The sequence below is a fragment of the Poriferisphaera corsica genome (genome assembly GCF_007747445.1).
In the GTDB taxonomy this organism is placed as follows: Bacteria; Planctomycetota; Phycisphaerae; order Phycisphaerales; family Phycisphaeraceae; genus Poriferisphaera; species Poriferisphaera corsica.
Genome location: NZ_CP036425.1, coordinates 288,358 through 519,043 on the forward strand (window position 1 = coordinate 288,358; position 230,686 = coordinate 519,043).

The 230,686-nt window shown below is 48.8% G+C and carries 171 protein-coding genes, 2 tRNA genes, 1 pseudogene and 2 riboswitches (2 of these 176 running past the window's edge); of the genes and pseudogenes, 110 read left to right on the plus strand and 64 right to left on the minus strand.

Annotated features, from left to right (window positions below; genetic code table 11):
• Together KS4_RS01170 and KS4_RS01175 are read left to right on the plus strand one after the other, a co-directional pair.
• On the plus strand, positions 1-637 hold the 3' portion of the coding sequence (locus tag KS4_RS01170; protein ID WP_145073407.1) for an HNH endonuclease. It extends 2 nt beyond the left edge of the window; the window shows 637 of its 639 coding nt (coding positions 3-639); only part of the start codon is in view: it crosses the left edge, with 1 base visible at position 1; the stop codon is at positions 635-637.
• Between the two features lie 461 nt (positions 638-1,098).
• Positions 1,099-1,692, plus strand: a complete 594-nt coding sequence (locus KS4_RS01175) for an HdeD family acid-resistance protein (RefSeq protein ID WP_145073410.1) — start codon at positions 1,099-1,101, stop codon at positions 1,690-1,692.
• 90 nt (positions 1,693-1,782) lie between these two features.
• Here KS4_RS01175 and shc read toward each other — a convergent pair whose 3' ends face one another.
• The 6 genes from shc to KS4_RS01205 all read right to left on the minus strand — a co-directional run bounded on the left by shc (position 1,783) and on the right by KS4_RS01205 (position 9,344).
• Entirely contained in the window at positions 1,783-3,852 is a 2,070-nt protein-coding gene (gene shc / locus KS4_RS01180) for a squalene--hopene cyclase (RefSeq protein WP_145081322.1), read from the minus strand.
• A complete protein-coding gene (locus tag KS4_RS01185) occupies positions 3,852-4,532 on the minus strand; it encodes a TetR/AcrR family transcriptional regulator (RefSeq protein ID WP_145073413.1) in 681 nt (226 codons plus the stop codon). The genes shc and KS4_RS01185 overlap by 1 nt, the downstream gene beginning before the upstream one ends.
• A 468-nt stretch (positions 4,533-5,000) precedes the next feature.
• Positions 5,001-5,675 carry a PEP-CTERM sorting domain-containing protein gene (locus tag KS4_RS01190; protein WP_145073415.1) on the minus strand — a complete coding sequence of 225 codons (675 nt, stop codon included), beginning with the start codon at positions 5,673-5,675 and terminating at the stop codon, positions 5,001-5,003.
• Between the two features lie 367 nt (positions 5,676-6,042).
• A complete protein-coding gene (locus tag KS4_RS01195; protein ID WP_145073418.1) occupies positions 6,043-6,903 on the minus strand; it encodes a sugar phosphate isomerase/epimerase family protein in 861 nt (286 codons plus the stop codon).
• Positions 6,904-7,028: 125 nt separating this feature from the next.
• Complete coding sequence (locus KS4_RS01200) at positions 7,029-8,165, minus strand: Gfo/Idh/MocA family protein (RefSeq protein ID WP_200761448.1); 1,137 nt, start codon at positions 8,163-8,165, stop codon at positions 7,029-7,031.
• A 186-nt stretch (positions 8,166-8,351) separates the two neighbouring features.
• A complete protein-coding gene (locus KS4_RS01205) occupies positions 8,352-9,344 on the minus strand; it encodes a GntR family transcriptional regulator (protein WP_145073423.1) in 993 nt (330 codons plus the stop codon).
• Between the two features lie 261 nt (positions 9,345-9,605).
• Between KS4_RS01205 and KS4_RS01210 the strand changes: the two genes are divergently transcribed.
• The 3 genes from KS4_RS01210 to KS4_RS01220 all read left to right on the plus strand — a co-directional run bounded on the left by KS4_RS01210 (position 9,606) and on the right by KS4_RS01220 (position 14,000).
• Positions 9,606-12,704: an FAD-binding and (Fe-S)-binding domain-containing protein gene (locus KS4_RS01210; RefSeq protein WP_145073426.1), complete on the plus strand. Its 3,099-nt coding sequence runs from the start codon at positions 9,606-9,608 to the stop codon at positions 12,702-12,704.
• Positions 12,705-12,877: 173 nt separating this feature from the next.
• A complete protein-coding gene (locus tag KS4_RS01215) occupies positions 12,878-13,450 on the plus strand; it encodes a GNAT family N-acetyltransferase (RefSeq protein ID WP_145073429.1) in 573 nt (190 codons plus the stop codon).
• Positions 13,419-14,000, plus strand: a complete 582-nt coding sequence (locus KS4_RS01220; protein WP_145073431.1) for a GNAT family N-acetyltransferase — start codon at positions 13,419-13,421, stop codon at positions 13,998-14,000. Before KS4_RS01215 ends, KS4_RS01220 begins: the two co-directional genes overlap by 32 nt.
• Positions 14,001-14,088: 88 nt before the next feature.
• On the opposite strand, the gene KS4_RS01225 is transcribed toward KS4_RS01220, so the two are convergent.
• Together KS4_RS01225 and KS4_RS01230 are read right to left on the minus strand one after the other, a co-directional pair.
• The gene (locus KS4_RS01225; RefSeq protein WP_145073434.1) at positions 14,089-14,805 is read right to left on the minus strand and encodes a hypothetical protein; all 717 of its coding nucleotides are present in this window, start codon (positions 14,803-14,805) and stop codon (positions 14,089-14,091) included.
• Between the two features lie 70 nt (positions 14,806-14,875).
• Complete coding sequence (locus tag KS4_RS01230) at positions 14,876-16,255, minus strand: TrpB-like pyridoxal phosphate-dependent enzyme (RefSeq protein WP_145073437.1); 1,380 nt, start codon at positions 16,253-16,255, stop codon at positions 14,876-14,878.
• A gap of 1,423 nt (positions 16,256-17,678) precedes the next feature.
• On the opposite strand from KS4_RS01230, the gene KS4_RS01240 reads away from it, so the two are divergent.
• The 4 genes from KS4_RS01240 to KS4_RS01255 all read left to right on the plus strand — a co-directional run bounded on the left by KS4_RS01240 (position 17,679) and on the right by KS4_RS01255 (position 23,189).
• On the plus strand, positions 17,679-19,289 hold the full coding sequence (locus tag KS4_RS01240) for a hypothetical protein (protein ID WP_200761449.1): 1,611 nt from the start codon (positions 17,679-17,681) through the stop codon (positions 19,287-19,289).
• A gap of 39 nt (positions 19,290-19,328) precedes the next feature.
• Complete coding sequence (locus tag KS4_RS01245; RefSeq protein ID WP_145073446.1) at positions 19,329-20,396, plus strand: hypothetical protein; 1,068 nt, start codon at positions 19,329-19,331, stop codon at positions 20,394-20,396.
• Between the two features lie 114 nt (positions 20,397-20,510).
• The gene (locus KS4_RS01250; protein WP_145073449.1) at positions 20,511-22,097 is read left to right on the plus strand and encodes a hypothetical protein; all 1,587 of its coding nucleotides are present in this window, start codon (positions 20,511-20,513) and stop codon (positions 22,095-22,097) included.
• A 45-nt stretch (positions 22,098-22,142) separates the two neighbouring features.
• The gene (locus KS4_RS01255; RefSeq protein ID WP_145073452.1) at positions 22,143-23,189 is read left to right on the plus strand and encodes a hypothetical protein; all 1,047 of its coding nucleotides are present in this window, start codon (positions 22,143-22,145) and stop codon (positions 23,187-23,189) included.
• A 9-nt stretch (positions 23,190-23,198) separates the two neighbouring features.
• Here KS4_RS01255 and KS4_RS01260 read toward each other — a convergent pair whose 3' ends face one another.
• Positions 23,199-24,461 (minus strand): peptidase U32 family protein, encoded by a 1,263-nt coding sequence (locus tag KS4_RS01260; RefSeq protein WP_145073455.1) that lies wholly within the window; start codon positions 24,459-24,461, stop codon positions 23,199-23,201.
• A gap of 177 nt (positions 24,462-24,638) precedes the next feature.
• Between KS4_RS01260 and KS4_RS01265 the strand changes: the two genes are divergently transcribed.
• Positions 24,639-24,711: transfer RNA gene (locus tag KS4_RS01265), tRNA-Gly, on the plus strand.
• Positions 24,712-24,848: 137 nt separating this feature from the next.
• Here KS4_RS01265 and KS4_RS01270 read toward each other — a convergent pair.
• From KS4_RS01270 to KS4_RS01310, 9 genes are all read right to left on the minus strand, one after another.
• A complete protein-coding gene (locus KS4_RS01270) occupies positions 24,849-25,778 on the minus strand; it encodes a PI-PLC domain-containing protein (protein ID WP_145073458.1) in 930 nt (309 codons plus the stop codon).
• Positions 25,779-25,809: 31 nt separating this feature from the next.
• Positions 25,810-26,670 (minus strand): glycerophosphodiester phosphodiesterase, encoded by an 861-nt coding sequence (locus KS4_RS01275; protein WP_145073461.1) that lies wholly within the window; start codon positions 26,668-26,670, stop codon positions 25,810-25,812.
• 94 nt (positions 26,671-26,764) lie between these two features.
• A complete protein-coding gene (locus KS4_RS01280; protein WP_145073464.1) occupies positions 26,765-27,574 on the minus strand; it encodes a prepilin-type N-terminal cleavage/methylation domain-containing protein in 810 nt (269 codons plus the stop codon).
• 89 nt (positions 27,575-27,663) lie between these two features.
• Positions 27,664-30,438, minus strand: coding sequence for a LamG-like jellyroll fold domain-containing protein (locus KS4_RS01285; RefSeq protein ID WP_145081325.1), 2,775 nt, complete (start codon positions 30,436-30,438; stop codon positions 27,664-27,666).
• Positions 30,439-30,585: 147 nt separating this feature from the next.
• Positions 30,586-32,256 carry a hypothetical protein gene (locus KS4_RS01290; RefSeq protein ID WP_145073467.1) on the minus strand — a complete coding sequence of 557 codons (1,671 nt, stop codon included), beginning with the start codon at positions 32,254-32,256 and terminating at the stop codon, positions 30,586-30,588.
• Positions 32,257-32,778 (minus strand): sigma-70 family RNA polymerase sigma factor, encoded by a 522-nt coding sequence (locus KS4_RS01295; RefSeq protein WP_145073470.1) that lies wholly within the window; start codon positions 32,776-32,778, stop codon positions 32,257-32,259.
• Positions 32,779-33,083: 305 nt separating this feature from the next.
• Positions 33,084-34,793, minus strand: coding sequence for a hypothetical protein (locus tag KS4_RS01300; RefSeq protein WP_145073473.1), 1,710 nt, complete (start codon positions 34,791-34,793; stop codon positions 33,084-33,086).
• The gene (locus tag KS4_RS01305) at positions 34,790-36,673 is read right to left on the minus strand and encodes an autotransporter outer membrane beta-barrel domain-containing protein (RefSeq protein ID WP_145073476.1); all 1,884 of its coding nucleotides are present in this window, start codon (positions 36,671-36,673) and stop codon (positions 34,790-34,792) included. The genes KS4_RS01300 and KS4_RS01305 overlap by 4 nt, the downstream gene beginning before the upstream one ends.
• A gap of 514 nt (positions 36,674-37,187) precedes the next feature.
• Positions 37,188-40,904 (minus strand): hypothetical protein, encoded by a 3,717-nt coding sequence (locus KS4_RS01310; protein ID WP_145073479.1) that lies wholly within the window; start codon positions 40,902-40,904, stop codon positions 37,188-37,190.
• 629 nt (positions 40,905-41,533) lie between these two features.
• On the opposite strand from KS4_RS01310, the gene KS4_RS01315 reads away from it, so the two are divergent.
• From KS4_RS01315 to KS4_RS01330, 4 genes are all read left to right on the plus strand, one after another.
• On the plus strand, positions 41,534-42,535 hold the full coding sequence (locus KS4_RS01315) for a metal-dependent transcriptional regulator (RefSeq protein WP_145073483.1): 1,002 nt from the start codon (positions 41,534-41,536) through the stop codon (positions 42,533-42,535).
• Positions 42,536-42,612: 77 nt separating this feature from the next.
• Positions 42,613-43,482, plus strand: a complete 870-nt coding sequence (locus KS4_RS01320) for a FeoB small GTPase domain-containing protein (RefSeq protein WP_145073486.1) — start codon at positions 42,613-42,615, stop codon at positions 43,480-43,482.
• 69 nt (positions 43,483-43,551) lie between these two features.
• Positions 43,552-45,003: a nucleoside recognition domain-containing protein gene (locus KS4_RS01325; protein WP_145073489.1), complete on the plus strand. Its 1,452-nt coding sequence runs from the start codon at positions 43,552-43,554 to the stop codon at positions 45,001-45,003.
• Between the two features lie 233 nt (positions 45,004-45,236).
• The gene (locus tag KS4_RS01330) at positions 45,237-47,720 is read left to right on the plus strand and encodes a heavy metal translocating P-type ATPase (protein ID WP_145073492.1); all 2,484 of its coding nucleotides are present in this window, start codon (positions 45,237-45,239) and stop codon (positions 47,718-47,720) included.
• 4 nt (positions 47,721-47,724) lie between these two features.
• On the opposite strand, the gene KS4_RS01335 is transcribed toward KS4_RS01330, so the two are convergent.
• Positions 47,725-48,501, minus strand: coding sequence for a GIY-YIG nuclease family protein (locus KS4_RS01335; protein WP_234698839.1), 777 nt, complete (start codon positions 48,499-48,501; stop codon positions 47,725-47,727).
• A gap of 379 nt (positions 48,502-48,880) precedes the next feature.
• On the minus strand, positions 48,881-52,291 hold the full coding sequence (locus KS4_RS01340; protein ID WP_145073498.1) for a hypothetical protein: 3,411 nt from the start codon (positions 52,289-52,291) through the stop codon (positions 48,881-48,883).
• Between the two features lie 339 nt (positions 52,292-52,630).
• On the opposite strand from KS4_RS01340, the gene KS4_RS01345 reads away from it, so the two are divergent.
• The 8 genes from KS4_RS01345 to KS4_RS01380 all read left to right on the plus strand — a co-directional run bounded on the left by KS4_RS01345 (position 52,631) and on the right by KS4_RS01380 (position 63,374).
• Positions 52,631-53,728: a mannose-1-phosphate guanylyltransferase gene (locus KS4_RS01345; RefSeq protein ID WP_145073501.1), complete on the plus strand. Its 1,098-nt coding sequence runs from the start codon at positions 52,631-52,633 to the stop codon at positions 53,726-53,728.
• 368 nt (positions 53,729-54,096) lie between these two features.
• Positions 54,097-55,185, plus strand: a complete 1,089-nt coding sequence (locus KS4_RS01350; RefSeq protein ID WP_145073503.1) for a FemAB family XrtA/PEP-CTERM system-associated protein — start codon at positions 54,097-54,099, stop codon at positions 55,183-55,185.
• Between the two features lie 173 nt (positions 55,186-55,358).
• Entirely contained in the window at positions 55,359-56,813 is a 1,455-nt protein-coding gene (locus tag KS4_RS01355; RefSeq protein WP_145073506.1) for a S8/S53 family peptidase, read from the plus strand.
• 603 nt (positions 56,814-57,416) lie between these two features.
• Positions 57,417-57,854, plus strand: coding sequence for an Hpt domain-containing protein (locus tag KS4_RS01360; protein WP_200761452.1), 438 nt, complete (start codon positions 57,417-57,419; stop codon positions 57,852-57,854).
• A gap of 626 nt (positions 57,855-58,480) precedes the next feature.
• A complete protein-coding gene (locus KS4_RS01365; protein WP_145073512.1) occupies positions 58,481-59,824 on the plus strand; it encodes an SH3 domain-containing protein in 1,344 nt (447 codons plus the stop codon).
• Positions 59,825-60,382: 558 nt separating this feature from the next.
• Entirely contained in the window at positions 60,383-61,219 is an 837-nt protein-coding gene (locus KS4_RS01370) for a Sir2 family NAD-dependent protein deacetylase (RefSeq protein ID WP_145073515.1), read from the plus strand.
• A gap of 112 nt (positions 61,220-61,331) precedes the next feature.
• Positions 61,332-62,408, plus strand: a complete 1,077-nt coding sequence (locus tag KS4_RS01375) for a HEAT repeat domain-containing protein (RefSeq protein ID WP_145073518.1) — start codon at positions 61,332-61,334, stop codon at positions 62,406-62,408.
• A gap of 471 nt (positions 62,409-62,879) precedes the next feature.
• Positions 62,880-63,374 (plus strand): GspE/PulE/PilB domain-containing protein, encoded by a 495-nt coding sequence (locus KS4_RS01380; RefSeq protein ID WP_145073521.1) that lies wholly within the window; start codon positions 62,880-62,882, stop codon positions 63,372-63,374.
• A 1,269-nt stretch (positions 63,375-64,643) separates the two neighbouring features.
• Here KS4_RS01380 and KS4_RS01385 read toward each other — a convergent pair.
• The gene (locus tag KS4_RS01385) at positions 64,644-65,411 is read right to left on the minus strand and encodes a Bax inhibitor-1/YccA family protein (RefSeq protein WP_145073524.1); all 768 of its coding nucleotides are present in this window, start codon (positions 65,409-65,411) and stop codon (positions 64,644-64,646) included.
• Between the two features lie 216 nt (positions 65,412-65,627).
• On the opposite strand from KS4_RS01385, the gene ruvX reads away from it, so the two are divergent.
• A complete protein-coding gene (gene ruvX, locus KS4_RS01390; protein ID WP_200761453.1) occupies positions 65,628-66,056 on the plus strand; it encodes a Holliday junction resolvase RuvX in 429 nt (142 codons plus the stop codon).
• Between the two features lie 334 nt (positions 66,057-66,390).
• On the opposite strand, the gene KS4_RS01395 is transcribed toward ruvX, so the two are convergent.
• Entirely contained in the window at positions 66,391-68,631 is a 2,241-nt protein-coding gene (locus tag KS4_RS01395) for a hypothetical protein (protein ID WP_145073530.1), read from the minus strand.
• 167 nt (positions 68,632-68,798) lie between these two features.
• On the opposite strand from KS4_RS01395, the gene KS4_RS01400 reads away from it, so the two are divergent.
• The 4 genes from KS4_RS01400 (at position 68,799) to KS4_RS01420 (ending at position 72,951) form a co-directional block, all read left to right on the plus strand.
• Positions 68,799-69,668, plus strand: a complete 870-nt coding sequence (locus KS4_RS01400; protein ID WP_145073533.1) for an RsmE family RNA methyltransferase — start codon at positions 68,799-68,801, stop codon at positions 69,666-69,668.
• A gap of 216 nt (positions 69,669-69,884) precedes the next feature.
• Positions 69,885-70,724 carry a chlorite dismutase family protein gene (locus KS4_RS01410; RefSeq protein WP_200761454.1) on the plus strand — a complete coding sequence of 280 codons (840 nt, stop codon included), beginning with the start codon at positions 69,885-69,887 and terminating at the stop codon, positions 70,722-70,724.
• A 121-nt stretch (positions 70,725-70,845) separates the two neighbouring features.
• Entirely contained in the window at positions 70,846-72,291 is a 1,446-nt protein-coding gene (locus KS4_RS01415; protein ID WP_145073536.1) for a UTP--glucose-1-phosphate uridylyltransferase, read from the plus strand.
• A 270-nt stretch (positions 72,292-72,561) separates the two neighbouring features.
• Positions 72,562-72,951, plus strand: a complete 390-nt coding sequence (locus KS4_RS01420; RefSeq protein WP_145073540.1) for a hypothetical protein — start codon at positions 72,562-72,564, stop codon at positions 72,949-72,951.
• Between the two features lie 72 nt (positions 72,952-73,023).
• Here KS4_RS01420 and KS4_RS01425 read toward each other — a convergent pair whose 3' ends face one another.
• From KS4_RS01425 to KS4_RS01450, 6 genes are all read right to left on the minus strand, one after another.
• Positions 73,024-75,006 (minus strand): hypothetical protein, encoded by a 1,983-nt coding sequence (locus KS4_RS01425; protein WP_145073543.1) that lies wholly within the window; start codon positions 75,004-75,006, stop codon positions 73,024-73,026.
• A 632-nt stretch (positions 75,007-75,638) separates the two neighbouring features.
• A complete protein-coding gene (locus tag KS4_RS01430; RefSeq protein WP_145073546.1) occupies positions 75,639-76,988 on the minus strand; it encodes an acetylxylan esterase in 1,350 nt (449 codons plus the stop codon).
• Positions 76,989-77,149: 161 nt separating this feature from the next.
• Entirely contained in the window at positions 77,150-78,127 is a 978-nt protein-coding gene (locus KS4_RS01435) for an alpha/beta fold hydrolase (RefSeq protein ID WP_145073549.1), read from the minus strand.
• A 159-nt stretch (positions 78,128-78,286) separates the two neighbouring features.
• Entirely contained in the window at positions 78,287-78,643 is a 357-nt protein-coding gene (locus KS4_RS01440; protein ID WP_145073553.1) for a hypothetical protein, read from the minus strand.
• Positions 78,644-78,668: 25 nt separating this feature from the next.
• Entirely contained in the window at positions 78,669-79,007 is a 339-nt protein-coding gene (locus KS4_RS01445) for a hypothetical protein (RefSeq protein ID WP_145073556.1), read from the minus strand.
• A gap of 281 nt (positions 79,008-79,288) precedes the next feature.
• Entirely contained in the window at positions 79,289-79,534 is a 246-nt protein-coding gene (locus tag KS4_RS01450) for a hypothetical protein (RefSeq protein ID WP_200761455.1), read from the minus strand.
• A 287-nt stretch (positions 79,535-79,821) separates the two neighbouring features.
• Between KS4_RS01450 and ribH the strand changes: the two genes are divergently transcribed.
• The 6 genes from ribH to KS4_RS01480 all read left to right on the plus strand — a co-directional run bounded on the left by ribH (position 79,822) and on the right by KS4_RS01480 (position 85,451).
• Positions 79,822-80,301 (plus strand): 6,7-dimethyl-8-ribityllumazine synthase, encoded by a 480-nt coding sequence (ribH, locus tag KS4_RS01455; protein WP_145073562.1) that lies wholly within the window; start codon positions 79,822-79,824, stop codon positions 80,299-80,301.
• 130 nt (positions 80,302-80,431) lie between these two features.
• Positions 80,432-80,911, plus strand: coding sequence for a transcription antitermination factor NusB (gene nusB / locus KS4_RS01460; RefSeq protein WP_200761456.1), 480 nt, complete (start codon positions 80,432-80,434; stop codon positions 80,909-80,911).
• A 438-nt stretch (positions 80,912-81,349) separates the two neighbouring features.
• Positions 81,350-82,222 (plus strand): PIG-L deacetylase family protein, encoded by an 873-nt coding sequence (locus KS4_RS01465; protein WP_145073566.1) that lies wholly within the window; start codon positions 81,350-81,352, stop codon positions 82,220-82,222.
• 76 nt (positions 82,223-82,298) lie between these two features.
• Positions 82,299-83,054: a glutamine amidotransferase gene (locus KS4_RS01470; RefSeq protein WP_145073569.1), complete on the plus strand. Its 756-nt coding sequence runs from the start codon at positions 82,299-82,301 to the stop codon at positions 83,052-83,054.
• An 85-nt stretch (positions 83,055-83,139) separates the two neighbouring features.
• The gene (locus tag KS4_RS01475; RefSeq protein WP_145073572.1) at positions 83,140-84,342 is read left to right on the plus strand and encodes a diphosphate--fructose-6-phosphate 1-phosphotransferase; all 1,203 of its coding nucleotides are present in this window, start codon (positions 83,140-83,142) and stop codon (positions 84,340-84,342) included.
• An 89-nt stretch (positions 84,343-84,431) separates the two neighbouring features.
• A complete protein-coding gene (locus KS4_RS01480; RefSeq protein WP_145073575.1) occupies positions 84,432-85,451 on the plus strand; it encodes an SIS domain-containing protein in 1,020 nt (339 codons plus the stop codon).
• 124 nt (positions 85,452-85,575) lie between these two features.
• Here the strand turns inward: KS4_RS01480 and KS4_RS01485 are convergent, their stop codons facing one another.
• Positions 85,576-88,356 (minus strand): discoidin domain-containing protein, encoded by a 2,781-nt coding sequence (locus tag KS4_RS01485; RefSeq protein ID WP_145073578.1) that lies wholly within the window; start codon positions 88,354-88,356, stop codon positions 85,576-85,578.
• A 320-nt stretch (positions 88,357-88,676) separates the two neighbouring features.
• Here KS4_RS01485 and KS4_RS01490 point away from each other — a divergent pair, with 320 nt between their 5' ends.
• From KS4_RS01490 to KS4_RS01515, 6 genes are all read left to right on the plus strand, one after another.
• A complete protein-coding gene (locus KS4_RS01490) occupies positions 88,677-90,071 on the plus strand; it encodes a GH1 family beta-glucosidase (RefSeq protein ID WP_145073581.1) in 1,395 nt (464 codons plus the stop codon).
• Between the two features lie 562 nt (positions 90,072-90,633).
• Positions 90,634-91,464 carry a DUF1559 family PulG-like putative transporter gene (locus KS4_RS01495; RefSeq protein ID WP_145073584.1) on the plus strand — a complete coding sequence of 277 codons (831 nt, stop codon included), beginning with the start codon at positions 90,634-90,636 and terminating at the stop codon, positions 91,462-91,464.
• Between the two features lie 60 nt (positions 91,465-91,524).
• Positions 91,525-92,199, plus strand: coding sequence for a PEP-CTERM sorting domain-containing protein (locus tag KS4_RS01500; protein WP_145073587.1), 675 nt, complete (start codon positions 91,525-91,527; stop codon positions 92,197-92,199).
• Between the two features lie 154 nt (positions 92,200-92,353).
• Complete coding sequence (locus KS4_RS01505) at positions 92,354-94,600, plus strand: hypothetical protein (RefSeq protein WP_145073590.1); 2,247 nt, start codon at positions 92,354-92,356, stop codon at positions 94,598-94,600.
• A gap of 320 nt (positions 94,601-94,920) precedes the next feature.
• Positions 94,921-95,982 carry a GDP-mannose 4,6-dehydratase gene (gmd, locus tag KS4_RS01510; RefSeq protein WP_145073593.1) on the plus strand — a complete coding sequence of 354 codons (1,062 nt, stop codon included), beginning with the start codon at positions 94,921-94,923 and terminating at the stop codon, positions 95,980-95,982.
• Between the two features lie 83 nt (positions 95,983-96,065).
• Positions 96,066-97,031 (plus strand): GDP-L-fucose synthase family protein, encoded by a 966-nt coding sequence (locus tag KS4_RS01515; RefSeq protein WP_145073596.1) that lies wholly within the window; start codon positions 96,066-96,068, stop codon positions 97,029-97,031.
• Positions 97,032-97,897: 866 nt separating this feature from the next.
• On the opposite strand, the gene KS4_RS01520 is transcribed toward KS4_RS01515, so the two are convergent.
• Positions 97,898-99,157, minus strand: coding sequence for a glycosyltransferase family 4 protein (locus KS4_RS01520; protein ID WP_145073599.1), 1,260 nt, complete (start codon positions 99,155-99,157; stop codon positions 97,898-97,900).
• A 738-nt stretch (positions 99,158-99,895) separates the two neighbouring features.
• Here KS4_RS01520 and KS4_RS01525 point away from each other — a divergent pair.
• The 5 genes from KS4_RS01525 to KS4_RS01545 all read left to right on the plus strand — a co-directional run bounded on the left by KS4_RS01525 (position 99,896) and on the right by KS4_RS01545 (position 105,754).
• Positions 99,896-101,305, plus strand: a complete 1,410-nt coding sequence (locus KS4_RS01525; RefSeq protein ID WP_200761457.1) for an oligosaccharide flippase family protein — start codon at positions 99,896-99,898, stop codon at positions 101,303-101,305.
• 2 nt (positions 101,306-101,307) lie between these two features.
• Positions 101,308-102,474 carry a glycosyltransferase family 4 protein gene (locus KS4_RS01530; protein WP_234698897.1) on the plus strand — a complete coding sequence of 389 codons (1,167 nt, stop codon included), beginning with the start codon at positions 101,308-101,310 and terminating at the stop codon, positions 102,472-102,474.
• Between the two features lie 107 nt (positions 102,475-102,581).
• Entirely contained in the window at positions 102,582-103,895 is a 1,314-nt protein-coding gene (locus KS4_RS01535) for an O-antigen ligase family protein (protein WP_145073608.1), read from the plus strand.
• Between the two features lie 52 nt (positions 103,896-103,947).
• Positions 103,948-104,838: a hypothetical protein gene (locus tag KS4_RS01540; RefSeq protein WP_145073611.1), complete on the plus strand. Its 891-nt coding sequence runs from the start codon at positions 103,948-103,950 to the stop codon at positions 104,836-104,838.
• Positions 104,839-104,845: 7 nt separating this feature from the next.
• Entirely contained in the window at positions 104,846-105,754 is a 909-nt protein-coding gene (locus tag KS4_RS01545) for a glycosyltransferase family 2 protein (RefSeq protein ID WP_145073615.1), read from the plus strand.
• Between the two features lie 55 nt (positions 105,755-105,809).
• Here KS4_RS01545 and KS4_RS01550 read toward each other — a convergent pair whose 3' ends face one another.
• Both KS4_RS01550 and KS4_RS01555 read right to left on the minus strand, forming a co-directional pair.
• Positions 105,810-106,985 (minus strand): glycosyltransferase, encoded by a 1,176-nt coding sequence (locus KS4_RS01550; protein WP_200761458.1) that lies wholly within the window; start codon positions 106,983-106,985, stop codon positions 105,810-105,812.
• A 210-nt stretch (positions 106,986-107,195) separates the two neighbouring features.
• A complete protein-coding gene (locus KS4_RS01555) occupies positions 107,196-108,191 on the minus strand; it encodes a hypothetical protein (protein ID WP_145073620.1) in 996 nt (331 codons plus the stop codon).
• 529 nt (positions 108,192-108,720) lie between these two features.
• Between KS4_RS01555 and KS4_RS01560 the strand changes: the two genes are divergently transcribed.
• The 3 genes from KS4_RS01560 to KS4_RS18060 are packed head-to-tail and all read left to right on the plus strand — an operon-like array spanning position 108,721 to position 111,881.
• Positions 108,721-109,290: an LbetaH domain-containing protein gene (locus KS4_RS01560; RefSeq protein WP_145073623.1), complete on the plus strand. Its 570-nt coding sequence runs from the start codon at positions 108,721-108,723 to the stop codon at positions 109,288-109,290.
• Entirely contained in the window at positions 109,291-110,412 is a 1,122-nt protein-coding gene (locus tag KS4_RS01565; protein ID WP_145073626.1) for a glycosyltransferase family 4 protein, read from the plus strand. It abuts the gene before it with no gap.
• On the plus strand, positions 110,409-111,881 hold the full coding sequence (locus KS4_RS18060) for a WcaF family extracellular polysaccharide biosynthesis acetyltransferase (RefSeq protein WP_145073629.1): 1,473 nt from the start codon (positions 110,409-110,411) through the stop codon (positions 111,879-111,881). Before KS4_RS01565 ends, KS4_RS18060 begins: the two co-directional genes overlap by 4 nt.
• Before the next feature lie 88 nt (positions 111,882-111,969).
• Here the strand turns inward: KS4_RS18060 and KS4_RS01575 are convergent.
• Positions 111,970-112,041, minus strand: a tRNA-Gly gene (locus KS4_RS01575).
• 262 nt (positions 112,042-112,303) lie between these two features.
• Positions 112,304-112,582, plus strand: a riboswitch (cobalamin riboswitch).
• Between the two features lie 195 nt (positions 112,583-112,777).
• Here KS4_RS01575 and KS4_RS01580 point away from each other — a divergent pair.
• The 9 genes and pseudogenes from KS4_RS01580 to KS4_RS01615 all read left to right on the plus strand — a co-directional run bounded on the left by KS4_RS01580 (position 112,778) and on the right by KS4_RS01615 (position 120,014).
• A complete protein-coding gene (locus KS4_RS01580; RefSeq protein ID WP_200761459.1) occupies positions 112,778-113,551 on the plus strand; it encodes a PEP-CTERM sorting domain-containing protein in 774 nt (257 codons plus the stop codon).
• Positions 113,552-113,636: 85 nt separating this feature from the next.
• Complete coding sequence (locus tag KS4_RS01585) at positions 113,637-114,380, plus strand: PEP-CTERM sorting domain-containing protein (protein ID WP_145073635.1); 744 nt, start codon at positions 113,637-113,639, stop codon at positions 114,378-114,380.
• 82 nt (positions 114,381-114,462) lie between these two features.
• Positions 114,463-114,555, plus strand: a pseudogene (locus KS4_RS18085) (type II secretion system protein); the annotation flags it as partial.
• 114 nt (positions 114,556-114,669) lie between these two features.
• Positions 114,670-115,281 (plus strand): hypothetical protein, encoded by a 612-nt coding sequence (locus KS4_RS01590; protein ID WP_234698900.1) that lies wholly within the window; start codon positions 114,670-114,672, stop codon positions 115,279-115,281.
• Positions 115,282-115,401: 120 nt separating this feature from the next.
• A riboswitch (cobalamin riboswitch) is annotated at positions 115,402-115,673 on the plus strand.
• A gap of 142 nt (positions 115,674-115,815) precedes the next feature.
• Complete coding sequence (locus KS4_RS01595) at positions 115,816-116,910, plus strand: PEP-CTERM sorting domain-containing protein (protein ID WP_145073641.1); 1,095 nt, start codon at positions 115,816-115,818, stop codon at positions 116,908-116,910.
• A gap of 70 nt (positions 116,911-116,980) precedes the next feature.
• Positions 116,981-117,982, plus strand: coding sequence for a PEP-CTERM sorting domain-containing protein (locus tag KS4_RS01600; RefSeq protein ID WP_145073644.1), 1,002 nt, complete (start codon positions 116,981-116,983; stop codon positions 117,980-117,982).
• Positions 117,983-118,055: 73 nt separating this feature from the next.
• Positions 118,056-118,835, plus strand: a complete 780-nt coding sequence (locus tag KS4_RS01605) for a DUF4465 domain-containing protein (protein WP_145073647.1) — start codon at positions 118,056-118,058, stop codon at positions 118,833-118,835.
• A gap of 77 nt (positions 118,836-118,912) precedes the next feature.
• Positions 118,913-119,743, plus strand: coding sequence for a prepilin-type N-terminal cleavage/methylation domain-containing protein (locus KS4_RS01610; protein WP_145081331.1), 831 nt, complete (start codon positions 118,913-118,915; stop codon positions 119,741-119,743).
• 31 nt (positions 119,744-119,774) lie between these two features.
• Positions 119,775-120,014 (plus strand): (2Fe-2S)-binding protein, encoded by a 240-nt coding sequence (locus KS4_RS01615; RefSeq protein WP_145073650.1) that lies wholly within the window; start codon positions 119,775-119,777, stop codon positions 120,012-120,014.
• A gap of 81 nt (positions 120,015-120,095) precedes the next feature.
• Here the strand turns inward: KS4_RS01615 and KS4_RS01620 are convergent, their stop codons facing one another.
• Positions 120,096-121,007, minus strand: coding sequence for a trypsin-like serine protease (locus KS4_RS01620; protein WP_145073655.1), 912 nt, complete (start codon positions 121,005-121,007; stop codon positions 120,096-120,098).
• A gap of 318 nt (positions 121,008-121,325) precedes the next feature.
• Between KS4_RS01620 and KS4_RS01625 the strand changes: the two genes are divergently transcribed.
• The 5 genes from KS4_RS01625 (at position 121,326) to ribB (ending at position 127,090) form a co-directional block, all read left to right on the plus strand.
• On the plus strand, positions 121,326-123,377 hold the full coding sequence (locus KS4_RS01625) for a beta-galactosidase (RefSeq protein ID WP_145073666.1): 2,052 nt from the start codon (positions 121,326-121,328) through the stop codon (positions 123,375-123,377).
• 190 nt (positions 123,378-123,567) lie between these two features.
• The gene (trxA, locus tag KS4_RS01630) at positions 123,568-123,894 is read left to right on the plus strand and encodes a thioredoxin (protein ID WP_145073669.1); all 327 of its coding nucleotides are present in this window, start codon (positions 123,568-123,570) and stop codon (positions 123,892-123,894) included.
• A 145-nt stretch (positions 123,895-124,039) separates the two neighbouring features.
• Positions 124,040-125,269 carry a M16 family metallopeptidase gene (locus tag KS4_RS01635; protein ID WP_200761460.1) on the plus strand — a complete coding sequence of 410 codons (1,230 nt, stop codon included), beginning with the start codon at positions 124,040-124,042 and terminating at the stop codon, positions 125,267-125,269.
• Between the two features lie 142 nt (positions 125,270-125,411).
• The gene (locus KS4_RS01640) at positions 125,412-125,663 is read left to right on the plus strand and encodes a TM2 domain-containing protein (protein ID WP_145073674.1); all 252 of its coding nucleotides are present in this window, start codon (positions 125,412-125,414) and stop codon (positions 125,661-125,663) included.
• 242 nt (positions 125,664-125,905) lie between these two features.
• The gene (gene ribB / locus KS4_RS01645; RefSeq protein WP_145073677.1) at positions 125,906-127,090 is read left to right on the plus strand and encodes a 3,4-dihydroxy-2-butanone-4-phosphate synthase; all 1,185 of its coding nucleotides are present in this window, start codon (positions 125,906-125,908) and stop codon (positions 127,088-127,090) included.
• An 83-nt stretch (positions 127,091-127,173) separates the two neighbouring features.
• Here ribB and KS4_RS01650 read toward each other — a convergent pair whose 3' ends face one another.
• On the minus strand, positions 127,174-128,229 hold the full coding sequence (locus KS4_RS01650; RefSeq protein ID WP_145073681.1) for a CPBP family intramembrane glutamic endopeptidase: 1,056 nt from the start codon (positions 128,227-128,229) through the stop codon (positions 127,174-127,176).
• Positions 128,230-128,590: 361 nt separating this feature from the next.
• Here KS4_RS01650 and KS4_RS01655 point away from each other — a divergent pair, with 361 nt between their 5' ends.
• The gene (locus tag KS4_RS01655; RefSeq protein ID WP_145073684.1) at positions 128,591-132,175 is read left to right on the plus strand and encodes a DEAD/DEAH box helicase; all 3,585 of its coding nucleotides are present in this window, start codon (positions 128,591-128,593) and stop codon (positions 132,173-132,175) included.
• 212 nt (positions 132,176-132,387) lie between these two features.
• Here KS4_RS01655 and KS4_RS01660 read toward each other — a convergent pair whose 3' ends face one another.
• A complete protein-coding gene (locus KS4_RS01660) occupies positions 132,388-133,173 on the minus strand; it encodes a DUF4190 domain-containing protein (protein WP_145073687.1) in 786 nt (261 codons plus the stop codon).
• Between the two features lie 483 nt (positions 133,174-133,656).
• Between KS4_RS01660 and KS4_RS01665 the strand changes: the two genes are divergently transcribed.
• The 4 genes from KS4_RS01665 to KS4_RS01680 all read left to right on the plus strand — a co-directional run bounded on the left by KS4_RS01665 (position 133,657) and on the right by KS4_RS01680 (position 137,802).
• The gene (locus tag KS4_RS01665) at positions 133,657-133,935 is read left to right on the plus strand and encodes an RNA recognition motif domain-containing protein (RefSeq protein WP_145073690.1); all 279 of its coding nucleotides are present in this window, start codon (positions 133,657-133,659) and stop codon (positions 133,933-133,935) included.
• Between the two features lie 252 nt (positions 133,936-134,187).
• The gene (locus tag KS4_RS01670; protein WP_145073693.1) at positions 134,188-135,165 is read left to right on the plus strand and encodes an AraC family transcriptional regulator; all 978 of its coding nucleotides are present in this window, start codon (positions 134,188-134,190) and stop codon (positions 135,163-135,165) included.
• A gap of 401 nt (positions 135,166-135,566) precedes the next feature.
• The gene (locus tag KS4_RS01675; protein ID WP_145073696.1) at positions 135,567-136,406 is read left to right on the plus strand and encodes a PEP-CTERM sorting domain-containing protein; all 840 of its coding nucleotides are present in this window, start codon (positions 135,567-135,569) and stop codon (positions 136,404-136,406) included.
• A gap of 586 nt (positions 136,407-136,992) precedes the next feature.
• On the plus strand, positions 136,993-137,802 hold the full coding sequence (locus KS4_RS01680) for a PEP-CTERM sorting domain-containing protein (protein ID WP_145073699.1): 810 nt from the start codon (positions 136,993-136,995) through the stop codon (positions 137,800-137,802).
• Positions 137,803-138,014: 212 nt separating this feature from the next.
• On the opposite strand, the gene KS4_RS01685 is transcribed toward KS4_RS01680, so the two are convergent.
• From KS4_RS01685 to KS4_RS01695, 3 genes are all read right to left on the minus strand, one after another.
• A complete protein-coding gene (locus KS4_RS01685) occupies positions 138,015-138,869 on the minus strand; it encodes a hypothetical protein (protein WP_145073702.1) in 855 nt (284 codons plus the stop codon).
• A gap of 100 nt (positions 138,870-138,969) precedes the next feature.
• Positions 138,970-139,674, minus strand: coding sequence for a hypothetical protein (locus tag KS4_RS01690; protein ID WP_145073705.1), 705 nt, complete (start codon positions 139,672-139,674; stop codon positions 138,970-138,972).
• Positions 139,675-139,740: 66 nt separating this feature from the next.
• Positions 139,741-140,409, minus strand: coding sequence for an RNA polymerase sigma factor (locus KS4_RS01695; protein WP_200761461.1), 669 nt, complete (start codon positions 140,407-140,409; stop codon positions 139,741-139,743).
• 1,315 nt (positions 140,410-141,724) lie between these two features.
• On the opposite strand from KS4_RS01695, the gene KS4_RS01700 reads away from it, so the two are divergent.
• Positions 141,725-143,365, plus strand: coding sequence for a methyl-accepting chemotaxis protein (locus KS4_RS01700; protein WP_145073711.1), 1,641 nt, complete (start codon positions 141,725-141,727; stop codon positions 143,363-143,365).
• A gap of 53 nt (positions 143,366-143,418) precedes the next feature.
• Here the strand turns inward: KS4_RS01700 and KS4_RS01705 are convergent, their stop codons facing one another.
• From KS4_RS01705 to KS4_RS01745, 9 genes are all read right to left on the minus strand, one after another.
• Positions 143,419-144,084 carry an HD domain-containing protein gene (locus KS4_RS01705; protein WP_145073714.1) on the minus strand — a complete coding sequence of 222 codons (666 nt, stop codon included), beginning with the start codon at positions 144,082-144,084 and terminating at the stop codon, positions 143,419-143,421.
• A gap of 73 nt (positions 144,085-144,157) precedes the next feature.
• A complete protein-coding gene (locus KS4_RS01710) occupies positions 144,158-144,790 on the minus strand; it encodes a TetR/AcrR family transcriptional regulator (RefSeq protein ID WP_145073715.1) in 633 nt (210 codons plus the stop codon).
• Positions 144,791-144,992: 202 nt separating this feature from the next.
• Positions 144,993-145,184, minus strand: a complete 192-nt coding sequence (locus KS4_RS18090) for a PEP-CTERM sorting domain-containing protein (protein WP_145081334.1) — start codon at positions 145,182-145,184, stop codon at positions 144,993-144,995.
• Positions 145,185-145,928, minus strand: coding sequence for a hypothetical protein (locus KS4_RS01720; RefSeq protein WP_145073718.1), 744 nt, complete (start codon positions 145,926-145,928; stop codon positions 145,185-145,187).
• A 270-nt stretch (positions 145,929-146,198) separates the two neighbouring features.
• Positions 146,199-146,783 carry a PEP-CTERM sorting domain-containing protein gene (locus KS4_RS01725; protein WP_145073721.1) on the minus strand — a complete coding sequence of 195 codons (585 nt, stop codon included), beginning with the start codon at positions 146,781-146,783 and terminating at the stop codon, positions 146,199-146,201.
• A 217-nt stretch (positions 146,784-147,000) separates the two neighbouring features.
• A complete protein-coding gene (locus KS4_RS01730) occupies positions 147,001-147,894 on the minus strand; it encodes a type II secretion system protein (protein WP_145073724.1) in 894 nt (297 codons plus the stop codon).
• A 375-nt stretch (positions 147,895-148,269) separates the two neighbouring features.
• Positions 148,270-148,806 carry a PEP-CTERM sorting domain-containing protein gene (locus tag KS4_RS01735; RefSeq protein ID WP_145073726.1) on the minus strand — a complete coding sequence of 179 codons (537 nt, stop codon included), beginning with the start codon at positions 148,804-148,806 and terminating at the stop codon, positions 148,270-148,272.
• A gap of 445 nt (positions 148,807-149,251) precedes the next feature.
• Positions 149,252-149,827: a PEP-CTERM sorting domain-containing protein gene (locus KS4_RS01740; protein ID WP_145073729.1), complete on the minus strand. Its 576-nt coding sequence runs from the start codon at positions 149,825-149,827 to the stop codon at positions 149,252-149,254.
• A gap of 157 nt (positions 149,828-149,984) precedes the next feature.
• Entirely contained in the window at positions 149,985-150,623 is a 639-nt protein-coding gene (locus KS4_RS01745; protein ID WP_145073731.1) for a PEP-CTERM sorting domain-containing protein, read from the minus strand.
• 251 nt (positions 150,624-150,874) lie between these two features.
• On the opposite strand from KS4_RS01745, the gene KS4_RS01750 reads away from it, so the two are divergent.
• Positions 150,875-151,804 carry a metallophosphoesterase gene (locus KS4_RS01750; RefSeq protein WP_145073734.1) on the plus strand — a complete coding sequence of 310 codons (930 nt, stop codon included), beginning with the start codon at positions 150,875-150,877 and terminating at the stop codon, positions 151,802-151,804.
• Positions 151,805-151,982: 178 nt separating this feature from the next.
• Positions 151,983-152,876, plus strand: coding sequence for a superoxide dismutase family protein (locus tag KS4_RS17410; protein ID WP_200761462.1), 894 nt, complete (start codon positions 151,983-151,985; stop codon positions 152,874-152,876).
• Between the two features lie 216 nt (positions 152,877-153,092).
• On the opposite strand, the gene mtnA is transcribed toward KS4_RS17410, so the two are convergent.
• Positions 153,093-154,181, minus strand: a complete 1,089-nt coding sequence (mtnA, locus tag KS4_RS01760) for an S-methyl-5-thioribose-1-phosphate isomerase (RefSeq protein WP_145073737.1) — start codon at positions 154,179-154,181, stop codon at positions 153,093-153,095.
• Between the two features lie 110 nt (positions 154,182-154,291).
• Between mtnA and KS4_RS01765 the strand changes: the two genes are divergently transcribed.
• The 3 genes from KS4_RS01765 to KS4_RS01775 all read left to right on the plus strand — a co-directional run bounded on the left by KS4_RS01765 (position 154,292) and on the right by KS4_RS01775 (position 158,130).
• The gene (locus KS4_RS01765) at positions 154,292-154,984 is read left to right on the plus strand and encodes an RNA polymerase sigma factor (RefSeq protein WP_145073739.1); all 693 of its coding nucleotides are present in this window, start codon (positions 154,292-154,294) and stop codon (positions 154,982-154,984) included.
• Positions 154,981-155,955 carry a hypothetical protein gene (locus KS4_RS01770; protein ID WP_145073742.1) on the plus strand — a complete coding sequence of 325 codons (975 nt, stop codon included), beginning with the start codon at positions 154,981-154,983 and terminating at the stop codon, positions 155,953-155,955. The genes KS4_RS01765 and KS4_RS01770 overlap by 4 nt, the downstream gene beginning before the upstream one ends.
• A 447-nt stretch (positions 155,956-156,402) precedes the next feature.
• Positions 156,403-158,130, plus strand: coding sequence for a methyl-accepting chemotaxis protein (locus KS4_RS01775; protein ID WP_200761463.1), 1,728 nt, complete (start codon positions 156,403-156,405; stop codon positions 158,128-158,130).
• A 106-nt stretch (positions 158,131-158,236) separates the two neighbouring features.
• Here KS4_RS01775 and KS4_RS01780 read toward each other — a convergent pair whose 3' ends face one another.
• The gene (locus tag KS4_RS01780) at positions 158,237-158,890 is read right to left on the minus strand and encodes a 7-cyano-7-deazaguanine synthase (RefSeq protein WP_200761464.1); all 654 of its coding nucleotides are present in this window, start codon (positions 158,888-158,890) and stop codon (positions 158,237-158,239) included.
• 148 nt (positions 158,891-159,038) lie between these two features.
• Entirely contained in the window at positions 159,039-164,978 is a 5,940-nt protein-coding gene (locus KS4_RS01785) for an autotransporter domain-containing protein (protein WP_145073751.1), read from the minus strand.
• A 283-nt stretch (positions 164,979-165,261) separates the two neighbouring features.
• Here KS4_RS01785 and KS4_RS01790 point away from each other — a divergent pair, with 283 nt between their 5' ends.
• Entirely contained in the window at positions 165,262-166,011 is a 750-nt protein-coding gene (locus tag KS4_RS01790; RefSeq protein ID WP_145073754.1) for a type 1 glutamine amidotransferase, read from the plus strand.
• Positions 166,012-166,083: 72 nt separating this feature from the next.
• Positions 166,084-166,464 carry a NifB/NifX family molybdenum-iron cluster-binding protein gene (locus KS4_RS01795; RefSeq protein WP_145073757.1) on the plus strand — a complete coding sequence of 127 codons (381 nt, stop codon included), beginning with the start codon at positions 166,084-166,086 and terminating at the stop codon, positions 166,462-166,464.
• 16 nt (positions 166,465-166,480) lie between these two features.
• Here the strand turns inward: KS4_RS01795 and KS4_RS01800 are convergent, their stop codons facing one another.
• The gene (locus KS4_RS01800; RefSeq protein ID WP_145073760.1) at positions 166,481-167,323 is read right to left on the minus strand and encodes a YwiC-like family protein; all 843 of its coding nucleotides are present in this window, start codon (positions 167,321-167,323) and stop codon (positions 166,481-166,483) included.
• 161 nt (positions 167,324-167,484) lie between these two features.
• On the opposite strand from KS4_RS01800, the gene KS4_RS01805 reads away from it, so the two are divergent.
• The 17 genes from KS4_RS01805 to KS4_RS01890 all read left to right on the plus strand — a co-directional run bounded on the left by KS4_RS01805 (position 167,485) and on the right by KS4_RS01890 (position 186,203).
• Complete coding sequence (locus KS4_RS01805; protein WP_145073763.1) at positions 167,485-168,921, plus strand: SLC13 family permease; 1,437 nt, start codon at positions 167,485-167,487, stop codon at positions 168,919-168,921.
• Between the two features lie 733 nt (positions 168,922-169,654).
• Entirely contained in the window at positions 169,655-169,885 is a 231-nt protein-coding gene (locus tag KS4_RS01810; protein WP_145073766.1) for a hypothetical protein, read from the plus strand.
• Positions 169,885-170,490, plus strand: coding sequence for a Tll0287-like domain-containing protein (locus tag KS4_RS01815; RefSeq protein ID WP_200761465.1), 606 nt, complete (start codon positions 169,885-169,887; stop codon positions 170,488-170,490). The genes KS4_RS01810 and KS4_RS01815 overlap by 1 nt, the downstream gene beginning before the upstream one ends.
• Positions 170,491-170,505: 15 nt before the next feature.
• Positions 170,506-171,300 carry a methyl-accepting chemotaxis protein gene (locus tag KS4_RS01820; protein ID WP_145073773.1) on the plus strand — a complete coding sequence of 265 codons (795 nt, stop codon included), beginning with the start codon at positions 170,506-170,508 and terminating at the stop codon, positions 171,298-171,300.
• A 250-nt stretch (positions 171,301-171,550) separates the two neighbouring features.
• Complete coding sequence (locus tag KS4_RS01825) at positions 171,551-172,102, plus strand: SLOG cluster 4 domain-containing protein (protein ID WP_145073776.1); 552 nt, start codon at positions 171,551-171,553, stop codon at positions 172,100-172,102.
• Between the two features lie 218 nt (positions 172,103-172,320).
• Positions 172,321-173,727, plus strand: coding sequence for a proline dehydrogenase family protein (locus KS4_RS01830; protein ID WP_145073779.1), 1,407 nt, complete (start codon positions 172,321-172,323; stop codon positions 173,725-173,727).
• Positions 173,714-175,294, plus strand: a complete 1,581-nt coding sequence (locus KS4_RS01835) for an aldehyde dehydrogenase family protein (RefSeq protein ID WP_145073782.1) — start codon at positions 173,714-173,716, stop codon at positions 175,292-175,294. The genes KS4_RS01830 and KS4_RS01835 overlap by 14 nt, the downstream gene beginning before the upstream one ends.
• Positions 175,294-176,667, plus strand: a complete 1,374-nt coding sequence (locus KS4_RS01840) for a sugar porter family MFS transporter (RefSeq protein ID WP_234698840.1) — start codon at positions 175,294-175,296, stop codon at positions 176,665-176,667. Before KS4_RS01835 ends, KS4_RS01840 begins: the two co-directional genes overlap by 1 nt.
• Positions 176,668-177,517: 850 nt before the next feature.
• On the plus strand, positions 177,518-178,165 hold the full coding sequence (gene lexA, locus KS4_RS01845; RefSeq protein ID WP_390620471.1) for a transcriptional repressor LexA: 648 nt from the start codon (positions 177,518-177,520) through the stop codon (positions 178,163-178,165).
• A gap of 621 nt (positions 178,166-178,786) precedes the next feature.
• Positions 178,787-179,281 (plus strand): GyrI-like domain-containing protein, encoded by a 495-nt coding sequence (locus KS4_RS01855; protein WP_145073791.1) that lies wholly within the window; start codon positions 178,787-178,789, stop codon positions 179,279-179,281.
• A 70-nt stretch (positions 179,282-179,351) separates the two neighbouring features.
• Positions 179,352-179,834, plus strand: coding sequence for a GyrI-like domain-containing protein (locus tag KS4_RS01860; protein ID WP_145073793.1), 483 nt, complete (start codon positions 179,352-179,354; stop codon positions 179,832-179,834).
• Between the two features lie 195 nt (positions 179,835-180,029).
• Positions 180,030-180,512 carry a hypothetical protein gene (locus KS4_RS01865; protein WP_145073796.1) on the plus strand — a complete coding sequence of 161 codons (483 nt, stop codon included), beginning with the start codon at positions 180,030-180,032 and terminating at the stop codon, positions 180,510-180,512.
• Between the two features lie 78 nt (positions 180,513-180,590).
• A complete protein-coding gene (locus tag KS4_RS01870) occupies positions 180,591-181,454 on the plus strand; it encodes an LpxI family protein (protein WP_145073799.1) in 864 nt (287 codons plus the stop codon).
• 246 nt (positions 181,455-181,700) lie between these two features.
• Positions 181,701-182,171 (plus strand): hypothetical protein, encoded by a 471-nt coding sequence (locus KS4_RS01875; protein WP_145073802.1) that lies wholly within the window; start codon positions 181,701-181,703, stop codon positions 182,169-182,171.
• Positions 182,172-182,852: 681 nt separating this feature from the next.
• Positions 182,853-184,316, plus strand: coding sequence for a glycosyltransferase (locus KS4_RS01880; RefSeq protein ID WP_145073805.1), 1,464 nt, complete (start codon positions 182,853-182,855; stop codon positions 184,314-184,316).
• Between the two features lie 110 nt (positions 184,317-184,426).
• A complete protein-coding gene (locus KS4_RS01885; protein ID WP_145073808.1) occupies positions 184,427-184,981 on the plus strand; it encodes a hypothetical protein in 555 nt (184 codons plus the stop codon).
• A gap of 157 nt (positions 184,982-185,138) precedes the next feature.
• Positions 185,139-186,203 carry a hypothetical protein gene (locus KS4_RS01890; protein ID WP_145073811.1) on the plus strand — a complete coding sequence of 355 codons (1,065 nt, stop codon included), beginning with the start codon at positions 185,139-185,141 and terminating at the stop codon, positions 186,201-186,203.
• 31 nt (positions 186,204-186,234) lie between these two features.
• Here the strand turns inward: KS4_RS01890 and KS4_RS01895 are convergent, their stop codons facing one another.
• From KS4_RS01895 to KS4_RS01905, 3 genes are all read right to left on the minus strand, one after another.
• Positions 186,235-187,050, minus strand: coding sequence for a class I SAM-dependent methyltransferase (locus tag KS4_RS01895; protein WP_145073814.1), 816 nt, complete (start codon positions 187,048-187,050; stop codon positions 186,235-186,237).
• 266 nt (positions 187,051-187,316) lie between these two features.
• Positions 187,317-188,255 carry a TrmH family RNA methyltransferase gene (locus tag KS4_RS01900; protein ID WP_145073817.1) on the minus strand — a complete coding sequence of 313 codons (939 nt, stop codon included), beginning with the start codon at positions 188,253-188,255 and terminating at the stop codon, positions 187,317-187,319.
• A gap of 572 nt (positions 188,256-188,827) precedes the next feature.
• On the minus strand, positions 188,828-189,244 hold the full coding sequence (locus KS4_RS01905; RefSeq protein ID WP_145073820.1) for a nuclear transport factor 2 family protein: 417 nt from the start codon (positions 189,242-189,244) through the stop codon (positions 188,828-188,830).
• A 520-nt stretch (positions 189,245-189,764) separates the two neighbouring features.
• Here KS4_RS01905 and KS4_RS01910 point away from each other — a divergent pair.
• From KS4_RS01910 to KS4_RS01955, 10 genes are all read left to right on the plus strand, one after another.
• Positions 189,765-192,716 carry a glycoside hydrolase family 38 N-terminal domain-containing protein gene (locus KS4_RS01910; protein WP_145073823.1) on the plus strand — a complete coding sequence of 984 codons (2,952 nt, stop codon included), beginning with the start codon at positions 189,765-189,767 and terminating at the stop codon, positions 192,714-192,716.
• Between the two features lie 507 nt (positions 192,717-193,223).
• Complete coding sequence (locus KS4_RS17415) at positions 193,224-195,152, plus strand: hypothetical protein (RefSeq protein ID WP_200761466.1); 1,929 nt, start codon at positions 193,224-193,226, stop codon at positions 195,150-195,152.
• Between the two features lie 127 nt (positions 195,153-195,279).
• Positions 195,280-196,413, plus strand: coding sequence for an extracellular solute-binding protein (locus KS4_RS01920; RefSeq protein ID WP_145073826.1), 1,134 nt, complete (start codon positions 195,280-195,282; stop codon positions 196,411-196,413).
• A gap of 53 nt (positions 196,414-196,466) precedes the next feature.
• Positions 196,467-198,041: an ABC transporter permease family protein gene (locus KS4_RS01925; protein WP_145073829.1), complete on the plus strand. Its 1,575-nt coding sequence runs from the start codon at positions 196,467-196,469 to the stop codon at positions 198,039-198,041.
• Positions 198,038-199,072, plus strand: a complete 1,035-nt coding sequence (locus KS4_RS01930; protein WP_200761467.1) for an ATP-binding cassette domain-containing protein — start codon at positions 198,038-198,040, stop codon at positions 199,070-199,072. The genes KS4_RS01925 and KS4_RS01930 overlap by 4 nt, the downstream gene beginning before the upstream one ends.
• A gap of 142 nt (positions 199,073-199,214) precedes the next feature.
• Positions 199,215-200,192 (plus strand): 6-bladed beta-propeller, encoded by a 978-nt coding sequence (locus tag KS4_RS01935; RefSeq protein WP_145073834.1) that lies wholly within the window; start codon positions 199,215-199,217, stop codon positions 200,190-200,192.
• A gap of 1 nt (position 200,193) precedes the next feature.
• Positions 200,194-203,187, plus strand: a complete 2,994-nt coding sequence (locus KS4_RS01940) for a VWA domain-containing protein (RefSeq protein ID WP_234698874.1) — start codon at positions 200,194-200,196, stop codon at positions 203,185-203,187.
• Positions 203,188-203,192: 5 nt separating this feature from the next.
• Complete coding sequence (locus tag KS4_RS01945) at positions 203,193-204,230, plus strand: AAA family ATPase (RefSeq protein WP_145073840.1); 1,038 nt, start codon at positions 203,193-203,195, stop codon at positions 204,228-204,230.
• Between the two features lie 49 nt (positions 204,231-204,279).
• The gene (locus tag KS4_RS01950; RefSeq protein WP_200761468.1) at positions 204,280-205,446 is read left to right on the plus strand and encodes a DUF58 domain-containing protein; all 1,167 of its coding nucleotides are present in this window, start codon (positions 204,280-204,282) and stop codon (positions 205,444-205,446) included.
• Positions 205,446-207,347, plus strand: coding sequence for a vWA domain-containing protein (locus KS4_RS01955; RefSeq protein WP_200761469.1), 1,902 nt, complete (start codon positions 205,446-205,448; stop codon positions 207,345-207,347). The genes KS4_RS01950 and KS4_RS01955 overlap by 1 nt, the downstream gene beginning before the upstream one ends.
• An 81-nt stretch (positions 207,348-207,428) precedes the next feature.
• Here KS4_RS01955 and KS4_RS01960 read toward each other — a convergent pair whose 3' ends face one another.
• Complete coding sequence (locus KS4_RS01960; RefSeq protein ID WP_200761470.1) at positions 207,429-208,607, minus strand: RNA polymerase sigma factor; 1,179 nt, start codon at positions 208,605-208,607, stop codon at positions 207,429-207,431.
• Positions 208,608-208,828: 221 nt separating this feature from the next.
• Between KS4_RS01960 and KS4_RS01965 the strand changes: the two genes are divergently transcribed.
• Complete coding sequence (locus KS4_RS01965; protein WP_145073849.1) at positions 208,829-210,310, plus strand: SDR family oxidoreductase; 1,482 nt, start codon at positions 208,829-208,831, stop codon at positions 210,308-210,310.
• Positions 210,311-210,314: 4 nt separating this feature from the next.
• On the opposite strand, the gene pdxH is transcribed toward KS4_RS01965, so the two are convergent.
• The 4 genes from pdxH to lptB all read right to left on the minus strand — a co-directional run bounded on the left by pdxH (position 210,315) and on the right by lptB (position 213,805).
• Complete coding sequence (pdxH, locus tag KS4_RS01970; RefSeq protein WP_145073852.1) at positions 210,315-210,968, minus strand: pyridoxamine 5'-phosphate oxidase; 654 nt, start codon at positions 210,966-210,968, stop codon at positions 210,315-210,317.
• A 90-nt stretch (positions 210,969-211,058) separates the two neighbouring features.
• Entirely contained in the window at positions 211,059-211,742 is a 684-nt protein-coding gene (locus tag KS4_RS01975) for an SOS response-associated peptidase (RefSeq protein WP_145073855.1), read from the minus strand.
• Positions 211,743-211,777: 35 nt separating this feature from the next.
• Positions 211,778-212,812, minus strand: coding sequence for a pseudouridine synthase (locus KS4_RS01980; protein ID WP_145073858.1), 1,035 nt, complete (start codon positions 212,810-212,812; stop codon positions 211,778-211,780).
• A 255-nt stretch (positions 212,813-213,067) separates the two neighbouring features.
• Complete coding sequence (lptB, locus tag KS4_RS01985) at positions 213,068-213,805, minus strand: LPS export ABC transporter ATP-binding protein (RefSeq protein ID WP_145073861.1); 738 nt, start codon at positions 213,803-213,805, stop codon at positions 213,068-213,070.
• 190 nt (positions 213,806-213,995) lie between these two features.
• On the opposite strand from lptB, the gene KS4_RS01990 reads away from it, so the two are divergent.
• Positions 213,996-215,285, plus strand: a complete 1,290-nt coding sequence (locus tag KS4_RS01990) for a serine hydrolase (protein WP_145073865.1) — start codon at positions 213,996-213,998, stop codon at positions 215,283-215,285.
• A gap of 110 nt (positions 215,286-215,395) precedes the next feature.
• Positions 215,396-216,709 carry a glycosyltransferase family 4 protein gene (locus tag KS4_RS01995; RefSeq protein ID WP_145073868.1) on the plus strand — a complete coding sequence of 438 codons (1,314 nt, stop codon included), beginning with the start codon at positions 215,396-215,398 and terminating at the stop codon, positions 216,707-216,709.
• A 154-nt stretch (positions 216,710-216,863) separates the two neighbouring features.
• On the opposite strand, the gene KS4_RS02000 is transcribed toward KS4_RS01995, so the two are convergent.
• Complete coding sequence (locus tag KS4_RS02000) at positions 216,864-217,523, minus strand: superoxide dismutase (protein WP_145073871.1); 660 nt, start codon at positions 217,521-217,523, stop codon at positions 216,864-216,866.
• Positions 217,524-218,022: 499 nt separating this feature from the next.
• Between KS4_RS02000 and KS4_RS02005 the strand changes: the two genes are divergently transcribed.
• The 3 genes from KS4_RS02005 (at position 218,023) to KS4_RS02015 (ending at position 220,442) form a co-directional block, all read left to right on the plus strand.
• Positions 218,023-219,078, plus strand: coding sequence for a sigma-70 family RNA polymerase sigma factor (locus tag KS4_RS02005; RefSeq protein WP_145073874.1), 1,056 nt, complete (start codon positions 218,023-218,025; stop codon positions 219,076-219,078).
• A gap of 138 nt (positions 219,079-219,216) precedes the next feature.
• Positions 219,217-219,654, plus strand: coding sequence for a deoxycytidylate deaminase (locus KS4_RS02010; RefSeq protein WP_145073877.1), 438 nt, complete (start codon positions 219,217-219,219; stop codon positions 219,652-219,654).
• Between the two features lie 323 nt (positions 219,655-219,977).
• The gene (locus tag KS4_RS02015; protein ID WP_145073880.1) at positions 219,978-220,442 is read left to right on the plus strand and encodes a VOC family protein; all 465 of its coding nucleotides are present in this window, start codon (positions 219,978-219,980) and stop codon (positions 220,440-220,442) included.
• A gap of 76 nt (positions 220,443-220,518) precedes the next feature.
• Here KS4_RS02015 and KS4_RS02020 read toward each other — a convergent pair whose 3' ends face one another.
• The 3 genes from KS4_RS02020 to KS4_RS02030 all read right to left on the minus strand — a co-directional run bounded on the left by KS4_RS02020 (position 220,519) and on the right by KS4_RS02030 (position 225,247).
• Complete coding sequence (locus KS4_RS02020) at positions 220,519-221,505, minus strand: aldo/keto reductase (RefSeq protein ID WP_145073883.1); 987 nt, start codon at positions 221,503-221,505, stop codon at positions 220,519-220,521.
• Between the two features lie 184 nt (positions 221,506-221,689).
• Positions 221,690-222,853, minus strand: a complete 1,164-nt coding sequence (gene nadA, locus KS4_RS02025; RefSeq protein WP_145073886.1) for a quinolinate synthase NadA — start codon at positions 222,851-222,853, stop codon at positions 221,690-221,692.
• Between the two features lie 240 nt (positions 222,854-223,093).
• Positions 223,094-225,247, minus strand: coding sequence for a hypothetical protein (locus tag KS4_RS02030; protein ID WP_145073889.1), 2,154 nt, complete (start codon positions 225,245-225,247; stop codon positions 223,094-223,096).
• 334 nt (positions 225,248-225,581) lie between these two features.
• Between KS4_RS02030 and KS4_RS02035 the strand changes: the two genes are divergently transcribed.
• The 3 genes from KS4_RS02035 to KS4_RS02045 all read left to right on the plus strand — a co-directional run.
• Entirely contained in the window at positions 225,582-227,066 is a 1,485-nt protein-coding gene (locus KS4_RS02035; RefSeq protein ID WP_145073892.1) for a 4Fe-4S dicluster domain-containing protein, read from the plus strand.
• Positions 227,067-227,133: 67 nt separating this feature from the next.
• Positions 227,134-228,345, plus strand: a complete 1,212-nt coding sequence (locus KS4_RS02040) for an RnfABCDGE type electron transport complex subunit D (protein ID WP_145073895.1) — start codon at positions 227,134-227,136, stop codon at positions 228,343-228,345.
• A gap of 1,111 nt (positions 228,346-229,456) precedes the next feature.
• Positions 229,457-230,686: the 5' portion of a YjiH family protein gene (locus KS4_RS02045; protein WP_145073898.1), read on the plus strand. Its footprint extends 216 nt past the window's final position; the window shows 1,230 of its 1,446 coding nt (coding positions 1-1,230); it begins with the start codon at positions 229,457-229,459; its stop codon lies off the right edge, out of view.

Sequence of the window (230,686 nt, forward strand, 5' to 3'; positions counted from 1 at the left end):
GGATGGACAAGTTTCAGCTCTGAATAGTCACGTTTTGGTTCTTAACAAGCTATGGATGGCAGTCCGTGTGATTGATGCCCGTCGAGCTTTCTCGCTCGTTGTTCGCGATCTTGCCGAAGTCATTCGCGTCGATAACAACACATACACAGGCCACGATTTTGATTCATGGACCGAAATCGCCCAGCTCCGTGATGAATACGATGACTTTGCTACGCATTATTATGAATGGGTTCGCACTGTTCGTATGGAAATTGCGGTACCTAAAGTGATCCGTCTGCTTGGTTATGACCGTGTTCCTAAGCAAGACGTCAAGCTTAACCGTCGTAATATCTTTGCCCGCGATCACAATCGTTGCCAATACTGTGGCTACCAATTCCCAACCTCCGAACTCTCACTCGACCACATACTTCCGCGTTCACAAGGCGGCGGCTCCTCATGGACTAATCTTGTTTGTTGTTGTGTTGCATGTAACACCAAAAAAGGTGGGCGTACGCCGCAACAAGCGCATATGAAACTCATCACCAAACCCATCAAGCCCAAGAATCATCCGGTCATTTCAGTCAGACTTGGGCATGAAAAATATCAATCGTGGAAGCAATTCCTTGATCACGCATACTGGTCTGTTGAACTTAAGTAGTGCATGGTTTAATAGTCATACATCAACAAAGATAAAAATCTTCAAGACAATCATTGTGTTTTTAGCCATTGGTGCGCCTTTTGCGGCTAGTGATATCACATTAAGCCATACAGATGTTTCTTTGACGATTAAGCAATGGCTTTGATCGTTCAGAAAGTTTCATGAATATCTGATACGGCTGAAGGTTAGGTGATTCAACAATTGATCAATGTGATCACCGCCTGCTTCGAAACGATCTATTGGCCAACGATTCGGGTGCTTTCGCAAGGCACTCTAGAATGTACGATGCTGTTCGTATAATACAAAACAGCATTCCAAATCTCGCAACGTCCTCATAACCTTACTTCAGTGCCCATTTTCCTGTTATCCCCTATTTCTCAGTCTCTATTCATCCTCTCTTGACCAGCTAGACGATACCTTTTTCAGTTTCATGAACTGCTTTATTGCACAGGTATAACGTCATGTCCGATGCCCCGTCTGCACCAGAAAAACAACCTCACCCGCTACATCCCAAGCCAACTTCGCGCTCATGCTTTATGACCCTTGGTATCCTCATGCTCATCCTTGGCACCGCCGCCATTATTCTGCCTGGGTTCGGCACGATTGGGGCCACGATACTCATTGGTTGGCTCCTTCTTTTTTCTGGCCTGACCCAGATGATTCATGCCTACAAATCTCAGCATGGCTCACATCGAACATGGCACATGATCATCGGCCTACTCGGCATCATCGCTGGTTTACTCCTCCTCCTTGAGCCCATCCAAGGCGCATACGCAGTCACGCTTGTTCTTGCCTTTTATTTTCTTTTCATTGGCATCACACGCATCGGTATCTATAACAAAGTAAAACGTGCGCGTCGTGCAAAATGGATCGTCGCATCAGGCTTCGTCGATATCATCCTCGCCGCACTGATTATCCTGTTCTATCCATCTGATGTGCTATGGGTCCCAGCCCTCATCGTCGGCATCGACCTCATCTTCGCAGGCTGGTCTATGATCATGTTAGGTTCAATCCCGTTCGGCCTCATCGCTGATCTTACCGACCATAAACACTAAATAAACAACAGCTCGGCAACATCCGGGGACGCCGGGAGACGTGAAAAGGGTCAGCATAAGCTGACCCTTATTTTACGCATATTTATGAGTTCAAAGCGATTTTTTCCTCAATCGCCCCATCGCCATTAATGGGAAATAATGCCGGTACATATTGTAGTTAATCATAAAACCGCGCGCCAGTTCCCTTCCCTGATCCAACGTCCCGCCCTGCTTCTGAACATCTGTACGTTCACCAATTCCATAGCCTGGGAACCCTGTCCCCGTATAGTAAGGCTCGTCCCATGTTCCAGCCTCCTGCGTTCGTAGCAAATAGTCAACGCCAAGTTGAATGCTATTCCTGTACTGCGCCGCAGTTTCTAAGTTAGGTGTGATCGATTCCAGACACATCAATGCCCAGCCTGTCTGCGAAGCTGTGCTTGGCCCTGTCCCCCTCAGGCTGTCATCCATATACGATGCGCATGATTCGCCCCATCCTCCGTCTTCATTTTGATGTTCAATAATCCAACTCCCTGCTTTAAGTACATACTCGCTACCCATATCTTCACCTGCCGCCCTAAGCGCTGGTAAGACTGCCGCGGTTCCATAAATATGGTTAACGCCCCATCTCCCAAACCATGATCCCTCCGCCTCTTGTTCCGACTTGACGTAATCCATTGCCGCTTTTAATGCCGGATCATTTTCTTGCGTGTGTCCCAGCTCCGTCAACGCCTCAATGACATGGCATGTCACGTCAACCGATGGCGGATCTAACACTTCGCCAAAATCACAGAATGGGATCTTTGTAACCAGAGGCTTGCAATTATCCTTATCAAAAGCGCCCCAGCCCCCGTTCTTGCATTGCATCGCCCGTACCCATACCTCCGCTCGAGCAACCGCATCTTCTATTCGTCGATTAGTTTCCTTGTCTACAGATCCCTTCATCTTGGTCAAAACCAGCATCACTACAGCCGTATCATCAATATCCGGATAAAGCTGATTCGCCCGCTCAAACGCCCATCCCCCCGGCTCAACATCTTTTAATACCACCGACCAATCGCCCTTCACCCTGATTTCTTTCGATAAAATCCATTCCATAGCCCGTTGTATTGATTCACTGTCGCTTGGTTTTATTTCGCAATCAAGCATCGCCAGCATCGATAATACTGTATCCCAAATAATCGAATCTGATGCTTGTAAAAATACACCGTCCTCTCGTTCGATCTTCCAGTGTGTATTAAATGCTTCAAGACCTAACTTAACATTAGGCTGATCAAGGGAATAACCTTCACATCTCATCGCCATTAATGAATAAATCCAAGGCGGTTGAATACCGCCCCAGGCACCATCCCAATCTTGGTGCTTTAAAATCCATTCCATGCATGTTTTTATCGCTAGTTCACGGAACGGCTTAATCGGGCTTTTGATATATAAATTTAATACCTTATCCGCATAAATAAAGAAACGCTCTACAGATAGTAATTCTGTTTCTACGGTTAATCGGTAATCAAAATTTTCTCTTCCTTCCGGAAAAAGCTCGTCTAATCTAGCATTAGCCGGAAGCGGTACGACGTATCGCCGTGCAGATAGAATACACAGAGGCACAATCGTCGCTCTTCCCCACTGTGCAAATTGATAAATATTCATCGGAGCCCAGTTTGGTATGAATATTAGTTCCGGCGGTAGTGCCGGACAATATTCCCACTTCCACTCACCAATCAAAGACAACCAAAAACGTGTAAATACCCTCAGCCGCTGCATTGCGTGATTAGAAAAAATCCACTCTCTTGCTTTGACTAGCAATGGATTGTCTGCCTTATACCCAGCTAATCTAAGCGCCGCATAGCACTCTACTGTTGTATTCACATCCCCGTGTGGCGCATCATAGTAAATTTCCCATGATCCATCTGCTCGCTGCATCGACAGAATAGACTTAATCACCCCCTCATACTTATCATCCTTCGGAATACCCATCACATGCTGTGATAGCACCCACTGCGCCTCCATGCATGAATTCGATTCCAATTGGCCCGCCCAGAATCCCGTCTCATCCTGATTCTCCTCTAGCCATGCAATAGCACGCCTGATCCCTTCGTCTAAATCGATTTCAGGGCAAGGCGGCTCCGCCGATAGCGGCTCGGGTGTTTGCGTTGGCTTCAGTGCTTCTGAGTCAGATTGGGTCATCACTCAAACTCCTTCTGGAGATTATTCATATTATTCAAATCAATCCCCGCAGCCGCCATCCGGATCATCTGATCCAAATAAGCATCATCCACCGCCTCTTTGCTCTGTTCGTTTTCACCACTCAGTAGCTCACGAAACATCCCCTGATACTCGTGATAAAAATAGACCATTCCTCCCAACATCAACATCATCGCCGCTGGCGGGATATCTTTACGCACAATGCCCGCATCCTGCGCTTCCCGAATCCGCTCTGTTACCAAGCTAAATATCAACGTCTGTTCGATCGTCAATCCCTCACCATCACCTCCTTCCAGATGTGCCCACGCCGTGATCCGGATTAATCTGTGATGAGCTTTCAAAAACGCTGTCAATGTCCGAAGCCCATTACCCACCAGCGCCTCGGCTGTCCCTTCATTATCTCCCTTTTCACCCACCTCAAAGCTTGGTAACTGCCCCACTAGCCGCTCTCTCGCCGCATCGTACAGTCCACGTTTTGATCCAAAATGATGGTGGATCAAAGGTTTACTTGTCCCTGATTCTTTAGCAATATTTGCCATGGAAGTCGCGCTAAATCCTTTTTCAGCAAATAGTTGCTCTGCTGCGTCCAATATCGTCTCGCGTGCGCCACCAGTAGGCGATCCATCTTGATTTATGTTGATGTTTTGTGGTTTTGTAGACATATACAAGAATTAGGCTCGTGGTTGATAATACTAACCGATCGATCGGTCAGCCGGTTAGTAATCATCGTCCAATTACACTGATTTGTCAAAGCAGGGTTTCCCCGTTGCCCGGCCTGCTACCAAAAAAACAACAGCGACGATCTTTCGATCGTCGCTGCAATTGGTCGCCGCTCTTGGTCATCTATAAGCGTTTACGCGTTCATGTTGATAGACCTTCAGGCCGGACGTTTCAGGTTACATCAAGTTTCCTTCATGCGGTCTGATGAACGTCTGCGATTTAAGTGATTCACACGTAATCGCTCTGAATTACGTACCTTTGGGTACGCATTTTGAATCGGGCGTTCCACCGGGATCAGCGGTGATTTGCCCTGATCATATCTTCGCTGCACAGTTTTTATGAAAGAGCTGTGCGCTCTTTGACTCATTCAAGGGTCTAACTTAAGGTTAGATAGCTTCAATCAGACAGTATTATTTTCGACGACGAAGCATTGCAAGGCCACCAAGACCCAACAAAGCCAATGACGCTGGTTCTGGAACAGCACTGATATCGCCAACGAGCTGAATCGAATCAGTACCGCCTGGCCATGTCACTGTCTCAAGGTCAAATGAACCTGTGCTTGCTTCCGAGTTGAATGCTGCGAGTACAAATTCAACCGAATCGCCCTGTGTCAGCGCGCCGATACCAGAAAGATCGATACCAGTAGTGGTGACACCATTTTTCCCATCATTGTAGTCATAAGTGAACAAACTCACACCAGCCGTGCTACCGTTGACGTAGGCACGAATCTCAACGTCATCCGGACCTGTGCCCGAACGGTCAAGACGAATGTTCATCTCAGTCAAATCAATCTTGACTGCATCACTGACATCAAAGCCCCATGACCAGTAATCATTAGCAGCAACAGCAGCTTCAAAAGTTGTGCTAGCTGGATCCCAGTCAGTGTGGTTGAATGTGCTGAAGAACTGTGCGGTCAAGCCAGAGCCAGCCACCAAGTCGTCGGCCGAAACTTCAGCAGCAGTGTTTGAGTTTGCGGAAATGCTTGTGCCTGCAACCGTTGAATATTCAACAATGGTCGCAGCCGAGGCGCTACCTGCTACGCATGCAATCGCAGCGCCAGCAAAAAAAGTCTTTGCAAAATTCATCTTTTCTTCTCCTGATGAAAATACTAAATGTGTCCAAGTTTGAGAACACACGTTCTCTTTTCCTCCTCAGACGCCAGAAGAATACGCCTCATTTGTTAGCAAATGATTCAAACAAAACGAATAAACGCAGAGCATTAGGTCATCAATGTCAATACACAATCATGCCATCGTCATGATTGTGTTAAAAACCAGTGAGTTAAACTGGCTAATCTATGTATCTTTTTACTAATTATGAATTTGCGCCATTTATAATGTGAATAATATTCACATACCTATATTTGTTAGCATCGTTAGTTCTAGAAAAATAATCAAAAAAAGCATGCGTATTTGCATGCTTTTCTTTCAGTAAAACTATATTTTTATGTAATTAGGAAAGGTGAACACCAACTTCATCCAACAGCGATTTTGCCGTACGAACAGCAAGCTCAAACGTCTCTGTTGGCGTTAACGAAGCTAAAGACAAATCTCCTGTTCCCGTCGAATGTGTCGATAAGACCGCTTCTGAATGCGTAAGATGCGGCTCCACAATAATCGGCCCGTTAAATCCATGCTCCACCGCATCAGCCAAAATCTCTTTCGCCTTCGTGTCGCCCAGACCAATCGGCGTATGCTCATTATTCCAACGCTGATCCTTCAAGTGAAAGCAATCCGTCACATCTCTCAGTTTGCCCCACGACTCCATCGGCTTCTCGCCCGTACGCAAATAATTCGCAAAGTCGTAAATCAATCTAAATTGCTCGCACTGAAGCTCAGCCAATTCCAAAACCTGATCAGGATGATCGCCATAAATGTCCGATTCATTCTCATGATACAAAATCAAATCATGTTTCTTCGCAAGACCAATCAGTAACTCTAATCGACGAATTGATTCGCATCGCCACTCATTTTTCGATTGACCCTGTGCATTGTAATACGAAAAAATCCTCACTATTTTCGTTCCAAGTATCGGCGATAACTCAGCTAACCGCTCCATCTTCTCGACATCAATCGCAAAATCATCTGCAATATCAATTTTCCCGATCGGCGAGCCAAACATACAAACCTTCAGCCCTGCAGAGGATAACTTCGCATGTACTTCTTTTGCGATATACGTTGGCAAATTCGTGATGTTGTAATCGTCAATTGAACGTAAATCCAAATGCGTTAAACCGCACTGCATTGCCGCCAATATTTGCGCCTCAATTGTGGGAGCCGCCTCATCTGTAAACGCTGACAATATCGATGCCATCGATTCTATACCTTCCAATTTGTTCGTTGTTATCACTTGTATTGCGCGCAATGCCTAACCACACAATCATATCGACAGCATCACACTCACAGAACATCAAATCAAACAATCCGCACGCGATAAGCTCAGTTTTTTGCCTCAGCCGGTTCATTCTCTTCGCAAAGTAAATCAAACCTCGCTTGGAATGCTTCTGCATCCAAAGGTAAATCTACAGCCTGATTAATTAAGGTCGAATATAACATTGCATTTGCCATCTCCACCGACTTCATGCCTTCTTCCGCAACTGCTAGCGGCTCACCTTCGCCCAATACCGCCTTGGCGAATGCACTTAAATTCAACCGCAATGCTCTTCCGAATAGATCATCAAACGACCCTACCGGGATCTCGCACTTCCAAGGCCACGGATTGTCCCACATCCCGCCTGTCTCAATCACATCCTTACACGTACTTTCATTTCGAAGCAGCGTTAATTCTGTCAGATTATTGATCGTCAATAACCCTTTTTGTGTCGAGATCTCTATTCGGTTTCGACCCGGGCACTCACCCGTCGATGTCGTAAATATGCCCACAGCTCCATTCGCATATTCGAACGTTGCCACCACATCATCTTCAACCTCAATATCATGATGCTGCCCAAATTTACACACCGCAAATATACGTGTTGGCACACCCGTCAGCCATTGAATCAAATCGATATGGTGTGGGCACTGGTTCACTAACACCCCGCCACCTTCGGTCGCCCATTTTGCCCGCCATGTACCCGACTCGTAATACGCATTCGTCCGAAGCCAATCCGTAGCCGTGACATTCACACGAATAATCTCACCTAATTCGCCACTATCCAGTAGCTCCTTCGCCTTCGCTAGCGCAGGATAAGTTCTGAAATTAAAGACGACCGCAAACACTTTCGATTGATCCGTATGCGCCGCCAGCATCCGCTCGCAGTCGCGCTTCGTGACCGCCATCGGCTTCTCAGACAGGACATGCAATCCTGCACGCAGCGCATCAATCGCAATGTCTGTATGGAAGTAGTGCGGCGTTGCAATCAGCACAGCCTCCGCCATGTTCGATTTAATCAGCGCCTTGTGATCATAAAATGCTTTAACCCCATATTCATCCGCCACCTTGTCAGCAGCCTCAGAATTTACGTCACACACCGCAACCAGCTCAACATGATTCAGCTTTTCAACCGACTTTAAATGTTGCTGTGCAATGTTGCCCGTGCCAATAATGGCCAACTTCATTCTTTCTTTTGATGTCATCTTCATCAACCTTTTTTAGTAACCCGAGTCTGTGGAATCCATGCAATACCCATCATTGCGCAAGCAGTATCTATAACCTCTCAACCCGCCGTCATCTCAAACAGCAACTCTGAGCAGCCAATACCTACATGATGCAACGAAATCGATGAGTCTCTCGCAAGATCCTCCACAACTCATTTTGTTTATCTATACAAGAACCAAATCGCCGGTAAACGATTTGTAATTTATTTTCTTCTGAATCAGCGGCGTCTCCTGCGGCAACGCCCATTCAGCCGTCGTATCCGCCATCGAATCCCAATCACGCTCCAGCATATAAACACCACTTGAGTGTTGCAGGTTGTCTTCAAAATCAGTTAACACCATATGAAGATCCTGGCCTAAGCGAATCTTTCGCTCGTACGTCAAAGAATATAACTGCGAAGCCAGTTGGATTTCAGGACAGAACATAATCTGTGGACGCTTCATCTTCTCTAAAAACTCAGATGAAGCCTGCCAATACGCATGAGGTGTCGTCCCCTTAGCTCTGACCACCAAATTCGGAATCTTATTCAGGCCGTGTAATGCAGTATACGCACCAATCTCTCGCTCATACCAATACGGCAAATCAGGCACAAATGGCGGCAATAATAAACCCCAATCCAAATCCGGATAAATCGCATGGACCCGATCAATCGCACTTTTCACACCAACGATCTCGTCCGTATCGACAAAAGACGTGCGATGATGATGTCGGCTAATTAATATCTGAGGCACACTCGCATTCGCTAGCATATAGATAAAGTGAAACGAATTCTCATGCGGAATATACCAAACCACCCTCGATCCCGGCTTCGAAATCCGCGGCAGCTGAGCATTCACCTCACTCAACGACAATAACTCATATGGAATCCGATTTTGTAACTGCGAACACACGCGTTGCGCAAAATGCAACGAGGCATTTACAAAGAACAGCCGTGGCTCAGCCTTTTCCGGTATCGAGGCAAATGTACCCGATCCCTTCCTTGAATAAGCCCATGATTCAGATATCAGATCATTAATCGCCCTGTCTGCTGTCGCTCTCGCGACATTAAACTGAGCCATCAACTGATGGCGGGTTGGCAATGGTGTTCCCGGTGGAAACTTCCCATTACGAATTGATTGAATCAGCCAATTTTTAATATTCGCAGAAGGTGTATTCATATTTGCCTATCCTTCCCCTTAAAATACCCTTTAGAAGCAAAAAAACAAGGGTTTATAAAAATAATTATGTGCCTCTATGCCTAGTAAATTGTTGCTCAATGAGCGATATTGTATAAAAAATGAACACTCATTACACACCTCCCTTGTACAGTTCACTACCTCACCCCCTCTGCGTTACAATACCTCCAGATTGGGCTCGTGGCAGTGGTCTTCAGTGACTTCAACTACATAAGATACACCCCTGCAAGGGCGACAAGACCGATGACAACTGAGCAAATTGACCGCTTCAAACGCGAACTCAAACAAAATATCCAAGGCGATGTCACCTTCGATCAAATGACCCGTGGCATCTATGCCACCGATGCATCTCACTACCAAATGATGCCATCCTGCATCGTCGTCCCTAAAGACAATGCCGACACCATCCACGCCATCAAAATTGCCCATAAACACAACATCCCCCTCACTTCACGCGGCGGCGGCACCTCCCTCTCCGGTCAAACCTTCGGTCCCGGTATCGTCCTCGACTTCTCCAAATACATGGACAAAGTCCTCGAAGTCAACGAAGCCGAACAATGGGCTCGCGTTCAACCCGGCGCAGTCCGTGACCGCATCAACGCCCAATTCGCAAAACTAAACACCCCGACAGGGACAGGTCTGCACTTCTCACCCGACCCCGCCACCGGCTCACGCGCAACCATCGGCGGTATGATCGGCAACAACACTTCCGGCACACGCTCCATCGTCTACGGCAAAGCCATCGACAACGTCATCTCATGCACCTTCGCGCTCGATGACGGCACCATACTCGAATGCGAATCGCTTAACCAAACCGATTGGCAACACAAAGAAGAGCTCACAGATCGTGAGGGCGATGTCTATCGACAAGTTAGGCAAGTCATTGAACAAAACGCCGATGAAATCAAATCACGCTACCCCAAAGTCATGCGCCGTGTCTCAGGCTACAACCTCGACGAATTCGTCGACGGCGCTGGCTACACCGGCCCGATTGGCGGCCGCGACAACGCCGGTCATCGCCTCTGGAATCTCTCCAACCTCCTCGTCGGCTCCGAAGGAACCATCGGCATCCTCCTCGAAGCAAAAATCAAACTCACACCGCTCCCCAAAGCCACTGCCATCTGTGCCGTCCACTTCGATGACGATATCGAATCCCTTCGCGCTGTCCCAGAAATTAATAAGCACGATCCTTCTGCCGTCGAGCTTCTCGATAAAGTTGTCCTCGACGAAGCCATGCGTAATCCTGCCACCAAACACATGGCCACCTTCATTGATCCGCATCCCGATGACCCTGAAAACACAACACGAACACCTGCCGCCATCCAGGTCGTCGAAGTCTTCGCAGAAACCCCCGAAGAAGCATCTAACCGCATGTTAGCCTTCGCCGAAGCCATGAAATCCAAAGGCATAGGCTACGCACATCACGTCCGTACCGATCCCAAGCGCATCAATGACGTCTGGGAAGTCCGCAAGCTTGGCCTCGGCCTCATCTCCAACGTCAAAGGCCCTATCAAAGGCCAAGCCTTCGTCGAAGACGCCTGCGTCCCCGTCGAAGTTCTCGGCGACTACATCGCCTACCTCAAACAAATTTGCACCGACAAAAACGTTCCCACTTCAATGTACGCTCACTCTTCTGTTGGCGTCATCCACTTCCGGCCTATGATCGATCTGCACGACCCCGAGCAACGCCAGAAAATGGTCGAGATCGCCGAAGCCGCTTTCCATAAAGTCTGCGAATACGGCGGCACCTTCGCCGGTGAACACGGCGACGGTATCGTACGCGGTCAATTCATTCCCACCTACTACGGCCAGCAAATCTACGACGCTTTCAAACAAATCAAAAATATCTTTGATCCCAAAAACCTCATGAACCCCGGCAAGATCATCGATACGCCATCCATGATCTCTAACCTGCGCTATGGCGATCAATACCGCGTCGCCGAAATCCCATCAAATTACAACTACCACGATCAAGGCGGCTTTCAACTCGCCGTCGAACAATGCAACGGTGTCGGCGCTTGCCGCAAAGTCGGATCTGGCACCATGTGTCCTTCCTACATGGCAACACGCGACGAAGAAGCCACGACCCGCGGCCGCGCAAACGCCCTCCGTCTTGCCATGTCCAATCAACTCGGCAAACTCGGCCTCTCCTCCACTCGACTCAAAAAAGTCCTCGACCTCTGCCTCGCATGTAAGGCATGCAAGTCCGAATGCCCCAACGCCGTCGACATGGCCAAGCTCAAATCCGATACCCTCCAAATGCACCACGACGCGCACGGCACACCCCTCGGTTACAAACTCATGGGCCGTGTACCACAAACCGCTAAACTCATCGCAGGCCCACTCGCCCACATCAATAACGCCATGATGAAACTTCCCGGCGTAAACATTCTCATGGAAAAATTCCTCGGCATAGACCGCCGCCGACCCATGCCGCCCTTCGCAACCACAACCCTCAAAAAAGAACTCGCAAAACGTAACCATCGCGCGCCTTCTCAACAGTCAACTCCTGCAACCAACGTGACGAACATGGGGGGGAAGAAAGTCGTTCTCTTTGACGATACCTACGCTAACTACTTCGAACCACACGTCGGCCTCGCCGCCGTCGACCTTCTCGAAGCCGCCGGCTACGAAGTCATCATCGCCAACGCAGGCTGCTGCCAACGCACACGCATGTCCAAAGGCCTCGTCCGAGAAGCCAAAAAGCTCGGCACCAAAACAATTCAAAATCTAGACAAAATCGGTCGTGACGCCAATAACCCAAATTCAGGGGGGGCACCTATCTTATGCTTAGAGCCATCCTGTGCTTCCTCGCTTGTTGACGATCTCCCTGACCTCATCGACGATACTGAAATGTGTAAGCGTGTTGCCGCTCGCGTCAAGATGATCGACATCTTCCTCCAAGAAGAAGGCATCTCTCTCGAATCAACCGTCGGCGACATCCTTCTACACGGCCACTGCCACCAGAAAGCTATGTTTGGCACAACCGCCATCGAAACACTCTACGAAAATATGTCAGATGCTTCCTGCGAAGAAGCCGGCGCAGGTTGTTGCGGCATGGCCGGATCCTTCGGCTACGAACAATTCGACGTCTCCAAACTCGTCGGCGAAGAACGACTCTTCCCCGCCGTCCGCAAAGCCGTCTCCGAAGGCAAGACCATCGTCGCTTGCGGTATCTCCTGTCGCCATCAACTCCACGACTTCCTCGACGTCAAAGCCAAGCACTTCGTTGAAGTCGTCAAAGTCGCCGCTACCAATCACGCCCAGAAAGAATCTTTCGGGGGTGTGGGGGATGGTTGTTGCGGCAACTGCACCTGCGACAAAGACAAACCCACTTCCTAACCAATATAATTCCTGCAACTCAAAATAGCCGGCGACTTCCGGAGGCCACGTTCGCCGAGCTCATGCCTCAATCCCTCCACCACCCCACAACGACTTTCTGCCTCATCTCTGAGCGAGCATCTTTCCGCTCCTCAGCCATTTACCTCACTGCCACCTAACCATAAAATAGCCGCATGGCCCCTAAGCATCTCAAAACCAAACGTCTTTATCTTCGCGATATCGCTCAATCTGATGCCGATCAGATTGAGCAGTTGATGACAGACGGCTCCGTCGCCCACGCCGCACCCGGAACACCGCACCCATATACTTGCGATGAAATCCTTCAGCGAATCACCGACAACCTGAAAGACATCGAAAAGAAAACAGGCTCCCATCTCGCCATCTGCCTCCAATCCACTGACCAACTGATTGGGCTCGCCAATCTAACCGTCACAGCACATCACCGTCATGCCGAAATCGGTTTCTGGCTCGGCTCAGACTACCGTAACCAAGGCTACATGACCGAAGCGCTCAACGCCGCAATTGACCACTGGTTCAACGCATACAACCTCAACCGCATTACCGCTCATCATCTCGCCCTCAATACCGCCTCCAGCCATGTCATGCAAAAACTCGGTATGACTCAAGAAGGCATCTTTCGCAATCACATCTTTCACAACAACCAGTACCACGACATTGTCTGGTACGGCTTACTAAAATCCGAATGGGGTAAACATGGCCGCAATCAACCAAACCAACCAAACTAACACACAGTTAAAAACCGATCGTCTGATCCTCCGCCACTTCACTGCCGACGACGCGCCCCGCGTCTACGACCTGCTCAAAGACAACATCATCAGCAAATACATCAACTTTCTCCCCAGTCCGTATGAGCTGCAGCACGCAACTGACTGGATCGCCACACATGAAAAGATGCGAGAAAATCAGACCGGCATCAATTTCGCCATCATCATCAAAGACACCAACCAGCCCATCGGCGTCGTCTCACTCGGCATGATGAGTATGCATCATCGCCACGCCGAACTCGGCTACTGGATCGGGCAACCCTATTGGAGCAATGGTTACGTGACCGAGGCTGCAAAAGCGATACTCGATTATGGCTTTAACGTTTGCAACCTCAACCGTATTTACTCGTATCACGTTCCCGAAAACACAGCCTCCGGCCGCATCATGGAAAAACTCAACATGGCCCATGAAGGCACACTCCGCCAGCACCTCAACCACAACGGTAAACTAACCGACTCGATCGTCCGTGCCATCCTAAAACAAGATTTTTTGTCTTCACAATTCCCGTAACCCTAATAGCCGCTGTTTCAGAGAGCTGTTATGACCAGATGCATGTCTCGTCCTCTCAATTTTCAAGAGCGATAATCAGGAATAAGCTTTAATTAAACTTTTTGATTGTTATCCCAGAAGACTTTTGTTTGAATATCAAAACGGGTTGAGATAAGAACGGCTTTAAATCCTTCAATATATATTTCAATGAGTGACGACTGCGTGCAATATTAATACGCCTTCGCTTGCCGTTATCATCGTAAACAAGATTGATTTCGTTTGCCATAAAGCCCTTTGTATCCACCTCGTCTTCGCGAACACACTTTGTGTTTTTCACAATGTATGCCGTTGTGAGCGTGATGTATTGGATGTATGCAACATCCTGAATTGATATGGTTTTTTTATATTGAATGAGTTCAATAGTCTCGGATTGTGGATGGATAACCAATGTTTGACGGTTACTTCTCGTGTAATACGTGATAGCTAACGGAAAAGCAATCATCCACAGGATTGTGATACATGTCATGATGATAGCAGTAAGACGGAGAGAAACGACCATCGGCGTGATAAATGAAGGAGGAACAAAATAACCAATACCAATGTAGAACGCAATGAAAAGTATAAGGGTGATAAATGCGTTTCGTATGATTTGTATGACCGGAAATCGCATCGGTATAAGCGTGATTTTCTCCGATGTTATATCCAGGATTGGTTTGACAGAAATCGTATGACCAATTCGACCCATCGGTTTTTGTTCATCCGAAAAAATATCCGGCATGTCGGCGCAACGAATGTCTGTATCATCATGCATGATGGGTGTTTCCATGATCAATACATGATAAAGAAACCGTGACCCTAAGTCACGGTTTAGTATGCTGCTTCTATTTCAAGATCATTTAGCTGATCGATGTTTCCGCCGCTGCTTCCGGCAAATTATTCAATGCCGTGTCGATGTTTTCTTGTGGCAATGAATAATCTTCAAGATCACCTGCAAGATATTTGTCGTAAGAAAGCATATCGAAGTGGCCATGGCCAGAAAGATTGAAGACGATACATTTTTCTTCGCCAGTCTCTTTGCATTTTAGCGCTTCGTCAATGGCACCCTTAACCGCATGTGTAGATTCAGGTGCCGGGCAAATGCCTTCAACGCGTGCAAAAGTGACGCCTGCTTCAAAGCATTCGTTCTGGTGATACGAAACCGCATCAAGCAAGCCGAGCTTACGAACCATAGAAATGGTCGGCCCCATGCCGTGATACCTGAGTCCGCCAGCATGAATGCCGGACGGAACGAATGTGTGGCCAAGGGTATACATCGGTGCCATCGGTGCGAGGCCGATGGAGTCACCGTAGTCATAAGCGTATTTACCGCGTGTGAGTGTTGGACACGCAGAAGGTTCAACTGCGAGTAATTGCGGGCCTTTGCCTTCCATACGCTCTTTTACGTATGGGAAGATCATGCCAGCAAGGTTCGACCCGCCGCCCGCACAACCGATCAGGATGTCCGGCGTATCTTCCGCCATCGCCAATTGTTTCTTCAGTTCAAGGCCGATGACTGTTTGATGCAGACATACGTGATTTAAAACAGACCCTAACGCATAGTTAGTGTCCTCACGCCCTGCCGCATCTTCAATCGCTTCTGTAATCGCAATGCCCAACGCACCTGTACAGTTCGGATCTTTGGCAAGCAAGGCACGACCCGCTTCGGTTTCGTTTGAAGGTGATGGGATACAGGAGGCGCCGAAAAGTTCCATCATCGAGCGACGGAATGGTTTTTGCTCATAAGAAACTTTGACCATGTAGACTTTGCATTCGATGTCGAACAGGTCGCATGCAAATGCAAGGGAGCAACCCCACTGGCCGGCACCGGTTTCAGTGGCGATGCGCTTAATGCCTTCCTGTTTGTTGTAGTAGGCTTGCGCGACCGCAGAGTTGGGTTTATGTGACCCAGTCGGCGAAACACCTTCGTATTTGTAATAGATACGCGCGGGTGTTTTGAGATGTTTTTCGAGTTGAATAGCGCGAACCAGTGGGGAAGGCCGCCAGATGGCGAGTTTTTCACGGACAGGTTCGGGAATCTCAATCCATCGCTCGGTTGAAACTTCCTGCTTGATGATTTCCTGCGGGAAGATGGCGCCCATTTCTTGTGGGGTTGCCGGTTGGCCGGTTTGCGGGTTGAGATGTGGGGGGATGGCTTCTGGGAGGTCGGCGGCGATGTTGTACCAAGCCGTTGGGATGTCCCGCGCGGGGAGTACATAGCGGTGTTGATCGAGATTCATCGGTATTCAATCCTAAAAAATGGCTGGGAAATCGACTTAGAAGCCTATGAGGAAAATTTAGTGTGATTTACAGCCAGGTGGAGCCTGAATTTATAACATGTTGATTTTACTGTATTACGGCGAGTTGTCACGGAGCGTTCGGGGAGAAAGATGGGGCAGCGGGGCATGGAGCGCGATTTTGTGGATGAGGTGGTGTAGGGCGTGCGTGAGTCGGAGCTGCGAGTGGGATTAGAAGGGGGGGAGTGTGGGGTAAGAGTGGATTGTGCGCACAAAATGTCGCGAAAAAGGATTTTGTGCGGTCGATTTAAGGCGGATTTTGAAAAGGCAATATGGTTGAGTATGTTAAATTGATGGGCGAAAATGTTAAATAATGCATGTTTTGTGAGCTAAGTGGGGCAGAAAATGAGGGTGAAGAGCGGTTTTGTGCGCGCGATTTGAGGAGTTTGGGGGCGGCGCGTACGAGAATCGTTGAGTAATGGGACGAAATGGGGAGAAAACGGTGAATTTTGGTGTAAAACAGGCCAGAATAAGATCAGAAATGAGTGGTATTCAGGCTGTGATGCTGGGTTTGTGCGCGCATTCTGTTTGCTTGATTGTTTTGTATGAGTGATCGTCTGATGTCGCCTGATATCGTTTTATGTAGTTGATCGTTTTGCTTGGTGATGGATGTTTGATGGTGAAAAGAGGTAATAAGAGGTGATGGCGAGGGTATTGGGTATGTTTTTGTTTTTTGTCCGAATTTGAAGGGTTGCGGTAATGCGTGAAGGGGAGCTTGAAGAGTGGTAACGTGGAAATTGTTAAGTAAGAGGAAATGGATTTTTGCAATTGAAGTGCTGTGTGTTTGTGTAGACAGGTCTATATACAGGTAGGCATACGGTTGGTTAAGTCTAGTGAAACAGAATGAGGGCTTAGATCTTGTGATCTTCGGTGAATCAATTCTCAATACTCGGAAATGAGAATTTGTTGTTTTTATAAGTGTGTGCGTGTGTGTGCGTGCGTGTGCGTGTGTGTGCGTGTGTGTGTGTGCGTGTGTGTGCGTGTGTGTGCGTGTGTGTGCGTGTGTGTGCGTGTGTGTGTGCGTGTGTGTGCGTGTGTGTGCGTGTGTGTGCGTGTGTGTGCGTGTGCGTGCGTGTGTGAGTGCGTGTGTGAGTGCGTGTGTGAGTGTGAGTGTGGGGGGGATGAGTGTGTTCGCTATGAGTAAAATGATAGATGGTGTGGTTGATGAAATGTATGGTGAAGTGTGGTGGTATTTTGGATGTGATAGGTGACGTGGCTGATGAAATGAGTGTGGGAAATATAAGAAGATGGGGTGAAAGAAATGAATGAGGGTCTCGTCTAATTCAATGTAGGATTGATGAAATTGTTTGGTGAGCGTGGTTGGGTTTATTGAGGTTTTAAGGGGGACTTCTCGAGGGAGCTGATGATGGGCAATCGATATTACTTTGTGATTTTTATTTTTCAGACATTGGGGGTGCTGAGTTTGACGGCGTTGCCGGTGGTTTGTTTGTTGTTGGCGGCGTGGAAGGGGCGGATGGTGTGGAGTGGGCCGCGGTGTGAGGGGAAAGTGGGGAGGATGATCGGGGGGGGAAGGCGGTGTGGGTATGAATTGCGCGGGATGAAGGATTTTAAGAGCAAGCAATGCCCGGAGTGCGGACAGTATTTGGGGGAGGTTGGAGCGGTGAGGTATGTGCAGGGGCGGTTTAGCTGGCGGGTTTTGATTTTAACATTGAGTTTGATTGGAGTTACTGGGGTTGTAGGCGGGGGTGTTGCGGTGTATCAGGATTATCAATGGCAGCGGATGTTGGAGACAGGTGAGGGGATGAGTTTATATTCGATGCGGTTTGATGTGTTTTTGAAGTATTTGGAGAAGCATCCGGAGGAGGTAATGGATGGTAAGGAGTGGTTGTGGGCGATGGATCATCATTTGGGGATGAAGGGAAAACAGATTACGCGAGAAGAGATGGGAAAGGTGTGTGAGGTTATGAAGGTGGCGATGCGGAGTGAGGTGGGTTTGGATTTTCTGAGTGATTATGGAGATCGGTTATATCAGTCGATGGCGCAGTCGGGGATGATGGATGAGGGGATGTGGGTTGAGCTTGCGCGTGAGTGGCATGGTGGGGAGATGAGGTTGAATGAGACGAAGCGACAGTTTGGGGGGAGCTGGATGAGGTTGCTGGTGAGCGGCGAGGAGAAGGCGGATTGGTTTAAGAAGGATGAGATGGCGGGGATACGGCCGCTGTGGTGGGTGAAGGAAGTGACGTTGAATGGTGAGGTGTTTGATGGGGTCGTGGATCAGGTAAAGCGATCGGACTATGGGCGACGGGAGTTTGAGTTGCGGGGGAAGGGAAACAAGCGTTTTAAGGCGGGGGCGTATGAGATTGAGGTGGTGATTGAGCGAGGGTTTGTGCGGGTTGATGATGGTGTTGCGTTTGAGGAGCCAACGAAACGGGAGGATTGGCCGACGGATGTGATGGGGCTGGAGGAACAGCGGGTGAGCTACCGGTGCGAATTGTTTGAGGATGTTGATGCGGCGGTGGGGTTAGTGAAGGATGAGACGTTTGCGGCGAAGATGGAGCGCGAGTATTCGGTGAAGCGGTGTGTTGCGCGGAAGTTTCGGGGGAAGGTGAGGCTGGTGTTGGAGATGAGGCGGATGATGCGGGTTGAGATTGGGGAGGGGGACAAGGTATTGTTGGCGGCGATGTATGACGAGGGGCCGATGGTTGCGGATCGGCTGAAGGTGAATCTTGTTGGGGAGGTTAGGTTTGGTGATCAGGTGTTTGAGCTAAGCGAAGCTGGGCATTCTGTTGATTGGGGAGGCTTTCCGGACGATCCGGTGATCGAGATTGTTGAGACTTATGTGGGGGATGTGGATGAGCTTGGGGAGGATGTGAGGGAGGTTGATGTGGTGCTTCGCGGTGAGCGAGATGAATGGTTGAGCCGAGACTGGGATGTTGAAGGATTTTGGGATGGTGAGATTGAGGTGAAGGGAGTGAAAGTGGAGCGATGGGATTTAGGTGAGTGGGGCGGTGAGTGAGTTGGTTGATAGATTGTGTGAGATGCTTGAAAGGGCGGCATGATGAATTTGATTGAGTTTGTTGGTGAGCAGATGGATGGCGAGTGGGTGTGGGTTTTGGCTTTTTATCTGCCGACGGTTCTGGTGTCGCTGATGTTGCTGGGGATGTGGTATTGGGGGAGGAGTCGGGGGGTTGGTGTGCGATGCAATCGGTGCGGGGAAGCGTTGGATGGGTTGGTGCCTGAAGAGTTGGTGAGGGGGGATGGGTGTCCGGGTTGTAGGGCAGCGGTGAGTGAGAAGAAAGGGGTGCGGTATGTGCGGGTGAATGGGAGAAGGCGGGGGTTGTTGTTGGTGATGGCGGGTTGCTTGTTGGTGTTGCCGATTTTGAGTGGAGGGGTGTTGATGTATGTTGATTATGCGTATCGTGGGTATTACGACGTGCGGAGTTGGGATGATTATGACTTGATTGGTGTACTGCTTAAGCCGCAGGGGAATGTGATGGGGAAGTTGGCGTGGCAGGTGATTGATGATCGCGATGTGTGGGAGGAATTGGTGGAGCGGATTGAGGGGGGCGCGTTTGATGAAAAGGAGCGAGCGTTTTTTGAGCAGACGTTTATGCGGTATTTAAAGTTGCCTATGGGTGGGGTGAATGGGCGGCTTGATTGGGATTCGAATTCGAAGATATTGCAGGTGATGTTGAATGAGGAGGTTGTGAGCCGGGAGCAGTTTGGGGAGGTAATCGATTTGTTTTATAGAAAGCCGAAGTTGATTGACGGGAAAGTTGTGCTGAGTGGAGATGAGGGTGAAGGGGTGGCGGTGATGGGTTGGAATGAGCCGGGTTGGAAGGAGTCTGTGAGAGGTATGCCGGTGTATTGGTTTGTGAGGCATGTTGAGTTAGATGGTGAGGCGGTTGAGCGGAATTGGAAGGAAGCTTTGTCGTTGTATCAGGATTTGAGAGTTGAGGTGGGGGAAGTGGATCAGGGTGAACATGTGTTGCGATTTGAGCTGGTGGGGAAGTTTGTGGAGCCGGATGGTGATTTGGGGGTGAGGAAGCCGTATGAAGAGGATTTGGTGGGGGCGTATTATGAAATGGTTGCGGCGATGGAGGTGAAGGTGGTGCGGGAGTGAGGGGCGTCGGTGTATGAATCAAATTGGAATTGATTACGTCATAAACAGTGACGAGACTTTTGGTGTAAGTGTAAGTGTAAGTGATGTTTTTGAGCTAGAAGGTTGATTACTTTGATGTATGAATGGTTATTGGGATTGTTGACCTGGCGATTTTGGGTTGTGATGAGTGGTAGTGGGGTTGGTTTTGTGTTGTTGATGCTGGTTGCGTGGCGAGGGAGGGTGGTGTGGAGCGGGCCGCGTTGTGGGGGAAGGGGAGGGAGGTGTGGTTATGAATTGCGAGGGCGAGAAAAAGTTTTTCAGGGGCGATGCCCGGAGTGTGGTCAGTATTTGAATGAAGTGGGTGTGGCGGAGTTTGTGAGGCGTAGGTTTCATTGGGGTGTGATGTTGGTTGCGGTGTTGGTGTTGTTGTTGCCGATGGGTGTGCATTTTGGGCGGGTGGTGCATTGGCAGTATGTGAAATGGCGGTATTCGCCGCAGTATTCGCTTCGGAATGTGGATGAGCTTTTATTGCGTGAGGTTGCGGGTTATATGCGGGAGCAGCCGTTGAAGGTAGATGAGTGGCAGTGGCGGTTGATTGAATTGCTGAAAGAATCACAAGGTTCTGAGGGGGATTTGTTAGAAGTGTTCTATACATTGCGTGAGTTGTTGAGGGATGAGACGTTTATTACGAAGGTCAGAAGTTATGAGTTGGAGCATGTGATTAAGGCTTTGCCGAAGCATATGCATACAAATGAACAGATGATGTTTAATTTGTATTTGGATTGGTATGGGCGAGAGTGGCGAGTGAAACAGGAGGCAGGGCTTACAGAGAAGCGGTATGATTTTGCGATTAATGCGGGGACCAATTATCCATCTGCATACAAAGCGATTGATGATGTTTATGAGTTGAAGCATGTGAAGGAGGTTCGGGTTAATGGTGAGTTGGTTCATCATGAGATTGAGCTTGGCAAGACGCGAAAACCTGTGCGTGTGATATTTTACCGTGAAGCGTCGTATGGAGATGATACGTTGCCGGGGTATGGGGAGGTTATGGCGTTTGGAGAGAATGAGGTTGAGCTTGTGATTGAACGAGTGTTGGTGAAGAGTGAGAAGCGATTGAATGTGAAGAAAGTGAAGCGAGAAGATTGGCCGACGGATGTGTTGTGGCAGGAAGAAGTGGTGTTGAAGAAGCAGATTGTGATGTATGAGTCGCGCGACAAGCCGCTATTTGGTGTTGAGGATGAGACGTATAGAGAACGATTAAAGAGTGAGATTGAGGTTGAGCGGATGGTTGCGAGACGGATGGGTGAAAGGGTTCGGCTTGCGGTGGAGTTAAAGCGGACGGAGCGTCGTAAGCTTACAGATGCGGAGCATTTGGCGGTTGTGGGGCGTGATTTAAGTATTTATTTAGATGATCCGTATACGTTTTACTTTAGAGCGAATGCTACTTTTGGTGATGATGAAGTGGTGATGTTTCATTTTAGTAATACATCAAAAAATGCGAAGGTGAGGCAGGAGGGGAATGTGATTACGCGGGTGAGTCGGTATATTTATTACTGCGATGTGGAATCGTTGGATCCTGGGATAGGAAGTGCGCGTATTGAAATGAACAGCGGGCTTAAGGCTGGAGGTTATTCGAGATCGCGAAAGCTGTGCTGGAAAGGCTCGCTATCGATGGGCGTTGTTGAGGTGGAGAGGTGGGATTTGATTGGGAGTGAGTGATGGGTGCAATGGTGTTTCGCTTGTGTGTGATTGCAAGAGGTCGCGATGATAAGATTTTTGGAAAGATATCTGGATGTTGTTTGGTTCCTTGGGTTGAATTTATATTTGCCTTTGCTGGTAGCGGGGTGTGCGCTGATTTGGTTTGGGGTGTTTGGTGGCAGTCGGAAGTCGGGGGTGAGCTGCAAAGACTGCGGTGAGGATTTGAGTGGGGAGGTGCCGGAGGAGTTGGAGGCATGTCCGGGATGTGGAGTGAGCTTAAGTTGGCGGCGTATCAAAATTGAGCGACGGGCGAAGTATCACTTGGTTGCTTTGGGAGTTTTTGTTTTGGTTGTTCCATTGGTAATTGGGTATGCGGTTGCGAAGAGAGAGTATGAGAATGAGATTGAGTCTTCATGGGGAGCGCGGCTGATCTATCGGGATCATGCATATTTGGCGGGGAATTTGAATGATATCCTGGCAGAGGCGGAGAGCGATTACTACAGGACATTGATTTGGGAACGCGTGGTTGGTCGGATTCAGGAAGATGAGTTTGATCGTGTGCAGCTTGAGGCGATTGGTGAGGTTTTGGTTGAGAAGGTTGATATCTGTCGTGAGGAAGGAGTAGTTCTCCCAGATTGGTTACGGGAGGTCATATCGGTTTACTTAAGGAATGATAGGATTTCGGATGAGCTGTTGGCGAAGTTGGCGGTAGCTGCGGTTGACGTTGATTTTGAGCCGCAAGTTAAAGTGATTTGTAAATATAAGGGAGTGAGTGATTGGAGTTTAACGGCTTATTCGGGGGTTTCGGAATCTATATGGATTGACGATGACGTGTTTGATGTTGTTTGGTTTATTGAAGATTTTGAAGTGGAGGGAGCAACCTATCGTGAGTTGGATTATTGGGGGAGAGGTGAATTTCATTTAACATTGCAGGGAAAAAAGAATGATGATATTACGCTGAGGTATCGGCTTCGCGGGCGATTCGTTCGTCCTGAACAGCGTATTGCGTTGATCCACGATGGAACGGGGTTAGAGTTTAATGATTTGCATGATGATTACTATCGATATGAGTTTGTGTTTGAGGTGCCGATTAAGCTAGTTAAGACGCGTTGATGTTTGGGGTTAGTTGGCTGCTGGTTTCATGTAGTAGAAGGAGTCGGAGCGGCGGACACGGTTGGGGAGCTTGAGAGAGAAGCGGGAGCCTTGCGGGGCGGTTTGGACAGATTGTTCGTCGACGCGAAGTTCGGTGATGATGCCTTCGAGTACGCCGGTGGTTGGGCCGATGATGGCGAACTTGTCGCCGACGGAGATGGGAGCGGCTTGGGCGTGGATTTCAGCGACGTTTAGTTTGGTGAAGAAGTTGGTGACGGGGCCAACGATGGTTTTGGTGTGCGTGGCTTTTGAACCGTATTTTTTCGACCATTCTTGAGGCTTGCCGAGATAGTAGCCGGTGGAGAGGTCGCGGTTGTAGACGGTTTTGAGGTCAGTGAAGAGAGATTCGACGAAGTCTTTGTTGTAGGTATTGTTTCGGAGTGCGGTGAGTGCTTTGCGGTATGCGGTGATGACGGTGTGTACGTATTCGGGGGCGCGGCCGCGACCTTCGACTTTGAGAACGGAGATGCCAGAGGCGATGACCTGATCGAGGATGTCGATGACGGCGATATCGGAGGGTGAAAAGACGAAGTTGTTGTCGAGGGTCATTTCTTGGCCGGTGTCTGTGTCGGTGACTTTGTAGGAACGTCGGCAGAGCTGGCGGCAGGCACCACGATTGGCGGAGAGACCTTCGTGATAGAGCGACATGGAGCAGCGGCCAGAGGTGGCGATACAGAGCGCGCCGTGGGCAAAGGCTTCGAGTTCCATGAGGTGTCCGGTGTTTCCTAATAGATGGTTAGACTGGATTTGTTCATGGATGACACGGATTTTAGAGAGGGAACATTCGCGTGCGAGGACGACGCGTTCGCAGTGAGGTGCGTAGAAGCTAAGCGCTTGATAATTGGAGATGGAAAGTTGAGTGGAGAGGTGGACGGGTAGGTCGAGATCTTTGGCGATCTGGAGGATGGCCATATCTGCGAGGATGACGGCGTCGACGTTGTTGGCTTTGGCTTGTGTGAGGATTTCACGGGCTTTGTCGAGTTCGTTGTCGTAGACAACAGTGTTGAGAGCGAGATAGGCTTTGATGGGTTTGCCGGAATGGACGGCGGGTGCGGCTTTGACACGGGCCATGATCTCGGGGAGGTCGGTGGTGTCGAAGGATCTACGTGCGACAGAGCGCATATTGAGGTTGCCGAGGCCGAAGTAGATGGCGTCTGCGCCGGCGTTGATGGCTGCTTGTAGTGAGGGGAAGCAGCCTGCGGGTGCGAGGAGTTCGACGTGTGAGGTGTCCATGGGAGATCCTTGGGGTAAAGCTGTGGAAAAAGCTGGAAGTGTATTGTAAACGAGGTTGGGTGCGAGTTTAAGCTGGGTGATGGGGGAGGGGAGGATAGGGATAAGTGGGTGGAAGTACGGTTGGTAGGGGCGTGTTGCAAGGGTTTATGGGGAGGTGCTATAATCTTGGCCGAACTAGCGGGTGTAACTCAATTGGTAGAGTGTCAGCCTTCCAAGCTGAATGTTGAGAGTTCGAGTCTCTTCACCCGCTTTAATAGGATGGATGGAAAACGCTGAGGTAATCAGCGTTTTTTTAATGCGCGTTTTGGGTGCGGGGGAAAGAAAAAGAGGCATGCGTTTGCATGCCTCAAAGCGTAGAAAGAACAGGATATCTGGGGGAATAGAGGTTTATTTGTTTAGATTTTGCTCTGCATTTGCCGTGGAGGTGTTGGATCGTTGGGATTGAGAGTTGAGGTACTTAGCAAGTTGTATGGGTTTGTCGGTGTTGATGAGTTGTATGCCGGACTGGTAGAGGAGCTGCCACATTTTCGTGGAGTCAGGAGTGGCCCAGATACGGGCGATTCGTCCTTTCTGGTGGGCGGCGCTTTTGAAATCGGTTAATGCGATGAGGATATCGTTGGGGTTTTGACTGCCAACGGATTTGAGGAATTCTGAAAAGGAAGTGGAGATCATGGGCATGAGATGAGCAGGGGCTTGTGAGTGGTAGTCGGTGCTGTATCGTCCGTCGATACCGACAAATCGTTCTGTAGCTTTCGAGATTTGCTTCACAGGACGCTGGCCGGAGGCGACAACGATGACGGGGGCTGGGGTGATCGTTGTTTTTTCGTTGTCGATGGCGACGTGACGAAAGAGGTTTGGGTATTGTGCGAGCTGTTTTTCGAGTGTTTGCCAGCATTTGAGGCCGTCGTTTTTGAAGTCAACCATAAGGATGAGGGGGAGGCCGGATGTTCGGACTTGGCCGCCGAATGGATGTTCAGTGTCGATGCTGCCATGTTTTTTGAAATGCTTATTGAGTGGATCGAGGTATAGTTTTTTGAGGGTCCGGCTAGGTTTGATCTCATCGCGACTGTGTGCGACATAGAGTTCACCATCTTTGTGAAAGATATCAGCTTCGATGCTGAACATATTGGCTTTTAGAGCATAGTGAAGTGGGTTGCGTTGGTAGTAATCATTATGGCTGTGACCAAGAGATTGTTTGAGAAAAAGTCGGCCTTGCTTGTCGCTGGTGACGGGAGATTCGTTGTTGGCATTACTAGTATTAGTTGATAATGAGATAAATAGTAATACAGCAGATATTAGAGTGATCAGTTTTTTCATAATATTTTCTTAGTGAATAATTGTCGTTGGATTAGTTGTGTTTCTGGTTGTTTGAATGATTTTGCTGGCTTAAAAGATCATGTTCGATATTAATTAAGTTGCGAGGATGATTGGTGTTGAACATGTCGCAATTAAGTTGGATTGCGCGGCTGAATGCGTACTCATCGTTTCGCGTGGTGTAGACCATTGCTTTCATGTTGAGCGAGTGTATTTTTTCAATCAGAGGACGAGTGAGGTTTTCTGCTCGCACTTCAATGATTTCAGGACGGTATTGATTGTAAACTTCGATTAGTTTTTCTACAGAATGTGCATTCATCTTGAGTTGATATTCTGGAGCGATACGGCGGATTTCACGAATGATTTTCTCAGAGTTTGACCAATAGAATATTTGGTCCGACATTTTAGTTTCTTCGATGATTTGGATGAAAGTGATCGGGTCGACGTCCTTGATATCAATATAAACTTTAATGTGTCCACGTGCCCATTGAAGGAAATTTCGAAGGCGGGGGATACTTTCACCTTTATATTTATCGTCAAACCATAAGCCTGCATCGATTTGATCAATTTGATCGGAATGAAGTTTATTGAATGAGATTTTCTTGTCGGAGAACTTTTCGATTGAAAGATCATGTATTAGATAGATAATGCCATCGGCTGATGTGCGAATATCAATTTCGATAAAATCGAGATTCCATTTGTGGCAAAATTTAGCTGCTGCAAAAGTATTTTCTGGAGCAATATTATTAGCACCACGATGCGCGACGATTGCGATTTTTGCATTAGGATGACGGTCGGGAGCGCCGAGGTTGCTTGGTTGCTTTGCACTTGTTTGAGAGATTAACAGCAATGTTATGCATAAACAGCGTATCAATTGGAATGTTGCATTTTTCATTTGAATTACCGTTCAATATTTTGAAACAAGAGGAAAGACATTACATACTCGTTAGAACATGCAATGTCTCAAGGGGTGTTGCTGGCCCATTTAATTAGTTGTTCCAGTATTGTGGGAAATTAGCCCATTTGTCGTTTTCGTAGGCGATGTATTCGCTTTGTGTGGTGTCCATTTCATCGACATGGCCATCAACAAAGACAACATGTGAACCACCACCGTTCATGACGCCGCCAACATCACTATGTGAGACGGAGTAGCTGTGTGGGTTCTTGCCCACATAACGGTTTGAAGGGTTGTGGTATGTTGCTAGGGTATCTTGGTCAGGCCAACGATCGACGACGAATCGGCCGTCATTCATAGCAGTACCGTAGACGGGATGTTTCCATGGGTTTTCTTCGACGAACATGCCGATTTGGGTAGTCTTTTTGACCATAGAAGCACGAAGAGGTCTTTCGTTGTAAGGTTTGTATGCATCTACGCTTTTATAGCAGAGCGTGCTGTTAAATGTATAGCTGTAGGAGACTCCATTTTCAGGTATTTGATTGGCTACATAATCTTCGACGTAATCGCGGAAGATAGGACAAATCATTGTTTCCTCACGGGCTTCAGAGATATATGGAAGAAGAACGCTTTGATCTATAAGATTCGTTTTGACACGGCGGCCGACAGGTGGTGAGTTCCAGTTGCCGGGAAGTAGATCAGTGTATGATCCGAAGAAATCATCGTTGTTAACGGTATATGCGTGGAGTGCTAAGCCGAGTGACCGGATGTTCGATTTGCATTTTAAGTTGACAGCGGTTTCGCGGGCTTTACCCAGAGCGGGAAGAAGGATACCGATTAATAGCGCGATGATACTGATGACGACGAGGAGTTCGATGAGTGTGAATGCTTTACGTTGTTGCATTTTTATTAGCCTTGATGAATAAAGGTTCGTTTTTTGATTGATATAAAAAAACCTCTGAGGCAATTAAGCCTCAGAGGTGTGGGTTATGATTAAGCATGTTTTCTACGGATAGCGGCAAGTGAGCCGAGCGAAAGTAGTATGAGTGTGCTTGGTTCAGGAACAGCAATGAGATGTGGGAAGAGGTCGGCAGCTGTGAGATTGGTGCCGTTGGAAGTGTTAAAATTAACTGCGACAACATTGAGATCTATAGCGTCAACTACGCCGTCACCATTAAAGTCACCAGTGTCCCAGCTAACATTATCTTTTCCGAAATTAACGGCGATAGTGTTCAAATCGAGAGCATCGATGAGACCATCTAAGTTGGCATCACCAAACTGATAGACTTTGGTTGCTTCAACGAGGATTTGCTTGTTGGCATCGTCGTAGATGACATTCCATTCGACACCGTCGATTTCTGCACCAGATATGGTTGTGAATTGGTCGAAGCGTGTGCCGTTGTATTCGATGATTGAGATTTGTGTGCCAACTGATGTGCGATAATCGTTGAGATTACGGTCAATGTCGATAATGAGATCGGTATCGAAGATGGAGACATCGCCAGTGAGCGTGATTCCTTCAGTCACAGTGCCGCCAAGGACATTGATTGCCGTGTGCGTATCGCCGGTGAGTGCAATTTCGAAAGCACTTGTGCCAGTACTATCACCGTTGAAGTCGCCACCGAAGTAAAGATCGCCGTTGATGTTAATGTTTGCGGAATCACCTTTGGTGCGAAGTTTTGCAGAGCCTTCGAGGCCGATGACAAGATCGCGGTTGATCGAGAGACTGCCGCCCTCAATATTGAGTAAGCCGACACCGGTCTCTTTGTTACCCATGATGAGGTCACCGCCAGCTTCGGCGAATGAACTGTTGCCGCTGAGATCGGAACTCATACCAAAGCTGATTGGAGCATCACCTCGAACGATAAGTGAGCCATCGATGAGATTATAGGTACCCGTACCTGCATGGCCGATAATGGCTTCACGACCAACGGATAGAGTTGAATTTATGCCGGTTTGATTGACTGTACCGCTGCCGTTTTTATGAGCGCCAACATAGAGGCGGTGCTCGTCATTAATTTTTTTGCGTGTGTGCGTATCGCCAACATTGCCACCGACGTCCGCATTGTAGATGTAAGCGCCGATATTGATATTGACAGCATCCTCAATGTTAAGTGAAGCGATACCAGACTCTTTGATATTATCTTTGCCGCCAACCATCATTTGATTGCCAACTTCGATGTTAGCGTTCCCGGCGAATGTTGCATTGATTGTGGTGTTGTTACTGTCTGCAATGGTGAAGCGATTTTCGACTTGAAGAAGCGCGTGCCCATGGATATCGATTGAGCCAGTGCCGTTGTCGGATGAACCAGCACGAAAATCGTCGCCAATGCGGAGGACGGCGTTGTCTGTCATTTTGAGATGACCATCACCTTTGTCGAGATACAAGTCGTTTGCAACACGGACTTCTGAGTTGCCAGACATATCGAGAGTCCCTTTACCGAAGCCTGCTTCAGAACGGCCGCGGCCAATCGCGAGATCATCACCGGTGTTGTCGTTAGTTTTAAACCAGCCACTTTCAAACTGTGAATCCTGTTCCCATCCACCAATCTGAAAGAGGCCGCCGGTCATGATGTAGCTCGCTTCAACGTTTTCACCATTTGCAATATCAAAATCGTTGTTGTTGCCAGCGTGGATGAGCGTACCGCCAGATTGTTCGATGACCCCGTTCTCGCCGCGGCCAACACCACTTGCGAGTGCGTTTGAAAGTTTTATGGTTCCGCCGGAGATAATTAGTTTGCCTTCACCTGTGTTTCCTACATTGATGTATTGGTTAGTGCCAACTTCGATCGCATCGATATCCAGATTGCCAGAGCTAAAAGTGACCGTACCGTTGTTGCCGATATAGACGATATCGCTGGCAGTTGGTTTGTCGATATTCCAGCCTGTGTCAGTGTCAAAGGTTCCTGTAGCGTTATCTGCTGCCCAATAGGCGAGGTTGGCCTCATCAATAGCGGTCGCGGTATCAAGGATATTGAGTCGCTGATCAATGTCTGCTTGCGTAAGAGCTGTGTTATAGAATGCAACCTCATCGATATCACCAGACCAAACACGTCCGTTACGTTGCGCGTTCGCGCCGATCAGAACGTTGAATTCTGAGAGGCCTACATTGCGGCCAGGTGAAAATGTTTTGCTTGTTGCAGTCCGATCAAAGTAGGTTGTTTGGATGCCATTGATGAAGTCATAGGTCATGGCAATGTAGTGCCAATTACCGTTGTTCATATCGTTGAGTGAGTTTGAAATTTCACTCTTGCTCCCATTACCATCGGTAGCGGCGCCTTGAACGCCAGTACTACTGCTGTTACGGGCGAGACGCCACGAGTTGTCGCCTTTCGTAATGATGCCGGTCCATGATCCATCCGGGAGCGTGTCGGTACGTATCATTGCCTCGATCGTGAATGAGCCTTGCATATCATAGTTAGAGGTAGCCGAGGCACCGGAGTTTAGAAGTTCCACATAGTTTGTATCGGCGGCGTCTGTAGGGCTGCCAGAGAAAGTGCCCGCGTAACCGACATGTCCGAGTACAGAATCGACTGTACCAACAACGGTACCGTTAGTTCTACCTGAAACTTGATTAACAACAGTTGATAGAGAACCAGATGTTCCAAGATCTTCAAAGTTCCAGTAGTCGATTAGCCCATTAGTGTTGGTGATTAGGTTTTGATAATCCAATGTCAGGTCGGCTTGGGCTTGTGGTATAAGTGCAGTGGCTGCAATAAATGCTGACAATAAATGTTTTGTTTTAAAACAAAAATAGGTAGATCGCATCGTCTCTTCTCCTTGATAAAAGTATAGTTGTATTAAATTACGTGATTAGTGCCTTAAAGTATCAGGTTGAAAGAACATAAAATAAAATTATGAGGCGTATATTCAGTCTTTGTCGTTTGTTTGCTAATTTAACTATCTAATGGTTAGTTATAGTTTTTGTATTGATTTTGTTATTATAGAATCCGTTTCTTTGTTTTTATGGATTTTAGAAAAATTAGATATTGGGAGTACCGATCTCCATGAACTGCCTATACGAATACTGTCAAATTGCCATGGGCCAGCGCCAGCTTCGCTTAATAAGCGAATTTTTTGACAATCAAAGTAGGTTTTAATTTTTGCATTTGGTTTGATCGGTTCATCATCGATGACGGTTGGATCAAAATATATGCGGATATTGTCAAGCCCGGCGGCGGCATCAATTCTAATTACAAACAGATGAATATTATTATCAACTGGTATTGCTTCTATCGCACTGGTGTTAGGATCCGCATCAAGAAGTGTGGGGTGACCATCACGAAAATCTAGTGAAAAATTATCATAACCCGGTACTTTGCCAACCAATAACGAGCGGTGGTGAAGCTGATGAATAGACAGACCGGCTAGACCATTAGGGCTTCCGTTTTGAGAGCGTACCAGCCAGCTGATATATATCGGTTTGTTGAAGGTACCTAATGTACCATTAGATTTTAGTAATCCGGCTCTCCCAAAGGGACCAGAGAGAGAGGTGTCTAGATTAACCCAGACAGGGTAATCGGGTTTAGTAAGAATCGAACCTTGTATTGATTGAAGATTTGGGAATTCAAGCGATTGGTCAACAATGGGATTTTCTTCTTGAATATATCTTAGGCCCATTCCAGAATCGAAATGGAAACTGGCAAGATTATCTGAAGCTTGAGAATATTTAGGTTTTGATGGCGTATTGTAAAATTGTGTGTGTGTTGTTCTAGTCGTTTTACCATCAATGATCACTGCTTCGCCTGCTTGGACAGTTTGAATAGTTATGCCTGACTTAATAGTTGCGGTGCCACGTAGTGCGTAAATTTCTATAGAATTGTTTGGTTTAGTTTTGATTGCAATCTCGGCCATTGAGATTTCAATTGCTACTGTGTCTATTTCGATTGTAAGCTGGTTATCAATTGATTGTGACGAGCACATCATTGTGCCATGTTCTAATTTGAAATAATTTTCCGATATTGCAGAAAATTGAGCAGGACCGGTTAAAAAAACGCTTGTATGGTCTGTGATTTTTAGGCGAGCGATACCTGCTATAAGTTCGATTGTGCCATTCGAAATATTCGTACCCTTAAATAGTGTGATATCATGCTTTTTTTGTGTGGTTGTATGTTGTATTAGACGGGCATCTAGTGAGTAATCAGCAAGAATAATATTTGAGAAGTTGTCGGTTGATTTGAGATTTTGGCGATTTATTTGTCGGTGTGGAGACAAACCCACAATACCAAGAAATAAACTAAAAATGATAATTGCAGCGGCAGTAGCGTACTTCGTCAATTTGTAATTGGTAGGAGGCAAATTGCGATTGTGTTCTTGTTTAAGATTTATTTCAGAAGGATAATCGTAAAATTGGTAGTGCTTCGAAATGGTCTTTGTATCACTAGGCTGCTTGTCTATTTGTGAATAACATTCCCAGTTGAGCAAAGTGTGTGTTTGAAGGTAATAGATATAATATTCACGATAAAATTTTGAAGAACTGAGAATGTTCTCTAGTTGTCTGATCTGTTGAGTCGTTAAATTATCATCCACCAGATCTGTGAGAAGGGTTTGTAGTTCCTGTAATTCTTTATCGTTTTTCCGTTGCATTCAATTAGCCTCTTTCAAGTCAATTTGTTGCTGAATGCAGTGAAGCAATGTATGACGCACTCGATGTAGAAGGCTTTTAATTGCATTCGAGGAGGTTTTCATTTCAGTTGCGATATTTGTAAGCGGGGTGTCTTGGAAATATCGACGATGCACTATCTTTCGATGTTTGTCTGGTAGTTTTTGGAGACAGAGAGAGAGTGCGTTTGCTCTTAAATCGTAATCTTGAAATTGCTCGACCTCTTCAGCTATTTGTATCATGAGTGATTCGTCGAAGAGTAGGCGATCACGACCGCGTTGCTTTCGGAAAGCACGTATTTGATTGAGGGCAATCGTAAAGATCCATGCTTGGAAATTTGAGCCGAGGGTGAATGTATCTGCTTTACGCCAAATTATGAGATTGGTTTCCTGAAGTATGTCTTGTGCATATTCACGATTGCCAACGACAGCGAGAATGTATGAGTACAGCCGCCCTTGGTTTTGGGTGATCAATAGTAATATCTGATCAAGATTTTCAGGCAACATTTGGGGCTCGATGGTAGGAAGGATTTATACACGGTGTGCTTGCACATATGTAAATAGTCGAAAGAGGGGTTTAGTTACGAAATTTACAAAAATTAAATCTCATCCAGACGCTTTACAAAATCCTAATAGATTGGTTGATTTGCTATGACCGAAATGCGATTTATTTATAGTGTTCTACTTTTTAAAATATATAAGTCATTTGGCTGTTAGTGAATTGCGAGAAATTTGTTTGTATTTATTGAAAATAAGCGCATGAAAAAACCGCTTGAAACAGCGGCTTAGTGTATCGGTATTTTGGCTACAGGTTATACCATTCTGCGGCGTTTGTTGAAGATACATAGTAGGGCGCTGAGTGTGAGTGCAGTTGTTGGTTCTGGGATGATGCGTAGGACGCCTTGCGAATTAAGTTGGGTTGTATCCCAATCGAGGTTGCTAGTGAGGTTGGGTAGTAGAAGTTGCTCAAACTGACCTTGAAAGTTGGTAGCGCTAAAGAGTTGAAAGGTTTGGCTGAGCAATGGGTTGAAGCCATCGAGGAGAAGGATTTCGAGGATACCATCAAGTGTTAGGTCACCGTTGATATCGAGAGCATCGTACTCTGAACCGATGGTCGTACCCGCGAGTTCCATTTGAGCGGTTGCGTTGTCAGATAGAACGACGTCACCGTCAACGTTGATTAGACCGGGGCTGTTGCCAGGCGTAAGTTCACCCTCGATGTAGGTTGTACCGCCGCCAGTGATTGAGCCAGTGCCGGAGAACTGGCCAAAAATCACAACGGATGCATCGTGGGAGATACGCAGTTCGCTTTGGTTGTCAAAATCATCTTGGATGGTAAGTCTTGCATCACGTGTGACGGTGATAGAACCATCGATATTGTTGGTGATGTCTCCGAAGATGACGTGTTGTGTGTCGGCGTAATTCATTTCGCCATAGTTATCGATTGAGGATGCGCGAAAATAGGTGTTGAGGCCTGTGATGTCACCGTAATTGAGGAGTGAGCCGTCGAAAGTGAGGCGTGAATCATAGATTTCGATGGTGCCGTTGTTGACCGCGCCATCCATGTCGATAAATAGGTGGTTGTCATCATCAAGGTGAATAACGCCAACTGCTTCATTGATGAAAAGTGAGGTTGTTGGATTCGTTGGCAGGTTGCTTGGGATTTGATCGGTGATGAGGCCACTGCCGCCGATCCAGCCGGTATTGGTGAGTGTGCTTCCTGCAATAATCTTCATATCTTCATTCATCATCAGATGGCTACCCAGTGGACTATTGTCACCGAGAGTATCTGTGTGATAGAAACCAAATGAACCTTTACGAAGGTCGAGCAGTGGTAATCCGCCATGACTGTCGAATTGGTCGACGATGAGTGTACCGCCGTCAATGGTGAGTTGTTTACTCATGGAAAATTCACCATTGATGAAGAGTATTTTGCCTACACCAAGTTTGTTAAATGAAGTGCTGGAGGTTGATTCGTCATCGTATGTCAGCACATCTAGCGTACTGCCCTCATAGATCGCCTGATCACTATTCAGAATGATCGAGCCGGTCTGCCAATTGATTGGGCTTGTGTCTGGTTCTAAGAAAAGATTATTGGACGTGAGTTGCCCGCCGAAGATGTTGATTGTACTTGCGTAGTTGGTAAAGAGCGTGCCGTTAACGTTTAACTTCCCGTTATGATAAAGGTCGAGACGGGCGTTATTATTTACACCCATGTTGACTTCATTGTGAACGACAAGCTCGGAGTCTTTGTCGATGATCGTAACATGCCCACGAGCGAAATCATTATCTACAAAGAGAAGATTAGTTGCTGTTACAGTACCTTCACGAATGGTGAAATTAGCATTACCTGCGTTACCAACGACCAAACCGTTTCTGACTAAGACTGATGCGTTTTCACCATCAACGGTCATGTGAGATTCATTACCTGCGGCCAATTGAAGACGGATGTTTGAAACCTCAATTTCACCATAATCACCAACATAAATGTCACCAGATGAATCAGAACCGTTACCTGTCATGATATCAGCGGATGACCAGACTCTGGCATTCTTAGCGTACTAAAGCCATTCGTATTCGTGTTATCACCTTCACCTTCGACAAGCAATTGGGCATATGAATGAGTAGCCATACCTAATCGGATATCATCGTTTGTAGTGAGGTAACTGCCGTTGAGAACATTGATTTCGACATGACGTCCCTCACCAACACCAGCATGGATACCGTTGATCGCTCGGACGTAAGCGTTGTTTTCTGCGTGAAGTAAAGCAGATGTACGCGTATCGAAAGCAACACCTTCGCCAAGGAAGATATTGCTACTAGCAAACATCACGCCTTCATTGGTGACGTTCAATGCGGCGGCACGATTTGCACCAATACTGACAAAATTAGAACGTAATACACTGCCTTGTCCATCAATATTAACACGAGCGTTTAAGCTCGGATCAAATTTATTAATATAACTTTGATTTCCACCGGCTACATATACATCATAAATTAGAGCTTCAGCACCATCTGTAATCGAAAACGTACTATTATCACCGCCTACAGCTAAAGTTGCAGCCTGCATGGTTGTTTCGTTACCTGTAACTAGCACTTTACCTTGGCCGTATTTATGGTCTGTAAAGCCACCTGCGACAATCTTTTTAGCAATGAAGGTAGCGCCATTTCCAACCGTCAGATTACCAGTATTTTGGGCTAGACCATTACCAGCCCGTCCAAAGCCGAGATAGATATTTGCGGATTCATCAGTCCAACTTGATCCGATGCCATCAACAATCAATTCGCCCTGACCATGTATATTGTTAGAAAGACCTTTGATACCGAAAAAATACGAAGTTGATAATCCGCTGCCATCATCAACGTGGCTATAGCTTGCACCATTTAGTACTTCCCATTGCCCATGTGAAGATTGACCAATGGTCATCTGCCCAACAGGGTTGCCCAGCTGCATGCTGGTATTGTCACCGGTTAGAGTCAATTTGTTTGTGAGCAAAGCGCCTTCTACACCAACAATTAAACTTTGACTGATGTCTGATGTGTTCATGACAAGTTGACCGCCAGACTCAATCATGACACTGCCTTGCCCCTTATCCATACCAATAGTCATCTTATCAACGTAAAGTGTTCCGTTGTTAGAAACTGTGACATGACCCTGTGTTTGATCACCGATATTCAGCGTGTCCATTCTCATTTCAGCTGAATCATCATCAATCACCAGCTCGCTGAGTGTGCGAGAAGTAAGTGCTGTCGTACCCAAATGGCTTTGGCCGACATTCGTGATATTTGCTTCAGCTGTTGCGTCAGAGATAACGAGCTGGCCATTCGCACCATCACCAACATTGATCGTGCCGCCATCGTCGGCGTTGGTTGCGTAAAGTGCTGCACCATTTTCAATGATGACCTCACCTCGTGTGTTTGCTGTTGCATCACTCGTGGATGATGAAAACCCACTTACACCAATCGACAAACTACCACGCGTTGTTATTTCACTATTTGCACCAGAGACATTCACCTTCGCTAGGCTTTCCACCGTGTCCGTCGAATCGGTCAATGCAACCAACAAATCACTTGCAATGAACCTGCCGCTACTACTAATGTTTGCCGTCGCCTTTTGGCTGCCAGTCTTAAATCCAATGATTGGACCCAACAATCCTGAAGATGTCACAAATGTGGCTTCATTGGTAATTCGCAGTTCACTATCGGCCCCAATATTGATTCCGGAGAAAGCATCGTTTTTGTAGATTTGCGAATGCACATCATCAATTTCCAAGACCGAGCCATTCACAAATGTGAAGAAGCCAGAGCTTAACACCGGATTATAGCGATCAAGCAACGGGCCATGGCCCTTATCGATCGTTGTATCAATTAACACATGATGACCAGAGATCAAACCCGTCACATCAAAAGGTGCTTCGTTCGTACCCGAACTTTTGTGAAGCCAATTGTCGGCTTGGCTAAAATCTTCTTTGTCAACCGATCCGGCTGCTTCCCAAATATAAGTGTCAGCGGAGGTTAGTCCACCCATTGTAAAAGCCAATAGCGTTACAGTTGAGTAATTGTGTATGCGCGTAATAACATTCTCTCTCATTGTTTTCCCTTCCCATTTTCGGAAGTGTTGTTTGGTTGCAATTTGCAAAGTCTCTCTTAGGTAATGACGTATGTAAGTATAATTGTGAAGGTCTTAGAATCAAGTAAACCATATTCTAGGTCGTAATTTATAGTACATTCGTCAACAAGTATCTATTTACATAGCCAATAGATTTCATAGATAAAATAATTGATATGATTGGTGTTTTATATAATAAACAACCGGTTTCTCTTTTTGTCGTAAATAAAATTAATGTATACAAAATAACAAAGGCTTCATGCTTGAAGCCTTTGTTATAGGAAAATTAAAAGTTTTAATAATGCATTTACACAGAACGTCGATGTTTGATAAAGAGGCAGAGCAGGGCGCCGAGTGTGAGCGCAGTGGTGGGTTCTGGGATGATGCGTAGGACGCCTTGTGAATTGAGTTGGGTTGTATCCCAATCGAGATTACTGGTGAGGATGGGTAGTAAGAGTTGCTCGAATTGACCATGGAGGTTGGTGGCATCGAAGAGTTGGAATGCTTGACCAAGCAATGGATTGAAGCCGTCAAGAAGAAGAACTTCGAGGATACCATTGAGGGTTAAGTCGCCGTTGATGTTAACGATATCGTATTGTGAACCTGCAAGAGTGCCAGCGATTTCCATTTGTGCAGTTGCGTCTTCGGTGAGAACGAGGTCGCCAGTAATGTCGAGCTGTCCGGGACTATGGCCAGGCGTGAGTGTGCCTTCGATGTAGGTCGTACCACCACCGATGATTGAGCCGGTACCTGAAAGTTCGCCGAAGATGACAACACTTGCATCATCGGCAATTTCGATTGTTGAATCATTTTGTACATCATCATGAAGTGTGAGACGAGCGCCGCGAGTTACTGTGATCTTGCCGTTAAGCTCATTCTTAATATCACCGAAGATGAGGTGTTGTGTGTCAGCATAATCCATGTCACCTTGATTGACGATGTTACTTGTACGAAGATGCGTATTTAAACCTGTGATTTGACCTTCATTAAGAAGTTGCTCGTCAATATTAATGAGGCCGCCAAACTGCATGAGATCACCACGGTTAAGCAGAGCGCTTTCGATAATGAGTTGACCATCAAAAACCTCAATCTTACCTTCGTTCGTCGCATCAAACATATCGATGAATATGCGGTCGTTCTTGTCAAGATGTAATGTACCGTTAAGGCCGTTATAGAACGTACCATCGCCGTAGCTATAAACGTCATCATGCTCTGGTACTTGATCATTAATTGTACCACTACCACTGATCCAGCCATTGTTGGTGAATTGACCAGCACTTGCGATCGTTATGCCTTGCTTCAATTCAAGGTGATCACCCAGTACATTGTTTCTATTGCCGATATCAACACCATAGATAAAGCCAAGCATGCCGCTATTCAGTTGCAGCATTTGTGAACCCATGAAGGCATCGATATCACTCGCAATGAGCGTTCCGCCGTTGAGTGTTAGTTGCTGTGCAAGATTGAGCGTTCCATCAACAATCAGCATTTGACCAGCATTCAAATGATTACTGGAGCCAAGCAATTTACTTAAGCCACTGCTGTAATACAGATCCGTACTCTGTTTGAACATGATCAATCCGCTGTCCCAATGTACATCCGCTCCGTTTTCAATGATGATTTCATTGGTTTGAAGCTCACCGCCCCAGATATTGAGCGTACCATTTTCGCCAACGATTAATTGCGTGCCTGCGGCGAGTGTACCGTTGTTAATCAGATCAACGCGGCCATTGCCTGAATCATTCGCATTAGCAGGATTGTAGCCGATGGATGCTGTTGTCAGGATGTTTAGCTTTGAGTCTTGGCCTTTTACAATGACATGCCCATAGCTATCCATGTTCGTGCCAACAGATAAACTATGTACATCCGCTTCACCCTCGTTGATGATAAATTTGCCGTTGCTGTTGTAGCCAACATGCAATTGGGATGCGACATTAAGATCAGCTAAAAAGCCGTCAATGACCACTTCCGCTTTACCTGTATTGTCACGACCAACATGCATATCATCCGCGATATTAATCTCACTATGATCACCCATCGTCAGCATCACATCGCCATTGCCTTCATCGCCAACGTATAAGTTAAAGTCAACATCCAAAATAGAGGCGTTGTTCCATTCACCTTTGATCGCAAGCAATGAGTTGCTCTGATCGCCCTGGCCAATAATAACGTAGTTGTGCGCCTCAACAATACTTCCAGAGTTTATCTCGAGTCGTGAATCAAATTTCCTACCTTTACCAATCACAAGATCTGATACAACACTAAGTTTGGAATTATTACTGAGCTTCGTCACTGCTAGTGCATTACGTGCACCAATACGGTCTTCCTTACCCAACCAGAAGCTGCCAACATCAACAATACCACCGTTGTTGATGTTCATCTCAGCAGAATTGCCTTCGCCAACAACGATCGAATTTGCGTTGATATAACCGCCCGCTCCGACATCAACTCTTGGGCTTGAGTCGAACAAAGAAAAATTATCAATTTCCAAATAATCGACATCAATCTCACCACCGGATTCGACCGTAACTGTCGATCCATCTACATGCACATTGAGAGCTTGTGCAATCAACTGACTATCCATGCCGCTGATATTCAGATGCCCACTGCCTTGATTACCAACATCAATACGCTCTGCTTGTATCGATCCACCATCAAGCACATCCAAATAACCCGTTGTTGCTGTTCCCATGGCAAGCGTAACATGCCCATTCACATCGGTGAACGAACTATTAGCGCCAGAAATAGTCAAGCGGCCAACACCGTTGTATGAACCAACACGATAGCTACTTGTTATTGCAGCATCACTACCGAACTGAGCGCCATCTGTAATGGCCCATGTACCATCACCGTTATAACCGATGTGCATAGTCGTGCCATCCTGATCGGTTATGCGCATTTCTGTATCCGTGCCACGCAGGATCAATTGATTGTCTTCTCTTGAATACGATCCGATTCGAACCGCCGCAGCGATGTTATCGAATGAACCTTCGATCGACAGATTACCACCTGAATGCACATCAAGAATACCCAGCCCATCAAACGCGCCAATCGTCAGGGCACCTGTTGATAATGATGCAAAATCTTCTACATTAACCACACCCGTCGCGTATGTACCGATCGTAAGTAGATTCGATCTCACAGAACCCGCAGACCCCGACACTTCCAGTTGGCCTGTTGCGAATTTAGTTGCGAAGCCGGATGATGTTGATGAGGACCCAACATACAAATCATTAGAATCCAGCGTTGCATTATCAATGATCACTTCACCATCAGCATTACCACCGACCACCGTCAAATCAGATGTGACGACAGCCAAATTACTGATGTTTAATAAACCTTGTGTGCGTGGCGTATAGATTCCAGGCACACCGCCACTCGAAACATCGCCGATACGTAGCGTGCCTGTATCCAGTCGCGAACCGGAATCAGTGATCGTTGCGACCCCGTTACCCGCTACTCCGTTATAAAATTTCCCGATCGAGATTTGATTTGTTTCAATCACACCACCTGTACGTATTTCTAATGTACCGGCTGCCGTGTCAGCTACATAACCGCGCCCGATATAAATTTCCGAGCTGCCGCCAACAACCGAGAGCTTCGCTTTATTGTCAACTGTAAGGCTAGCCGAATTTTCAACACTCAAAAACGCATCGAACTGATCGAATGTTAATTTAGTCGCTGCATCTTTAATCCGTAAGCTTGCACCGTTAAAAAGCCATAGTTCGTGATCATGAATCGGATTTGTTACAAATGCAACTGGGATACCTGAAAAATATGATGTCGTATCAACCGTCAACTGATGGCCATACACACCATAATTCGTTGTATTGAAAGGCAAGACGCCCGATGTGTTCGTTGTGTTATTCTGCCAGTTCGTTCCAAGATCAAATGCTTCGGTTCCGCCCAGCCAACTGTAATAATCTGCGTGTAGTAACGATGCCCCAGTGCCGAGTATCGCATAGCCAATCAATGCGGCTGCGCTACAGCCACGTAAACGCGCAATCAATGAAGCGTCGCTCATCTTTAGTGTCCCTTCCTCAGGAGTTTATTTCGGAAAAATATTTTGTCAGTTAAGCTAATTAGCAACGTTAAGAAATGCATGCCCCCGTTACCCTTAGGGTAACGACTGCAAGATCAACACAGACTAATCAACCGCTGCATCAGTAATCTGATGCCTAAGGTTTTGGAAGTATAAGCAAGTTTTAAGTCATTTCAATTCACAATTTAGACGCAAATCATCAGGAGTAGTTGGATGCTAAAAATGAAAAGTTTGTGTTCTATATACAACTACCAATTCGATCTGCGGCATGCTATTTGTCCCTCATACGGTATAAGAGAGGCTGGTTCTTTGGCTTTTTCATACAGATCGTAGTAGCGATATATACAGAAAAAATTTTCTGCGTATTCCCCGCATGGGCTCAGGTTTATGCATCACGTTCTTGGTTCTATCGATCGCTACGGTCTAATGTGTCTAAATGGGATACCCTGAATTGCGGTGTTCTGAGATGTGTATTTGGGGGTGAGCAATATGGACGAGAGCATCATTGCCGATAAGCCCTGTCATTTCTGACACTTGAAACAATTTTTCTTAATTCGGCCGAAGATATTTGCATTGGCTGGGTAAAGTTGTTATTTTGACAAATCAAAGTTATGAGCAATATCATTCAAACCATGTTACTGACCTTAATCGCTGTCTCGCTTTGCACCGGCGTCGCGCTATTCGCTTTACGTGAGAAGGCTCGCAGATACCGTGCGCTGACTGAGGATGCCCTAAAGTATCTGATTTCATCCGCATTTGAGCAGCAGCAGATCACACCAGACACGTTGGCCGGTGCATTGCATTTGTCGAGAAGCGACATCCTAGCCCTCATCGAGCGACTTCAGTCGAAACTATATATAGATTACGAGCAGAATCATCTGGTCCTGACGCCACTCGGTCGTCAACGTGGATTGCGTTTGCTTCGGGCTCATCGCTTGATTGAACGCTATCTGCATGACGAGGCGAACATGCCGCTAGATCGAATACATGCTGTCGCTGAACGTCGTGAGCACAAACTCACAGACAAGCAGATTACTGAACTAGAGGCGCATCTCGGTTATCCGCAATCAGATCCGCATGGTGATCCTATTCCAACACCTCAAGGGCAGATCCCAGATATTCCTCGTTTTATTCTCAAAGATTGGCCGCTCAATTGGCCTGCCACAATCATTCATATTGAAGATGAGCCTGCCGATGTTTTTCATCGGATCACGAAGCTTGGCTTTCTGCCTTCCTCGCTCATTACCATCCTACAAGTATCTGAATCCAGCTTAACGATTCAGCATCAAGATCAAACGATTAAGCTGCCCAAGACACTCGCTTCGTCGATTCATGTCCAGGCCGCAGACGATCATGCCATTCAGCAGGAGTCTTATATGACACTCGCCGAACTTCCTGACAGGCACCAAGCCCGTGTCGTGACCATTCACGATCAGTGCCAAGGCCTCGCCCGCCGTCGTTTACTTGACTTGGGTGTGACGCCCGGTGCCACGATTGCCACTGAACTCGCATCCCCCGGCCGATCCGCACGGGCTTACCGAATCCGTGGCACGTTGATCGCTTTACGCAAAGATCAAGCATCACAAATCGCGATTCAGCCAATCCCAGCATAAATACGTATCGATCATATTATTAACACCGACCTGAACGCTTGAAACTAATTAGCGATTAGAAAGATCCAGGCTAAAAAATGAGCTGCTCCGGAAACTGCAACTGTTCCAACAATTCTGCCAGCCAACCACATACCTTCGGTGGCTCTGTCGGACTCTCCGTTCGTGGACAATCGCGCACCATCGCCCTTGCTGGCAACCCCAACACCGGTAAATCAACGGTTTTTAATGCACTCACCGGGTTACGTCAGCACACAGGCAATTGGCCCGGCAAGACCGTCACACGAGCAGAAGGTCATTTCACCTTCAATAACTTCAATTACAAGATCGTCGATCTGCCTGGAACGTATTCACTACTTTCCGCATCCGTCGATGAAGAAATTGCTCGTGACTACATCCTATTTAGTCAGCCCGATTGCACTGTTGTTGTTGTCGATGCGACAGCACTACAGCGCAACCTTAATCTTGCTTTCCAGGTAATGGAGATCACGCATAAAGTTGTGCTTTGCGTCAATCTCATTGACGAAGCGGCCCGTAAGGGATTTGAAATCGATTTCGAATCCCTTGAGAAAAAGTTAGGCATCCCCGTCATTCCGACTTCCGCACGCCGCAAGCAAAACCTCGATAGATTGCAGCAGGCCATTGAGGATGTTTGCACTGGTAAGATAATTTCAAAACCAAACATTCCTGCTCCGCCCGCAGCGTTAAAAGAGGCTATTGATCAAACACTACCACTCATCGAATCCATTGCTCCCGGTCTACCATCAGCACGTTGGGTCGCGTATAGGCTAATCGAGGGAGATGTCAGGATCCGTCAAGCACTTGAGAATGGCGAACTACAGCAGCTAGCTGGCATCAAACAGCCAGCCACCTCCAATCCACCCACCTCGCCCTCTCCAGCACCTAAAGCATCTCAAAGCAATCCTGCCCATGACAAGCAATCTGCTTAACTCGCATATGAGTAAACAGATTGATGAAATAACACCAATCAACATAGTAATCACCACACGGATACCACCATGAGTTCCGCACAAGATACAAAACAAATTCTCGACAAAGTCGATGCCATTCGTAAAAACACCGGCCAGCAGTTCCGCGATCAAATCGTGACTACCATGTACGACCAGGCTGAAGCCATTACGAACGACGTTGTAACACGTTCTGGTAAACGGTGGACGTTCGATGCGACGCTGGATTATGTCGCAACGCATCCCATCCTCGGCCTCCCCTTTATGCTCGGCCTTCTTGCACTCACCTTTTATCTCACGATTGCCGGGGCAAACATCCCATCAGCCTTTCTTGCAGGCTTACTCATGGAGCAAGGCGGTCTCGTCGGCTTCTTCGAAGAGTTCGGTATTGCCATCCCAGCATACCTTCACTACTCGGTATACGACCTCCTGCATCTCGCCACCGCCAGTTGGATGCCTGCGTCACTTGCCTCATTTTTTATTGATGGCATTTACCTCTGCCTCGGTTGGGTCATCTCCGTCATGCTCCCTCCGATGGCCATCTTCTTTCCAATCTTCACACTACTTGAAGACCTCGGCTACCTCCCTCGTATTGCATTCAACCTCGATTGGCTCTTCCAGAAATCCGGTGCGCATGGCAAGCAAGCACTCACGATGTGTATGGGGTTCGGTTGTAACGCAGCAGGTGTCACCGCGTGTCGTATTATCGATTCGCCTCGTGAAAAACTCATCGCGATCCTTACCAATAACTTTATGATCTGTAACGGACGTTTCCCGACAGTTATCGCTGTGGCACTATTCTTCTCTTACTTTCTAGGTTATTCCGATGCTCTCGTTTCATTCACTGCCGCATCTATCGTGATTGGCATCGTCCTACTAGGTGTGGTATTCACTTTCGTGACGTCACTAATACTTTCAAGAACTTTCCTTAAAGGCGAAGCCTCTGCATACACACTTGAACTGCCCCCATACCGCCGTCCAGCAGTGATGCGCATAATCTACACATCGCTTATTGACCGGACTATGTTCATCCTGGCTCGTGCATGTGTCGTCGCGATCCCCGCAGGTGCTGCCATCTGGATCTGCGCTAACGTCAATATAGGTGACGCATCCATTGCCACACACATCGAGAATTTCCTTCAGCCTCTTGGATACCTGATGGGTCTTGACGGCGCGATCCTGCTTGCATACATCATCGCAATCCCTGCAAATGAGATTGTTGTGCCGACCATCATCATGCTATACATTCGACACAATACGATGATTGAGTTTGAGGGTGATATGCTCCGTAAAACGTTTCTTGATAATGGTTGGTCTCTACTGACCGCAGTCTCGCTCCTGCTCTTCTGCCTTCTTCATAATCCTTGTGGCACAACCATCTGGACGATATACAAAGAAACACGCTCAAAGAAGTGGACAATATTTGGCTCAATTTTCCCAGTAGTGTTGGGAATCGTCGTCTGTATTATTGTTGCAGGTGTTTGGCGACTCATCGCGAACTAAAACATTTTGATACGCGACTAATCATCAATTAGCACAGTTCCAATGTCACCCTTTGTTACTTGATACTAAGTAACAAAGGGTGCATGCTAGCGTGATTCATCGGTTGAAGTATATGTATATTGAGATTCAGATTAAATTTCTCAAACTATAGACATATCTTCCAAATTTGTGTCTCGACCAGCTAACATAAGTGTATATTCGCCTACTATAAATTCCGACGTATAGGCTGCCATATGCATACCGTTTCGCTTACAGTTCAAGATTGTACTCCCGGCCAATCCAATCAGTGTCAGGGTTGTATTTCACAACGCCTGGATTTACAACCCGGCGTCACAAGCTATCGTTTTACAAATCAGAATGACGCGCTGAGTGTTGCTGTAACGTATGATCCTCGTGTACTCACATTAGCTGAATTGGCAAGGCAGCTCCGTTGCTCTCATGCGCATCTTGATCCAAATATTGCGCAAATGGTGATAAAATTAAAGGGTATGCACAACCCGCGGTGTGAAAGAACCATCGAATCAACAATCAATGCTCTTTCAGGTGTATATGCGACAGCATCATATCCTTCCTCCTCTTTGCGCCTTGAATTTGATCGTCTTCAATGCCCGCTGCCAGAAATTATTCGCCGTCTAGATTTACTTGGCTATTCACCCGTTTTCCCTGCGCCAGTTGATTTGCATACAACATCGCAATCTCTTGGTATTACACAAAAGCAGGTCGAGCAATTACCGAAACAGACTGAGAAATACACAGCAAACAAACAATCAAATATTTGGAACTGGCTTCGCACGCATCCTGATATCCTTCTTGTCAGTATCTCAGCCTTATCATTCCTTATCGGCTTTTTAATTTTTGTGTTGGGTGGTTCCGACGTATGGCGCATAACCTTCCTTGCAATCGCCGCAATTACAGCGTCGACGCAAACTGCTCCCGAGGCTGTTCAATCAATTCGTCAGTTTAAACTTGATGTCGATGTTCTGATGTTCGTTGCTGCTACGGGGGCCGCCTCACTTGGTCATTATGAAGAGGGAGCATTTCTTCTATTCCTATTTGGCCTTGGTGCTGCAGGAGAACATCTCGCATTATCACGCGCTCGCTCTGCGATCAACGCGCTGTCAACTGTTACGCCCGATACTGCAGATCTGATCCATTCAGACGGATCGATCACAACAGTGCCTGTATCTAATCTAAAGATAGGCGATCAGGTTTTAGTTAAGCCATATGCCCGGATACCTTCAGATGGAGAAATTCTTCAAGGTGCTTCAGAGGTTGATCAGGCAACTATTACAGGTGAAGCTCAGCCTGTTGCAAAACATATTGGGGACTCCGTTTTCGCAGGAACAATGAATACAACCAATGCGTTGACCCTCAATATCACAAAAACCGCGTCAGAGTCAACGATTGCACGTATCCTCAAACTTGTTGAGGAAGCGCAAACCACTAAATCAAAAACACAATTATTCACAGATCGTATCGAAGCAGTTTATGTACCAATTGTTTTTCTGGCAACGATTCTACTTGTCGTCCTTGTACCTCTTCTCACAACAAAATCATGGGGGTTGTCCTTTTTACACGCGATGGCATTCCTTACCGCAGCCTCTCCATGTGCTCTCGCCATCGGCACACCAGCCGCCATTCTTTGTGCGATTGCACGTTCCGCAAAAATTGGCGTTCTTATTAAAGGTGGAATCCATCTTGAGCAACTTGCTCACATCAAAGCTATTGCTTTTGATAAAACTGGTACGCTCACAACCGGTCAGCCACAGCTACTTGATATTGTTATGGCCGATCAGGATAACGAACCAACCGAGCTATTGAAACTAGCAGCGTCTGTTGAATCCTCAATCTCGCACCCACTTGCACAAGCTATCAAACGTGCTGCTGAGCAAAAGAAAATTCAACTCGAATCAGTTCTTGAATTAACACAGACCGCAGGGCAAGGGGCTTCTGCGCTCGTCAAAGGGCAGCGTATAACTGTTGGTAAATTGCCCACAGGTATTGATTTGTCTGAGGATCTTAATGAACATGCAAACCAGCTAGAGCAACAGGGATTAACGGTTATTTATATAACCCGAAATCAAAATCATGTACTCGGCTTTCTTTCACTCCAAGACACACTACGTTCAAATGCACAGCGAACGATACAGCAACTCAACGATATCGGTATTACACATACTTCATTATTGACAGGTGATCATGTCGAAGCCGCAACACGTTTAAATTCCCTCGGCCTTTCAAATATTCATGCAGATTTACTACCAGAAGATAAGCTTAATCTAATCGATGAATTGACTAAACAGTATAAACATGTAGCAATGGTTGGGGATGGTGTTAATGACGCGCCAGCACTTGCGCATGCCTCAATCGGAATTGCAATGGGAGCTGCGGGTTCTGATGTTGCACTTGAAACCGCCGATATTGTGCTGCCCGGCTCAAATCTTTCACGTATTCCAAATGCGATTCAGCTCGCCCGGAGATCGCGCAAGATTATCATTCAAAATCTAGTATTCGCTCTTGCAGTTATCGCGATTGTTTCACCGCTAGCTGCTATCGGATTTGCTAATCTCGCCGTTGCGGTCTTCTTACATGAAGGATCTACTGTGCTTGTAACCCTGAATGCTTTACGGCTTCTTCGCTTTAACCCAGACCCACTGCCAGCCATTGATTCACCTCATCAGCCTGCAATTGAGCAACCTACATTGGTGAATGCATAAAACACTATTCATTTTTTCGCGCAGCCTCAATTGCAGCAGATTTCCATTCCCCATATGTCATCGCGCCATTAGCCAAACGCCAACTCATCCGTCCATTTGTATTTCGAGCCGCAACGACAGCTGCTGCCGCACTCGGGCTACTAAAGGCTACATTCTCCGTGAACTCATAGAATCCATTTTTTATCACACTCAACTTTCCATCACTCACGAGTTTGTCCCTGAGCAGCACATAACTATCCCAACCTTTTGTCCCTTTCTTACGTGCAGTCGATCCTTTTAATACAACGAATTCGCCATCAATCTCTTTGGCTTTCGCATCCGTTCCAACATCAGTCATCACGAATGTTGCACGTCTTGCAAGCTGAACAATATCTTCCTTGTTCCCGTCAATACGAGGCTGGAGCATATTAAATCCAAGCCCAGGCAACATCATCTTTACCATTTCAATAAAATGCCCCATGTCAGCCAGATCACTCTCTGGCAATACTTTTTCACTGGGTTCGTTGCCATTCGCAAGACTAACTCGTCCCGCATTTTTCAATTGTCTTACAATCTCATGTTCCAGGTATCTCACATGTGCCTTCGTAAGATTTTCATCCTTACTTGTGACCGCAATTGTTGTAACCCAAAAATCTTTTTTATTATCATTGTTATGCGCACTAAGCCGATCAAAAACATTATCACCTTCGCCGACATATACCCGCTCCTGCTCAATATTCTTGGGATCTGGCCCAACCAAAAAGTAAACACCAGTTCGATGCAATTCTTTTCGCTTCGCCATCTCAGCCAGGCAATGTCGCGGTAAGACAACAGCCCGCCCTGTCCAATTAATGACCTCTGCAATGATAGGGCCCTTTGCTGTTCCATCCATCAAATACATCTTAATCGTACGGCCTCTACGCATTAATCAAAACCTCGACACTTACGATTTACACTGCCACACTTCCTGAACATCATCGCCTTCCTTGTCCATACATCTTCACAGTGGTCTACCTCACTGTCCATCATCTTTTCTACATCCACCGCACTACCACAAGTTATGCACGATTCCGTACTCCAGTTGATTTCAATTTAACAAATCTAATATGCAAATAGAGTTTTATAAGCATAAAAAAAGCCCGCGAATGCGGGCTAGAATGTACATTTTCATATTTAACTGCTTACTCAGACGCAGGCTTCATGATTAACTCAAGAACCTTACCATCAAGCATCCTTGTTTGACCTCGCCATTCACCTGATTTCTGAACGCGAAGGTCCATTCCTGAATCATCCGTTTGATCGAAATCAATCTCGTCTAATTCCTTGACTTCATAATTCTTCAAGTCATTGAGATTCGAAATCCGCAAGCCTAAGAAGTCATCTGGCACTTCAACAAACACCAGATCATTATCAAAATGTGCCGAGCCAGCTTCAACGATCAGAGCTGTAGAGCCAATCGTGATCTCACGTAAAATGGGTGATTCTTCAAAGGTTGATTTCTTCTCAACGCGACGACTGCGTGCTCTCGCATTTGAATATCCACCCGGCCCGCCCGGACCACCCATTTCCATTCCCATCTCCATTTCCATCGACATCGCCATTTCCATCGACATTTCATCATACTCAGATTGCCGACGACGTGATGACGTTTTCTTCGCGTTTTCCTCGCCTCTAACAATAAGAATCAGTGTATATGTGCCCGCAACTTTTTCCAGCGATCTTGTATGAATCTCTCGTTTTGCACTCGACCAGAAATCACGCAGCGTTTCATATGAACGATCTGGCTTCGAAATGATCGTTGTCGCCATACGCTCTTGCATCTCCTCATTGCCACCCGCCGCCGCGACCAATGCCGCAACCGCACCCGATGCCAATTTCTGATCTTTTTGACCCGCAAGCTGTAGTAATGCATCGTCATTACCATAGACTTCCGCAAACTTCATCGCGTCAGGTAATCCGCTGCTCATTAATTCTTCTGCAAACCAGCTCCCAATCACACTCTTTTCATCAGCATCGCGCATCAGCCCAACAACCAACGGCACCTTCTTATCTAATGATTCATACATTCTGCTCGCAAAGCGTTCACGTTCGTCGACATTCAATATCTCAAAAATTTGATCCAACGAGCGTTGTGAACCACGTAACTTAATAGCTGCTTCCAACGCAGCCGAATCGTCACCATCAATCACCAATCTAACCAAAGCTCTCGTCGCATCATACTCTAGAGATTGCTTCGCAAAGAAATAAGCAATCCCATCAGGCGTATCCGATTGCCGTATCGCAGCCTCAAGCAGTAATGTATAAACTTCAGAGAGTGAATCCTCATCTTGCAGCTTTCGAGTGTTCCCATAACGTGAACCGCGGCTATTTCGTTTCTGATCCATACCTTCAATCGCTGGCTCGCCAATAACAAAGTGACGCAGCGATTTCCATGCAAGCTTCTTCAGTACGTCATCGCCCGAGTTCAAAGCTCTGAACAGATTATGTGAAGGTGTCAAAATCGGTATCTGTGTCATGCCAACCGCGTCAGCCGCTATATCCGTTTTGTCTTCATCAGCCGATTTCTTCTTGCCCAACAAGCTCGACAACAATTTCGTTGTTGCCTTATCCATCAGCTCGCTTTTAGGTGAGGCAATCGCATCGATTGTTCGTAAGGTCTTTTTAGGAAGTTCTGCATTGGGTGAACCCAAAAGCCGGTGGTTCACCCAGCCCGCTGCAATCTTTGATTCCGCAGCCTGTGATGCAATAAATCTAACCGCTTCGTCCAATCTTTTCGCAGACAAACTCTCAAAATTCAATCCATGTATCAGAATCTTTGAGATCTCTTCTGCATTCGGAGCCTGCTCCGACGACAAGAGAATCTCGTCTAGCGCTTTCGCAGGGTTTGGCCCATCATTATCCGAAAGCACACGATTCGCCATCTCAAGCATTTGCTTCACAGCAATCGGATTTTGAACATCCACAGTAACCAATGAGCGCAACGCTAATAATTGTTCTTCTGAACCCATCGCGTCCGCCGCCAAACTCAGCAACGATAATGTAGCTTCCGTCGGAGGAACCGCCTCAGATAATCCGCCGATGACTGGCTTTCTCGTTAACGCATCATCCGATTCAATCAACTGTGCTGCGAGGCGATAAATCGAATCATTTTTTTCGACGTTCGGAAGCGATCCCGAATTACTCAACGCATTCGCAACCAGGCGATCAATAAACGGATTGCCTTTCGACGCTAAACGACTCAAATCGGTTGCCAATTGGTACGCAACGGGGTTCGCGCCGTTTTCTCTGGATCGATTATTCGAGTTGCCGCGCATAGTTGATGACGACTGCAAAGTTTCCAGATCCGAAAACGACAGTGTCCATTCCGGCTCCGTCGTAGATGTCACATCATCCACCGACAACGGCAAATCGTAAATCGCCCAAATCTGTGCAGGCTTACTCAACGTAAAACGTGATGGCAACGCACGAACATCTTCCTGTAACACACGATAATCATCCATCGCACGTTTAAACGAAATCTGTGCTTGACGCTGCTTCTCGCGGTCCGCTGCACGCGAATTGCCGCTTGATCGTGACGTCGTTGCCCTCGAACGAGTCGGCCGTGAAGATCTCGATGAACCGCCACCCATGCCCGGAGGCATGCCGCCCATTTCACTCCCCATTCCGCCACCAGATCGTGACGACCGTGATGAGCTGCTCCGTGATCGTGATGACGTTCCGCGGCTTCGTGATGAACTCGACGAGCGTTTCTGCTCGCCCGCCCGTAACGGCCGCTGATCTGCCAATAATTTCGAATCCAACTTAAACGCAAACAAAGACTGCGTATCAGCAATCTCTGCCCCAACAATATTCTTTTCAAGCCCCCACGTCACCGATCCATCTGGCCGCACGACTAAATGCTTGCTGATCCGTGGCGCATCTTCCGCAATCTCTGCTTCTTTGATTTCTTCTTGTACATCTAATCTTTGATTAGGCATCGGTTTTGATTGGCGAGGCGCTCGCTGAGGCATACCTTCCATTTCCATACCGCCCATCATCATCGCCATCTCCATATCCATCCCGCCTTGTGGATACGTTTGACGATTGCGGTTACTCGAACCTCTGCGCGCGTTTCCTTGATTTGCTTGCTGCACTTCTTCTTGAATGTACCAGCAAATAAATCGTCCCGTCTTCAACTTCAATTCCGGATCTCGAAGTTCTACCTCGCCCTTAATATCCGAAAAATCAATCGGCACCGCGATCAACTGACGACCCTCACGCGGATTCACCGTCCAGATCCGCCCCTGAAGCTGCTCCGCCAACACCAGCGGCGAACTCAAAAACAGCTCCGCATCAATCGCCTGCTCAGGCACCGCCACGTCTGCCTTGACCTTGACTTGCTTCTGAGCCTGAGCCTGCTTCATCTGCTCCAGAATCGCCATCGTCTCAGGCGAATACTGTGGCTTCTCACCCTGACCATACAGCAAACTCACCGGTGCCGCCGTCAGCGTGATCACCGCTAATAAATTTGAAATGAACGGACGAGATATTCTTCGACCTGTCGATGTGGGCATACCTGAAACTCCACGTTGGGCTTTTACACTTTTTTTCATATCAATCTCCGTCTGCTTGTGCGTATTACGCAGCACACGAAGCCGTCACGTCATCACCTCACACATGCCTAAAACATCCTGTTAGCATGCGCGCAAAACCCCACCCTTGCATGACGCAACTCTTAAGCGTCGATTTTAACCAAATATTCAACACGCAGCACGGGAAAAAACCTCACTTTCACCTCCAATACCACCATTTCCCGCATCGATACCCCTTTCGTATGCAAGATCCGCGCTAACCCTGCCGATAACCACTTGTGAGCGAGCCGATTCAGTGCTAATGTCGCCTCAGTCACGGCTCATCCCTCCTCAAACCAATTAATCCTCGGAGCTCTTCTCATGAGATACGCACTCATCATTGCCGGCGGGTCCGGTACTCGTCTCTGGCCTATGTCCACACAAGCAATGCCCAAGCAACTCATCCCCTTCATCAACGGTAAATCCCTCCTCCAAATCGCCGTCGAGCGACTCGAAAAAGTACTCCCGCACGACCAAATCTTCATTTGTGCCGGCTCCTCCATGAAGCAAGCCATCCTTGACGGCCTCCCCAACTTCTCACCCAATAATTTCATCGAAGAGCCCACAGGCCGCGACACCCTCAACGCCATCGCGCTCTCCACCGCCATCCTCGCTCAAAAAAATCCCGACGCCGTCGTAGGCGTCTTCTCCGCTGACCAAGTCATCGAACCCGTCGACCAATTCGCTTCCGTCGTCGACACCGGCTACCAAATCGCCGAATCCACACCCGACTCACTCGTCACCTTCGGCATCAAGCCCACGCACCCCGCCACAGGTTACGGCTACCTCCAGCTCGGTGCCGCTCTCCCCTCAAACAACGGCCTCATCGTGGATCAATACAAAGAAAAACCCGATCTCTCCACAGCTCAAGCCTACCTCGACGCAGGTCCCGACCAATACCTCTGGAACTCAGGCATGTTCGTTTGGCAAGCCAAAACCCTTCTCGAATGTGTAAAACGCTATACACCAGATAATTACACTCAGATCAAATCGATCACCGATGCACTCGATACACCGCAGTACGACGCCATCCTCGCCGAGGTCTACCCCAAACTCCCCCGTATCAGCGTCGACTACGCCGTCATGGAGCCCGCCTCGCAAGACCCCGACATCCAGGTCATCGCCACCCCCATGCCCATCCAATGGCTCGACGTTGGCTCATGGCCATCTTTCAAAACAGTCTGCGATCATGACGACAACCAAAACGCGCAACCCAATACAAAATCAACGCTTATAGATACGCAAAACACACTCGTCGCCTCGAACGATCCCAATCACCTCGTCACTGTTCTTGGCTGCTCCGACCTCATCGTCATCCACACACCGACCTCAACGCTCGTTTGCCACAAAGATCATGCTGAGCAAATCAAAAACCTCCACAGTCAGATCGCCGAAACCCACGGCCCCGACTACCTCTAACCCCCATCCCCCACCATCCCCCATATTCTTCCCTCGTTTCTTCACCCCCCACCTCAACACCTGCACAAGCCCGCCACCGTCGGTGGCGGGGTGTTATCCCATCCTATATCAGCCGCCTGCGTCTACTTCCTTCTTCCCCTCAATTCCAGTAGCCACGAGACAGGTCATCGGTTTTTCAATAACCACACCATTCCAAATCTCTAAAACGTGAATATAACAGTGTTTAAAACGTAAATTTTCACGATCCCCATAATTCCGCGCCGATAATATCCACAGCAATTCCCTGTCCCTTTCACTTCAGCCCCTCTTTCCGATGCCCGATAGGGTTTGTAGCAGTTATAACAGTTTTACTGAGGAACCCATCAACCATGCTCGTGCACATCGAACATGACTTCGACGAAAAGACTTGTGATCAGATCGCGCACTATCTCCGCGCATCAAAATCACCCGATGTCGCGATCGAGCACGATGTCCGTTGGCTTCGCATCCTTCGCGACGGCCTCGGCCACCGCGTCATGGCCATCATCGCTCGTGATCGCAACGATCAAATCCACGGCTACCTCCCGCTCGCGCTCACACGCTCCCCCCTCTTCGGCCGCTTCCTCGTCTCACTCCCATACCTTAACCGCGCCGGCATCATCGCCGATTCCACCGAAATCGCTCACGCCATCATCCAAAAAGCTGCCGAAGCCGCTCAATGGGTCAACGCTCAATACCTCGAACTCCGTCATCTCGATCAACAACTCCCTTCTTTCAGCACCTCAAAATCCTCACCTATCAATCAGATCAAGTCCGACAAAGTCCTCATGCAACTCGACCTCACTTCCATTCAGGACAATGATGCCCTCTGGCAGCATTACTCCGCCAAAGTACGCAATCAAATCCGCAAAGCAGAAAAGCACCCTCTTTCCATCCAATGGGGATCAAGCCATCTGCTCGACGCTTTCTACGGAATTTTCGCCATCAACATGCGCGATCTTGGCACCCCCGTTTACTCCAAACGTCTCTTTGAACGCATCATCGCCGAACTGCCTGATAACGCAGAGTTTGGCATCGTTTCACACGAAAACCAACCCGTTGCCGCAGCACTCCTGCTTCACGACGACCTCGCATCCTCACCCCGAACACAAATCCCCTCCGCATCATGCCTTCGCGCATTCAACCACACCAACGCAAACATGTTCATGTACCACAACCTCTTGCAGCGCGCGCTTAGTCGCGGCTCACACATCTTCGACTTCGGACGCTCAACGCCCGATACAGGCACATTCCGTTTCAAAAAACAATGGGGCGCAACCCCCACCGCCTGTCATTGGCACTATCACCTCCGTCGCGGCTCCATCAATGCCGTTCGACCTGAAAGTGCATCCATGCAGCGCAAAGTCGAACTCTGGAAAAAAATGCCCGTTTGGATGACCAAAGCCATCGGCCCCGCCATCGTCAAGGGCATCCCCTAAATCCCCCCCCCCTTTTTTGATAAGCACGAACTGTATATCTATCGCTTCAATCAAGCCCACGACCGCCGGTCGTGGGGTGTTGTCTATCCCAACAACCAATCGCCTGCAATCATCCATGACACCCTCCTCCTCACCCCCCCCCCTTACCCCCTCCATCGCCTATAATGCCCTCCATGAAAGCATCGCTGTCTATTTTCCGTCTCGCCGCATCATTCGCCATTCTCGCGGCCACTTTCTCATTCTTTACCCCGCTCAACGCACACCACGAATCAACCCCGCACACCCATCCGCAAAACATTGCACCGGTTCAAAACAACAAAGGCACGCAGCAAGCCAAGCCCCGCCTCTCCAACTATCAGCTTCTCGGCATCGACGCGGCTAAGCAGCGCTTAGGCCGCAAAATGCCCACCGGCAAAAACATTATCTTCGGTCACGTCGAGGGCCCCGCAAAATCCTATATCCCCAACACAAAACTTCTACGATTCTCCAAAGTCAATTTCAATAAACGCTCCGGCCCATCCTCCGTCGCAGGACACGCCACGACAACCGCCTCCAAAATCTACGGTTCGTCAGGACTCGCACCCGGCGTTACCAACGTCAATCTCTTCTCCGCGAACTCATGGATGGGCCCCGACTTCCTCGGCCTCGGCACAGGTAAACCACCCAAAAACGAAGAAATTAATATCTTTACTAACTCATGGATAGGTGCTGAGTTTCCCGGCGCGACGCAACTCCTCCGCCGCATCGACTACATGATCGACAATAACGGAGCCATCGTCGTTGCCGGCGTCAACAACGGTCGCAACACACAAGTCCCACCACTTGTCGCCTCCTCATACAACGGAATCGCCGTCGGCACATGGGGCGGCGAAGGTTCCTCCGGCAACTACACAACCATCGAAACCACCGGCCGAGTCAAACCTGATATCGTCGGTATCTACGACAAAACCTCTTTTACAACCCCGCTTGTCGCCGCGACCGCCAGCCTCATCCTCGAACTCGCACAAACCCGCGAGCTCCCTCAACTTGCCCGCCCCGAAACCGTCAAAGCCATCATCCTCGCCGGTGCCACCAAACCTTGGAACTGGAAACCAGAGCCCGGCCACACTCAAGACAAATACCTCGGTGCAGGTATTCTCAACCTCAATAACGCTCTTCTCATCGCAGAGGCGCCTCAAACCCATACTTCAAACCCACTCCCCGATTTCGGTTGGGACTATGCATCGATTAGCCCAACTCAAACGCACACCTATAACTTCACCATCCCCAATAACACAACCAAACCGCTCACCGTTTGTCTTGTATGGAACCGTCACATCCTCGGCAAGTCCTACAAGCTAACCATCAATAAAGAAAAGAACATCACCCGTGATATCTGGGTCGATACCCCCTCTATCGCAGACTTAGACCTTCGCCTACTCAAAGTGAATCCAGACAATACAACGCGCATTGTGACGCTTTCAGATTCTGAGCGTGACAATGTCGAATACCTCTATCTGCCAAAACTAACGTCCGGCAACTACCAGCTTCAAGTAGTCCGCCAACCCGACAAACTAAAACCACAAGCCCCTTGGCCTTACGCCATCGCCTATCGCTTCGGTGGGGATACTTGGCAAGGCGACAACTAAATCCCCCCCCTTTTTTTCCTTGCCCCTCTCCACATCTACATCTACCCCCCCCCCCCCCACACACACACACACACACACCACCGCCACAAACCACACCCACATATGTAAACTGGTTATAGCAAGTTAAACTAACTAATAATTAGATAGTATGTACAACGTGTGAATACACAGAATCTGATGCTCTGTCACATTAGTTAATCAATTCTCATTATCACCAGATTAAATTCAATGCACATGATCACATCTGCATTTTATGCATGCATACACAGAATAACGGGTGGCATGCTTATTCATGACATAATGACTAGATTAGATATGATTCCGTCTATGACGATCAGGCAATGTAGGCTGACACTTGTGAGCAATATCCCTTTTGCTCCGATGTCATCGCTGAGAAATATGATCACGATCTTCCCATAGCTGAAGTTTCAATTAAATCCCGTCGATTCAACATGCGAAGCCGTACAGTTTTTATGTTAGGGGCACGCGGCTAATCACAAGCGCATTCCGATCACATCACGTGATCACCTCAAGCACAAAAATGCATGCGTTTGATAGAAAAGAGATGACGCAGTGATCCGTACACTGGTCAGGATGTTTTTCATGCAGATCGAGAATAATCAGCAAGACCCGCCTAAAGATGTGTTGGCGAGAATCGTTGGGGTTGCCGATGGCCACGAAATTGTCACCGCACAATTCATTGACGATAACGCCAGCGAACAATCTCAAATCTCACTCGAAGGCGCTCAAGCCCTCGATACGTACCTCGAATCCCTCACCTCGCAGGTCAACCAGCTCCATGAAGCCATGATGCGTCAAGACATCGAGCAACTCGAAGATGTCGTTGAGGACATCAAACGCGGTGCCGGCAGTTACGGGCTACGACGCGTTGCTTCCATGGCTGCGAAGCTCGATGAAGAGATCGAAGGTGATGAGAGCATCATCTCGCTTGTGAATTGCGTCTCAGAACTTTCCGAGCTTTGTCGCGATTTGATCGGCGATAACATGCCAAATGATGATGACTTCTTGCCCGGTGCTTAAACGAGCGAACAAAGCTGAACGAATGGCGTATTAAACACAGAAATCATGTTACAAAAGCGCTCTGTCGAGGTGGCAGAGCGTTTTTTTATTTCCAACTCATTGGTGTATCACACGATAGTTCAAAGACTTAGCTCAAACGTAGATCATCGTACAACTCGCTTCACCTAGCCACGGCAGATTTGCCGAAACATTCTCACGACATCCCGCGTCTATATAGACTGCAATGCTTCATATGGGTCGACCATCAAAATGTGTGTTTAACCTTGATGATTTGGAGTCGCATGGGAAGCGAAACCCCCATTTTTAGCGAGTTATAGGGCATCACTGATTAACTTGGGTCTAAAAGGTCGATAATAAACTGAAAATACGCGTATGAAGTGACTTATGCGCTTCTGAGGGCGAACCGCCCTTGACGCTTTCACGAATAAAAGGGATAAAGGGTGTTCAAATGAGAATTTGGGGGATTTAACCATTTTGGGCAGTCGCAGGATTGGAGGCGGCTTGGGATCGAGGGGGACTGAGAGGATCAGGGGGGCTGGGAGATAACTTGGGACGGGGCTGGGCGTATAAAGCCCATGAAATTAAAGCTTTAGAAATATAAACGCAGACAATGCGGAGATGGTCAGATGAATCGACTCAAGAGACTCAGCGGATACAGCTTATTTGTGATTATGGCAGTTGCCATGATGGGTTTTGTCTGGGCAGAAGATGGCCCGTACCTCGCCGAGGTGAATTGGGACAAAGTCGATGTCATGAGTGGGGCGGGCAAGCGTGTTTACTACAAAGTGGGTGAGCTGAAGAAGGGCGATACAGTCACCGTCATCGGCCGCGTGTATGGCTGGTACCGGATTAAATGTACAGACAGCGTTTATAGTTACGTGTCCAAGGCTTATGTCGACATGAAGGGCGATCCCAAGGTTGGTGTCGTCAATTCCAACGGCACCGAAGTTAAAGCTGGCATGATGAACGGCAAGGAAAGCGATCATCACCGTGTGCAACTGCTCCTCAATGAAGGAGATACAGTCCGCATCGTTGGCGAGCTTGGCAGCCTGTACAAGATTGTTCCTCCGGAAGAAGCAACCGTCTTCATCGAGCCTGGCGCGTTGCGATCCGTTTCAACTGCGTTGCAGATGAAGAAGCAAGAAGAAGCAGCTAGGCAGGCTCAGCAGCCAGTTGCTGTGAAGCAAACGCCCGTTAAAGCATCGAACCTCAGCCTTGCTGAACGCGTAAAGCAGGCGACAGCGAAGAAAAACGCAGAAGCTCAAGCTGCTGCTAATACTGAAGTTAAAGGTCAGGTTATTGCTGCGACACCTGCCGGAACCACGCCGGTTGTAAAACCCGCCGAAACGACTGGCCTGACACTCAGCAAACAGACCGAGCAAGTTAAAACGAACAAAGACGAAGTGAAGTACATCGCGGGCAGCAAAGGCGCGATTCTCGATGAGTCCGGCATCTCCAAGGAGCTTGAAACGCTTGAGAAGAAGATGCAGGAACTAACCAAGAAGAAGCTCGAAGATCAGCCGCTGGATGTGATGATTAAGGCTTATGAGGAGATGCTTGCTAAGAAGAGTGTCAGCGAGATCGATAAGGAAGTGATCAAGCTTCGCCTTGAAGCGCTCAAGCACAACAAGGATTTGTTGTCGTTGCTGGCAACGATTGAGGAAGCGGAAAAGCCTGTGGTTGTTGAGGTTAAAAAAGAAGAAGTGCCGGTGATCGAGTATGACGCTGTGGGGCAATTGCTCGCCAGTGCGGTGTATGACGGTTCGACGTTGCCTCGGATGTACCGTTTGGTTGATCCGGCGAGCAATCGTACGTTAGCGTATGTGAAGCCAGGCCAATTGGTGGATGGTCGCGCGACATTGGGCCGATTGGTGGGCATTGTTGGCTCTCAGAGCTTTGATCAGTCGCTTAAGCTGAACGTGATCAGTGTTGAGAAAATCGACGTGCTTGAGAAGACAGCAAAACGCTAATCATTGATTAGAAGATGAATATCTAAGACGCAGGCTTTCGGGTCTGCGTCTTTTTTTTGTGTACGCTGATTGTTCAGAATTTGGACAAGTGTGTGCGCACGTTTTGTGTGGGGATTGAACGCAAAAATCAAAAAATCCCGGCGCGCACAAATGCGCTCAAATCTGATCAAAACAGTTTTAAAGACTTATGATTGCAGGTGATAAGATCGGATTTTGAAGTCGCTTGAAATCGTCAAAGAATCACAAACTTTGGTTAGTAATAGCCAAGGTTTGGCCTGTTTTAGTGAGGAAACATCTAAAAACACAGCTTTTACACAACCGATTTTGCGCACCGATGCGCGCGTGAGAAAATAATCGTGCGCACAAACGCGTCCTCCGGCGACGGGTGTGACTCAATTTCAATTTGGTTGATAGGGAGTTATGTGATCGATTTTTTAGATGGAGGATGAAGTTGAAGGTAAAGTTGTGATTGAGAGCGAAAGTTGTTGGTGGGGTATTATGAAAAATCAGAAATTGTCAGTGAGCGTGTGATGAAAGTTGTTAAAGAGTCGGATAATCATGGCTAATCATAAGATAGATGGTAGGTTGATTGAAGTTTTAAGGAGAGCGACTTCTGGGAGAAGGGGGAAGGTTGTGGTATTGACGGGGGCAGGGGTGAGCGCGGGGAGTGGGGTGCCAACGTTTCGGGATGCTTTAACGGGGTTGTGGGCGAAGTATGATCCGATGGCGCTTGCGACGCCGGGAGCTTTTGCGAAGGATCCGGCATTGGTGAGCGAGTGGTATGACATGAGGCGGATGATGGTGTTGGGGTGTGAGCCGAATGAGGGGCATCGGGCGCTTGTGCGGTTAGAAGATTTGATGAAGAAAAAGGGTGGTGCGTTTTGTTTGTTGACACAGAATGTGGATCGGTTGCATCAACGGGCGGGGAGTGAGACGGTGGTGGAATTGCATGGGAGTTTGCTTGTGTGGCGCGATGAGTTGACGGGTGAAGAGGTGTTGTGCGATGGGAAGGAGAATTTGCCGAGCTATCCGTGGATTAGAGAAGATGAAGAAAAAGGGCATGAGAGCAATCGGGGAAGCAAGGGCGGAAGCAGGGGGGGGATGGGGATGATGAGGCCGGGGGTTGTCTGGTTTGGAGAGATGTTGCCGGAGGAGGCGGTGAGGGCGGCGGATGAGGCAGTGGGAAGTTTAGAGGAGGGGGATGTGTTTCTGAGTGTGGGTACGAGCGGCGTGGTGTATCCGGCGGCGGGGTATATGGATGAGGCGAAGCGGCGAGGGGCGGTGACGGTGGAGGTGAATTTGGAGCGGACTGCTTTAAGTGACGGGGTGGATTGGTGCTTGCTGGGCAGAAGTGAGGAGGTTTTGGGTGCATTGGTTGAGGAGGTGATGGGATAAAGGTCGGTTTGTTGGCGATGTTTACGAAGACGATGGGGTGTTGATTCGCATTGTGTGAGTGGGGTGGCGATGAAGGAGAAGGAAGTTGGGGAGAAGTGGGGAGGATGTGGAGGTGGGTGACATAAGGGTGGCATGCGGGGATGCGGATTGGGTAGCGGTTGAATGGGGAGGTGGGTATGGTGAGGGGATGAAGCGAAATGATCTGGAATCGGAACTGGCGGAGATTAGTGCATTGGGGCAGGGCCAGGTTGAGGCGGATGCGTTGTTGAACGCGCTAAAGGGGGGGCTGAAGCATAGGAGCAATTTTGTGGTGGCCAAGGCGGCGGAGGTGGTGGTGAAGCGAGGGGTGAGCGAAAAGCTGAGTGACGAGTTAGTGAAGGCGTATGAGCGGTTTTGCAAGCATGCGGTGAAGAGTGATCCGGGGTGCAAGGCGAAGATCGCGGTGGTGGATGCGCTAAGGGAGGGGGCTGTTTGGGTGGAGAGCTTGTATTTGGATGCGGCGAGGCGGAGGCAGATGGAGCCGGTGTGGGGGGGCCGCGTGGATACGGCGGGGGGATTGCGATGCGCGGGGGTGAACGGGCTCATGGCGGTGGGGTATGGAGATGTGATGAATGAGTTGGCGATGCTATTGGGTGATGAGGAAAGGGAGGTGCGTGTGGGGGCTGCGCGGTTATTGGGGGATTGGGGTGATGCGGTGGGCGAGCCGCTGCTGAGGTTGCGGGTGCTGTGCGGAGAGGAAGATGGGGAGGTTCTGAGTGAGTTGTTTGGCTCGATTTTGGCGGTGAATTCGGCGAGTGGGCTGGATTTTGTGGGTAGGTATTTGATTGGTGGTGAGGGTGGGAAGCAAGGGGGGAATGAGGGGGGGGATGATGAGGTGAGGCGGTGCGCAGCGCTGGCGATCGGGCAGTCACGGAATGGGAAAGGATTGGAATGGTTGGTGAGAAGTTTTGAAAAGGAGCTGGATGCGGGGTTGCGGGAGACGATATTGATGGCGATGGCGATGTTGCGGAATGAGGATGGGTATGGGTATTTGTGTGATCTGATTAAGGATGCGGATGAGCGGACGGCGGAGCTGGCGGTGCGGGCGATGGGGATTTATTACTACGATGAGAAGGTGAGGGAGATGGTGATCACAGCGGCGGAAGGGCGAGAGGAGTTGGATGAGGTATTGCGAGAGGTGATTGCGTGATGGACAGGTGAGCGTGGTTGGAGAGGTGGTTGAGGGGGGATGAGGGGGGGATGAGGGTTATCGGATGGGGGGATGGACTTGAGGGGTGGTGCGAAAAAAGTTGTGTAAGAAAGGCAGGGGGGGAGGGTTTTGTCGGCGATGCGGAGAGGAGGGGGATGGTTAGGAATTAATGAGATGAAAAAGTGAGGGGGGGTTGATGTTGCGCGCGCGGCTGTCGATGTGATAAGTGCGGAAGGATGAAAGGTGGGATTGGGGGAGATGAAGATTGTGTTTGTTGTCTGATAAAAGAATTGATGACAGCATTTATAGAGCGTTTTACGAAATGACCTGGATCGTTGACCAAAGGGTCGTTTCGTAAAAGGTACCTATTACAAGAGTTGGCTGCTGAATTCTGAGTAATCGGATGTTCCAGATAATCACGCAACTTGCTCTGGAGATGGGAAAAGACAGAGGCGGATAAAGGAGATCGACATGCCAAGGCCTATACGAATTGGTGAGATTCTGGTTGAACAGGGTGTATTGAGTGAGCAACAGGTATTTGAGATTATTCAGGAGCAGAAGCGGGTGAAGAGGCCGTTTGGCGTGCTTGCTGAGACGATGTTTGATGTGACGGTGGAGTCGATTGAGAATGCGTGGGTGGAGCAATATCACCGGACGACGGGGACATTGGATCTGAATAAGGTTGAGATTGATGCGGATGCGCTGCGGATGATTAACAGACGTCAGGCGTGGCAGTTTGAGATGTTGCCGATCCGTCAGGAAGAGACGGGTGAGGTTTTGATTGCTGCGAGCCGAAGGCGGTTGGCGAGAGCGGTGACGTTTGCGACGCTGAAGTTTGATCGAGTTGCGTTTTTCCGGATAGCGGAAAGTGAACAGCTTCGAGATTTTCTAAGAAAACACTACCCGATGCCTGAAGTTTCTGATGAATTATTAGAAAAGGTTAAAGCGATGACCTCGGGTGGCTGATAACTATATTACAGTCGTACAAGTGCAAGCTAAGATTGCTTGCACACACTTGATGCTGGTTAGAGATTTATCAGGGAAGCATCAGGGACATGCAATGTGTTCTGCGTTCACGGCTCCATGTATCAATCTATCCATGTAATAGATAGATTGATGTGAGAGTTTGTTTGAACGGGGAGGGTTTACGACTCGTTAGGGTACAATTTGTGATTATTTGACATGGCTATTGTTTAGAGTGTCTTGCATGGTTGTTCATGTGTTGGCCGGTAGGTCAGTAACATGAAACGAAGGTATCTAATGGATCCTTTACAGCTATCATGCACTGACAAGACCTATGGATATCCGTGCAAACTGTTCTAGCTGTATTGATTTGTCTTATGGCGATCGATTGCTGTATTGCATGATTGGTTGTTGTGAGGTCATCGGATTTTAACTGCTCAATGCTCTGCATTGTTCTGGCTTTGGCGTGCCCGTTGCCGAGGTCTAAGGTCTGTGGGATGGATTGATACGGGGGAGGAAGATTAAGTAGGGAGGACTCGTGAGTGAGGGGATATTCAGTGGGCATTGGGGAGGGATAACTGAATCGGGGGGAGATCGTAGGAGGATCAAGATTGAGGGGCAATGAAGACCGAGGGGTGGGAAGGATGCGGGGAGAAAGATTGGGAGAGGGGATTTTTTTGGGGGGGAGGATGATGTAGAGCATTTGTCAGTCGTCTTTGGATCGTACGATTGGCAAGGCCACTCTACGGGCAAGAGAAGGGCACGCTTGGGAGAGCGTGTTCTAAGGGGCGGTGGGAGAAAGAGCCTTGTAGGTAATTGCTGGATCTGCGAGGCATTTGAGGAACCGTCTTTAACGAGACGGTTTCTTATGAAGGGTAATGTGGAAGTGATAGAGAAAGAATCTCGGTAATTGCTTGGTTTGTGGGAGGTGAGATGAGTTGAAGGTGTTTAGAGCGTCTTGCGAGATGATCTGTTCGGTGACCAGTGTGTCGTTGTATGAGAAGATTATTTACATAGGCCGGCTGCCGATTGTTTCGCAGGGCATGTGGTACATCATGATGCAACTTGCTCTAGGGGGTGGTTGAACAACATCTCATGACCGGCGGTCATGGGCTTGAGGGGTCAAGTACGTTTTGCGTGGTAATTCACGTGTGAAAACTGTTCTAATCAAGTGTTTGATGAAAAGAAAACCCACACCGATGAGGGTGTGGGTTTGTTGGTTTTGGGTTGTCGTTATGGGGAATGTGGGAATGTGTGTGGAAGAGGGGGGGGTTAGCGGTTGCGGAGTTTAGCGAGGAGGCGGAGGATTTCGATGTATAGCCAGACGATGGTGACGAGGAGGACGAAAGCGCCGAACCATTCCATGTATTTTTTTGCGCCGGTTTGTGAGCATCGTTCGATCATGTGGAAATCGAGGACGAGGTTGAGTGCTGCGAGAACGACGACGATGCCAGAGAAGGCGATGGAGAGGGGTGAGCCGTTGTTCATGTTGAGGATGGGGATGTCGACGCCGAAGAATCCGAGGATGAATGCGACGAGGTAGAAGAGCATGAGTCCGCCGGTGGCTGCGGAGACGCCGACGATGAATTTGTTGGTGACGGGGATGATGCGTGTTGAGTAGAGTGCGAGCATGACGGCGAGGACGCCAAGGGTTGCGCCGACGGCTTGTATGGCGATGCCTGGGTATTTGATGTTGACCAGTGCTGAGAGAGCGCCGAGGAAGAGGCCTTCAAAGACGGCGTAGATGGGTGCGGTGATGGGTGCGGCTTTTTTGAAGAACATGGTGGCGAAGCCGATGAGAAGTCCGCCGATGAGACCGCCCATCATGTAGGGCATGATATCGGCGATGGCGTTGGGGTTTGCAGATGAGGCGTATTTGTAGGTGAGTTGCCAGGTGATGGCACCGGCGACGGTAAGGATGGCGAGCAGGATACCGGTTTTGATGGCGGTGCCTTGGACGGTCATGACGTCGGTGTGCTCGTAGGAGTCGGCACTCGAACGGAAGGTTTCTTCTTTAAGCAGTGGGTTGGCATTGAACATGGGGGGGATATCTCCCGGATTTTTTTGTTTTAATTGGGTACGATTTATAACGTGGGCCTATTTTAACGTTTTATTGAATGAGAGGGGATGGTTTTGTGTGTGGGCAGTGCGGAGGGATGAAGGGATGTGAGTAAGGATGGATAAAAGAGGGCTGAGCGGGGAACAAAGCGGATTTGAAGGGGGTGATGGGATGGGGAGGATGAAATGGAGGGGGGGATGTATGATATGAGGATGAGGTATTTAGCGATTGATTTTGGTGATAAGCGGACGGGTGTGGCGATGGGGGATGACGTGTTGCGGATTGCGACGCCGATGGATGTGGTGCGGACGGGGAGTGCTGTGGAGCGGGAGCGGTTGTTGATGAAGATGATTGAGGCGGAGGAGCCGGATGGGTTGGTGGTGGGTGTGCCGCTGGGGAGGGATGGGGAGGTTGGGGATGCGGCGAAGAAGATTATGGCGTATGGGGAGTCGATCGGAAAGAGAAGCGGAGTTGAGGTTCATTATATTGATGAGCGGATGACGAGTGTGGTGGCGGATGAGCAGATGGCGATGACGGGGTTGACGCATAAGCAGAAGAAGGCGAGGCGGGATGCGCTCGCGGCTGCGGCGATTTTGAAGCGGTTTTTAGATCAGTTGCCGGGGTAGGAACATGGGCGGTGTGGAATAAGTGGATTTGAGATGAGGGGGATGGGGGTTTGGTAAGTAATAAAGAATATTTGTGAGGCATGCTTGATGGGCGAGACGTTTTTAGTATAGAACTATCTATCTATTAGTTAGTTTGTTTTGCTATAGCCAAAAAGGGGTGGCAGGTAGAACGAATAACGAATAGCGAATAACGAAGATCGTAGAACAAAAAACGTGGAAGCTGAAAGGTGTGTAAGGAGAAGGGAGGTGGGGCTGTGTGCGGCGGAGCAAGAGAAAGGGAAGTGTTTTGTGTCGTGGCGGTTTAGCTGTTACGAGTCGAAAAAAGGGAGATGTGTTAGGTGAGGAGGCCGGTGAGGCAGAGGCCGAGGGCGGAGATGAAGACGACGATGGCGACCCAGCCAACGATTTGATTGGTTTCGGGGTTGAGTTTAAGGACGGGGAAGTTGATGAGGCCAAGGAGTTTGATGAGGGGTGAGGTTTTGGGTGTGGCACTGGTCTGATTGTTAGATGAACTGTCGAGATCGGTTGATGTCTCTGTGTTTGCTGAATGCTGAGATTGTGCGGCGTCTTGGTCGAGTTCGCGGGCGACGTCGTCGGCGGTGGCGGCGAAGGAATGGGGTGATGTTTGGCCGGTTTGTTGAACGGCTGGATCGACGGGTTCTTCGGGTTGATCGGGTACATCGGAGGCGTCGCCGAAGAGTTCGGATGGTGAGGCGAAGGATTGAGTGTGGGTTGGCTCGGCGGCTTGGGCTTGAACCTCAATGGATTGCGCTTCTTCGGGCGATGGAGGGGGAGCGGTTTGTGTTTCAGTTGCGTTGGTGGCGATGACTTCGGCGAGTGCGTCGGCGTTGCTGGTTTCAGCGAGTGCGTCTTGAGCTTCGGAGGCGATGATGTCGTCGATGTCATCGATGGAGACTTGTTCGGTATTTGTGTCGGGTGTGGGTTGTGTTGCATCAGCAACAGGTTGTGGTGTGGTTGCTTGCGGCTGTGAGGCAACTTGCTCGGGGGATTCAAATGCGCCGGCGAGCAGGTCGTCAATGTCGGATTGATCTTGGGTTTGGGATTCGGTGGCTGCGGCGACCGGTTCGGGAGTGGGCTCGGCGGGCGCTTGTGCTGTTGCGGTGGGCTCCGCAGGAGCGGCGGGGGTTGGGCTGACGAGCGAATCGAGTTTGCCTGCGAGCTGATCGAGATCAAGAGATGCTGAAGGCTCGGCAGGTTGTTCGGCTGGAGGCGGTGTTGATTCAGCAATTTCGGAATGAAGTTGTTCGGGTGTGTCGAAGGAGCCGGCGAGCAGATCATCGATTTGGGATTGATCTTGAGATTCACTGTTGGCGGCTTCGGCTTGTTCGGCGGCAACGGCTTGATGGTGTTTGACGAGTTCGGCGGGGTCGATGGAGCGTTCGGACTGGATGTCGAGGTGTTCGGGTGCGAGGAATTCGCCCTGCAAATCTTCATCGGTGATGGTTTGTGGAGGTTCGGATTCAGCGGGCGGGGCCGTGGTGTCGGCAGCGGCGATGGTGCGTTCGATTTGAGTATCGATGAGGCCATCAATGAAGTTTTGATCGGCGGTGCCGCCTTGGGCGGCGATGGGGTCGAGCAATTCGTCGGCTTCAGGTTCGGACTGAGCTGGTGGTGCGGGTGCGTTTTTCGCGGCTTCGGCAGCGGCGATCTGGTTGGCTTCGTCTTGTTCGATGATCGCGGCGACATCGGGATTGGATGCGGCGAGTTGTTCGAGCATGATGCGTTCAGCTTCGTCCTCGGGGAGCGAAGGTGAGCCGGGCGCGGGGGTGGGCGGTTTCCAAGCTTCGGGTTCAGGTTCTGAGGTTGCTGTAGGCGCGGGATTTGCTTGTTGGTCGGTCGAAAGTTCGGAGACTGCGGCGCTGGCTTGAGCGAGTAGTTGCTTGGCCAGGTCGGACATGGGTGCGGGGGCAGGTTCTGCGGCTTTAGATGGTTGCGTTTCTGGGGTGGGTTGCGGTTGTGTTGTCGGCGCAGTTGCGGGCGGGGCATCTTTCTTGACTGAAGAGACGGCCTCATTGGCTTGTGAAAGTAATTGTGCTGCGAGATCTGAGACGGGCGGCGTTGAAGGTTGCGAAGCTGTTTCTGAAATTGCTTCGGGTGTTTTTGGTGTTTCAGGGGGAGCTGGGGGGGGAGCGGTTGCGGCTGCGGCGATTTCAGGATTTGAGGCTGCGAGCTGTTCGAGCATGATGCGTTCGGCTTCATCTTCAGGAAGCGAGGGCGAATCGGGCGCGGGGGTTGGGGGTTTCCATGCTTCGGGTTCTGGCGTTTTGGAGGTTGCGGCTTGAGGGGCATCGGGTGTGGAAGACGTGGTGGGAGTCGGCGTGGCTGTGGGAGTAGTTGCGGCGGTAGGGGGGGAAGCAGGGGGGGGATTTTCGCGGTTTTTTTGTGTGGCTTCGGCGGATTTCTGTAGGAAGCGAGGGGTTGGCGCGGCGGTGGCATTGGATTCGCTTTGAACGATGCCGGGCTCTTGTTCTTCGATGCGCGCGAAAAGGCTATCGAGTTGAGACTCGAGTTCGGAGATGTCTTTGGCAGGTTTTTTAGGATTCGCGTCTGCCACGATTGGTTGCTGCTCCAAATTATCGGGCGAAGGCGGAGAAAACAGCGATGGTTGGTTACAATGGGGAGCTGTTTTGGACCTTGCCTGATCGTTACATCCGGAAATATCGGCACGAGTGATTGTTGACTGAAGTCCGGATTGGCTAAAAAGCCGGGAAGAGAGACAAATTGGACGCAGAGCAGCGAAAAAACCATGTGAAAGCGAGGCTTTACTGCCCTGACTTTAAGATTCCTGCGGGGAATGTCGGGGGTGAGGGCGGAAGTGATGAGGGGGAGAGTGGGGGATGCGGTGGTGGGGAGAGTGTGTTATCGGACAGTATAACATGTGATTTGCCAAGCGATCAGGCGAAGCATGCGCGGACGGTGTTAAGGTTGGGTGTGGGAGATTGGGTGGAGGTGTTTAATGGTGAAGGTGAGGTGGGGCGGGGCAAGATTGTGGTGAGCGGTAAGAAGGGGATGGTGGTTGAGGTGAGTGAGGGCTGGGTGCAAGAAAGAAAACAGGGGGGACTGATTGTGGTGACGGCGCTGCCGAAGGGGAGCCGAGTGGATGGGATGATTGATATGCTGGGTCAGCTTGGGGTGGATGAGGTTTGGTGCATGACGAGTGAGCGGAGTGTGGTTGATCCGCGGCAGGGGAAGTTGGATAAATTGCAGGCAAGAGCGGTGGAGGCGAGCAAGCAGAGCGGTCGGTCATGGTTGATGAAGGTGCGGCGTGAGGTGGTGAGGTTTGAAGATGTACTGAGTGAAATCGGTGATGGGATGGAGAGAGCGGGTGAGCAGGGGGGATCGGGGGGGGCGGTGAAGCTGATCATGCATTTTGGGGGTGTGGGTTTGGATGAGGTGAAGGGGATGCTGAGTGATGAGGGGAGAAGTGGGGGGAATGATGTGGTGCTGCTGGTTGGACCAGAGGGTGGGTGGACGGATGGAGAAGTTGAGATGGCAGAAGCGAAAGGGTTTGTGCGGTGGACATGCGGAGCGCACGTGATGCGGATTGAGACAGCGGCGGTTGTGGGGGCAGGGGTGTTGGGTGCGCTGTGATGTGGAGAAGGGAATCATGATGTGGATTAATGGTGTGAGATGGTTTTCGTTTTGAGGCTGATTGTGGGTTTATGGTGTGGTTGATATTGGAAACAGAACAACATTAGGGTTTGCTGCAAGCGGGTATGGGATAGTGGGTAAATCTGTCTTGTGAGTGCGGTTTTAGCGTGATTTTTGTATTTGCTGAGAGTTGTTGGGGGGGGTATCCTTCGGGGTATGAGTGAGAAACGCAATCATATACAGATGGGTCATGGGCATGGAGAAGCTCATGGCGGGTCGGCTCAACATGGTTCTGGTGGAGGAGGGAAGCCGGGTGGCAAACCTGGTGGGATGCCAGAAGGGATGGGGGGGATGATGGGGGGAGAGAAGCCAGATCTGAGAGAGAAGGGGGCGAACGGGCAGGCGACGGATCGTCGTTTGTTTATGCAGTTGCTTGTGTTTACGGGGTGTTTGGATACGGATGAGTTGGTGAAGGCGCTTGAAGCGTCGGGGATTCAGGCGGTTTTGTATGAAGATGTGAATGATCCGCAGGGTGTGGGGCTGTTGACGATGAGTGAGGATGAGGGATTTTTTGTGGGTGAGTTGAGGGGTTTGTTGAAGCAGCGGCCGTTTGATGAGCTGTTGCTTGTGCCGGAGTACACGATGTTTGGGCGGTCGTATAGTTTGGGATATGAAGCGGAGTTGGAGGATGGGCTGGTTGATCGACCACGGCGATATGTGATGGATGAAGATTGGAAGTGGGCAGTGTGGTATCCGCTGCGAAGGGGCGGCGCGTTTGAGCAGCTTGATGAGAAAGAGCAGATGGGGATTTTGCGGGAGCATGGCGCGATTGGTTTTGCGTATGGCCGTGGTGGTTATGCGAAGGATGTACGGCTTGCGTGTCATGGGATGGGCGGTGAGGATAATGATTTTGTGATTGGTGTATTGGGTCAACGGCTGCATCCGTGCAGTGCGATTGTTCAGCGGATGCGGAAGACGCAGCAGACGTCGCTGTATTTGGAGAATCTGGGGCCGTTCTTCGTGGGACGTGCGACTTGGCAGAGTGGTGTGAAATAAAAGTAAAAAAAGGAATTGCGTTTTCGGAGTTATCTGGACGTGATTGGGTGTCTTGTTGTCTGAGTAGTGCAAACGACGATTAGACAGAAACATCAAGAAGTTTTTACTGGGGTTTTAATTCATGGATCAGGCAAGCAGGTTTGAGGAACGTTTTGCGGCGGCGCTATCGAAACTCGAAGCGATCGGGCAGGCGCATGTATTGACGTTTTATAATTCATTGGACCCATCGAGCAAGTCACGGCTCCTGGATCAGATCGAAAAAATCGACTGGGATGAAGTGGCGCGTTTGCGTGATACGCATGTGCTGAAAGATCCGGAGTTGAAGATCGCGGAATCGATTGAGCCCGCGCCATATTACCCGTATGTTCCAACGGAAGATTTGAAGGGTAAATATGCGGAGGCGAAAGAGCTTGGTGAGAAGCTGATCGGTGAGGGTAGGGTTGCGGCATTTTGTGTGGCTGGTGGACAGGGGACACGATTAGGATTTAGCGGGCCGAAGGGGATGTATCCCGCGACGCCGATCCGTGAGCGGTCGCTGTTCGAATGTTTTGCTGATTACATTCGAAATGTACAGAAGAAATATGGTTGCCGTGTGCCGTTTTATGTGATGACGAGCCCGCTGAATCATGCGGAGACGGTGAACTATTTTAAGTCGAATGATTATTTGGGATTGGATGAGAAGGACGTCATGCTTTTCCCGCAGGCGATGATGCCGGCGATGGACTGTCAGACGGGTAAGGTGTTGATGGCGAGTGTTGATTCGCTGGCGCTTTCGCCGAATGGTCATGGTGGATCGTTGAAGGCGTTGTATACGAGTGGCGCGATACAGGATATGCGTGAGCGTGGGGTTCAGCAGATTAGTTATGTACAAGTTGATAATCCGTTGGTTCGATTGATTGATCCGTTGTTTGTTGGGTTGCATGCGATGGATGGGGCGGAGATGAGTTCGAAGATGCTTGAGAAGCGTGATGCTTTTGAGAGGGTTGGGAACTTCTGCTTGAGCGATGGTCGGATGAGCGTGATTGAGTACTCGGATATGCCTGAAGAGTTGGCGGTTGAGAAGACTGATCAGGGTGAATTGAAATATTGTGGCGGATCGATAGCGATTCATATGATGAGTGTTGGGTTTGTTGAGAAGTTGAATAAGGGTGGGTTTATGTTGCCGTTCCATCGTGCGGACAAGAAGGTGCCGTACATGGATATGGAGAGTAAGCTGCCGGTGAGTCCGCGTGAGCCGAATGGTGTGAAGCTTGAGACGTTTGTGTTTGATGCGTTGCCGCTTTGCAATGTTTCGATCGTGTATGAAACGCTGCGTGAGGATGAGTTTGCACCGATTAAGAATGCGGACGGGCCGGGTGTGCTGGATTCGCCTGCGACGAGTAAGCAGATGCAGACAAATCGTGCGGCGAAGTGGTTAGAGCAATATGGGGTGAAGGTGCCGCGAGATTCGAATGAGAATGTGGAAGCTGTGATTGAGATCAGTCAGCTGACAGCGGTGTGTGCGGAAGATCTTGAGGGGCATCCGATGCCGAAAGAGATTGCACGCGGAGCGGAGATTGTGATTTAGATCGTTTTGCGTGGTTATTCATGTGCTGACCAGTGAGTCGGTTACATGAAACGAAGGTGTTTAATTGATCCTTCACTGCTGTTATGCACTGGCAAGATCTATAGGTAATCACGCGAACTCCTCTAATAGATTGATAGATTAAGATTTACTGAACCCGCAGCTGAAATGATGCGGGTTTTTTACATTGTATGCACAGGAAAATCTTGGAGAGTGGCGAGGTATAGACTGTTAAGATGGGGTATGTTAGGATGCGCTGGTGTGGGGCGGGTCGTGAGTAGAACAGGAAAATTGCTGGTAAAGGAATATGCGATGCGCGGATATATGATGTTGCTATTGATGGCATTGGCGATGATGGGTGGGTGTGCGAGCATGCAGGAGCGTGCGTTAGTGAAGGATTCGATCGTTGTGGGTGCGGGTTTTGAGGTGGATTACACGGCTCCGATGGATGGTAAGGTTTATTATTATGATCGTACGAGCCATCGGATTATTATTACGAAATCGTTGAAGAAGGGTGAAGGGTTTCATGTGGTGTCGGGGCCGAACGATCAGCGGTTGCAGTCGATTTTGGGAGTGGAAGCAAGGAAGGCCAGGATGTTGCTTTATTTCCGGCCTGATGCCTATGCGACACCGCAGTATAATTTGAATGATGCTGCATACTAAATGAAATATGGGAAGTGAAAAAGCTCACCAATCGGTGAGCTTTTTTTGTGTCTTGTGTTTTTTGTTTTGATGTTAATGTGTTTGAGTTTTGAGTGTGTTGAGTGATTCGAGTAATTCGGTGCATGCGATGAGAGACATTGCGGAGGGGGCGATGCCGATACGGTTATCCCATAGGCGGAAACGGACGGCTCCAACAACGCGATCAGGGCTGGGGATGTAGAAGGTTGATTCAGGTTTGAATGTGATTTGATCAATGAAGCGGGCGGCGAGTGATGCGGTGAGGATCCAACCGAAAGCATCGCGTGATTCTTTCATGCCGGGCTCGCGGAGGCCGATCGCGGTGAGCGCGAGGATTTGTGCGGTGTTCCAGGATGGGTCTGGTGCTGCGTCGAGTGGCAATTTGTAGAGCTCAAAAGCGCCGATGACATCAGGGGGGCCGATGCGCGGTGGTGAGATGATTTGCAGTGCTTGGAGTTTTTCAATTGCGTTGCCGAGGGATTGTTCACGGTCGACGAGTGCGGCAGCGAGTTGCTGATCGTTCTCAGGGTTGATGATGGAATCAACGCGTGAATGTGCGAGTGCGAGCCAATATAGGGTCGAGAGATTGAGGTTCTTTTGGGTCTGATCCCAGAGGTGGTCGAGCACGGTGAGGGTTTGAACTCGGAGGGCTTCGGTGCGCTGTTGCTCGTAGGTTGTGGCGAGGGCGCCTGCGATGAAGGCGAGTGTGGGTTGTTCGACACGTGGGGATTCGGGGTCGGCATCAATGCGGTATGACCCGTCAGGGTTGGCACATGCGTTGAGATTGGCGATGAGTGCGTCACGAGTCGGGCCCATGAGTGATGCGCGCGGTGATTGGATGACGTTCATGAGTGCGAGTGCGAGCTCGACGGAGGTCGGTGCTGCATCTGGTTTAACAAGGTCTTCCGCGATGAGTTCAGCGGTATTGCTGGCGAGGTCTGCGAGTTTGTCGATGATGGGATTGGTGTCTTGTTGGCCTAGCAGGTGGCGGTGGTAGCGGAGGACGGCATAGGAAGCGAGGAGAGATTGTTGTTTGTTGGCGAATGCAGGTTTGTAAACATTTTGAACGGGGAAGAAATCGCCACGAACTTGGTTGTCTTGGGTGAAGAGTGTTTGCAGGTGTTCGGTGATGTCGTCGGCGAGGTTGCGTACATCTTGATCGCCGATGCCGTGAGGAGGGAGGAGGACATTGCCGCGAACAAGGTTGACGGGTTCGAGGCCGGGTTGAGGTTGAACAAATTGGATGACATCAAAGCGTTGGAAGTCGAGGCCGTTAGGTTGGCCGATTTTATTTTGTTCATGAAGCGAGAGGCCGAGGTTGATGAGAAGACGAGAGATCTGATCCTTGGGGAGGACGCTGTTGATGAGGACATCGTTGGGCCAAATGAAGGCTTCAGATTTATCGCCGGCTTTGGGTGACGGGTTGGTGAGGCGGAGGCCGTGAAAGCCGGGAGCGAAAGAGGTGTAGATGGATTGCGGCATCTTCTGGCCGGTGAGATTGATTTCGGCGAGTTCGTGCGCGATTTGGATGTCGACCTGAAGGTCGGCAGCGATATCTTCGAATGTGGGGGTTGGCTCGTCAGCGTTGATCCAGCCTTTGGCAACGGCATCGATACGATCGTTAATAATTTTGCGGCGGGTATGGGTGAAGGCGTCACTGGCGGCAAGTGAGAGTAGTGGTGCGAGGTCGTAGGCTTGGCCGGGGTTGTTGATGAGCGTGTTGAGGTTGGCCCGGAAGGCGGTTCCTTGGCCAAATGTTTCGCCTGCGCTGCGAAGCGTGACGCGGATGCCAAGGAGGTTGGTGACTGAGATACGAGGTAGTTCGAAACTGTTCTCGGGGACTTTGGCGTCTTCGAGCCAATTGTTGACGAGCCGGTAGGCCTGCATGGCGTTGGAGAGATCGACGAAGGGGGCCTCGAGCTCCTGGTCGAGTGGGAGGGGGGCGCCAGCAGGTGGCGAGGAAAAGTTTTGAGCTGTCAGGGCAGGGGTGATGGCAAGCAGGAGGGCGATGGTGAGTGTGATGATTTTTTGAGACATCGATCTGGGATCGATGTTGCTTAAAAGCGACATCCGGCTTGAGTCGCATGAGTCTGAGGTCGTTAGATTCTTCACGTAAATGCCTTTCCAGCAGCTATTTAACTTGATTGCATGGCTTTATGGCCAATCTTTGGCATGGCTCTTGATGATATCAGGTATCCAAGCCACTGCGGAGAGAAACCATGCTGAGGAAATTGATCATTGATTTGAGCAGCGAACAGGCTGCGAACCGACGCAAGATCCTGATTTTAGCGATTCTGACTTTCGTCGCACTTTGCTAGATTGTGGTTGAAGTCGATGGGCTCGCCAAGGGGTTTTATCGGCTTAATGAATTCATCATGACCAATGCTTCACCCCTGCCTCGTGCTGACGGCAGGGGTGTTTTTTGAGCGTTGTCAGAGAATGTGCATTGTGTTGACCTAGCCGTTGTGTCCTTTTGCACGTTGCTAATGATTTACTTCTGATATCAACGGGCAAATCGGGATCGATTTAACGTAAAGACGCTCTATGGGCATACACTAATCCATATGGACGGCTGGAATAGTTATACGGATTCAAAATTGGGTCGGGTTTGATGAAGGCACAAAAAAAAGCCGCGATGAGGCGGCTTTTGTGGTCGTTTATATTGTTGATTACTGCATGTCTTTTACGTGTTGCATGATTGTCTGGTCGAATTCGGCTTGGAGGTCTTGTGGGAAGCTGTGTCCCATGAGCGGGCGATTGATGATGCGTTTGTTTTTGTGAGGGATGTTGTTGAAAGCGGTGTAGACCGAAGTGGGGCAGCATACATGATCGGCGAAGCCAACGGAGATGAGTGTTTGTGCTTGGATGAGCGCTGCGAAGTTGGCGGCATCGACGTAGCGGCTGGCGTCGATTGTTGATCGATAGGTGATGTCCTTTTCACTGTCGTTGGGTTTGTTCCATGAAGCCAAGCGAGGCCAACCGACCATCTTGCCGGCTTCGTATCCAGCGTGATCAGACATGGCGGGGACGGATGCGCAGATGAGTGTGATGTCGGGGTCGAGTCCGCCAGCGATAAGGGCTTGGCCGCCGCCTTGTGATGAGCCTTTGACGACGAGGATTTTGCCGTCCCATTCGGGCTGAGCTTTGATAAATTCGAGAGCGCGGATGAGTCGCATGTACATGCCGGTGAAGTAGGAGTCGTTGGGGTTGGTTTTACCGAAAGCGGGATAGCCTTTGAGGGGGCCGTTGGTTTGTTCTTGATAGAAGGAGGCGGGTTTGCCGTTGGGTAGGCCATGTGCGTTGAAGTCGAGGGCGATGAAGCCGAGGGAAGCGTAATAGGCGGGGATGCGAGATGAGCGAACACCTGCAGAGTGAGGGATGAGTATGGCGGGGTGAGATTTAGGTTTAGCGTTGGCAGGTTTAGCGTAGTAACCGGAGAGTGGTGAAGTGGAGGTTGTTGAGCCGGGGGTTTGGATTTGCAGGTCGAAGGCAAGGATGTTGCTGTCTTCAAATTCGACGGGTGTGAGGACCGGAGTCATGGTTGCGTTGCGGACGGTCTGGATTTTGCTTTGCCAGAACTGATTGAAGTCTTTGGGGAGTTTCGCGGTGGCTGGGATTTGGGTGGGGTTGATACCGGCGGCAAGTCGTTTGAAAACTTTGGTTTGTTTGGTGTTGTCAGCGTTGATGGGTTTGTAGGTGAGTTCGAGGCGGACGAAGCCGGGCTTGTCTAGACGTGTACGGATGAGTGAGGGTTTGGATGTGGTGGTGAATGTGCCGGTTCGGATCGTTTCGTAGCCATCGAGGCTGAGTGTGTATTGTATTTTGCGGCCGGTGAGGGCAGCGTCATTTTGATTGAGTAACTTGATGCGGAAAGTAATGGGTTCATTGGTTTGATAGATTGCATCAGGCTTCGTGCATGAGGCGTCAAGTCGAAGTGTGTCAGCGATGGCAGATTGCGCGGCCACGCAAAGTGTAAGTAATAAGAAAAGCAGGGAGCGATTTAAAAATTTCGCGTGCATGATAAAGTCCTGTCATTCGTGATGTTTGTTGCCAGCCTCAGCTAGGGGTTGCTGGGTTAGCTGGGGGTTGAGTTGATGGTATCAGATTCGATTGGGCGAGTGAATAGAAAAAGGCCGCGTGAAGCGGCCTGGTGTTTATATATTGATGTTGTGGTGACTGATTAGACGGGCTGAGCTACCATTTCTGCGATGAAGTGGATTGCGCGACTGGTCCAACCGGGGAGGTGTTCGTGCGCGAAATCGTGGTAGATAAGCATGTCTTTGGGGGCAGTGATTTTGTTGTAAGCGGCAAACTGTGTAGATGGCGGGCAGATGTCATCAAGCAGGGTTGCGGCGAAAAGGACTTTGCCGTTGATGCGGTCGACGAGGTTTTGGATATCGATATAGCCGAGACGGCGATACCATTTTTCCATGTTTTCGTGTAGTGGATCGTGATGGCGGAAGAAATCGGAGAGTTCGAAATAAGCGCCTTTACGAGAAAGATCCATATTCCAAACGCGCTGGAAATCGCTGAGGAATGGGAAGGAGGTTACGACGCGTTGGATGGAAGGTACCAGTGAAGCGCAAACGAGTGAGAGGGCGCCACCTTGTGAGCCGCCGTAAGTAGCGACACGGGTTTCGTCGATATCATCCATGGCCATCATGAGTTCTGTGAGCTGTGCCGTATCGAGGTATATATCACGGAAGAGGAGTTTGTCTTCGTGGTCTTCGAGTCCACGGATGATATGGCCGCGAAGGGTTGTGCCTTTTGCTCCACCAGAATCTTCGGATATTCCGCCTTGGCCGCGGACATCAAGCGCGACAACGGCCATACCAAGTGCAGTAAAGCGGAGATACTCATCCCAATCGGGTGCAGCGCCTGAATAGCCATGTAGCCAGACAACCAGTGGGATTTTTCCAGTGGTATTTTCAGGCTTCGCATAACGTGCATGAATACGCGCGTTATTGACGCCTGTGAACCAGACATCGTAAAACTTGGTGTTGGGGAGCTCGTAAGAAGAGGAGTCTAATTGTAGATTAGACTTTGTACTATGCATTTCATCTAGTGCGCGATCCCAGTATGCATCAAAATCATCAGGCTTGACACTACAGCCCTGATATTTTTTCAGTTCTTTAAGTGGCATGTCCAGTACGGGCATGGTCAACCTCCCAATATGTCATTGGTGTGCACAGACGAAGTATGGCTTCTGTTAGTCGCCCTCCCAATAAAGATGCATACCTTAGCGGATTCAGGCAAGCTGGTCTACTGATTTACTGTGATTGTGGGGCAACTGTGCTTGTGGGTAATGGGGGCTGTATTAATGTAATTTGAAGAGGATTTTGTCATTGTTGGGGTTGTTAAGATCCGCTTGATGGTGAAACACTGCGGGGTGCATGAGGTTAAAGGTTGCGTACTGGGGTTGCAATTGCATCGCCTCGTCAGAGGTTGGGGCATGGTCGTGCGGAGGGTCTTTAGCAGGTGTTTGTGTGTGATTGTGTGAATCGACCTGCGCAGCATTCGCTTTATCCGTTGAACGTAGATGGCGCGATTGCTTCAGAATGACGGGGCTACTTGCGGATATCAAGAAAGTAATGATGAGTATCGATATCACGATCACGCCGATCGCTTTATAGCGATGATGTGTTTTTCTGCTTTGTTTTTGTTTGGAATCCATCTCCTCACTCCTAATAGAGCTTTTCTTACTGTGAAGATGCTTCATGGCTTTGAGGTGTAATAACCGCTCGTTCGATCCAGCGCGGCCGCCTTAAATCATTGGTTGCGTTGCCAGGTTCTTCTATTTGGGGCGTATTCGCAGGGGGTAACGGAGCGGCATTGTTGTACGCATCACTAGGCCAGATCGTATCTTGAATAACAGTATTTTCGTTGTCGTATGTCACAGAGATCGCAGACAGCAATGCGATGATTAAGATCGTGATCAGCAGGACAGCGATTAGTGTCCATGGGTTCTGATCGCATTTATTACAGGGATCTTTTTGTGGTTGCTGTGCGTTTCGATGTATTGCAAGCGTCGTTCTCATGGTGATAGCCTCCAGAGAATGTGGCCACTTCTGTGGTCGTTAAATAAAGAAAAAACCCGTCTCTTCGGCCTGATATTGTTTGGTATGACAATATCGGGTCGTAGAGACGGGCGATTGTTGAATTGACAATCATGACATATTGCGGTGAAGAAGATCAGCCGCAAATTAGGCCATGATCTGTGAGTGATCCATCCGAACTATCTCACAGGCTGCGCAATCGTAGGCATCAAGGAAGGAAAGGAAAGCGCGAGGATAAAATTTTGGTCATTTCAAGTGAGATTTCAGCGGCCAAGGATGTCGAATGTTTCTGATTCGGGGTGAAGCTGCTCATATTCTTCGAGCTTTTCTGCTTGTTCTTTCGAGTTTTTAGAGGTCTGCTGATTGCTCTGACGATTAAATTTTGGTTTATCTGGGGAGCAAGCGGGTATGACAGAAATGGATATGAAAAGAATCGCGCAGACGGTCAGCCATGCTGAGATCTTGGCGTATTGCGGTATATGAGCATGTTTTTGGAGTGAGCTAATCATCATTATCGCTACGCATAACATCGGCTATATCTAGTACTTAAGTCGGTCGATATCATTACGGACTTCTACTGAATAGTAGGAGGAGACAACCAGCTTGAAGGGGCCTATTTAAGAGAAGAATGGGAGCAAATTGGATATTGTGGTTGTAAATTGTTCGTTGCCAGTCGTTTTGGCAACTCGATTCAAATACCGCTAAAATGCTCTATTCCGATCAGGTTGCGACATTTTGGTGGACGTTTGCATGCGTCCGGTCAGCCGCGACAGGTGTTTCAAGAAAGAGATATGTTATGGCTCAACAAGGCCCAAATAACCTCGAAGGTGATTTATTGGCAATCGATGCTCGTGTCGCAATTGTCACAGCTCGCTTCAATGAGTTCATTACGGATCGACTTACGGAAGCTGCGATCAATACATGGGAACGATTAGGTGGTAAGGCTGAAAATTTGGCATCCGTCCATGTGCCGGGCGCTATTGAGTTGGCTGTAACAGCTAAAAAACTTGCAGAAACAGGCAAGTATCAAGCGGTTATCTGTCTGGGCTGCGTCATTCGTGGCGAAACGGATCACTACGATCATGTTGTTGAGCAAACCGCGATCGGCGTTCGTGAGGTCGCAACGCAAACCGGTATCCCATGTATTTTCGGTGTACTGACCTGCGATACACTTGAGCAGGCCATTGATCGTGCGGGTACTAAAATGGGTAATGCAGGGCGTAATGCCATGATGACCGCAGTTGAGATGGCGAACCTCATGGAAAAAATCCGATAAACCGTCTGCACGCCTACGATAATTTCTTTTAAGGCAGCATCGGCTTCATCCATTATTGAACATGCCGCCACATCAATCAGCACTACATTGGCAGCTCTTCGATGAGTATACGCCACTGGATATATACGCAATGTCAAAGCAACGAAACACAAGACGCCTCGCGATGCAGGTTCTCTATCAGATCGATGTTACAGGTGAACTGGATCGAGATGAGATCCTGTCCAATATCGATAATGAATTCGATACACCAGATGTCTGCGCTAAAGCCGTTGATACAGCTCTCCATGCTTGGGTTACACATGGAACTTCAGATGAGCAAATTAGCCTTCTCGCGCCAGATTGGCCGACTTACCGCCAACCCCCTGTTGACCGAGCAATTCTTCGGCTTGCTTATTACGAAATGTCATCAGGTCAGACGCCTCCCAAGGTCGCAATCAATGAAGCAGTCGAACTTGCCAAGAATTTTGCTTCTGAAAACTCACCAGCCTTTATTAACGGTGTGCTCGATAAGCTCGCTAAAAAAGTGAAGCCGCGGCGAGTTGCTCCAGAGCCCCAAGAGCAGTCAGAGCCAGCCGATCAATGGCTTGATGATGCGAAAACAAGCGACTAACGCACTTCATCTTACGTAAGTTAACATTTGCCACCCAGCCAGTGCTGGGTGGTTATTATTTACTGCTTTTGAGCCGAAATCGCCACGCAGGAAAATTAATGAAAAATGCAGCCTATACCTCGTTGAAACGTTGCAGGAGCATGTTCAAAATCGTATCTTGTGAAATTATATAACACACGGTGTTTAGGCAATTTTTCGCAAAATAATTAGGAAAATATTCCACCTTTTATTTTGTGTAAATAGCCAATTTAAACCGGATCTATAAGTCCTGTATAATAGTAGAATATCTGTTTCGCAGGATGCGACAGAAATCAGATATCATGGATGAATGATACGTGCAAAAGCCTTATAAGCTGTATATATCAATGAAACAGCAGTAAGGCATCATCAGGATTTGATGGCGATTTACTGCCCGATATCAGGCCTGACGCTTGTATCATGCCCAAAACGCAAAGACAAGATCCGCTGAAAGGCTTATATAAGATGAGTTCCGATTTTCAACTCGTAAAGCTCGAGAATAACAAACGCGTCGTCAGTGAAAACTTCGCTGATATCCTCGCTGATTGGCAGCCTGGAAAAGAGTGCTTCCTTTTCGTCACGCCTCATGATGATGATGCTATTCTTGGTGGTGGCCTCATGCTCGACATGGCGCTCGCTAACAATATTCCTGTCTATATCCTCTGTGTTACTGATGGTTCTGCGGGTTACTGCACGCTCGAAGAAAAAGAAAACATCATCGAAGTTCGTGCTAAAGAGACATACGATTGCTATGAAGCCATGGGTGTTCCCACCGACAACATTGTCTGGATGGGTTTCCCTGATGGCCAGCTTTCGCAATACCTCGGCCGCCGCGAAGCTAAATCCGGTGACCCTTCACCTATCCAAGGCTATACCGGTCTTGTGAACTCTTTTGTATTCAATCTCCGAAAAATTCAGCCGACCCGCGTTTTCCTCCCTACCAACGCAGATCTTCACCCAGACCACCGCGCAACGCACTCCGAACTACTTATCTCACTCTTCCACGCAATGGGCGGCATCTGGCCAGAGCTCGGCCCATCGCTGCCTAAGCTCCCCAGCGTCTATGAGCTTGGTGTCTACTGCGATTTCCCCGAGCCCCCGCAAATACAACTCAAATCCACGCCCGAGCGACTTGAATCCAAAGTTAACGGCATCCTTAAGTTTGTTTCGCAAACTCAAATCGCAGCACTCATCGAAAACGTTCGTAAGTCAGGCCCATACGAGTACTACCGCGATCTTCAGTTCGCACTTTACTCACCTGACACCTACCACGAGCGTTTTGCTGAAAAATAAAATAAATCCAAAATCATACCGAAGTTCATCTTAATCGATCAGCTTCGGCTTTGAATGACTAATCGAAAGATAGAACATGGCCAAAGACGTACTTTACCTCGGCGACACTGCTTACACTCAGCAAGCATGCTACCTCACTGGTATCATGACACATTTCGATATCTCGTTCGATTACGTCCCATCCGATCAGTCGCCATCTGATGAACAACTTACGGATGACTACAAAACAATCATCCTTAGTGATTATCCTTCGAAAATGCTCTCAAAAAAGCAGGTTGACTTAATTGTTGAGAAGGTCAACTTAGGTACCGGCCTGATTATGTTCGGTGGTTGGGAAACATACGTTGGCCTGGATGGTGGTTACCAAAACACAGCAATCGCAGACATCCTACCTGTTCAAATGAAGGATTCAGATGATCGCAATAACAACTATTGGCCATGTTTCGTCGATAAACAAGCCGATCACGCAATCCTCGCAGATCTCCCATTTGATACCAACGCGTCAACTGTTGGTGGTTTTAACGCCTTCGAGCCTAAGCCTCACGCTAAGACGCTCCTTCACGCTAACATGAACAATGCTTCAAAAGATTCAAGCGGTTCATTCACACTCACATACACAAAATCAGTGCCACTTCTCGTTGTCGATGAATCCACTAACGCGAACATTGCCTGTTTTGCTTCCGATGTCGCGCCTCACTGGGTCGGTCCATTTGTTGACTGGGGCGACTCACGTCTCAGTGCTCAAGCGCCGGAGGGTGAAGCGATTGAAGTCGGTAACTGGTACGCTCAATTTTTTGCGAACCTCGTGAAGTGGTCTGCGAAAACGATATAAATATTGATAAATTACGCTGCATAAAAGACAGCATCATTGGTAAATAAATCACACAATCACTCGCTTTTACTGAGAGGTGAATACAGTGCTTAAAGGTAACGCTCTCGTCGGTCAGTCCGGCGGCCCAACTTCCGTCATCAACTCTTCTGTTGCTGGTGTCGTGCAAACCGCGCAAGGCGTTGAACAAATCGAAAATATCTTCGGCATGCGCTACGGCATCGAAGGTCTTATGCAAGACAACGTCTTCGACTTCGGTGCTGAAACAGCTGAAGCAATCGAAGGTCTTCGTTCAACACCTTCATCAGCTTGTGGCTCCTGCCGCTACAAACTCAAAGACGAAGACTTGCCTCTCGTTCTTGAAAAGCTGAAAAAGTTTAACATCCGTTACTTCTTCCTCATCGGTGGTAACGACACAATGGACACCGTCCACCGCGTCGAAGCTTACGCTCAATCACAAGGCTACGACATGATCGGCGTCGGCATTCCTAAGACAGTCGACAACGACCTCTTCGGTACAGACCACACGCCAGGTTACGCCTCTGCAGCCAAGTATATGGCTCTGTCCGTACTCCAAGCTGGCGTCCTTACACGTGACATGCAGAAGGTCGACCAGTTCGTCGTCTTCCAGTGCATCGGTCGTGAAGCAGGTTGGCTCCCAGCGGCATGCTCACTTGCAAAAGAATGTGATGCAGACGCACCACACATCACACTCTTCCCCGAGCATGGTTTTGATAAAGCGAAATTCCTCGCCAAGGTTAAAGAAGTCTACGACAAATATGGTTTTGTATCTGTCGTCTGCGGCGAAGGCATCACATACGAAGACGGAACACCTGTTTCAGCATCTGAAACACGCGATAAATTCAACAACGTTGAATTTGGCGCCATGGGTGGCTCCGCTGTTGCAACCGTCCTTCACAAGATGATTGCGGACGAATTTGGATTCCGTGGCGAATTCCAAGTCACCGAATCACTCCCAATGTGTGCCGCTGACCGTGGCGTCCCGCAGGATTTCGAAGATGCATACCAGTGTGGCGTCAAAGCTGTTGAGCTCGCAGCCGCAGGTACCACCGGCGTCATGGTCTCCATGGTCCGCGAAGAAGGTTCGGCTACCTCATCATTCGAAACAGCACCTCTTTGCGATGTTGCTGTTCGTGCGAAGCCAATGCCAAAGAACTTCTTTACTGAAGACGGCTTCGGCGTAACTGAAGAATACTTCAAGTACGTAAAACCACTCATCGGTGATCTGCCAAAATACACTAGGTTGGTTTACAAAACCGTTGAAATGTAATTAACAAAAACAATCACGTTGGCTTGACCCTCGCGTCAGGCCAACGCTTTCCTAATTAATAAACATTAATTAAAAAACTGGATGTACCCATGAAACTTTCAGAAGAAAAATACGCAAAGTTCGCGCTCTGTAAAGAGATGCTCGAAACCGTTGAAGTCATCAAAAACTTCAAAGTAGATGGAATCGAAGAAGTTGTCGAGGATCTCAAGAAGACCGGCAAGCTCTTTCTCACCGGTGAAGGTTCATCACGTATCTTCCCAGCGAAGAACGCAATGACCAACGCTTTCCGTCACGGCCTCGATCTCGACATCGCGACCGAAGGTGGCTGCCAAGCTTACGAATACGATCTCGCTAAAAAGACCGTTTTCGGTGCTTCAAACTCTGGTGCGACCAAAGAGCTCATCGCTCTCTTTACCAAGCTCAAAGGCGAAGGCAAAGAGAACCTCTTCTCAATGACCGCAAACACCGACACAAAAGTCGAATCACTCTCCAAGAAGTGCTTCGTTCTTAACTGTGGTGGCGAAGATGCAGTCGCAGCAACTAAATCAGTTGCAGAACAGGCGCTCCTTTATCAGTCCATGCTCGTCAAGCTCGCAGGCGAAGAAACTCCTGCAGAAGCACTCGCAGAACTCGCAGCAAAGATCGAAACAGTCCTCACAATGGATATCGATCCAGAGATCACCAAGAAGATCGCTAACGCTGGCACAATCTACTTCGCAGGTCGCAACGACGGCGTTGCAGAAGAGCTCACACTCAAGACCAACGAAATTACGCGTAAGAAGTCTGACTACCTCGAAGGCACATACGCTGTTCATGGTATCGAAGAAGTCATGAACGCTGATGACGTTGTCATCCTCGTCGATCCATTCGAAACTGAACTCGAAAAGATCAAGCAGACTCTCGCTGAAGGCGTTGGTCTCACCGTCGTCGCAATTTCTTCTAAGGAAACCATCTTCCCAACGATCACGATCCCAGAAGCAGGTTGCCTCTCAGGCTACGTAAACCTCGCAGCTGGTTGGAACATCCTCGTTGAAGTCGGCATCGCGCTCGGCATCGATCTCGACAAGCCAACACGTGCTCGTAAAGTTGGTAACGCTTTTGAAGGTTGATACTTAAAAAACCTCAAAGCTCCATTTATTGTTAATTCAAATTCACAATAGATGGCAAAACTAAAAAATAAAAAAGAAGGCCACTCGCAAGAGCAGCCTTCTTTTTTTTATAACTCATCATAATTTACTTTGCTTCAAACACTCGCAATTCGACTAGGTGCATACTCGGATTCGAACTGTTATATAGCATCGTAATCTTCACATATCTTGCATCAATCGAATCAAACCTGTGCTCTCTCCCCCGCGGCGTTTCAATCTTCGTATTCTGACTCATATCCGCAATCACATTCCATGTCTCACCATCAACCGAAACCTCAACCTGATATTGGTAGTATCGATTGCCGCCCCAGTATGGATACACATGCACGCGATCAATTGACTTTACTTCTTCAAGATCAATCTCTAGCCACTGCGGAGCAGGCGGCCCAACCCACCATGAACTCATCAAGCTGTGAGCATTGCCATCCACTGCTAACTGAGCCGGATGTGATCCTTCAATTCCAGAGATCTTTACTGGTTTGCCAACAGCAATCCCGACGATCTCCTTGCCATACAACTTGTTAAACGCAGCTTCGCGCCCTTCTGTATCCAACCACGCAGGCGTCGTTACTTGCATTAGCTCGCCACCCTCTTTAACAAATTCTTCCGCCTTCTCACGATACGTTTGTTTATAAGCATCAATCGTTTCCTGGTAATTCAAAACAATCGACTTGTCCACATCCCACTTGAACACAACTTTCTTCACATCCGCTGGCAAAACAACTTTATCGACTAACATTCGAATAGGCGCACAATCTGCGGTCACGCTCTTCAATTTCGCAGCAAACGGCACATGTATCACCACATTCCGCGGCTCAGTATGCCAATCACCATCAATCAAAACCTCAGCCCCATCTTCCTTAAACGTGTACTCAAACGACACTGGCCCACATTCTGTTCCAGCATTTTTAAATACAAGTTTCTGCCCAGCCTTGATCCATTCCGGCGACAGCACCGCACCAATATGAATCTCACGTTGCCCAAGCCCACCTTCGCCGCCACGTTCATGAATCAACATATTTCGCAGCATCAAATTAAACATCGCTGACCCCCAACCATGTGGTGGGTAATTCACAAATGCATCCCGGCTACTCCATGGCTCAACATTCCATTCGAACATTTCCCATGTCGAACCCATATGCGCCATGATCGCATAAAAATGTTCAAGTGTTTCTAATTGCTCATCACGGAAAATATGACTCTGGGCTTCCTTCACTGTTAGATAATGGTGAATCGTACCCATGTACGTCATCACACCTTCATCAAACTTCTCAGCATGCATCTTCGCAAGCGTCGCCCCCACATGCTTATCCCAAGGCTTCATCACCTCCGCAGGAAACACACCAATCAGGTTCCCCCAATCTTGTCCACCCTCAGCATCAAGCCCCGGCGTCAACGCACCATCAGAACCACTCTTCTTCTCAATCGCAATCATTAACGCGTCATACAAACGCTTGTATTCGGCCTCAAAAACTTTCGCATCTTCATCTTCCCTCAACCAGTTCGCAATACGCCATGCACTACGAATTCCAAGTAACGCCCAGAAGTTATGTCCTGTAAAGTGACCGCGAATCGCCTCATTATCCCCCACATCCGTAAACGGCATTAGTCCAAAATCATCCTCCGCACTTACCTTCTTTAACCAATCTAACGCAGGTATGAACATCGGGTAAATCTTTTCAGCATATTCCTTGTCCCCTGTGACTATTGCATGATTAGCCAGTACATATAAAGCTTGGCCAAAACCGTCTAGCTGGTTCGCATATGTGTAAAATAGCCCATTTACCCCTTGGTACTCAGGCATCACATCGAGCAACTTGCGTGCAATCTCATGATATCCCCATACATCATCGCTATGAATAATATAAGCCGCATCACGCAACCAGAATCCCTTGTACTGGAACTTGTTTACACCTTGCAACCACTTCCCATTATCCTTCGGATACACTGCTTGCCACGTATACATCAAATTCGTCATTCGGGCGTCGTTCACCGCCTCTTCAGGGATAAAAACCTGTGCTCCTTGGTTTTTTAATCCATTCCAATATCTAATAGTTTGCTCTTTGTACTCATCATAATTAGCACTTTTAATTGCGCTAATAAATCCAATATCCTCTATTCCAATCGGCTCAAGCGGCATCTTAAATGTTGTACTTATCTCTTCTCCAACTTCTAATGTTCCTTCGTGTTTTTTTACCCCAACCGGCGTGTCTTCTAATATATGCTTAGCCTTTCCGCTGAACATATCATGGTATTTATCCCCTAATACAGCTTCTTTCTTTCCATTACTATCAAAAAAATAGACCACCTTATCACCGCGAATAAGATAATCATTGGCCATCTCATATGACCAATTCACATCAAACCAACCTTGGTTCATTTCAACAATCCGGTGATCACCTGTATTAAAACGAAGTCCTGCAGCAAACCCAAATGGCTTCACCTCTGTCGAAACGTTCTTCGCAGTTATTTTTGCAAACACAACTGCCCTCGACTCAGGCTTTCCGTCCAGCGTCATATAAAACGCTTCCACCTCATACGCTATCCCATCTTTCACCTGCACCATACTGACAATCGGCATCCATCCATCAAATAATCGCTTAGATCGATTCATCACCGCCTTATAATCCAGTCCATACGCAAAACACAGCTCCGCCCATCCCGTATATAGCGACCCATCAAACGTCACTTGGCACGCACGTTCCGATCCCATCATTGATAAACTTGTCGAACTTTTTGCGAGATAACTGAATCTCCCAGAATCATCGATTGCCGGGTCTACCATCACTGGTGTTGAATCAGCTTTAACCATGCCACCAACCAGCAGATACAACAGGCTGCACACCATCAAGATACAACGACGCATTCTTATGCCCTCATCACTAACTCATCATTAAATAAAATACCTGACCCCCGCCTTACCGCGCAGCCTCTACTTAGCTGCGTTGTTTCTTGACCTGACTGTAACATTAGATTTTACCGAATTTGTTTAGATGATCACCACTTGTTCCGCATAGCCATCGGTAATGTGAATGTGCGTCGGAATGGTTAAAACAGTGATAAACCAAGATAAATGAATAGACAGAGTGAAGCTATTTGATATGATTTTCAAGCTAAAGGGCAAAAGTTGCTCTGATTCGGCCGATTTACTTTCATGTGCTAATCAATAAATTTGTGAGATAAAAAATGACTTTTCCTGAAGATTTTCTCTGGGGCGCCGCCACCAGTTCATATCAAATCGAAGGGGCGTGGGATGCTGATGGCAAAGGCGAATCAGTCTGGGATGCCTTCACGCACACACCCGGCAACATCCAAGCAAACCATACTGGTGACATTGCTTGCGATCACTACCATCGCTATCAAGAAGATGTCGACATCATGCAGTACATCGGCCTCAAAGGCTATCGATTTTCAATCAACTGGACCCGAGTTTTTCCTGATGGCGTTGGACGAATTAACCAACCAGGTCTTGATTTCTATAGCAAGCTCGTTGATGCACTGCTTGCAGCAAATATCGACCCTTGCGTCACGCTTTTTCATTGGGAATACCCACGCGCTCTTCAACTTCGCGGCGGTTGGCTCAATCCCGACAGTTCTAAGTGGTTTGCGGAATATACCCAAGCAGTTGTTAATCATCTTTCGGATCGTGTTCAAAAATGGATGACGCTCAATGAGCCCCAATGTTTCGTCGGTCGTGCTCATTATCAAGGCTTCGACGCCCCAGGTCTCAAACTATCCATGCGTGATGCTCTGCTCGTTTGCCATAACGCATTACTTGCACATGGACGCGCAGTTCAAACAATTCGACAGCACGCTAAATCAACCCCGCATGTCGGTTGGGCGCCCGTTGGTGTTAACCGTGTTCCCGCAACCGAAGACCAAGCCCACATCGACGCCGCACGCAAACTTATGATGCAAGCGGTAATCAACGAAAAAGATCCCTTCTGGACCAACACATGGTTCAGTGATCCTGCTATCCTCGGTCATTACCCTCAGGACGGACTCGATTACTACAAAGATCAAATGGATTGGTATAACCCCGATGACATGAAGATCATCTGCCAGCCTCTTGATTTCTACGGCGCCAATATCTATTCAGGCTCCGTTGTCACGATCGATTCTGAAGGCAACTCAAAACTCGAAACACCCGCACTTGGTCGGCCTGCTACGACTTCCAATTGGGCTGTTGAACCTCGCGCAATGAAGTGGGGCCTTAAGTTTTTGTATGAACGTTACAATCTTCCCATCTACATCACGGAAAACGGTCTCAGTAATACTGACTGGGTTCAAGCAAACGGACGCGTTTCCGACCCACAACGTATTGATTTCCTATACCAATACCTACTTGCACTCGAAGAAGCCATAGATGATGGCGTTGATGTTCGTGGATACTTCCAATGGTCACTTCTCGATAACTTTGAATGGATCATTGGCTACAACTCTCGCTTTGGTCTCGTACATGTTGATTACGAAACACAACAACGTACCCTAAAAGATTCAGCCTATTGGTATAAGCGCGTCATAGAACTCAATAGTCCCCAAGAGGCTTCCGCTGAATTGACTCCAATGCAGCAAATCTGAATGACTTGCGTCGATAATCAGTACCGTGTGTCAAAGAAAGCATTGAAGTCCCTCGCTCGCCTTGGTCGCTGCTCAATCGGCTTTAAAGTAGTCTTCAGAAGTCTGGAAGACTTGGTTTTGGGCACTAGTTTCTCGAAATCTGCCTTGTTGCGACAATGAATATTAAATGATTTTTGGATTGCAAGTATTTGCAAAAAAACAACTTACATATTCAGAGGTGGATATACTTTCATTTATGCAATTGACAATGAGGCAATCTACCTTAAATTGAAAGCAATAGTTGCTCTCTCGCTTTCGGAATTATCTGAACTGGTCTCATTGGCAATTTGCCTTATTGCTCGTGTTGTAAAAATGAAAACAAAATCAATTTGCTTCGGAATTGCCATCAAATCAAAACTCGCTCAGTAGTTTCTCATGTAGTCATGATTATTCGCCTAGCCTCATCTCTCTCTCGTCGGATTGATCATTTGTTCAGATCATTCATCGTATTACGGCGTGATAGACTCGATGTGTCTCATTGACAATTTTTCGAACACAAGGACGTACATCGGTAGCTAAAAAAATGTTCAGCAATCTATACCCAAGACAACCATTCGATCGGGCCTTTACATTGATAGAATTGCTTGTAGTCATCTCAATCATAGCGTTACTTATTGGAATACTTCTTCCCGCATTAAGCGCAGCTCGCCGAACCGCTCGCATGGTGACTTGTAATACGAATCTCAGACAAATCTCGCTGGGCTATGTCATGTACGCAAATGACAACAAAACCTTTTATCCCGCAAGCACAGAGAACCTTACTTCATACACAAAAGATTTTGCAAACTTTCCTCTCGAAAGATATCTAAAAGGCTACATCATGAATGCTCAAGGTTCAGGCTGGAGTTCATCAACCGATTTCGCTGGCGGAGTTTTTCTTTGCCCCTCGTCAGGCATGTATCTCGAAACTGGCGCCTCTCAACCCGGCTATCGCCTCGAATCAGGTGAGCATCCCGCAGAGGGTCGCATACATAACGCGTACTACGGCCTCTTCCATCATTGGGTTCGCACACGTACCTCAGGCCCCGCCGGTCGTTACAAACCTAATGTCTGGCGTGAACCATATTTCTCGAAACCACACGGCGTACCCATCCAATACTGTTCCACTGCAAACGCTCAACGACCCAATTCTATCTCCAGTACCTCATGGCATGGACCTGACGGGAAATACGGCAGACCAACAGCTTTTATCGACGGTCATACCGCCACACTCACACAAACAAAATACACCGAATATTCTCAAACCATCATGAACGCAAATGCGATGTATCAAGGAGAATCCGCTCACGCATGGGTCGGCAAAGATGATGGCACGCTTCAACATGCCCGTGACTACGAACTCGACGAATTTTAATAGCTATTACATCTAACGAATCATGTTATCTCGCAGCACAAATCATATGGAGGATGAAATATGAACAACAGTACACTGCGATTCGCCTTAGCAATCTATCTCTTGGCGTTCGCCACCGCTTATTCCACAAACGCCGCGATGCTCGAATTGATCCGCCCAGTTGCCTTGGGTACACACGGCTTCGTCCGAACATCGAACATGTTCGACATTGATGGCCTCGCCTACACCCCCGGTGTAGCTGGCAACCTTAACGATCCTTTTAATGTCGTCGATCCCGCAGCCCACCAAGGTTGGGGTTTTTCGGAAGACAACACACGTTTTTCATGGCTTGATTTCGGCGAAGATTGGGCCTCAATCAAAATCGCGCAAGTCTGGTCTTTATACCGACCCTTCTCTGCAACACAAGCGAACGGCATTGGCCTCTCATCTATGTGGTGGGACGATGATAACGACTCGACCAAAGATCCAACCGACGCTGATGTAACTGAATTCGTATTTGGTAGCGCCGATCTAACTTCGAACGTGAATTCTCAAACCTGGCTGGCTGACATGACGACAACCGCAGGCAACGAAATATCGCTCGGGGGTAGATATCTGCTTATTCAAGGGCAACCCGGATTTCACGGACGTATTAATGAGATCGCTTTCGTTGGCTACGCCGATATCCCCGAGCCCGCTTCACTCTCATTGCTTCTAATTGGACTCACGTTACTTGCGCACAAACGAAAGCAATAGACCTTCATCATAACTTTTGCCTCATTAACATGATGTAAAAGTTTTATCTATCGCAAAGATAGATTGTCGTGATTCAATCTCCCACCTTCGCATCTTCAGCATGCATTGATTGAATCCTAACTATATGGTTGATACTTGTTACTAGAGATTGGTTATGTTGAAAAAACTAACAACAGCCGCACTGACCTGTCTGCTTCTCGCAGGCTTTTCCCATGCCCAGGATCGACCCCTTGTCGATGCCGGCGAACCCTTCGGTAAGCTACCGTTAATCGATGAAATCGATTGCGCCACCGACACCGAACACGAGTTTTTCGAGTCCAAGTCCGGTGACTCGCAAGTCGTCGATATTCTCGGCAAAAAAGCTCGCGTTCTCCCTCCTGAAGGTGATGCAAAGTTCTTCGCCTACCGTATCGGTGAAGAGATGGGCCTGCAAGCTCATAAATCATATCTCATCACGGTCGAGTACCCAGATAACGCGCCTCGTACCACTTTCGTTCAAATCCGTGGCTGTGAAACGACACGCGGTTTCACAACCGGCTCCGCTCTCAGCGACACACTTTATAACTACACCGTTAACCACTGCGAATCCATCAACTTCCCAGTGACAAACAAATGGCATCAGTGGCGCATGCTCTTCAATCTTCATGAAAAATACGCCGGTCTCGAACAGCCACGCGGCAATGCAAAGCCAAGACTCGAATCTCCCGAAGAAGGTTTTCTCGTCGTGATCACTCAAAGCGATCATAAAAATGTTGCGCTTAGCGAAGGCGCAGCGGTTGCAAAGATTCGTCTATTCGAAGTCCCCGATCAATCACAATACTTCCTTAAACTAAACGCACCCCCAGAAGAGCTCCCACAACGTCACGTCTTTTACCGCGAAGAAATGGGTGACGGCCCCGTCAACTCTAAAGATCCAAATACCCGCGGTGTCAAAGACATCGGTAAGTACTATGAACACAAAGTCTGGATGAACAAATTCCTCGGCATCAACACATTTACTCGAGACCTCCTCGAATTTGGACACAACCAAGGCTTCGATCCCGCAAACTATGGTGGATACAACTGGTACATCACCGGCAATAAATCCGGATGGGCCAGCATCACCAAAATGCTTAAAAAGTACGATCAGTACATCCTCCCATACTACGAGTACGCAGGCTCGACCGGTAGTCAGGGCATCGGTAAAAAGAAGTTTGCCAAACCCATCAACGGTGCCGAAAACTACACACGCATCGCATGGTCGGAAAAAATGAACGCTGATGTCACGCTCGATGCGACTTTCGAAGATGCCAAGAAACTTCTCGATTGCACCATCTCCGATTTTAATTCACAAGATCTCAAATTCATCGGCGCATGGTTCCGCCAGCGTCCTTCACACATGCCCGTCAGTTTCTCAAAAGATGCACTCAAAGAATTCGCCGCTGATACCAATCAGGAACGTAAAGTTCGTCTTTCAACGCTCGGCAACAGTGAAGACATGATGGATCAATACATCAAATGGTGGTTCGCTGAACGTAAAGAATTCCTCACCGGCCTCCGTGATCATCTTCGCGGTAAAGGTGTCGATAATGCCTTCGTCATGCTCACCGCCGACGCTTCCGAACCCGGTCGCGCTATCCCCGGCACAGGCAAGAAAATGTTTGCAGAAGACCTCAGCGCATGGAAACAAGTTCTGCAAACCGGCGATCACCACAAGTGGACCAAAGTCCTTGGTATTCAAGACACCATCGACAAAGATTTGCACGCCAAAGCACTCGTCCGTTGGCGTTCTGATGACTCCACCTCCATGTGGGGACACTCCGATCCTCCTCCAGACCCCGCCAATTTCAAAGACGAAGAAGGCGTTATGTTCACCATGTCATTCAAGCAATACTACACAGTCGCCTCGCCCAAACCGTTCGATATCTTCCGCAACAAGTCTGGTGTAGCCGCTGTTCGTCACAACCCACTCAACGAAACCACCCAAAATAAAGCACTCGGCTACTTTAGCGCCGACGTCGAACGCCACGGCCCATACTCATTCATGCCCGAAGTATTAGCACTTGCAAATGGCGACCCACGCTATCTCGGTACTATGGCCGCCTCTATATATAACCGCGGTTTCCCCGTCTATGCACGCAACTTCCACGCCAACTTCCTTGCTTTGCCCGCTGTCCCCAGCGAAGTCATATCAGCTGCATCCAACGCGGATGTCATCGTCCGTGAATACAAGACCGAGAAACATGGCACGTGGTACGCCGTCATCAATACCGGCCTCACAGACGCTAATGAAGTCACCGTCACATTCCCTGCCTCCGGCTCCACAACCTACGCCGCCACCGGCGAAGCTGCTCAAACCGCAAACAACGCCATCACCCTCAACCTCTATCCATTCCAGGTACTCAGCTTTCATGTGAAATAGCATCGCCCCAATCCAGACATAACCTCCTCAGCAGCGGGCCACCATACCCGCTGCTTTTCATTCCCATTCACTCAACATCTTTTCCCCATAAAGACTTCCACATCCCGCTTGATCTCGCCACACTTCGCAACTCCCCACCCCCCCTTCACTTACAAACCATACGACCCCACCTCCGATCCTCTCTATCATCCATCATCCGCACCATATCACTCAACTCTAACACTTTCCCTGCCGATAAGTTAAGCTAAAATAGGCAATCTATTAGTACGACCGTACTTAAAAAAATAGCGTCCATTCACGCTCGTTAGAGGAGAACAGCCTTGGCTGAATCACGTAACTGCGCTCTCATTACCGGTATTACCGGACAAGACGGCTCATATCTCGCAGAATTACTTCTCGAGAAAGGCTACGAAGTCCACGGCCTCATCCGTCGTTCCAGCACCTTCAGCACAGAACGCATCGACCACATCTACGCCGATCCACATGAGTCTGGCGTACGACTTCACCTACACTACGCCGATCTCACCGACGGTGCCGGCCTCTCGCGCGTCATCCGTGAAGTCAAACCCACCGAAGTCTACAACCTCGGCGCCCAATCCCACGTCCGCGTTTCATTCGACCAGCCCGTCTATACCGCAGACGCTGTCGGCGTCGGCGCACTCAACCTCCTCGAAGCAATCCGCGATTACCAAGACCTCTCGGGAGAGAAAGTACGCTATTACCAAGCATCGTCCTCCGAGATGTTCGGCAAGGTCGCCGAAGTGCCACAAAAAGAAACAACACCCTTCCACCCACGCTCACCATACGGTGTCGCAAAGGTCTACGCTCACTGGATCACCGTCAACTACCGTGAATCCTACGACATGCACGCTTCCTGCGGCATCCTCTTCAACCACGAATCACCTCGCCGCGGCGAAACATTTGTCACACGCAAAATCACACGCGCTGTTGGCCGAATCAAATGCGGCCTTCAAGACAAACTCTACCTCGGTAACATCGACGCGCTCCGCGACTGGGGCTTTGCCGGCGACTACGTCGAAATGATGTGGCGCATGCTGCAACAAGACACCCCCGATGATTACGTCGTCGCCACCGGCGAAATGTACTCCGTCCGTCAGTTCTGCGAAAAAGCATTCTCACGTGTCGGACTCAACTACGAAGACTACGTCGAAGTCGACCCTCGCTACTACCGCCCCGCAGAAGTCGAGCAGCTCCTCGGCGACCCTGCGAAAGCCAAAAAACAACTCGACTGGGTCCCTCAAACATCATTCGATGAGCTCGTCAACATGATGGTTGATAACGACCTCGACCTCGCCAAACGCGAAAAAACCCTACTCGATGCCGGCCACAACGTCAGTATCCAAGACGGTGTTAGGCACTAATCATTAGTTAGAACTATTTGCGAAACCCGGACAAACCTCCGGGTTTCGTTTTCTTAACGAAACAAGCAACGAGAAGTTTCATTATGCTCGATCTCAAAAACCAAAAAATCGTCATCACCGGCGGCGCAGGTTTCCTCGGCCAATTTGTCCAGAAAGCTCTCATCTCACGCGGCGTCTCAAAAGACAACATCTTCATCCCCCGCCGCAAAGATTACGATCTTACACTCGAATCCAACGTCGTCCGCCTCTACGAAGACGCCAAACCCGACGTTGTCATTCACCTCGCTGCTGAAGTCGGCGGCATCGGCGCCAACCAAGATCACCCCGGACGCTTCTGTTTCGCAAATCTCTCTATGGGCATGCACCTCATCGAACACGCCCGCATCAACAACATCAAAAAATTCGTCCAGACCGGCACCGTCTGCGCTTACCCTAAATTCGCACCCATCCCTTTCAACGAACGTGATCTCTGGAACGGGTTCCCCGAAGAAACAAACGCACCCTACGGCGTTGCCAAAAAAACACTCTTCGTTATGCTCGATGGCTACAAACGCGAATACAACCTCAACTCCTCAGTCGTTCTCCCCGTCAACCTTTATGGCCCCGGCGACAACTTCGACCTTCATACCTCACACGTCATTCCCGCACTCATCCGCAAATGCATCGAAGCCCGTAACCGTAACGATGAATTCATCGAATGCTGGGGCACCGGCTCCGCTTCACGCGAATTCCTCTATGTCGAAGACGCCGCTGAAGCGATTGTAGTGGCAACCGAGAAAATGGACGATCCTACCCCCATCAACCTCGGCACATGCAACGAAATCAAAATCAAAGACCTCGTCGAGCTCATCGCAAAACTTACGGGTTTTAAAGGCCAAATCCGTTGGGATTCATCCAAACCCGACGGCCAGCCTCGCCGTTGCCTCGACACCACCAAAGCCAAAGAACTCATGAACTGGCAAGCACAAGTCGGTTTTGAAGAAGGTCTCAAGAAAACCATTGAGTGGTTCGAATCACAAGACTCAATCCGCGAAATCGTCTACGGATAATCAATCCGCTCCCCCATACAAATCAACAAATATCATGCCGCAGTCAACACTGCGGTTTTTAATTGAATATCTCACCATGAATACCAATCACCCTCTCCTGCATTCTTAACGAGTCGATTGTTAAGCATCACCTCAAGCCCACGACCGCCGGTCGTGGGGTGTGTTGCAAATCACATCAACAGTCAATGACGAGTATTGAGGCCAATAATAAACAATAGCCGCCGTTCAGTACATCACGCAAGCCGCACTCATAAAATCAACCACAAACACCCATCAATTCCATTGTGCACAACAACTTACGCGATTATTAATAAATCAGCCATAGATAGATTCGCTAACTAACAAATAGATAGTAAAAAATAACAGAATTTGATACCGATCTATAAGGCATTAAAAATTAACAAGCACGCAATCACAATGACGAACCATTGAGAAACCTATTCAATCTAGGATACACGTTTAGAAAAAAATACCTAAACAAACAAAACCTCACAGGCTTTCATCAGAACGCGCGCATGTGCGCGCACACCACATAGATATCCCGCACCTAATCTGAAAACTCTTCACAATTGTCTCCACATTTAACGTGCGCACAAAACCATGCGATTCTAATTGCAACATCCGAGCAACAAGCGATTACACAGTAACTTACGCGCATTTCAAATCGTTAAATTAGAAAACGCAGTTTGTGGCAAAAATCAGCAGTCATTGAAAGAAATTACCCAACTTTCTTGAATTGTGATGCGTTTGCATCAAAAAACATTCAAAAACAGCAAGTTAAAAATCACCTATCATGCGCATAGAAATCAAAATGCGCGCACAAGAACGAATGAATATTTCACCTCAAACACCATCACTTGGTTACATCAAACAGCCCCTGCGACCGCCTCAGGTTCCGCAGCCGTCTTGGCGAACATCTCATCCAGAAGCTCATCAAACTGTTCATGCGTGGCGACGTCGTTGTACGCCTTATCAAACGCTTCACGCGCGTTCACCTGATACATGGCCAACTTCTTTTTATCTGCGATCAGCTCACGTACAAATCGTTCCATACCATCCACATCGCCCTCGCGGACTGACAATCCCGCTTCATGTTCTGTTACCGCGATGTCCACGTTCGATTTCAACGGTCCGCTAAACAGCACCGGCAAACCCATCGCTAGGTTCGCATGAACCTTGCTCGGTGAAGCCATCCCAGCACAATCATTTCTTAAGGTGATGTACGCCAAGTCGGCAGAATTCATGACCGCAGGCAATTCCTCGAAAGGCACGTAACCGTTGAAAATAAAATTGCTTAACCCGTCACGCGCCGCTGCTTCTTTCAGAACAGGCATCCGTTTTCCACCGCCGTTAATTAGAAACTTTACAGGCAGATCTGCTATGCGCTGCGCGAGTGCGAGTAAATCATCGAACTGATGCACGATCCCCAAGTTACCTGTATATAGAATCACAAATTGATCTTTAAGGCCTAGTTCATCCGCCTTATGCCACGGCTTAACATCCATGTTTTGTGGATACTTCGACATCGGCTCCCAGTTCGGGATTACCGTCGTGCCAAACTTTGTTCCCGCATGGCCATAAAGCTTATTGAGCAAATCGCCCATCGCGGGATCCAGTACTGCTAGATGATCCAGCTTATTAAAGATCCTGCGATTAAACATACGCAGCACCTTTGAGATCAGTCCGCCCGGCTTTTGCATCCCAGTCACCTCACCAATCTCCGGATGCACATCCATAAACCATAACGCCAACTTGGTTTGCCGACTCTTCATCTTGTGAAGATTGCCCGCCAACCCAATCCAAGGCGGCGTTGTCATCGAAAAAATGATGTCCTGTTTTGGTAACCGTAATGCCCGAAGAAAAGCACCCAGGTTAAAGCAGCCGTAATCGATCGCGCGTGAGAGCAGATTTTTCTTACCTAGGGCAGGGGTCCAGCAGCGATGGACACGTACGCCGTGATCCAGCGATGACTTGGCAAAATCAGCCCCCTCAACGTATCCACCTTGTGAAGCGACAACCGTCACCTCATGTCCCTTTGCAGCCCAATGCTCAGCCAACGAAGCAGCCAAGTTCGCAGTGGGGCTGATATCCGGCTTGTAAAACTGATTTAGGATCGTAATTCGCATAAATGCCTTTAATATATAATGTTAGCGATCTTTATCCAGTCCCTCTCCTAAGCCAACGAATCAAGCGGACAGGTATCTAGGCAATGAGATGCTGCGAGAAACCAGCCGGAATCTGGTAGATGTACAGCATCGATTGCTCATTACGTGAGCAATATGATGGATGTTCAATATACCACAAGTATTGGATGAACCAAGAGTTAGAAATTGATAATCAAACCGCCATGGTGTTATTACGTCATCTGTATCATTTGTATCGATTGAGCGCTTTTTCGGTCGTTTGCATCAATCAATACGAGAATTTGTAATTGCGTAAATCACTGCAAATAAATAGATTAATCGTCTTTATATCCTGATAACAACATGAAGATGATGTAAAACCATTTTCATGTGTTTCTGAAATGTAAGAATGTACTAATTAGGTGGTTTGATTGCTCGATCGAAGCAAACAAGGTTTGCGTTGTTACCGTAATATGTGAAGATGGGGATTTATGTGCCCGATATTCGGGTTAAGCGCTGTCATTTTGATTTAAGTTATTGCGCTTACAAGCACTTAGGTTAACTATATGTCTGTATGTCAGGCGTGATCCAGAGCGTTAAAAACGCTCTGGGGCGAGGATGAGGCTTTCAATTTGTCGGATAGTATCGCAGTCATTGCTGTAAACCATTGTTATATTGCAAGATACAGATCAAGCAATGATTGTCGTGCGCAGTTCCAGACTGCAGTCAGGGGGGCGTTGTATGCCGGATAGCCTGATTGCGGATCAAAAATCCCTCACAGATCAATTACTCACACGAGTCAAGAATTCTCCCCTGCTAAAACGTGTCCTCGGCGGTAGCCTCTGGATGCTCTTTGGCGGAGTTCTTTCCAGCGCAGTCCGCCTCGCAACAGGTGTTGTCATGGCCCGAATCCTTGGTGGTGATGGTTATGGCAAGCTTGGTGTGATCATGGCGACGATTGCAATGTTCACAGCGTTTGCGGGGTTTGGGATTGGGGGGACGGCGACGCGGTATGTGTCGAAGTATCGGAATGAGAATCCGCGACGGGCGTGTGAGATTTTGAAGCTGGCGAATATTGCGGCGATGATGACGGCGCTTGTGGGGTGTGGGGTTTTGCTGGCGTTTGGGCCGAACTTGTCGAAAGACATTTTTGTCAATTCGGATTTGCTGTTTGAATTTAATATCTGTGCCATCATTATCTTTTTTATAACAATTAATGGTGCTCAGATTGGTTGCTTGCAGGGGTGTGAGGCATTCAAGGCGAGTAGTATTGTTGCGTGTGTGACCGATATATTGATTGTTCTGTTGATGGTTAGTGGTGCTTATATTGCGGGTGTTCGGGGGGCAGTGATCGGCAATGCGATTGGTTGGGCGATTCGTTGGGGGACGTACTTTGTTGCTTCAAGGCGAGTGTTGAGAGCTTGTGATTTGAATGAAGTTGTTAGTGCGAAAGATTCATTGAAATCGTATCCGGTATTATTGAAATTCAGCTTGCCATCATTTTTGTGCAATATATTGATTATGCCGATCAATTTTACGTTGATGGCGCTATTGACGCAGTCGGGACATGCGTATCTTGAGGTTGGGATTTATAACATTAGTAATCAGTGGCGTTTCGCGATATTGTTTGTGCCAACAGCGGTGATGTCAGCGGTGTTGCCGGTGATGTCGAACACGTTGGGTGCGAAGCGATACGGATCGTATAACAAGGTTTTATTATTAACAATTCTGGGGATGTTGGCGGGTGTGGGTGTGTTAGTGGTGGTATTGGGGGGCGGATCGCCTTGGATTGCGTGGATGTATGGTGAGAAGTATGTGGGGACGGGTTTGGTGGCGATCTTGTTGATGACGTTTATGGTGGGCGGTTTGGATGCGGTGAACCGAATTGCGGGGATTGACATGATGTGTCATAACCGTGTGTGGGTGGGTGTTGGATTCTGTGTGGTGCTGTCGGGTGTAGTGATTGGCTGCGGGTATATGTTTGCGGATGAGGGTGCGATGGGGATTATGAAGGCGCTATTGATTGGATATTTGGTACACACGCTGAATCAGGCGGTGTATTTGGCTTACTCGTATATGAAGACGCGTGGTGAAGCGGTGCGGCAGTTATGTGGTGTTGAGGAGAGAGTTGTTATGAAGGAGGGTGTGTGAAGATGAAGATTTTGTATGTATCGACGGTTTATCCGCCAGACAATGGATGGGGTGGGATAGGAACTTATGCGTATCACATTGCACAGGGGATGCATCGTTTAGGGCATGATGTGTACGTGTTATGTGGCGTGGTGGACGAGCCATATCGGCAAACAATTGATGGTGTGACGGTTGCGAGAGAGTTGGTATCCGATCGATCGAATTTGGCTGAGATGCGTGAAGAAATCGCGGCAAAAGTTGAGAGTATGATCAGAGATGAGAAGATTGATTTGGTCGAATTTGGTGAGTATTCGGCAGATGGGATTGTTTTTCAGGAGAGGAATCCGGATTTTCCAACAGTTGTACGGTTGCATGCGAACTCGAAGATGTGCGCATTGGCAGGGGTTGGGCTGGTTCAGAAAACATACATGCATATGCGCGGTCGGATGAAGGGGTTACTTGAGATTGATCGTTTAGAGAGAAAGTCTGCAGAGAGTGCGGATTTAGTGACGTCGCCGAGCCATTGGTTGTCAGATTTTTGTGTTGGAGAGGGATGGAAGATTTCGCCACGGGTTATCGCAAATCCTATTCTTGTGCCGGATGATGGGTATGAGCCGAGTCTGAATGAAGAACTGAAAGTTGTGTCAGTAGCGAGGCTCTGCACGCTTAAGGGTGTGGATCAATATGCAGGGATCATTAATCGGGTTTGTGGTGTTGATGATCGCGTCACGTTTGACCTTGTTGGTCAGGATACGGGTTACGGGATCGGGCGAAAGAAGAGGTGGTCTGAGTGGTTGAAGAAGCGTATCAAGCGTGAGTATTTGGATCGCGTGAATATCAGAGGTGGTGTGCCACATCATGAGATAGAGGGGTTGTTGCGTGGATGTGATATTGCATACTTCAACTCTGTATTTGAGAATTTTCCATACTCACATCTAGAAGCGATGGTGAACGGTTTATATACCGTTGTCGGGTCGAATGGTGGTGCGCAAGAACTGGGTGAGGATGGCTGTTCGGTTGTTAGAGTTGTGCGTGAACCGGGTGCGATCGCGGAAGGCATTTTGGGGGGATTGCGCGATCAAGAAAAATGTCTTGAGGTTGGTAGGGCGGGATGTGAATATGTGCGAGAGCATTATCATGCTCCCAATATTGCGAAAAGTATGATGGCGTTGTACGAGAGTATCGTTTAGATTCAGATACAGAAGAGACAAATCGTATGTTATGGATTACTTGTTGGTTTATATCGATCGTTTGCTTGGCAGGCTCTTTTGTGTTTTTCAAGCGTAGTGGTTTATCGATGAAAGAGTCACTGTTTTTCAGTGCGCCATTCTTTTCGAGCCCGTTGTTTGTTGCGATTGGTGGGCCGAACAGTTTTGTGTATTTGTTTGATTTATTCGTACCGTTTTTGATCGTATCGGCGGTGAAGCAGTATCGTAATGCGACGGTGGATACGAAGCGGATGTTCTGGGTGATTATGTTGTTGGCAGGGCTTATACCGTTACTATCGGTATTTGTATCGAATCCAACGCATAGCCGATTTATCCGTAATACGTTGATTAATACATGGCGAGTTGGTGGTGGGATGTGTTTATTCCTGTTGGCGGCGACATGCCGATTCAAGGTTAAAGGAACGCTGCAGCGGTCGTTCTCAGTTGCGTTATTGCCGATGGCGGTGTTTACGATCTTCATTTTTATTGCGGCGTTTTTGCAATACAAGCGTTATATCAATGCGAATCTGCTATATGGATTATTTGCGGGGACATTTGGAAGCAATGAAGAGACGACGCATGCGTTGTCGGTGGCGGGATTGTTCCGTGGGTCGATGGGGATCATGGGGGCGCTGGCGATTTGTACGATTTTCTGCATAAAGGATGCGAAGCCGTTTGAGAATGCGATCGCAGTTGCGGGGGCGTTAGCCGGAATTGGGTTGATTTTATTGTCGGGCTCGAAAACTTCATTGGTGATTGCTGTTGGTATTGCAGGTCTTAACATTTTCCGTTTGAAATCGATCGGTATTAAGCAGACATTCTATTTGGGTGTTGCTGGTTTTATTGGATTTTTTAGTTTACCGATGTTGTTGGTGATGCTGCCGCAGAAAGCGGTGGAGCGAACGCTTGCGGTGTTTTCGGGTGAAACGTTTTCGGCTGAGACGTTCTTAACGCGTATGCATCGATGGACTGCGGCGTTTGAGCGGTTCCAGGAATTTCCGGCGGTGTTTATGGGGATCAATCCGGTGAGTCCAGATATTGAGACGATCGGTTTTTATCATAATGACTGGATTGGTTTGCTCATGCACGGTGGTGTGTTCAATTTGGTTTTATACATTGTGATGATCTGGATGGGCTTGTTTTACATTTGGCGATGGCGTGGACGTCCGAATGTGATGCGATCGTTTGGCTTTTTTGTGATTGCGAATTTATTTGTTCAAGGATTCTCGGTTAGCGGGTTGTTGCCGGGGTATTTGTTTGTGTCAACGGTTGCGTTCCAATTGATGTACTTTGGTTTTGTATTCAATATGCAAAGTGAAGAGTCGTTGATAGCTGAGGATGCGAGTGTGAGTGTTGATGAAAAAGAAACAGAACGATTGCGAACAATCGGCGCTGCATATTGATTCGTATACACATGAGGCTGTGTGAGGTGATTAGAATCAGAAAGGCTGTACTATGAATCGATTGGGATTGATGCAAATCGCTTTGATGATTGCTTTGATGTTGGTTGTGTGTGATATGGTTAGGGGTGAAGACAGTGTAGAGGGGGATGGTCCTCGTGTGACGAAGGCCTCTACGTTTGTGATGTTTAATGGATTGATTTTAGAATCGGATCGGCCGGTGGATTTGTCGATGCTGGGGATGAAGCCGATTCAGATTATGTCGCCATCATCGTTGTGGGATACGAAGAATGGACAGGATTATTTTAATACGGACTTGAATCGTTATCGTGCTTATGCGAGATATTTGAAACGGCATGAGGGGATTGTCTGTTTGGATATTGAGCATTACCAAACGGATGCGCGTCAGATTGGGAAGAATGGTTTTACGAAGCAGAAGCTTGATCGCAACATCAAGATGTTCAAGACGATTGTTGATGTGATTCATCAGGCAGAGCCGGAGTTACGGATTGGGTATTACTTGTTGTTGCCGGTGCGGGATTATTGGTCGCCTGTTTATGGTCATGAGAAGGATATTGAGAAATGGCAGAAGGCGAATGACGCGTTGATGCCGTTGGCTGATTCGGTGGATGTTTTGTTTCCGTCGTTTTACACGTTCAACAATGATCCGGTAGGGTGGTTGAAGTATGCGAAGGCGAACATGGAGCAATCACGGCGATTCCATAAGCCTGTGTATGTGTTTTTGTACCCGAAGTATCACGAGAGTAATAAAGAGCTTGGCGGTACGTTGATTGATGGCGAATTTTGGGCGAAACAGTTGGAGTTTGTTTATGAGAATGCGGATGGTGTTGTGATATGGGGGCCGTTTAAGAAGCATGAGTGGGGGCCGGGTGTAGGGTGGTGGGATGCAACAGTTAAGTTTGTTGAGAAGATAAAAGAGGAGTAGAGGATAGATGGGATCACCAACAGTTACGATTTTAGTTACAACGAAGAACCGAAAAGATGAGTTGGGTGTGGCGCTCGATTCGTGTGTTAATCAGGCTGGGGTCAATGAAGTATTCGTACTGGATGACGGTTCGGATGATGGTACATATGAATATGTACAAGAGAACTATCCGTCGATTAGAATTGAGCGGCAAGAAGAATCGCTTGGTGTGATCCGGGCAAGAAACTACGGGGTGGAGCGTGCGAAGTCGGATGTGGTGATCACGATCGATGACGATTGTGTGTTTCAGAACAATGATGTGATTGGGAAGTTGGTTGAAGAGCTCTATGAGGATGATCGGGTGTGGGCGGTGACAATCCCGTCGATTGATGTGAAGATTAATCCTGATCGTGTGATACAGAAATCGCCAGGAGAGGATGCGATTTATTTGGGGTCGGCGTATCGTGGTGGATGCCATGCGGTGAAGCGGGAATTGTTTGTGGGGAATGGTTCGTATTATGGTGAAATGGTGCGGCAGGGTGAGGAGAGTGATATTTGTATGAGGATGATTGGGAAGGGATATTTTGTGAGGTTGGGTAATTCGGGGATGCTACATCATTATGAATCGCCGGTGAGGAATTATAAGGTGATTGCGCATTACAATGTGCGTAGCAATATGTTGGTGATGTGGCGTAACATTCCGATGCCGATTTATATGGTGCATGGCTTGGTGACGCTGCTGAATTTGTTAAAGTTTTGCGTGAAGAAGAAACAGTTTAAGTCGTTTTTTACAGGGCTTTTTTCGAGTCTGGGTGTGATTCTGTCTGGAAAAGCAGGGCGGCAGTCGATGACAATTCAGCATTATCATTTGTTTGAAGCGATCAAACGTGGGAAGGTGAAGACGCTTGATGAGGCGGTGGCTTGGTTAGAGCATTAGGCTAATCAGTGGATAGGCAAGTTTTTGTCGGAGCAAAATGTGATATTTTGTTTGGCTATAGTGTGGCTGAGGTGAAGTCGTTGGCGGGGTTACCGCGGAGTGCGTTTTCAATAATCTGAACTTGTTTGTGCGGATTCCAGAGGCGATGGATGATAGCGGTGCAGTTGTCTTTGATTTGCGGTGAGTTGTCGGGGGTTTGTGTCCAATTTTTGATGGCGGCCTGGAGGGTTGGGATGTCGTTGTTTGTGAAGAATGAACCGTTTTTGTTGGGGATGATCGCTTCCCATTCGGGCATTTGGTGCGCGTAGTCGTCGTGGGTGATGACAGGTGTGCCGAAGTTGAGTGATTGCATGGCGGTGAGGCCGACTTCGCCGGGCATAACGGTGACTTTGGAGGCCATGATGAGTTTTGCGAGTTGTGTTTCATCGTAGCATGGGCCGAAGAGGTTAAGTGATAGGTTGGCGTTTTGTGCTTGTTTTTTCAGGTTATCTTTTTCGGGACCGTTGCCGATGAGGAGGATGTTGAGGTTGTGACCTTGCTTTTTGAGGTTGGCGGCGGCTTCGATGAGGAGGTGGAATTTTTTGAGTTTTGTGAGACGGGCGCAGGCGACGATGATGGGTGCGTTGCTGTTTGGGAAGAGTTGTTGGCGGGTTTGCTGGATGTCATCTTCGGTGATGGAATCGCGGATTTGGTTTTGCTTGTCGAAGTCGAGTGAGTTGTAGATAACGTGTAGTTTGTCGGGGTTGATGCCTTCGTTGATGGCGAGGCATTTGGACATGTGGCCGTAGAGGAGGTTGCCGTGGGGGAGACGAAAGAAGGCGTTGTAGAGAAGGGATTTGATGCCAGATTCTTTTCGATACCAGCCGTGGGTCCAGAAGTAGGTTTTTTTGCCGAGGCTTTTGGCGATGAGAACGGAGAGCCAAGTGCAGGGCCACCAAGGGTTGCCGTGGTAGATGATTTGGTGGACGTCTTTTTTGAAGGGAAGTGTGATGAGCTTGGGTTGGAGGAGGATGCGGTGTTTGAAGAAGAGGTAGCAGGGGAGGTTGACGAAGTTTGGCTGCTTGCAAATTTCTGAGGATTCGATGAGATCACCTTTTGAGACGTAGGGATCGAACTTGTTGGCGGCGTAGAAGAAATTGAAATGCTTGCTTTTATTGAGCTCGTTGAAGACGGGTGTGCGATAGTGCGGGAAGAAGTTGTATGCGATGTAGACGTTTTGTTTACGATTCATGACAAGCTCAAAAGGTGTGTGATGGGTGATGGGCATGCGGGATGAGTTTGGTAGGGAAATTATAACATCTGATGTGGTGGAGGGATGTGGTATTAGAAGGAAGTGATTTGAGTTGGTGGGGGTGTATGGGTTGTGGGAACTGGTCAAAGAAAAACGGCTCGCGTAGGGCGGGCCGTTTAGGGGGGTATGTTTGGTTTTGCTTGTTGGGGTTTAGTGTTTTGCGGGTCGGCGGCGGATGGTGAGGAGGGTTGCAGGGAGGAGGAGGAAGGTGAGGGATGCGGGCTCTGGGACGGCGGTGAAAGCGTGGGTGGAGACGGTGTCCCAGATGATGTCGTTGAGCTGAGCGGCGAGCTCGGGTGTGAGGGTTTGGAGTTTTTGGGGTGAGTCGTTGGTGAAATATGTGGGGATTGCGTCAAGGTTGGGAGGGGGCTGTTTGAGTATTGTGGCGAGTGTGGTCATGGATGCGATATAGCTGCCGATGTCGCCGAGATGTTTATCGTCTTTGTAGATGTCATCGATGCGGGTGATGGGGTTTGATGTGGATTGGCTGAGGATGGTGATGTTGTTGTTGAGGATCTCGTTGTTGATGTTGTTGAGTACTTCGCCGATGGGGATGACGTTGACGGTGAGAGAGGGGTTTTGTTCGCGGAGTGTGGTTGCGAGATTATCGAAATATTCACGCGAGAGGATTGTGTTTTGCGATGGATTGGTGGATGCGGGGCGGAGCCAATCGGTTGCGAAGTCTGTGGTTTTTTGGGGCCAAGCTGCGTAGATGAGGAAGGTTGTGTTTGCGTTTGCAGGGTTGGTGTGGGTGAGGTCACGGAAATGATTGAATGCGTTGATGTCGGTCTGGAAGGTTGAGCCCCAGTCGCTGTAGGGTTGGAAGGTGACGTAATCCCATTGATGGTTCGGGAGAGCTTCCGTGTAGAAGCCGAAATCTGGGTTGGCGGGTACGCAGGTGATGTCGGGTTCTTTTTGGATGTATTCGAGTGAGGAGCCGCAGCGGATGTGGTAGCCGGTATCCCATTGAAGGCCGAGCTGTGTAGCAGTTTGTGCGAATGAGATGTCGGGGTTGCTATTCCAAGTGAGTGAGTTACCGATGTGGTAGGAAGTGATGTTGGCGGTGATGGGTGTGGATGTGAAGGCGCATACGAGTGAAAAGCATGTCGCTAATAACGCGATGTGGCGGTGGCGGATAGATGTCATTCTCTTCTCCCGGATCCATTTGGATACGTATGGGTACATCAGTGTCAGAAAACTGTATTTATGATAATAGAAATAGGCTTTAAAACAACGTTTTGAATTACTTTTGAGGGATGTGCCTATTGGTGTATTGGGTATTAAGTTTTAGTTAATCTGGGCAACCTTCGGGGGTATTGATTGATAGAAATTGCGGATATTGGAGGGTTGTTTTTTGTGTGTGATGTGGGATATGTTGTGAGCTGAATAGGATCGGGATCAAGCAGGTGGGGGGATGGTTCGATAATTGTTAAGAGGTGGTGGGGTGCTGTTGCGCATGGATTTAGAACGTCTTGCGAAATGACTTGTTTCGTTGACCAGTAGATCGTTATGTAAAAAAACGCTTCTCGCATGAACCTGCTCCCGATTGTTTCGCAGGACATGTGGCACGTCATGATGCAACTTGCTCTTGGGGGAGGGAGAAAATGCGTGCAAGTGGGGGGCGGAGCGTTAGAATGAGGGGAATCAGGGTAAGTACATGTTTTAGCAGAGGATTATGGCGAAAAAAATATTTCAGCAGCTGGATCAATGCGAAGGGTTTCCGTACACGCGGAAAGAGTATTTGATGCGCGCGCTGTGGGGTGTGGTGTATTGGATTGGGTTTCGGTGGAGCCCGGTGAGGTGTTATGGCTATCGGCGGTTTTTGCTGCGATTGTTTGGTTGTGAGATTACGGGGAGAGCGGGTGTGAGGCGGAGTGTTAGGATTACGCATCCGTGGAAACTGAAGGTTGGGGACTGGTCGATGATTGGCGATGGGGTAACGGTTTACAATCTGGGCGAGGTGCGGATCGGTGAGCATACGGTGGTGTCGCAGCATGTGCATTTGTGTGCGGGGACACATAATTATCGTGAACGGAATTTACCGCTGATGCGATCGGAGATTGTGATTGGTGATGGGGTTTGGTTGTGTGCTGATGCGTTTGTTGGGCCGGGGGTTGAGGTGGGTGACAATGCGGTGGTAGGGGCGCGGGCTGTTGTGGTGAAGGATGTTGGTGATGGGGATGTGGTGGGTGGAAATCCGGCGAAGGTTGTTGGTAGGCGGTGTGAAGAAGAGGGGGGGCGATAGTTGGAAGAGCGGCTGCATGTATTGCATATATTGAAGCGTGATGAGTTGGGAGGCTTGTCGCGGTATGTGCGTGATTTGTCGCGAGGGTTGATTGAACGGGGTGTGCGTGTGACGATTGCGTGTCGGGCAGATGATGGGATTGATTCGTTTCAGGGGTTGGATGTCGAGGTGCTTGATTTGCCGATTGATGAGGGGTTGGGTGGTGTGCTGAAATCTGGGATGTGGCTGAGGAAATGGGTGAAGAAGAATCATGTGAATGTGCTTCATGTTCATCATCGTTCTGCTGCGATGGTTGCGTTGCCCTTGCGGAAGTTGTGTGGTGTGAAGTCGTTGTATACGCTACATCTGACTCACTTGCCACGATTTCGTGAGGTGAATGCGTTTGTTGCGATGGGTGATTATTATCATGTTCCGTCGAAGATGGCGTTTGATTGGTTAGTGGAGCAGGGGGTTGATGAGCGAAAGATACAGCTGATTGTGCATGGTATTGATATGGATCGATATCGATTGCCTAGTGCAGAGGAGCGGAAGACGGCGCGGAAACGATTTGGTTTTGATGATGATGTTGTTGTGGGTGGTTACGTGGGGCGATTTGAAGATCCGAAGAATGAGGATTGGTTGCTTGATGTGGCTATGCAGATGAAGAATGAGAAGGCTGGGTTTTTGTTTGCTGGCGGGGGGGCGGGGAAGGATGCGTTTGAAAGAAAGTTGAAAGATTTGGGGCTAGGGAATCGGGCGGTGAGTTTGGCGAATGTCGATCCGCTTGAGGTGTATTGGGCGATGGATTGTTTTTTGCTGCCGTCAGGGATTGAAGGATTTTCTTTGGCGACCGGTGAGGCGATGGCGTGTGGGTTGCCGGTGTGTCGAACGAGGACGGCGGGGTGTGAAGAGTTGGTGTTGGATGGGGAAACAGGCGTGAGTGTGCGGATTGATCGAGAGGCCTTTGTGAATGAAGCTGTAGGTTTGATGAGGATGAAGAGGGAGGCATTGCTGAAGATGGGGGGGCAAGCATCTTCGTATATACGTTCGCGATTTACGGAGGATGAACAAGTGGCGGATACAATGGCGTATTATGAGAAGATCGCAGGGGTGGCAGACCGGAAAGCGGGGTTAGATTCATGAAAATATCGGTGCTGATACGTACGTTGGATGAAGAAAGAAATTTGCCTTCATTGTTTGAGAACATTGAATGGTGCAAAGATGTTGTGGTTGTGGACTCGGGGAGTACAGATCGATCTATTGAGATTTCTGAGGCGGCCGGCGCACGTGTGTATCACAAATCTTGGGAAGGTGATGAAGGCGCGCATTTTACGTGGATATTTAATAATGTTCAGTTTGAGAATGAATGGGTGTTGTTGTTAGATGGTGATGAGCGAGTGACGCCTGAATTGTATTTGGAGTTGTGCGCGATCGCGGGGCAGGAGGACGATCAAGGTGTTGTGGCGTATTATTGTGGCCGCAAGAATTTGCTGATGGGCAAGTGGTTGAAATATTCGATGCCGCCGACACCAGTGATGCGTTTTTTTAAGAAAGATCGGATCAGGTTTGAGCGTACGATAAATACGACACCGGTGGTTGATGGGAAGCATGGGTACCTAAAGAACCTACTGGTACATCATAATTTCAGCAAAGGGATATCAGAGTGGGTGGATCGTCATAATCGTTATTCAACACATGAGGCGATTGAGACGCTAAAGGATCGGAACACGAATTCGGTTCACTGGATTAAACTTTTTTCATTTGATCGAGCTACGCGTGGGCATGAGGTTAAGAAGTTATCGTATCGATTGCCATTTCGGGCTTCGTGTAAATTCTTTTATATGTACGTTATACGTGGCGGGCTTTTGGACGGGCGTGCAGGGTTTATATACTGTATTTTGCAGTATTTATATGAGTGGTTGATTGTATTGAAAATCGCATCGTTGAAATATAAGGCGAATGATTTTTATGGTGTAGAGATCGAACCTATTGTCGTGAATGGAAAAGCTAACGGGGCTTCTATTGATCGTCAGAATCATAGTGTTGATGAATTTGTATGGAGGCATGAGATGGAGAATCGCATGCGAAGCCCTTGGACGTTTAAAGAGAAGGTTTTGCGCGTCGTATGGGGTTCGGTAGAATCTACCTTGTTTAGGTATTCATTTCACAATATGTATCGCTGGCGTAATTTTTTGTTACGTCTATTCGGCGCTAAGATTGGCAAGAATTGTTCGATCCGTCGTACTGTGAATGTTTATATACCATGGCATCTAGAGATGGGGGATTGGTGTACGATTGGTGATGATGTAATTTTATATCCGTTGGGTCAGATTACGATCAAAGATCGTGTGATGATTAGCCAGATGGCGCATTTGTGTGCAGGGACACATGATTTTACGCGCATGGATATGCCGTTGTTGAGGCCGCCGATTGAAGTGGGGTCAGATACATGGATATGTTCGGATGTTTTTGTTGGGCCTAATGTGAAGATCGGTGATGGTTGCGTGATTGGTGCGCGATCGAGCGTGTTTCATGATTTGCCGGCTTGGCAGATTTGTGTTGGGAATCCTGCTAGGGCAATGAAAGATCGGGAGTATGACGGCAAGCGTTAGCGGCAAGCGTGATGAATGGGTGGGGAATGAATTGGATATAGACATGAAAAAACCTCTGTTCGGCTTATGCCTAGCAGAGGTTTTTAAAAGCGGGTGATGAGATTTGAACTCACGACATTCACGTTGGCAACGTGACGCTCTACCACTGAGCTACACCCGCATTGGTGTCTCATTTAGAGAGAGGTAGTTTATCGCAAATTTTGAGTGATGCAAGTTGGTGAATCAGAGAAACAGGCTGTGAAGAATGTGTGGAAGACTAAAGTGCTAGGGGTGTTGATATCAGGATTTATTTGCTCTAAATGCAATAAATATATGCGCTTATGATTTGTTTTTGATTTTATGGGTGAGTATAAATTGGCTTTACTGGGTGGAATGGGATGAAATTGATTGGGGATAATTGACGGCCAGAATTTGAGTCGGTATGTTGAGTTGAACTTATTGGTTAGCAATTTTTTTGTTTAGATAAAGTTGCTTGAAAAGAGAAGTGAGGTGAATCCTTCCCCGCTGTTAGGCAGTGGGTTAATGGGATGAATCCTTCGCGGACGCGCCGCCGTGATGAGCTGGTGAGATGACTGAGGTTGTCAGCCACTGAGTCAAACGCGATAGTCACTGATTGATCTGCAATGGATCGATTGGGAAGGCAAGCGATTGATGAAGTAGAAGCTCTAAGCCGGAAGACCTGCCAATGGGTGCCTATTGTGGATCCTCGCGAATCGGGATCGGAAGGCGCAAGAGTACAGTACTGATCAATAATCGGCTGTACGTCATCCCTGCATGGCTTGTCCTTTCTAGATTTGTGCAAATGCACTCCCCGCGATGATCAAGATTATTTTATTGGGCAGGGCTGTTCTGCGCGTTGTTCGGAACAGAATTGATTTACATACAGGATGTTCATGATGAAGAGTCGTATATCGCTTTTGGCTATCGTATGCGCTAATGCGGGTTTTATTGGTTTGATTGATTGTACTAATGCAGCACCGATTACTGCAGATCGTGTTGTGAACCATGAAACTGGAGAACAATTTTCGGGATGGAGTGTGCCTTGGGATCCGTATTACACAAACCCCGAAGTTGTTTTGGGTGAGATGGATCGAACTACGAGTTTTTGGGGTCGTGAATACTTAGTTACAGAAGGAAATCCGTTATTTAAGACCTCGCAAATAACATTTCTAGGACCTAACGCAGAGATAGTTCTTGAGATGAGTGAGGATGTTGTAAGTGACCCGGTTGGGCCAGAACTTGGTGTTTATACTGCGAACGGTATGAATGACAGTGCACAAAATGCGGTTGTGAGTGTTAGTGCAAACGGTACAGATTGGTTTGTGGTTACAGATGTTGTAGGGAATCCTGGTGTGAAATTAGATGCAGGTTTCAATGCTTTTAAACAGAAGCCCGGTGGAAAGGAATTGGATAATTTTGGCAATGGAAGGGCGGCAGATTATAACGAGATTGTCTTTGATGATCCTGAGGAGGGAGAGGGAAATTGGTATGACATTAGTGGTACAGGGCTTGAGTATATTCGATATGTGAAGATTGAAGTGCCTTCGTTTAATTCAGTGCAATCACCCGTTCGTCTTGCAGGTGTCTATGCGGTTCCAGAGCCGATGAGCTTGTTGTTAATCGGGGTGGGTGGATTAATGATTGCAATGCGACGGCGTCAATATAAATAAACATCCCCTTTTCCCGCCTGTTGTTTGCGAGAGTAAACAACAGGCTTTGGTAGGCAATCTGTAACAGTTTTTAAAGGATAAGATGATGAGAGATGGTAAAACAATTCAATTATTTGTTAGTGCTTTACTAGTCACGTTGTGGACAACTCAAGCGTATGCGGGTATTGGTAGTTTCGATGATATTAGTTTTTGGGTTGGTGAGGGTGCTAATGAAGCAGCTTTAGTGATTGAGTGGGGAGACGATAAGGGAAAAGGAATGGTCTGGGGATATCGATGGGACGGTGAGCAAACAGGGGAGGACATGGTGGAAGCGATAGCTGCTGCGGACCCATCTTTGTACTACATGAGTAAGCGTGGAACGCAGTATGGATCGAATCTAGCTGGATTTGGCTACGATATTGATCAAGATGGAGAATTGGGTGTTATTGGTCGAGTTGGTTTGGATTTTGCGGGTCTCGTGAGTAAGCCGGACGAAAGTGGTTTTATTGATGTTGTTGATGCGTATACAGATTCGGATATGTGGGAGGCATTAGATGCAGACGATCATCATGCATCAGGTTGGTACACAGGCTATTGGTCGTACTGGACTTCGTATGAGACGAATCCATTTGATGGAGGTGAATGGAATTATTCACCATTAGGGATGAGTTCCTTGGAGTTGGAGAATGGTGGCTGGCAGGGTTGGAGCTACAGTAATTTCTCAGAGGTCGGTTCGGGGCAAGCTCCTTCAGATGTGATTTCGGCTCCTGTGTTAGCGGTTCCTGAGCCTGCTTCGATTTCACTGTTAGGTTTGGGTTGCGTACTTGTTTTATGCCGGCGCAATAAATAGAACATTCCTTTTTCCCGTCCGTTGTCTGTGAAAACAGATGACGGGCTTTATTTAGCAATAGCAAGTTAGATCGGATTATTGTATGTACGTAAGCGAAAGAAAACGAAAAACCAGTGGGTTCACGTTGATTGAGTTGCTTGTAACTATCAGTATTATTTCGATTTTGATCGGTATTTTATTGCCTGCACTGTCTGCTGCACGTATTGCGGCCAGAGCGTCACTGTGCTTGTCCAATATTAGACAGCTTTCGATTGCAACATTGAATTACACGAGTGCCAATGATGATTACATGCCACATTATCTACATCGCGAAACAATGGATACAACCAAATATTGGTTTGGTGAAGAGAATCAACGATACGTTGGGCCCGGATCTACTATGCGAAAGTTAGACCTTGCAGATGCTATTCTGGCAAGCTTTCTATCTGGTGCGATGGATGAAAGGATAGTGTGTCCAGATTTTCCGTACGATGCCGATGGTTATTTTGAGAAGTTTGATAAACAGGCCGCTAGTTATGGCATGAATGCATATGTTACAGGTGTTCAGTACACGCCGATAAGTTTGTGTAAGAAATTCAATTTGCCGATCACGCCATATTTTAGAATTACACAGTTTTTTCGTACGAGTGAAATTGTGATGTTTGCTGATGGGGTTCATTTAGATGGTTTAGGTGACAAGCAGTTCAATGATGCGATATATCTAAAGGTGGAGAATCAATTCGGTGGGTTTGCACACTTTCGGCATCATGGGAAAACGAATGTGTCTTATCTTGATGGGCATGCGAGGGCAGAGGGGTTTGAGACGATTGAGCGGATGTATGAGGATATTGGCGGGGATGGTGCGGGGAATCTGACACATGGTGATTATGGAATGGATACGCCATATGGCAGTTTGGAATGATTGTTGATTTAGGTGTGAAATGGGGTGGCTTAGCTAGAGTGAGGTGTGTTGGGAGTCACAGTTGGGTGGAATTTGGGTTGTGATGGAGATACCGAATTGCATTGGGGAGCAGATCGGGTTACGTTGTATGGACTATCAGGTAAAGCAGCAAAGAATATTGATTTGCTTTATGAAAATAGGGAAGTGAGGTGATTTGACCGTTACGGATTATGAAATTCGTGATGTGTTGAAGAATCCTCCGCGGACGCGCCGCCGTGATGAGCTGGCCAGATGAGATCTGGCTGATCATAAATCGCGTTAGTCACTGACTGATCTGCAACGGATTAGTTGGGAAGGCAAGCGATTATATGAAAGCTCTAAGCCGGAAGACCTGCCTGAGAGTGCTATGAGTTGTCCTCGCGTATTGGGACACCGCACGGAAATCTGCTATTACCTCCTTGCATCAGATTTATGTTCGGTTATTTGCCTATACGAGGACTGAAGTTTTTTTACTTCGGAGGTCGTTCCGCGCGTAACGGGACAGGGAGAGTTTAGATGCATAAGGCAGTTTTTCGTTTTTTAGGTCGTTCCGCTTTGGTTGCAACCATGATGATGGCAGGCCACGCCAATGTACAAGCAGGTTTGGCTGAGGGTTTAGAACTCACTTCGACGGGTTTCGGTGCTATTGGTCAATTCTCAGTAGGTGATGGCAAGATTCATGGTTGGGGAGCCTATAAAGATGAGAGTGGTCAAAATCACAAATCCTATCTGGCATATGATTTAACGACTGGTGAAAAAACCATTTTTGGTGCTCCACCTAACGGTGTTAATTCGAATGGTTTTGGCGATCCGTTTGGTGTTTACGATTCGGTTAATAATCGTTTTCATTTCGCTGCTTATTCGGATGGATCACGTAGTGATGTTTATACATATGATGTCAGCTCGAGTGCATGGGTTACGCCGGGTAAAAATGGCGTTCAGATGATCAATGCTTATGGAGCTGATGTTAGTAACGGCCAGTTGTATGTATCTGGATTGGCCGAGCCATGGAATGGTGGTACGGGGCAAGATAATTACATTTTTGCATTTGATCACAATGCGGGTGTTACTGATGTGGCGCGTCACGATACGCTTATCAAAACAGCGGGTAATTCAGCCTATGTAGCTGTCGCGTCGAATGGTGATGTTTACTATGCAACTTATGATTTCAGTAATAGTAAGTTGTATAAGTGGACCGCTGATCAGGTTGCTTCGGTTACCAATGATCTTTACGCGGGTGAAGCAGATACTTATTTAGATGTTGAAGATGGTGAGATGCTGCTTTCGCTCCCAGGTGGTGGTAATGGTATTGCAGTTGATGATGCGGGGCATGTATTTTTCACGGCGAACTCATTCACTTCAGGCAGTGTTCTTGGCATGCTCGATGCTTCTGATCCTAAGGGGTATCGTGAGATCTATACAAAGACACCTGACGAAGGTTTTGCTTGGTTTGGCCCAATGGCTATTGAGGGCGATTTCCTCGCAGGTGATCCACTGATTGCTTCAAGTGTCGCGACTGGTGGTTTCTCGATGATTACTATGGTTCCAGAACCTACAAGCTTAGCGCTGCTTGGCTTGGGTGGTGTGATGTTGTTGTGTCGCCGCAAATAAAATCCCCTTTTTTATCTGCTGTTTGTTACCACGGACAGTAGATTTTTAGCGTTTTTACAGGAGAAAAACGATGAAAATGCAAACGGCTTACTTGTTGGCTGCGGGGCTTTCGATGATCACCGCTTCATCTGTATATGCAGGCCCTTATTCGCCAGGCAAGGGTGGTGCAGGCGAAGCAGGTTATATTGATGCGGGTATTCCGGGATTTGTGGGTGATGCTGGCGATGGTGTTCAGGCGACTGATAGTAATGGTAATTTCGTCAACCCAATTTTTAAGAGTTGGGCGACGGGTGTGCAACTATATAAGCCTTCGGATGAAGTGGGTACTTATGGCATGAATGGAATCGGAAGTCAGTTTGCTGATCCTTCACTTGCGACAGGTGCAGTTACCGGGAAGAACATGCATACGGTGTCGCTTGGTGACATGGATGCTGATGAGATTGCAAATCATCTAACGAATCCAACTGCAAATCCTGCAGGCACGCTTGTGTTGACCTTCGACAAGGCAATTACAAATGGTGAGGGCGCGGACTTTGCTGCTTTCGAGAATGGTTTTGTATCAAACTATAACGCTAGTGGTGGAGCAACGGCAGGTTTAATGTTTGCCGAGCTGGGTTTTGTCGAGGTTTCAACGAATGGTATTGATTTTGCACAGTTCCCAAGCACATATCTGAACTATGAAAATGGTGACGGTTTGCCAAGCAACTATGCGTACCTTTCGCAGGACGTGAGCAATGTACACAATTTAGTTGGCAAGCATTCGAACGCGTATGGCGAGAGTTGGGGGACGCCGTTTGATTTGAGTGATCTTGAAAATCATGAACTTGTGTTGTCGGGTGTGGTTGATCTTGATGAGATTAATTATGTCAAAATTGTAGATATCGCTGGCAACGGCACTTTTCAGGATAGCGAAGGACGTGCTATTTATGACGCTTGGGTTACGTGGGGATCTGGCGGTTTGGATTTTGAAGCGTTGGGTGTCATTAACCAGGTGCCGGAACCCGGGGCCGCAACGATGTTGTTGGCATTGGGTTTGTTGGGATGTTTTTCAAACAGATCAAAGCGTGCATAAATAAGTAAAACTTCTTCGTGCAGCTTGAGAAGAGTTGGTACAAGCAAATTCATAAAAATGAGAGGGAAAATTGATGAAGATCGCAATTGTTACAGCAACGATAATGATAACAACCGGAACGGTGGCGAATGCCAATACCGTTGTTGATTTTGATGGTTTGGCGTTGGCTAATAATGAGAGTTATTACAACGGTAGTGACGAAGCGGGCAGCTTTCAATCTGGCCCTGTAACGTTCTTTAATAATTACAACAGCGCATACGGTTCATGGGATGGCTTCGCGTACTCCAATATGAGTGATACGACGACTGCTGATTTTAGCAATCAGTACAGTGCGATTACGGGTCATGGGGCAGGTGCTGGTGATGATATTTATGCGGTTGCATATTACTCAACATATGCGTCAATGAAGCCAACTTTTAGCTTAGATGAAGCGACTACCGTATCGGGTCTGCAGATTACTAATGCAACATATACGGCGTTATCGATGAAGAACGGTGATTCTTTTGCTAAAAAATTTGGTGGGGCTACAGGTAATGACGCAGATTGGTTGAAGGTTACTTTTACAGGCATTCTTTCAGGGCAATCTGTCGGTGACATCGATTTTTATCTAGCGGATTACCGCTTTGATAATCAATTGGATGATTATATCGTCGATAGTTGGGAGTGGGTTGACCTTTCTGCATTGGGTTTGGTAGACAAAATCGAAATCACGATGACATCTTCAGATGTTGGATCATTTGGTATCAATACGCCAACGTACTTTGCAATTGATAACGTTACGCTCGTGCCAGAGCCCGCGGGTGGGGTATTGCTTGGCATTTCTGGTCTGGCATTATTACGACGTCGTGAATAATAGAACATCCCCTTTTCCCGCTCGTTATCGATGGAAATCGTTAACGAGCTTTTGCCGAAACCTTGAGATAGTAGTTAATGCGAAAAGAAGCTCAACAAATAGGGTTTACTTTGATTGAATTGCTGGTGGTTATCAGCATCATCGCTCTGCTTATTGGCATTTTGTTACCTGCATTAAGTTCAGCTAGGCGTACAGCGCTGACGATTGTTTGTAGTTCGAATATCAGACAGCTGGCGATTGCAAATACGAGTTACTCAGTCGACAACAAAGATTTCTATGTCCGTGCAGCCAATGTTGAGGATCCTTTTGTCTGGACAAACAAGGAGCGTTGGCATGGTAAACGCGATACCAATAATACCAGTGAGCCATTTGACTATAAACGCGGCGACTTAACGCCGTATTATGGCGAGACCGCTGAGGTGAAGGAATGCCCGCAGTTTATTAAAGAAGAGAACTATCAACCGGGCTTTGAGAATAGTTGTGGTGGTTACGGCTACAACCAGCAATATATCGGCGGGCGTAATGATCTGCACGGAATTGGCACGTTTGCTGCTAGCCAGAGTGCTCGTTCGGCTGATGTTAGAAACCCAGCGCAAACCGTTATGTTTACTGATGCTGGATACGTGATTGACGATAACAAGGATCTGTTTTCGGAATATTCATTCTGTGAACCACCGTTTTGGCAACTAAATCCTGGTCCGCCTAGCACGATGCGCCCAAATCCGACAATAAATTTTAGGCATAGTGGTACGACAAATGTTGCATGGGTAGATGGGCATGTTGATCGGCAACAGATTGAATTTAGCGTTAGCTATCAAACACATAGTGTTGTTACTGGTGACGAAGCTTTGGAGCTGGGATTTGGCTGGTTTGGCCCTCAATCGAATGAACTGTTTGACTTGAACTAATCGACAGTTAGGTGATTCTGAATTAACTGTTATGAATATCGATCGTTGTCTATGTTATAAACGTTTGTTTGCAGACTTGTCTGAAAAGATGAACAGGCGAGGGCTGTCGCTTGAGCAAGTCATGCAGGAAACAAGTGTTGGGTCAGGTTGTGGGTTATGCGTGCCGTATTTATACGAGATGCGTCGAACGGGGCAGGTGGCATTTGATCGGATTATTTCGGAGGATGAAGTTGTACAATGTACTTCATCATGCGATGGTTGTGATAAGTGAATTGAGTGTTTGATTTAAATCCTAAAAAGAAAACACCCGCATAAAATGCAGGTGTTTTCCGTAGGAGGAGAAAGATCAAATTTAAGCCCGACGGCGTTGCCGTGTCGTAAGCAAAGGTACGAGAGTAGCAGCAAGTAATGCGATGCTGCCCGGCTCCGGGATAATGTTGTAGATCTGATCTCTGTAAACTGAAAGATCAGACCAAGCCGTCAGGTTGTTGTGGACAGCAGTATTATTCGGCTGCCCTTCTTCACCTAGTATAAAGTGAGCGAGCCCAGCTAGCACCCATTCATCGTCATTATTTTTGACAAAAATGGACGAGCCAGAATCTTTGTTCGCTGCCTGTCCTGAGGGTTCAAGCACGCTGAACTGTGTGAAAAACAAATGTTGCAAATTCAACGGTACATCAGAGAGAGTCGGCGAATTGGTAACCTCAGTAGGTGACCACTTCTTTGCACGTTCTGTGGTGCTAACGTTGAATCCGTTTTCAATCACGCTACCAAATGCTAAATCTGGTGTTGCGCTATTCTGCGTATAGCCTGTGCCAATAAAGATACCGTCGGTACCTGAAGTCGGCGTCGTGTCTGCAATTTCTAATACCGGTAACGAGGCAATCGGATCAGTGACTGGGATATTCAGTTTGAATATATACAGATCCGTTAGCGTGCCATCAGGGTTAAGTAACTGCTGGCCGGTACCACCAAGAGCGTTGTACTGTGAACCGCCAAGCATGATTGAGCCTTTTCCGCCCACATGATTTGCAGTTAATGCCCAGCCATTGCCTAGATACACGCCAGTCGCATTATCAGAACTCATGGTTCCCATACGACCAACATGAGCCCATCCCGGATCGTCAGCCGGTGCGGTTTCATTTAACGGTGCACTATCTCCAAATCCCCCTGAAATAATCACTGCAGATGCAGTGTAAGGTGCTGCCGCTACAAACGTAAGAACAGCTGCTAGGGATAGTTTTTTTACAAAATATTGAGTCATCGCCTCTCCTTCTACTCCTCGTGTCGAGCGTGAAATGCTGCTATCTCGACAGATCTGCACGCTTAATATACCAGATTAATCGACTCGATCCGAGTACTATTTCAAAAATATAATACGGATCAGTGTTAGCGTGTTTTATCGGGTCATGTCTGTGTTTGTAGTTCGTTAATTGCACGTGAGGAATCATCAAAAAACACTAACAGCAGTGTATTGCCTCTGATAAACTGTTGTCTCGAAAATATTCGCAGGCTACCTCGAATTGATCTATGTAGGCATTGAATATTTCATTCACATCACAAACGGGACAAGGTTGATTTAATGTCATTGCATATTTTTCCAACTGTAAAAGATTTACTCTTAGGTGGAGATTACAACCCTGATCAATGGCTTCATCGCACTGACATTCTTGATCAGGATATTGATGTCATGCAATCGCTTGGTGTGAATGCCGTCTCATTGGGTATTTTTGCATGGTCTACACTTGAGCCTGAGGAAGGCCGATTCGAATTCGATTGGCTTGATGAGAGAATTGATAAACTAGGTAAAGCAGGTGTCCACGTTTTTCTCGCGACGCCGACTGCTGCTCGTCCGATGTGGCTTGCATGTAAGTATCCGGAAGTTTGCCTCACACTTAAAGACAACTCGCGTGAGTATCCCAAGAACCGCCATAATTTTTGTTGGACTAGCCTAGTCTATCGTGAAAAAACCGCTCGCATTATTGATCAAATCGCTCATCGTTATGCCAACTGCGAAACCGTTATTGGTTGGCACATCAACAATGAATACGGCGGCTACACCGATTGGGCTCGTTGCTACTGCGATCGCTGTATTGCATCTTTCCAAAGTTGGCTCAAGCAGCGTTATAACAATGATCTCGAAGAATTGAATCAAGCGTGGTGGACACATTTCTGGTCACACACTTACCAGAATTGGGATCAGATTCGGCCGGGTGATCATTCAATCGAAGCACTTGGTCTTAATTGGTATCGCTATAACGCAGACATCATGTGCAATTTCCTTAAACATGAAATCGCCTCGATTCGTACTCACTGCAGCAAGCCTGTGACGACCAATATGCATGGCCACTTACAACTCGCTGACTACGTTAAGCTCGCACCTGAACTCGATTTTCTTTCATACGATTCCTATCCCCGGACCTATGGCAAACCTGATGAGGAACTTCATAACTTGTATCAGGAATCCTTATTCTTGAATGCTATTCGTTCCCTTAAGAAAGATCGACCGTGGTACCTCATCGAAAGTTGCCCCAGTGTCCCACAATACTTCCATCCACAACGACTCAAGCGACCCGGCACACACGAAATGCACAGTCTTCGGGCGATCGCTCACGGCTCCGATAGCGTCATGTACTTTCAATTCCGTGCCGGTCGCGGCAGTATCGAAAAGCATCACGGCGCCATCCTCATTCAAGACGGCCCAACCGATACACGCGTCACACGTGAAGTAAGATCTCTTCGTCAAAGATTATCTAATCTAAATAAAATTTTAGGTTCGACATGTAAAACTAAAGTCGCCATCATTTTTGATACAGAATCTATCTGGGGGTTAGAAAACAATCATGGCGGCCCTACTGCAGATCAATACAACGAAATCATTCTCAAGCACTACCGGGCCCTGTTAGAACTCGGTCTTGATGTCGATGTCATTGATCAAACCGCCGATTTCACGGACTATCAATTCATCACCGCTCCAGTCGCATACATGCTCCAGCCCAATTTTGTCGAACGCATCAAATCATTCGTCAAGCATGGTGGCCACTTCACCACAACCTATTGGTCGGGTATCACCAACGATGATCTACTTTGCTCACCCGGTGGCAGGCTCGGTGACCTGCGTGATCTACTCGGGATCTCGTCGGAAGAAGTGGATTGCTTGCGTGAGGATGAACGGGTCAAGCTCGAAGATAGCGGTGACTGGCTCGGTGACCATTCAGAGTCGTTGTCGGGGCAGCAATATTGCGAACTCATTCATCTAAACGCTGCCGAGCAACTCGCCATCTATGCTTCCGAGTTTTATGCGGGCCGTCCCTCACTCACGCGAAACCAACTCGGCCAAGGCGCCGCCTACTATCAAGCGATCGGCCTTCCCCGCGATCTGCTCCGAAATTGGTACCGCAGCCTTCTTCAGCGTGCTGGCCTAGTTGAGTTCATCACCAACATGCCACACGGCGTCATGATGACTCAGCGTCACAAACAAAACAAAACATACCTTTTCGTCATCAATATGCTCGGTTCCACGACTCAATGCGATCTCCCCCGAGATAATTGGACTTCATTTGCTGACAATTCTCCCGCTCAATCGACATGCCTCAGGCCCTATGATGTGCAAATCTTTGTTAAATCCCAGTAAAACCGTGCGATTTGCAACCGAAAATATCGGGAATATATTGTTTCGTTCAAGCATTAGTCAAAGTAGTAACAGGCAATAAACCCAATCGCGATTAATGGCTGAGTGGTTGATGTGATCCTCTATCATGCCTAAAATCGTTGTTGACCTCTGCAAGACGCACCGGTCTAACACAACTACCAGGAGATCTATCATGGCAAGCGATGCTGTGCTCGAACTGACAGACGATAATTTTGAACAGGAAGTGGTTAGCAGCGACCTCCCTGTATTAGTTGATTTCTGGGCTGAATGGTGCATGCCTTGCCGTATGCTCGCTCCTGTCATTGACGAATTGGCTGGCGAATTTGCAGGCAAAGTCAAAGTTGGCAAAGTGAATACCGACGATAGCCGCGAAGTTTCCGTCAAGTACGGCATCTCTGCGATCCCAACCATCATCCTCTTCAATAAGGGTGAAGTTGTCCGTAAATTCGTCGGCGTCACACCAAAATCCGATTTTGCTGAAGAACTCAGCAAATATTAATCGGATCCTACAGTGATATATCACCGGTGCATCTTCTTGGATGTGCCGGTTTTTTTATACCTGTAACCACTTATGCCTCGCTAGTCGTCACTCTCTCAACCCGATACAATGCGGCCTCAATAGCACCCACCCGGAATCAATTTTAATGAGCATCCAATTCAAACACACCACACTCCCTAACGGCCTCACCATCGTCGCCGAAATCAATCCCGACGCTCACACCGCCGCCGTCGGCTACCTTGTCAAAACAGGTGCACGCGATGAAACCCCCGCTGACATGGGTGTCTCGCACTTCCTCGAGCACATGATGTTTAAAGGCACGCAGCGCCGTACCGCAGACGATGTAAACCGTGAATTCGACGAAATGGGTGCCAATTACAACGCCTATACCTCACATGAAGTGACCTTCTACTTCGCGCATATTCTCCCCGAGTATCTCGCACCATCCATCGATCTTCTCGGCGACATCATGAGACCCTCTCTCCGCGATGAAGAGTTCAATATGGAGAAAAACGTCATCATCGAAGAGATCGGCATGTATGACGATCGACCTCATTGGCGTCTACAAGACCAACTCCTCGAAGATTTCTTTGGCTCACACACCCTTGGCTTCCGTGTTCTCGGTACACCCCAAACGATTACCGACATGACCGCATCACAGATGCGAGCCTATTTTGCCGAACGCTATTCGCCCGACAACATCATTGTGGCCGCCACAGGCAAAATCGATTGGAACCAACTCGTCGAAGAAGTTGAAAAAATCTCCGGCCATTGGGCGCCTTCCGCCACAAAACGTCAGTACATCACACCCAATTTCACCGCTTCAGCCCGCACTGTCGCTGATGATCGCACGAATCGCCACTACATCGGCCTCATGGCACCCGGCCCATCCGCTCAAGACAATGACCGCTATGCCGCAAAAGTATTAGCCGATTATCTCGGCGATACCGAAGGTTCCCGCATCTATTGGTCACTCATTGATCCCGGCCTCGCCGACGAAGCTGACATGGCCTTCCTCGGGTATGACCAAATCGGCTCATTCTACGCCTACGCATCCTGCGATCCCGATAAGGGCGAGCAAGTCGAATCCATCCTCATTGATGTCTTGAATCACGCGATCGACGAAATTGATCCCAGCGAAATCGAACGTGCCAAAAACAAGCTCGCAACACTCGCCACACTCCAAGGCGAGCGTCCGCTCGGTCGAATGCAAGCCATCGCCGCGCAATGGGCCTATCAAGGCGAATATCTTACGCTCTCTGATGAGCTCGCTCGGTTCGCAACCATTGATCGTGATGACGTTCAACGTGTCTTTAATCAGTATCGATTCAGCCCTCAAACCATTCTTCGACTGACACCCGCAGAATCGTCCTAGTCGTATCGCAACTGAAACGATAAATAATTATTAAGTATTGCGAAATCTTGCTGATTGCGGCATCATGTCTTATGCAATATCAAACCAGCGTGTGAGTCCCTGATTTTGCCCGCTTGTATTCACTGACTTCAGGAGAGTAATCATGAGTGAAGGACAAATCCCCGGCGCAGATAAAAAAGTTCTAGCTGGCATCCTCGGCATCCTCTTAGGTGGCCTTGGCCTGCACCGTTTCATCCTCGGTGATCCCGTCGGTGGTATCCTCCGTATCGTCATCACGATCCTCACCTGTGGTTTAGGATCGCTCATCGGCCTCGTCGAAGGCATCATCTACCTCACTAAATCCGACCAGGAATTTGTTGACGAATACATCACCAACAAAAAAGCTTGGTTCTAAAGCAAATTGCGTGATTATTCACAGGTCTTGCTGAAGTGAGTAAACAGTAAAATAGCTTACGCTACCTCATCAAGTCACAAACGACCTTCTGGTCAACAAGTGAGTCTTTACGCAAGACGTTCTAAACCTCTCCTGTTCCAAATATTCAGAATTTTCAGCCCGTTATCGCACATAATGGGCTATTTTTATGCGCAAACAATCACAAATTCGACTTTATCCCACAACTACCCGAAAATACCCTTATGGAAATCATCCCAGAAATTCTCGACGAACTCCGCCAAGGCCGCATGATTATTCTCGCCGACGATGAATCGCGTGAAAATGAGGGTGACCTTGTTTGTGCTGCCGAATTCGCAACCCCAGAAAACATCAACTTCATGCTCCGTGAAGGTCGCGGTCTCCTCTGCGTCGCGCTTTCTGGCGAAGTTTGCGATCATCTTGATCTTGGCCCTCTTGCCGCCGTCAATACCTCACAACTCACGACTGCATACACAGTTACCGTCGACGGCCACGCCCGCTTCGGTGTCACCACCGGCGTCTCAACACTCGATCGCTCCATTACGTGCAAACTCCTCGCCGACCCCAATACTAAGATCCACGACCTCGCACGTCCCGGCCACGTTCAGCCCCTACGCGCTCGTGACGGTGGCTGCCTTGTCCGCGCCGGACAAACCGAAGGCTCCGTTGACCTCTGTAAACTTGCCGGCCTCCAGCCCGCTGCGGTCATCTTTGAAGTCATGAACCCTGATGGCACCATGGCTCGCCGGCCCGAACTCGAAAAATTCTGCAAAACCCACAACATCAAAATGTGTACCACCGCAGACGTCATCGAATACCGCATGCAACGCGACAAACTCATCACCCGCATTGCCGAACAACCCATAGAAACGCCCTATGGCACATTCACCCTCATCGCCTATCGTTCGCAAGTTGACCCCTTCCCGCACGTTGCGCTCGTTTGCGGCGATGTGGGTACGCTCGACGGCACCGGTAACCCCATTGAACACGATGACCCCATTCTCGTTCGCATGCATTCCCAAAACATCCTCGGCGATGTTTTTGGTGATCAATCCCAACCCTCAGGCGTCACACTTCACAAAGCCATGCAAAAAATCCAATCCAATGGCTCCGGAGCCATCGTCTATCTTCGCCACGACTCTATGGGCACAGGCGTCCTCAAAGACCTCCAAACCGCATCACTCCCAGCTAACCATGAGTTAGCCGGTGAAGATCGCATCAAGATCGGTGCCGCCCACGAAACCCCCGGGATCAAGCCCCCGAAAGACAAACGCGAATACGGCATCGGTTCCCAAATCCTTCGCGATCTTGGCGTCCGTAAACTCGATCTTCTCACCAACCACCCCTTCACCCCCACAGCCCTCTCCGGCTTCGGCCTTGAGATCGACAACTTCGTCCCGATCAAATAACTCCCTCCCCCCGCCATCCTTCAGTATTGCCAAACAAAAACCACGCAGAAATGCGTGGTTTTCTTATGATTATCCTGTCTCATCTAACCGTTGCTTAGTGAATACTGCAATACCACAAACCCAAAATTAAACGCATTAAACAACGCATGCAGAATGATGCACGGCCACAACGACCCTCTTCGCTCATATAACCACGCCAAAATCAATCCCAACGTGAAATGTCCGACCAATGGCTGCCAACTCGGCACAGCACTCATATGGATCGACATAAACACAATCGCTGACACAAATACAACGCCCCACCTCACAATCAATTCCATGCGTTTATCATCGGCATGACCTCTAATCAACAGATTGAATAAAGTGGTCTGCATCGCACCACGAAACAAAACCTCTTCCACGATCGGCGCAACCACAATCGCACTCACACCAAAAATCGCAATGGCTCCCATCGACTTGCTCTGCGAGATCGTGATCAGAATCTCGTGTCCCAATAATTCCACCGTGCCGCCCAGCATCACCGTCCCCGCAATCGCAATGGCAAGCATCCCCAGGATCACCGGCATCCCCGCTACAAACGCTAATACCCCCGCCAACACATCGCCCCCAACCGAGCGAGGCTGTAACCCAAATTCCTTCAGCCCGCCTTTGCCCTGCAAGCATTTCCACACCACATACCACACCGGCGGTGAATACTGCATCAGTTGACCAATCAAACTGATCGCCGCCTGTTGCTCAATGGACCCAAACCGCATCCCTCCATCCCCAAGGGTCATGCCCGGCAACATCCCTCGTGATACCACTTCAACCAAACCTAACGAAAATACCGCCCCTCCCATCAGCCACAACCCGAACACGATCAGTAAATCAAACACGCCCCAGCTCGCCAAATGTCTCGGCGACCCATCGAACGCATGTCTACTTAGTCGCTTGCTCCATATCCAATACCCCACGATCAATACAGCAACGGGAATCATCACAATCTGCCCGCCCAGCTCGTTTAACGACGATATAACCTGCCTGCCGCTATCGCTCGCAACCTCACCGCCCGCCTCTGCAATCATCTTCATCACATTCATCACATCAGCATAGACCATCACCTCATTTTTTGCACCCAGCCAACATGTTTCTGTGATCACACCCTCCTAAAATCACCCTTGAATGTACCAGCCTGAGTGATGACACATCGGGACTCGCAGGTATATGATCAAGCCAAATATCAGTTCATGACCGCAATCTATATAACGACCTACCAGTCAACGCGTGAGCCATGACAAATGACACTCAAAAATGACCCTTTTTGTCAAGTTGCTCAGTAAAAGCATGTGGAAGAACCATCACTATTGCAGTTCAACGTGGGCTCATGTAGGCTGAAGGGTTTGGGAATCAGCTCCACACAGCCGACTCCCCCTCCAACCCACTTGCGCATGACGTCCACGCGGCAACACAATCATGCTCAGGATTTTTATCAGTACACAAATTCAGCGAGGGAACGCTTAGATGTCCTTGATGACGATCTGGTCTCCGTTTTTCCAGAGTGCTGTCCGAATGAGTGGACGCACCCTGCAACTTGATGGCAAAGTCAAACGCATCGACCCTGTCGGTGAAGAGCTTGTCCGCGCTATGATCGACGACAACGAAACTCATACCGTCATCATCGAACAAGACGGAAAACAAGCAGCCGCTGACTGCACATGCCCCCACTTTCAGTCCGGCGCATACTGCAAACACGTCTGGGCAACACTCGTTGACGTTCAAAACTCTTCCTCAGGCCCCGGCGCTTCAAAGCAAGACCTGATGAGGCTTCGCGCACGCGCACTCAAAGCTAAAAAGCGCGCCGCCTCCGCAGCGCCCCGCAGGCCAAAAGAACCCGAATGGGTCACACGCCTCTCGCTCCTCCGCGTTCCCTCCTACGAACGCAAAGCCCCCACGCCCCCAGTCCTCCCTTCGCAACGTCAAATCTGCTACGTCGTCATCCCCAATCTTTCGCACCGCTATCAATCCCTCGTCATCGAACTCCGTCAGCGCTCCAGCCAATCCTCTGGTTGGTCAAAGATGAAACCACTCAAAGTCAACGACGACCTCATCGGCACACTTTCCGATCCCATCGACCGCGAACTCACATCACTCGTCATCGGCGGCGCTCAAGTCTCCGAAGACGATGACTCCGACTACCCACGCGGCGGCCGCCCGCACGCAACCTTCCGGCTCCCTTCGGGCGCTCAACACATGATCGTCCAGAAGATGATCCAGACTAGCCGCTGTTTCATCGATCTCGGGGATGACATCTCCGGCCCTGATGAATTCCCCATCCATTGGGACGACAACGGCACATGGCGACTCTGGATGGTTGGCACCGAAGTCGAAGATGAACTCGTCATCAACGCACAACTTCGCCGCAAAGATCAAACCCTCCCCATCGCTTACCCCAAACTCATCATCGGCGGCTCACACGGCCTCATCTACTACGACAACTTCATCGCACCCTTCGATGACCGCGATGCCTACCGCTGGGTCTCACAGTTCCGTGAGCACGATCGCAGCGAAGACGAAACAAAAACACACGCCATCCACATCCCCAACGACGACATCAACCGCTTCCTTGAGCGCCTCTACATGCTCCCGCAGCTCCCCGAGATCGACCTCCCCGCTGGCTTCGGCCGCGAAGAGCGTCACGTCGAACCCAAACCACACCTCGACTTATTCTCGCCCGGCACAGCAGAAGCTTCCGCCGTACTCAACTCAAATGCACGCAACCAACTCGCCGCTCGCGTCTGGTTCGAATACGACGGCCGCCGCATCTACCCATCGCAAGCCGGACGCTTCGTCCCCATGACACCAGGCACACTCATCAACCCACCAGAAGATGCTGCCGAAGCAACCCCCCCAGACGAAGACCCCAACGCAATCGCTATCACTGCCGCGCCAGACACGCGCGCCGAAGCATTCGTCACACCTGAATCACCCGAAGACCCAGCCGCCATTGAAGGCGATGAAGAAGTCATCGAACTCCCGCCGCAAGGCGTCCTCATCCGCCGCGATCGCAAAGCCGAACGCGACGCCATCGCCCAGCTCGCAACCTGCGGCCTCCGCCAAGCCAACGCCGCAAACCCCGACATGCTTCTCCTCCCATACAAGCAGATGGCATTCGTCGTCACACACCTCATGTCCAACGATTGGATCATCTCAGCCGACCGACTCAACGTCCGCACCGCAGGCCCGCCAAACCTCTCCATCGCATCCAACGTCGATTGGTTCGAACTCCGCGGCACAGTCAAATACCACCGCGCCGATGGCGAAGAACAAGAAGTCTCATTACCAGAAATCCTTGCCGCTGCTCGCAACGGCGAATCCATGATCACACTCGGTGACGGCTCACAAGGCCTCCTTCCCGAGCAATGGCTCGATGAACACGGCCTACTCACCGCAATGGGTGAACTCGAAGACGATCACCTCCGCTTCAAAGCCTCCCAGGCCGCGCTCCTTGATTCGCTTCTCGATGAACGTGAACTCGTTTCTGTCGACGAGCAATTCAAAGTCGCTCGCGATCAACTCAAAGCCTTCGAAGGCATCAAGCCTCTCGACCCCGCGCCCGGTAAGTTCCACGGAACACTCCGCCCTTATCAGCGTGAAGGTCTCGGCTGGTTCAAGTTCCTCCGCACCTTCGGCATGAACGGCATCCTCGCCGACGACATGGGGCTCGGTAAAACCGTCCAAGTCCTCTCCATGCTCGAAGCCCGTTATCTCGGAATCGAAGATCACATCGACCAAACACTCAACGGTGAAAAACCAAAACACCGTCCAACACTCGTTGTCGTTCCCCGTTCCGTTGTTTTCAACTGGATCGACGAAGCCGAAAAGTTCACACCCGACCTCCGTGTCATGGCCTACGCCGGCGCTGATCGCATCGCACTCCGTAACGCCTTTGACGATCACGATGTTATCGTCACATCCTTCGGCCTCATGCGCCGCGATGTCGAAGAACTACAACACTACCACTTCGACTACATCGTCCTCGACGAAGCGCAAGCCATCAAAAACCCAGCCTCGCAATCAGCTAAATCCGCACGGCTTCTCCGGTCTAATCACCGATTAGCCCTGACCGGTACGCCGATCGAAAACCATCTCGGCGACCTATGGTCAATCTTCGAGTACCTCAACCCCGGCATGCTCGGGTCAAACGCACGCTTTGCCGACATCATCCGTCAAGGCTCACGCGTGACTCAAAAAGAAGAAGATTCCGAAGAAAACGAAGCAAAAACAACCATGCTTCAACAGATCGCCTCATCACTCCGCCCCTTCATCCTCCGACGTACCAAGGCGCAAGTCCTCACCGATCTACCACCGAAGACCGAACAAACCATCCTCTGCCACATGGAACCTGAGCAGCGCAAAGTCTACGACGACATGCGCAGCTACTACCGGCAAAACCTCATGAAGCAGCTCGACTCTTCCGCGCCAAGCCCTACAGGCTCCGCGATGGGCAAGTCAACCTTCATGGTGCTCGAAGCGCTGCTTAGACTCCGTCAGGCAGCCTGTCACCCCGGCCTCATCGACGAAGCCCGCGCAGACGAAGCCTCTGCAAAACTTGATGTCCTTCTCGAACGTGTCGCTGACATCATCGAGGAAGGCTCCAAAGCACTCGTCTTCTCGCAGTTCACTTCCATGCTCTCTCTCGTCCGGCGCAAGCTCGACGAACGCGGCATCCCCTACTGCTATCTCGACGGCCAAACCCGCAACCGACGTGAAGTTGTTGAGAAATTCCAGACCGACGAGAAGATCCCACTTTTCCTCATCTCCCTCAAGACCGGTGGTCTTGGCCTCAACCTCACCGCCGCCGAATACGTCTTCATTCTCGACCCTTGGTGGAACCCTGCCGTCGAAGCCCAGGCCATTGACCGTACTTACCGTATCGGTCAGACCAAGCCTGTCTTCGCTTACCGCATGATCTGTGAAGACACCGTCGAGCAGCGCATCGCAGAAATGCAGGACAAAAAGCGTAAGCTCGCAGACGCAATCGTCGGCGGCGAAGAAAACATCCTTCGCTCACTCACCCGCGACGACCTCGAAAAACTCCTCTCCTAATCCCCTCCCTCAATAACCGACAAACAAAAAAAGCTGTACTCCAAAAGAGTGCAGCTTTTTCTTTTAATCATATCATCGAACGCTTACTAAATTGATTGAACGATGGCGTTTCTTTCAAGCCTGCCACCGCCGGTGGCAGGGTGTTTGCAACATAAGCAATCAAAGTTTCCGTGCAGCCAAAGTTAAATACAAAATACCACCCAATAACCTAATTATTGGTTAGACCGTTGCTGATGTAATAACGTCATCCACGCTTTCCCATCATTCTGTTTTTCAATTTCACCAAGCATTTCCTTCACCCAGTCCCCTTCAAACATTTCAGCATGCCCATCTAAAAATACAACCACCATAAATTGCGAATCCCTCACAAGCGGATTGCTAAACATCACCACACGTTCGCTTGCATTCCCGCCTTCAACAATCGGCACGAACACAAAATCAGACTGCACACGAATCAACTCCCGTTTGTCTTCAAAAGTCATCTGCGCAAAATCTGCCCGAATGCTCCGACCCGATTGTGGCATGTAAAACGTCGCCTCATTCACGCCACTCTCCGCCAAATCCCCAATCGTTCCCGGCCACGCACCCTTGTCTTCGTGATACACATGCACCGCCAGCCCCAACTCCCTTCCTTGATCCATCACAACCATATCCTGCGCCTTCACTCGCATCGCCTCAAACGCAGGCACCACCGTAAACACCAGCACGACTGGGACAATCACACAACCAATCAGCCCAGCTAAGATACCAACCGTCATCATCCCTTTCCCAATAAGTTTCCCCCCAGATTTTTGAATCGCGCCTCGCGCCATCAATCCCAACACCACTGCCAAAAAAGCAATCGGTATCCCCACCACCACGAACGACAAGAACATTCCTCCAACCCCAAGCAACATTGCCCACAGCGCCAACTTCGATCCCTTTGAGATCGCAACACCAGCTTCGCCCTGAGCTTCCGCAGCATCAGCCACAACAGCTGCACCTTCAGTCTCTACCATCTTGTTTGCCCTTTATCTTGATATGTTGCCCGATTCCCACGCAGTTGGTTGCCAGCCAAATTACAAATTCACTTTAAGGAGAATACAAAGCTTATCATGAATCATTTTTATAAATGTGCCTTCACACGCCAGTATCGCGTAACTTGGGATAACCCGCAACCAAAAACCGGATCAAAACCCTTGCATCATTCACCCATCTTCAGGTATAGATAACATGATGATTGTGGTGTGAGCGGGTGCATGTCTTTTCGCCACCCGAGCCAGCCATGTGTTCTACGCGCTTTGTTGTTGTTGATTCATATTTGTTTTTGTTCCAATACGCCAACAAGCCGGCAAGTTTCGCTTCTTCAGACGATGTCGTTTTTCCGTTGCCATTTTTTCCCTGCGTCTGGTCGCTCAACCCAATCACTGTCGCCTGCTTGATGACCCGATCTCTCGCGGCTGCCTGTGTCTTCGGGATGACTGCTTCAGGACTCGTTTAATATGGTCAATATCTACGTCGGAAATCTCCCATACTCTGCCACCGCTGATGACCTCGGCAAGCTCTTTCAGACCTTCGGCAACGTCGACAAAACGATCATTATCGTCGACCCACAAACCGGCAAATCACGTGGCTTTGGCTTCGTCGAAATGACCACCCGTGAAGAAGGCCTATACGCCATCGAACAACTCGCCGGCAAAATCTACAACGGACGGCACTTAACCATCAACGAAGCACGTAAAACCAAAAAGAAAAGCGAAGAACCCACGCAAGCTTCCTAATCACCATTCTCCCGCGCCCAAAATTCAACACATTTCCCATCTAGTACAGGCCCCGTTCGCCTCATGTGCGACCGTAATACGCTGTTTTTCATGAAACATGAACCAGGGTGCGCGATTTATGTTTATCAGTTGCGCAAATCGAGTATAATTTTAACAATAATATATGTACTCTTGATGAAACAATCCGGGGCTCATGCGTACGTACCTACGCATGCTTTCGCTGCCATTCGTATCCCCTAGGAAGTCATCATCATGTCCCTCTCCGCCATTTCCGCTCAGCACACCCCCGATATCGCTTCGCTTCCTGCCTATGGCAACCCCGATGATATTTTCCAAATCTATCCCGTCCTCGAAATGGGCTCCGTCGCGCCACACATCCATAACAACTTCTACGAAGTCCAATACTTCGCCCGTGGCAACGCCATTCTCCGTCACCAAGGCGGCGACATCCCCCTCCGCACGCCTTGCCTCCACATCTGCCCTCCTGCCCCCGTTTGGCATGAAATCGTCTGTGACCGCTCTACCGTCTGGACCGCCTCTATCGCCATCTATCCCCGCTTGCTGAAGCGTGATGACATCGATGTCCCCGACCACCATGAAGCGGTCATGACCGACGTTTTCCAGACCCTCCTGCAGCTCGCTCAGCTTGATCCACCCATGACCGAGCTAAAACACCCCGCCGCCCGTCGTATCGAGCGCCTCATCACTGTTATGTCCGAGGAATTCCGCCTTCGTCTCCCCGGCTACCTCGTTCGGCTCCGCTCTTGCCTCGAAGAACTCATCATCATCGCCTACCGCGAGCAGCACGGCATACACGTCCACCCATCCATCATCAACACCTCCACCGAGAACGAATCCCAATCCTCGCACAAGCTCGGCGACGAAATCCAACTCGAACGCGACCGCCGTGTCGCCAATGCCATCAAATGGATGCGATCCAACCTCCATGATGTCGTTTCCAACAAAGACATCTCCCACTCACTCAAACTCACTGAAAAGCATTTCGTGCGCCTCTTCTCCAACGAAGTAGGTATTTCACCCCAACGCTATCATCTCCGGCTTCGTCTCGAAGCTTCCGCCGAATACCTCATCAACACCGAGATGTCTGTCTCCAGTATCGCACAAACCTTTGGCTTCAAGCACCCTTCCCATTTCCACCGACGCTTCCGTGAGTTCTATGGCTCCACCCCCTCTCTATACCGCTATTTTAACCGCCAGCAAACCTCGTAATCCAAGCTAATCCCTTCGGTATCTCATATACCATTTCATGTGAGTTCTATGCTCAAGGCTATCGCTGCGCAACTTTTAGTAAATTTTACGCAACCCCTGAATACATTTTATACATTCTCGCATTTTGTACATGCGTTCTATCCGTACACTGTTATCTTTAATTTTTAGAGAGACATTTTCTTGACGACTGATATCTGTTTCAGAGCCTATTACACGGTTAGATTATTTTTTTCGTTTCATATTCATCTTTCATAACCGTGATCTAAGCAGTGCCCAGGTTCTTTTATTCAATCAAATTCAACCTGATTTTTCAGGTCATAATTATTCTGCATCTACTTTTTGAGTGATATTCACTATTAGTTGAAATTTTAAATCTCCTACAATTAACAAAGAGAGGGAAAATGATGATCAAGAATTTTACATCTTGCTTGACCGCACTCGGCCTCGCCGCAACCTGCAGCCTCACCGCTTACGCCGGCAGTTTCTCCGATTCATTCGACTATGTTGACGATTCATGGCCATGGACTAGCTTCGAAGATGCGAACGGCGGCAACTGGGTCTACAACACCCCTGCCTCAAACGGCAACAAACTCAACATGAATGCCGTCGGCGTCAACCTCAACCAATACTGGGGTAAAGCAGAGTACTATGCCCCTTCAACCTCCGATTTCCTCGACGGCTCCGTCTCCGCTACCGTCAACTTCGATTCTTTCGAAGCACCTCTTGGCGCGCATTCCTCATACGTTGGCGTCACCGCTCGCACGCAAGCCTCCGGTAAATCCATTCAAGCAACCATCACCGCACAACGTATCGATCCCGCAACCTCGCCCGGCGTCAACGGCGAAGACACCTGGTACAACCTCTTCTTTAACGTCACAGGTACAGACATCAGTACACACTGGATCAACACCATGTCTCGCGCCAACGAAGTCTACACCGGCAAAAACCTCACCATTCAACTCGATCTAGCCGGCGATGACGTCTCCGTTTCGCTCATCATGGATAAATCAGGCGACTACGGCAGCACCTGGGAAGTCGAAACAAAAACACTCACCGGCAAAGTCACCGACGCAGACCTCCTGAACGCTGGTGCAGCGGGCATCCACATCAATCAAATCGGTGCACCCGGGTCACATCACATGTACGGTGCATTCACTAATTTCGAAGCAGTCATCCCAGAGCCCGCCTCACTCGCCCTTCTCGCCATCTCTGGCCTCGCGATGCTTCGTCGACGTCAATAACATCCATAACGCATAATCGCCTCTACACGCATGAAAGCTGTCCAACCAGGGCAGCTTTTTCTATAACCCATCATTTCCTATTGCAATCACAATCTAGTTGCCCCAATTTGCCTAATTTATAGTGCTGCACCTCAGTCGCACGGATATCACTACCAGTCATGGACTGTACACCTGCGCAACTAATGTACACGCCGTTATAGTCGTTGCAACTGTTACAACCCAATCTTTCACCCCTTGTTACGCGTACATCTTCCCCCTCTTAACACGCTTTAAATATTGTATTTACAGATATTTATTAGTAATGCTGTCTAATCGCTTCTCAGTGCTTGTTTTGAAACAATCAGCGCAACATCACCCCATATTTTTGATTCTTACATCCGTATTCGCCTTCGTCGCGCAACTTAAAGTTAATTAGATGCAACCTATACATACATTTACCTAGTTTTTAAAGGTTCGTCCTAGATTCCCCCATTCCTTCGTGTAATGTTGAACCATCTGACGCATAGAACACCTAAAAGCACTTCTGTTTTTTAGGTGATTAAAAGAATTTCTAAAATTCATTTTCTTTTCAAGAGAGGGAAACTAGATGACCAAGCTATCACAATCTTTCGCAGTTCTCGGCCTCGGTGCAGCACTTTGTGCAACAACTTACGCAGCAGATTTCACCGACGATTTCAGCACGTATGCAAACGGTGAACTCGAAGCTGTTTCCAACGGTGCATGGGTTTACAACGGCAATGTCCCACACGCAGCTGGCAACAAACTCTCCGTCGCAAACGGCGCAGTCAACACTAGCAGCATTTACTACAAAGCTGCTGGCTACAACGCCGCTTCAACTGCCGATTTCCTTAACGGCCGCGTCGAAGCTTCGTTCACACTCGATTCCATCACTGGTGGCGGCGGCGAAATCGCTATCACCGCTCGCGATCAAGGCGACAAGCGCATCCAGCTCTCCATGGTTGCTTCTAAAGTCGACCCGCCTGCAGAGTACGCAGACGATACCACCGACTGGTTCAACTTCACCATGTATGCCTACAACACCGACATCGCCTACTCATGGTGTGACACCATGTCCCGCGCTAACGATGTCTATGCTGGCAAAACATTCTCACTCTTCCTTGACCTCGATGGCGAAAATGTAACCGCTGGTTTTGTTCTCGATAAGTCCGGCGATTTCGGCGAAAACTGGACCGTTGCTGAACACATCTTCACCGGTACAACAGCCATCACCGATGCAGGCGCAGCAGGTATCTACGCGAACAACTGGGGTGCTCCAACAACACAACACCTCAACGCAGTTATGGATGAATTTAAAGTCACTGAAGTCGTACCAGAACCAGCATCACTCGCTATGCTCGGTCTTGGTGGCCTCGCGATGCTACGTCGCCGTAAATAATACGACGACACCCAGCGATACATCGATCAATGAATCGCACCAAACACAATATGTGTGATTGAATGCAATCAGATTAAGGGCTGCTCAAAGCAGCCCTTTTCTTTTGCGCTCATTCCATCACTCAACGAAATACACTTGTAATATCGTTATAAAAAAACCACACGGATTTTCACCATAAGCGTGCGGACAATGAGCTGGTTGGACAACATAAATTATTCTTTATCAGAAACCTCGGGCTTTTCCGCCGCTTCCACCTCAACAACTTCTTCTACGTTCTCGCTTTCACGACTTGGCAGCAACACAACATCTTCATTTTGAATCACGCCCAACGCATTCATTTGTTCAGCAATCAATTCATCCTTGCCCGCCATTCGTTCCGCTAACGAACTGCGTAATTCATTTAATTTGTTTTGTAGTCGCTCGATTTGTGTCTGCGTGATCTCGGTACGTATATCAAATAACTCATCCAGCGTGTCTTCCAGCATGCGTTCAGTTTGTATCGCCAATAGTTCATCCCCGACACTTAACGCTTCGCGGTACTTCACCGATAAACGATTCAATTCGCTGGTTAGACGGATATCCTCGACCCGCAGATCAAACAGGCCCGGATCATATCGTTTCATCTTCATAAACCATTCAAGCCGCGGAAATCGTTCCTGTAATATGCGGCCGACCTCACGTGGATCATACTGCAACTGCTCTTCTAACTCGATCCCCATCGGTGGATCAATCCGCTTAAGCACCTCAACCGCTTCCCTCACATCCTCAAGCTTCATCTCCGGCCGCATCTTTCGGCCGCTCAGTTCCCGCGTTCCCGCTTCCCCGCCCGGCCCCATCTTGCCGCCGTGCATACCACGCATCCCCTCACCATTTCGCATCCCCCTCCCGGCCCCGCGCTCGAGTCCGTTATTTCGCTTGCCCGCAGCGCTATCCTCATGCATCTCCCGCCGGGTCTCGTCATGGCCCGCATCTTGTGCGATCACATCACCACCAGTCCACACCAATCCCAGTGTGCTGATCATCCCTGCCCAAATGCATGCTTTAATTGTCCTTGATCGATCTTTCATCGTTTTACTCTAATCTTTTTGATCTTTCTCATAAACGCCCATTGTTAATTTTCTTCTAATGGATGATTAGGCTTATCTCTAATCAATCATTAGAAGTTAATTAAAAATAGTATGAATCCGCGTCCATCATTTCCTGCAACTGATAATCCAGCACAGCTAGCTCCATCGTCGTGTCTGTATCTGCAATTTTCTGTTCGGTCTGCATGGTATCTAGACGCATCGCGATCAGGTCGAGTTGCGAGTCGACGTACGAATCGTAACTCGTGTCATCCACACCATCGACATCAAAACGGACTTCTTCACGTAACGCCGGCACAGCCGCTAGCCTCGTATCAAGTGCGGCAAGCTTCTTCGCAACCGTTTCCGCATCAACCATTTGCACGCCATTTTGACCACCCATTTTCGGATCGGTTTGTGCGATTCCGGGTTGATCAGCAGGTTCTTTGAAATCGCTGACACTGGTTAAAGCCCAGATGATAGCACCTGCGCCGACGATTGCGATCACAGCAGCGATGCGGCGGAAGTACGTTAAATCAATACGACGTATGGTGTTAAGTTTTTGCTGTTCGAATTGAGGCATCGTCTGGCTAATGATCTGATCAGCCATGTTGGCAGGGACTTCAATCTGGCCCATCGCCTCATCGAGCAAGTCCTCCATCTGCAAGTCAGCCTGTAAGTCATATTCAGGTAAAGACATAGACTCGTCTTGTTCGTTCAGTTCTGGCGCATCATCTCTATCATCCGGGCGATTGACGCCAGACTCATCGGGAGGAGGGAACTGGTTTTTGTTTTCTTCATGGTCCATGATTTTGTCCAATCATCGTGTGGTTTCGTGTTTTTGCGATGTTGTAAGTCGTTAATTTACATTTAGTTAATCATCGGGTGAGTCGAGCAGTTGACGGAGTTTTTTGATTGCCCGATGTGAGCGGGCGAGTACTGTGCCGATGGGTTTTTCTTGCATTTCCGCGATTTGAGCGAAGCTAAGTCCTGCTGTGTGACGGAGATAGACAATTTCTTGATCGGCTTCGTTGAGTTGCTCGACGGCGGCTTTGAGGCGTTGAATTTGCTCGTCGCGGATGAGTTTATCTTCAGGACGTTGAGATTTAAGTGGTTTGAGGTTAATGAGTTGCGATTCATCGCCGGCCCATGTGGGGGCGCTAATTCCGTTGCTCATGGAGCCGTCATCCTGACGTGATGATGCGGCGGGGGACATGTCGGTGGGTCTGGCTTGTCGTTTTCGGCGTCGCATTTCATCGCGGAGGCGGTTGGTGGCGATGAGGAAGAGCCAGGATTCGAATCGGCCGCGTTCTTCGTAGCCCTGATTGTCAAGGAGTTTTTGGGCGATGGTGACGAAAGTGTCTTGCGTGATTTCTTCCGCTAACTCTTTGTCACGGCATTGCTTAAAGATCAGGCCGAACACGCGTGGTGAGTAGTTGCGCACCAGAGATGCCCATGCTGCGCCATCGCCCGCGGCCGCTTGCCGGAGCATCAGGTCCTGTGCATGCTGGTCGGCGGGTGATTGCGACGTATGCTCGGCCATTTGCATTCCTTGAGTAGAACGCCCAGCTGAAATGGTTATTGCAGGTGGGATCTATCTCATTTTCTATGGGTTTGCGGCGAAAGGGAAGTGCGACATTTGGAGAGGTGAGATGTGTGCGCACAAATATGCATGAAACAGTGGTCTTATGGGCCATAAGTGTATTATATATAATAGATTACGGCAATGCGTTCCCGGGATTGAGAAAATGTATTGTTTCATCGATTTTTGGCAAGGAATGGTCAGAAAGAGCCCAATTTTGATGAGAAAGGGTGAGATAAGCTCAGACTTTGGGAAGTTGAGGGTTCGGGGTGAGACGGAGGCTGCGCAGTATGCGCGCACAAAAGCGGATTTTGTGAAAGAGTCCGTGATCTAAGTGGCAGTGTTTCGTGATGTATGAATGGCATGGACTTGATGGAGCGATTCGAGAGATTCTGTCTATGTGAAGTGATTACGCGTTTTGAGATTGAAGCGTCGGGAGCGTGGTGGGAATGGAAGCAGTGTGACTGGAGATTGGCATGGCGAGGCGAGGATGAACATAGGAATTAGATGGTGCGTTAATCATCCGGGAAATGGAGAGGTGGTTAGGGGAGGGAAAGGGTGGGTGAGCAGGACGCGGGCTTTGAGGTTGGGGTGAGAGTTTACGTATTGATGCTGGGGCTTGTCCGATACGTATGTGTTGTATGAGTGGGGTCAGTCATTCATGAACTAACTAATCATTAGTTAGATTGAAAATTAATATTGTTAATCTTTTGGATTTTGAAGTGGGGATTGAATTGATTGCTTTAAGAATCTTGCGGGGGAGCATAAGTGCTATCGTTTTGTTCAGGGATTAGATGGTGTGTGCGGATTGTTTTTGAAAAGCGTTGTTGGTGGCGGGTATCGATGAGAATTGGATTGTTGAAGTACGCTTTATGCCTTATGTGGTCTATGCGATAAGAGTATGCATGTTGAGATGAGCAGGAATATTTAAAAGATTTAAGACTATTCTGGTTGTGTTGATTCGCGTCATAAAACGTTCGATAGAACAGAGGACGACACGGTTTTGATGCGTTCGGTCTATCCTGCTGAAAGTTATCCATGCTGTGTGTTGTTTTGTTTTAAGGGTGGGGATTGAGGAGAGAATCGGGATGGTGGGTCATGCTGGGAAGAAGCGGGGGAGGAGCCGGGGTTTGTGCGAGACCGGCATGCCTGTGTTGTGAATGTGATAGAGATATAGGGCAAGTTTCTATGAAATAACAGGGCTTGCGAAGGCTATCGCATGGATAGAACGAAGTGAAGGCTGCGTAAAGTGTGGCCACAAAGCTTGGAGCCAGGTATGTCGATACGTTTGAGATTGATCGGGATTGTGTTTGTTTTAGTGTTGTTGCAAGTCGTGACGATCGGCGCGACGTGGGTTGTGCTGCGGGGTCAGAAAGCGGATGGTTTGCAGATTAATCTCGCGGGTCGTCAGCGGATGTTAAGTCAGCGGATGACGAAGGAAGTCTTGATGTTGGTGGAGGCGAAGGATGAGAAAGCATTGGGTGCGGGTCGTGAGATGTTGGGGGGCACGATCAGCTTGTTTGATCGGACGTTGAATGCGCTGCGTGATGGTGGGGAGACATTGAATGGAAAGATGGAAGTGGCGGTGATACCGGCGGCGGAAGATGCGGGTGTGATTGCGGCTTTGGATGAGGGTAAGGCGATGTGGGGGCCGGTGTATGCGGGGCTGAAGGATTTGAGTGTGGGCGCGTATGAGGTAGATAGTGAGCAGGGGCGTATAGCGATTGATAAGGTTTTGGCTGAAAATATTGGATTGCTGAAGGTGATGAATAAGGCAACGGGCGCGTTCCAGAAGGCGAGTGAAGCGAAACAGGCAAAGCTCAATTGGATACAAGGGATTGCATTTTTGAGTGCGATGGGTTTGATGTGGTTGGCGTATTGGGTGGTGATGTCAGGTGTTGTGAAGCCGATCGGGGAGGTTGTGGCGAAGATCAAGGATATTGCGACGGGAAGTGGGGATTTGGGACAGCGCGTTGAGGTTCATAGTAAGGATGAGCTGGGTGAGCTGGCGAGTGAGTTTAACGAGCTGGTGAGGAAGTTTGAAGAGGTGGTGTTGACGGTGAACGAGTCGTCGGATGAGGTGGCGATGGTGGCGAGTGAGATCGCGCATAGCAGTGAAGAAATGATTGATGGGATGGGAAGACAAGGCGAACAGATTGGCCAGATTAATCGTGCGATGGATGAGATGACCCAAGCGGTGGTTGAGGTGGCAAGGAAGTCAGCGGAGGCGGCGGAGAACGCGTCGGTGTCGGGTGATTATGCGGAGGAAGGTGAGCGGGTTGTGGGCGAAACGATTGAGGGGATGAAGCAGATTTTTGATGTGGTTGAATCGGGAGCGGCGGGCGTGACGCAGTTGGGTGAGAAGAGTGAGCAGATTGGTGAGATTGTGAAGGTGATTAATGAGATTGCGGATCAGACGAACTTGTTGGCGCTGAATGCTGCGATTGAAGCGGCGAGGGCAGGGGAGCATGGTCGTGGGTTTGCGGTGGTGGCGGATGAGGTGAGGAAGTTGGCGGATCGGACGACGGTTGCGACGGATGAGATCGCGGGTGCGATTGAGATGATCCAGGGGCAGACGGAGGATGCGGTTCGGCAGATGACGGCGGGGACGGGGCAGGTTGAGATGGGTGTTGAGAAGGCGGGGCAGGCAGGTGAGAACTTGCAGAAGATTGTGGGGAGTACGCATGAAGTGGCGGGCATGATTCAGTCGATCGCGGCGGCAGCGGAAGAGCAGAGTGCATCGAGTGAGGAGGTGGGGAGAAGTGTTGAATTGATCACAGAAGCGTCACGCGAAACAGCGGAGGGCGCGAACCTGACGGTGCAGAGTGTGAGACAGTTGTCTGAGAAGGCGGCGGGGCTACGCGCAACAATTGAGAATTTTGGGTTGCATGCGAAGAGGCATGAAGAAGCTGCATGATGAGATAACTAATGGTTGAATAGATGTAAGGCGGATACGAAAGTGTCCGCTTTTTATTTGTCAGCGATGTTGCAGTCCCATTCGTTGTGGAACTGCTTGAGGAAGGTGAGCAGGAAGTCGTGCCGTTGTTGGGCGATATGCTTTGCGGCAGGGGTGTTGATGCGGTTGATGAGCAGGAGAAGTTTTTCGTGGAAATGATTGATGGTTGATGAGCGTGAGGATTTGTAGTCTTCGAATGAGGTGTGTTGTGTGGGTGATTCGTCGGGGGTATGGATGGGGGAATCATGTGCGCCGCCATAGGCGAAGGTGCGAGCGATGCCGATGGCGCCGAGGGCGTCGATGCGGTCGGCGTCTTGGACGATGCGGGCTTCGAGAGAATCAGGAGCGGTGTTGACGTGTGCGCCTTTGAAGGAGACTTGGGAGATGATGTGGAAGATTTGTTCGATTGTGGGATGGTCGAGGTTGAAGTTGAGGAGGATTTGTTGAAGTTTTTGCAGGTCTTTTTCAGGGGTTTCTGTGAGTTTGAAATCCGCGTAGTCGTGGAGGAGTGCGGCGGATTGGATGAGGAAGAGGTTGCCGCCTTCGAGAGATTGAAGGTGAGTTGAGAGCTTGAAGACGCGGGTGATGTGATGGTGATCGTGGCCGGTGGTGTCGTGTGCGTGGTGATCGGCGACGAGTTGCTGGATTTGGGTGATGATGGTTTGATCTTGGGTAATCATGGGCTATTCGATGGTTAGGGTAATATGAGGATCGGTATATCGTAAAGATAGTGTCGAGGATGGGATGGGGGGATTAGTCGTCGAGTGCGAGGAGGCCGGCGAGGATGAAATCGGAGTAGAGGTTGCAGATTGAAGCGATTTGGTTGGGGGGGATTGGCTCGGTGTCGCATTCCCAGATGCGTGTGAAGATGCCGATGATTGCGCAATGGAGACAGTGGAAGAGGTCTTCGACGGGGCGTTTGGGGAAGTCGCCTTCATTGATGCCGCGTTGAAGGACGGAGATGACGAGTTGGTTGATATTGTCTTCGATTTGTTCGATTTGATTGCGTATGTCGGGTGTGAGTTTGGATTTGAAGTTGGGGGCAAAGGCGTGGTGATCGATGGTGCCGATGACGCGGTGGGATTGTTTGTAGGCGAAGGCTTTGGCGATCATGTCTTTGATGATGATGGGGGCGGGTTGATTGAAATTTACGGCTTCAAGTTCGCTAAGGAGCTGTAAGCGGAATCGGATGTAGAGCTTGGCGAGGAGATCTTCTTTGGTGTTGATGTGATTGTAGATGGTGCCCTTGGAGATGCCGGTTTGTTGGGCGATTTGATCGATGGTGATTTGATCGAAAGGTGTGCGATTGAGGCGATGGGTAAGCGCATCAAGGATTTCGCTTTCTCGGCGGACAAAATCACGTTGTTTGTAGGTGGCGAGTGACATGGCGTTCTCCGTGGGCGGGTTATACGAGAGGTCATATTGTGACTGATAGTCATTTGGTGTCAAGAATGGGGGTTTGGGGTAGCTTGTGGTGTTGAAATCGTGCTGAGATGGGGGTGGGAATACGGATTTGGGAGTGGTGGGAGGGGCAACAAAAAAGCAGCCTTAGAAGGCTGCTTTAGGATTATGATGCTTGGTTTGTGGCTTAGTGTTTGCTGCGTAGTAATGCGAGTGAGCCGAGGCTGAGGAGAGCAAGTGAGGCGGGTTCGGGGATGGCTGAGTATGAGACGTTGTCGATGTGAAGTTCTTGTCCACCGATGGAGAAATTGTTGATGGGGCCAGTGAAGGTGAAGGAGCCGGTGGTTAGGCTGGGGTGGTGGAGATGAATGTAATAAATCTATTTATGAGTTAGATTGAATTGTGAATGATGACGGCGACGGATGAGGGTGAGAGAAGCGAGTGTAAGGAACGCGAGGGATGTGGGTTCGGGGATTTCGGTGAAGGTGATAGAATCGATATAGAGGTTGGATGAGCCGAAGGAGAGGCTGAGGATTTGGTCGACGGGAGAGGTGGGTGTGATTGTTAGTGTACCGGTGTATTGGTTGCCTGAGGTGTTATGGATGGTATTGGTTAGCGTTGCGCCGTTGTGATTCCATGGAGAGAAGATGCCTAGGCTTTTGAATCCTGCACCAAGGTTTGTTTGTAAAAAACGGGGAAAATTGCTGGCGTTGTAAATGGCGCCGTCTTCTGATGATAGGTCAGGTTTAATTTCGACGTAATCGATCGTGACTTCGGTTGGTGGGGCGATGCCGTTTTCTGCGAAGTCGATATGTAGGATGGTGCTGTTGAGGAAGAGGGAGTTGGTGGACATGCCGAAGGAAGGTGCGGTAACGGTGGCGCCGTCAGTGGTGTAGAAGGTGCCGTTGAAGACGTTGTAGTAGTGGTCGAGGCGGAGGGTGTAGCCGTTGGATGTGAAGGTTGTGATGGGTTGGGTATTAGAAGGGGTGATGGGGCCGAGGACGGGGATTGTGGTTCCGGGCGTGAGATCGTTGAAGGTGATGTTGCCAGCGTTTAGGTTTGTGGTTAGCAATGATATGACGCATGCAATGATCGCGCAGGTTAGTGTTTTGATGTTTTTCATTTCCCGTCTCTCTGGGTTGAATGGGTAGAAGTTATGAACTTGCGTAGGAGGCAAGCTTGTTGAAAGGATGTCGGTCAGAAGGCTGCGGTGACATGACACAGACGTATGCGATGCAGCCGGAGCTAAAATATGTGATATAAGGAGGGGGATCAATGGGGTGAGCCGCAGTTTTGATAGGGATTTTTAGGTTGTTTTTGCAGATTTTAGATATGACAAAAAAACCGCTTCGAGGCGAAGCGGTTTGTGCTTTATTTGATACTTAAAACGTAGTTATTTACAACGGCGGATTATGACGAGTGAGCCGAGGCCGAGTAGGGCAAGCGAGGCTGGTTCTGGTACTGGTGCGTCGATTGAGTTTTGAGCAAACACGTAGTCGATTTCAGCACCATTTGATGTGTCGCCATCTTCTGTGATGTCGGTGATTCGGACGTATCGGAACTCGTCGATACCAGAGGCGATCACAACGGAGTTGATGTCGAACAGTTCGCTGGCTCCGCCGGCTTTTGATCCGAGTGAGTAGTAGGTTGTGTTGTCAGCACTGATTTCGACCATGTAGTCATCAGCACCGCCATGCTCTCTGATTTTAAGGTCGTCGCCGGTGCTGTCGACGAGTCGGTTATCGAGAAATTCTACTGTGAGTGTACCGCCTGCACCTAGTGTTACAGCATGCCCGGCGGCAGGTGAATTCCATGCGCCAAGCGCTCTGGTTGGGTCAGCATGTGAAGCTAGAGGATCAATATTGGCGCCAATGGTGAAGTTTGTAACAACGTCAGCGTACTTGTCTGCTGAGGCGGTTGATGTAAGTGCTGTTGCAGCTAACGCGGCCACTGCTGTGGTCATCAGTAATGATTTCATAAAAGGTCTCCCTAAGATACATGAAATTTGAATGTCACATGCTCTTAAATCAAGTAGGCCAAGCAAGAATAGATATGGCAAAACATGTGGGTACGATATGAGTCAGATGGCAATCATTGCAGGAAACCAATCAGGTTTCAACGGATTAACCTGTGAGTGTGAAATATGGTATTGAGTGTGGGTTAATAGATATATTTTTGGGGGATTGGTTATGAAATCAATAGATATCCCACATGTTGTTTTCAGTTGCGCCGGCGGATTCGTGGTATCCGAGGGAGTCAGCGGCGTATGGGCCGTTATCGATGTCGGGGAGTGGTTTTTCTGATTTACTGCTGACGGGTTCTGCGTGTCCGTCGACGAAGGCGACGTTGATGCTTGTGCTGCCGTGACGGGGGTGTGGTTGACCGAAGAAGTTGTCGCCAGATGCAGTTAGGATTCCGGATTGAACGACGCCGGGGCCGTTGGTGCCTTCGTAACCACGGGCTTCCCAATCTGAGACCCAGCCGTCGGCAAAGAGGAGGGTTTTGGTTGGGTTTCGGACTTCGCTGACGCGTCTTGATGATTGGAATGCGCTGACGGTGAAATCTTTGAGGCTACCTTGTGTGATGTCGCCGCTGTTGTTGAGTTCGAGGTATAGGCGCGTGCTGAGCCAATCGATGTTGATGCCGTAGTGGGCACGTTTCCATCGGATGTCGTGAGCTCTTTCTACGGGTACTTCGGTGATGACGTCCCAACCTCTGCCGCGTACATCATCTAGAAAGCGTGGGCAGGTGAACATGTCAACGGGGATGCCGTAGTCATGGTAAAGCATGGCGGGCCACCATGCTTCTTCAGATGTTGCTGAGGCCCAAGGGCCACGGTTGTAATTATATTCGGGACGTTCTAGGTAGGTGGTGCCGGCCATGAGGAAGAAGGAATCATTGTCAGCGTTATAGGTTGCTTGTGCGGTGTTCATTTGCCGGAGGTTGCTCATGCATTTGATATCCATGGCTGCGTTTCTGGCTGCACCAAGAGCGGGTAGCAAGATCGCGATAAGCAAGGCAATGATCGATATGACAACTAAAAGCTCAATTAATGTAAAAGCGTTTTGACGGCATTTAGATGTAATCATGATAGTCTCGGATGTAATGGATATTGAAATGAGCCGGAAATCGTTTGAAATTGAAGATTGTTTGGTCTAGTTGTTCTAGATTGTTTACGGGCTAGATAGATTTGTTCAATTTCATTATTGATCAATTTTAGTTTGGTGGAGGTTGGATGGAATAGCTTGAAAGCTTGAATGCATTGCTGAATATTGAGAATTGATCAATTAGTTGTTGTATTGAAGTTATGTTTTGGTCTTTGGGGTATGTGACGAGGTGATGCATGTATAAGCATTGCGATTGCAAAGGTCTGTCTATTTGAGAGTCTATGCATCGGTTCGATTAGAAAGAAACGAGCCACGACAACGTCGTGGCTCGTTTGATTTGTCTGAGTTAATGGTGAATTAGCGTCGACGTAGTAGAGCGAGTGAGCCGAGGCCGAGTAATGCGAGTGAGGCGGGTTCGGGGACGGGGACGTCGATTGAGTTTCTTGCACCGACGTAATCAATCTCGGGGCCGTTACCGCTTGTGCTGAGGGAAGTGATTTTCACAAATCGGAATTGATCGGCTGGCGTTACGAGGTACGGTGTGAGTTCAAAGTCTTTCCATTTTTGAACATCGCCAAGATTGATGTAATCGATGTTATCCATGCTGATTTGGACGTTGTAGTCGGCGACACCGCCACGCTCCATAATTCGAAGGTCTAAGCCAGTGTCGTTGACGAGACGGTTATCGGTGAATTCGACAATGAGCACGCCGCCGGTGCCGAGTGCAACAGAGTTGTTATCACCACGGCCGAGTGCGGCGGTTGGGTCGTTTGCGGAGTTTGGGCCGAGGGCTGAGAACGCGACAACGTCAGCGTAAGGTTCGGCTGCAACAGTTGATGCCATCGCGGTTAGCGCGATGGCTGCGGTTGCTGAGGTGAGCAATTTTGATTTCATGTTGGGTCTCCCTAAGAAAAAATCTCGTTTAAAGGACTTGTATGGTTCGAATGAAAAGATGGATTCAAGTTTCAAGAAAGTTTGTCAGTGCCATTTGAGAATACGTGATGGAAAATGAAACACAAAGGGATTGTCATGTTTTGTGAGATTTGGTATTAAGTCTATGAATTATGCAATGAGATATGTGTGGAATGTAGGGGATACCCTGCATGTTGTTTTTGATTCAAGTTTTACAGTTGCGCCGTGATGAATAGATAAAAAAGGGGTGATAAGCTCTAAGTTATGCTTTGAGTGTTGACATTGTTGTAGTGATGCATGGGGTTTTGATGTGTGTTATGTCAGGGCAAATAGATTGGGTATCAATTACATGCATTGATTTAGATAACAAAGTAAACAAGCCGCTACAATGCAGCGGCTTGTCATGGGATTTTAAGTTGATTGCATCTTAGCGGCGTCGGATGAGTGCGAGTGAGCTGAGTGAGAGTAATGCGAGTGAGGCAGGTTCCGGGATGGGGATGGTGTTGAGTGCTTCGATGGAATCGATATCGGTGCCCGCGAAAGGTGCTGGGGTTTGGAACGCGCTGTTGTCATGAATTTTGACGTAACGGAATGCGGTTTGACCTGAAGCGAGGACGGCTGAATTAATGTCAAAAGATTTAGATGTTGTGCCTGTGCCGATTGGATAGTAGTTAATGTTGTCGTGGCTGATCGCTATGGCGTATGGGTCGGGGTTGCCGATTTCGTAGAGTCTGAGATCGAAACCTGTACCGTCGACAAGGAGGTTGTCGGTGAATTCGAGGATGACTTCGCCGTTGTTACCGAGTGAGAGGTAACCACCAGCTGCGCCGATGCCGCCGTCTGGAGCGCCGAATACTTCAGCTGGGTTATTATGAGGTGCAAACGTATTTGTGCCAGCGGTGTAGCTGACGACATTATCGATGTATGGATCGACGACAGCAGCGGATACGGTAAGTTGCATTGAGAATGCAAAGATAGCGATTAAAACACAAGCGAGTTTCATTTTCTTCTCCTACATGTCTAATCAAAGATTAGTACTAATAAAAATTGTGCATATGAACGGCGTAGTTTGAAGTTTTACGTGAATTCAAACAATAGGAGTATCACCGGTATGTGTGAAAAATTTTTAATAGCTGATTAATAGTAATTTGCTCAACATTTTAAATTGCTTGAAGCAATCGGTATCTTTTCGAAAACAAAAGTGCGCCTAATGAAAGAAGTGCTAATGATGCGGGTTCAGGAACAGCACGTTCGTAGGTGATGTGATCTATATAGATGCGCGAACCGCCAAAGTTCAATTGCGTGATAATGCCGGTCGCGGTCACTGTGGCGTAGTTATTGATGATGTTCGCGGGTGTGACGGAAAAAATGACGCCGTTGTGGGTTATGCCATCAAAGTTTGCGAAGTCATTGGAGATGAGTAGATTGGGACCGGGGGCGTTGGCACCGAGATTCACGGTGGCTTTTGCATCGATGATGTGATAACGGAAAGTTACTTGTCCAAAGGCGGGAACGCCGTTTGAATCTGCTTTGAGGCGGATATAGTTGTTGGGCTCGAGGAATTTTCCAGTACTGAAAATTGGGTTTGGATCATGGACATACCCGATCGCGCCTTGGAATTGGGTCGGCGAAGTGTATGTGGCATAAACACTGAGAATGCTGCCGCCTGTAAAGAGGGTGCTGCCTGACTGATATTCGATATCGGGGAAGTTATCAAAATGAATAACATCAGCTGACAGGTTGATGTTATTGAGTGTGATGGCAACGAGTGCGCAGTAAAGCAGTCGCAGATTTTTCATGGTCTGGTCCGTTTGGCATATGCAATATGATTGCTCCAACAGCAGTGTGGCTGATGGCTAGGCAATTTCATGCAATAGATTTAATATTTAGGCATGACACAGGCTTAATAAACACAACTAAACAAATCTCACGGTATTGAATTCGAGGTCGCTGTTCAATGGGGAGTACCCTTGAATAGATATTAGAGGGTTATTTTCTGCTTGAAAATAGATGTTTTGTCAAAACGGTTTAAGGATGGGATAATTAGGTTATGAGTGAAGACATGGATCTGCGTAGTTATGACCCCTCCAAGTTACCGGGCAATGAAATTCGATTTCGTGATGCGGAAGAGATGGTTGCGTTATTTGAGAAAGCCGCGGCTACATGTCGCACACAAAAAGGGTTGAAAGGGTCAGTGATTGATGTCGAAGCGAAACCTGGGGCGAGATTGGTGATGACGGGTGACTTGCATGATCATGCCGAGAATCTACAGCGTATTTTGAAGTATGCGGATCTTGATAGACGGGAGAAGGATGTATTGGTTTTGCATGAGGTGGTGCATGGGGGGAAGTATATGAATGGGATGGATATGAGCGTGCGGATGCTGGCGCGCGTGGCGTGGCTGAAGATTAAGTATGGTGATCGGGTGATTGTGTTGCAGTCTAATCATGAATTAGCACAGAGAAATGGCGAGGGGATTTTGAAAAATGGGTTGGATCAGATTGAGGCGTTCGATTTGGGGCTGGAGTATTTGTATGGGGAAGATGATGCGAAGCGCGTGAGGGAGGCTGTTGGGGGATACATTGGCGGGTTGCCGTTGGGTGTGCGGATGGCGAATGGTGTGATGTTGTGTCATTCGCTGCCGGGGCCACGGAAGATGAAAGATTTTGATATGGGTGTGTTGGAGCGTGGTGTGAGTGAGGTAGATTTGGTGCCTAAGGGGAGTGGGCATTTGATGGTGTGGGGACGAAAGCATAAAGATGATCAGATGCGTGAATTGGGGAAGGCTTGGGGTGTGAGTGTGTTTGTTATGGGACACCAACAGGCGGAAATGGGTTTTGAAGAAGAAGGTGAGTTGGGATTGATATTGGCTTCTAATCATGAACATGGGGTGCTTGTGCCGATTGAGATGGGTAAGGTGTACGACCAGGAGAAACTGGCCCGGAAGATTGTGCGTTTGGCGGGGGTTCGGCTGGACTGAAGTACATTCGAAGTTGGCATTAAAGCGGCATAGAAGTTAGGGATGAGGGGAAATGGGGGGGATTCCCCCTGTTGTGGTTTATGGGGTTGGTTCTTACGGTGTAAATCTGTGAAATGTAGATACTGCGCATCAGTCTTATTGCGTGGACGAATCGGTGTTCAAGAAAAGGAAACAGATTATGAATACCAAAATATCAGCAATCTTGGTTGGTATTGTATTGATTGCAATGTTAGTGATATTAGTTGCAGATCCATTTGCTGATGCACAATCAGATAGTGATGATTATGGGTCAGGCGGTTGGTCGCAGATGGATGATGATAAGAATATGCGAGGGACGGGGATGGATCGCATGTCGGTTGATGACGAAGATGAGATGGAGCCGATGACGCAGGATGAGATGGATGACATGATGAAGCGTCAACATGATACGCGTATGGAAGATGGAGAGATGAATGCGGGGATGGATCACGAAAAAATGATGGGCATGATGGGGATGAATGATCCCTTGGATGAGTTGAAGATAGCTATCTGTGTGTTAGAGCCGACGAAGGGGAATAAGGTGAATGGGATTGTGAATTTTTGGGAAGATGGGAATGATGTTGTGGTCATGGCGGAGATCAAAGGGTTAGAGCCAAATTCAGAGCATGGGTTCCATATTCATGAGTATGGGGATATATCGGAATCGGATGGGAAGGGGACGGGCGATCATTACAATCCTGAGGGGCATAAGCATGGCATGCCGGAGATGAAGGATCGGCATGCGGGCGATTTTGGAAATATCATGTCGGATGATAAAGGCGAGGCGATGCTGATGTTACGGGTGGACAATATTACGATTGGCAAGAATAAAAATCCGATCATTGGTCGTGGGATGATTGTTCATGCGATGAATGATAAAGGGACGCAGCCTGTGGGTGATGCGGGGGCGCGGATTGCTCAGGGTGTGATTGGTGTTGGAAATCCGAAGGATATGGGTTCGATGCCAAAATTTGAAGGGATGGGGATGATGAATGGGAAGCCAATTGAGGTTAAAGATGAAGGTGGTGTTGAGGTTGAACAAATGATGCAATAACGATCATGCGCTGTAGCGCATGATTAGATGGTAATGAAGTTGTGACGTCGCGCATTGTAATGATGCGCGGCGTTTTTGTTGTTTGGAGAAAGTAAAGAATTCGGACTTGTAGGGTTTCAGCTAATTGAGTTGCAGTAAGTTGATGTGAAGTTGCGCGATACCCCGCCACTAGCGGTGGCGGGCTTGTGATTGTGCTGTCGTGGTTTTACAAGGAGGTTATGAGAGGTGGGCGGTGACGGATTGGGTGTTGGGTTTGGGGATGATGCCGCGTTCGGTGATGAGAGCGGTGATGAGGGCGTGGGGGGTGACGTCGAATGCGGGGGAATAGGTTTTGATGTTGTTGGGAGCGGTTTGGTTGCCGAAGCCTTGGGTGATTTCGTTTGAGGCGCGTTCTTCGATGGGGATGTGCGAGCCGTCGGAGAGGGAGAGGTCGAATGTGGAGGAGGGAGCGGCGACGAAGAAGGGGATGTTGTGGTGCTTGGCGAGGACGGCGAGGTTGTAGGTTCCGATTTTGTTGGCGGCGTCGCCGTTAGCGGCGATGCGGTCCGCGCCGACGATGACGAGGTCAATGAGTTTTTGTTGCATGACATGCGCGGCCATGTCGTCGCAGATGAGTGTGACGTCGATGCCAGCGGATTGGAGTTCGAAGGCGGTGAGGCGGGAGCCTTGAAGGAGTGGACGGGTCTCGTCAGCGAAAATACGGATGGGGATATTCTGCTCGTGGGCGAGGTACATAGGTGCGGTTGCGGTGCCGATGCCGCCAGTGGCGAGGGCGCCTGCGTTACAGTGGGTATGGAAGGTGAGTGGGCGATTGGTGTGAGGTGTGATGTGCTGTAGGAGATAGTCGAGAGCGTGCTGGCCGATGGCGTGGCACATTTTGCGGTCTTCTTCGTGGATTTTTTTGGCTTCGGCGAGGAGTGCTGCAGGGGAATGGTCGGGGAGTTTGCGGAGGCGGTCGATAGCCCAGAATAGATTGACGGCAGTGGGCCTTGAGGTGGCGAGATAGTCGCAAGATTTTTGGAAGCGATCTTCTGGTGAGAGGGCCGCGAGGGGTGAGTTTGGGGGAGGTGTTTGTGAGGCGATGACGAGGCCGTAGGCGGCGGTAATGCCGATGGCGGGGGCGCCGCGGACGACGAGCCGCTTGATCGCATCCCAAATGTGCTGGGTTGTGGTGCAATCGAGATAGGTTGTGGTGATAGGGAGCTGGGTCTGGTCGAGGAGGCGGAGGTGTCCGGATTCGGCTGGGCCGATCCATTCGATTGGGGGTGCGATGGGGGGATGGTATGGGGGGGGAGTCTGCTGCATGGAAGGATTTTAAGGGCATGGTGAGGTATGGGCTAGAAATGATTTGGTGATACGGGTGAGATATGAGAAAATTGATGAGTGGTTGAATCGTGGGCGGGTTGAGCAGCGTCTTGGAAGGTAAGAACCATGGGGTGGATGAGCAAGGAATGCGTTTGCAGACGGATGAAGCGAGGCAGGTCGATGAGCAGCGGGCAGAGGAAAAGCTGTTGCTGCGCAGGTTGCAGAACGGGGATGCGGGAGCGGTGAGTGCGATGATTGCGGGGCATGGTGATGCGGTATTTCGATATGTTTGGGGGAAGGTGAGGGATCGGCATCGTGCGGAGGATCTGACGCAGGAGTGCTTTATGAAAGCGGTGAGGGCGGTGAGGAAGGATGGGGCGAAGCCAAGAGAGAAGGTGAGGGCGTGGCTGTATGTGATTGCGCGGCATGTGGTGATGGATTACTTAAGGTACAAGCAGCGCAGGGGTGGTGGCGAGTTGTCGCTGGAAGGGATTTTTGAGCGTAGTGATGATGGTGAAGGAGGGCGAGGTGGCGTAGGTGGATGGGTTGAGGGAAATGAGGATGGGCCGGGGCATGAAATGGAAATGGCGGAGGCAGGCGATCAACTGAAGAGGGCGATGATGCGGTTGCCTGAAGGGCAGCGTGAAGTGATCGAGATGCGGATGTGGGGAGAAATGAGTTTTGGTGATATTGCGAGGACGTTGGATTTACCTGAGGCAACGGTGAAGTCGCGTATGCGGTATGGGCTGGCGAAGTTGAAGGAAATGCTTGCGGGGTCGTGTGAGAAGGAGGTGTTGTTATGAAACGTGAAATGAAGCAGGAAAACGATGTGTTGTGTGATGATGTGATGGCGGAGCTGTATGAAGGTGAGGCAACGGCAGGGGAAGAGATGCGCGCGGTTGTGGAGGGGATTCGTGAGATGCAGGGCCATGAAGGGTTGTCGGCTGATTTTGAGGCGCGGGTTTTATGGGGTTTGAAAGAAGAGGGACTTGTTGCGGATGAGGCTAATGGCGAGATAGATGGTGAGAGGGAAGATGTGGTTGGGCGGATTGGTATGAGGAAATGGATGCCGATAGGCGGGGTTGCGGCAGCGGTGGTTTTGTCGGGATTGGTGTGGCTGGTGATGGGGTTGTCGCAAGGTTGGATGGGTCTTGGGAAAGGTGTTGTGTGGGCGGATGTGGTGGATGCGGTGCAAGAGGTTGAAAGTTTTCACATGACGTATTTTGCGGATGAGCCGATGGCGATGGTTGGGCCGGAGATGGTGAGAGGGGATGTGTATTTTCAGTGGCCGAATCGTTGGCGGGTGCAGGGGATGGGGTTTGTACAGTTTGCGGGTGAGAGTGGGACGAAGATATACAATATTACGGAAGGAAAATTTGAGAGCGCGGAGGAAACGCGGTTTGGTTTGTTGTCGGATCGATTGTTGAAGTATGCAGAAAAAGGGCGGCTACTTGATGCGAGTTTGGCGATTTTGTTTGGTAATGAGATGGTAAGCGCGAAAGCAGTTCGAGCATCGGATGTGGTTGAGCGGGCAGGTGTTGCGGTGTTTGATTATTCGGTGGGTGAGGGTTCGGCGAAGGCGCGTGTATGGGTAGTAGAAGATTCGAAGTTGCCGATGATGATTAAGATGTCATATCCGGATGATCAGGCTTTTGTGCTGATTAATTTTGATTACACGACGCGGATGCCTGCGAAATTTTTTGATGTTGAGCGGTTTGCAAAAGAGATGTGGAGTAAAGAGTCGCATGAGGTGTATCGCTGGGGTATGGAATAGAGATTTGGTGAGTTAATTGGTAAAGTGGTATTGCGATATCCATTTATTGATAATACTCATATACCTTGCGATAAGCGGAAATTGTATATCTATTAATGTATTAGATTAATCTTAGAATGAGATGGTTTTTCTACGTATATTCTTGCAGTTTATGACAATTTTATGCAGATAACCCTTATTTTTAAACAGTTGTTATATTCTGTGTAAAGTGATTCTAAATTAGCTCCGATTGTGATATCTGGATCGCATTCTATAAAAATTTAACGAAGAATTAAGACCTGCCTGTGGTGTCATTCGTCAAGTGGTTTGCTGTATGCATCTCGAACTTGGTGAGTGGGATTCGTTATACATTATTTATTCGTGGTGAAATGGCGCGATACGAGTGATACGTATCTGTTATTCGTGAAGCGCTATTTTATGAAACTAGATTTCAGGCAGGAGTGTACGATGAAAAATTTTAGGTTTAGTATCGCAAAACGGATTGGTTTATTGATATTGGTGGTTGCGGGACTGGGGGCTGTGATTAGTGTTGTGGCGTTAAGAAGTGAAACGAAGATGAAGCAGTTTGCAATGGGGGAAGTTAGCAAGCAGATGATGCAGGGGCATCGGATGAGGCTGAAGGCTTCGGTAGATACGCAGGCGAATCTGTTGGCGATTGTATTGAAGAAGATTGAGGGGGATGCTGAAAAACGGGCATATGTATCTCGCGTGTTGCGCGATAATATGTTTCATAACACAGAATCAGAGAAGCAGAAGACCGGTTACTTTTTTGTCAATGATATTAAGGGGTACAATGTTGCGTTGCCCATTAAGCCGGAGATGGAGGGGGAGAATATGTGGGATACAAAAGATTCAAATGGGATCTATTTTATTCGCGATTTGACGGATCGTGGCACAAAAGGTGGGGGCTATGTTGAGTATCTGTGGCCTAAGGCGGGAGAGAATGGTGTTTATCCAAAGTTGAGTTATGCGATATTAATCGAGGGGACGGATCTGGTCATTGGCGCGGGTGTGTATACGGATGATGTTGCGAGAGAAACAGGTCGTATTGATGCATCAATGAGCGATGAGCAGAACGCAAATTTAATTTTCGCGGGCATCATTGTGTTGGTATATGTGTTAGTGATTGTTGTGCCGTTGGCGTTTTGGATTGTGAAGAAAACGATTCTTGGGCCAATTGCTGGGATGATTGGTCGCTGTAGGGATATTGCAGAAGGTGAGGGCGATCTGACAAAACGGTTGGATGATAGTGCGAATGATGAGTTAGGTGATTTGGCGGGTTGGATGAATGAGTTTATTCAGAAGACACATGACATTATTTTGGATGTGAAGCGATCGACGAGTGAAGTGGCGGGTGCGGCGACACAGATTGCAGCATCAAGTGAGGAGATGGCTGTTGGGATGCGTGAGCAACGCAGCCAAGTGGGTGAGGTGAGTAGTGCTGTAGCAGAGATGGCAGCGAGTGCTGAAGAATCTTCGTGCCAGATGGGGGAAGCGTCGAGCACGGCGAACGATGCCGGCGAGGTTGCGGGTGCTGGCGGTGATACGGTGAATCAGACGATTTCTGAGATGCGAGCAATTCAGGGTTCGGTGATGGAAACTGCGAAGACGATCGGCGAGCTCGGCAAAAGGGGCGAAGAGATTGGTGAGGTTATTAATGTGATTAATGATATTGCAGATCAGACGAATTTGCTCGCTTTGAATGCTGCGATTGAGGCGGCGAGGGCAGGGGAGCATGGGCGAGGGTTTGCGGTTGTAGCGGACGAGGTTCGTAAACTGGCAGATCGTACGACGAATGCGACACAAGAGATTGGTGGTTCGATTGCTTCGATTCAAGAAGAAACGCGGTTAGCTGTTGAGCGTATGAATGAAGGGACGGAACAGGTTGGTCATGGGGTGCAGAAGGCTGAGGCTGCTGGAGATCAGTTGAAGATGATTGTCAGTAAGGCTGATGAAGTGGTGGGCATGATGGGACGTTTAGCTGCATCGGCACAGGAACAAGCAAGTGCTTGCGAGCAGGCTACGGTGAATGTGACGCAAATCAGCACGATGGTTGATCAATCATCGGAAGGCGCGCAACAAGCTTCACAGGCGGCAACGGTATTGTCTGAGAAGGCAGAGCATTTGCAGAGTCTTGTGAGTCGGTTCCGATTGGATGAAACAAGAGTAGCCTAGAGTAAGTGGCTCTTATTAGATTAGGTCACAACTGCTAACGGTTAGGTTAGATGAGACGGACTCTGTTGAAGGGTTCGTCTCTTTTATGTTGTGTTGGTGGGATGGATTATTTGACGACCGAGGCGGTGTCGGGATTGAATGAGGGGTCTGTTGTGGCGGCATCGCGGAAGGCTTGTTTGCGGCGGAGGCATGCAGGGCAAGCGCGGCAGGGTTTTGGGTTGAGTGTGAGGCATGACCAGGCGTTGAAGAAGGGCGTTTCGAGTTGGTTGCCGAGTTCAATTATTTGCTTGTCAGCGAGTTCGAGAAGAGGTGTGCGGATGGTTGGATTGGTTGGGGATTCAAGTGAAGCGAGATGCTCAACGAGTTGTATTTGCTCAGTTGCAAATGCGATTTTTTGGTGGTCGAGATTGAAAGAGATGGGCCAAATGAGGTGCTCGGCTTGCATGAGTCGAGCTTGTGCGAGCGCAGCGAGGAGGAATTGAGGGGCAACGATATTACCCATGGGAGTACCGTCTGGGTTTTTGCCGTAGCCGTGAGCGAATATGTGTGGTAAATCAAGCTCAATGATGCGCGGGATGTTGAAGTAGTCGGCTTGTAGGCGAAGATAGCTTGCGCGGTTAACAACATTGTCGCGGCCATCGTTGATGTAGATGAGTGAGGCGCGGGTACGTGGTTTGTCATTGAGTGAAACGGCGGTGGCGATGAGTGACCGTAGCCCGCCGGAGTTGAGGATAGCGATGTGTTGGTTATTTGCGTTCATAGGATTGTTTATCGGAATATGGTGTTCTCGTGCTTGAGTGAAGTGAGGGGTTAGGCTTGGCTGTAGACAGATGTGACAAGTGGAGTAGGGCATGAAAAAAGCTGGCTTCCGAAGAAGCCAGCTTTTGGTTTTTGAGTTGTTCTATGAATTAGAACTTGAACTTAAGACCAGCGGAGAGTGCTTGAGTCATGCCGTCTTTTGCGAACTCGCCGTCATATTTGACGAAGAGTGAAGAGCGGTCAGAGAGGAGTGTGGTGACGCCGCCGCCGATGAAGAGCGCGTCTTCATTAGCGGTACCTGGGTCGTATGAGAATGGGTTGGTTTCGCCAGTGAAGCGAGCTTCCATTTCATCGAGTTCGGCGAATTCGTGGATCCAACCGATTGAGAATTCAGGCATGAATGGGCGGCCGTTGATCTCGGACATACGCGTGATCTTGACGCCGAGCTGTGTGCGGAATGAGTAGGTGTCGTATTCTTCGACGGTGGTGTTGAGCGAGCCCGCACCTGTTTCGGAGAATTCGTCCTGTGAGAAGAATGTGTACTGAGCCCAAGCATTTGGTGTGACAGTGAATGAACCCATGACCCAGTCGAAGCCTGTGCCGCCATAGAGAGAGAGGTCGACTGATTCATAGTCAGCGTCAGCGGTACGGTCGATAGAACCGACTTTGATTTGACGTTCTGATTCGGTCCAGTTGTAGCCGAGTGTTGCTACGCCGTCGACGTACATTGCGTCGTTGACGTAGTAAGAGGCATAAACGCCGGAGCGGATTGTGTTCACTGAATTTTCGCTGTCAGAGTCATCGAAGTCGATTTCAGTCTGAGTGAATGAGCCAAGGACACCGAGGATGAACTGGTCGTTGACTTTACAGTCTACGCCGCCGACAACGCCAGCAGAGAGAGCGGTGTAGCCGAGGCGATCTTTGGTTGTATCCTGATCGGAATACTGACCGAAGATCTTGCCCCATGCGGAGTAATCTTTGGAGTTGAACCAGTCGAGCATTTCCTGAGGTGTATCAAGAGCAAGCGCGAGAACGGTTGGGTCGCTGGCGTAGTTGGTCATGCTGCGATCAGAAGCGCCGACTTGGCCGAACATTTCAGTACCGCCGCGAAGACCTGCGAGACGACCGGTGACTTGGTTGTTACCAGCGGAGACGTTGTTGAAGACTTCAGGAGCTGCAGCAACGTGTTGCGGTGCGTTGAGTTGTGACACCATGCCGTTGAACTCAGTGCGGTTTGATGCAGAGTTGAGGGCGTCAAGGACGTTCTTGCGATCTTCATCAATGGAGCCGGCAGCTGGTGTTTCGACAATCTCTTGCTTCCATGCTCGCATGGTTTTTGCGATCTGAGTATTGGTTTTGCCGTCAGAGACGTCATCGTACTTGATGCCGTTTTCTGTGACCTTGGCTTGCCACTTCTTGCCGGTGCTGTCGAGTTCAGCGGTGGTATCGAAGAAGAGACGGTTGTCGTTGATGTTGAGGGTATCGTCAGTGTTACGGAAGCTTTGGTTACCCGTGAAGCTGCCTTCGGTGACGATTAGGTCGTAGGTCTTGCCATCTTCGAGCTTGTCGCCGGAGAAGTTGACGTTTGCGACAGCCTTGTCGTCGATGGTGACATTGCCCGTGACGTTGATCTGATCATGAGCGTCAGCAACGGTATCGATTTCAAAGTTGACGGTTGCGTCTTCACCTACGGTGTAGGTGCCTTCGACATTGAGTTTGCCGGGTGACTGACCAGGGTTATGGATAGCACCGTCGTTGATGTTGAGGTTGCCAGCGATGATGCCGGTACCTGCAAAGATGCCTTGTGTACTAGCTGATTCATCGTAATTGACTTCGACGTCGCCGGTGATCTTTGAGCCCATGAGGGTGATTGTGCCGTCGGTGACGGTCAGGTTGCCTGCAAAGACTTTTTCGTTGTCATCGGTGTCGTCGTTGAAGAGGTCAAGACTTGCTTGGTTGCCGATTTCGACAGCACCTTTGCCGGTCTTTGTGAGGTTGAAGAACTCGTCGCTTGCATCGTTCGAGTCGGTGATGTCACCGGTCAGAGCGAGGGTCGCGTTCTCGGAAACTTCGAATGTCTGAGCGAGAGTCGCACCGTTGACATCGATGTTGTCTGAGAGTGAGAGTTTATGAGTGCCGATGACTCTGACGGTATTGCCTGTTGTGAGGTTAAGATTTGCAGCAACTTCACGGTCGGCACCTGTAGCAGCGATTGTCGCTTCATTTTCGAGGGCTAGCACAGAAGTGGTGTCAAACGCGTCATCAGATGCAACCTCAAGTACTGAGTATATTTTTTGAGGATCTGAGGAAGTTGACATTTGCGAGGATTCAATCGTCGTTGTGCCGGTAATTTTACCCGCTGCTTTGAGGATGGTGTTCGCTTCGATAGCGGTGTCGGTGGACACAGTGACGTCGCCGTCTACACCTGCGCCGATGATTGAAGTTGTGCCAGCGTTCGTGTTGATGTCGCCGAAGAATGCGGTCGCGTCGTTTGCATCAGGAGCGGAATCCTGATTGCCAACGATGATAGCACCTTGGCCTGTCTTGTTGAGTGTGAACTTGTCGTTGTCTCCAGTTGCATCGGTGTACTTGCCAGAGAGGACAAGTGAAGCGTCCTTGGAGATATTGAAGGTTTGAGTTGTCGCGTTACCGTCGAGATCGACGTTGTTTGCGAGTGTGAGGCTGTTGGGGCCGGTGACGTTGACGGTGCCGTTGTTGTCATATGCAACATTGGCGTTCACGGTGCGGCTTGTGCCATCAGCTGCGATGGTTGCGCCGTCCTTCAGTGTGAGTGTCTTGTCTGTGGCGAGGATATCGGTGGTTGCGATATTGAGTGTGCCGTTGGCTTCAACTGTTACGTTTTCGGTTACGTTTGCAGCAGCGGTGAATGCACCGTTGTTGACGTTGACGTTGCCGGTGATGGTTGATGTGTTCTTGACGATTGCGTTAGCGCCGTCGACGGTGACATTACCGGTGAGACCTGCGCCGCCGATGTTGGTAGTGCCGTCTTTGGCTTCGAGGTTGGCTGTGATTTGGTTGTCAGCGTTGTTGAGGTTGAGTGTGCCAGCGGCAAGCTTTTCGATTGTGTCTGCGCCGGTGAGTGTGATGTCACCGGTGAGGGTCACGTTGCCGCCGTTAGCGATTTCGAGTGCAACCTTGTCATCATCATCAATACCGTCTTGGAGTTCGACAGCACCAGTGAGGATGAGGCCGTCACCACCGAGTACGGTTTGATCGTCGATAACAACATTGTTAGCGATTGTGTTGTTTACGCCGGACTGCAAGGAGGTTGCGAGGCCGTCGTTTTCGCTGAGGTTGATCGTTACAGAAGGATCAGTCACCGTTGCGGTTGTTTTAAGAACCTTAGCGCCTGCGTTGGTAAAGCCAGTGAGTCCACCAACGGTGTCATCGATGATGTAGCCGTTGTTGGCTGTTGTGCTGGCGTGGCCTGCTGTGAGCTTATCGGTGAAGCGAGTTGTACCGCTGCCATCGAGTGTTAGTGCTCCGCCTGCAGTTGTACCATTGAGGATAAGTTCGCCATCAGTAGAGTTGTTGTTGATGGTTGTACCATCATCATCAAAGGTTACTGTACCAAGCTGTGCAGTGTCGTCATCGTTTGCTTTGCCGAGTGTCAGCTTACCGTCGCCATCGAAAGTTACGGATGTTGCGGAAGCGCCAGCACCGTCATCAAAATTGACGTCGTTTGCGATGGCATTATTGCCTTTAGAAGCAAGAGTGGTGCCGTCAGCCACTTTGAGAGTGCCTGCGCCAAGTGCGTCATCGTTGCCGATGGTGAGCTTGCCAGCGTTTAGGTCAACACCATTCGCGAACGTGTTAACGCCAGAAAGGATCAAGTCACCTGCGCCATTCTTTTCGATCTTCCGTGTGCCAGAGATGACACCGGAGAGTTCGATGCTGTTGCTGATGATATCGAAGATTTTATCGTCATCGAGTGTGATATCGCTGGAGAGCGTACCCATGCCATCAGAATCGAGCTTGATGTTGTTGTTGCCGATAAGGTCGAGGGTATTACCAATGGTGATACCGTCAGCAACATTGAGCGTGGCAGAATCTATTTTGAAAGCGACGTCGCCTGACCCGAATGCTTTGTTGTTCTTGGCAACTACATTAGCGTTTGCTTCAATAACTGTACCACCCGAGTAGGTGCTAGCACCTGAGAGGGTGATTTTGCTGGTGCCGTCAAGGGTGACTTGGCCTTCACCGGAGATATTGCCAGCAAACTCAGAATCAGAGTTTGTGGTGATCGTGATGTTGGCGGCTTCGTCATCGGTTGTGTTATCGTCATCTTTATCGAACTTGGTGAGGGTGATGTTACCTTCGCCAGTCAGGTTTGATACGGAGAGATCTTCTTGTGCGTCGAGTGTCGCACCGGCAGCAACTTCGGTGACACCGAGGTCTTTGCCTGTTGCTGCAACATTATCATCTTGGATGACGAGTTTGCCGTTAGCGATGGTCGTGCCGCCGGTATGCTGTACATCACCAGCCAAGACGAGTGTGCCGTCGCCATCTTTGGTCAGCTTGTTTGTGCCTGTGTCTGTGATGTTACCGGTCATATTGATTGTGCCGGTGTTCACGTCGATGGTCGTGTCATCATCGATTGCAATGTTTGATGTAAGGGTTGCTTCACCAGCAGCGCTGTCAGCTTCGACGTTGAGCGTGTCATCTGCAGAGATGTCAAGCGTGTTGCCGATGGTGACACCGTCTTTGAGAACGACGTTGGCGGATGTGCCGGTAATGGTGAGATTACCAGAACCGAGAGCGTTGTCATGGCTCAGAGCGAGCGTGCCCGCGGCGAGGTCAACGCCACCTGTAAAGGTGTTATCGCCTTCAAGGACGAGCTTGCCATCACCGTTTTTGGTGATTTTACGTGCTCCGCCGGTTTCGCCAATGACGCCGGTGATGACGAATTCAGCTTGTGTGCCTGCTGGGGCATCTTCGCTGCCGTCGACTTTTTCAAGTTCAACGTCGATGGCTGAATCCGCACCGAGTGTGACCTTGCCAGCGATGATTAGCTTTTGAGGGCCTTTCTGATTGTCATTGGTTGCAGTTGAATCGTATGTGCTGACAGCTTTGAAATCGCCGTTTAGTTCAACTGCGTTGTTGATGGTGATGCCATCGGTTGAAGTGTTTTTGACTGCGATTTCGCCGCCTTCGATGACGAGCTTATTACCGGTGTCGTTATCCTTGTCGCCGAGAACATCGTCAGCAGTCAGAATGAGGCGTCCATTTTTGAGGGTGACATCACCTTCAAAATCGTTGCCGGTGTTACTGATTGTGATCGAACCGTTGCCGTCATCGGAGTCGATGTTGAGATCACCAGTACCGGTGATCTTGCCAGCAATGTTGATTTCACCTTCATTGCTTGACTTGATGTTGGTCGTGGTTGCGAGCGTTACTGAGCGAGTGCTGCCAATGGCGAGGGTGTCGCCTTCAACTTCAAGGTCGCCGCTTGCGCCGTTGAACGTGATGTTGCCAGCACTGCCAGCTGTGTCCTTAAGGACGAGCTTGGCGCCGTCACCGATGCTGAGATCTTGGAGGTTTTGGATTGTGACATCATCAAGTGTGAACGTGGTGCCATTTGCAAGTGTGAGTGTTTTGTTGACGAGGTTCAATGTACCAGTGGTGTACTTCAAACCGTTGGCAGCATCGATAGTAAGACCAAAACTATTATTTGCTATCAATGTCCCACTTTGGCTTGACGCAGTTATGGTTTGTTCTACTGAAGAGTTATTGGTGATGTTGCGTAGGGTGAGGGCGTTACTACCAGAGATATTAATCGCAATTGAATTTGCGCCACCATTGCTGTAATTCAGTGAGGTGATTGTTTCTGTGATGTCAACAACACTCGTTGCGGCACTAGCGGTATCAAATGTAACAGTGTCGTCATTGGAGACGCCATCTGCATGATCCCAATTTTCTTTTGTAGACCAACCATCACCCGAGCCGCCACCGTCCCAGGTAATATTTTTTGCGGCACAAATGCTGGAGCTGCTCATACACATCCATGCTGTGAGCAGTGCGCTGGTCGTGATCGTAATCCTGCGACCAGCTTTGTTTTTGAATGTCATTTCGACTCTCCCTTAGGGAATAAGAATAGGAATAAAAGGGCAAACAATAAGTGTACGTACTTAGACCAAGTAGTTATCGGCTTGATGATAATCATTAATATAAAACTGCGATGCGAATTTTTTATAGGAAACAAGAATGTGGAAAGCTTGTTACCATTTTTAATATATAAGATATTATCGGGCTATTGCGAAATGCTATGATCAGGAGAGGGATTGTCCTTTTCATCATGCTTGAAAAGTTGCAAAAACATACCAAAATTGGGCTTAATGAAAGGATTGCATCATGGCTGTATTGATATTGCAGCATCATGAGGATGAGGTACCGGGCCGGCTTGGCGAAGTTTTGGCACAAAACTCACACGAAATCAACGTGGTTAAGTTATGTGCTGGCGAGGATTTGCCTTCAGACTATGGTGATATTGACGGGCTTGTTGTACTCGGCGGGCCCATGAATATCGATGAAATAGAAGAGCATCCATATCTAGAATGTGAAATGGCACTAATTAAGTGGATGCATCAGCAGGAGTTGCCGGTTCTAGGTGTTTGTTTGGGGGCTCAGCTGATTGCGAAGGCTCTTGGCGGGGAAGTGGGCCAGATGTCAGAGGTTGAGATTGGGATGGGGGATGTGGAGCTGAATCACATCGGTCGAATGGATGCCATGTTGTATGGGATGCCGTGGCGGACAAGTCAGTTTCATATGCATGGGTATGAGGTAACTCAGCTGCCTAAGGGAGCCACGCTTTTAGCGAGCTCTAAATCCTGTAAGAATCAGCTTTTCTGTGTCGGTATGCGTACTTGGGGTGTGCAATATCATTTTGAATGGGACAAGCAAACCATGCTGAATATTGTGGAGCGGTTTAGTGCCTGGATACAGGATTCGCAGATTGACGTTGGGACGATTCGCAGTGGTATTGAAGTTTCATATGATCTGCACAGGCATTTTTCGGATCGGCTGTGTGATCGCCTCGTATTGCTCGTGTTTAATGCGACGACACGTAGCAATCGTGCTGCATGGTCCCCCGCGAATTTTTAATCGCTCGGTTACTCATTGCGTCGATTGTGGTTTGTGATGACAATATTGTGACCAATATGAGGAGTTCTAATCATGCGTGTTGTTGTGCCAATGATGCGGGGACGATTTTCGCGACATTTCGGTAAATCTGACGTTTTTGTGGTTTACGAGATTGATGAAATAAAAGGTGAGATTGTCAATCGCAATGAAGTGGCTAAAGGTGAAGTTGCTTGCCATGGCGTGGCGAAATGGGTGGCTGATGAAATCAAAGCGGATCTGGTGTTGGCTGGTGGGATAGGAATGCCAGCCAAGCGAGGTCTTGAGCGATGGGGGGTCAAGGTAGTGGGCGGTATTAATGAAGATGATGCCGACACGGTGATGGAAAACTTTTTGTCAAATCCAGAGGGTGTGAAGCTGGTGACGTGCTGGGGGCATGAACACTGTAAAACCGAACGTTGCGGTCAGGATGATTAAATTTAGCAATCGGTTCTTAAATTTGATTGTGAATAATCAATGCGGCGAATAGAACGTATGTAATGCCGATGGCAAGTTCTGTCATGCCAATGGTTTTTGCTTTAATACTGCCGCGTCTGTGCACAATGTAGACGCCAATGACTGTTCTTAAGCATAATGCGATGAATATGATTGATACTTTGATGAAAATTTGTCTAGCATCAGTTAGTGGAAGAATAGCGATAAGTAATATTGCAATGTAGCTGATTACATTCAGTAGTAAAAGTTCTTTATAGCTGGTGGGTAAATTTTTTGATTTCCGGACGAGATATCTTGCGTAACCAATTGATGAAATTTGTCTCGCGCATAACACTAGAAGAATCATGAGGGAGAAAGATGGTTGAGCCGTTTTTGCTGAATACATTGCGGGTGCAATGAATGCTATCGATAACATTCCTGCTAAAATAGCAATAAGATGCCGTGGTTTATTTGAGATTTCATAAAGCCAATGTACAAGTACCAATGGGACACCCATGAGTAATATTAATGCGAAACCTGGAGATATTTGAGGCCAAATGACGTTAAATGAGAGTAATGCTATCCCGAGTGGGGCAATGATTTTCAATGCGTTTTTTGCTGTAATATAGCGCCCAATCTGATATTTATTCGTGGCTCCGCGCAATATGATCTTTGTGGGTTGTAAGCATAATCCCAGTAGTAACGCATTGAACGCAACAACAAGTGATTGCCAACTGATTGAAACTAGAAAACCTAACAAAATTGTTTCTATCAGTGCTGCCCACGCTCCATGTTCCGCAGGCAATAGAACAGATCGCAGTCTAGATGGAAATATGCGTTTGATGCGGCTTTCTGTGTTCATAAAAAGACTATTCAGGTTTCATTGCGGTGTTTGAATTTACTACATCAGCATTCTAGCACAAGGAAGTTTGTGCTGTATATATACTCGATAATATATTACGATATGTAGTTTCTGATTATTCATTTGAATCATTTTATGTCGCTAATCATCGGATAGTCCTCATGTTGACTCCAACATCAGTGGGTACGCAACGATCGAGTAAAAAACCTGAAAAAATATTTCATAACAAAACGGTATGGCAAGTAACCGGTTTGATGATGGCGATTTTTTCTGTTCTTTTATGCCACTTCTGTGGAATGAATTCTGGTGCGAGCTGGACGGTTGGTGTAACCGTACTTTGCGCGTTGTGGTGGGTAAGTGAGGCAATACCGATACCCGTCACATCGCTCGTTCCGTTTGCCATATTCCCAATTGTCGGTGTTTTATCTCACGGCCAAGTTGCGACCGCATATGGGCATACATTTATACTGCTTTTTATGGCTGGTTTTATGCTTTCTAAAGCGGCAGAAGGTACGCAAACACACCGAAAAATTGCACATACGGTTTTAATGGTTGTCGGAGGGACAACGGCCCCACGTATTATCTTTGGCTTCATGGCTGCAACAGCATTTTGCTCCATGTGGATATCAAATACTGCGACAGCTGTCATGATGCTACCTGTTGCTGTTGCTGTTTTAGAAGATGATGAGAGCGGGAAATTAGGTATACCTTTATTACTAGGCATTGCATATGCAGCCAGTATTGGTGGGATGGCAACCATTATTGGTACGCCGCCAAATGTTGCTTTGCTGAGTATCTATCAAGAAGCTACAACAAGAGAAATCGCGTTTCATGAATGGATATTATTTGGTTTGCCCATATCTATATTTATGTTGATCATTGCGTGGCTATATTTATCTAGAGGTGTGAAACTCAATAAACCTCTCAATATACCTGTCGAAAAGAAATGGACGAAAGCTCAAGTGCGAGTCATGATTGTACTTGCAATTACAGCATTTCTTTGGATAACTCGTGCCCTACCAATCGTGGGATGGGCAAAGTGGACAGGAATCACTACCGCAGGAGATTCAACGATCGCATTGGTTGCAGTTGTAGCAATGTTTCTGATTCCTTCTGGTGATAAGCAAGGTAACCGGTTGTTGAATTGGCAAAGAGCTTCGTCAATTCCATGGGGAATCTTACTTCTTTTTGGAGGAGGGTTGGCAATAGCAAAAGCGTTTATTGCTTCTGGCCTAACTGAAATTGTCGCGGAACAATTGACTGTATTGGAAGGTATGCCAGTTCTGTTTGTGATCTTTATCCTTTGCTTGGTTGTTACTTTGATGACAGAGGTGACATCAAATACCGCGACCGCGAATGTATTTCTTCCTATCGTGTTGGCCGCGGCAACAGCAATGGAAATTGATCCCATAATATTGATGGTTCCAACTGCAATGGCAGCGAGTTGCGCATTTATGCTACCTGTTGCAACGCCACCTAATGCAGTTGTTTTTGGTGCAGGGAAATTAAGAATCTATGATATGGCGCGATATGGTGTGGTGCTCAATGTGATTGCTATTGTCGTGATTTCAGTGTTTAGTTGGTTTTTCATGAGTTGATAGACCAATAACCGTCTGAGGGGAAATAAAACATTACTCTGTTTTAGAGGAATCTGAAGACATTAACTGGACAAGATCCTCTGCTGTGCTAATTGAATCCCAGTTTGTCAAATAAACTCGTATTAAGCGATATAGATCAACATGCTTGTTTTTTCTTTGCATGATCCTTACAGCATCGCCTAACAGATCTATAGGCACTCTTTGCAAATACAGCGATAGAAGAAGTGGAAAAGATATCGGTAAGGGGAACCTTTGCTGTTTGATGATCAGATTCAATATCCAGAATCCAGCTAAGACCATCACGATCATGATCGCAATGTATATCGCGACTAATATACCACTATCGTTATGATTAGGTTGTAGTAACGTATAAATCATGTTTTGACCAAATGAATATAAATTACTCACTTATTTGTATTTCTGTATATTCCACATCTGAAATTAGATTGTCAATGGGCCAATAATACATCTCTGGCCGGTCGTGACAATACGCTTACATTATTAAACACAGCGAGTATTTCATATCTAAACAATTCCTGTATTGGTGTTAAGACTAATCAAACAGATTAAATCTGTGTCCAGTAATGTCGATTATAATAGATGACTATTTTATCACTATCTAGTCTTCATATCGATATTGGTTTTGAAATATCTAATGTTTGGCAAATGACTTCTGCACTCAAGACAGAGATTATTTGGAACGGTTTAACAGAATTATAGGAGGAGGTATCGAATGTTAAAGCGAATTCCTGCAATGGGTATTGGTTCAAGGCTTATCACATTGACAGTCGTTTTAATTGTGATGGTCGTTGTTGTTAATTTTGTTGTATTTAATCGCAGTTTTAAGAATCGATCCGAGTCGGCCTTGATAGAAAAAGCTTCAGCTTTTACCGCGCTAGCTGATGAATCGAAAAATCATGTAAGTCGCCTGATTGACGCGGGGCATACGATATGGAAATTTTGATGGCTGACCTTGAGAAGGTGAAACGTGAAGGACGGCCATATAGCGAAGCTAAATTCTTTAATACTATACCCGTTGTAGCTGGTTGGACATCCGCCAATAATGCCGCTAGTCGAGATGAAGAAATATCATTTAAAATCGTATCAGATAACGCACGAAACTCTGATAACTCAGTGATAGTCGGTTCATTTGAAGATGAGCTTTTGCGTCAACTCATACGAGATTACAAAGCATCAGAGAGTGAAAAAGCACATAAAATCGACGAGACAAAGAACGAACTCCACTTCATGCGTGCGATCCAACTAACCCAGGATTGCATGTTATGTCATGGCGATCTGGATACATCTCCAACCAGTGACGGTAAGGATATGATCGGTTTTGCTATGGAAAATTGGCAGATCGGGGATATGCACGGGGCATATCATGTTGTCATGTCATTAGACAAAGTTGATGCTGAGGTAGCTTCAGCACGTTGGTGGGGTATATGTGTTACCATCCCAATAGTGATTTTTGTCGTGATTATATTTACCGTGATCATGCGAAAAATGGTTAAAAAACCTATTGATGATTTGATAGATACAATGCAAGCCGTTTTTACAGGCGATTAAACAAAGCATATTGAAGTGAATGGTAACACTGAAATTGCACGCATTGGTACCTACTTCAACGAACTAGTCGTGAAATTTCGTGAAATTATTTTTGAGGTTAGCGGTACAACTCACGAAGTAGCTTCTGCATCAACTGAAATCGCGGTGTCCAATGAACAAGTCGCTAGTAGTATGGATGAACAAGCATCGCAAATTGCACAGATAAGTTCAGCGGTAGAAGAAATATCTGCGTCTGTGACCGAAGTCGCGAAAAAATCAGTTGATGCAGCAGATACTGCTAATGAATCGGGACATGTAGCCACCGAAGGCGGCATTGTCGTTGAGCATACTGTCGAATCAATTCAAAGTATACGCGACGCAGTAATTACCTCAGCAACATTTGTCGAGCAGCTTGGTAAACGAAGTGAACAGATTGGTGAGATTATAAATGTGATCAATGATATTGCAGATCAGACTAATTTATTAGCATTGAATGCAGCAATTGAGGCCGCTAGAGCAGATGAGCATGGACGATGCTTCGCGGTTGTTGCTGATGAAGTACGCAAGCTCGCAGATAGTACAACTAGCGCGACAGACGAAATCGCGAAATTTATTGAACAAATTCAAATAGAAACAAAGAATGGGGTACAGCAAATGAATGATGGGACGACTCGTGTTGAGGAAGGTTCAAATCAAGCCGTAGAAGCAGCTGAAGCTCTCAATAAGATTGTGTCAGGCGCAAACGAAGTGTCAGCTATGATTCAATCAATTGCCGCTGCCGCAGAGGAGCAATCAGCCGCAAGTGAGGAAGTGACACGTTCTATCGAGTAAATTTCTGTTGTGTCGCGGCAATGACCGAAGGAACGGGGCAGGCTGCTCATGCCGTAGCGCAGCTCTCCGGGAAGGCTGAATATCTTCAGTGTCTTGTGAGCCGTTTTACTATTGAGGAATCGACATCTAATGCTGCATAGATGAATATCACCTAAGCACTTAAAAAACCTCATAAAATGAAGTTTTTTTATGCATACTCGTAATTTAGCAAGATATCTATTCTATTGCATACAAATAATGGGTTACGTAGATGAATGAAAATAAACGATATTCAGTTTCAGTGATAGGAGATAGCGATTGTTTAGTCGACAGTATTTGCTACCGTCTTGCCTATGAGACCGGGATGTTGCTGGCCGATAATCGTTACTACATTGTCACAGGTGGCCTCGGTGGTGTGATGGAAGCTGCTGACAAAGGGGCGCATGCCTCGAAATATTATGAGTTTGGCGATACTATTGGCTATTTGCCAGGCAATCACACTGCGTTAGCCAATCAATGGGTAGATCGGCCAATACCAACATCACTAGGGCATGTACGTAATGCTATTGTGGCTCAGTCCGATGCTATCATTGCGGTCGGTGGCGCTGCAGGTACACTTTCAGAAATGTGCTTTGCGTGGATTTTTGACCGACTTGTCGTTGGGCTTACATGTAATGGTTGGTCTAAAGAACTTGCAGGAAAGAAAATTGACAATCGAATCCGTTTTCCCCATATAAAAGATGATTGCGTTTTTATGGCTTCAAATCCTATCGAGGCCGTTAACCTTATAAACCAAAAACTGCCACAGTACTTAGGCATCTAATAGATGCAATAAGCAGTGAGGGATCTCCGTATACAGGAGGGAATGCATGTATGATCCCCAAGGTATGTCTCAGGCGATATTCTTCAATATCCGATCGGCATAATATTAACAACGTTAAGCTTGTCTGTTGATGTTTGTTATTTGATTTGAAGGTTAGAAAATTGTTTGATAATTCATCAGATCAGAATGTTAAAAAGAAGAGTACGTCAGAGCATTCGGTGCTACGTCAAACACAAGTTTCGTTGCCAGTCAATAATTTTGAAAATCGTATACAAGAGATTGGGGCCGATCTTTTAGAAGATATGCATTCTCTATCATCAAACCAAAAAGAACCGTTAACTGATAAGTTAATGAGTTGGTCTATGAATGATAATGGATTTAAAACACAACTATTTCGATTTGTCGATACTTTGCCAGCTCTAAAAAATTCCAAACTAGTTCATGATTATCTTAAAGATTACTTATTTCAGCCGGACGTTAATTTACCTGCTGGTATATCAACAGCATTAAAGGCAGGGCGTTTTGCACGATCTGCTTTTGCAATGACTGTTAAGTTGCAAGTTGAAAGTATTGCGAAACGTTTTATCGCGGCTTCAAAACCAAATGATTTACTTTCCATATTACATGGACAATGGCAAAATGGTATTGCCTTCAGTATAGATCTACTCGGTGAAGAATGCTTAAGCGACGATGAAGCAAGTGAATATCAGAATAAGTATCTTGAATTGATACAATTGTTAAGCCAAGAAACATGTTCATGGCAGGCAATGACGCAACTGGAGGTTGGCTATAATCACCATGAACCTCGGGTTAATTTGTCACTGAAAATAAGCTCATTAATTGCCAAAGTGGACTCAATCAATTTTGATTATACATTGAATTCATTAGAACAAGCGATCAAACCTATTCTCATCTCAGCAGAACAGAATAATGTGTTTATCAATTTTGATATCGAATCTTATGCATTAAAAAATTTAACAATCAAGTTATTTGAACGATGTGTCACAAAATATCAATTTCATGCTGGAATCGCGATACAAGCATATCTTCATTCCGTAGAACATGATATTCAATCACTGATTAACACCGCAGCAAAATATAATCGCCAATTCACAATACGTTTGGTTAAAGGGGCATATTGGGATTATGAAGTAATCAATGCGAAACAGCGAGGTTGGCCAATTCCCGTATATACTAAGAAAGTAGAGGTTGATGCGAGTTTTGAGCGCATGGCAGAAAAAATATTAAATCAGACACCAAAGGCCGTAGGGCAAGGGGGCGCATTCCTTGCGTTGGGCTCACACAATGTGCGTTCAATTTCGCACGCTCTAGCTTATATGAAGGAGCTTGGCCTCCCAAAGAATGCAATTGAGCTACAAATGCTGTACGGAATGGCCGGAACATTAAAGACCGCCGTTGTTAACAAGGGCCTACGTTTGCGTGAGTACATCCCTGTTGGTGAATTGCTTCCGGGAATGGCGTATCTTGTCCGTAGATTATTAGAGAATACATCGAACGAATCATGGCTACATGCAGGAGAATCACAATCCCGATCCGATCAAGAACTGTTAGCCTCTCCTCATCAACACAGCCTGTTAGACGAGGCAAATCATGATACGAAATAATGAAAAGCAACCCTTGGTCGAAGACAAATCTCATGAAGCTGAAGCCGTAGGCTCGACAAGATCAAATACGCACTTTGAATTTATAAATGAATCTATACGCGATTTTTCTGATGAGAAGCAGCGACAACAATTCAAAAAATCAATAACCAGCATCAAAATACAGAATACAAAGCATATTGATACGCAAGATCTCGATTCTTATATCACAAGAGCCAAAAAGGCACAGCAGCATTGGCAGGCAACGGCGGTTTATCAAAGATCCGCGGCGCTACTACGTGCAGCAGATAACATCACTACTCATAGGGATGCTATCGCAGGTGTGATTATCCGTGAAGCGGGAAAAACATGGCGCGAAGCAGATGCAGAAGTATGTGAGGCAATAGATTTTCTACGATACTATGCTCGTTGTGCTATCGAACTTTCGATACCCGAAATACTCAATGATTACCCGGGCGAGTTCAATGAACATTGGATTGAGCCGCGTGGTATTGTTGCAGTTATTGCGCCATGGAACTTTCCGTTAGCAATACCATTGGGTATGACTGTTGCTGCTTTGGCTACAGGTAATGCCGTGATACTTAAACCTGCTGAGCAGACGCCTTATATCGCGAAAATGCTTGTTGAGAAACTACATCAATCAGGTATCCCCAAGGATATATTACATCTTGCTCCTGGCTTAGGTGAAACAATTGGTGCTCAGCTTGTTTCAGATTCTCGTATCAGCACGATCGCATTTACTGGTTCTAGGCAAGTCGGACTCAATATCATAAAAACAGCCTATGATACCAAGCCCGATCAGCATTTTATTAAACGCGTGATCTGTGAGATGGGCGGAAAAAACGCAATCATTGTGGATGATTCAGCTGATCTTGATCAAGCAATTGTTGGAGTGCGTGATTCTGCTTTCGGATTTGCGGGTCAAAAATGCTCAGCCTGCTCACGATGCATCGTTCTAGAAAGTATTCATGATTCGTTTGTTGATCGCTTGGTTGCTGCTACGAAAACGCTTGAGGTCGGCGATCCAATTAATCCCGGGACAGATATCGGCCCCTTGATTGATCAAGAAGCAGAACATAAAGCTCAATGCTATATCAATATAGGTCATGCCGAAGGCCACTGCGCTTTGGCGATGTCCTCGCCATTGTCTGCAGAGCCGCATGCGAATAGGCCTTTTGTCGGCCCCCATATTTTTACCGGCATTCAACAACATCACAGTCTCGCCAACGACGAAATTTTTGCCCCGGTTCTGGCTGTGATTAAAGCAAAAACATTTGATGAAGCGATCCATATCGCCAATGCAACCGATTATAAGCTTACTGGCGGTGTTTATACACGAAAACCATCGCACCTCACGAAAGCAAAACGAGAATTTAATGTGGGTAATCTTTACTTGAATCGTAATATTACAGGAGCATTAGTAGCGCGACAGCCTTTCGGCGGTTTCGGTTTATCCGGTATTGGCGAAAAGGCAGGTGGTGTTCATTATCTACGCCAGTTCACAGTCCCTCGGGTCTGTTCAGAAAATACGATGAGGCGTGGATTTGTGCCAGAAACATTCGATATGTGATGAATAATATGAGTGTACCCGGTAAACAAACATCTTATGTCATCGGTTGCTCATTCGTAGCTGCACTCGGTGGTTTGCTTTTTGGCTTTGATACAGCAGTTATTTCAGGAACACTGGCTGATCTAAAATCAGTGTTTATGTTGTCTAATGCATCATTAGGTTTTACCGTCGCTATTGCGCTTGTGGGTACAATTGTCGGGGCCATAGTATTTGGTAAACCTTCCGATATATATGGACGCCGTTTTGTTCTGTTTGTATTGGCTATCTGCTATCTTATTTCCGCCCTTGGCTCTGCACTCGCATGGGGATGGTATTCATTTCTTTTCTTTCGTTTCTTGGGTGGATTGGCTGTCGGGGGCGCCTCTGTTGTTTCGCCGATGTATATTGCAGAAATTGCTCCAGCAAAAATGCGCGGCAGACTGGTTGCGCTAACACAATTCAATATCGTCCTTGGCATCCTTCTCGCATTTCTTTCGAATTATGGTATCGCCATTTTTGACATGAGTGTGACCAATTGGAGATGGATGTTTGCTGTTGAAGCGATCCCATCATTTCTCTTTTTTTTACTTCTTTTCAAGGTACCACGATCGCCTCGATGGCTTATCGCTAAGCAGCGTGTGGATGAAGCCTATGTCGTTCTATCGAAATTGTGTAAAGATGAACATGAGATTCAACATGAAATGAATGCAGTCAAAGCATCATTGGATGTGAAGCACCATTCTGCTAAAGAGCCATTTTTTGAACGTGAGTACGCGATACCTATCTTTCTTGCGATCGCGATCGCCTCATTTAATCAGCTTTCAGGTATTAATGCCATACTCTACTACGCGCCTTCTATTTTCGAAATGGCAGGCGCCGGTCAAGATACCGCGCTTCTTCAATCTGTTGCTGTTGGGGTCGTGAATCTTATTTTCACAATGCTCGCGATGCTTGTCATCGACCTCATTGGCCGCCGCTCGCTTATGCTCATCGGATCCGTCGGATATCTCATTAGCCTGTCCGCAATCGCAGCATCCTTCTACTACTACAATCAGATGTTTACCAGAACTGGTGGACTCATAGTTCTTGTCTCTATCTTTTTGTTTATTGCCGCTCATGCATTTGGTCAAGGTGCCGTCATATGGGTCTTTATCAGCGAAATCTTTCCAAACCGCATCAGAGCCCGTGGCCAAGCGCTCGGCTCATTCACACATTGGTTTATGGCCGCACTCATCTCGTGGATCTTCCCCGTAATCGCAGCCCAGTCCGGCGGTAGCGCTTTCGCATTTTTTGCGGTCATGATGTTTCTCCAACTCCTTTGGGTCATCTTTATCATGCCCGAAACAAAGGGGATTCCATTGGAGCAAATTCAAAAGAAACTGCATATTAAGTAATCGCCCAGCCCATCTTATCGCTTTCAGCAGTGCAGTCGATCACTCGAAATGACACCACTATGTCATCCTGCAAATTCGGTCATTCTTGGCTTAGTATCTGGGGTCGTCCGATAATAAATTACTACAGAGCAGTGCTTATAGGCCAAATATCGCTTAACTACTGTCTTGCAAGAACTTTGGATAAAGTTCTTGACGTTTGGTGGTTGGTCGGGTAACGTATACCAAACATAACCCGACAAAAAGTTTCAAGTCGAGCCGTTCCCATCGTCGAAAATATTACCGACGAATGCAATCAACCCCACAATATGTTGGGGTAACGTGGATACTTAGCACGATGGAAGCGAAATAGAAATGGCTAACCCCCTGATTATGCTCGGCCCCGGTGGTGATTACGTGACTCGTTACGCTGTAAAGGGTACGGGCATTCAACGGCACGCAAGTACCAGTAGCGACACCGAAACTGCCGGATCGTTTGCCTCTTGGGCCAAATGGCCGCGTAGGAAAAAGCGAACCGCTGCTCAAACACGCACTCTGGCCAATAAACTGGCATCAACTCAACCCACATGTACGAGTCTAGCTCGGCAACCCGATTCATACGAACGCACCACCCCGCAGCCACACATTGGCGCTTACAATCAAAAAAACAACGGCCAGCTTGAATCAGAACTCGGCATGATCTCAATACTCATCGCTTGGCTCAATGCTCAGCACAAGCAACTTACCTCACTTCACGAACAGATTATGAGTCTGCAAGTGGACACCGTTGATTCAATAGCCATCAGAACAAATACTGCTGAACCCATTCACCGAATTGTTCAGCAACCAATAACCAGCCGCGCGCAGCAAATCTCTGCCGCTATCGAGGAGAGTCTCAATGAATCTCACGCCAAGACAGCTTCAAATCCTCACCAAAATTCGGGATTATCGCGTGACCAAGGGTTATTCCCCAACAATGCAGCAACTCGCCAACGATCTGGGGGTCTCCAAGGTCACAGTATTCGAACACGTCGAAGCACTCATCAAAAAAGGCGCGCTGCAACGCGATGCCAACAAGGCTCGCTCTTTGAGGCTTTCCCCAAATCTGCAGTTGCCTGATGAATCCAAGAAAACGCGACTTCCCTTGGTTGGCACGATTGCCGCAGGTATCCCAATCGAAGCGGTCGAGCAGCGTGAACACCTCGATCTTGAGGAACTCTTCACTTCAGGTCATGTTCATGGCGACAATACCTTCGTCCTCCGCGTACGTGGTGAATCAATGATCGATGAACACATCCAGGACGGTGACTACGTTGTTTGTCAGCGACGTAATACGGCTCGTAACGGGGAAACTGTCGTTGCCATCGTTGATAACGATGAAGCAACGCTGAAAACACTATTCCACGAAAAATCAGGTCAAATCCGACTTCAGCCTGCAAACGATAATTTCGAACCCATTATCGTCGATCCAAACCGTATTCAGATCCAAGGCACGGTCATCGGCGTCATTCGTACATACTGATTTTCGAAGCGCCTTACGGTGATTCCATCAAACGATGAATGATTGCATCGTGTGCTGTAGTGTGTCCAAAATAACAAGACTAGTTTGCTTAAATTACATAACCAACCATGTCTGCGACATTCAACATCAAGCAAGAATCTCATCGCCTCGCAATTGCTATAAGCTATGCCGTCCAGCCGCATCAAATCCGAAGCTTAAATTTGCCTATACATGAACTCTATACATTTGCCCAGAAACGCAAGCTAACCGTAATAGCCCCGCTCACAATCCAATATAGTTGCTCGCCAAATAAAGCTATCCATACCAATGTATGTCTTCCGATTGACTCCATACCTTCTCAGCTAAAGCTTGAGACCCAAATCAACCAATATCAGCTTGCTGCCGCAACTTTTCTAACCCACCACCACATCGGCCCTGTCGCAACGATTCCGACCTCATGGAAGTTACTTATTGCGTTTGCTCGGAGCAGTAGTCATAAAACAGATACAACCTGTCGTCGTGAAGTCTATCACCACTTCACTCGCCACCATGCACATGACAATATTATTGAATTGCAATTAACAATGGCTAAGCAATCGACTCATTACACCCCATGCGATTCATCAAAGGAAAGGGAATGCCATGTCTAATACAAACGCGATCACTACCAAGCAGATCCCCAACATGACCGCCATCGCCATCACACGCAAGGTGACCATCGATCAGATTTCAACAACGGCTGAAGCCTGTGTGCCTCATCTCTTTCAAGTAGCCGAAGCCATCCACGCGACGGTCATCGGTCCATGCGAATTCATCTACGATGGCTACCTCAACGACGAAACTTCCTCCACTTATCTCACGATGGCACTCCCCATTCAACCCGGCCCCACAGACGGCCCAATCGATGGCCTCTCACCCGAAATACATATCTGTCAGATTCCCGCCTGTTCCTGTGCGACACTCCAGCATCTCGGCTCGATGGAAGATATTTGCTCAACTTATAAAGCGATTTCCGATCACGCCGACAAAGAAAACCTTCACCTCAACAAAGCACATTTTCGTGAGGTTTACCACAACTGGGTCGACTATAGTTCCCCAAACAATATCACTGAAATTCAGGTCGCGATCGCTTCCTGATCCACCGTTGGCTCAATCGTTTAGCCAAAAAAACAATCACACACATATTTGATTAAGTAGGTTCGTACCAATGGCCCAACAAACATCTTTCATCATCAAGGACACGCCAAACTATACCGCCCTTTGTCACACACGTGATATTACTTTCGCTCAGATTCCCGAAGTCGCAGGCGAAGTCATTCCGCAAATCTGGGAGCACGCTCTTAATAAACTCGATACCTGTACCGCAGGCCCTGTTGTTTTTAGTTATGAGCCATCCGAAAAACCAGACCACATACAACTCACTATTGCCATCCCCATAGTTCCCAAGGACGGCCTCGAGCTTAGCTCCAGTGACTATCAAATCAAACACTATCCACCAGCCAAAGTCGCCTCAACAGAACACCCAGGTAGTATGACCACAATCGGCCAATCTTGGGAAAAACTTTTTCAGTCCACCAAAGAAGCTGGCCTGAACTGCGAATGTGGCAATGGTCGTGAAATCTATACGCACTGGATCAGTCATGAATCCCCCGACAACCGCACTGAGATACAAGCACTTATTATGGATTAAATCGCATAAAATTAGCATTAATTCCTTCGCCGCGTTTTAACGCGGCTTTTTCTTTACATCCTCATTGACACCCACCACAATATCTTTTCATGCATCCTGAGTAGTGTTTGCCATTGTTTGCGGCAGACCAACCCAGAACTCCCACTTATTCATGCTCAACCTCGCACACGAATCAACATAACAACAGAGATTTCCATGACGGCCCAAGATTCAGCACACGCTTCTTCCGACCTCGATCTTCTGAAACACTATCTATCAGTTAGAGAGGAGCATTGTCCTTCTTGCAGCTACAACCTGCACAACCTCACCAATGACTCCTGCCCTGAGTGTGGCGAACCACTCAAATTGCAGGTCGCCCTTCAGACCCCAAAGCTCGCCGCCTTCATCACCGGCCTCATCGCTCTCTCAATATCCGCCGGCTTCCCGATTCTCTTTGCCGCAATGGCACTCATCGCCTTCACTGCAAACGGTTACTATCCTCGAAAGATGTTGTACTTTTTTAGCGGCCTCGTTCTGCTTTCTCTTCTTAATTCTTCCTTCACTTTTGTATGGTGCCGATTTAAAGCGACTCTGATCCGCAGGACCAGCCGTTTTCGATGGCCCGTCGCCATCATTTCTTGGCTTCTCTGTCCGATCACCATGTTCATTGCATACATCATTCTCGAATTATTCGAATAGCCGCACGTCTCTGTTTTTGCCAAGTACCCACTAACCCCTACTTGACGCACCATCCCCCCTTTCCCTTATCATGTCCGCATGTCTCAGGCTCATACCGCCTCCAATTTGGCCTCCCAATTACCCCCCATCGGCCTCATCGCCGGGCAGGGGCGTATGCCCATCCTCGAAGTCCAAGGTATCCACGCCGCAGGCCGCCAAGTCGCCTGTATCGGCCTCGCAGGCCAATACGAGCCCGATCTGCCCGATCTCTGCGATCATTTCGCACCCGTAGGCCTGATCCGCATCGGTCAGTGGTGTAAAAAACTTCGTCAATTCGGTGCCGACGAAGCCGTCATGATCGGCCGCGTTCGCAAATCACGCATGTATGACCCCCTCGGCATTTTTCGGCAACTCCCTGATTTTCGTGCTGCTAAAATCTGGTATCGTGTCCTGAGGCACGATCGTCGGTCGCAAACCCTCCTTTCCGCCGTCGCAAACGAAATGCAAACCTGTGGAGTCAAACTCATCGATTCAACCCAGTACATCACAGACCATCTCGCTTCCGAAGGCATCATGACCAAGCGAGGGCTTACGCCCGCTCAGGAAGCCGACATCAAATTCGCTTGGCCCATCCTCATGAACATGAATAATCTCGAAATCGGCCAAGCCATTGCCGTCAAAGACCGCGAAGTCATCGCCGTCGAAGCGATGGAAGGCACAGATGCCATGATCAAACGCGCAGGCAAGCTCTGCCGCTCCGGCAACTTCATCCTCCTCAAAGGACCCAACCCCGGCAAAGACATGCGCTTCGATGTCCCAACCATCGGCCTCCAAACCATCAAAACCCTCGAATCTGCAGGCGGTTCCTGTCTCGTCGTGGCCACCAACCAAGTCATTCTCGCCGACAAGCCCCGCGTCATTGAAGCCGCCAATAAAGCGAACATCACCGTCGTCGGAATATAACCACACCACATGCCCGTTATCTCTACGCAAACCGCTCCCGGAAGTGAGGCCGATTTGCCGTAGCATTCACAAGCCCGTCACCGCTGGTGATGGGGTGTTCTGCAACTCAGCACCTTATTGCCCACAACTCCTTTTACTTCCAATTGGCTCTCGTCTAGTGCTTTTGCTATCCTTATTCTGCAATTTAGACTCAGTCTAATTGGACTGAGTCTCGACTGTTTGAGAGACACCATAGAAATGAGCATCATGACCACCACCGCAAACAAACCATTCTTCGAAGCGCTCGCTGCCGCCATCGCCCCGAATAGCGAATTCGCATCGGTCATCCCAACAGAAACCGCTCTCACATGTGCTGCGCCCAACGATGTTCCCGCAATCTATGAAGTCACGCTCGATGCTAACAACATCTATATCGCGCTCCACACCCCCGACCGTTGGCTCAGTGAATCGGTCGAAGCCGACCTCATGCATACCGGCGACAAGCTCGAAGAGCTGCTCGAAGATGAACTCGTCGAACTCAATGCCTCTCATACAAAATACACCTTCCAGCATTATCGCGACGATCATCTACGCTATATCTTCCGTACACCCATCTCCTTTGAGGCCGAATCCGACCTCACGAGTGCCGTCCTCATCAAGCAAGCCGCGGACCTCCTCCTCGCCTATCAACTCGCATTTGTTGAGCTCGGCGACATGGCCGGCGAAGACGAAGATTAAATTCTCAATACCAGCAGATGCCGTTCTACCTGCGTGACGACAACCTTGATTGAGCGATCAATATGTATCAGGCTCTGCCTCATTGATTTCTCATCACTTTTTCATCCGTGTGTCACAAAAGATATGCACCCTAATTGATAATTTTCACCGCGATGTTACGCTTAGTGTTACGTGTACGCTGCGACATCAGACAGTCAGCCTCTAACCTGACGTCACTTCGCCTGTCCCGTTTCGTTTCAGACTGCTGTCTCAGAGCGATTAACGTCATCATTGACACGACTTCTTTGTTGGTCGGCTTGACTCAGCCCCCGCTTTTCACGCACATTCTCATTGCCCCGCCCGTGAAGTGAAAGCTCGCCGTTCAACTTACAAGTATGACGCCTCGCTCGACCGCGTGCTATCCATGTTTGATAGCTGTACGGTCAAGTTGCTTACTTTTACGTTAGCTTTCAAGCGTGAACTCGTTTGCTACTCACCCGGTCAACAACTGACCTATTGCAATCAAACATATTTACGCCAAACATTCTGACATCCGCAACTGACCTGAATCAACCCCGCGCTACAATCAACGCTTGATTGACGCTTTGAGCAGACTGCCACAAATCCAGATCACCTATCATTTGATCTGACGCAAACCGCTCTAAACAACAGCGCATTCACGACTCTTATGGAGCATTCGCAATGCGAGTTCTCATGCTAGGTTGGGAGTTTCCTCCCTTTATCTCCGGTGGCCTCGGCACCGCATGCCATGGCCTCACCAAAGCCCTCGGCAAGTGTGGCGTCGATATCACATTCGTACTCCCCAAAGCCATCGACTCCGAACTGACTTCACACGTCAACCTCCTTGCCCCCCAAACCACCCCCACAGGCAATCCCCCCGGCAAACGCTCCGCCGAAGAAGTCGCCGCTACCTTCACTTACGAACAACTCGCCTACGACGAGCCTTCCACCGAAGATTTCTCCCACGTCACCTTCCAAGCCATCCCCGCCAAGGTGCCCGCCCCCTATCAACAATCCAAGCCCGCCGCCTCCTCATCTTTCTTCGCGCCGCCCACCGAGATGGCCAAGCAATACGATCAACGCCATACCTCGCATAAAGCTGGCCCCGCCATCCGTACCTCCCCGCGGCCTGGCTTCTCTTCCGATCAAGCCACACCTACTTCACACCCCGTCGCGCATGAGCCCGGCTCCGAAGTTGAATACGACGGCGACCTCTATGCCGCCGCCAAACGCTATGCCGCACTCACGCTCGACCTCTGCCGCAACAACCACGATTTTGACGTCGTACACGCGCACGATTGGCTCACCTTCCCCGCAGGCATCGCCGCCTCGCAAGCCCTCTCTCTCCCTCTCGTCGTCCACATCCACTCCACCGAATTCGACCGTGCTGGCGACAACATCAATCAAGCTATCTACGCCATCGAAAAGCAGGGCCTCCACGCCGCCACCGCCATCATCGCGGTCTCGCACCTCACCAAATCCATCGTCTGTAATCGCTACGACATCCCCCCCGAAAAAGTCCACGTCGTCTACAACGGCATCGACAACGGTGTCATCACCCCTATCCAAGCCGCACGCCCACGCACCATCGACCGCAACGATAAAATCGCCCTCTTCCTCGGCCGCATCACCCACCAAAAAGGCCCTGAATACTTCGTCGAAGCCGCTAAAAAAGTTCTCGAGAAGATCGACAACATCAAATTCATCATGGCAGGTTCAGGCGACAAAACCCGTGAAGTCATCGAACTCGCAGCCAAGCACGGCATCGGCAACAAAGTCCTCTTCACAGGCTTCCTACGCGGCAACGACGTCCAGCGCGTCTTCCAAATGGCCGACGTCTACGTCATGCCCTCCGTCTCCGAGCCCTTCGGCATCGCCGCTCTCGAAGCCATTCGGCAAGACGTTCCCGTCATCGTATCCAAAACTTCAGGCGTCGCCGAAGTCGTTCGCCACGCACTCAAAGTCGACTTCTGGGACACCCACGCCATCGCCGATCGCATCGTCAACGTCCTCACCCGCCCACCCCTCGCCGCCGAACTCCGCAAGCACGCCGACCTCGAACTCCGCAAACTCACCTGGGACGGTGCCGCCATCAAAACCACGGAACTTTATACCCAACTCACGCCCACAGCCCTTCATAGTTAAGACGTGTCATAAAACTAAAACTCACCCAACCCGCATACCTTCGCATGCGGGTTGTTCTTTTGTATGACACAATATAGACCCCCCAGCTTACGCACATTACCATAGCCCTCATGGATTCACCCGCACCTAAACCTATCATCATCACAATCGCTCTTCTCCTCATCGTCCTCCTCGCCTACATCCTCTTTGCCGTCGTCCCCGGCCGCCAACTCGGTCCCGGCTCATCCAACGTCAAAACCGCCATTCAAATCCCCACCGCCCGCTTCAACATCGGCTCCCCATCACAATACAAAGATCCAACCATCTACACCGACTACCTCGATTCCCGTCAGGTCTACCTCGTTACCAATTCACACAACATGCTCGTTGCCCTCGCTGCACGTTGCCCCAAAGACAACAATCCCATCACCTTTGATCGCGATTCTTATCGCTTTGAGTGTCACGCCTGTCGCTCCCGTTTCACTTCCGATGGCCTCCGCCTTCGCCCATACACAGCCCCCACCTCCCTTGCTCGTTTGCAAATCGCCTACGATCCTGACAACGACACCCTCACCGTCCGTCCCCACCGTTTTTTCTTTCACGAAAATAAAAAACGCGACACCTGGTCAAACCCTCATTCCATGTATCACTACATCACCCCCAATATCGCTCCTGTACGCCGCTGAAGACCCATTTCAATTTAAACCTCATCGCTTCAAAAAAAACAATCACCATTTCCCCTCATTTTTCTTTGATCGACTCTTTTTTCACCATATTATTCAAAGTATACACAAGCACATTCTTAAGCATTTTATTTTGACCTTTAACGCAATGTGGTGACCTATGAATCAGATGCTTTCCCCTGCTGCTACCCTGTCTAATCATCCACTGTATTCGTCTTCCCAGATTCCTCGCTACATCACACAAACCGAAGCCAATCAACTCGCAACCTTCTCTCAGCGAGCCTTCTTCCACATCCCCGTTCCCGCCTCTTTTTCCCTCCCCCGCGCCATCTGCTCCTATGGCTTCTACATTCTCGCGCCCAACCATTGGAACCCCATCACCCAAACCTTCACCCGCCCATTCCGCTTCGCGCACAACCGCACCCTCGTCATTCAACTCACACAAAAATCACAAACCACCACCCCTCGCCTCTGCGTCAAAACCTCTCAGCCCGCAACGCCCCTCGAAATCATTCACATCAAACAGGCGCTTCGGCGAATGCTCCGCCTCAATGAAGACTTCACACGCTTCCACAGCCTGCACCCCCTCGCAGCCCGCAAACATTTTGGCCGCCTCCTGCGTTCGCCCTCACTCTTTGAAGATATCATCAAAACGATCACCACCTGTAATGTCACTTGGCCCAACACCATCCGTATGAACAATCTGCTTGTCCAAAAAATCGGCCGCGGTGACTTCCCTTCTCCCAAACAGCTCGCCGCCGTTACAGAATCTGAACTCAAACATCTTTGCAAAGTCGGCTACCGCGCCAAGCGCATCATCAAACTCGCCCGTTGCATCGTCAACGGCTCGCTCAATCTCAGCGAACTCGACTCACCCACCCTCACCACCGATCAGCTCTATCCCAAACTTCTCGCCATCCACGGTATAGGCCCTTACGCCGCCTCAAATCTCTGTCAACTCCTCGCCCATTACGACCGCATCCCCATCGACTCCGAAACCCACCGCCACTTCTGTAAACACCACAACCTCAAACGCCCTACCACCCACAAATCAATCAATCGATTAGACAAGAAAATACGTAAGCATTACACCCCCTACGCTCCCTACCAATTCCTCGCCTACTGGTTCGACCTCTGGCAAGACTACGAAGATCATCTCGATAAACCCGCCCACGATTGGCAACCCCACGAACTCGACGCCTTCACCGCCTCTAACCTCAACTAACTTTTAGTTAGATCGCAAGCTCCAATGCCTCTTACGCCGCAACCCGCTCGCTCTTACCTTTAACCGTACAAGCCTGCCCCTTTTTCAGCCTCGCAATCATGCAAGGCCGCATCCCCCTCAATCCCTCAACCTTCCCAATCAACCGAAGCCATAGCAGCTCCACCAGCATCAGCGGTGGCAACACCGCCAAATGCCCCGACGAGTTGACCATCTCCACCTTTGCAAGTTCCAGTCCCGCCGCCTCAGCCACTTTTCTTAAATCCTTCTCTCTATTCATGAGATAGTGAGTCTCGTACACGTCCTCACCTTTTCTTCCCAGCAGCACACCCGCCGCCCACGCAATCATCACTTCCGGCAACAACCGCGCACCCAACGTTGTATACCCCCACTTGTTCGGCGTATGAATCAACACCTCCCCATCCTCACTCAGCACACGCTCCACCTCACGCATCAAACCCACCGGATCCTTCACATGCTCCACCACCATATTCAGCGTCACCAGATCCACGCCCCCATCTCCCATCGGCAATCTCTCCGTAATATCGCACACCACCTTCTCATTCAATCCCTCATGCCGCCCAATCGAATCCGCATCCAGATCAATCCCCACAACATGCACGTCCTCCAAATCCAACCGATACTCATTTTTCTCCGCAACAAATGGCGAGAAAAACGCATGTCCGCACCCCAAATCAATCCACCGCTTAACCTTTCCTTCACCCAATATCCGCTTCAGTTCATCCGCATACCCGTACTGACTGTTCAGCAACTCCGGATACAGTAACCGCACCGCTTTCCAGTAAAGCCGATCCGTCAACCGATAATAAGCAGCGCGCAATGATCCCATAAAAGCTTCTGACCTTTCACCTCATTCATCGACACATCATTCACGCCAAAACCACGCCCGCCCTTATCGGACACCCTTAATAGAGAAGATGATTCATCGTGTCTTATCAAGCCCATGACCGCCGGTCATGGGGTGTTTTACAAATCAGCATCAGTTGCTTGCAACTCAAGTCACCGCAGGCTAACAGCTTGCCGGTCTTTATTTAGCCGTACACTTCTCTTCGCCTCACTTGCGTTTTCTATCGCACTCGCATGAACAACTAGTACTCACTCCCCTCGCTGCCGCATCGCTTCATACATCAAGACCGCTGCCGCGTTTGACGCATTCAACGAATCCACAATGCCCGACTTATTCGGGATCACCACCCTTTGTCCTCCATACTTATCCGCAGCTTCTAACCACATATTAGATAAGCCTCGATCCTCTGGCCCGATCACGATCGCAATCCCCCCACCCCCCCCAATTCCCTCGGCTCCTCGATTCCCGCGATCAGCCTCCAACCCCTTCCCATAATCTGCTTCGCGATAGTCCACCGCTCCCGCCGGCGTTGCCGCCAAAATCCGAACACGATTCTCAACCAACCACGCAATCACCTCTTCCTCATCCGCGCTAACCGTTGGCAAATCAAACACCGCCGCCGTACTCGTCCGAATCGCATTCGGATGTAACACATCCACCGGATACCCTGCTGTATTCGCCGCAATCACTGCATCAACACCCGCTGCCGCAGCAGTCCGCACCATCGCCCCAACATTCCCCGGCTTCTCCATCTGGACACAAACCAAATACACGCCCCCCTCCGTTGGCACTTCACCATCAACCGCACCACTAACCAATTTATCTAATCCCCAGTTAGGTGCTTCGAATATCGCCAGCAGGCCCTCCGGCCCATCCACATAACTTACCTTTTCCATCACTTCTCGATTCACCCCAAACAGCTTCACCCCATCCTCCCTACCCATCACGCGTGATAGAATCTCATCAACGCCAGCTTTCACCGCATCATCCTTACCCACCATCGTTTCGCACACATATATCTCGCGCATCACCAACCCCGCCATCACAGCGCGGCTGACCTCTCTCACCCCCTCAGCTAACACCACGCCCGCCGCACGACGCTTCCGCCCATTACGTAACCTCACCAATTCCTTAACCCGAGGATTTGTTCTGCTTGTGATCTCGATCATCTTCATTTCGTGACTCATAGGTTGGCTCACCCGCTTCTTATTTGATCGTGCTTCCCAAAGTTTCGTTGATAGCTGGTTTCTGAGGGAACGATACTTCACACATCCCCCCGTAGGCAAGCGTGAGCGAATCTTTCAGGTGCACGGGAAACCGAGTTTACACAACCCTTCCACATCTTCCCAAACGTGCGCGCAAATCGATCGTTAGCACACAAAGTTCATCAGTTTTGAGCCAAAACTTCGTCTTTAATCACTATTTTGAAGCATTCTTTGCCGTTTTGAGGTATTTTCTCAATTTTGAGAAAAATACATTAACCCCAATACCCCTAGATGCTTGCCGCTTTTCCACAGCGTGTTTGTGCGCAAAACAGCAAAATCAATACGCGCGTTTGGGCGCACAAAACCGCCGTGAAATCCAACAGCATTGCCTATTTATAATGCAAAACCAAGCGCTTTCTGAGTCATCACACAAAATCTTCAGCATGCTCTGGCATGATGCTTGCGCACAAAAAAACGCGGCAGCTGATCGTTTTCAGACTGCCGCGAATATATTCAATCCACCAATGTTCGTCCTGCAACCCGCTCGAAAGCATCTACGAACAAGACTCAACCATCATCTTATGCATCAATGCAGGATCAACATAAGCTCTCACTTTGAAAACTTTTAGATCGTCATCAAACTCCATCACCCAGCAATAAGTATTGCTCATGGTCTTGTGCTTAAAATCCGTCGGCAACGATACCATCTCAACCACTGCAACATTCTCATCCAGATAAACACGTTCGACATGCAGCATCGCACCATCTTTAACATCTTTATTTACAGGTACGTACGCGCCACTGCGAAAAACCTTCTTTCCCTTGTAAGTCCCCGCAAATGCGTGCGAACCCATAATCGTCCATTCCACATCGTCATGGACGTTCTCAAAGAACGCGTCAAAATCTGCATTCTCGATATGCTTAAACATCTGTTTTATAAGATCTTCTGTCAGTGTCATCTTTGTTGCCATTTCAATGAAATCCGATCTGCAAGCATGCACCGCAATTGGAATTACCAATGGGTTCATGAACCGTAAAAACTTATAAATCAATGATTTAACACCAGAGGTAGCAGCCCGGCTGCTCATATCGCGTGGTAAATCGATGCTAACACAGACGGATACATCAAATCAATACAAATACTAGGCAAGCTTTCTGCAGGAGTTGGGCTTGAAGCTGAAAAAAAATAATCTACTTAACTTAATGCCCATAAATAACTTAAGTTCATTGAACCCGAATCTTTACGCGGGAGCCAATTTTATTTTCGTCTACAAGCAATTCGGATGGTATAAATGTTTCTATAAGGATACATTTGAATATTCCGTATCCTCGCCGTGAATGTCACGACAAGATACAGAACTGGCGGTCTGGCGGACAGGTAAGTAGGCAAATAATCTTCTTACTCATTCAATGACAGTTGTTTGTATACAATAGTCACCAAACGAAATGTCCGTTGATCGAGCCGCAGCTATACGATAATCGAGGTTTTCAATGACACGACGTGCGCACTATGTCATTAGTACACACTGGGATCGTGAGTGGTATCAGCCATTCCAAGACTACCGTTTTCGCCTTGTCGAAATGCTCGACCAAGTGCTTGACGGTATCGAGTCCGGCCGCATGGTTGGTCCCTTCCAAACCGACGGACAAGCCATCATGCTCGAGGATTATCTCGAAGTTCGGCCCGAAAAACGCGCACAAATCCAACAATTCGCAAGAGAAGGCAAACTCATCATCGGCCCGTGGTACGTTCTACCAGACGAGTTCCTCGTCAGCGGCGAATCACTCGTTCGCAATATCCGAAAAGGTCGAGCGCTAGCACGCGCGTTCGGCGGTGTGCCGGGCAGCGCCGGTTTTGTCTGCGATCTGTTCGGACATAACAGCCAGATCCCACAGATATTTAAAAACGGTTTTGGTATCAAAGCCGGCATGCTTTGGCGCGGGAACAATGATATTGATGTGCGGTTATTGAACTGGGTTGGCGCGGATGGGACGAAGTGGCCGTGCTATCGCTTTGGGTTTGATGGGTATTGCGGGTACGCGATGCATGTACGTCAAGCGCATCGACATGATGTGGCTTTTGATGCGGATCAGGCTCGCGAGGATATCCGTAAGTTCATCGTTGATGAGGTGTTGCATACGAATCGGATCGGTGAGCCGGCGGTTGACTGCGCCCCTGCGGGCTGCAATATGGCGGTGGGCGCGAACGTTGCGAAGGCAGGACGTGAGGGATCGCCGTTGTTGGTTTTTGATGGCGGAGATCATCAGGGATGGGATGAACAATTTTACGAAATACTACGAGATGAATGGTTTGGTCGTGTGGTGCGTGTGCCGTTAGGTGAGGGTGATCGTGTTGGAGATGAGGGACAGAGCGGGGGGAATGAGGCGGTTGAGTTGGTGCATAGTTCGCTGGATGCATATGTGGCGGATTTGGTGAATGCGGTGGGTGAGAATGGTGAATTTATTGATCGGGAAGTTGTGGGTGAGCAGCGTGAGCCGGGGCTGCATGCGATAGGTGAGGATACGCAATGGCATATTCCGGGGACGCTGAGTAGTCGGGTTTGGATCAAGCAGTGGAATGCGCAATGTCAGGCGCTGTTGACCCAGTGGGCGGAGCCTTTAGGTGTGTTTGGTGAGGCGGCGATTGGCCGCGAATATCCGAAGGGGTTTTTGGATGTTGCGTGGGAGTGGTTGTTAAAGAATCATCCGCATGATTCGATTTGCGGTTGCAGTGTTGATCGTGTGCATGAGGATATGAAGTTCAGGTTTAGTCAGTGCGAGCAGATTGGGGAGCGGCTGAGCATGGAGACGATGCGGGCGGTGACGAGTTTTGTTGCGGGTGAGGTTGATGATGGAGAGTTAAGGTTTGGTGTGTTCAATGGTTTGCCAAGGGCGTTGGATGAGACGGTGGAGCTGGAGTTGGATATCCCAGTGGACAGTGAATTTTATCAGTGTCACGCGGCTATCTTGAGGGAGCCGATTTTCCATGTGATTGATGGGGAAGGTCTTGAGGTGCCGGTGCAAAAATTGGGGATGAAGCTGAACCAGAGCCGGTTGAAGATCAAGAGCGTGAAGCTGGCGAGTTCGGAAAATGTGCACCGTTTGAAGGTTTCGATGCCGGTGAAGATTGGGGGGTATGGGTATGCGGCGTATACGGTGAAGAAGGGAACTAAAGAAGGGCATGAACGGATGGGGATGGGGTTAGGTAGTGCGGATCATAACTGGCGGGCTGGGATGATGACGAGCGATCGGAGTATGTCTAATGGATTGATAGAGGTTAGTGCGAATGGGGGAGGTTCGCTTCGGGTGAAGGATTTGGAGAGTGGTGAGGTTTACGACCGGTTGCTGACGTTTGAGGATGGTGCGGATCGTGGTGATGGTTGGTATCACGGGCCGAGCGTGAATGATGAAATATATAGTAGTGTGGGGAGTGGGGGGAATCAGGTGAGTGTTGTGGCGGACGGGCCACATGTTGGAACGCTGCGGATGCGGACGGTGATGCGAGTTCCGAAGTGTTATATCAAGGGCGATATGGAATGCCGCAGTGAGGAGATGGTTGAACAGGTGATGGATAGTTATGTGACGATTCGTCCGGGGAAAAAGCGGATTGAGGTTGAGACGGTTGTGAAAAACGAGGCGAAGGATCATCGGGTCAGGGTGCTTTTACCGAGCGGCGCGAAGGGTGCGGAGACCTATCTTGCGGATAGTCAGTACGATGTGATTGAGCGTAAGATTGCGTTACGTGCGGATAATCATTTGTATCGCGAGCCTGAGCTTGAGACGAAGCCGATGGTTGGCTGGGCTGGGGTTGCGAATGGTAAGCGGGGGTTGGTTGTGCTGAGTGAGGGGTTGATGGAGTGTGCGGTGCAGGATAATGAGGAGCGCGTGGTGGCGTTGACGCTTTTTAGGGGAACGGAGCAAACGGTGATGACTGATGGCGAGCCGCGAGGACAGTTGCTCGGCAAGCTGCGGTTTAAGTACTGGGTTGAGTTTGTGGGTGAGGGTGAGATCAACCGTGAAGCGATGTGCTATCTGAGTCAGCAGTTGTTGGCGGGTGGTGAGAAGGGGATTGGTTGTGTGCGATCAGCACATCTGGGGCTGGAGGATGTTGCGTTTTATCGTGGACGTGATGCGGGGCGGCGGGCGGATTTGCCGTGGCGTAGTGATTGGCTGGAAGCTGAGGGCGCGGTGGTGAGTGCGGTCGAGAAGCGTCAGGTTCAGGGGCGTGATGGTTTGGAAATTCGCATGTTTAATCCGCAGGATGAGAAGTCGTGTGCGAGGTTGAAGTTGAACCGAGATTGGATTGATTTCAACGATGCGGTGCTGGTGGATATGGAGGGGAATGAGGTTGAGGGTGCGATTAAGGTGGAGGATAAGGATCAGGTTGTGGTGATGTTGGGGGCGAAGGGGATTGTGACAGTGAGGCTCATCCTTCCCCTCTGATCCCCCCCTGATCCCCCCTGGTTCCCCACTAAAAAATCCCTTTCGGTAGTTACGCCTAAGAAAGTGGCTGCCGGAAGGTTTGGGAAGCATGTGCTTTGCACGTTTGAAGGGAAATGGAGGGGGTGATTTTTGCAGGCTATTGAATTGATGAGTTGTTAGACACCCCACGACCGGCGGTCGTGGGCTTGGTGGTATTGCGGAAAGTTTGTTGAATAACGAATGTGATATGAGCGGGGGGTCTGGTGATCGGTGAAGGAGGGAGGTGGTGGTACAGGGGAAGTGTGGGTGTGGAATTGGGGCAGGGGGAACAGGGGGGGGGAGGGGGCAATCTGCGAGAAAAGAGGGGACATGGTGGTGGAAATGATGATAATGAGGTGAAACAAAGGGGCAGGCGATACGTCTATTTATTAGAGGTGGGCGAGGGGAGAATGAGGGGGTGGAAATGAGGTGGGTGGGCGTGGATCGAGAATCTTGTAGATAGCCTGTTAAAGATAAGCGAGCTGAGCGATGGAACAGAATGGTGGCAAGGTTTCGGAGGTTGTGCGGGGTGTTCAGCAGCGGCTGCGGATGATCGCGGTGGGGCGGATGAGCTATCGGGTGTGGCTGTGGGTGTTTGGTGCGATTATGGTGTTGATCGGGGTGAGCAAGATCACGGGGTGGGGGAGTGGGTATGTGAATTGGTGGATGGGCGGGGGGTTGGCTGTGGGCGGTGGGTTGCTGGCGGTGATTTTGGGTGGTGTTTTACACCGGCGTGTGGATGAGCGACGGAGTGCGCGGGCGATTGATGCGCATATGGGGACGAAGGATTTGTTTTTGACGGCAAGTGAGATGGGAGAGGATGAGCGGAAGGTTTTTGAGTTTAGTGGTTTGGTGGTGAGGGATGCGGAGATGAGTGCGGGGGAGGTGCGGGTTGGTGAGGTGGTGAAATGGGACCCGTGGTCGAAGATGGGGCGCGCGGGAGCGATGGGGTGTTTGATTTTGGGGATGGTGGCTTTTTTGCCGGAGCTGGATCTGTCGGGCGAGCAGGCGGTGGCTGAGAAAGCTGAGGCGGTGAAGAAAGAAATCGCGGTGGAGGTGAAGAAGGCGGAGAAGCGTGAGAAGGCTTTGGGGGAGAAGAAGTTGGATCAGGAGCTGAGTGATGAGACGTTGGCGAAGTTGGACGCGCTTCGTTTTGATTTGGAGGGGATGAAGCCAAAGGATCGGGCGGGGAACCGGCAGAAGTTGGCGAAGCACCAGGCGGAGCTAAGTGAGGCGTGGCAGGAAATTAAGAAGGCGAATTTGAAGTCGCTGCGGAGTGGTGGGTCGCGGATGGGCGGGCAGATGAATAAAGAGATGGCGGCGATGTTGAAGAAGCTGGATGCAGGTGATGCGGGGGATTTGGAGGCGGAGCTTGGGAAGATGGCGCAGATGGCGAAAGATATTCAGCAGACGAGCGATCCGATTGAGCAGGCTGAGAAGAAGGAAGCATTGAAGAAGAAGATCAAGCAGATGAGCTTGGTCATGAAGCGGAGCGGGAACAATACGGCACCAGTGGCGAAGGCGCTGCAGAATGCGCTGAATCATGTGAATCAGTCGAACAAGGCGGGGATGAATCAGCAGGCGATGAAGGCGGCGCAGAAGCAGTTGCAATTGAGCCAGCGAGAAATGCAGCTCTTGCAGCAGCGGATGAATGATATGGCGGCGATGAAGATGGCGATGAAGACGGCGCAGGCGGCGCAGCAGCTCAATCAGCAGCAGGGCGGTTTGAATGCGCAGCAGATGAAACAGGGGGCGAAGGGTGGCCAGGGGCAGCAGCAAGGACAACAGGGTAGCAAGCAAGGGGGGCAGGGTCAGAAGCAAGGGCAGGGCCAAAAACAGGGGCAGCAAGGCGGGAAGCAGAGTGGGCAAGGACAAGGGCAAGGCCAACAGGCCGGTGCGGGTCAGGGACAGAATGGGCAGGGGAGTGGTCAAGGTGCGGGGCAGATGGGGAGTAGTCGAACGATTCGGCCTGATCAGAAAAATGGGGGTGAGGGTGGTGGGAGTGTGTTGGCGCTACAGGCGTATCAGCAGTGGTATCATCAACAGCTGAAGTTTTCGAACTGTAAGAGTTGTAGTGGGACGGGGTGTTCGGTGTGTCGCGGGCCGTTGAAGGCGGGGAATGGGGGGATGGGTGGGCCGGGGCGTGGGCGCGGAGGTTTGGCGCCGGAGAATAATGCGATGAAGACAGGGTGGAAGAAGGAGATGGATGTGTCGCAGTTTGTGAAGGGTCGGATTTTGCATAGTGAGAAGACGGATGAGGATGCACCGGTGGGTGAGGTGATCAAGGCGTACCGGCCGAAGGCGGGCGAGGTGATGCAGGATGTGAGTGAAGCGATTAAGCGGCAGGAGATTCCGCCGGGGTATGAGGAGGCGATCAAGGGGTATTTTGAAGATATGAAGGATGAGGGGGAAGAGTAATCGGTGTATGCAGGCGAGGGGGGAGTGGGGGGGAGAGATTGGATTATGGTGTGAGGTGTGTTTTCGTCTAACTGTTTGTTAGTGTTGGGTATCGTTCTGAGGGTTTTAATGCGAAGGAAGTTGATTGATGAAATTGTTAATAGTGATGCTGGGCTTGGTGATGGGTGTCGTGTGCGGGGCTGTGAGCGGTTGTGATGGGGGGAGCGTCAAGGGGAAGGGCGGGAAAGAGGTGGTGGTGTATTGCGCGCATGATTCTGTGTATGCGGATGCGGTGCTGCGGAAGTTTGAGGCAGAGACAGGGATTAAGGTGAAGGTGAAGTATGACACGGAGGCGACGAAGTCGTTGGGTTTGACGGAGTTGTTGATTGCGGAAAAGGATCGCCCAAAGGCCGATGTGTTTTGGAATAATCAGTTGTTGGGGACGGCAGATCTTGCATCTAACGGTGTATTAGAAGGTTATCAAGGTGAGGGTTGGGAACGGATGCCGGAGGGGCTGAAGGATAAGGACGGGTTGTATACGGGGTTTGCGGGGCGGTTGCGGGTTGTGATTTATAATACGGATCGGTTTCCAGAGGGGATACACGATAAGACGATGTGGGATTTGTCGATTGGGGATTGGCCAGAGCGCGGGGCGATTGCGAAGCCGCTGTATGGGACGACGTTGAGCCATTATGCGGTGATGTGGGACTTGATGGGGGAGGCAGGTGTGAGGTTGTGGCATGAAGATTGGCGGGAACGGGGGATTGTTGAGAAAGGTGGGAACTCGACGGTGAAGAATCTGGTGGCGAATGGTGTGTGCGACTGGGGTTACACGGATACGGATGATTTTTATGTGGGGAAGGATAATGGGAAGCCGGTGGGGATGAGTCCGGCTTGGGTGGTTAGTAACGAGACGGATTATCAGGATACGTATGCGAAGATGGTTAATGGGAAGGACAGATTTGATTCGCCGCAGCCTGCGGTTGGAGCGACGCGTTGGACGATTTGTATTCCGAATACGGTGGGCTTGATTAAAGGTGCGAAGAACGATGCGAATGCGAAGTTGTTGATTGATTATTTGTTGAGTGAAGAAGTGGAGTTGATGTTGGCGAATTCAAAAGCGAGGCAGATTCCTTTGGGGGATGTGGATGAATCGAAGCTGAGCGATGAGGTGAAGCAGTTGAAGGAATGGGCGAAGGATGCTTACCCGATTGCAGGGTTGTTGGAGGAAAGGAATGCGGCATTGAGATGGTTGAAGGGGAAGTATTTGGGTGAAGATTAATAATGAGTTTTATAGATTTATGATCAAATTGATGAATCGGAGATATTGAAGGCGTGAGTTTTTGGCAGGTGATGATGTTGAGTGCGGGGAGAGCGGTTGTGATTGGCCTGCTGGGTGTTTTAGTGGGTGTTGGTGTTGCGTATATGTTGGGATGGGTATTGTCTGCTCGTCAAAAGGGTGGGAAAAAAATTGGGTTTGTTCAGTGGTGTGTGATGGGGATTGGGTTGGTCGTTGTTGCTGGGCCGATGGGGCTGCCAAGCTTGGTGGTGGGGTATGCGTGGGGTGATAGTGGTGTGGCGAGTGAGTTGGGAAACGTGTTGGGGTTGCCTATGGGTAAGTGGTTTGTAAAACAGGCGTGGTTGGCGGAGTTGTTGTATGGGGTGTTGTTGTTGGGGAGGTATGGCGTGGTGAGCGGGTTTGTGATGCGGTATGGGCCAAGCGGTGGTCATGATGGCGAGGGGGTATGGTGGGCGAAGCGTGTGGGAGGAGTGAAAGGGTTTTGGATGGGGTGTCAGGGGTGGATTGGGAGCGCGTTGATTGCGTTTTGTGGTGTGTTTTTGCTGGTGTTTGGCGAGTTTGAAATTGCGAGTTTGATGGGGCGGCCGACATGGTCGGTGTGGTTGTTTGACGCGCAGGTGGGGGGATTGGATGTGGGACGGGCGATGTTGAATGTGGTGTGGCCGATGGGGTTGCAGGTGCTGGTTGTGGGTGGTTGTGCGGTGTGGTATTTGCGGCGTGAAGGGCGGATCGGTGTGAATGATCGATGGGGATTACGTGATGAGGATCGGTGTGTAAGCTGGAAACTCTTGGCTGGGGCGGGATGGTGTTTGTTTGCGTTTTTAATGGTGGTGGGGTTGCCGATGTGGTATTTGATGAGCGAGGGTGTTGCAGGTGTAAGGGGTGTGATCGATGCAGGGATGTTTGAAGATGATTTGTGGTATAGCGGGGTGTATGCATTAATTGGGACGATGGGGGTTGGTGTGATATTGATCGCAATGTGGTGGGTGATGAGACGCGTGAAATGGATGAGCAGGGGCGGTGCGGATGTGGTGATTGGTGGGGTGGCGGCCATGGGATTATGTGGTGGGTTGATTGTGGGAATGGTGTTGGTGAGCTTTCGGCAATGGTTTGAAGGGCTGACTGGGAATGACTTTTTTAGTGATGTCGTTGTTGGTGAATGGTTATTAATTGGGATGGGGTTGATGGTAGTGCTATTACCAATGGGTTGGGTGCTTGGGTTGCTTGCGCGGGCGAAGCGTGAGAGGCAATCGATATATGTTGCAAAGATGATGTGGGGAGGTGGAGTGGATCGGTATATAAGGTGGCGAGGGTTTGGGATTTGGTGGCGGAAGTATGGTCGGGTTTGGTATTGGGTTGGCGCGTATGTGTTTTTTCAGGGATTTTTTGAGTTGAGTGCGAGTGCGGTGTTGTATCCGGCGGGGGGTACGCCGGCGGGAGTGCGGATGTACAATCTGATGCATTACGGACAGAGCCAAGTATTGAGTGGGATGGTTTTGTTGAGTTTACTGGCGTGCGGTGGTGTGGTTTTGATTGGAAACGTTGTGGTGGGGGTTGCTGTGAAGTGTGGTGGTCGATTTTGGTTTCAATGGGCGGGGATGAGAGGATGAGTATGCGGGCTGAAGTGAAGACATTGTGGCGGTTTGAGGATGGGTGGAAAGGGAAGGGAGAAGGTGCGCGATTGAAGGGGGTGAGTTGTGAGATTAAAGAGGGGGTGACGGCGGTGGTGGGGTGTTCAGGTGCGGGGAAGAGTTCGCTTTTAAATGTGATGGTTGGGTTTGATAAGTTGGATAGGGGAAAGGTTTTTTGTAGTGAGAAGTGTATTGGTTGGGTGCCACAGGATGGTGGGTTGTGGCGCGGAATGACGGTGGAAGGGCATGTTAAGGCGGTGCTATGTCAGAGTGGCGAGGTGTTTTGTCCGGGTGGTGCTGAGGATGTGGTTCGAGTCGAAAAGATTGGGTGGGATGAGGTGGTGAGGCGTTGGTTGGTTGTATTTGGATTGGAAGGTTTGGAGAAGCGTGTGGTTGGCCGATTGTCGGGTGGAGAGCGGGCGCGATTGAGTGTTGTGCGTGCGCTGGTGATGTGTAGTGGTGTGGATGGAGTGGGGGGGACGGTGGTGATGGATGAGCCGATGGTTTCGGTAGGGCGAGGGGATGCGCGGCGGTACTGGGAAGTGATACGGCGGTGGCGAGTGGTGACGGGTGGAAATGTGGTTTTTTCGACGCATTTTCCGGAATTGGTGATACGGGAAGCGGACAGCATCGTCTGTATGGATGAAGGGGAGGTTGTTTTTGAGGGTGCGTTGGAGGCGTTGTATGAGCGGCCTGCGAGTGAGAGATTGGGCGCGTTTTTGGGTGAGTTGAATTGGTTTGAAGTCGGGGAACATGAGGGGGTTATTGGGGGGGTGAGGCCGGAGCAGCTGATGGTCGAGGTTGCTGAAGATTCTGGGTTTGGGGTTGTCGTCGGGAGTGAGCGATTGGGTGTGATCGTGGAGACTGTGGTGCGGTTAGATCATGGGGCTATGAAAAGGTTATTGCATGTGGGGGATGTTATGAAGCAAGGGGACCGGGTTGAGGTGAATGTGATGAGACGTTCAAGAAGAACTAATCGAGCATTAGATTATTGCGATGATAGAAAATGATGTTGTTTGCGAGATATATGTTTTAAATTTTGAATAATGAATTTTTGAAATGCGCAAAAGACAGATAAAAAGTACGAGTGAATCTATTCGAGGGTGGTCAGCTGTTGTATGGTTGTGTTGCGCCGTTTTGGGTGTACTGATCATGGTTGGATGTGTAGAGAAGCAAGAGTCGGGGGATGGGCGAGAGGATATTCTTGAACTGGATATTGCTGAAGTCAGGCGGTGGGTGGTGCCGGCTGAGGGGTCAGGTGTGCCTGCGCCGAGGAGTATTACGATTGGGCCTGACGATCAGGTGTTGGTGTTGGATAATGGTGGAAGAGTATTAGTCTATTCGAAGGATGGTACGTTTTTGAAGCGGTGGGACATGCCGACGAATGAGGATGGAAATCCAGAGGGGGCGTGTTGGCTGCGGGATGGGCGAATTGTGGTTGCGGATACACATTATTACCGGTTAGTTGTGTTTAATGAACATGGTGATGTGGTTGAGATGCGAGGTGAGAAGAGTGAGAGTGGTGAAGCTGGGAAGTATATTTTCCCGGTGGATATTGTGCAGGATAAAGAAGATGGGCGCGTGTATGTTGCGGAGTATGGTGGGAATGATCGTGTTCAGGTATTTGAAGAGGACGGATCGTATGTGATGAGTTTTGGGAAGATGGGGACTGGGCCGGGTGAGTTTCAGCGATGTGCGGGGATGTTTTTGAGGGGCGATGAGGTTTGGGTGGCAGATGCGGTGAATGGTCGGGTCCATATTTTTGGGAAAGATGGTGGATTTAGAAGGATGTTGGGGCAGGAGAAAAAGATTGATGATATTTCATCTAATGGTGAGATAGATGTGATCGCGGGGAGTGATGATGGATTAAGGCGGGGGCCATGGGGTGAATTGATTTTTAACTACCCGTACGACATCGCGGAGGGTGATGATGGTGTTTATGTGCTTGAGTGGGGCGGTGGGCGGTTTGTTAAAGTTGGATTTGATGGTGAAGTGAAGGGTTATTATGGGGAGCCGGGAAGTAAGTTGGGAGAGTTTCGGACGCCGTGGGGGATTGGTGTGGATTCGCGTGGGAAGTTGAGGGTGGCGGACACAGAGAATCGACGTATTGTGGAGGTGGTCCTTGAATAGCATGATGAAAATATTCCGGATGATGAGGTATGGGTTGGTTCCGCCGAGTCGAGGTGAGGTGTTGCCGCGGAATTTGCTGTCGGTCGTTTTGTTTGCGGCAGTATATGGGATGATTATTTTGGGTGTTGTAATGATGGAGTGGGTGGTCTTTACGTGGTTAAGCGCGTTTTGGTTGATGTTGCTTGGGTTATGGGTGTGGTGGATTGACGTGTGTGGGTATGGTGGATTGAGGGGGTGGCGAAAAGAAGTGGTGCTGTGGATGAGGTTAGGGTTGTTGGGGCTGTTTGTGGCGCTGCTTGCGGAGCCGCGGATGGTGAGAAAAGATGATTCGCTTTCTGTTGTTTTCTTGATGGATCAATCGCAGTCTATGCGGCGTGAGGCGGTGGAAGAAGCGAAGCGGTTTATGGTGAAGATTGCGAATGAGAAACCAGAGAAGGATGCGGTGGGTGTGCTGACTTTTGGGAAGGGTGCAGCGGTTGAGCTTCCGCCAGCGGAATCCTTTATGTTTGAAGGGGAATATGCGCTGGGGGTCGCGCGAGATGGGACGAATCTTGAGAAGGGGTTGCGGTTGGCGGGTGCGGTGTTGCCAGATGATAGGCCGGGGAAGATTGTGCTGGTCAGCGATGGGGTGAGTACGGAAGGAAATCTGGATGGCGTGTTGCGTCAGCTTAAGGCGAGAGATGTTCAGGTTGATGTTTTAACGGTGGATTATAAATATGACAGAGAGGTTTTGGTTGAACGGTTGGAGATGCCGCGTGCGGTGAAGATGGGGGAGACTTATGAGGCGGCGGGGATTATACGGGCAGAGAAAGAGGGGAAGGGGAAGCTGTCTTTGATGGAGAATGGGCGGGTGATTTGGCAGGATGAGGTCGAGTATCACTATGGAAAGAATCGGTATAACATTCCGATTTACATGCGGAATCCGGGGTATTACACGTATGAACTGACGATGGATGCTGGGGAAGGTGAAGACGAGATTTCGGAAAATAACCGGGCGATCAATTATTTGTATCTGCAAGGTGAGGGCAGGGTGCTCATGGTGGTTGAGCCGGGTGGGAATGAACAGGACTATCTGTCGGTTAGGCAAGCGTTGTTAGAGAGTGATCGTGCTGTTGAAGTGGTTGATGCGTTTGGGCTTCCGGATGACCCGTTAGCGTATTTGATGTATGACTGTGTGATGTTTTTGAATGTTGGGGCAGAACATTTTTCAGGGGCGCAGATGGGGGCAGTGAAAGAGGCGGTGGAGCGTCATGGTGTGGGTTTTGTCATGGTTGGTGGTGAGAACAGTTATGGGCCGGGCGGGTATAACCGAACGTTGGTTGAAGAAATTTTACCGGTGAGTATGGATGTAACGCAGCGTAAAGTATTGCCGAAGGCTGCGCTCGCGATTGTGCTACATACATGTGAGTTTCCGGATGGGAATACATGGGGTAAGCGGATTACAAAAGCTGCGATTAAGGTGTTAAGCCAAGAAGATGATATAGGTGTGTTGGTGTATGACTATCAGGGTGGTGAGTCATGGTTGTTTAATTTGACGCCGGCACGTAATTTCCCAATTTTGGCGAAGCAGATTAACGGGGCTCAGATTGGTGACATGCCATCGTTTGCACCGACGATGCGGATGGCGTACCAATCGTTGGCTAAGAGTGATGCTTCGATGAAGCATGTCATTATTATTTCAGACGGTGATCCGCAGCCGCCTTCGCCATCATTGCTCAATAAGTTCATGAAGTCGAAGATCAGTGTTTCGACAGTTGCGGTGTTTCCGCATGGGAACAGTGTGGGGGTCATGAAGCAGATCGCGAATGCGACAGGCGGGCGATTTTATTATCCGAAGAATGCGAATTTACTGCCACAGATATTTATTAAGGAAGCAAAGACGCTTCGTAAGAGCATGATCCAGAATAAGGAGTTTTTGCCTGAAGCAGTTTATCCATCAGGAGTGCTTAAGGGTATCGATACGATGCCGAGTTTGCAGGGCTATGTGATTACGACGCCGAAGGGTAGGGCGACGACTATATTAGAGGTGCCGGATAGCGAAGATCGAGATCCGGTTTTGAGTGAGTGGCAGTTCGGTTTAGGTAAGACCGCTGCGTTTACATCTGATTTATCGCCGAACTGGGGGAAAAATTGGGTTAATTGGGATAGCTATAAAGCGTTTGTGCATCAGATGGTGACGAACGTTGCGCGTGTGAAGGAGCAGAGTAATCTGCGGATGCAGTTAGTGGCGGATGGTGGACGCGGATTGATTTTAATCGAAGACTATTCGGCGGATAGTCGATTTTTAGAGGTAGGCGCGAAGGTGAAGCGGCCTGACGGTAAGGATGAAGTGGTTAAGTTAGAGCAGGTTGGGCCACGCCGTTATGAGGGAGAGTTTGAATTAATGGGTGAGGGGCGATATGAAGTGGCGGTACTAGGTGAAACGGGGAGTGGTGAGGAAGCAGTAGAGGAAAAAACATATGGGGGATTGATGGTGGCGTATTCACAGGAGTATCTACGATTACGATCAAATCCGATCACGATGGAGAAGATTGCGCAGGCAACGGGGGGTGAGGTGCTGACAGGTGAGGAGGAGGTTGAGGATATTTTTGAAGAGGAGCGAGAGGCGAAGGCAAGATCGAAGCCGGTCTTTGATTGGTTCCTGCTGATCTTGGCGTGCATGATTCCGATTGATGTAGGAATACGCCGGATACAAATTGATTGGACAGTTATTCGTGAAATGATTGGATTTAAAAAAGCAACGGAAGTATCACGTGAGACGTATTCGAGTTTACTTTCGCGGAAAGAAGGGGCGAGAGAACGATTGTATCAGAGTGACTCGCTTGAGAAGGCTCGGATGGAGCAACAGGATGTACCAGATCTTGACGAGTCTAATCAAGTGTTAGTTGGTGTTAGTGGTAAAGATGAAAATGACGATGATATGGGCACGTCGGAAACGATGTCGCGATTAGCAGCAAAAAGACGCGAGGTGCGCGATGCGCATGATAAAGGATAATAAAAATGAATGAGCAAACAGTTGAGAACGGAGCGGTGCAGGGTGCTGACTTAGAACAGCAGGCGGCTTTATTTCGGCGGGAATTTACAGCTATTCGTAATGAAGTAGAAAAGGTGATTATTGGGCAGGCACGCGTGGTTGGAAGTGTTCTGACTGCGATGTTTTGCGGCGGGAATGTGCTGCTTGAGGGTGTTCCGGGATTAGGCAAGACGGAATTAGTGAAGGCTTTGAGTCGAGTTTTGGAGCTTGATTTTAGCCGTATTCAGTTTACGCCTGACCTGATGCCTGCAGATATCATCGGGACAAACGTGATGGCGAACAAAGAGAATGAGGGCGGTTCGGGAGGTGGGTATCGAATCGAGTTTCGTAAGGGGCCCATTTTTACGCAATTACTTTTGGCAGATGAGATTAACCGTGCTACGCCAAAAACTCAATCCGCGCTACTGGAGACGATGCAAGAGAAAACAGTGACTGTGAGTGGGCGGACGTACCAGTTGGAGTTACCGTTCTTTGTACTGGCAACTCAAAACCCACTAGAGCAGGAGGGGACATATCCGTTGCCTGAGGCACAGCTTGACCGTTTTATGTTTAAGGTAAACGTCCCGTTTCTGGAGCGTGAAGGTTTGAATGAGGTTGTGAACCGGACAATCCTGAAGCGATCACAACCTATCGGGAAGGTGATTGATGGCAAGCGGATTATGGAATTAGGGAAAATTTTAGAGCAAGTGGTTGTGACAGATTCTGTTAGAGATTTTGCATGCCGTTTGGTGTTGGCGACACATCCACATAGTGAGTTTGCTTCTGATGAGGTAAAGAATTTTGTTAACTGGGGAGCGAGTCCGCGTGCGGCGCAGGCGTTGATTAAGGCGGCTCGCGTGAAGGCTCTTGCAGAGGGACGTGTGCATGTTGCGCATGAGGATGTGCAAGCGTGGGCAGTTGAGGTATTGCAGCATCGTGTGCTTTTGAATTACGACGGTCAGGCAGAACGGATTGATGTGGCGCAATTAGTAGAACAGATCGTTGGGAATCTGATCAAGATGTAAACCTGGTAGGGTGTTTGTATGTTGATGATTGAATGAAAGTGAGGCTGCGTTGGCTGAAAATGAACATGAAAATCAATCGGAGAGCCATTTATCTTCGTTGAAGAATCGTGTCAAAAAACACACACGAGCGATGACGGGTGATACTGCGCAGAAAATTCGAGCGGGTGTTGATCACAAGAAACAAGACCAACGTAAGGTATGGCAGGAGTCAAAGGGGGCAAAGCTTCGCAAACAGGATGGAGAGGATGCTGGTACAGCTATCAGCGCATCTGCTAAGGCGGGTATGTTTGTTGGCAAGAAGGGGCGAGGCGAGTATCGGGATGTTGATTCTGGTGGTGTAACACAATTGCTGAGTAATAGTACGTTGTCACGTGTTGAGCGTATGCGGATTGTGACAAAGCTACGGAAATCAAACAAGATGCGCGGCGAGCATTTGTTTGGTAAAGGAGGAAGTAGTACGGAGTTTTCAGACTACAGGAACTATGTTGAGGGAGATGATATTCGATATGTGGATTGGAACATTTTTTCGAGGTTGGGGCGGCCATATTTAAAGCAATACCGACATGAAGAGGAGATGCAGATTGTTTTGGTTGTTGATGGTTCGAACTCGATGATGTTCGATGGGAAGTTTGAACGTGCGAAACAATTGGCTACAGCATTTGGGGTGATGGGTTTATACAGCAGTGAAAAAGTCAGTGCACATGTGATTGGAGTGGATGAGGGCAAGCAGAAAAAATTAAAGGCTTGTACAGGCCGTGGGAGTATGCACAAGCTTTTTAAGTACTTTGAAGATCTCGATGGGGGCGGAGGGGAGCAATTGGAGGAAGGGGTTGAGCGTGTTCTACATACGCATCGCGGCAAAGGCGTCGTGTTTATTATGAGTGATTGGTTGTCGTACGGGGATGTTAGTGGGCCGATGACACGGCTGGCAAGTGCGGGACTTGAGATTATGGCGATGCAGGTATTAAGTCCTGTCGAGATAGATCCAGATCTTGAGGGGGATCTACGATTTATGGATAGTGAGGGCGCAGGTACGTTGGATGTAAGTGCTGCTGGAGATGTGGTTGGGCTGTATCAAGAATACAGATTGAAGTATGAGCATTATCTAGAAAACCATTGCAAGTTACGTGGTGGGCGATTTGCAGTGACGAGCAGTCATGATGATTTGTCATATGTGCTGTTTGATATGCTGCTGCGGAAAGGTTGGGTGAAATGATGCCTGGCTTCTATGTTCTAAGTTCAAGTTTGCTATTTTTCCTGTTTGTGCCGCTTGTTGTGATGTATTTCCTGAAGATGAGGCGACAGCAAGTTGAAGTCCCATCATTGGTGTTGTGGCGAAAGGTGTTGGCTGATCAGCGGGTTAACAGTCCGTTTCAGCGTTTTAAAAAGCATTTATTGCTATTGCTACAATTGTTGTTGCTGGCTGTCCTGATATTGGCAGCGATGCAGCCATATATCGAGGGGGATCGGGCTAGTTTTAAGAACGTACCTATTCTGATTGATCATTCGGCAAGTATGGGGGCTCGTTCATATGATGGTAGTCAAACGCGGCTAGAAGAAATGGTCGAAAAGGTTGAGCGTATTATTGATAATCTGCAGACTGATCAACGGGTTTGCCTGATCGCGTTTGCGGATTCTGCGCGTAAGCTGACTGATTTTACTAATAACAAACGATTACTTTTAGCAGAGTTGGAGAAGCTTACTGTTTGGGATGTTGAGAGCGAAGTTGAAGATGCGATTCGAATGGTAGAAGCGATGCGTCAGCGTGAGAAGTTTGATCGTGTTCTTATGTATACCGATGGCAATGTGCCAGAACAGGTGAAGGTTAAGGTGTCTTTCGATCTTAATTTACATCGAGTTGATCGAGGCGGGATGAATGTTGGATTGACCGCACTGAGTGCAAAGCAAAATGAGGATGGAGAATGGGAGATTTTTGCCAATATTGAATCCAGTGGATCTGGAACAATGACGGGTGAAATGAAGGTGATGCTTGGGGGTGAATTGATCGTCAAGCAGGCGTATTCAGTTGCGGCGAATGAGCCTGATCGCGTGACCATTGGATTGCCTGTTATTGAAGATGGGCTTGTTGAAGTTGTGTTGATACCCGATGGTTTTGATTCTTTGGATGCTGATAATAAAGCGTACTTAGCGATCAAGCCAACGCGAAATCTTGTAGTGGGTGTAAGTGAAGGCTTGGATGTGATGTCACGAGCTATGCGCCGATTAGATGATGTAGAGTTTCATGTGATTGATGGCCGTGAAGCGATTCAGCCCCGTTATGATCTAGCGGTGTTAAGTGCAGTTGATCGTAGGGAAGAGATTAATGCTGATGTGACGGTCATTATGGGCGGGATACCGAAATCATTGCATGGATTACTGAAAATTACGGGTGAAGATGATGGGGATTATGTTGCAGCTTCGATGAAGCAATCAGAGTTATTACGCCATATCTATCTGGAAAGTGCGGTGTTTGTAAACCGTGTTCGGTATGGCTCATATGAAAACGGTGAGTCAGTACGGGAAGAGGACCTTGAGGAGCGTGGCTGGGAAGTTTTGGCAGATGGTAGTGAGGCGCCTCTGGTATTACGGGCGCGCCTTCAGGGTAAGCTGATATATGCCATGCTATTTGATATGTCGGACTCAACATTACCTTTTACGCCGACGCCGCCAATGATTGCTGAAAATCTTAAGCAGATCGCTAAGTATCGAGCTGGGTTGCTTGAATTGAATGGCCAAAAAACAGGTGTTCTCGATGCGATCCATCTTCTGGATAAAGAGCGCAGCTACACCGTCGCGGGGCCGAAGAATGTCGTTGTGTCTTCAGAGACAGATGTTAGTGGTACTCTCTCTGGAGTTGAAGCGAAATACTCCGGGATGTATCAGCTTAGAGGATCAAATCGGTTGTTGGGCGCAAGTTTATTAAGTGAGAAAGAAACAAACCTGTCTATCGTTGATACGATTCGTTTTGAAGAGCATGATGCGATCGCCGTTACGAAAGATGTCGTAATCGATAAGCCGATATGGTATTGGTTTGCGATTGCCGGATTGGCATTCCTGATTATTGAATGGTGGTTTTATCAACGAAAGCCAGGTGGCTGGTCACGTCAGCTTGGGTAATTAGGACATATTGTCCATCGAAATAGTACATAAATAAACGATCGCATTCGTGCGATCGTTTTTGTGCTAATTTGAATACCATTAATAAATAATGGAGGGGATGCTGTCATCTTTAAGAAGATCGTTGAGTGTGCGTTTTTCCTGAGTAAGAATGAGGCGATTGACTTCTTCAGTACTAAGTGTTTGGGTATGGCTATCGGCGTAAGTGATGGAGATCATTTCATCACCGGGCTTAGGCGCTTGGATATAACAAATAATATCACTGGCTAGATTGATTGATGGGTTATGTATTGCGAGGTAGATCGTGTCTGTGTTAGATGCTGTCATATCCATGTAACGGTTGTGAAGTGATTTTGATGACGTTGATTCTAGGGCAGAAGTGGTTGTGTCATCAGGCTGTTTTGTGAGCATGATTTGCGGGGTTTGATAGTTATCATCGCTGATAACGGTTGTTGCTTTGATGTTTGGTTCTTTGTTGCCGATACCAATGAGCCCGATTGCAGCTAAGCCAATCACAAATCCTCCGACAACTGTCAGAGAAGTTTTCACCCAAATACCTGATGTTGCAGCGGCTACAGAGGCTGTAGCTGCTGATGATGTTGTCGAGGAGAAAAGTGACAGTTTGCCAAGTTGTGTGGCCAAAGTTAATGGAACCGCTTGAGCTTCGTATTGTGTGAGAAGAATTAATAATGGTGATATTGACATGACGATGCCACGAGATTGCAACTTCTTACGTAATTCTTCAATTGCATGCTTCATACGCCGGGACATGGTTGCGGGGGAGAGATGATGTGTTTCAGAAAGTTCCCGTTGCGATTTGCCCATCAGGAAGTGATCAATCAGAATGATGCGCATTTCCTCAGGCATGTCTGCGATCGTTTGATCGAGTTGTGGGAAAACGTCCGCCCATTCAGCTGGTGTTAAGTTTCGCTTTCGTTCCAACTCAGCTTGATACGCTTGCTCACGCGAGCGGCGAGCTGTATTGGAGCGAAGCATATCCAAACAAAGATGGGTAGCTGCTCGATGAAGCCAGGCCGGCAGACAGCGAGAAACCTGCTCGGGTTTTCGCATCAGCCGATAAAATGTTTCTTGGGTCGCGTCTTCTGCAAGAGAGCGATCCGTGAGAACTCGTGAACAGGTATTGTAAACCAGCGCGGAGTATCGCCGCATGATTGCATCGAACGCTTGTGCGTCCCCTTTCTCGCGGTAAAGTGCGAGCAACTCCAAGTCAGCGGTATTATCGGCTTGAGTACTTGTCATGTTAATTCTCGTTCTATGACGCCTGTCTGTGTCCTGTGAGTGATGCCCTTTGCGCATGCGAGCTGTCTAGGCTTAGTTTACACGATGTGGCTATTAATAAAGACGGAGTACTCAATAAACCGTTTCATATTAATAGAGATATGAGTTTGATTTCGCCTACCGGTATTTGTGCCGTATTGCACGGCAGGTAGCTATAACCAATTGTATATTAAGAGGTAACGTTGAAGATACTCGTCACTGGGGCCACAGGTTATATTGGTGGAAGGCTGGTGCCTAAGCTATTGGCTGCAGGGCACCAAGTGCGCATATTGGTGCGTGATGCTTCACGCATTTCGGAGAGAGATTGGACAGATCAAGTTGAAATTGCAGAGGGTAATCTGTTTGATCGAGAAAGTATGACCCAAGCACTGACAGGCATCGAAGCGGCTTATTATTTAGTTCATTCGATGTGGGAGGGTAAAGGTTTTGAAACCAAAGATCGTGAGGCCGCTAATCTTTTTGTTTCGATATGTCAGGAACAGATTGAGCAAGGGGCGAATCAACTCACACATATTGTGTATCTAGGCGGGTTACAACCTGCGCCCGATCGGCAATCACGATTGCCCGTTGTCGTGAGTCGGCATCTGCAAAGTCGTGCTGAGGTAGGACAGATTTTGCGTGATGGATTGCCAGATCTCGTGACAGAATTTCGTGCTGGCCCTGTTATTGGTTCTGGCAGTGCATCTTTTGAGATGGTTCGTTATCTTACCGAGCGTCTTCCTGTTATGGTCGCACCACGATGGATATCCAATCCTGTACATCCAATCAGCATTCGAAACATTCTTGATTATCTAGTTGCAGCAGTGGCATGTGAACCTGTTGGTATTGTAGATGTCGGTGCAGATCGCCTCACCTTTAAGCAGATGATGAATATCTATGCGAAAGTTAGAGGATTGCGCCGTATTATCATCCCTGTTCCTGTTCTAACACCTGGGCTTGCATCTCATTGGGTTGGTCTGGTCACTCCTATCCCCAATAAACTTGCAAGACCATTGATTGAAGGCGTGATTGAGCCGCTTAATCTTCAAAATAATCAAGCAGAAAAATGTTTCCCAGAAATTACCGTGATGAAGTATGAGGAAGCTGTACGTCGCGCGATTCATCGAATTGAAGAAAGTGATGTCGATACGCGTTGGAGTGATGCACTTAATCTGAAGGATTTGCCTGCGGAGGTTGCTGAGCTCAAAGACTGGGAAGGGATAAGCACCGAGGTTAGGCGAATTCAGGTGAATGCATCGGCTGAACAGATCTATCGTGTGGTTAGTTCTCTGGGAGGTGAGACAGGCTGGCTTGTTTGGGAATGGGCTTGGTGGATTCGTGGTGCACTAGATCGTGCTGTAGGTGGGCCTGGCTTGCGTCGTGGTAGGCGTGACCCGCATCGAGTTTTGCCTGGCGAAGCAATTGATTTTTGGCGTGTTGAATTAGTTGAAGAACCGCGGTTATTACGACTTCGTGCAGAAATGAAACTTCCAGGCAAGGCATGGCTGCAATGGGACATCAAACCTGAGGACAATCAAACCTGCACACTTATACAGACCGCAATGTTTGAACCCAAAGGTTTGCTCGGCACCCTCTATTGGTACTCACTCTATCCAATTCATCGATTCATTTTTACCGATATGATCGAAGCAATCGCAAAACATGCAGAATCAAAAACCAGTTAAACATTCATGGCGATATTCTTTGTATTGACCATGCGCCTTGTTCATCCTGTGAATACAGTAAACGATCATGCAGCCGATTGGTTCTGCCCTGCCAAAATTCAATTTTGACCGGCTTTACACAATATCCACCCCATTCTTCTGGCCGCTCAATTTCTCTATCCGCAAATAGATCTTCAAGTGTTTCGAGTTCAGACTCTAAGACCTTGCGATTCGCGATAGGTTTACTCTGTTCTGATGCCATGGCTCCAAGTTGCGACCCCTTCGGCCGACTTAAGAAATACTCATCCGATTGTTCTTCTGAAACCTTACTCACGCCACCTAAGATCTTGACTTGTCTTTCAAGCGCAGGCCAATAAAAAACCAACGTTGCGTATGGGTGCTCTTCCAGTTGCTGTCCTTTGGTTGAACGATAGTTTGTATAAAATACAAACCCTCTCTGATCAAACGATTTCATCAGCACAATTCGAGCGTCCGGCATTCCCGACGGATCAACCGTTGCCAGCGTCATCGCATTCGGCTCAAACCATTCACCTTTATTAGCAGTCAACGCTTCATCAAACCACTTACGAAATTGCTCGATCGGATCTGCATTTGCATCCCGTTTTCGTAATGAACCCATGTCAAAGTCTCGTCGCATCGCATCTATCGACATTCTCAATACTCCCGCCCTCAGCGTAATAGCTGAGTGATATACATTTGTGAATCAACTGCATTATCTTAAGAAAAAAAAAGCTCGCCGTCAGCAAGGCTAACCAAATAGTGATGTCGGAGAGATGAATGACGGTTCGTCACGCGCAGCCGAATTAACTTCCGTGGATACAGGGTAATATGTCATCTCATCAGCAGGGTAGGGCGCTAAAATACTATCTAAACCTTTCGCCGTCTGATTATCCGCGTCTAACCATTGGTTATATTTTTCGCGGGGTACAATCACAGGCATCCGTTCATGCAACTCGCCAACAATTTCATTCGCCTTTGTTGTGATGATCGTGACCGTATCCACCTCAGCTCCGCCCGGATCCAAATATGTGTCCCACAAGCCCGCGAAAGCAAAAAGTGAGTCATCCAGCATTTTGATATAATGCGGCGTTTTTTTGCCCTTAACGATCTGTTTCCATTCATAAAATCCCGAGGCCGGTATCAAGCACCGCTTCAGTTTATAAAGCCCGCGAAATGATGGTTTTTCACGTAACGTTTCCGCACGCGCATTAATCATTTTCGTTCCGATTGACGGGTCCTTCGTCCATGAAGGGATCAACCCCCAATACGCATACGCAATCTCACGTTTTTTGGTGTCAAGATCCGTCCGAGCTATAGGTATGGGCTGTGTTGGCGCAATGTTATATCTCGGCTTTAAGTAAAACGATAACGCCACCTTAAGCATCGCTTCAAGTGCTCGTTCTTCATGTGTTAATACATATCGTCCACACATACCCGTATTATACGCGGACAGTGGAACTCAAAGATCTATTTTTTGGTGTGTGTTGCTTTTTTCAAAGCAGAAATTTCATGAGCTGTTAACAGTCTGAATGAACCGTTCGCGACACCCTTCAACCTTAATGGCCCAATCCCAACACGCTTCAATTTCCGTACGTTATAACCAAGCTGGGCTAGTAGCCTACGGATTTCGCGGTTTTGACCTTCTTTCAATGAAATACCAATGGTCGTCCGGTCACCGCGGAATCGGTCGCGCTCAACCCCCAAAATTTTGACAGACAAGGCCGATGCTTTTTTCGATTTTGGCGCGTTCCACGAAGTAGCCGATTGGTTGGCAAGGAACAACCCTTTTTTCATTCGAGCAGCATCTTCTTCTGTCAGCCGCCCTTTAATCTTTACCTGATATTGCTTGATGATCTCATACCGCGGGTGCGTTAATTTGTTCGCCATCTCACCATCATTGGTCAGCAAGATCAGGCCGGTTGAATCCGCATCCAGTCGGCCCACAGGAAACAGTCTTGGATTGCCGGGGATGTTGACAAGATCAATCACACGACGTCGACCTTCCGGGTCGTCATTCGTGGAAATCACACCCTTCGGCTTGTTCAGCATCACATAAAATTTCCGCCCCTTTGTTGCTTTCAGTTTGGGCGTATTGATTGGCTCCCCAAATACTTCAATCCGATCTTTTTCCGGATCAACCCAAGCCGGTAACGTCGTTACTTTTTCGCCATTGACCATGACCCGCCCCTGCTCAATTAACGCCTCACAATCGCGCCGAGACGCCACACCAGCCTCTGCCATCGCCTTCTGCAAACGTATGCCACGTGAAGCATCGGTATAACTGTTGGATTTCTGCTTAGCAGTTTTCTTTTTCGATGTCTTCTTTTTGGTATTCCCCGGTGCTTTACTTGGGGTCGCGCTTTTTGCTGCAGCTTCTTTTTGGTTCGCTTTTTTCTTAGCAGCTTTTCGATCCGCCTCATTGCGCGTGATCATATCCGCAATAGATTCAGCACCTTTTTTAACAGGCGCATTGCGACGGAACGTATTATCTGATTGAGTCATGTTGAAATGCTTTTGTTTCCCGCATTTGAGCTGTAATTTCCAGACTTCACTTTTTGCACTTCATTGAATGCAAAGCTCCGTCTGCAAATTTTTACAACTTCCGGGGGGGAGCGGCGATTCACATCGCGGCTGTCAGGTTAGTCATATTGCCAGCCCATTGCAGGCCAGCCAGTCAAATATTGTAGCCCATTCAACCACCAAAACGAAATCCCCTCTTCCGCAGCAATGTTTACTGTATTGCAGCCTACCTCAGAATTAATCGAATTCATCACCTTTAAACGTCGAACCGAGGTACAGCTTCCTCACTTGCTCATTATTGATAATCTCTTTGGGTGTTCCCTCTGCGAACACATTCCCCTCGAAAATCACATACACCCGATCACACACCGACAAAATATGTTGCACGTTATGGTCTGTGACCAGCATCGCAATATTCTGCTCATCTCTCAGCCGCCGAATCTCACGCTGTAAATCCTCAACCGCCACCGGATCCACCCCACTAAACGGCTCGTCCAGTAGAATCAATTGCGGCTCCGTAATCAGCGCTCTCGCAATCTCCAACTTGCGGCGTTCACCGCCCGACAATGTTCTTGCCGGCTGTTTCCTCGTCTTCGTTAGATCAAACTGCGTCATCAGCTCTTCAGCCTTCTCACGCTGCTGAGCCCGTGTTAATGGCCGTGTCTCCAAAATAGCCATCAAATTATCCTGAACCGACAGCCGCTGGAAAATCGAAGGCTCCTGAGATAGATACCCCATCCCCCGCTGCGCTCGTTGATACATCGCCAGCTTTGTTACATCTTGACCATCAAAAATGATTTGCCCCGAGTCCGGCGTCAGCATTCCCACCGTCATCCTAAAGCTCGTTGTCTTCCCCGCACCATTACGCCCCAGCAATCCGACGATCTCACGTTCGGATACATCAAACGACACATCATTCACGACCGTGCGGCCCGTGAACGTCTTCATCAAGTTGTTGACTTTCAGAATATACATCTCAACTCCACATCATACACCCATGCCGCCATCATGACACCCCTTCCTATCAATCACTTTAAACCTTGTGGATGAAACAGCTTGCATTATTAACTCTCTGGGGAAATTATCACGCATCGCTTGCCACCTCTCTGGTACAATGCACATCTGCCTGCTTGTCTTCCCTAGACCCTGAATCAGGAGCCGAATCATGCCCGCAGCATCTCGCTTTTTGTCTATCACCGCTTTAGCCACCTCACTTCTCGTCGGCTGCGTCACACAGGAATCCGTTAATATGAAATCTGCGAACCCTTCTTCCGCATCCACACAATCCACACCCCTCGTCCCCCCCGCGCGTCCAGAGATCAGCACAGGCCATCTCCAAACGCTCATGCAATCCACACCAGAAAAATTCGTACCCATCCTCGCAACACCCGAAACCTTTCGTGCTCAAGCACTCCTCTCCATCATCCAACCCGATGGCTCCATCACCCGCCACGGCTACCGTCTAGATGCCGAATATTTCTATCCTGCTTCCACCATCAAAGCCTTCGCTTCTGTTGCCGCACTCATTCGCCTCCATGAACTCAATCAGCAAGACAACATCTCACTCACTCCGCAAACTCCCTTGGCGATCCATCCACTTTTCTCCGATGAAACCTACCAGTTCGAGGATGCTTTCAACCTCAACGAAGGCAAGAAGACCATCGAACACGAGATCCGCCGTACGCTACTTGTTTCTTCCAACTCCGCCTTCAATCACCTTTTCGAGTTTGTCGGTCAGCAGCGCATCAACGAACTCGCCAACGAATACGGCCTCGATCAAACCTTCTACATGCACCGCCTCGCAGAATTCCGTTCAATTGCTGAAAATCAAACCTCACCGCAAATCGATTTCCATCTCCCGAAAGATAAAATCCACACCGTTCCTGTCCGGAAAAGTTCACTCGTATTCGAAAACACGCTCCCCGGCACAAAAATCGGTGTAGGCTTCCAAAATGCCGATGGCTCCATCACTCCCGGCCCACTCGATTTTAAAAATAAAAACCGCGCCTCACTCCGTGATCTGCAAGATGTTCTCATCAAAATCGCATGCCCCAACGTCGACCTCGGCACACCTCCCTTCAAACTAACCGACGCTGACCGCCAAATTCTATTAGACGCCCTCAGCACCTACCCACTCAACTCCAAATCACCTAAATACACCAAAGAAGACATAGGCAATTGGTACGGTGACGCACAGTTCATTCCAGGCCTCCTCCGCATCGATCCCGATCGCGATAATTGGCTTGTCTACGAAAAATCCGGCCAAGCTTGGGCCACAACCCTCGAAAACGCAGTCATCATCCACAAACCCACCGGCATCACCTTCGCTCTCACTGCCTCCATCTACACCAATAAACGCAATATCCTCAACACCGATGATTACGAATACAAATTCGCCGACGCTTTCTTCGAAGACCTTGGCGAAGTCGTAGCCAAATCCCTCATCAAACAGTAAACACTCCGCAAACAGATCACTTATAAGCCTCGCCTCATCGCGAGGTTTTTTTCTGACACTTCATTTCATACCCGTCTATAATCTCGATACCCAAACACAAAGGGCGGGACATGCCTGAAGATTCACAAGAACTAAACATCCTTATCGTCGCCGACAACGCTTCCGCAACCTTCGGCGGCGAAGCCATCCTGCCGCTTCACTACTTTTCATTCCTTCGCAAGCAAAACCACAACACCCATCTCCTCGTCCACGAACGATGCAAGAATGAACTCACCGCTCTCTTCCCAAATGATCTTGATCGCCTTCACTTCATCCCCGATACTTTCCTTCACAAATTTTTCTGGCGACTCGGCATGCCCCTCCCTTATCGCATCCGCAACTTCACCACAGAGCTCATCACGAATCTCCTGACGCAATTCCTCCAACGCCGACGCGCTAAACAACTCATCAAAACCCATCAGATCAACATCGTCCACCAGCCCACGCCAGTCTCTCCCAAACAACCCTCCTTCTTATTCTCACTGGCACCAAAAAATCAAACTAAAATTATTCTTGGCCCTATGAATGGCGGTATGGACTACCCGTCTGCATTCAAATCACGTAATAAAAACGCGAAACTCGAATCCACATTCATTAAAACGGCTCGTCTATTCAGCGCTTTGGCTAACACCATCATACCCGGCAAACTCCACGTCAACCTTCTCCTCGTTGCAAACCAGCGCACCCACGACGCGCTCCCCGCCAACGTGAAACGCAAACTGCACGAGCAAATTATCCATCTCCACGAAAACGCAGTCATCCCCGAACATTGGCCACCCATCGACTGGTCATTAAAAGCATTTCCTGAAAAGCACAACAACCTCCCCACACTCAACATCGTCTTTCTAGGCCGTCTTCAATTCCTCAAAGCCGTTGACACACTCATCGACGCCATTCAACAAATCCGCGATCGCGCTCATATCACACTCCACATCATCGGCGACGGTGAAGCCCGGTCTTCCCTCGAACAGCAAACCCAGTCCCTCAATCTGACATCCCAAATTACCTTTCATGGCTTCATCCCTCAGCAACAATGCGCATCCATCCTTCAGAACGCCCACGCACTCTGCCTGCCCAGCATCCATGAATGTGGCGGCGCTGTTGTTCTCGAAGCCATGTGTATGCAGCTCCCAACCATCGTTGCCGACTGGGGCGGTCCCGCCGATTACGTCACGCCAAACACAGGCTTCAAAATCCCCGTCACCTCACGCGATACCCTCGTCATCGGCATCGCCGACGCGCTGCTCAACCTTGCCAACAATCCGTCATTGGTTCAAACCCTTGGCGAAGCAGGCCGCCAACGCGTTCTCTCCGAATTCAATTGGCCAAACAAAATCAACCAGATCCTCAACCTATATCAATCTTTAATGACAGATCAAAGATAGCCATAAACTTCAAGCCCACGACCGCTGGTCGTGGGGTGTACTTCTACTCATACTTCAATTGTCTGCAAAGCAGTCATCAATCTTAAACCTTAACATACAAAAAAGCAGGTCTTTCGACCTGCTCAGCATTCAATCATTTTTAACGATGTATCAGTTACTTCGCTTCCGCAAAGCGCCTTGAAACCTCGTTCCAGTTCACCACATCAAAGAATGACTTGATGTAGTCCGGGCGGCGGTTCTGGTAGTTCAGGTAATAAGCATGCTCCCATACGTCTAACCCAAGGATAGGTACGCAGCGGCAATCGCCATCTTTGCACCCACACTCAGACAGCCACGTTGCGTTCGCATATTCACCCATCCGAGGATTGTTCTGATTGGGTGTCGAACAAATACACAACCCGCTGCTGCAGCCACACAACCAGGCCCAGCCACTCCCAAAACGCGTTGCCGCAGCCTTCGCGAACAGCTCTTTGAACGCATCCATCGAACCAAACGATTTGTCAATCGCAGCCTTCAGCTCAGCCGACGGCTCGCCGCCCTGACCCTTCGGCGCCAATATCGTCCAGAACAACGAGTGGTTCGCATGACCCCCGCCGTTGTTAATCACCGCCGTCCGCTTCGCGTCCGGAATATTATCCAGATTGCTGATCAATTCACAGATACACTCTGGCGCCGTAATCCCCTCTAACGCCGCGTTTAAATTTGCAACATAAGCCGCATGATGCTTCCCATGATGGATCTCCATCGTCTTCGCATCAATCGCAGGTTCCAACGCATTCAATGCGTACGGTAATTCAGGCAGTTCAAAAGCCATCGTGATATCTCCTTGTGCTCAACTCAGGCGTTTGGTTTCTCGTAATGCCCCACCGCCAATCATAACGCTGAGGTGATATAAAAAACGAGTTTAGGGGTGCCAGTACCACTGGTCAAGATAGTCATCATCACACATAGGCATAACACCTAATCAGACATTAGTATCTTCTTTACACAGTAAAAACACGCTTTTTCTCGCTTGATTAACACCTAACACCCCTTAATGATTCCCTGTAAGTATATAACCAGACATAAATTTTCTTGCATACGTCTTGGTTATATGAAAATGATTCATTAATGGCAGTTGCCGGAACATCCTTTCGGCCTGACTCGTTTTAACAAGAGAAGACGCTTACCTTTTCGCGCAAGCCTTTTCGGAACGATCGAATACGTGGGGTTTTGTCAGTTCAAAACCATTCGATCCGCGTGGGTTGCAATCAACGTAGTTCAAATCGGCTCGCAGTTTCGCCGCCGATTGCAATGAGAAAGGTGTAGCTTTAATGGTTACTCGTATTACGCGCAAAGACATCCAGGAAAAAGACGCACAGAACGTTCCTAAAACCTCAACACCAAACGTTACACTCGAATATGAGGTGCCGCATCGACTCGAATTCACACCCGGCCGTCGAACCATCGGCCCCGATGAAGAGCAAACCATCCGGTATATCTTTATCAATAAATACGAATACATCGATAACGAACTCTTTAAACACAAACCCAGCATTGCTGAAAAGAAAATCTTTGTCGACGCGCCATCCATCGAACTCCCCGATACAAGCTGGTACCACCCCGTCATGGACAACTTCGTCTCTGACAGTCGTGTAAACAAAAACGTTGGCACTGTCCTCCTCACCGGTGAAGAAGAACGTATCCTCTTCATTCAGTTCAACTACTGTCGGCTTCGTGTTTGCAAAATCCGTGACAAACTCAAAAAAAATCTCGATAAACCCATCAAAACAGAAACCGCTGTCGAACTCCTCGAATGGCACAACCGCGCCGAAGCCCTCCGAGATCAAATCGCGCAAACAAACCTCGCGCTTGTTCTCGCGATGGCCAAGCGCACCCGCATGAGTGAAGTCGATTTCGCCGACCTTGTCTCCGAAGGCAACATGGCTCTCCTCCGCGCTGTCGATAAATTCGACGCCGCACGCGGCTTCAAATTCTCCACCTATGCTTGCCGTGCCATCCTCAAAGCATTCTCGCGTTCTGGCGTTAAACTCTCCAAATACCGCCAACTCTTCCCCACAGCCTTCGACCCAGCACTCGAACGCTCTAACTTTCAGGAAGAAAAGAACGCCTCTCACGAAATGGATTGCGTCGACGAGGTTCACAAAATCCTTGAGGATAACCGCGCCGAACTCTCCGACATCGAAGTCGAAGTCATCAAGCATCGTTTCGGTATCGATAAACAACCCATAGGCGACGAAGAGCCCAAAGGTATGACCCTCGAGCAAGTCGGTAAGGTCATCGGCGTGACCAAAGAACGTGTCCGCCAAATTCAAAACAAAGCCCTCGTAAAAATCCGCTCATCACTCGAAACCGACTTCCTTGAGTAAGCTCGCCTTGCGATTGCTTCAATAACATCACAGAACATTCTTCCCTCGGGCTGACTTCCCAGAAGTCAGCCTTTTTCTTCATCCCCTTCTCAATGATATAATGCATCCTTAACCGCAACCTCAACCAAAGGCCGCATCATGAGCGAACCAAGACCCGACTGGGATACCTATTTTTTAACCCTCGCCAAAGAAGTAGCCAAACGCTCACCCGATCCCTCAACCAAGCACGGCTGCGTCATCGTCGATACCGACAAACGCGTCGTCTCCACCGGTTACAACGGCCCCGTTTCCGGCCTTCCCAATGAGCTCGTCCCACTCACACGCCCCGAAAAATACGACTGGTTCATACACGCCGAAGATAACGCCGTAGCTTTCGCACGTTGCAACCTCTCCGGCGCTACCGCCTACGTCACCGGCCAGCCCTGTGCCCCATGCTTTCGCCGCCTCCTCCAAGTTGGCATCACCCGCATTGTCTTCGGTGCCGTCCAGTCCGCATGCATCAACGACAACGAAACCGAAGCATGCAAAGTCATGGCCAAAAACAAACACGTCGAAGTCGTCTGTCTCGACCAATAACCCCTCACCCGAAAAATGTCACCCCTAATTCATCCCCAAGCCCATGACCGCTGGTCATGGGGTGTCGTGCAACCTCATCCTCAATCGCCTGCAATCTACAACAACCAGCGAGCCTCCCTCCCACATAATCCTCCTTGCTCACTATTCACACACCCAGCATTTCGTTCCCCCGATAATCTTCACGGTCATCGTCACCTATCATTCGCGCTTTCTCTACATGCTTTCCGCATCTCGCCTTTAAGACGCTAACGGCCGTACCCTTATCAGCCGAGCTTTAACAATGAGGCCCTCAAGTTCTCATTTCTCTAATCAAGGGATTGTCCATGTGGTTTCGTTTCTCACACGTTACGCTCATCGCAACTGATTGGCGTAAACTCTCGCAGTTTTACGTCGATGCCCTCGGCTGCGAAATCACGTACCCCGAGATCAACCTCGCTGGCCCTTGGCTTGACTCCGCCACCGGCATCAAAAACACACGCATCCGAGGTGTCAACCTCAAACTTCCCGGTTTGGATACCGCCAAAAACGGTGGCCCCTACATGGAAATTCTTCAATACACACCCGCGAAAAAATTACAGACCGAATCTATCAACACACCAGGTTCCGGCCAAATCGCGTTTGAAGTCGAAGACGTTAAGATCGCCGCGCAAACATTAGCAAGCCTCGGCGCTTTGCCGCTCGGTAAATTCGAAAACATCTTCATGCCCGGTGTCGGCAACGTTCGGTTCCAATACTTTCATGACCCCGAAAAAAACCTCATCCAACTCATGCGGTGGGATCGAATCTAATGCTCAAATAGTTTGATCGCCGTATTAAAAAAGGCTCACACATAAACGTGTGAGCCTTTGTTTTTAAAAGTACAGATTAATACCCAAGCACCTTATCAATCCGATTGAGTACATCTTCACTCAAATCATCCATCTCCAGCACCTTCACATTTTCTTCAATCTGACTTAGCCTGCTCGCTCCAATCAACGCGCTCGTCACACGCTTGTCACGCAGTACCCATTTAAGTGACATCTGCGCCAAGCTCATCCCACATTCTTCTGCAATCGAATTCAGTTGTTGCAGTTTCCCAACCATCTCTTCCGTCACCGCACTCTCTTGCAAGAACCCATCCGGGTCAGCCGCACGCGAATCTTTAGGCACGCCATTCAAATACTTATTCGTCAACAATCCCTGAGCCAGCGGGCAGAACACTATCACCCCAAAGCCAATATCATCTGCCGCATCTAACAACCCATCCTCAATCCACCGATCCATCATGTGGTACAGCGGCTGATGAATCGTCAAAGGCACTCTCCCGCCTCTTAAACTTTCCGCAGCCAATCGCGTACGAGCCGCATCGTAACTACTAATCCCCGCATAGAGCGCTTTCCCTTGTTTTACTAACTGTTCAAGCGCCCCCATCGTCTCGTCTAGCGGCGTCTCCATATCCGGCCTGTGCGAATAGAAAATATCAACATAATCAACACCCAACCGCTTCAAGCTCTGTTCGCAACTCGCAATCAAATACTTCTTACTACCAAAATCACCATACGGCCCAGGCCACATTCCCCAACCCGCCTTCGAACTAATCAATAGTTCGTCGCGATATCCCTTCAAATCTTTCTTCAACACTTCCCCAAGAACCTCTTCAGCTCTTCCGGGGGGCGGCCCATAATTATTCGCCATATCAATATGATTGATCCCAAGATCAAACGCACCACACACCAACTCTTTCGTCTTCTCAAATTCCGTAAAGTTGTGCCATCCACCCAACGAAATCCGCGGCAGCTTCAGCCCGCTTCGACCACACCGTGCATATTCCATCTTCTCATACCGCGCCACATCAATATCATTCTGACCCATCACTAGTTCCTTCACTGTTTGAACAAAAACACCACCGCCCGAATCACAATACCAACTGAACTTTTATCCCACCTCGCCTATTCCTTCGATCTTATCAACCAACTCAAAAATATCTATCACAAAAAAAGCCGCGACTCACGCCGCAGCTTTTACTAATCATTTTAGTGTAACCATACACCTCGCCCTAAACCTTCACCGCTTCCCCCGTTGTCACACGAAGCATCCGCTCCATCGACACCTTCGCCCAGTGTTGCACACCTTCAGGCACGCTCACCTGATTCACAACCTCCCCTTCAACCAACTGATCCATCACATAAAGCAAATGCGGCATATCAATCCGGTACATTGTCGTACATAAACATTGGCACTCCGACAGCATCCGCACCTCAACACCCTTCTCCTTCATCTCATCTCGCAACCGATTAACAAGATGCACTTCGGTGCCAATCGCCCACCGACTTCCAGCCGCCGACGCCGTCACCGCCTTGATAATCGCTTCCGTCGAACCACTACAGTCCGCCGCCTTCACCACCGCATGATCACACTCCGGATGCACCATCACCGTCACGTCCGGCCACACCTCTTTCACCTGCCCCACATGCTCCGGCCGAAACAACTTATGCACCGAGCAATGCCCCTTCCACAAAATAAAACTCGACCGCCGCACATCCGCTTCCCCGCAAGCTTCAGGCTCCTTCGGATCGTAAACCACCATCTCCTTCTCAACATCAAACCCCAAATCCGCACCCGTGTTCCGTCCCAAATGCTGGTCAGGCAAGAACAAAATCTTAACCTGCTCCCCATCTTTCAATGGCTCATCACTACCCGCCAGCGCCCACCTCAACATCTTCTCCGCATTACTGCTCGTACACACCGCACCCCCATGCTCACCACAAAACGCCTTGATCGCCGCCGTGCAGTTCATATAACACATCGGCACGATCCTAACGTTCTCCCCTCGCACACACTCATGCAAATATTCCCACGCCTCAACCGTCTGCTCATAGTTCGCCATGTCCGCCATCGAGCACCCCGCCCCCATGTCCGGCAAGATCACCGCAACATCATCATCCGTCAAGATATCCGCGCTCTCCGCCATGAAATGCACCCCAGCAAAGATCACCCACTTGCTCCCCCGCTCAACCACAGCCTCCGCCGCCAACTGCGACAGCTTAAAACTGTCCCCGGTAAAATCGGCAAACCGCACCACATCGTCCTGCTGATAGTGATGCCCCAAAACCACCAAGTCATCCCCTAACTCAGCCTTCCGCGCAGCAATCGCAACCGCCAACGCGTCATCGTCCATCTTCACATACTTATCCGGCAAAGGTGCCTGCCACAACATCATCAGTCCTGCTCCATTCGTGCAATTTCAATCCCATAACATCACGCCACCCCTCAAACCTCAAATTATAGCCAATCTCACCAATCGCCCCCAATCTCCCCCCAATTCCCTTCCTAATTCCCTCCAATTCTTCCTTCAAATCCTCTCGATTATCCACCCCGAATCATTCTCAAGCCCATGACCGCCGGTCATGGGGTGTTGCGCAACCCGCTCTTAATCGCCTGTATCACCCCTTTCCTTCCCTTATCTTATCCGCCTCCAATTCCGCTCATTTTTCGACAATTCCTCTTCCTCCCCATTCATCCGGTGCAAGTAATTCCGACCGTCCCGCGCCACCTCATCCCAAAACGCTTTCGCCGTCTCCGGGAACAGCTCCGCATAAATCGCCTTATACCCCTTCCCCGGTACGCTTAAATAAACAGTCACATCCCCGCCATCGTTATGCCACCCCGATATCCCCTGTGAGTTTTTCCCCCCATCATCCACCCCATTCTTACCGACTGAATACACCACGCACCCCGTCTCGCCCCTGCGATACCGTAATCCCTCTTTCGCCTCATCCATCAAATCCCGCGGCACATCCTCCAGCAACCCCGTCTCAACCAACACATTCAAATCTTCCGGATACCCATTCCCTCCGCTCGCCTCTTCCCCATACCTCACCCGCCACAATTCCAACGCAGCAGCCACCTCATACAAATCCACCATCACCCGCGACTGCTTCATCGTCCGCCCATAAGTACTAAGCCCCGGCATAAACTCCCGCCAAAACATACCACTCACCAAATACCCCATGGGGATACGCTCATAGGCATCATCAAGGTTCTCAATATCATATTCACCAACATCTAATGGCTGGATAGCCTGCTCGTATGTCTCAACCCCCCAAGCCATATCCGCCGACATCACGCCCAGCTTATCCATCGACCAAATCGCCCCATAACTCGGCACTCCGTTCCCACCTGCCTGCGCAACCCACTCATAATCATTCAGCAAACGATCTCCCATTTCAACTAATTGTGTCCGTTCCGCAATCAAGGAATTTTTAAAAGATTGGATACCCCGCTCCTCTGAAAATCGGCATAGCTTCGCAACTTCTACCAGTTGCTCTTCACTGAAAACATGCATACTCAAACAATCATCCACGACCCCCATCATCAACGCTCGAATACTCACCGCCACCAACTGTGCAATGATCGTTGGCTCATCAATCCCAAGATCATATAACCGCCTGATCCCTCGCAGTCCCCTCAATGCCTCCCCGCCATCCCCTTCCTGTGTCTTCAACCAGACATACATCTGCAAAGTTCTCGCCGCTCGTCTCTGCGCCCCAAGTTGCGGCATCAAAAGCTCCCATAAATTCGAATAATCCCCCGGCCACCTCACCGCAATCTCCGCGTCTTCGCCTTTCACCAATTCCCCTTCTTCATTCATCACCCGAAAATACTCATCCCCCGGCCCATCCATCAGTCTTTCCAATTCATCCTCCATCAACCCAACATACCGGCGCACGCCATCCACCATCACATCCGCCGCCCGTCCCTCAACCCACAAATCCGGCCCCATCCCGATCACCGGCAACTCCACCGGCTTTCCATAAAATAATTCAGAGACCATCCATGCACCGTAATTATGGCTTAATCCACCGCCCATCCCCATACTTTCATACATACCCGCCACTTGCCATTGACCATCTGACTTCCGTTCCACCAGACTGACCTCATCATCCACCAACACCCACTCCTCCATAGACGTTGTCGATTCCTCATCCACCTCAGCTTCTTCAATCTCTTCACCTTCATCTATCATTCTGAAAGTTCCTATCCCCATGCCCATCCCCATCATGTCTAATCCAGAAAACTCATCCTCTATTTCCGTTCGCTCAATCTCAACAAACACCGCATTCTTACGCCCCTCACCATTGATCGCCATCCAATCCCCATCCTCATCTTGGCCAAGCGCACCTTTCGCCAGAAGCGCATCCTTCACCTGCTGCTTGATGTGCCATACCGCAATGTCGCCCGCATCCCCCTGTATTGCTTGCGCCTCAAAACTCTCAACTTCTTCCTCTAGATCTTCAAACACACTCAAATAAAATTCAGTGACATCCACCTCCCCATCATCAATCTGATACCACGCATCCAGATCCCCACCCGTGACCGGATACCCGTCTGCTCTAATCTGCGCATAGATGGCCGCCAGCCGCGCTTCCTGTTCCCATTTCCAATTCACCTGCCACACCACACCAATCCCAATCAGCACCGCGCATACCGCCAAGACCACATACACCGCCTTGCGATGCTTGCCAATAATCTTTAACTCTAAATCAATCCCCGTCACCTCATCTCGCCCATAATCCTCAGCCTCCATCCCATGTTTCTTTTTCAATCTAATCATCTATTAGCCTCCCGGATGTCCCCTTCTCCCTCAAAAAAAACAAAACAAGATCACAAATTTCTCAAGCCCGTCACCGCCGGTGGCGGGGTGTCCTCCAACCCACGTTCAATCACCTGCAATCCACCCCATCGTCGCCGCGATACCCCGCTTCGCGCCGCTATGCGCTCGTTAAAAAATAAAGAGACATTGACTCACCAAGTATAACACCCAGCCCGACATGCCAATACACCTCATTCACATGTTTTCTGCATACACAAACCTGCGTTTTTCCGATACCATAACCAGTCACGTAACTTAAATAACCAGCCTGCATCATTCAGTACACGATTGATTGTTGCAGGCAGCTGCAGAGAGCCATTTCACAACCATGCCCACTCACTTCCACGGCGGTATGACCTTCCAAGCAGGTAAACCTTACCCCTTTCCCAGCCTGCCGAAAAATATCCCCGCCCATCCTCTGCGCATCACTGTCACCGACCCCCCCATCGTCACCGTTGGCCAAACCATCACCGCCTCCCAAAAACTCACCGAACCCTTCAAGCCTCAATCCCCCTGCTACTTCTCACCCATCCCCGCTACCGTGACCCACATCACCCCCTGGCAGCCCGATGACTTCCATCGCCACACCCACGCCCGCAATCCGCATGAAATAAATCACCCCACCACACAGCTTTACGACATCCACCTCAAACCCATCCCCCCCAGCCCCCCCGCTGCCTCCGCATGCGATCAGTCCGCAGATGAAAACAACCCCTTAACCGTACCTGCCGCATTAAACATCGCGCCGCCCGACAAGCCCACACTCAAAAGCTGGTTTCAGCATTTTCGTGCTCTCGGCCCGTGGCCCCAAGACGAGATTGGCTGTGATCTGATCACACAACTCGCCGCAGTCCTGCACAACAAGCATTACCAATCCAAACCCCCTAAGTCATTGATATGCATCGGGATGGATGCATACTCCCCGTACCCCGATCGCTCATCACTGCTGCTTTCTTACCCCGATGATGCGGTGCTTGGCCTGCAAATCCTCGGCAACCTGCTCAACGTGAAACGCCCCAAGCTCGTCATCGATGCAAATCCGCACTTGGAAGGGTTTCTCAAAAACCCATGTAAGTCCTTCAAAATTAAACTCTTGTGTGCTCGCAATCGTTACCCCGCCCCAGACCCCACACTCATCGCCCACACACTTGAAAACACCAAGCTTCCGCAGAACGGAAGTCCGACCGATGTCGGCATCGTCATGGTCACACCCTGGACAGTTATCCGCATCGCTCGCTGGATGACGCGGCGGCAACTCGATGTTTTACAACCGGTTATGATTGCCGAGCCGCATCGAGACAAGCACCCGCAGCGACACTTTGCCATGCCCGGCACGGAGATCTGCTGCGTCGATCACACCCTCCACGGCTGCACCGAGCGATTGCGCGGCAAACTCATCGCAGGCAACCCCCTGACAGGTAACCAGTTATGTGCCCCCGCTCTGGTCGCTCAACAGCAGGAGCATTCACGCAGAGCGCCTGATAGCTTGCCGCCCACGATTCGTCACGGCATGCAATTACTCACGAACCTCGCCTCCACGCATCATTTAGAGCCTGCGCCCTGTATCACTTGCGGGTGGTGTGTCGACGCGTGTCCGACCGGCTTGCAACCCGTTCATCTTGCGGAGCAGATTCATAACCATCAAAACAGCAAGCAGTTGCAAGATCATCTGCAGTACTGCATTGGTTGTGGGTTGTGTACACATGTATGCCCTTCTCACCTGCCGATTGCTCAGATTCTCGCTCAAGCCAATGCGCCAATTACCCCCCAAATTAAGTAAAAAATAGCATATTGATCGTTTGTAAGTATTTGTAGAATAAATAATTTAGGAGACCATAACGCAAGCCATGAACACCGGCCAACACATCCCACTTACACCGCTCAAGCCGCATAAGGGCTTGCCAACCGATGGCCCCCCGTGGATCGATAACGCTTATTGTCGGCAAGGTTACGATGTCATGTGGATCGTAACTGCTTGTCTAATGATGGCTTACAGTCTTGTTTTCTGGGGATATCGGGCTGGAGCACTCATCATTACCGCGGTTTTCTGCACGATGGCTGCGAGTTTTTTGACCTCGAAAATCCGGTCTCGATTTTCTAAGTTAAGTTATGACAAAACGTTAACGTACTCATTTTGGAATGGTGCGTTGTTCGCGATGGTGTTGCCGCTGGTTCGGGATTTTGGCCCGTTCATCGTGGGGGGGCTGACATTGGGTGTGTTGATGAACTTTTTTGGCCGCTCGCACCGGTTACGAATTCATCCGATTGCATTAACGTTAGTACTTATTTGGCTTGTACCTACGTTAACCAGTGGTGGTGATTTATTGACCAGTCGGGGGATGATTGGGGAGCCGATTTCGACGATTTTGACGCCGAATCATCTGTTGGTGGGGGATGCATTTGAGGTGAGAGAGGGTGTGAGTGCGAGTGAGCCGGACACGCGCCCATGGATGCAAACCATTGATTACCAAGAGGATGCGGTTGTGCGGTATAGTCCGCAGGTAGAGATGCTGTTGCATCAGCGTGAGTTATTAGATGATGTGGAATCTTTTTCTAACTTGCTTGTTAGCAACACGATACTGCCGTTGGATGAGTTGCTTGTCGGGGTGGTTCCCGGATCGTTGGGCGCGGGGTCACCGGTGTTGCTGCTGGGGCTGGGTTTATTGTTGATTCACAGGCGGCATGCGAGTTGGCGGATGGCGGTGGCTGCGTTGGTTTCGATGCTGACGGTGTATTTGTTTATGCCGATGCGGACAGGGGGGCAGTGGACGGTGGTCATTTCGCAGTTGTCGCAATTAAATTGGCAGCAAGCGGTTACGTTTATGTCATATTTCTTTTTTGCTTCTCCTTGGTTGATGATTGTGCTGATTTTGGGGCCGAGTGTTGATCCGATGTCGCGGAGTGGGCGGGTCGTTTTCGGGTTGCTTTTAGGGGGTTTGGTGGCGTGTGGTGTGTGGTTTTTTCAGTCGCCAGAGGCGATTTATGGGTCGCTGGTGATCGCTGGGCTGGTGTCACGGAAGCTGGATGGGATGCACCGATCTTCTTTTGTAGATGCGTGATTTAATCAAATAAATGATTGGTATAGTCAATAAATAGGCGCGTTTGTGCGCGCATTTGGTGCGCTTATCGTGCATGTTGGCGCACAAAAATGCGCATTTCGCGGTGATAAGTCATTTTCATGATTGAGGTTACATGTAAATTGGTTCGTTATTTCAAAATGGCGTGTTTTGGCTGGATTTCGTCAAAGAACGGCTAACTTTGGAAAGAAAAGTGTGAAAAGTGATCAGAAAAGGGCAAAGAATTGCGGGCTTGCGCTTTTTGTGTGCGCTTGGATGGCGAGGTGAGATGATTTTTGTGCGCGCAGGCGGATTGTTTACTTTTGGAAACCGCGATTGATGGGGTCGGAGTCATTCACTTTCAAGTGGATCGAAATGAGGGCATTCAGATGATGTGGGGAGCAGGCAGTCAGGGGAAACTGTGGATGGTGGCGGGTAACTTATGCGGGTCGTTAAAAGATGATCGAAATTTCACGTGTCAATTCAGATCAGCCACGTGATCGTGGATGGGATGGTAATCAAGGTGTGACCATATGGCATGAAAAGATGTGGTGGGGGAGATTGGATTTGGTCAGGAAGGACAAGTTGGTTGTTAGAAGATGGGTGCTAGTTTAGTGGTGTAAGGATGCAGATGTTGTCGATTCGAAGTGACGTTGTGTGTGGGGTAGGGTGAGGGGGGGATGAGTTGTGATTTCATGAGATTTGCTGATGCCTTTCGGAACTAAACATGCGACTAAGGGTGTTGGGTATTTAGTTAGGGGTATTGAGTAGCTTTTAGTTGTCGTAGAAATATTGTGTGATGTGGGTGGAGATCGCAAGGTCGCGATAGTCAGTTCTAACTAACAGTGAGTTAGTCAAAAAACCAAAGATTCTTGTTTTGTAATAGGGTTAACTTTATACTGTTTCGCTTGGATAAATGGGTTTACATGTTTTGTGGGAAGAACAGATTGGCGGAGTGGGGTTTGATCATGTTCTTCTACGATTAGGTGTATGGTGAGCGTATGGGTGGGATTTTTTGTGACTAAAGCACATGAGAGCAAGATGCGCAAATTAGATCATTGGATTTGGTTTTACCTGTCGCGTATCGCATTTATTATTAAAGGTGAGAAAAGAATTGGAACCAGTTGAAACGCGAGAGCAGCCGGGGCATTTTAAAGCGTCATTTATTGATTATGTGTGGTTTTTGATCCCATCGTTGTTGGGTGTGTTTTTGTTTATCAGCCCGATCTGGCAGTCGAAGGTTGGTGAAGATGGTGAGGTGACGCGAGAGATCACGTTGCCGGTGGCGTGGATTGCGAACTGGGCGTCAGGCGAGTTAACAGATTTTTTGCCGAAGCTGACGCTGGGGATTTTGCTGGTGTCTGCTGTGGGTTCTTTGATTGTAAAGTTGGCTAAGCCTAAGCGTATATTAGATCATCCATTTTGGAGTAGTTTGTTTAATGTGAGTTGGTTCTGGGTTGGGGCGCGAACGCTTGGATGTTTGTTTGGGCTGATGGTGTTTTATGAGTATGGGACGGTGACGCTGTTTCAAACGGATACGGAGTATGTGGTGGATGGGGGGACAGGGAATTTTGCGTTTGGGGAGTTGGCGACGTTTTTGGTGGTGATTTTTTTCTTTGCGGGGTTATTCTTGCCGCTGCTGTTGGACTTTGGATTGTTGGAATTCATTGGGACGTTGATGTCGAAGATTATGCGTCCACTATTTAAGTTGCCGGGCCGATCGGCGATTGATTGTGTGGCGTCGTGGGTGGGTGATGGTACGGTGGGTATTTTGCTGACGAGTAAGCAGTATGAGGCGGGGTTTTATACGTCGCGTGAGGCGGCGGTGGTGGGGACGACATTTTCGTTTGTGTCGATCACGTTTACGATTGTTGTGCTGAGTACGGTTGGGATAACAGATCTGTTTTTGCAGGCGTATTTGACGTTGGTTGTGGCGGGTTTGGCGGCGGCTGTTATTTGTCCGCGTATACCGCCGCTGAGTTGGAAGCCAGATACATTTTTTGAGGGGAAGCCGAAACGTGCAGAGCATAAGATGCCGCATGGAATGGGTTTGTTTGCGTGGGGTGTGAGGCGGGCGACGCATCGTGCGAATCAGGTTGAGGGGGTTATGCCTGCTGCGAAGTTGGGTGTTCAGAATGTGATGGATATGTGGGTGGGTGTTGTGCCGGTGGTTGTTGCGATGGCGACGGTGGCTGCGATCGTGGCTAATTTTACGCCGTTTTTTCAGTGGATGGGTGCACCGGTTGTGCCGGTGTTGAAGGCGATGGGGATTCCTGAGGCGGAAGAGGCGGGGTATATGTTTTTGATTGGATTTGCTGACATGTTGTTGCCGGCGATTTTTGCG

Excerpts from the sequence above, each read along its gene's own strand:
- KS4_RS01175 (WP_145073410.1), top strand. The coding sequence starts at position 1,099 with ATGTCCGATGCCCCGTCTGCACCAGAAAAACAACCTCACCCGCTACAT.
- shc (WP_145081322.1), bottom strand. The coding sequence starts at position 3,852 with ATGACCCAATCTGACTCAGAAGCACTGAAGCCAACGCAAACACCCGAG.
- KS4_RS01185 (WP_145073413.1), bottom strand. The coding sequence starts at position 4,532 with ATGTCTACAAAACCACAAAACATCAACATAAATCAAGATGGATCGCCT.
- KS4_RS01190 (WP_145073415.1), bottom strand. The coding sequence starts at position 5,675 with ATGAATTTTGCAAAGACTTTTTTTGCTGGCGCTGCGATTGCATGCGTA.
- KS4_RS01195 (WP_145073418.1), bottom strand. The coding sequence starts at position 6,903 with ATGGCATCGATATTGTCAGCGTTTACAGATGAGGCGGCTCCCACAATT.
- KS4_RS01200 (WP_200761448.1), bottom strand. The coding sequence starts at position 8,165 with ATGACATCAAAAGAAAGAATGAAGTTGGCCATTATTGGCACGGGCAAC.
- KS4_RS01205 (WP_145073423.1), bottom strand. The coding sequence starts at position 9,344 with ATGAATACACCTTCTGCGAATATTAAAAATTGGCTGATTCAATCAATT.
- KS4_RS01210 (WP_145073426.1), top strand. The coding sequence starts at position 9,606 with ATGACAACTGAGCAAATTGACCGCTTCAAACGCGAACTCAAACAAAAT.
- KS4_RS01215 (WP_145073429.1), top strand. The coding sequence starts at position 12,878 with ATGGCCCCTAAGCATCTCAAAACCAAACGTCTTTATCTTCGCGATATC.
- KS4_RS01220 (WP_145073431.1), top strand. The coding sequence starts at position 13,419 with ATGGCCGCAATCAACCAAACCAACCAAACTAACACACAGTTAAAAACC.
- KS4_RS01225 (WP_145073434.1), bottom strand. The coding sequence starts at position 14,805 with ATGGAAACACCCATCATGCATGATGATACAGACATTCGTTGCGCCGAC.
- KS4_RS01230 (WP_145073437.1), bottom strand. The coding sequence starts at position 16,255 with ATGAATCTCGATCAACACCGCTATGTACTCCCCGCGCGGGACATCCCA.
- KS4_RS01240 (WP_200761449.1), top strand. The coding sequence starts at position 17,679 with ATGGGCAATCGATATTACTTTGTGATTTTTATTTTTCAGACATTGGGG.
- KS4_RS01245 (WP_145073446.1), top strand. The coding sequence starts at position 19,329 with ATGATGAATTTGATTGAGTTTGTTGGTGAGCAGATGGATGGCGAGTGG.
- KS4_RS01250 (WP_145073449.1), top strand. The coding sequence starts at position 20,511 with ATGTATGAATGGTTATTGGGATTGTTGACCTGGCGATTTTGGGTTGTG.
- KS4_RS01255 (WP_145073452.1), top strand. The coding sequence starts at position 22,143 with ATGATAAGATTTTTGGAAAGATATCTGGATGTTGTTTGGTTCCTTGGG.
- KS4_RS01260 (WP_145073455.1), bottom strand. The coding sequence starts at position 24,461 with ATGGACACCTCACACGTCGAACTCCTCGCACCCGCAGGCTGCTTCCCC.
- KS4_RS01270 (WP_145073458.1), bottom strand. The coding sequence starts at position 25,778 with ATGAAAAAACTGATCACTCTAATATCTGCTGTATTACTATTTATCTCA.
- KS4_RS01275 (WP_145073461.1), bottom strand. The coding sequence starts at position 26,670 with ATGAAAAATGCAACATTCCAATTGATACGCTGTTTATGCATAACATTG.
- KS4_RS01280 (WP_145073464.1), bottom strand. The coding sequence starts at position 27,574 with ATGCAACAACGTAAAGCATTCACACTCATCGAACTCCTCGTCGTCATC.
- KS4_RS01285 (WP_145081325.1), bottom strand. The coding sequence starts at position 30,438 with ATGCGATCTACCTATTTTTGTTTTAAAACAAAACATTTATTGTCAGCA.
- KS4_RS01290 (WP_145073467.1), bottom strand. The coding sequence starts at position 32,256 with ATGCAACGGAAAAACGATAAAGAATTACAGGAACTACAAACCCTTCTC.
- KS4_RS01295 (WP_145073470.1), bottom strand. The coding sequence starts at position 32,778 with ATGTTGCCTGAAAATCTTGATCAGATATTACTATTGATCACCCAAAAC.
- KS4_RS01300 (WP_145073473.1), bottom strand. The coding sequence starts at position 34,793 with ATGACAGGTAACGGTTCTGATTCATCTGGTGACATTTATGTTGGTGAT.
- KS4_RS01310 (WP_145073479.1), bottom strand. The coding sequence starts at position 40,904 with ATGAGCGACGCTTCATTGATTGCGCGTTTACGTGGCTGTAGCGCAGCC.
- KS4_RS01315 (WP_145073483.1), top strand. The coding sequence starts at position 41,534 with ATGAGCAATATCATTCAAACCATGTTACTGACCTTAATCGCTGTCTCG.
- KS4_RS01320 (WP_145073486.1), top strand. The coding sequence starts at position 42,613 with ATGAGCTGCTCCGGAAACTGCAACTGTTCCAACAATTCTGCCAGCCAA.
- KS4_RS01325 (WP_145073489.1), top strand. The coding sequence starts at position 43,552 with ATGAGTTCCGCACAAGATACAAAACAAATTCTCGACAAAGTCGATGCC.
- KS4_RS01330 (WP_145073492.1), top strand. The coding sequence starts at position 45,237 with ATGCATACCGTTTCGCTTACAGTTCAAGATTGTACTCCCGGCCAATCC.
- KS4_RS01335 (WP_234698839.1), bottom strand. The coding sequence starts at position 48,501 with ATGGCGAAGCGAAAAGAATTGCATCGAACTGGTGTTTACTTTTTGGTT.
- KS4_RS01340 (WP_145073498.1), bottom strand. The coding sequence starts at position 52,291 with ATGAAAAAAAGTGTAAAAGCCCAACGTGGAGTTTCAGGTATGCCCACA.
- KS4_RS01345 (WP_145073501.1), top strand. The coding sequence starts at position 52,631 with ATGAGATACGCACTCATCATTGCCGGCGGGTCCGGTACTCGTCTCTGG.
- KS4_RS01350 (WP_145073503.1), top strand. The coding sequence starts at position 54,097 with ATGCTCGTGCACATCGAACATGACTTCGACGAAAAGACTTGTGATCAG.
- KS4_RS01355 (WP_145073506.1), top strand. The coding sequence starts at position 55,359 with ATGAAAGCATCGCTGTCTATTTTCCGTCTCGCCGCATCATTCGCCATT.
- KS4_RS01360 (WP_200761452.1), top strand. The coding sequence starts at position 57,417 with ATGCAGATCGAGAATAATCAGCAAGACCCGCCTAAAGATGTGTTGGCG.
- KS4_RS01365 (WP_145073512.1), top strand. The coding sequence starts at position 58,481 with ATGAATCGACTCAAGAGACTCAGCGGATACAGCTTATTTGTGATTATG.
- KS4_RS01370 (WP_145073515.1), top strand. The coding sequence starts at position 60,383 with ATGGCTAATCATAAGATAGATGGTAGGTTGATTGAAGTTTTAAGGAGA.
- KS4_RS01380 (WP_145073521.1), top strand. The coding sequence starts at position 62,880 with ATGCCAAGGCCTATACGAATTGGTGAGATTCTGGTTGAACAGGGTGTA.
- KS4_RS01385 (WP_145073524.1), bottom strand. The coding sequence starts at position 65,411 with ATGTTCAATGCCAACCCACTGCTTAAAGAAGAAACCTTCCGTTCGAGT.
- ruvX (WP_200761453.1), top strand. The coding sequence starts at position 65,628 with ATGTATGATATGAGGATGAGGTATTTAGCGATTGATTTTGGTGATAAG.
- KS4_RS01410 (WP_200761454.1), top strand. The coding sequence starts at position 69,885 with ATGAGTGAGAAACGCAATCATATACAGATGGGTCATGGGCATGGAGAA.
- KS4_RS01415 (WP_145073536.1), top strand. The coding sequence starts at position 70,846 with ATGGATCAGGCAAGCAGGTTTGAGGAACGTTTTGCGGCGGCGCTATCG.
- KS4_RS01425 (WP_145073543.1), bottom strand. The coding sequence starts at position 75,006 with ATGTCTCAAAAAATCATCACACTCACCATCGCCCTCCTGCTTGCCATC.
- KS4_RS01430 (WP_145073546.1), bottom strand. The coding sequence starts at position 76,988 with ATGCACGCGAAATTTTTAAATCGCTCCCTGCTTTTCTTATTACTTACA.
- KS4_RS01435 (WP_145073549.1), bottom strand. The coding sequence starts at position 78,127 with ATGCCCGTACTGGACATGCCACTTAAAGAACTGAAAAAATATCAGGGC.
- KS4_RS01440 (WP_145073553.1), bottom strand. The coding sequence starts at position 78,643 with ATGGATTCCAAACAAAAACAAAGCAGAAAAACACATCATCGCTATAAA.
- KS4_RS01445 (WP_145073556.1), bottom strand. The coding sequence starts at position 79,007 with ATGAGAACGACGCTTGCAATACATCGAAACGCACAGCAACCACAAAAA.
- KS4_RS01450 (WP_200761455.1), bottom strand. The coding sequence starts at position 79,534 with ATGATTAGCTCACTCCAAAAACATGCTCATATACCGCAATACGCCAAG.
- ribH (WP_145073562.1), top strand. The coding sequence starts at position 79,822 with ATGGCTCAACAAGGCCCAAATAACCTCGAAGGTGATTTATTGGCAATC.
- nusB (WP_200761456.1), top strand. The coding sequence starts at position 80,432 with ATGTCAAAGCAACGAAACACAAGACGCCTCGCGATGCAGGTTCTCTAT.
- KS4_RS01465 (WP_145073566.1), top strand. The coding sequence starts at position 81,350 with ATGCCCAAAACGCAAAGACAAGATCCGCTGAAAGGCTTATATAAGATG.
- KS4_RS01470 (WP_145073569.1), top strand. The coding sequence starts at position 82,299 with ATGGCCAAAGACGTACTTTACCTCGGCGACACTGCTTACACTCAGCAA.
- KS4_RS01480 (WP_145073575.1), top strand. The coding sequence starts at position 84,432 with ATGAAACTTTCAGAAGAAAAATACGCAAAGTTCGCGCTCTGTAAAGAG.
- KS4_RS01485 (WP_145073578.1), bottom strand. The coding sequence starts at position 88,356 with ATGCGTCGTTGTATCTTGATGGTGTGCAGCCTGTTGTATCTGCTGGTT.
- KS4_RS01490 (WP_145073581.1), top strand. The coding sequence starts at position 88,677 with ATGACTTTTCCTGAAGATTTTCTCTGGGGCGCCGCCACCAGTTCATAT.
- KS4_RS01495 (WP_145073584.1), top strand. The coding sequence starts at position 90,634 with ATGTTCAGCAATCTATACCCAAGACAACCATTCGATCGGGCCTTTACA.
- KS4_RS01500 (WP_145073587.1), top strand. The coding sequence starts at position 91,525 with ATGAACAACAGTACACTGCGATTCGCCTTAGCAATCTATCTCTTGGCG.
- KS4_RS01505 (WP_145073590.1), top strand. The coding sequence starts at position 92,354 with ATGTTGAAAAAACTAACAACAGCCGCACTGACCTGTCTGCTTCTCGCA.
- KS4_RS01515 (WP_145073596.1), top strand. The coding sequence starts at position 96,066 with ATGCTCGATCTCAAAAACCAAAAAATCGTCATCACCGGCGGCGCAGGT.
- KS4_RS01520 (WP_145073599.1), bottom strand. The coding sequence starts at position 99,157 with ATGCGAATTACGATCCTAAATCAGTTTTACAAGCCGGATATCAGCCCC.
- KS4_RS01525 (WP_200761457.1), top strand. The coding sequence starts at position 99,896 with ATGCCGGATAGCCTGATTGCGGATCAAAAATCCCTCACAGATCAATTA.
- KS4_RS01530 (WP_234698897.1), top strand. The coding sequence starts at position 101,308 with ATGAAGATTTTGTATGTATCGACGGTTTATCCGCCAGACAATGGATGG.
- KS4_RS01535 (WP_145073608.1), top strand. The coding sequence starts at position 102,582 with ATGAAAGAGTCACTGTTTTTCAGTGCGCCATTCTTTTCGAGCCCGTTG.
- KS4_RS01540 (WP_145073611.1), top strand. The coding sequence starts at position 103,948 with ATGAATCGATTGGGATTGATGCAAATCGCTTTGATGATTGCTTTGATG.
- KS4_RS01545 (WP_145073615.1), top strand. The coding sequence starts at position 104,846 with ATGGGATCACCAACAGTTACGATTTTAGTTACAACGAAGAACCGAAAA.
- KS4_RS01550 (WP_200761458.1), bottom strand. The coding sequence starts at position 106,985 with ATGAATCGTAAACAAAACGTCTACATCGCATACAACTTCTTCCCGCAC.
- KS4_RS01555 (WP_145073620.1), bottom strand. The coding sequence starts at position 108,191 with ATGACATCTATCCGCCACCGCCACATCGCGTTATTAGCGACATGCTTT.
- KS4_RS01560 (WP_145073623.1), top strand. The coding sequence starts at position 108,721 with ATGGCGAAAAAAATATTTCAGCAGCTGGATCAATGCGAAGGGTTTCCG.
- KS4_RS18060 (WP_145073629.1), top strand. The coding sequence starts at position 110,409 with ATGAAAATATCGGTGCTGATACGTACGTTGGATGAAGAAAGAAATTTG.
- KS4_RS01580 (WP_200761459.1), top strand. The coding sequence starts at position 112,778 with ATGAAGAGTCGTATATCGCTTTTGGCTATCGTATGCGCTAATGCGGGT.
- KS4_RS01585 (WP_145073635.1), top strand. The coding sequence starts at position 113,637 with ATGAGAGATGGTAAAACAATTCAATTATTTGTTAGTGCTTTACTAGTC.
- KS4_RS01590 (WP_234698900.1), top strand. The coding sequence starts at position 114,670 with ATGCCACATTATCTACATCGCGAAACAATGGATACAACCAAATATTGG.
- KS4_RS01595 (WP_145073641.1), top strand. The coding sequence starts at position 115,816 with ATGCATAAGGCAGTTTTTCGTTTTTTAGGTCGTTCCGCTTTGGTTGCA.
- KS4_RS01600 (WP_145073644.1), top strand. The coding sequence starts at position 116,981 with ATGAAAATGCAAACGGCTTACTTGTTGGCTGCGGGGCTTTCGATGATC.
- KS4_RS01605 (WP_145073647.1), top strand. The coding sequence starts at position 118,056 with ATGAAGATCGCAATTGTTACAGCAACGATAATGATAACAACCGGAACG.
- KS4_RS01610 (WP_145081331.1), top strand. The coding sequence starts at position 118,913 with ATGCGAAAAGAAGCTCAACAAATAGGGTTTACTTTGATTGAATTGCTG.
- KS4_RS01615 (WP_145073650.1), top strand. The coding sequence starts at position 119,775 with ATGAATATCGATCGTTGTCTATGTTATAAACGTTTGTTTGCAGACTTG.
- KS4_RS01620 (WP_145073655.1), bottom strand. The coding sequence starts at position 121,007 with ATGACTCAATATTTTGTAAAAAAACTATCCCTAGCAGCTGTTCTTACG.
- KS4_RS01625 (WP_145073666.1), top strand. The coding sequence starts at position 121,326 with ATGTCATTGCATATTTTTCCAACTGTAAAAGATTTACTCTTAGGTGGA.
- trxA (WP_145073669.1), top strand. The coding sequence starts at position 123,568 with ATGGCAAGCGATGCTGTGCTCGAACTGACAGACGATAATTTTGAACAG.
- KS4_RS01635 (WP_200761460.1), top strand. The coding sequence starts at position 124,040 with ATGAGCATCCAATTCAAACACACCACACTCCCTAACGGCCTCACCATC.
- KS4_RS01640 (WP_145073674.1), top strand. The coding sequence starts at position 125,412 with ATGAGTGAAGGACAAATCCCCGGCGCAGATAAAAAAGTTCTAGCTGGC.
- ribB (WP_145073677.1), top strand. The coding sequence starts at position 125,906 with ATGGAAATCATCCCAGAAATTCTCGACGAACTCCGCCAAGGCCGCATG.
- KS4_RS01655 (WP_145073684.1), top strand. The coding sequence starts at position 128,591 with ATGTCCTTGATGACGATCTGGTCTCCGTTTTTCCAGAGTGCTGTCCGA.
- KS4_RS01660 (WP_145073687.1), bottom strand. The coding sequence starts at position 133,173 with ATGGTAGAGACTGAAGGTGCAGCTGTTGTGGCTGATGCTGCGGAAGCT.
- KS4_RS01665 (WP_145073690.1), top strand. The coding sequence starts at position 133,657 with ATGGTCAATATCTACGTCGGAAATCTCCCATACTCTGCCACCGCTGAT.
- KS4_RS01670 (WP_145073693.1), top strand. The coding sequence starts at position 134,188 with ATGTCCCTCTCCGCCATTTCCGCTCAGCACACCCCCGATATCGCTTCG.
- KS4_RS01675 (WP_145073696.1), top strand. The coding sequence starts at position 135,567 with ATGATGATCAAGAATTTTACATCTTGCTTGACCGCACTCGGCCTCGCC.
- KS4_RS01680 (WP_145073699.1), top strand. The coding sequence starts at position 136,993 with ATGACCAAGCTATCACAATCTTTCGCAGTTCTCGGCCTCGGTGCAGCA.
- KS4_RS01685 (WP_145073702.1), bottom strand. The coding sequence starts at position 138,869 with ATGAAAGATCGATCAAGGACAATTAAAGCATGCATTTGGGCAGGGATG.
- KS4_RS01690 (WP_145073705.1), bottom strand. The coding sequence starts at position 139,674 with ATGGACCATGAAGAAAACAAAAACCAGTTCCCTCCTCCCGATGAGTCT.
- KS4_RS01695 (WP_200761461.1), bottom strand. The coding sequence starts at position 140,409 with ATGGCCGAGCATACGTCGCAATCACCCGCCGACCAGCATGCACAGGAC.
- KS4_RS01700 (WP_145073711.1), top strand. The coding sequence starts at position 141,725 with ATGTCGATACGTTTGAGATTGATCGGGATTGTGTTTGTTTTAGTGTTG.
- KS4_RS01705 (WP_145073714.1), bottom strand. The coding sequence starts at position 144,084 with ATGATTACCCAAGATCAAACCATCATCACCCAAATCCAGCAACTCGTC.
- KS4_RS01710 (WP_145073715.1), bottom strand. The coding sequence starts at position 144,790 with ATGTCACTCGCCACCTACAAACAACGTGATTTTGTCCGCCGAGAAAGC.
- KS4_RS01720 (WP_145073718.1), bottom strand. The coding sequence starts at position 145,928 with ATGAAAAACATCAAAACACTAACCTGCGCGATCATTGCATGCGTCATA.
- KS4_RS01725 (WP_145073721.1), bottom strand. The coding sequence starts at position 146,783 with ATGAAATCATTACTGATGACCACAGCAGTGGCCGCGTTAGCTGCAACA.
- KS4_RS01730 (WP_145073724.1), bottom strand. The coding sequence starts at position 147,894 with ATGATTACATCTAAATGCCGTCAAAACGCTTTTACATTAATTGAGCTT.
- KS4_RS01735 (WP_145073726.1), bottom strand. The coding sequence starts at position 148,806 with ATGAAATCAAAATTGCTCACCTCAGCAACCGCAGCCATCGCGCTAACC.
- KS4_RS01740 (WP_145073729.1), bottom strand. The coding sequence starts at position 149,827 with ATGAAACTCGCTTGTGTTTTAATCGCTATCTTTGCATTCTCAATGCAA.
- KS4_RS01745 (WP_145073731.1), bottom strand. The coding sequence starts at position 150,623 with ATGAAAAATCTGCGACTGCTTTACTGCGCACTCGTTGCCATCACACTC.
- KS4_RS01750 (WP_145073734.1), top strand. The coding sequence starts at position 150,875 with ATGAGTGAAGACATGGATCTGCGTAGTTATGACCCCTCCAAGTTACCG.
- KS4_RS17410 (WP_200761462.1), top strand. The coding sequence starts at position 151,983 with ATGAATACCAAAATATCAGCAATCTTGGTTGGTATTGTATTGATTGCA.
- mtnA (WP_145073737.1), bottom strand. The coding sequence starts at position 154,181 with ATGCAGCAGACTCCCCCCCCATACCATCCCCCCATCGCACCCCCAATC.
- KS4_RS01770 (WP_145073742.1), top strand. The coding sequence starts at position 154,981 with ATGAAACGTGAAATGAAGCAGGAAAACGATGTGTTGTGTGATGATGTG.
- KS4_RS01775 (WP_200761463.1), top strand. The coding sequence starts at position 156,403 with ATGAAAAATTTTAGGTTTAGTATCGCAAAACGGATTGGTTTATTGATA.
- KS4_RS01780 (WP_200761464.1), bottom strand. The coding sequence starts at position 158,890 with ATGAACGCAAATAACCAACACATCGCTATCCTCAACTCCGGCGGGCTA.
- KS4_RS01785 (WP_145073751.1), bottom strand. The coding sequence starts at position 164,978 with ATGACATTCAAAAACAAAGCTGGTCGCAGGATTACGATCACGACCAGC.
- KS4_RS01790 (WP_145073754.1), top strand. The coding sequence starts at position 165,262 with ATGGCTGTATTGATATTGCAGCATCATGAGGATGAGGTACCGGGCCGG.
- KS4_RS01795 (WP_145073757.1), top strand. The coding sequence starts at position 166,084 with ATGCGTGTTGTTGTGCCAATGATGCGGGGACGATTTTCGCGACATTTC.
- KS4_RS01800 (WP_145073760.1), bottom strand. The coding sequence starts at position 167,323 with ATGAACACAGAAAGCCGCATCAAACGCATATTTCCATCTAGACTGCGA.
- KS4_RS01805 (WP_145073763.1), top strand. The coding sequence starts at position 167,485 with ATGTTGACTCCAACATCAGTGGGTACGCAACGATCGAGTAAAAAACCT.
- KS4_RS01810 (WP_145073766.1), top strand. The coding sequence starts at position 169,655 with ATGTTAAAGCGAATTCCTGCAATGGGTATTGGTTCAAGGCTTATCACA.
- KS4_RS01815 (WP_200761465.1), top strand. The coding sequence starts at position 169,885 with ATGGCTGACCTTGAGAAGGTGAAACGTGAAGGACGGCCATATAGCGAA.
- KS4_RS01825 (WP_145073776.1), top strand. The coding sequence starts at position 171,551 with ATGAATGAAAATAAACGATATTCAGTTTCAGTGATAGGAGATAGCGAT.
- KS4_RS01835 (WP_145073782.1), top strand. The coding sequence starts at position 173,714 with ATGATACGAAATAATGAAAAGCAACCCTTGGTCGAAGACAAATCTCAT.
- KS4_RS01840 (WP_234698840.1), top strand. The coding sequence starts at position 175,294 with ATGAATAATATGAGTGTACCCGGTAAACAAACATCTTATGTCATCGGT.
- KS4_RS01855 (WP_145073791.1), top strand. The coding sequence starts at position 178,787 with ATGTCTAATACAAACGCGATCACTACCAAGCAGATCCCCAACATGACC.
- KS4_RS01860 (WP_145073793.1), top strand. The coding sequence starts at position 179,352 with ATGGCCCAACAAACATCTTTCATCATCAAGGACACGCCAAACTATACC.
- KS4_RS01865 (WP_145073796.1), top strand. The coding sequence starts at position 180,030 with ATGACGGCCCAAGATTCAGCACACGCTTCTTCCGACCTCGATCTTCTG.
- KS4_RS01870 (WP_145073799.1), top strand. The coding sequence starts at position 180,591 with ATGTCTCAGGCTCATACCGCCTCCAATTTGGCCTCCCAATTACCCCCC.
- KS4_RS01875 (WP_145073802.1), top strand. The coding sequence starts at position 181,701 with ATGACCACCACCGCAAACAAACCATTCTTCGAAGCGCTCGCTGCCGCC.
- KS4_RS01880 (WP_145073805.1), top strand. The coding sequence starts at position 182,853 with ATGCGAGTTCTCATGCTAGGTTGGGAGTTTCCTCCCTTTATCTCCGGT.
- KS4_RS01885 (WP_145073808.1), top strand. The coding sequence starts at position 184,427 with ATGGATTCACCCGCACCTAAACCTATCATCATCACAATCGCTCTTCTC.
- KS4_RS01890 (WP_145073811.1), top strand. The coding sequence starts at position 185,139 with ATGAATCAGATGCTTTCCCCTGCTGCTACCCTGTCTAATCATCCACTG.
- KS4_RS01895 (WP_145073814.1), bottom strand. The coding sequence starts at position 187,050 with ATGGGATCATTGCGCGCTGCTTATTATCGGTTGACGGATCGGCTTTAC.
- KS4_RS01900 (WP_145073817.1), bottom strand. The coding sequence starts at position 188,255 with ATGAGTCACGAAATGAAGATGATCGAGATCACAAGCAGAACAAATCCT.
- KS4_RS01905 (WP_145073820.1), bottom strand. The coding sequence starts at position 189,244 with ATGGCAACAAAGATGACACTGACAGAAGATCTTATAAAACAGATGTTT.
- KS4_RS01910 (WP_145073823.1), top strand. The coding sequence starts at position 189,765 with ATGACACGACGTGCGCACTATGTCATTAGTACACACTGGGATCGTGAG.
- KS4_RS17415 (WP_200761466.1), top strand. The coding sequence starts at position 193,224 with ATGGAACAGAATGGTGGCAAGGTTTCGGAGGTTGTGCGGGGTGTTCAG.
- KS4_RS01920 (WP_145073826.1), top strand. The coding sequence starts at position 195,280 with ATGAAATTGTTAATAGTGATGCTGGGCTTGGTGATGGGTGTCGTGTGC.
- KS4_RS01930 (WP_200761467.1), top strand. The coding sequence starts at position 198,038 with ATGAGTATGCGGGCTGAAGTGAAGACATTGTGGCGGTTTGAGGATGGG.
- KS4_RS01935 (WP_145073834.1), top strand. The coding sequence starts at position 199,215 with ATGGTTGGATGTGTAGAGAAGCAAGAGTCGGGGGATGGGCGAGAGGAT.
- KS4_RS01940 (WP_234698874.1), top strand. The coding sequence starts at position 200,194 with ATGATGAAAATATTCCGGATGATGAGGTATGGGTTGGTTCCGCCGAGT.
- KS4_RS01945 (WP_145073840.1), top strand. The coding sequence starts at position 203,193 with ATGAATGAGCAAACAGTTGAGAACGGAGCGGTGCAGGGTGCTGACTTA.
- KS4_RS01955 (WP_200761469.1), top strand. The coding sequence starts at position 205,446 with ATGCCTGGCTTCTATGTTCTAAGTTCAAGTTTGCTATTTTTCCTGTTT.
- KS4_RS01960 (WP_200761470.1), bottom strand. The coding sequence starts at position 208,607 with ATGACAAGTACTCAAGCCGATAATACCGCTGACTTGGAGTTGCTCGCA.
- KS4_RS01975 (WP_145073855.1), bottom strand. The coding sequence starts at position 211,742 with ATGTGTGGACGATATGTATTAACACATGAAGAACGAGCACTTGAAGCG.
- KS4_RS01980 (WP_145073858.1), bottom strand. The coding sequence starts at position 212,812 with ATGACTCAATCAGATAATACGTTCCGTCGCAATGCGCCTGTTAAAAAA.
- lptB (WP_145073861.1), bottom strand. The coding sequence starts at position 213,805 with ATGTATATTCTGAAAGTCAACAACTTGATGAAGACGTTCACGGGCCGC.
- KS4_RS01990 (WP_145073865.1), top strand. The coding sequence starts at position 213,996 with ATGCCCGCAGCATCTCGCTTTTTGTCTATCACCGCTTTAGCCACCTCA.
- KS4_RS01995 (WP_145073868.1), top strand. The coding sequence starts at position 215,396 with ATGCCTGAAGATTCACAAGAACTAAACATCCTTATCGTCGCCGACAAC.
- KS4_RS02000 (WP_145073871.1), bottom strand. The coding sequence starts at position 217,523 with ATGGCTTTTGAACTGCCTGAATTACCGTACGCATTGAATGCGTTGGAA.
- KS4_RS02005 (WP_145073874.1), top strand. The coding sequence starts at position 218,023 with ATGGTTACTCGTATTACGCGCAAAGACATCCAGGAAAAAGACGCACAG.
- KS4_RS02010 (WP_145073877.1), top strand. The coding sequence starts at position 219,217 with ATGAGCGAACCAAGACCCGACTGGGATACCTATTTTTTAACCCTCGCC.
- KS4_RS02015 (WP_145073880.1), top strand. The coding sequence starts at position 219,978 with ATGTGGTTTCGTTTCTCACACGTTACGCTCATCGCAACTGATTGGCGT.
- KS4_RS02020 (WP_145073883.1), bottom strand. The coding sequence starts at position 221,505 with ATGGGTCAGAATGATATTGATGTGGCGCGGTATGAGAAGATGGAATAT.
- nadA (WP_145073886.1), bottom strand. The coding sequence starts at position 222,853 with ATGATGTTGTGGCAGGCACCTTTGCCGGATAAGTATGTGAAGATGGAC.
- KS4_RS02030 (WP_145073889.1), bottom strand. The coding sequence starts at position 225,247 with ATGATTAGATTGAAAAAGAAACATGGGATGGAGGCTGAGGATTATGGG.
- KS4_RS02040 (WP_145073895.1), top strand. The coding sequence starts at position 227,134 with ATGAACACCGGCCAACACATCCCACTTACACCGCTCAAGCCGCATAAG.